Annotated in this window: 219 protein-coding genes, 4 tRNA genes and 5 pseudogenes (1 of these 228 cut by a window edge); 81 read left to right on the top strand and 147 right to left on the bottom strand. The window is 42.3% G+C overall.

Going from position 1 to position 230686, the window contains the following annotated elements; all coding sequences use genetic code 11:
- The first annotated feature begins 121 nt into the window (after window positions 1-121).
- A complete protein-coding gene (locus PSU78_RS00915; RefSeq protein WP_300382882.1) occupies window positions 122-838 on the top strand; it encodes a methyl-accepting chemotaxis protein in 717 nt (238 codons plus the stop codon).
- Between the two features lie 234 nt (window positions 839-1072).
- On the opposite strand, the gene PSU78_RS00920 is transcribed toward PSU78_RS00915, so the two are convergent.
- The 9 genes from PSU78_RS00920 to recA form a co-directional block, all read right to left on the bottom strand.
- A complete protein-coding gene (locus PSU78_RS00920; protein WP_300382885.1) occupies window positions 1073-2629 on the bottom strand; it encodes an HDOD domain-containing protein in 1557 nt (518 codons plus the stop codon).
- A gap of 551 nt (window positions 2630-3180) precedes the next feature.
- A complete protein-coding gene (locus tag PSU78_RS00925) occupies window positions 3181-4422 on the bottom strand; it encodes a type II toxin-antitoxin system HipA family toxin (RefSeq protein ID WP_300382888.1) in 1242 nt (413 codons plus the stop codon).
- Complete coding sequence (locus PSU78_RS00930) at window positions 4412-4756, bottom strand: helix-turn-helix transcriptional regulator (protein WP_300382891.1); 345 nt, start codon at window positions 4754-4756, stop codon at window positions 4412-4414. Before PSU78_RS00930 ends, PSU78_RS00925 begins: the two co-directional genes overlap by 11 nt.
- A 362-nt stretch (window positions 4757-5118) precedes the next feature.
- Window positions 5119-5195: transfer RNA gene (locus PSU78_RS00935), tRNA-Arg, on the bottom strand.
- Between the two features lie 71 nt (window positions 5196-5266).
- Window positions 5267-5360, bottom strand: a tRNA-Ser gene (locus PSU78_RS00940).
- A gap of 102 nt (window positions 5361-5462) precedes the next feature.
- Window positions 5463-6689, bottom strand: a complete 1227-nt coding sequence (locus tag PSU78_RS00945) for an aspartate kinase (protein ID WP_300382894.1) — start codon at window positions 6687-6689, stop codon at window positions 5463-5465.
- Window positions 6690-6742: 53 nt separating this feature from the next.
- Entirely contained in the window at window positions 6743-9388 is a 2646-nt protein-coding gene (alaS, locus tag PSU78_RS00950; protein ID WP_300382897.1) for an alanine--tRNA ligase, read from the bottom strand.
- A gap of 93 nt (window positions 9389-9481) precedes the next feature.
- Window positions 9482-9949, bottom strand: a complete 468-nt coding sequence (recX, locus tag PSU78_RS00955) for a recombination regulator RecX (protein ID WP_300383837.1) — start codon at window positions 9947-9949, stop codon at window positions 9482-9484.
- A 31-nt stretch (window positions 9950-9980) separates the two neighbouring features.
- Window positions 9981-11009, bottom strand: coding sequence for a recombinase RecA (gene recA, locus PSU78_RS00960; protein ID WP_300382899.1), 1029 nt, complete (start codon window positions 11007-11009; stop codon window positions 9981-9983).
- 287 nt (window positions 11010-11296) lie between these two features.
- On the opposite strand from recA, the gene PSU78_RS00965 reads away from it, so the two are divergent.
- The 6 genes from PSU78_RS00965 to PSU78_RS00990 all read left to right on the top strand — a co-directional run bounded on the left by PSU78_RS00965 (window position 11297) and on the right by PSU78_RS00990 (window position 17281).
- Window positions 11297-11908 carry a CDP-alcohol phosphatidyltransferase family protein gene (locus PSU78_RS00965; RefSeq protein ID WP_300382902.1) on the top strand — a complete coding sequence of 204 codons (612 nt, stop codon included), beginning with the start codon at window positions 11297-11299 and terminating at the stop codon, window positions 11906-11908.
- A 1-nt stretch (window position 11909) separates the two neighbouring features.
- On the top strand, window positions 11910-12836 hold the full coding sequence (locus tag PSU78_RS00970) for a phosphatidate cytidylyltransferase (protein ID WP_300382905.1): 927 nt from the start codon (window positions 11910-11912) through the stop codon (window positions 12834-12836).
- A gap of 48 nt (window positions 12837-12884) precedes the next feature.
- The gene (locus tag PSU78_RS00975; protein WP_300382908.1) at window positions 12885-13490 is read left to right on the top strand and encodes a DUF4440 domain-containing protein; all 606 of its coding nucleotides are present in this window, start codon (window positions 12885-12887) and stop codon (window positions 13488-13490) included.
- A 208-nt stretch (window positions 13491-13698) separates the two neighbouring features.
- Window positions 13699-15474: a bifunctional alpha/beta hydrolase/class I SAM-dependent methyltransferase gene (locus tag PSU78_RS00980; protein WP_300382911.1), complete on the top strand. Its 1776-nt coding sequence runs from the start codon at window positions 13699-13701 to the stop codon at window positions 15472-15474.
- 5 nt (window positions 15475-15479) lie between these two features.
- A complete protein-coding gene (locus tag PSU78_RS00985) occupies window positions 15480-16847 on the top strand; it encodes a phosphatase PAP2/dual specificity phosphatase family protein (protein ID WP_300382914.1) in 1368 nt (455 codons plus the stop codon).
- Complete coding sequence (locus tag PSU78_RS00990) at window positions 16847-17281, top strand: hypothetical protein (protein ID WP_300382917.1); 435 nt, start codon at window positions 16847-16849, stop codon at window positions 17279-17281. Before PSU78_RS00985 ends, PSU78_RS00990 begins: the two co-directional genes overlap by 1 nt.
- A gap of 8 nt (window positions 17282-17289) precedes the next feature.
- On the opposite strand, the gene PSU78_RS00995 is transcribed toward PSU78_RS00990, so the two are convergent.
- Together PSU78_RS00995 and PSU78_RS01000 are read right to left on the bottom strand one after the other, a co-directional pair.
- Window positions 17290-17592: a hypothetical protein gene (locus tag PSU78_RS00995; RefSeq protein WP_300382920.1), complete on the bottom strand. Its 303-nt coding sequence runs from the start codon at window positions 17590-17592 to the stop codon at window positions 17290-17292.
- A 21-nt stretch (window positions 17593-17613) separates the two neighbouring features.
- The gene (locus tag PSU78_RS01000) at window positions 17614-18210 is read right to left on the bottom strand and encodes a hypothetical protein (RefSeq protein ID WP_300382923.1); all 597 of its coding nucleotides are present in this window, start codon (window positions 18208-18210) and stop codon (window positions 17614-17616) included.
- Window positions 18211-18375: 165 nt separating this feature from the next.
- Between PSU78_RS01000 and PSU78_RS01005 the strand changes: the two genes are divergently transcribed.
- Complete coding sequence (locus PSU78_RS01005; protein WP_300382926.1) at window positions 18376-18741, top strand: hypothetical protein; 366 nt, start codon at window positions 18376-18378, stop codon at window positions 18739-18741.
- 11 nt (window positions 18742-18752) lie between these two features.
- On the opposite strand, the gene PSU78_RS01010 is transcribed toward PSU78_RS01005, so the two are convergent.
- The 6 genes from PSU78_RS01010 to mog form a co-directional block, all read right to left on the bottom strand.
- Complete coding sequence (locus tag PSU78_RS01010) at window positions 18753-19247, bottom strand: CinA family protein (protein WP_300382929.1); 495 nt, start codon at window positions 19245-19247, stop codon at window positions 18753-18755.
- A complete protein-coding gene (locus tag PSU78_RS01015; RefSeq protein WP_300382931.1) occupies window positions 19240-19725 on the bottom strand; it encodes a phosphatidylglycerophosphatase A in 486 nt (161 codons plus the stop codon). The genes PSU78_RS01010 and PSU78_RS01015 overlap by 8 nt, the downstream gene beginning before the upstream one ends.
- Window positions 19726-19813: 88 nt before the next feature.
- Window positions 19814-20347, bottom strand: coding sequence for a hypothetical protein (locus tag PSU78_RS01020; RefSeq protein WP_300382934.1), 534 nt, complete (start codon window positions 20345-20347; stop codon window positions 19814-19816).
- A 133-nt stretch (window positions 20348-20480) separates the two neighbouring features.
- Window positions 20481-21449, bottom strand: a complete 969-nt coding sequence (gene thiL, locus PSU78_RS01025; RefSeq protein ID WP_300382937.1) for a thiamine-phosphate kinase — start codon at window positions 21447-21449, stop codon at window positions 20481-20483.
- A 21-nt stretch (window positions 21450-21470) separates the two neighbouring features.
- Window positions 21471-22370, bottom strand: a complete 900-nt coding sequence (locus PSU78_RS01030; protein WP_300382940.1) for an SPFH domain-containing protein — start codon at window positions 22368-22370, stop codon at window positions 21471-21473.
- Window positions 22371-22456: 86 nt separating this feature from the next.
- A complete protein-coding gene (gene mog, locus PSU78_RS01035; RefSeq protein ID WP_300382943.1) occupies window positions 22457-23038 on the bottom strand; it encodes a molybdopterin adenylyltransferase in 582 nt (193 codons plus the stop codon).
- 62 nt (window positions 23039-23100) lie between these two features.
- Between mog and PSU78_RS01040 the strand changes: the two genes are divergently transcribed.
- The gene (locus PSU78_RS01040; protein WP_300382946.1) at window positions 23101-23928 is read left to right on the top strand and encodes a PDZ domain-containing protein; all 828 of its coding nucleotides are present in this window, start codon (window positions 23101-23103) and stop codon (window positions 23926-23928) included.
- Window positions 23929-23979: 51 nt separating this feature from the next.
- Here PSU78_RS01040 and nhaD read toward each other — a convergent pair whose 3' ends face one another.
- Window positions 23980-25260, bottom strand: coding sequence for a sodium:proton antiporter NhaD (gene nhaD / locus PSU78_RS01045; RefSeq protein WP_300382949.1), 1281 nt, complete (start codon window positions 25258-25260; stop codon window positions 23980-23982).
- Window positions 25261-25303: 43 nt separating this feature from the next.
- Window positions 25304-25933 (bottom strand): ribosome biogenesis factor YjgA, encoded by a 630-nt coding sequence (gene yjgA / locus PSU78_RS01050; RefSeq protein WP_300382952.1) that lies wholly within the window; start codon window positions 25931-25933, stop codon window positions 25304-25306.
- 76 nt (window positions 25934-26009) lie between these two features.
- Between yjgA and pmbA the strand changes: the two genes are divergently transcribed.
- Window positions 26010-27350: a metalloprotease PmbA gene (pmbA, locus tag PSU78_RS01055; protein WP_300382955.1), complete on the top strand. Its 1341-nt coding sequence runs from the start codon at window positions 26010-26012 to the stop codon at window positions 27348-27350.
- A 71-nt stretch (window positions 27351-27421) separates the two neighbouring features.
- Here the strand turns inward: pmbA and PSU78_RS01060 are convergent.
- Window positions 27422-28647, bottom strand: a pseudogene (locus PSU78_RS01060) (IS256 family transposase).
- 96 nt (window positions 28648-28743) lie between these two features.
- Window positions 28744-29538 carry a VacJ family lipoprotein gene (locus tag PSU78_RS01065; RefSeq protein ID WP_300382957.1) on the bottom strand — a complete coding sequence of 265 codons (795 nt, stop codon included), beginning with the start codon at window positions 29536-29538 and terminating at the stop codon, window positions 28744-28746.
- Window positions 29539-29896: 358 nt separating this feature from the next.
- Between PSU78_RS01065 and PSU78_RS01070 the strand changes: the two genes are divergently transcribed.
- Window positions 29897-30889: a class 1 fructose-bisphosphatase gene (locus PSU78_RS01070; RefSeq protein WP_300383840.1), complete on the top strand. Its 993-nt coding sequence runs from the start codon at window positions 29897-29899 to the stop codon at window positions 30887-30889.
- 31 nt (window positions 30890-30920) lie between these two features.
- On the opposite strand, the gene tpiA is transcribed toward PSU78_RS01070, so the two are convergent.
- The 6 genes from tpiA to panD all read right to left on the bottom strand — a co-directional run bounded on the left by tpiA (window position 30921) and on the right by panD (window position 35627).
- A complete protein-coding gene (gene tpiA / locus PSU78_RS01075) occupies window positions 30921-31688 on the bottom strand; it encodes a triose-phosphate isomerase (RefSeq protein WP_300382960.1) in 768 nt (255 codons plus the stop codon).
- A gap of 58 nt (window positions 31689-31746) precedes the next feature.
- Entirely contained in the window at window positions 31747-32817 is a 1071-nt protein-coding gene (gene fba / locus PSU78_RS01080) for a class II fructose-bisphosphate aldolase (protein ID WP_300382963.1), read from the bottom strand.
- A gap of 113 nt (window positions 32818-32930) precedes the next feature.
- Window positions 32931-34370 (bottom strand): deoxyribodipyrimidine photo-lyase, encoded by a 1440-nt coding sequence (locus tag PSU78_RS01085; protein ID WP_300382965.1) that lies wholly within the window; start codon window positions 34368-34370, stop codon window positions 32931-32933.
- Between the two features lie 2 nt (window positions 34371-34372).
- Window positions 34373-34840, bottom strand: coding sequence for a 23S rRNA (pseudouridine(1915)-N(3))-methyltransferase RlmH (gene rlmH / locus PSU78_RS01090; RefSeq protein WP_300382967.1), 468 nt, complete (start codon window positions 34838-34840; stop codon window positions 34373-34375).
- 28 nt (window positions 34841-34868) lie between these two features.
- Complete coding sequence (rsfS, locus tag PSU78_RS01095; RefSeq protein ID WP_300382970.1) at window positions 34869-35246, bottom strand: ribosome silencing factor; 378 nt, start codon at window positions 35244-35246, stop codon at window positions 34869-34871.
- Window positions 35247-35627, bottom strand: coding sequence for an aspartate 1-decarboxylase (gene panD, locus PSU78_RS01100; protein WP_300382973.1), 381 nt, complete (start codon window positions 35625-35627; stop codon window positions 35247-35249).
- 100 nt (window positions 35628-35727) lie between these two features.
- On the opposite strand from panD, the gene PSU78_RS01105 reads away from it, so the two are divergent.
- Window positions 35728-37494: a DUF4153 domain-containing protein gene (locus PSU78_RS01105; protein WP_300382976.1), complete on the top strand. Its 1767-nt coding sequence runs from the start codon at window positions 35728-35730 to the stop codon at window positions 37492-37494.
- Here PSU78_RS01105 and panC read toward each other — a convergent pair.
- Genes panC through PSU78_RS01135 form a run of 6 tightly spaced genes read right to left on the bottom strand, consistent with a single transcriptional unit; the run spans window position 37491 to window position 42420 of the window.
- Complete coding sequence (gene panC / locus PSU78_RS01110) at window positions 37491-38339, bottom strand: pantoate--beta-alanine ligase (RefSeq protein WP_300382979.1); 849 nt, start codon at window positions 38337-38339, stop codon at window positions 37491-37493. The genes PSU78_RS01105 and panC overlap by 4 nt on opposite strands.
- 24 nt (window positions 38340-38363) lie before the next feature.
- The gene (panB, locus tag PSU78_RS01115) at window positions 38364-39176 is read right to left on the bottom strand and encodes a 3-methyl-2-oxobutanoate hydroxymethyltransferase (RefSeq protein WP_300382982.1); all 813 of its coding nucleotides are present in this window, start codon (window positions 39174-39176) and stop codon (window positions 38364-38366) included.
- 18 nt (window positions 39177-39194) lie between these two features.
- Window positions 39195-39842, bottom strand: coding sequence for a deoxynucleoside kinase (locus PSU78_RS01120; protein WP_300382985.1), 648 nt, complete (start codon window positions 39840-39842; stop codon window positions 39195-39197).
- A gap of 14 nt (window positions 39843-39856) precedes the next feature.
- A complete protein-coding gene (gene folK, locus PSU78_RS01125; RefSeq protein ID WP_300382988.1) occupies window positions 39857-40348 on the bottom strand; it encodes a 2-amino-4-hydroxy-6-hydroxymethyldihydropteridine diphosphokinase in 492 nt (163 codons plus the stop codon).
- Between the two features lie 12 nt (window positions 40349-40360).
- Window positions 40361-41824: a polynucleotide adenylyltransferase PcnB gene (pcnB, locus tag PSU78_RS01130; RefSeq protein ID WP_300382991.1), complete on the bottom strand. Its 1464-nt coding sequence runs from the start codon at window positions 41822-41824 to the stop codon at window positions 40361-40363.
- A gap of 47 nt (window positions 41825-41871) precedes the next feature.
- Entirely contained in the window at window positions 41872-42420 is a 549-nt protein-coding gene (locus PSU78_RS01135; RefSeq protein WP_300382993.1) for a cob(I)yrinic acid a,c-diamide adenosyltransferase, read from the bottom strand.
- 47 nt (window positions 42421-42467) lie between these two features.
- Here PSU78_RS01135 and murI point away from each other — a divergent pair, with 47 nt between their 5' ends.
- The gene (gene murI, locus PSU78_RS01140) at window positions 42468-43298 is read left to right on the top strand and encodes a glutamate racemase (RefSeq protein ID WP_300382996.1); all 831 of its coding nucleotides are present in this window, start codon (window positions 42468-42470) and stop codon (window positions 43296-43298) included.
- Window positions 43299-43542: 244 nt separating this feature from the next.
- Here murI and PSU78_RS01145 read toward each other — a convergent pair whose 3' ends face one another.
- From PSU78_RS01145 to PSU78_RS01165, 5 genes are all read right to left on the bottom strand, one after another.
- The gene (locus PSU78_RS01145) at window positions 43543-43758 is read right to left on the bottom strand and encodes a hypothetical protein (protein WP_300383000.1); all 216 of its coding nucleotides are present in this window, start codon (window positions 43756-43758) and stop codon (window positions 43543-43545) included.
- 84 nt (window positions 43759-43842) lie between these two features.
- Window positions 43843-44031 carry a zinc-finger domain-containing protein gene (locus PSU78_RS01150; RefSeq protein WP_300383003.1) on the bottom strand — a complete coding sequence of 63 codons (189 nt, stop codon included), beginning with the start codon at window positions 44029-44031 and terminating at the stop codon, window positions 43843-43845.
- Window positions 44032-44048: 17 nt separating this feature from the next.
- Window positions 44049-44309 (bottom strand): DUF2442 domain-containing protein, encoded by a 261-nt coding sequence (locus PSU78_RS01155; RefSeq protein ID WP_300383006.1) that lies wholly within the window; start codon window positions 44307-44309, stop codon window positions 44049-44051.
- Entirely contained in the window at window positions 44281-44520 is a 240-nt protein-coding gene (locus tag PSU78_RS01160) for a DUF4160 domain-containing protein (RefSeq protein WP_300383009.1), read from the bottom strand. Before PSU78_RS01160 ends, PSU78_RS01155 begins: the two co-directional genes overlap by 29 nt.
- A 2-nt stretch (window positions 44521-44522) precedes the next feature.
- The gene (locus PSU78_RS01165; protein ID WP_300383843.1) at window positions 44523-45437 is read right to left on the bottom strand and encodes a branched-chain amino acid transaminase; all 915 of its coding nucleotides are present in this window, start codon (window positions 45435-45437) and stop codon (window positions 44523-44525) included.
- An 85-nt stretch (window positions 45438-45522) separates the two neighbouring features.
- Between PSU78_RS01165 and PSU78_RS01170 the strand changes: the two genes are divergently transcribed.
- Window positions 45523-46158 (top strand): SCO family protein, encoded by a 636-nt coding sequence (locus tag PSU78_RS01170; protein WP_300383012.1) that lies wholly within the window; start codon window positions 45523-45525, stop codon window positions 46156-46158.
- Between the two features lie 59 nt (window positions 46159-46217).
- On the opposite strand, the gene PSU78_RS01175 is transcribed toward PSU78_RS01170, so the two are convergent.
- The 7 genes from PSU78_RS01175 to lnt all read right to left on the bottom strand — a co-directional run bounded on the left by PSU78_RS01175 (window position 46218) and on the right by lnt (window position 53357).
- Window positions 46218-46553 (bottom strand): DUF805 domain-containing protein, encoded by a 336-nt coding sequence (locus PSU78_RS01175; RefSeq protein ID WP_300383015.1) that lies wholly within the window; start codon window positions 46551-46553, stop codon window positions 46218-46220.
- 104 nt (window positions 46554-46657) lie between these two features.
- Window positions 46658-47362: a M48 family metallopeptidase gene (locus PSU78_RS01180; RefSeq protein ID WP_300383017.1), complete on the bottom strand. Its 705-nt coding sequence runs from the start codon at window positions 47360-47362 to the stop codon at window positions 46658-46660.
- On the bottom strand, window positions 47362-48066 hold the full coding sequence (locus tag PSU78_RS01185; RefSeq protein WP_300383019.1) for a 1-acyl-sn-glycerol-3-phosphate acyltransferase: 705 nt from the start codon (window positions 48064-48066) through the stop codon (window positions 47362-47364). Before PSU78_RS01185 ends, PSU78_RS01180 begins: the two co-directional genes overlap by 1 nt.
- Window positions 48067-48120: 54 nt before the next feature.
- Window positions 48121-48687, bottom strand: a complete 567-nt coding sequence (gmhB, locus tag PSU78_RS01190; protein ID WP_300383021.1) for a D-glycero-beta-D-manno-heptose 1,7-bisphosphate 7-phosphatase — start codon at window positions 48685-48687, stop codon at window positions 48121-48123.
- 19 nt (window positions 48688-48706) lie between these two features.
- On the bottom strand, window positions 48707-50827 hold the full coding sequence (gene glyS, locus PSU78_RS01195) for a glycine--tRNA ligase subunit beta (RefSeq protein ID WP_300383023.1): 2121 nt from the start codon (window positions 50825-50827) through the stop codon (window positions 48707-48709).
- Complete coding sequence (gene glyQ / locus PSU78_RS01200) at window positions 50824-51747, bottom strand: glycine--tRNA ligase subunit alpha (RefSeq protein ID WP_300383025.1); 924 nt, start codon at window positions 51745-51747, stop codon at window positions 50824-50826. Before glyQ ends, glyS begins: the two co-directional genes overlap by 4 nt.
- A gap of 86 nt (window positions 51748-51833) precedes the next feature.
- On the bottom strand, window positions 51834-53357 hold the full coding sequence (gene lnt / locus PSU78_RS01205) for an apolipoprotein N-acyltransferase (RefSeq protein WP_300383028.1): 1524 nt from the start codon (window positions 53355-53357) through the stop codon (window positions 51834-51836).
- 160 nt (window positions 53358-53517) lie between these two features.
- Here lnt and mscL point away from each other — a divergent pair, with 160 nt between their 5' ends.
- Window positions 53518-53931, top strand: a complete 414-nt coding sequence (mscL, locus tag PSU78_RS01210; RefSeq protein WP_300383031.1) for a large conductance mechanosensitive channel protein MscL — start codon at window positions 53518-53520, stop codon at window positions 53929-53931.
- A gap of 97 nt (window positions 53932-54028) precedes the next feature.
- On the opposite strand, the gene PSU78_RS01215 is transcribed toward mscL, so the two are convergent.
- The 5 genes from PSU78_RS01215 to miaB are packed head-to-tail and all read right to left on the bottom strand — an operon-like array spanning window position 54029 to window position 58213.
- Complete coding sequence (locus tag PSU78_RS01215; protein ID WP_300383034.1) at window positions 54029-54880, bottom strand: HlyC/CorC family transporter; 852 nt, start codon at window positions 54878-54880, stop codon at window positions 54029-54031.
- Window positions 54881-54890: 10 nt separating this feature from the next.
- Entirely contained in the window at window positions 54891-55328 is a 438-nt protein-coding gene (gene ybeY / locus PSU78_RS01220) for an rRNA maturation RNase YbeY (RefSeq protein ID WP_300383037.1), read from the bottom strand.
- 30 nt (window positions 55329-55358) lie between these two features.
- Window positions 55359-55778 carry a phosphate-starvation-inducible PsiE family protein gene (locus PSU78_RS01225; RefSeq protein WP_300383040.1) on the bottom strand — a complete coding sequence of 140 codons (420 nt, stop codon included), beginning with the start codon at window positions 55776-55778 and terminating at the stop codon, window positions 55359-55361.
- A gap of 56 nt (window positions 55779-55834) precedes the next feature.
- Window positions 55835-56782 (bottom strand): PhoH family protein, encoded by a 948-nt coding sequence (locus tag PSU78_RS01230; RefSeq protein WP_300383042.1) that lies wholly within the window; start codon window positions 56780-56782, stop codon window positions 55835-55837.
- A gap of 60 nt (window positions 56783-56842) precedes the next feature.
- Window positions 56843-58213, bottom strand: a complete 1371-nt coding sequence (gene miaB / locus PSU78_RS01235) for a tRNA (N6-isopentenyl adenosine(37)-C2)-methylthiotransferase MiaB (protein ID WP_300383045.1) — start codon at window positions 58211-58213, stop codon at window positions 56843-56845.
- 191 nt (window positions 58214-58404) lie between these two features.
- Here miaB and PSU78_RS01240 point away from each other — a divergent pair, with 191 nt between their 5' ends.
- Window positions 58405-58992, top strand: coding sequence for a phospholipid scramblase-related protein (locus tag PSU78_RS01240; protein ID WP_300383048.1), 588 nt, complete (start codon window positions 58405-58407; stop codon window positions 58990-58992).
- A 74-nt stretch (window positions 58993-59066) separates the two neighbouring features.
- On the top strand, window positions 59067-60458 hold the full coding sequence (cysG, locus tag PSU78_RS01245; protein ID WP_300383051.1) for a siroheme synthase CysG: 1392 nt from the start codon (window positions 59067-59069) through the stop codon (window positions 60456-60458).
- A 92-nt stretch (window positions 60459-60550) separates the two neighbouring features.
- Here the strand turns inward: cysG and PSU78_RS01250 are convergent, their stop codons facing one another.
- Together PSU78_RS01250 and ompR are read right to left on the bottom strand one after the other, a co-directional pair.
- A complete protein-coding gene (locus PSU78_RS01250; protein ID WP_300383845.1) occupies window positions 60551-61822 on the bottom strand; it encodes an ATP-binding protein in 1272 nt (423 codons plus the stop codon).
- A gap of 143 nt (window positions 61823-61965) precedes the next feature.
- Window positions 61966-62688 (bottom strand): two-component system response regulator OmpR, encoded by a 723-nt coding sequence (gene ompR / locus PSU78_RS01255; protein ID WP_300383054.1) that lies wholly within the window; start codon window positions 62686-62688, stop codon window positions 61966-61968.
- A gap of 333 nt (window positions 62689-63021) precedes the next feature.
- Between ompR and PSU78_RS01260 the strand changes: the two genes are divergently transcribed.
- Window positions 63022-63615, top strand: coding sequence for an EF-hand domain-containing protein (locus PSU78_RS01260; protein WP_300383056.1), 594 nt, complete (start codon window positions 63022-63024; stop codon window positions 63613-63615).
- An 80-nt stretch (window positions 63616-63695) separates the two neighbouring features.
- On the top strand, window positions 63696-64820 hold the full coding sequence (locus PSU78_RS01265) for a GNAT family N-acetyltransferase (protein ID WP_300383059.1): 1125 nt from the start codon (window positions 63696-63698) through the stop codon (window positions 64818-64820).
- Between the two features lie 47 nt (window positions 64821-64867).
- Here PSU78_RS01265 and PSU78_RS01270 read toward each other — a convergent pair whose 3' ends face one another.
- Window positions 64868-65557, bottom strand: coding sequence for an SDR family oxidoreductase (locus PSU78_RS01270; protein WP_300383061.1), 690 nt, complete (start codon window positions 65555-65557; stop codon window positions 64868-64870).
- Window positions 65558-65849: 292 nt separating this feature from the next.
- On the opposite strand from PSU78_RS01270, the gene PSU78_RS01275 reads away from it, so the two are divergent.
- The 4 genes from PSU78_RS01275 (at window position 65850) to pqqA (ending at window position 68182) form a co-directional block, all read left to right on the top strand.
- Entirely contained in the window at window positions 65850-66257 is a 408-nt protein-coding gene (locus tag PSU78_RS01275; protein ID WP_300383064.1) for a toxin-antitoxin system YwqK family antitoxin, read from the top strand.
- A 90-nt stretch (window positions 66258-66347) separates the two neighbouring features.
- A complete protein-coding gene (locus PSU78_RS01280; protein ID WP_300383848.1) occupies window positions 66348-66437 on the top strand; it encodes a DUF2256 domain-containing protein in 90 nt (29 codons plus the stop codon).
- A complete protein-coding gene (locus PSU78_RS01285; protein WP_367186310.1) occupies window positions 66407-67993 on the top strand; it encodes a cryptochrome/photolyase family protein in 1587 nt (528 codons plus the stop codon). Before PSU78_RS01280 ends, PSU78_RS01285 begins: the two co-directional genes overlap by 31 nt.
- 117 nt (window positions 67994-68110) lie before the next feature.
- The gene (gene pqqA, locus PSU78_RS01290; protein WP_012777389.1) at window positions 68111-68182 is read left to right on the top strand and encodes a pyrroloquinoline quinone precursor peptide PqqA; all 72 of its coding nucleotides are present in this window, start codon (window positions 68111-68113) and stop codon (window positions 68180-68182) included.
- Between the two features lie 80 nt (window positions 68183-68262).
- Here pqqA and PSU78_RS01295 read toward each other — a convergent pair.
- The 14 genes and pseudogenes from PSU78_RS01295 to PSU78_RS01360 all read right to left on the bottom strand — a co-directional run.
- A pseudogene (locus PSU78_RS01295) lies at window positions 68263-68376 on the bottom strand (dodecin domain-containing protein); the annotation flags it as partial.
- A 77-nt stretch (window positions 68377-68453) separates the two neighbouring features.
- Window positions 68454-70019 carry an O-antigen ligase gene (locus tag PSU78_RS01300; RefSeq protein WP_300383067.1) on the bottom strand — a complete coding sequence of 522 codons (1566 nt, stop codon included), beginning with the start codon at window positions 70017-70019 and terminating at the stop codon, window positions 68454-68456.
- A 29-nt stretch (window positions 70020-70048) separates the two neighbouring features.
- Window positions 70049-72019, bottom strand: coding sequence for a polysaccharide biosynthesis tyrosine autokinase (locus PSU78_RS01305; RefSeq protein WP_300383071.1), 1971 nt, complete (start codon window positions 72017-72019; stop codon window positions 70049-70051).
- A 23-nt stretch (window positions 72020-72042) separates the two neighbouring features.
- On the bottom strand, window positions 72043-73728 hold the full coding sequence (locus PSU78_RS01310) for a hypothetical protein (RefSeq protein ID WP_300383074.1): 1686 nt from the start codon (window positions 73726-73728) through the stop codon (window positions 72043-72045).
- Between the two features lie 59 nt (window positions 73729-73787).
- Complete coding sequence (locus PSU78_RS01315; RefSeq protein WP_300383077.1) at window positions 73788-75077, bottom strand: polysaccharide biosynthesis/export family protein; 1290 nt, start codon at window positions 75075-75077, stop codon at window positions 73788-73790.
- A 26-nt stretch (window positions 75078-75103) separates the two neighbouring features.
- A complete protein-coding gene (locus tag PSU78_RS01320) occupies window positions 75104-76264 on the bottom strand; it encodes a glycosyltransferase (RefSeq protein ID WP_300383080.1) in 1161 nt (386 codons plus the stop codon).
- Window positions 76261-77379 (bottom strand): glycosyltransferase family 4 protein, encoded by a 1119-nt coding sequence (locus tag PSU78_RS01325; protein ID WP_300383083.1) that lies wholly within the window; start codon window positions 77377-77379, stop codon window positions 76261-76263. The genes PSU78_RS01320 and PSU78_RS01325 overlap by 4 nt, the downstream gene beginning before the upstream one ends.
- Window positions 77376-78476 carry a glycosyltransferase family 1 protein gene (locus tag PSU78_RS01330; protein ID WP_300383086.1) on the bottom strand — a complete coding sequence of 367 codons (1101 nt, stop codon included), beginning with the start codon at window positions 78474-78476 and terminating at the stop codon, window positions 77376-77378. The genes PSU78_RS01325 and PSU78_RS01330 overlap by 4 nt, the downstream gene beginning before the upstream one ends.
- On the bottom strand, window positions 78476-79423 hold the full coding sequence (locus PSU78_RS01335) for a glycosyltransferase family 2 protein (RefSeq protein ID WP_300383089.1): 948 nt from the start codon (window positions 79421-79423) through the stop codon (window positions 78476-78478). The genes PSU78_RS01330 and PSU78_RS01335 overlap by 1 nt, the downstream gene beginning before the upstream one ends.
- 5 nt (window positions 79424-79428) lie before the next feature.
- On the bottom strand, window positions 79429-80037 hold the full coding sequence (locus PSU78_RS01340; RefSeq protein ID WP_300383092.1) for a hypothetical protein: 609 nt from the start codon (window positions 80035-80037) through the stop codon (window positions 79429-79431).
- The gene (locus tag PSU78_RS01345; protein WP_300383094.1) at window positions 80037-80645 is read right to left on the bottom strand and encodes a hypothetical protein; all 609 of its coding nucleotides are present in this window, start codon (window positions 80643-80645) and stop codon (window positions 80037-80039) included. Before PSU78_RS01345 ends, PSU78_RS01340 begins: the two co-directional genes overlap by 1 nt.
- A 13-nt stretch (window positions 80646-80658) precedes the next feature.
- Window positions 80659-82116, bottom strand: coding sequence for an oligosaccharide flippase family protein (locus PSU78_RS01350; RefSeq protein WP_300383097.1), 1458 nt, complete (start codon window positions 82114-82116; stop codon window positions 80659-80661).
- Between the two features lie 81 nt (window positions 82117-82197).
- Window positions 82198-82764 (bottom strand): hypothetical protein, encoded by a 567-nt coding sequence (locus PSU78_RS01355; RefSeq protein WP_300383100.1) that lies wholly within the window; start codon window positions 82762-82764, stop codon window positions 82198-82200.
- Window positions 82764-83387: a hypothetical protein gene (locus tag PSU78_RS01360; RefSeq protein ID WP_300383103.1), complete on the bottom strand. Its 624-nt coding sequence runs from the start codon at window positions 83385-83387 to the stop codon at window positions 82764-82766. The genes PSU78_RS01355 and PSU78_RS01360 overlap by 1 nt, the downstream gene beginning before the upstream one ends.
- A 291-nt stretch (window positions 83388-83678) precedes the next feature.
- Here PSU78_RS01360 and PSU78_RS01365 point away from each other — a divergent pair, with 291 nt between their 5' ends.
- From PSU78_RS01365 to PSU78_RS01395, 7 genes are all read left to right on the top strand, one after another.
- Window positions 83679-83939 carry an acyl carrier protein gene (locus PSU78_RS01365; protein ID WP_300383106.1) on the top strand — a complete coding sequence of 87 codons (261 nt, stop codon included), beginning with the start codon at window positions 83679-83681 and terminating at the stop codon, window positions 83937-83939.
- 42 nt (window positions 83940-83981) lie between these two features.
- A complete protein-coding gene (locus PSU78_RS01370) occupies window positions 83982-85148 on the top strand; it encodes an acyl-CoA dehydrogenase family protein (RefSeq protein WP_300383109.1) in 1167 nt (388 codons plus the stop codon).
- Between the two features lie 4 nt (window positions 85149-85152).
- Window positions 85153-86067 (top strand): amino acid--[acyl-carrier-protein] ligase, encoded by a 915-nt coding sequence (locus tag PSU78_RS01375; protein ID WP_300383112.1) that lies wholly within the window; start codon window positions 85153-85155, stop codon window positions 86065-86067.
- The gene (locus tag PSU78_RS01380) at window positions 86064-87053 is read left to right on the top strand and encodes a DUF1839 family protein (RefSeq protein WP_300383115.1); all 990 of its coding nucleotides are present in this window, start codon (window positions 86064-86066) and stop codon (window positions 87051-87053) included. The genes PSU78_RS01375 and PSU78_RS01380 overlap by 4 nt, the downstream gene beginning before the upstream one ends.
- A 31-nt stretch (window positions 87054-87084) precedes the next feature.
- Window positions 87085-89619 carry a glycoside hydrolase family 2 protein gene (locus tag PSU78_RS01385; protein ID WP_300383118.1) on the top strand — a complete coding sequence of 845 codons (2535 nt, stop codon included), beginning with the start codon at window positions 87085-87087 and terminating at the stop codon, window positions 89617-89619.
- 318 nt (window positions 89620-89937) lie between these two features.
- The gene (locus PSU78_RS01390) at window positions 89938-91008 is read left to right on the top strand and encodes a type IV toxin-antitoxin system AbiEi family antitoxin (RefSeq protein WP_300383121.1); all 1071 of its coding nucleotides are present in this window, start codon (window positions 89938-89940) and stop codon (window positions 91006-91008) included.
- On the top strand, window positions 90995-91849 hold the full coding sequence (locus tag PSU78_RS01395; protein ID WP_300383124.1) for a nucleotidyl transferase AbiEii/AbiGii toxin family protein: 855 nt from the start codon (window positions 90995-90997) through the stop codon (window positions 91847-91849). Before PSU78_RS01390 ends, PSU78_RS01395 begins: the two co-directional genes overlap by 14 nt.
- Here PSU78_RS01395 and PSU78_RS01400 read toward each other — a convergent pair.
- The 15 genes from PSU78_RS01400 to PSU78_RS01470 form a co-directional block, all read right to left on the bottom strand.
- Window positions 91846-91977 carry a hypothetical protein gene (locus PSU78_RS01400; RefSeq protein WP_300383126.1) on the bottom strand — a complete coding sequence of 44 codons (132 nt, stop codon included), beginning with the start codon at window positions 91975-91977 and terminating at the stop codon, window positions 91846-91848. The two genes, PSU78_RS01395 and PSU78_RS01400, sit on opposite strands and share 4 nt — an antisense overlap.
- A gap of 41 nt (window positions 91978-92018) precedes the next feature.
- On the bottom strand, window positions 92019-94352 hold the full coding sequence (hsdR, locus tag PSU78_RS01405) for an EcoAI/FtnUII family type I restriction enzme subunit R (RefSeq protein WP_300383129.1): 2334 nt from the start codon (window positions 94350-94352) through the stop codon (window positions 92019-92021).
- Between the two features lie 218 nt (window positions 94353-94570).
- Window positions 94571-95989, bottom strand: a complete 1419-nt coding sequence (locus PSU78_RS01410; protein WP_300383132.1) for an ATP-binding protein — start codon at window positions 95987-95989, stop codon at window positions 94571-94573.
- 14 nt (window positions 95990-96003) lie between these two features.
- Window positions 96004-97227: a restriction endonuclease subunit S gene (locus PSU78_RS01415; RefSeq protein ID WP_300383135.1), complete on the bottom strand. Its 1224-nt coding sequence runs from the start codon at window positions 97225-97227 to the stop codon at window positions 96004-96006.
- A complete protein-coding gene (locus PSU78_RS01420) occupies window positions 97224-98696 on the bottom strand; it encodes an N-6 DNA methylase (RefSeq protein WP_300383138.1) in 1473 nt (490 codons plus the stop codon). The genes PSU78_RS01415 and PSU78_RS01420 overlap by 4 nt, the downstream gene beginning before the upstream one ends.
- Window positions 98697-98799: 103 nt before the next feature.
- A tRNA-Met gene (locus PSU78_RS01425) sits at window positions 98800-98876 on the bottom strand.
- Window positions 98877-99033: 157 nt separating this feature from the next.
- Entirely contained in the window at window positions 99034-100119 is a 1086-nt protein-coding gene (ychF, locus tag PSU78_RS01430) for a redox-regulated ATPase YchF (RefSeq protein ID WP_300383141.1), read from the bottom strand.
- Window positions 100120-100238: 119 nt separating this feature from the next.
- The gene (gene pth / locus PSU78_RS01435) at window positions 100239-100814 is read right to left on the bottom strand and encodes an aminoacyl-tRNA hydrolase (RefSeq protein WP_300383856.1); all 576 of its coding nucleotides are present in this window, start codon (window positions 100812-100814) and stop codon (window positions 100239-100241) included.
- A 68-nt stretch (window positions 100815-100882) separates the two neighbouring features.
- On the bottom strand, window positions 100883-101491 hold the full coding sequence (locus PSU78_RS01440) for a 50S ribosomal protein L25/general stress protein Ctc (protein WP_300383144.1): 609 nt from the start codon (window positions 101489-101491) through the stop codon (window positions 100883-100885).
- A gap of 116 nt (window positions 101492-101607) precedes the next feature.
- On the bottom strand, window positions 101608-102558 hold the full coding sequence (locus tag PSU78_RS01445) for a ribose-phosphate pyrophosphokinase (protein ID WP_300383147.1): 951 nt from the start codon (window positions 102556-102558) through the stop codon (window positions 101608-101610).
- Window positions 102559-102730: 172 nt separating this feature from the next.
- Window positions 102731-102807, bottom strand: a tRNA-Gln gene (locus tag PSU78_RS01450).
- Between the two features lie 18 nt (window positions 102808-102825).
- On the bottom strand, window positions 102826-103698 hold the full coding sequence (gene ispE / locus PSU78_RS01455) for a 4-(cytidine 5'-diphospho)-2-C-methyl-D-erythritol kinase (protein WP_300383150.1): 873 nt from the start codon (window positions 103696-103698) through the stop codon (window positions 102826-102828).
- Between the two features lie 95 nt (window positions 103699-103793).
- Window positions 103794-105035, bottom strand: a complete 1242-nt coding sequence (locus PSU78_RS01460; protein ID WP_300383153.1) for a carbonic anhydrase — start codon at window positions 105033-105035, stop codon at window positions 103794-103796.
- 135 nt (window positions 105036-105170) lie between these two features.
- On the bottom strand, window positions 105171-105800 hold the full coding sequence (gene lolB, locus PSU78_RS01465) for a lipoprotein insertase outer membrane protein LolB (RefSeq protein WP_300383156.1): 630 nt from the start codon (window positions 105798-105800) through the stop codon (window positions 105171-105173).
- A 38-nt stretch (window positions 105801-105838) separates the two neighbouring features.
- Complete coding sequence (locus PSU78_RS01470) at window positions 105839-107578, bottom strand: tetratricopeptide repeat protein (protein ID WP_300383159.1); 1740 nt, start codon at window positions 107576-107578, stop codon at window positions 105839-105841.
- 342 nt (window positions 107579-107920) lie between these two features.
- Between PSU78_RS01470 and PSU78_RS01475 the strand changes: the two genes are divergently transcribed.
- The 5 genes from PSU78_RS01475 (at window position 107921) to mutM (ending at window position 112971) form a co-directional block, all read left to right on the top strand.
- Window positions 107921-108871: an ABC transporter ATP-binding protein gene (locus PSU78_RS01475; protein WP_300383162.1), complete on the top strand. Its 951-nt coding sequence runs from the start codon at window positions 107921-107923 to the stop codon at window positions 108869-108871.
- A 15-nt stretch (window positions 108872-108886) separates the two neighbouring features.
- Window positions 108887-109633, top strand: a complete 747-nt coding sequence (locus PSU78_RS01480) for an ABC transporter permease subunit (RefSeq protein WP_300383165.1) — start codon at window positions 108887-108889, stop codon at window positions 109631-109633.
- A gap of 161 nt (window positions 109634-109794) precedes the next feature.
- A complete protein-coding gene (locus PSU78_RS01485; protein ID WP_300383168.1) occupies window positions 109795-111180 on the top strand; it encodes a GldG family protein in 1386 nt (461 codons plus the stop codon).
- Window positions 111181-111238: 58 nt separating this feature from the next.
- Window positions 111239-112150: a DUF4340 domain-containing protein gene (locus tag PSU78_RS01490; RefSeq protein WP_300383171.1), complete on the top strand. Its 912-nt coding sequence runs from the start codon at window positions 111239-111241 to the stop codon at window positions 112148-112150.
- A gap of 5 nt (window positions 112151-112155) precedes the next feature.
- Complete coding sequence (gene mutM, locus PSU78_RS01495; protein ID WP_300383174.1) at window positions 112156-112971, top strand: bifunctional DNA-formamidopyrimidine glycosylase/DNA-(apurinic or apyrimidinic site) lyase; 816 nt, start codon at window positions 112156-112158, stop codon at window positions 112969-112971.
- Window positions 112972-113006: 35 nt separating this feature from the next.
- Here mutM and ubiB read toward each other — a convergent pair whose 3' ends face one another.
- From ubiB to PSU78_RS01515, 4 genes are read right to left on the bottom strand one after another with little or no spacing between them, the layout of a single operon-like run.
- A complete protein-coding gene (ubiB, locus tag PSU78_RS01500; RefSeq protein ID WP_300383176.1) occupies window positions 113007-114551 on the bottom strand; it encodes a ubiquinone biosynthesis regulatory protein kinase UbiB in 1545 nt (514 codons plus the stop codon).
- Window positions 114552-114610: 59 nt separating this feature from the next.
- On the bottom strand, window positions 114611-115210 hold the full coding sequence (locus PSU78_RS01505; RefSeq protein WP_300383179.1) for an SCP2 sterol-binding domain-containing protein: 600 nt from the start codon (window positions 115208-115210) through the stop codon (window positions 114611-114613).
- Window position 115211: 1 nt separating this feature from the next.
- Window positions 115212-115976, bottom strand: coding sequence for a bifunctional demethylmenaquinone methyltransferase/2-methoxy-6-polyprenyl-1,4-benzoquinol methylase UbiE (gene ubiE, locus PSU78_RS01510; protein ID WP_300383182.1), 765 nt, complete (start codon window positions 115974-115976; stop codon window positions 115212-115214).
- Window positions 115977-115991: 15 nt separating this feature from the next.
- A complete protein-coding gene (locus tag PSU78_RS01515) occupies window positions 115992-116369 on the bottom strand; it encodes a DUF971 domain-containing protein (protein ID WP_300383861.1) in 378 nt (125 codons plus the stop codon).
- A gap of 196 nt (window positions 116370-116565) precedes the next feature.
- On the opposite strand from PSU78_RS01515, the gene PSU78_RS01520 reads away from it, so the two are divergent.
- Entirely contained in the window at window positions 116566-118536 is a 1971-nt protein-coding gene (locus PSU78_RS01520; protein WP_300383185.1) for a dynamin family protein, read from the top strand.
- 77 nt (window positions 118537-118613) lie between these two features.
- Here the strand turns inward: PSU78_RS01520 and rpoH are convergent, their stop codons facing one another.
- The 10 genes and pseudogenes from rpoH to PSU78_RS01570 form a co-directional block, all read right to left on the bottom strand.
- Window positions 118614-119471 (bottom strand): RNA polymerase sigma factor RpoH, encoded by an 858-nt coding sequence (gene rpoH / locus PSU78_RS01525; RefSeq protein WP_300383188.1) that lies wholly within the window; start codon window positions 119469-119471, stop codon window positions 118614-118616.
- A 218-nt stretch (window positions 119472-119689) separates the two neighbouring features.
- A complete protein-coding gene (locus PSU78_RS01530) occupies window positions 119690-119839 on the bottom strand; it encodes a hypothetical protein (protein WP_300383191.1) in 150 nt (49 codons plus the stop codon).
- Window positions 119840-119904: 65 nt separating this feature from the next.
- Window positions 119905-120525 (bottom strand): DUF6088 family protein, encoded by a 621-nt coding sequence (locus tag PSU78_RS01535; protein WP_300383194.1) that lies wholly within the window; start codon window positions 120523-120525, stop codon window positions 119905-119907.
- Window positions 120526-120581: 56 nt separating this feature from the next.
- Window positions 120582-121604 carry a virulence RhuM family protein gene (locus tag PSU78_RS01540; protein WP_300383197.1) on the bottom strand — a complete coding sequence of 341 codons (1023 nt, stop codon included), beginning with the start codon at window positions 121602-121604 and terminating at the stop codon, window positions 120582-120584.
- Window positions 121605-121612: 8 nt separating this feature from the next.
- Complete coding sequence (locus tag PSU78_RS01545; protein ID WP_300383199.1) at window positions 121613-121816, bottom strand: hypothetical protein; 204 nt, start codon at window positions 121814-121816, stop codon at window positions 121613-121615.
- A 44-nt stretch (window positions 121817-121860) separates the two neighbouring features.
- A pseudogene (locus tag PSU78_RS01550) lies at window positions 121861-121986 on the bottom strand (IS3 family transposase); the annotation flags it as partial.
- A gap of 265 nt (window positions 121987-122251) precedes the next feature.
- The gene (locus PSU78_RS01555) at window positions 122252-122866 is read right to left on the bottom strand and encodes an LON peptidase substrate-binding domain-containing protein (protein WP_300383202.1); all 615 of its coding nucleotides are present in this window, start codon (window positions 122864-122866) and stop codon (window positions 122252-122254) included.
- 5 nt (window positions 122867-122871) lie between these two features.
- A complete protein-coding gene (locus PSU78_RS01560) occupies window positions 122872-124287 on the bottom strand; it encodes an exonuclease domain-containing protein (RefSeq protein ID WP_300383205.1) in 1416 nt (471 codons plus the stop codon).
- A 59-nt stretch (window positions 124288-124346) separates the two neighbouring features.
- Window positions 124347-125002, bottom strand: a pseudogene (locus PSU78_RS01565) (IS1595 family transposase).
- 318 nt (window positions 125003-125320) lie between these two features.
- Entirely contained in the window at window positions 125321-125989 is a 669-nt protein-coding gene (locus tag PSU78_RS01570; protein WP_300383208.1) for a heme-binding protein, read from the bottom strand.
- A gap of 251 nt (window positions 125990-126240) precedes the next feature.
- Here PSU78_RS01570 and PSU78_RS01575 point away from each other — a divergent pair, with 251 nt between their 5' ends.
- The 3 genes from PSU78_RS01575 to PSU78_RS01585 all read left to right on the top strand — a co-directional run bounded on the left by PSU78_RS01575 (window position 126241) and on the right by PSU78_RS01585 (window position 131415).
- Window positions 126241-128055: an ABC transporter ATP-binding protein/permease gene (locus PSU78_RS01575; protein ID WP_300383211.1), complete on the top strand. Its 1815-nt coding sequence runs from the start codon at window positions 126241-126243 to the stop codon at window positions 128053-128055.
- Window positions 128056-128515: 460 nt separating this feature from the next.
- Complete coding sequence (locus tag PSU78_RS01580) at window positions 128516-130333, top strand: ABC transporter ATP-binding protein/permease (RefSeq protein ID WP_300383214.1); 1818 nt, start codon at window positions 128516-128518, stop codon at window positions 130331-130333.
- A 203-nt stretch (window positions 130334-130536) separates the two neighbouring features.
- Complete coding sequence (locus tag PSU78_RS01585) at window positions 130537-131415, top strand: cyclopropane-fatty-acyl-phospholipid synthase family protein (protein WP_300383217.1); 879 nt, start codon at window positions 130537-130539, stop codon at window positions 131413-131415.
- A gap of 144 nt (window positions 131416-131559) precedes the next feature.
- Here PSU78_RS01585 and PSU78_RS01590 read toward each other — a convergent pair whose 3' ends face one another.
- The 6 genes from PSU78_RS01590 to ftsY form a co-directional block, all read right to left on the bottom strand.
- Complete coding sequence (locus PSU78_RS01590; protein ID WP_300383219.1) at window positions 131560-132006, bottom strand: hypothetical protein; 447 nt, start codon at window positions 132004-132006, stop codon at window positions 131560-131562.
- 177 nt (window positions 132007-132183) lie between these two features.
- Window positions 132184-132429 (bottom strand): hypothetical protein, encoded by a 246-nt coding sequence (locus PSU78_RS01595; protein ID WP_300383222.1) that lies wholly within the window; start codon window positions 132427-132429, stop codon window positions 132184-132186.
- Window positions 132430-132740: 311 nt separating this feature from the next.
- Window positions 132741-133937, bottom strand: coding sequence for a DUF2252 family protein (locus tag PSU78_RS01600; RefSeq protein WP_300383225.1), 1197 nt, complete (start codon window positions 133935-133937; stop codon window positions 132741-132743).
- 846 nt (window positions 133938-134783) lie between these two features.
- Window positions 134784-135704, bottom strand: a complete 921-nt coding sequence (gene ftsX / locus PSU78_RS01605; protein ID WP_300383227.1) for a permease-like cell division protein FtsX — start codon at window positions 135702-135704, stop codon at window positions 134784-134786.
- A complete protein-coding gene (gene ftsE, locus PSU78_RS01610; RefSeq protein ID WP_300383230.1) occupies window positions 135697-136383 on the bottom strand; it encodes a cell division ATP-binding protein FtsE in 687 nt (228 codons plus the stop codon). The genes ftsX and ftsE overlap by 8 nt, the downstream gene beginning before the upstream one ends.
- A 36-nt stretch (window positions 136384-136419) precedes the next feature.
- Window positions 136420-137436, bottom strand: a complete 1017-nt coding sequence (ftsY, locus tag PSU78_RS01615) for a signal recognition particle-docking protein FtsY (protein WP_300383233.1) — start codon at window positions 137434-137436, stop codon at window positions 136420-136422.
- A 266-nt stretch (window positions 137437-137702) separates the two neighbouring features.
- Between ftsY and PSU78_RS01620 the strand changes: the two genes are divergently transcribed.
- From PSU78_RS01620 to PSU78_RS01655, 8 genes are all read left to right on the top strand, one after another.
- Window positions 137703-139028 (top strand): pitrilysin family protein, encoded by a 1326-nt coding sequence (locus PSU78_RS01620; protein ID WP_300383864.1) that lies wholly within the window; start codon window positions 137703-137705, stop codon window positions 139026-139028.
- A gap of 166 nt (window positions 139029-139194) precedes the next feature.
- Entirely contained in the window at window positions 139195-140505 is a 1311-nt protein-coding gene (locus tag PSU78_RS01625; RefSeq protein ID WP_300383236.1) for a pitrilysin family protein, read from the top strand.
- 93 nt (window positions 140506-140598) lie between these two features.
- Window positions 140599-141171: a 16S rRNA (guanine(966)-N(2))-methyltransferase RsmD gene (gene rsmD / locus PSU78_RS01630; protein WP_300383239.1), complete on the top strand. Its 573-nt coding sequence runs from the start codon at window positions 140599-140601 to the stop codon at window positions 141169-141171.
- Between the two features lie 22 nt (window positions 141172-141193).
- Window positions 141194-141685: a pantetheine-phosphate adenylyltransferase gene (gene coaD, locus PSU78_RS01635; protein WP_300383242.1), complete on the top strand. Its 492-nt coding sequence runs from the start codon at window positions 141194-141196 to the stop codon at window positions 141683-141685.
- Window positions 141685-141936 carry a YfhL family 4Fe-4S dicluster ferredoxin gene (locus PSU78_RS01640; RefSeq protein WP_300383244.1) on the top strand — a complete coding sequence of 84 codons (252 nt, stop codon included), beginning with the start codon at window positions 141685-141687 and terminating at the stop codon, window positions 141934-141936. Before coaD ends, PSU78_RS01640 begins: the two co-directional genes overlap by 1 nt.
- 18 nt (window positions 141937-141954) lie before the next feature.
- Window positions 141955-142344 carry a lactoylglutathione lyase gene (gene gloA, locus PSU78_RS01645; RefSeq protein WP_300383247.1) on the top strand — a complete coding sequence of 130 codons (390 nt, stop codon included), beginning with the start codon at window positions 141955-141957 and terminating at the stop codon, window positions 142342-142344.
- 16 nt (window positions 142345-142360) lie between these two features.
- Entirely contained in the window at window positions 142361-142627 is a 267-nt protein-coding gene (locus tag PSU78_RS01650; protein ID WP_300383249.1) for a GIY-YIG nuclease family protein, read from the top strand.
- On the top strand, window positions 142602-142856 hold the full coding sequence (locus tag PSU78_RS01655; protein ID WP_300383252.1) for a hypothetical protein: 255 nt from the start codon (window positions 142602-142604) through the stop codon (window positions 142854-142856). Before PSU78_RS01650 ends, PSU78_RS01655 begins: the two co-directional genes overlap by 26 nt.
- Before the next feature lie 639 nt (window positions 142857-143495).
- On the opposite strand, the gene creD is transcribed toward PSU78_RS01655, so the two are convergent.
- From creD to PSU78_RS01690, 7 genes are all read right to left on the bottom strand, one after another.
- The gene (gene creD, locus PSU78_RS01660; protein WP_300383255.1) at window positions 143496-144920 is read right to left on the bottom strand and encodes a cell envelope integrity protein CreD; all 1425 of its coding nucleotides are present in this window, start codon (window positions 144918-144920) and stop codon (window positions 143496-143498) included.
- A 98-nt stretch (window positions 144921-145018) separates the two neighbouring features.
- Window positions 145019-145381, bottom strand: coding sequence for a diacylglycerol kinase family protein (locus PSU78_RS01665; RefSeq protein WP_300383257.1), 363 nt, complete (start codon window positions 145379-145381; stop codon window positions 145019-145021).
- A gap of 138 nt (window positions 145382-145519) precedes the next feature.
- The gene (locus tag PSU78_RS01670; protein ID WP_300383260.1) at window positions 145520-147442 is read right to left on the bottom strand and encodes a hypothetical protein; all 1923 of its coding nucleotides are present in this window, start codon (window positions 147440-147442) and stop codon (window positions 145520-145522) included.
- Complete coding sequence (bchE, locus tag PSU78_RS01675) at window positions 147439-148977, bottom strand: magnesium-protoporphyrin IX monomethyl ester anaerobic oxidative cyclase (protein ID WP_300383262.1); 1539 nt, start codon at window positions 148975-148977, stop codon at window positions 147439-147441. Before bchE ends, PSU78_RS01670 begins: the two co-directional genes overlap by 4 nt.
- A gap of 151 nt (window positions 148978-149128) precedes the next feature.
- Window positions 149129-150568: a two-component system sensor histidine kinase CreC gene (creC, locus tag PSU78_RS01680; RefSeq protein WP_300383265.1), complete on the bottom strand. Its 1440-nt coding sequence runs from the start codon at window positions 150566-150568 to the stop codon at window positions 149129-149131.
- Window positions 150569-150706: 138 nt separating this feature from the next.
- A complete protein-coding gene (gene creB, locus PSU78_RS01685) occupies window positions 150707-151381 on the bottom strand; it encodes a two-component system response regulator CreB (protein WP_300383268.1) in 675 nt (224 codons plus the stop codon).
- Between the two features lie 26 nt (window positions 151382-151407).
- Entirely contained in the window at window positions 151408-151713 is a 306-nt protein-coding gene (locus PSU78_RS01690) for a thioredoxin family protein (RefSeq protein ID WP_300383271.1), read from the bottom strand.
- A 308-nt stretch (window positions 151714-152021) separates the two neighbouring features.
- Here PSU78_RS01690 and PSU78_RS01695 point away from each other — a divergent pair, with 308 nt between their 5' ends.
- Window positions 152022-154007, top strand: a complete 1986-nt coding sequence (locus tag PSU78_RS01695) for a DNA topoisomerase IV subunit B (protein WP_300383274.1) — start codon at window positions 152022-152024, stop codon at window positions 154005-154007.
- Window positions 154007-156292, top strand: coding sequence for a DNA topoisomerase IV subunit A (gene parC / locus PSU78_RS01700; RefSeq protein ID WP_300383276.1), 2286 nt, complete (start codon window positions 154007-154009; stop codon window positions 156290-156292). Before PSU78_RS01695 ends, parC begins: the two co-directional genes overlap by 1 nt.
- Before the next feature lie 112 nt (window positions 156293-156404).
- Here the strand turns inward: parC and dnaJ are convergent, their stop codons facing one another.
- From dnaJ to PSU78_RS01720, 4 genes are all read right to left on the bottom strand, one after another.
- Window positions 156405-157526 (bottom strand): molecular chaperone DnaJ, encoded by a 1122-nt coding sequence (gene dnaJ / locus PSU78_RS01705; RefSeq protein WP_300383278.1) that lies wholly within the window; start codon window positions 157524-157526, stop codon window positions 156405-156407.
- 106 nt (window positions 157527-157632) lie between these two features.
- Window positions 157633-159558, bottom strand: a complete 1926-nt coding sequence (dnaK, locus tag PSU78_RS01710; protein ID WP_300383281.1) for a molecular chaperone DnaK — start codon at window positions 159556-159558, stop codon at window positions 157633-157635.
- A gap of 177 nt (window positions 159559-159735) precedes the next feature.
- The gene (gene grpE / locus PSU78_RS01715) at window positions 159736-160251 is read right to left on the bottom strand and encodes a nucleotide exchange factor GrpE (RefSeq protein ID WP_300383284.1); all 516 of its coding nucleotides are present in this window, start codon (window positions 160249-160251) and stop codon (window positions 159736-159738) included.
- 137 nt (window positions 160252-160388) lie between these two features.
- Window positions 160389-161282, bottom strand: coding sequence for a lysophospholipid acyltransferase family protein (locus tag PSU78_RS01720; RefSeq protein ID WP_300383287.1), 894 nt, complete (start codon window positions 161280-161282; stop codon window positions 160389-160391).
- Between the two features lie 184 nt (window positions 161283-161466).
- Here PSU78_RS01720 and PSU78_RS01725 point away from each other — a divergent pair, with 184 nt between their 5' ends.
- From PSU78_RS01725 to waaC, 3 genes and pseudogenes are all read left to right on the top strand, one after another.
- Window positions 161467-162051 (top strand): Kdo hydroxylase family protein, encoded by a 585-nt coding sequence (locus PSU78_RS01725; RefSeq protein WP_300383290.1) that lies wholly within the window; start codon window positions 161467-161469, stop codon window positions 162049-162051.
- Window positions 161973-162362, top strand: a pseudogene (locus tag PSU78_RS01730) (Kdo hydroxylase family protein). The gene PSU78_RS01725 and the pseudogene PSU78_RS01730 overlap by 79 nt, the downstream one beginning before the upstream one ends.
- A 9-nt stretch (window positions 162363-162371) precedes the next feature.
- Window positions 162372-163400 carry a lipopolysaccharide heptosyltransferase I gene (gene waaC / locus PSU78_RS01735; RefSeq protein WP_300383293.1) on the top strand — a complete coding sequence of 343 codons (1029 nt, stop codon included), beginning with the start codon at window positions 162372-162374 and terminating at the stop codon, window positions 163398-163400.
- Here the strand turns inward: waaC and PSU78_RS01740 are convergent.
- From PSU78_RS01740 to PSU78_RS01765, 6 genes are read right to left on the bottom strand one after another with little or no spacing between them, the layout of a single operon-like run.
- The gene (locus PSU78_RS01740) at window positions 163366-164508 is read right to left on the bottom strand and encodes a glycosyltransferase family 9 protein (protein ID WP_300383296.1); all 1143 of its coding nucleotides are present in this window, start codon (window positions 164506-164508) and stop codon (window positions 163366-163368) included. The genes waaC and PSU78_RS01740 overlap by 35 nt on opposite strands.
- Before the next feature lie 3 nt (window positions 164509-164511).
- Complete coding sequence (locus tag PSU78_RS01745) at window positions 164512-165426, bottom strand: glycosyltransferase (protein ID WP_300383300.1); 915 nt, start codon at window positions 165424-165426, stop codon at window positions 164512-164514.
- Window positions 165426-166190 (bottom strand): glycosyltransferase family 2 protein, encoded by a 765-nt coding sequence (locus PSU78_RS01750; protein WP_300383303.1) that lies wholly within the window; start codon window positions 166188-166190, stop codon window positions 165426-165428. The genes PSU78_RS01745 and PSU78_RS01750 overlap by 1 nt, the downstream gene beginning before the upstream one ends.
- 2 nt (window positions 166191-166192) lie before the next feature.
- Window positions 166193-167047 (bottom strand): glycosyltransferase, encoded by an 855-nt coding sequence (locus PSU78_RS01755; protein ID WP_300383306.1) that lies wholly within the window; start codon window positions 167045-167047, stop codon window positions 166193-166195.
- A complete protein-coding gene (locus PSU78_RS01760; protein ID WP_300383309.1) occupies window positions 167044-168351 on the bottom strand; it encodes an O-antigen ligase in 1308 nt (435 codons plus the stop codon). Before PSU78_RS01760 ends, PSU78_RS01755 begins: the two co-directional genes overlap by 4 nt.
- A 7-nt stretch (window positions 168352-168358) precedes the next feature.
- Entirely contained in the window at window positions 168359-168607 is a 249-nt protein-coding gene (locus PSU78_RS01765) for a hypothetical protein (RefSeq protein WP_300383312.1), read from the bottom strand.
- Window positions 168608-168783: 176 nt separating this feature from the next.
- On the opposite strand from PSU78_RS01765, the gene edd reads away from it, so the two are divergent.
- From edd to lpxO, 4 genes are all read left to right on the top strand, one after another.
- Window positions 168784-170598 carry a phosphogluconate dehydratase gene (gene edd / locus PSU78_RS01770; RefSeq protein WP_300383315.1) on the top strand — a complete coding sequence of 605 codons (1815 nt, stop codon included), beginning with the start codon at window positions 168784-168786 and terminating at the stop codon, window positions 170596-170598.
- Between the two features lie 237 nt (window positions 170599-170835).
- Window positions 170836-171462: a bifunctional 4-hydroxy-2-oxoglutarate aldolase/2-dehydro-3-deoxy-phosphogluconate aldolase gene (gene eda / locus PSU78_RS01775; protein WP_300383318.1), complete on the top strand. Its 627-nt coding sequence runs from the start codon at window positions 170836-170838 to the stop codon at window positions 171460-171462.
- An 87-nt stretch (window positions 171463-171549) separates the two neighbouring features.
- A complete protein-coding gene (locus tag PSU78_RS01780) occupies window positions 171550-172230 on the top strand; it encodes an HAD family hydrolase (RefSeq protein WP_300383321.1) in 681 nt (226 codons plus the stop codon).
- 104 nt (window positions 172231-172334) lie between these two features.
- The gene (lpxO, locus tag PSU78_RS01785; RefSeq protein ID WP_300383324.1) at window positions 172335-173234 is read left to right on the top strand and encodes a lipid A hydroxylase LpxO; all 900 of its coding nucleotides are present in this window, start codon (window positions 172335-172337) and stop codon (window positions 173232-173234) included.
- Here lpxO and waaF read toward each other — a convergent pair.
- The 8 genes from waaF to hrcA form a co-directional block, all read right to left on the bottom strand.
- A complete protein-coding gene (gene waaF, locus PSU78_RS01790) occupies window positions 173217-174239 on the bottom strand; it encodes a lipopolysaccharide heptosyltransferase II (RefSeq protein ID WP_300383327.1) in 1023 nt (340 codons plus the stop codon). The two genes, lpxO and waaF, sit on opposite strands and share 18 nt — an antisense overlap.
- Before the next feature lie 26 nt (window positions 174240-174265).
- The gene (gene hldE / locus PSU78_RS01795; protein WP_300383330.1) at window positions 174266-175729 is read right to left on the bottom strand and encodes a bifunctional D-glycero-beta-D-manno-heptose-7-phosphate kinase/D-glycero-beta-D-manno-heptose 1-phosphate adenylyltransferase HldE; all 1464 of its coding nucleotides are present in this window, start codon (window positions 175727-175729) and stop codon (window positions 174266-174268) included.
- 19 nt (window positions 175730-175748) lie between these two features.
- Window positions 175749-176738, bottom strand: a complete 990-nt coding sequence (gene rfaD / locus PSU78_RS01800) for an ADP-glyceromanno-heptose 6-epimerase (RefSeq protein ID WP_300383333.1) — start codon at window positions 176736-176738, stop codon at window positions 175749-175751.
- A 274-nt stretch (window positions 176739-177012) separates the two neighbouring features.
- Window positions 177013-180108: an efflux RND transporter permease subunit gene (locus PSU78_RS01805; protein WP_300383336.1), complete on the bottom strand. Its 3096-nt coding sequence runs from the start codon at window positions 180106-180108 to the stop codon at window positions 177013-177015.
- Window positions 180105-181250 carry an efflux RND transporter periplasmic adaptor subunit gene (locus tag PSU78_RS01810; RefSeq protein WP_300383339.1) on the bottom strand — a complete coding sequence of 382 codons (1146 nt, stop codon included), beginning with the start codon at window positions 181248-181250 and terminating at the stop codon, window positions 180105-180107. Before PSU78_RS01810 ends, PSU78_RS01805 begins: the two co-directional genes overlap by 4 nt.
- Complete coding sequence (locus PSU78_RS01815; protein WP_300383342.1) at window positions 181247-182767, bottom strand: efflux transporter outer membrane subunit; 1521 nt, start codon at window positions 182765-182767, stop codon at window positions 181247-181249. The genes PSU78_RS01810 and PSU78_RS01815 overlap by 4 nt, the downstream gene beginning before the upstream one ends.
- A 47-nt stretch (window positions 182768-182814) precedes the next feature.
- Complete coding sequence (hemH, locus tag PSU78_RS01820; RefSeq protein WP_300383345.1) at window positions 182815-183927, bottom strand: ferrochelatase; 1113 nt, start codon at window positions 183925-183927, stop codon at window positions 182815-182817.
- Window positions 183928-183972: 45 nt separating this feature from the next.
- Window positions 183973-184989 carry a heat-inducible transcriptional repressor HrcA gene (hrcA, locus tag PSU78_RS01825; RefSeq protein ID WP_300383348.1) on the bottom strand — a complete coding sequence of 339 codons (1017 nt, stop codon included), beginning with the start codon at window positions 184987-184989 and terminating at the stop codon, window positions 183973-183975.
- A gap of 129 nt (window positions 184990-185118) precedes the next feature.
- On the opposite strand from hrcA, the gene PSU78_RS01830 reads away from it, so the two are divergent.
- Both PSU78_RS01830 and recN read left to right on the top strand, forming a co-directional pair.
- Complete coding sequence (locus PSU78_RS01830; protein WP_300383351.1) at window positions 185119-185988, top strand: NAD(+) kinase; 870 nt, start codon at window positions 185119-185121, stop codon at window positions 185986-185988.
- Between the two features lie 7 nt (window positions 185989-185995).
- Entirely contained in the window at window positions 185996-187672 is a 1677-nt protein-coding gene (recN, locus tag PSU78_RS01835; protein WP_300383354.1) for a DNA repair protein RecN, read from the top strand.
- 3 nt (window positions 187673-187675) lie between these two features.
- Here the strand turns inward: recN and fur are convergent, their stop codons facing one another.
- A complete protein-coding gene (gene fur, locus PSU78_RS01840; protein WP_300383357.1) occupies window positions 187676-188095 on the bottom strand; it encodes a ferric iron uptake transcriptional regulator in 420 nt (139 codons plus the stop codon).
- Between the two features lie 87 nt (window positions 188096-188182).
- Here fur and bamE point away from each other — a divergent pair, with 87 nt between their 5' ends.
- The 3 genes from bamE to PSU78_RS01855 all read left to right on the top strand — a co-directional run bounded on the left by bamE (window position 188183) and on the right by PSU78_RS01855 (window position 191521).
- The gene (bamE, locus tag PSU78_RS01845) at window positions 188183-189250 is read left to right on the top strand and encodes an outer membrane protein assembly factor BamE (protein ID WP_300383360.1); all 1068 of its coding nucleotides are present in this window, start codon (window positions 188183-188185) and stop codon (window positions 189248-189250) included.
- Window positions 189251-189345: 95 nt separating this feature from the next.
- Window positions 189346-190155, top strand: coding sequence for a 4-hydroxy-tetrahydrodipicolinate reductase (dapB, locus tag PSU78_RS01850; RefSeq protein ID WP_300383363.1), 810 nt, complete (start codon window positions 189346-189348; stop codon window positions 190153-190155).
- 124 nt (window positions 190156-190279) lie between these two features.
- A complete protein-coding gene (locus tag PSU78_RS01855; RefSeq protein WP_300383366.1) occupies window positions 190280-191521 on the top strand; it encodes a GGDEF domain-containing protein in 1242 nt (413 codons plus the stop codon).
- 106 nt (window positions 191522-191627) lie between these two features.
- Here PSU78_RS01855 and PSU78_RS01860 read toward each other — a convergent pair whose 3' ends face one another.
- Window positions 191628-192962 carry a glutamine synthetase family protein gene (locus PSU78_RS01860; protein ID WP_300383369.1) on the bottom strand — a complete coding sequence of 445 codons (1335 nt, stop codon included), beginning with the start codon at window positions 192960-192962 and terminating at the stop codon, window positions 191628-191630.
- Between the two features lie 234 nt (window positions 192963-193196).
- On the opposite strand from PSU78_RS01860, the gene carA reads away from it, so the two are divergent.
- From carA to PSU78_RS01885, 5 genes are all read left to right on the top strand, one after another.
- Window positions 193197-194354 (top strand): glutamine-hydrolyzing carbamoyl-phosphate synthase small subunit, encoded by a 1158-nt coding sequence (carA, locus tag PSU78_RS01865; RefSeq protein ID WP_300383372.1) that lies wholly within the window; start codon window positions 193197-193199, stop codon window positions 194352-194354.
- 9 nt (window positions 194355-194363) lie between these two features.
- Window positions 194364-194828, top strand: coding sequence for a hypothetical protein (locus PSU78_RS01870; RefSeq protein ID WP_300383375.1), 465 nt, complete (start codon window positions 194364-194366; stop codon window positions 194826-194828).
- A gap of 39 nt (window positions 194829-194867) precedes the next feature.
- Window positions 194868-198074: a carbamoyl-phosphate synthase large subunit gene (gene carB / locus PSU78_RS01875; RefSeq protein ID WP_300383378.1), complete on the top strand. Its 3207-nt coding sequence runs from the start codon at window positions 194868-194870 to the stop codon at window positions 198072-198074.
- 137 nt (window positions 198075-198211) lie between these two features.
- Window positions 198212-198694 (top strand): transcription elongation factor GreA, encoded by a 483-nt coding sequence (gene greA, locus PSU78_RS01880; RefSeq protein ID WP_300383381.1) that lies wholly within the window; start codon window positions 198212-198214, stop codon window positions 198692-198694.
- Entirely contained in the window at window positions 198694-199140 is a 447-nt protein-coding gene (locus tag PSU78_RS01885; RefSeq protein ID WP_300383384.1) for a DUF4149 domain-containing protein, read from the top strand. The genes greA and PSU78_RS01885 overlap by 1 nt, the downstream gene beginning before the upstream one ends.
- Before the next feature lie 59 nt (window positions 199141-199199).
- Here the strand turns inward: PSU78_RS01885 and PSU78_RS01890 are convergent, their stop codons facing one another.
- Window positions 199200-199493, bottom strand: a complete 294-nt coding sequence (locus tag PSU78_RS01890) for a YhbY family RNA-binding protein (RefSeq protein ID WP_300383386.1) — start codon at window positions 199491-199493, stop codon at window positions 199200-199202.
- 56 nt (window positions 199494-199549) lie between these two features.
- On the opposite strand from PSU78_RS01890, the gene rlmE reads away from it, so the two are divergent.
- The 4 genes from rlmE (at window position 199550) to glmM (ending at window position 204565) form a co-directional block, all read left to right on the top strand.
- Entirely contained in the window at window positions 199550-200170 is a 621-nt protein-coding gene (rlmE, locus tag PSU78_RS01895; RefSeq protein WP_300383387.1) for a 23S rRNA (uridine(2552)-2'-O)-methyltransferase RlmE, read from the top strand.
- A gap of 162 nt (window positions 200171-200332) precedes the next feature.
- Window positions 200333-202228 (top strand): ATP-dependent zinc metalloprotease FtsH, encoded by a 1896-nt coding sequence (ftsH, locus tag PSU78_RS01900; protein ID WP_300383390.1) that lies wholly within the window; start codon window positions 200333-200335, stop codon window positions 202226-202228.
- Between the two features lie 69 nt (window positions 202229-202297).
- A complete protein-coding gene (gene folP, locus PSU78_RS01905) occupies window positions 202298-203155 on the top strand; it encodes a dihydropteroate synthase (protein ID WP_300383393.1) in 858 nt (285 codons plus the stop codon).
- 54 nt (window positions 203156-203209) lie between these two features.
- The gene (gene glmM / locus PSU78_RS01910) at window positions 203210-204565 is read left to right on the top strand and encodes a phosphoglucosamine mutase (RefSeq protein ID WP_300383396.1); all 1356 of its coding nucleotides are present in this window, start codon (window positions 203210-203212) and stop codon (window positions 204563-204565) included.
- Window positions 204566-204653: 88 nt separating this feature from the next.
- On the opposite strand, the gene phoU is transcribed toward glmM, so the two are convergent.
- From phoU to PSU78_RS01945, 7 genes are all read right to left on the bottom strand, one after another.
- A complete protein-coding gene (gene phoU / locus PSU78_RS01915; protein ID WP_300383399.1) occupies window positions 204654-205358 on the bottom strand; it encodes a phosphate signaling complex protein PhoU in 705 nt (234 codons plus the stop codon).
- Between the two features lie 72 nt (window positions 205359-205430).
- Window positions 205431-206201, bottom strand: coding sequence for a phosphate ABC transporter ATP-binding protein PstB (pstB, locus tag PSU78_RS01920; RefSeq protein ID WP_300383401.1), 771 nt, complete (start codon window positions 206199-206201; stop codon window positions 205431-205433).
- Between the two features lie 17 nt (window positions 206202-206218).
- Window positions 206219-207076, bottom strand: a complete 858-nt coding sequence (gene pstA / locus PSU78_RS01925; protein ID WP_300383867.1) for a phosphate ABC transporter permease PstA — start codon at window positions 207074-207076, stop codon at window positions 206219-206221.
- A gap of 14 nt (window positions 207077-207090) precedes the next feature.
- A complete protein-coding gene (gene pstC / locus PSU78_RS01930) occupies window positions 207091-208110 on the bottom strand; it encodes a phosphate ABC transporter permease subunit PstC (RefSeq protein WP_300383404.1) in 1020 nt (339 codons plus the stop codon).
- Window positions 208111-208225: 115 nt separating this feature from the next.
- The gene (pstS, locus tag PSU78_RS01935) at window positions 208226-209275 is read right to left on the bottom strand and encodes a phosphate ABC transporter substrate-binding protein PstS (protein ID WP_300383406.1); all 1050 of its coding nucleotides are present in this window, start codon (window positions 209273-209275) and stop codon (window positions 208226-208228) included.
- Between the two features lie 151 nt (window positions 209276-209426).
- Entirely contained in the window at window positions 209427-210428 is a 1002-nt protein-coding gene (locus PSU78_RS01940) for an inorganic phosphate transporter (protein ID WP_300383409.1), read from the bottom strand.
- Window positions 210429-210438: 10 nt separating this feature from the next.
- A complete protein-coding gene (locus PSU78_RS01945) occupies window positions 210439-211095 on the bottom strand; it encodes a DUF47 domain-containing protein (RefSeq protein ID WP_300383411.1) in 657 nt (218 codons plus the stop codon).
- Window positions 211096-211279: 184 nt separating this feature from the next.
- On the opposite strand from PSU78_RS01945, the gene PSU78_RS01950 reads away from it, so the two are divergent.
- The 9 genes from PSU78_RS01950 to PSU78_RS01990 all read left to right on the top strand — a co-directional run bounded on the left by PSU78_RS01950 (window position 211280) and on the right by PSU78_RS01990 (window position 219491).
- On the top strand, window positions 211280-211918 hold the full coding sequence (locus tag PSU78_RS01950; RefSeq protein WP_300383413.1) for an MIP/aquaporin family protein: 639 nt from the start codon (window positions 211280-211282) through the stop codon (window positions 211916-211918).
- A complete protein-coding gene (gene arsC, locus PSU78_RS01955) occupies window positions 211915-212331 on the top strand; it encodes an arsenate reductase (glutaredoxin) (RefSeq protein ID WP_300383416.1) in 417 nt (138 codons plus the stop codon). The genes PSU78_RS01950 and arsC overlap by 4 nt, the downstream gene beginning before the upstream one ends.
- Window positions 212325-213401, top strand: coding sequence for a hypothetical protein (locus tag PSU78_RS01960; protein WP_300383418.1), 1077 nt, complete (start codon window positions 212325-212327; stop codon window positions 213399-213401). Before arsC ends, PSU78_RS01960 begins: the two co-directional genes overlap by 7 nt.
- Before the next feature lie 67 nt (window positions 213402-213468).
- A protein-coding gene (gene prfB / locus PSU78_RS01965) for a peptide chain release factor 2 (RefSeq protein WP_300383421.1) occupies window positions 213469-214573 on the top strand; the annotation gives its coding sequence in 2 pieces (ribosomal slippage) (window positions 213469-213549 and window positions 213551-214573; 1104 coding nt in all).
- Between the two features lie 83 nt (window positions 214574-214656).
- The gene (vapB, locus tag PSU78_RS01970) at window positions 214657-214893 is read left to right on the top strand and encodes a type II toxin-antitoxin system VapB family antitoxin (protein ID WP_300383424.1); all 237 of its coding nucleotides are present in this window, start codon (window positions 214657-214659) and stop codon (window positions 214891-214893) included.
- Window positions 214890-215294 carry a type II toxin-antitoxin system VapC family toxin gene (locus tag PSU78_RS01975; RefSeq protein ID WP_300383426.1) on the top strand — a complete coding sequence of 135 codons (405 nt, stop codon included), beginning with the start codon at window positions 214890-214892 and terminating at the stop codon, window positions 215292-215294. Before vapB ends, PSU78_RS01975 begins: the two co-directional genes overlap by 4 nt.
- Window positions 215295-215426: 132 nt before the next feature.
- Window positions 215427-216962: a lysine--tRNA ligase gene (gene lysS, locus PSU78_RS01980; protein ID WP_300383429.1), complete on the top strand. Its 1536-nt coding sequence runs from the start codon at window positions 215427-215429 to the stop codon at window positions 216960-216962.
- Window positions 216963-217241: 279 nt separating this feature from the next.
- Window positions 217242-218714: a putative porin gene (locus PSU78_RS01985; RefSeq protein WP_300383432.1), complete on the top strand. Its 1473-nt coding sequence runs from the start codon at window positions 217242-217244 to the stop codon at window positions 218712-218714.
- 138 nt (window positions 218715-218852) lie between these two features.
- The gene (locus PSU78_RS01990) at window positions 218853-219491 is read left to right on the top strand and encodes a carbonic anhydrase (protein WP_300383435.1); all 639 of its coding nucleotides are present in this window, start codon (window positions 218853-218855) and stop codon (window positions 219489-219491) included.
- 169 nt (window positions 219492-219660) lie between these two features.
- Here the strand turns inward: PSU78_RS01990 and fdx are convergent, their stop codons facing one another.
- The 10 genes from fdx to PSU78_RS02040 all read right to left on the bottom strand — a co-directional run bounded on the left by fdx (window position 219661) and on the right by PSU78_RS02040 (window position 228352).
- On the bottom strand, window positions 219661-220002 hold the full coding sequence (gene fdx, locus PSU78_RS01995; RefSeq protein WP_300383437.1) for an ISC system 2Fe-2S type ferredoxin: 342 nt from the start codon (window positions 220000-220002) through the stop codon (window positions 219661-219663).
- Window positions 220003-220091: 89 nt separating this feature from the next.
- Complete coding sequence (hscA, locus tag PSU78_RS02000) at window positions 220092-221981, bottom strand: Fe-S protein assembly chaperone HscA (protein ID WP_300383440.1); 1890 nt, start codon at window positions 221979-221981, stop codon at window positions 220092-220094.
- Between the two features lie 29 nt (window positions 221982-222010).
- Window positions 222011-222532: a Fe-S protein assembly co-chaperone HscB gene (gene hscB, locus PSU78_RS02005; RefSeq protein ID WP_300383442.1), complete on the bottom strand. Its 522-nt coding sequence runs from the start codon at window positions 222530-222532 to the stop codon at window positions 222011-222013.
- Window positions 222529-222852, bottom strand: a complete 324-nt coding sequence (gene iscA, locus PSU78_RS02010) for an iron-sulfur cluster assembly protein IscA (protein WP_300383445.1) — start codon at window positions 222850-222852, stop codon at window positions 222529-222531. The genes hscB and iscA overlap by 4 nt, the downstream gene beginning before the upstream one ends.
- A 103-nt stretch (window positions 222853-222955) precedes the next feature.
- Window positions 222956-223351, bottom strand: a complete 396-nt coding sequence (gene iscU, locus PSU78_RS02015) for a Fe-S cluster assembly scaffold IscU (protein WP_300383448.1) — start codon at window positions 223349-223351, stop codon at window positions 222956-222958.
- Between the two features lie 143 nt (window positions 223352-223494).
- Window positions 223495-224748, bottom strand: coding sequence for an IscS subfamily cysteine desulfurase (locus tag PSU78_RS02020; protein WP_300383451.1), 1254 nt, complete (start codon window positions 224746-224748; stop codon window positions 223495-223497).
- A gap of 78 nt (window positions 224749-224826) precedes the next feature.
- The gene (locus PSU78_RS02025; protein ID WP_300383454.1) at window positions 224827-225981 is read right to left on the bottom strand and encodes a cysteine desulfurase family protein; all 1155 of its coding nucleotides are present in this window, start codon (window positions 225979-225981) and stop codon (window positions 224827-224829) included.
- A gap of 19 nt (window positions 225982-226000) precedes the next feature.
- Window positions 226001-226531 (bottom strand): Rrf2 family transcriptional regulator, encoded by a 531-nt coding sequence (locus PSU78_RS02030; RefSeq protein WP_300383457.1) that lies wholly within the window; start codon window positions 226529-226531, stop codon window positions 226001-226003.
- A gap of 162 nt (window positions 226532-226693) precedes the next feature.
- Entirely contained in the window at window positions 226694-227479 is a 786-nt protein-coding gene (gene cysE, locus PSU78_RS02035; RefSeq protein ID WP_300383460.1) for a serine O-acetyltransferase, read from the bottom strand.
- Window positions 227480-227578: 99 nt separating this feature from the next.
- Window positions 227579-228352: an RNA methyltransferase gene (locus PSU78_RS02040; protein ID WP_300383463.1), complete on the bottom strand. Its 774-nt coding sequence runs from the start codon at window positions 228350-228352 to the stop codon at window positions 227579-227581.
- 230 nt (window positions 228353-228582) lie between these two features.
- Between PSU78_RS02040 and PSU78_RS02045 the strand changes: the two genes are divergently transcribed.
- Window positions 228583-229632, top strand: coding sequence for a TIGR03790 family protein (locus PSU78_RS02045; protein ID WP_300383466.1), 1050 nt, complete (start codon window positions 228583-228585; stop codon window positions 229630-229632).
- Between the two features lie 53 nt (window positions 229633-229685).
- Window positions 229686-230686, top strand: the 5' portion of a protein-coding gene (locus PSU78_RS02050; protein ID WP_300383469.1) for a rhomboid family intramembrane serine protease. 40 nt of this gene lie beyond the right edge of the window; only the first 1001 of its 1041 coding nucleotides appear in the window; the start codon lies at window positions 229686-229688; the stop codon falls past the right edge of the window.

The raw sequence follows: 230686 nt of genomic DNA on the forward strand, positions 1-230686 counted from the left end.
AAACAGGAAGAGCTTGTCTGAAGTGGTAGTGTCCACTTTATTCAACAGGGGTCAGTAGTATAAGTGTTGCAAGCATTATGTAGGACAATCTCTACTACACTTTAAAGATTGCGAGCATGGAATGTTACAAAAAGAGATGAGTGGCAGTGACGCAAAGCAAGACAAACTATATGCTGAATTAACTTCTGTTAAGAAAAGCCTTGAGGATTTAGAGCTTGCAGGCCAAGCGATTACAGAAGGCATTTGGGTGTTGCATATGGTGAATGGTGACCCTGACCATAAAGACAGCAAAATTGAATGGTCTAAGCAATTTAGAGTGCTGTTAGGGCATGAACGAGTCGATGATTTTCCTAATGGCTGGGATAGTTGGCTGAATGCGATTCATGATGAAGATAAGCAACGTGCATTAGATGCTTTTAGCGCTCATTTGAGTGATGCGAGTGGAAATACTCCTTATAACGTTGAGTACCGATTGAAGACCGCAAGTCGTGGTTATGTTTGGTTTCGTGAACGTGCTATCACCGCTCGTAATCCATCAGGTGTGGCGTTGCGTTCTGCAGGTGCAATTAGAGATATTAGCGATGAGAGAACCGCTAAAGAGCTCCATCAGCTGAATGTTGTTCGCAATGAAGAGAACATGCGAAAAATATTAAGTGTGGCTGATACGATTAATCAAATCGCTATGCAAATTAATATTCTAGCCATTAATGCTGCGATTGAAGCCGCTCGCGCAGGGGAGGCGGGCAGAGGTTTTGCCGTGGTAGCCACTGAAGTGCGTAAGCTCTCAGAACGAACGACTCAGGCGATGAACGAAATACGTTCTATGGCAAATAAATAAGCTAACTATTTCGCAAGCTGACATTCAAACGCTACCAGCGTTAGTTGCAGCAAGACCGCTGGTCTAGTGTTTCAATCAAGCGGCAATGTTCTGCCGTGTTGCTCTGGCAAGCGACTAGGTGTATTTGGCACAGGTGCCGCTTGGCCAGATTTGTTAGTGGCAATCATCATGGCGAGTCTTGCATTACACTCAGCATGGAGTGTCATTACTCGTATTGAGTTGTCTGACTAATAATCAGGCTTGGTTTTGTTTGATGGCTAATACTGCTTGGTTACGCAAAGTGCGCAACAGGCCTAGGTTCTTGGATGTTTCGTCAAAGGCATTGGCGGTTTGCATATCGGCATAAAAACAACCAACAGCTTTTTTGTTAACCATCACAGGTAATAGTAAAAAGCTTTTTGCTGAAGAAATCTTTTTGTACCATTGAGGTATTTTAGAGGCGATTGCATCTGCATCTGTATCTTCAATCACGATGTCAGCACCAGAGTCAACGGCTAGATGAAAAACATCGGGGGTGAAGTGTAGCGGGAATTTAAAGTCTAGTAATAAAGTGTCAGCATCTTGACCATAACCAGATCGGGCTTGCATTACGTTGGTTTTAACATCGCGCACTAGCATTAACACCCGATTACAACCCATGCCTCGATACATGGTTTCTAATATCATTTGTAATACATCATTCAGTTTATAGTCACTTACTAGTGTATTAATGACATCTTGTATGCCCGCCTGCAGAATTGATTCGGAGTCTAATTTCTCACTTGATTCTGATAAATCCACAGAATCTAAAACGCTAGTCTCCTTAGATAATTCAACGTCATTCTGTAATGTTTGGTTTTGCTCTTTCTGTGCATTATTTGTATATTCAGATACGCGTTTTAGGAGTGGACTTTGTTTGGTCGCTATATTGAGTATCCTAGCTCGAATAGACATTTCCTGTAAGCTTTGCTCCAGCGTTTCTTGCAGTAGTTTTTCATCTACACGCATGGCATTTTTATATTTTTTTACAAGTTGCTGAATCGCTTTATTTTTATCTTCGGCGCCAATGCTAGAGACAATTGCAGTGAGCTCACTTGCTAAATTGACGGTAATATTAAGTTGATCCAGCTCATTGGATGCACTGCCGACTTTATCATGCGGTAGCCCTTGCATGCCATGTAGTAAACGCGTTGGAAAGTTCCAGCTTTTAGCTACGCCACTGCCTAACTCATCATAGCTAATACCCAGCACCGTGAATGATGCGTGTTTGGGGGGTATGCCCTCAGAAATCAGTTGATTGATTTTTTGACTTTCATCAAAAAAATAAAAAGTAGTGAGCAGTTGGCCTAAGTGCTGAAAAATGCCGCAAATCATCGCCTCTTCATGATTGCGCATATTCAAGTTAAGTGTGAGTTGTCTGGCAGTAAGCCCAGCAAAAAATGACGAAATTACTTGGTCTGTAAGCTGCGTCGCTTGTGATTTATTTTGTAGAAAATCTATTAAAATTAATGTGGTAGCAATGTCTCTTACGACATCAAACCCAAGAATAACTACCGCTTTAGAAATGGTACTAATTTTCCCACCAAACTGACCATAAGAAACTGTATTAACAATCTTAAGCAGCTTATTAGTGAGTGAGAAGTCTTGCAGAATGATTTTAGTGAGGCTTTGCGTGGACGAGTGATCCGAGCTAACTGCATTGTTGATTTCGCTGATGGTGGTGGAAAGTGCAGGAAAATCCTCATTGCTACGCATGCGACGTAGCAGTGATTCAAGTGCGACAGTGTTTGTTGCGTTCGTTTGAGCCATCATTGAGATAGTAGCAAGCAATTAAAAGTTATAAATGGCTTTGCGTTAAGTATGAGTAAGTAGTTAATTAAAGATTATATGCTAAAAGGCTACTTACATTTTTATGTATGGGAAATGATTTAGCTGTGTAGTTTTTGTTGTAACTGTCGGCTGGATGAATAATATTTAGAGACCATTATGACTCTATTCATAGTGGTTAGATGCCCTCGAGATTGTCGATGATAAGCAAAAACTTAGGCACTAGGATTAACAAAAGATGGGCATCCTCGACATCCTTTATATGTCTCGTATGAGACGGCATTGCAAAAATTTATGACCCAAATGCAAATCTATGACCCAAAGAAAAAGGCTCACATCGCTGTGAGCCTTGCTATATGGTGCGCCCGAAGAGGTTCCAACTCCTTACCCCTTGGTTCGTAGGACGACTCTCTAAATAATTAATATTTAAAATCAGTTACTTATGGTGCCTGCAAATTTCATTTTAACTATGTTTAGCCACAATATCAGTCAGTTAGCCTGTATTTTGTGACGATTTCCCTACAGTCCATAAATTTTTATTGATTGTTAATTAGTTCACGTTGTCGATTTAAGCAACGTTTTATACGCTCTTTTAATGGTGTACTTGCGCCAAAATGTTCAGCAATTGCTATTAATTCTCTAAGTGCTATTTCCTGTATAGAGTGAATAATATTTTCTGCATCTTCTTTTTTAAATCCAAAGTAGGGCGCTGCCTCGGTGGCTAAGCGAAGGCTCGATACATTATTGCCTGCAAAGATGGCTAATTCTTGGTAACCAAGGTTTTGAAGTTGCATCACAATGTCAAAGGCGGGGGCTAGTCGATATTGACCATCACCGACGTGCAGCATGCCATGATTCTTAACGTGGTCATCAGTATTATCCACGATTAGATTAAATACTAACCTTCTATATAGTTGATCTAAATCGTGTGTTGGATTACTTGAAATTTTTCGAATTACTTGCGCAAACTCGACATAACTACCACCATTGCTTTCATAAGACACGTTAAGCAAAGCAGATGCAGAAAGATAATGAATACGACGCTCATTATCTATATTCCCTACCCGATCAAAACGGGAAACTAAAATCACGTGGCCGCTTTGAATACTTTCAAGTCGAGAAGGTGAAACTTCAATACCACAAAGCGCTGCAAGTTTTAATAAACATATCTCAAGTAGTTCAACATCATGGTCGTCAGCAAGAGCAGGAAACTTGGCAATCCATCTTCTATTTTCATGAATAAAAGTCGCCTTTGGTCTTGCGCCTCCCAGTGTGCCGCCGCGTTGAAGTAATCGACGCATTTCTGGGGGTATATCCATTGCCAGCTCTAGCATTTTTATGGCATCGGACATTTCTTCAAGTTCAAGCAGGTTGGTCTCAGCTTGATCTACCTCGATTGGAAGCGATTCGCTAAATACCATTGCCCCAACACGGTCAGCATTAGTCATTAATAGCGCATCAATGTCATCCAGTGTGCGGCCATATTGAGCTTCAAGCACTCTTCGTCCCCAACTGTCGGGTAGCGCATCACGAAAAGTCAGTGGCAATGCGCCACCATCACGCAAGCGGCGTTCAGGTAGCGCCATAGCTGAGTTGCTTAATGGCATGTGTTCATTGTTAAGCGGAATTGCAGCAGGTGAAGCCAAGTATTGCTTGCCATAGGCATACTCACCAGATTCAACCACACCTCTGCGTACAAGTTTAAGCAGACAGACGGGAGTAACGACTTGGTGAGGCTCTGTGGCTAAGCCAACATATACTTTACGATCAGAAGTCACGCTCATCCTCACCTATGGTGCCTGCTATAGATTTATTTTTAGATTTTCTAACACGAGCAGTCGCATTTGTTTGTAAAGGAACAGGTGCAACAGAATCTAGTGAGTCAATCTGCCCAAATAACCATAAGGCGTTTGCAATAATGCCGATACTTGCGCTTGGTTTACCAGCCTCAATCGCTCGGTAAGTATTTTGAGAACAGAAAAGACGCTCAGCCATCTCTTTGACAGTCCAACTCTGCGCAATGCGATTTGCACGTATTCTTTGACCGAGTTTTTCTAGGGACTTAAGGGTCTCAGGGGGTGTGCTTACAATTGAACCTGAATGCTTTGACATCAATATAATGAACCTTAAGTAAATTAAGATTCATTATATTGAGTTTTTATGAAAATTCAAGTATTTTTATATTGTATTATTCTAAGTCAAAAAGATAAATTAGATTGTCACATTACATCAATTCAACCCCCCCCCTCTTTTATTTAGTTACTAACTGGCATTATTTTTTGTTATTAGTAGCTAATCTAATTGTTACTAACTGAGCTTGTACAGTTTCAGTGTTTCTGAAATGAAATAATTCAGTGGGTCAAAATCAGACTTCAATATTTCGACAGCAAGTTAATTGTATAACCCTTTTCTTGCATCTGTAGAAGTAAACAAAAAAGGCCTACAGCAATTAAACTGTAAGCCTTTGATTTGATTGGTGCGCCCGAAGAGATTCGAACTCCTGACCCCTTGGTTCGTAGCCAAGTACTCTATCCAGCTGAGCTACGGGCGCATGCGCGGCATTATACTTTATGCTGCGTGTTTCTAAAAGAACTATATGATAATTTTAATAGAAATATAACTTGGCGGAGAGCTAGGGATTCGAACCCTAGATACAGGGTTAAGCCCGTATGCTTCCTTAGCAGGGAAGTGCCTTCGACCACTCGGCCAGCTCTCCGTTTTCTTACGCTTTTCAATTAAACTTTCTTAATTGAGGCGCGATAATACTTGATTCACGCCTAAAAATCAATGATAAATCGGTGACTAAATTTACTATTTTTTAAGCTGCCTCTAATTCAAAAGCTTTATGTAATACGCGTACAGCTAGCTCTAGGTATTTTTCATCAACAACGACTGCAATTTTAATTTCTGAAGTCGAAATCATTTGTATGTTGATGCCTTCTTCTGCCAATGTGCGGAACATTTGGCTAGCGATGCCCACGTGTGAGCGCATGCCAACGCCAACGACTGAAACTTTGGCGATTTTGTCATCGCCGCTGATTTCACGTGCGCCGATATGGCCTTGTACTTTATCACGTAAAATATTTAATGCTTTGTTCATCTCGTTTTTATGCACAGTGAATGTGAAGTCAGTTGTGCCATCAGCGCCAGTATTTTGAATAATCATATCGACATCAATATTTGCATCAGCGATTGGGCCTAAGATTTGGTAAGCGATGCCTGGTTTGTCTGGCACGCCTAGTACCGTGATTTTGGCTTCGTCACGATTGAACGCAATGCCTGAAATGATGGGTTGTTCCATGTTTTCTTCTTCCTCAAATGTAATCAGTGTGCCGTCGCCTTCTTCTTCAAAACTGGAGAGCACACGTAGCTTAACTTTGTATTTTCCTGCGAATTCAACAGAGCGAATTTGCAGTACTTTTGAACCTTGGCTTGCTAATTCAAGCATTTCTTCAAAAGTGATTGATTTTAAACGGCGTGCTTCAGGCACCACTCGCGGGTCGGTGGTATAAACGCCGTCAACATCGGTGTAGATTTGGCATTCATCCGCGCCCAATGCCGCTGCTAACGCTACGCCAGTAGTGTCAGAACCGCCACGGCCTAGTGTGGTGATGTTGCCATTAGCATCTTCGCCTTGAAAACCGGCTACAACACACACATAGCCTGCATCTAAATCTGCTTTTAGCTTATCTTTGTCAATGTTGAGGATGCGTGCTTTCGTAAACGCATCATCCGTAAGAATTTTAACTTGGGCGCCTGTGTAGCTTTTTGCTTTTATGCCCAACTCTATTAGCGCCAGCGCTGTTAAGCCTATTGTGACTTGTTCGCCAGTGGAGATAATCATGTCCAATTCGCGTGGATCAGGCTCGGCCATCAGTTCTTTAGCTAAGCCAATCAGTTTATTGGTTTCACCAGACATCGCTGAAACCACCACTACAACTTGATGCCCCATTGCTTTATAACGCGCTACGCGTCGGGCAACATTGCGTATCCTCTCAGGATTCGCTACAGAAGTTCCACCGTATTTTTGTACAATTAATGCCATTTTTAGCTCTATATGTTAATTAATCAAAGGCTACTTGATTAAAGTTAGTTGAATTATAGTTTACTACTTACCCAGTCATTTACGCTGGCGAGTGCTTTAGGTAATTGACTAGCATCAGTACCGCCCGCCATTGCCATGTCTGGCTTACCGCCGCCTTTACCACCTACTTGTTGCGCTACAAAGTTAACGAGTTCGCCCGCTTTAATCTTAGCGATTAAATCAGGCGTAACACCTGCTGCCAAGCTTACTTTGCCATCGCTAACACTGGCTAAGACTATGGCTGCAGATTTTAGTTTATCTTTTAGTTTATCCATCGTTTCACGTAAGGTATTTGCATCGGCGCCTTCCAGCGTGACCGCTAATACTTTTACCCCTGAAATTTCAGTGGCTTGCGTAGCTAAGTCATCGCCTTGTGAAGAGGCTAATTTAGATTTCAAGCGCGCTAATTCTTTTTCCAATGATTTTGCATGGTCGCTTAATTGCACAACTTTGGTAGCAAGTTCGCTTGTTGGTGCTTTCAGGTCAGCTGAAAGTTGAGAAATCAGTGCTTGTTGAGCATTAATTAACTTTAGCGCACCATTGCCTGTTGCCGCCTCTAAGCGACGAACACCAGCGGCTACGCCACTTTCAGCATAAATTTTGAATAGCCCAATATCACCAGTGCGGCTCACATGCGTACCACCACATAACTCGGTGGTGCTACCAATATCTAATACGCGCACAATATCACCGTATTTCTCACCAAACAGCATCATTGCACCTGTTTTTTGTGCGGATTCAATATCCATTTCACGGGCTTGAGTTGCAGCGTTAGCTAGAATCTCAGCATTCACAATCGCCTCAACTTTGGCAATTTCATTATCGGTCATTGGTGCATTATGCAAGAAGTCAAAACGCGTTTTATCCGCATCAACCAACGAACCTTTTTGTTGTACATGCGTGCCTAATACTTCGCGGAGCGCTTTGTGCATCAAGTGGGTTGCTGAGTGATTGCGCATAATATTGGCGCGTGCAGCCAAGTCCACACTCGCTTTTAGGCTTTCACCTACACTTATTTTTCCAGTTTTTAAAATGCCATGATGACCAAAAACAGCTGCTTGGATTTTTTGCGTGTCTTCCACAGCAAAAATGCCATTTTCAGCTTTAAGTACACCGTTATCACCTACTTGACCACCAGATTCGGCATAGAAAGGCGTGTTATCTAATACCACAACGCCTTGCTCGCCTTCTGATAGCTGATTCACGGCTACACCATCTTTGTATAATGCCAAAATCATAGCGCTAGCTTCTAACGTTTGATAACCTTTAAAGTCGGTATTCGCACCACTGTATTCAAGATTGGTCGCCATTTTGAATTTACCAGCGGCACGCGCTTGTTCTTTTTGGCGTGTCATAGCAGCGTCGAAAGCGGCGCCATCTACATTTACGTCACGCTCACGACAAATATCAGCTGTTAAATCAAGCGGGAAACCGAAAGTGTCATGCAGTTTAAAAGCTAGGTCACCATTGAAAAGGCGATTGTTCGCTTTAGACATGGTTGCAAGCTCAGTTTCTAAAATCTCCATACCGTTTTCAATGGTTTCAAAGAAGCGGTCTTCTTCCAACTTCAACATATCCATAATGCGCGATTGATTCGCGACAAGCTCTGGGTATGCTTCACCCATTTGTTTAACCAAATCAGGCACAAGTTTGTAGAAGAATGCTGCGCGAGCACCTAATTTATAGCCATGGCGGATAGCACGGCGAATAATGCGGCGTAGCACATAGCCACGGCCTTCATTGCCTGGAATCACGCCATCTGCGATTAAGAAGCTACAAGCGCGGATATGGTCAGCGAGTACTTTAAGTGACGGAATGCTTAAATCTGTAGTATTGGTTTCACGCGCGGCGGCGCCGATTAAGCCTTGGAAAATATCGATTTCGTAGTTAGCATGCACATGCTGCAATACGGCTGAAATACGCTCCAACCCCATGCCTGTATCCACAGATGGTTTTGGTAGCGGGTGCATTACCCCCGCTTCATCGCGGTTGAACTGCATGAATACGTTGTTCCAGATTTCGATGAATCGGTCGCCGTCTTCATCAGGGCTGCCTGGAGGGCCGCCAAAATGGTGGTCGCCGTGGTCGTAGAAAATTTCGGTACACGGGCCGCATGGGCCAGTGTCACCCATCATCCAGAAGTTGTCTGATGCATAACGTGCGCCTTTGTTGTCACCAATACGAATAATACGCTCGGCGGGTACGCCGATTGTGTCATGCCAAATGTTGTAGGCTTCATCATCATCTGCATAAACGGTGACGGTGAGTTTTTCTTTTGGTAGTTTGAAGACTTCTGTTAATAGCTCCCAAGCGTAAGCAATAGCGTCATCTTTAAAGTAATCGCCAAAGCTAAAGTTACCTAACATTTCAAAAAATGTGTGGTGGCGCGCGGTGTAGCCTACATTTTCAAGGTCATTATGTTTGCCGCCAGCACGTACGCATTTTTGGCTACTGGTTGCGCGAGTGTATTGGCGTTTGTCAAAACCTAAAAACACGTCTTTAAATTGGTTCATCCCCGCGTTGGTGAATAGCAAGGTAGGGTCGCCATGAGGAACTAGCGAGCTAGATACGACGATTTGATGGCCTTTAGAGGCGAAAAAATCGAGAAACGCTTTGCGAATTTCGTTACTGCTTGGATTGTTACTTAGTTTAATTGTCATATTTTCAATAATTATTTTTTGTAGGAGGCACGCCCTCGTGCCGATATTGCTTTACGCATTGGTTGGTCGCGACGAGGGCGTCGCTCCTACACATCAGTCTCTTAAAGTTACATTCAACACTTTTTTAATCACATCAAAGCTAAAGCCACGGCTCTGTAAAAATCTAGCTTGTTTTGCCCAATCTTCGCGGCTGCTTGGCGTGGCCTTAAACTTTTTGCGACAAATTTCACGCGCAAAATCTAGCTCATTTATCTTTACTTCTTCAACTGCGCTAGCGATTAAATCATCCGCTACGCCTTTTTCTCGCAACTCATTAGCGATACGTGCGCTGCCAAATTTACTTTGTCTTGCATGCACCAGCTGTTCTGTGAATCTTGCATCTGAAAGCCAACCACGCTTTTTAAAGTCATCCAGAATGGCCGAAATCTGCTCAGATGCTGGGCTTTCATCAGACTCTTCAGCAAAGGGTTTTAATTTCTGGGTGAGCTCAAAGTATGAATACTCACGCTTACCCAGATAATCAAGCGCCCGTTGCCGTAAGCTTTTTGGTTTGAATTCGATTGCGTAGCCTCGTTACAAATTCAATGAATGCTTAATCTTCTTCAGAACGTACCGCAGGCATTGCATCGCTTAATGATTTCATATTGGCGCGGATTTTTGCATCAATTTCATTGGCAATGGCTGGGTTCGACCTGAGGTATTCGCGCGCATTGTCTTTACCTTGACCGATTTTTTCGCCGTTGTAGCTATACCAAGAGCCTGCTTTTTCAACCATTTTCAAGTTTGCGCCAAGCTCAATAATTTCGCCTTCACGTGAGATGCCTTCGCCATACAGAATATCGAATTCAGCTTGTTTGAACGGCGGCGCGACTTTGTTTTTAATTACTTTTACGCGTGTTTCAGAACCAATGACTTCATCACCTTTTTTAATCGCACCAGTACGACGAATATCTAAACGTACAGACGCGTAGAATTTAAGCGCATTACCACCAGTAGTGGTTTCTGGGTTACCGAACATCACGCCGATTTTCATACGGATTTGGTTGATGAAAATCACCATGGTATTCGTACGTTTGATGTTACCTGTGAGTTTACGCAAAGCTTGGCTCATCAAACGCGCTTGCAAGCCCATGTGTGAATCACCCATTTCGCCTTCAATTTCGGCACGTGGCGTTAAAGCTGCAACAGAGTCGATCACCACAATATCTACTGAGCCTGAACGCACCAACATATCTACGATTTCAAGTGCTTGCTCGCCAGTGTCTGGTTGAGAGATTAATAAATCAGGCACGTTTACGCCTAATTTTGCAGCATATTGTGGATCAAGTGCATGTTCCGCATCAATAAACGCTGCTACGCCGCCAGTTTTTTGCATTTGCGCAATCACTGAAAGCGTTAATGTCGTTTTACCTGATGATTCTGGACCGTAAATTTCAATCACTCGACCGCGTGGTAAACCGCCGATACCTAAGGCAATATCAAGGCCTAATGAACCCGTTGAAACTGCTTGAATATCATCACCAATGTCGCTATCACCCATGCGCATAATGGAGCCCTTACCAAATTGCTTTTCAATTTGTGCGAGTGCCGCGCTCAGTGCTTTGCTTTTATTATCGTCCATGTATCGCCTTTGAATTTTGTTGCTAAGTTAATCGCATGATTATTCCATAAATTTGCCCCTAAAGTAAGGCTCTAGTGGCTTTAGATTACGATTAAATATGAATTAAGTATTTGTAAATTATTGTTTTACTGATCAAGACCATGTATTAATTCTTGCAAATACATGAAACGCTTTAGCACAGCCAATTGTGCTTTGTGCGCTATGCAATGGCATAATGCTGCCTAGGGCGATTAACTAGAATTATCAAACTGAATAATTAAACTCTAAAAATAAATAAGGAAATTATTTTGCCTTCAATCTACGATTTAAAGCCACGATTCCAAGCTTTATTAAGACCTATCGTTAATGCCCTTGCTGGTGCTGGCGTCACTGCGAATCAAGTGACTATTTCGGCAGTAATTTTATCTTTTATTGGCGGGGCTTTAATTGCATGGCAGCCGCATGGTACTTGGCCTTTGCTGGTTTTGCCTTTGATATTGTTTTTGCGCATGGGTTTAAATGCGATAGATGGCATGTTGGCGCGCGAGCATGCGCAACAATCAAAATTAGGTGCGATTTTGAATGAATTGGGCGATGTGATTGCTGATGCTGCACTTTATTTGCCTTTAGCTTTGCTCCCGCACATCTGCGCAAGCTTGGCGGTGTTGCTAGTATTACTGGCAACTATTAGCGAGATGATGGGAGTGGTTGCCGTGCAGATAGGCGCTACACGTCAATATCAAGGACCTATGGGTAAAAGTGACCGTGCGTTTTGGCTCGGCGCAATCGCTCTTGTCCTGGGTGTTGGTTTTCCAGTGGGCGCGTGGGTAAATTGGCTATTGATTGTGATGCTGTTGTTGTTAGTTGTCACGATTATGAATCGCGCTAAAGGCGCATTGAAAGAAACAGCTAAAGCGTAACATGCCGATTAATTTGCAGATTGCCTTGTGGGGAGTGGTTGCTGTGCTCATCATAGGCACGCTGATTATTTGGCTTAAACGCATCTTTCGCCCAAGTGTGGCTGACCATGAACTTGGCTTGCGCATGCGCTCTTGGTGGGTGATGGCAGGGCTGTTTGTTTTAGCGATGGCCTTAAACCGCACCCTTGGCGTCTTGTTTTTCGGGCTGGTGAGCTTTCTAGCACTCAAAGAATATTTCATTATTATTCCTAGCAGAAGCGCCGATAAACGCACGTTGTTATGGGCGTACCTCGCTATTCCGCTTCAGTATTTGTGGGTTTGGCTGGGTTGGTATGGCATGTTTATCATTTTCATTCCCGTTTATATGTTTTTACTATTGCCGCTTCGCATGCTGATAGAAGGCGAAACACAAGGCTTTCTAAGAGCGTCGAGCACGCTTCATTGGGGCTTGATGACAACGGTGTTTTCACTTTCACATGCGGCGTATTTACTTGCGTTGCCTGATCAAGTGAATCCCGCAGCAAATAGCGCTAGCATGCTCTTATTTTTGGTATTTCTCACGCAATTCAACGACATCATGCAGTATGTATGGGGTAAGTTAGTGGGTGGCATCAAAGTGATTCCCAAAGTTAGTCCGAATAAAACCTTAGGTGGTTTACTCGGAGGCGTCGCAACAACGACCTTGCTGTCATGGTTGTTAGCGCCATATTTAACGCCACTTGTTGGCTGGGAGCCGCTTGTCTCAGGCCTGTTGATTGGATTGACTGGTTTTATTGGCGATGTGAGTATTTCTGCGGTTAAACGCGATTTAGGCATCAAAGATACAGGCAGTCTGATTCCAGGTCACGGTGGTATTCTCGACCGTGTAGACAGTCTGACCTATACCGCGCCATTGTTTTTTCATTTTGTGTATTATCTGCACTACTGAGAAAGGCAAATTTCTAAATTTGCCTATTATAAAAAGGGAGTTAATCGTATGTTGAAGAAACTACTAGTCACCGCATGCTTGTTAATCAGTAGCACTAGCTTTGCTGCAACTGAAGAGCCTAACCATGCAATACATGAAGAGCTACGCAGCTTATTGCAAGGCGTAGAAACGGCGATTAATGCCGAGAAATATGGGGATTTAAAACAGTATTTTGATGAAAAATTAAAAATAACGACCATCAATCAAAATGTGATTTCTACGCCAGAGGGCATAGATGCTTACTTTAAAGACTGGTTTGGTAAAGGTGGCTATTTAAAGAAATTAGACATTAAGTTAATGCCAGATGCTTTAACGGAACTGTATGGTGATGCAGCAAACCCAAGCTGGGGCTTGGTTTATGGTAGTGGTGCAGAAAACTATCAACTAGTTGATGGCCGCAGTTTAGCTATGAAAACGCGTTGGACTGCCACGGTTGTAAAAGAGGCGGATGGAAAATGGCGTATTTTGGCATTGCATATAGGTACAAACTTTTATGACAATCCGATTTTTGCGGCAGTTAAAGATTCAACTAAATATTATGCGGCAGGTGGCTTAGTGCTAGGTTTGCTGTTGGGCGCACTTGGCATGGTGTTTTTTCGACCCAAAAAATCTTAATTTACTGTCATTCCCCCTATGCGGGAATGACGGATTTTTATAGTTTTACTCAAAACAACTTATCAAATTGATTTGTGTAACTTTCTAATTTTTAACTCAGTTTTATAAAGTGCTTGACACATAAAACTAAATAACTAATTATATAGTTATGTTGTGGTGTGTTTTAGTTTAAACCTCCTAAGTTAAATCCTAATAAATGGAACTCCTTATGATTAGAGCAGCAGAAGAGCATACTTTTACCGCGGTGGATGGTGCTGAGATTTTTTATCGTTATTGGCCGAGCCAGCAGCAGGGCGCTAATAAACGCGCAATCATTTTGTTCCATCGTGGGCATGAACACTCTGGTCGTCAGCAAGATGTGGTAGATGGTTTAAATATGCCGGAGTACGATTGTTTTGCTTGGGATGCACGTGGGTTAGGAAAGTCGCCTGGCGTACGTGGGTATGCCGATAATTTTGGCGTATTGGTAAAAGATGCCGATGTTTTTGCGCGACATATTTGCAGCACCTATGGCTTTAAAATAGAAGAAATTTCTGTGATCGCACAAAGTGTGGGAGGGGTGATTGCCGCTGCTTGGGTACATGATTACGCGCCAAATATCCGTAGTTTGGTATTGGCTTCACCAGCACTTAAGGTCAAGTTATACGTACCATTTGCGCGAGCTTCTCTAGCGTTAATCCAAGCTTTAGGGATTACAAAACTAGTGCCTGCAATCGCTTTTGTGAATTCTTATGTAAAAGCAAAGTGGTTAACGCACGATGAAAAGCGCATTGAATCGTATGAAAATGACCCGCTAATCACTCGCCCGATTGCCGTGAATATATTGCTGGAGCTTTACAGTACTGCTGAGCGTTTGGTCAAAGACGCTGCAGCCATTACCACGCCAACGCAGTTTTTAGTGTCGGGTAGTGATTGGGTGGTGCATCAACACCCAGTAAAAGATTTATATGAAAAACTAGGTGCTAGCACTAAGGAGTATCACGAATTTGAAGGCTTCTTTCACGATACATTAGGTGAAAAAGATCGCCATTTGCCATTAACAAAGGCGCGTGAATTTATAGAGAAGCAATATTTAACGCCAGTTGTACAGCCAGATTTAATTAAAGCGGATATTACAGGTTACACGTTTGATGAAGCCGAGCAACTTAAAAAACCTTTAGCCATTTTCAGTCTAAAAAATCTGTATTTTGCAGTCACTCGAGCAAACATTCGATTTGGCAGCAATATGTCTCATGGCCTAAAACTAGGCGTGGATACTGGCTTTGATTCAGGTAGTACGCTGGATTATGTTTACGAAAATAAAGCCCGAAGCAGAACTTTTGTTGGCGGTGCCTTAGGTGAAATTATCGATCGTACTTATCTGAATGCCATTGGTTGGCGAGGTATTAGAGTCCGCAAAGTGCATAACGAAGCTATGTTGGCTAAAGCCGCAACGATGTTGCGAGCAGCACAGAAGCCAGTGCGCATGATGGACATTGCCGCTGGGCATGGCCGTTATGTCTTAGATGCAGCGCTTGCCGTAAAAGCTGACCATGTATTAATGCGCGATTATAGCGAACTGAATGTGACCGCTGGTCGAGCAATGATTAAGCAACATGGTTTAGAGAGTATTGCTCAGTTTGAATTGGCTGATGCGTTTGATGCGGCTTCTATTGCCGCGGTTACACCTAAGCCAACTTTGGCGATTGTGTCTGGCTTATATGAATTATTTCCTGAAAACGCCTTAATACAAACCTCATTAAAGGGTATTCATGCAGCTTTAGAGGCGGATGGATATTTGGTGTATACCAACCAGCCATGGCATCCACAGCTAGAGCTAATTGCTCGCACGCTGACTAGCCACCGTCAAAACAAAGCGTGGGTGATGCGCCGCCGCACGCAATGTGAAATGGATCAGTTGGTTGCTGCTGCCGGATTTGAAAAGATTGACCAATGGTCAGACACTTGGGGAATATTTAGTGTCTCTCTAGCAAAACGTTGCTAAAGTTTATGCAAGTAAATAAACCCGCAATCTTAAAACCGCCTATCTTGTGGAAGCGCGGCGCCATTTGGCTCGCGCTTCTCGGGCCATTTTTCTTTTTAAGTTATGGTTGGCTGAATTACTACACAAGTGGTCGCACAGATGTTGGCATCATGGTGGAGGCATGGGAGCATCAACTACCTTTTGTGCCTTGGTTAATGCTGCCATATATGTCGATTGATGCGTTTTATGCAGCCTCGCTATTTTTATTTCGTAAACGTAGTGCGCTAGATAGGCATGCACTCAGGCTTTTGCTAGCTACGATAATTTCTCTGATTGGTTTTCTGTTGTATCCTTTGCAATTCTCGTTTGAAGTACCTAAAGTCGATGGTTTTAATGGCATGCTACAAGGGATGTTGCTAGGTTTCGATAAACCTTACAATCAAGCACCCTCTCTACATATTAGCTTGCTAATTGTGCTGTGGCAGCTTTATGCAAAGCGACTGCAAGGTTTGATGAAAGCTGTCTTGAATGTTTGGTTTTTTGCTATAGCAACTTCTGTTCTGCTGGTTTATCAGCACCATTTTATTGATGTTTGGACAGGCGCGTTGGTGGGGGTGATTTGTATTTATCTGATTCCAGATAAACCTTTCTCATGGCGGTGGAATAAACCTACTGCACAAATGAAGAAAATTGCTTTTAGATACGGAGTTTCTGCAACAGGCATGGCCTTAGCTGCTTTTCTTGCAAGTGAGGCATCCACTTTACTTACCGTAATTTTTATTTGGACTGCGGTTTCATTATCATTGGTGACAATAGCTTATTTGGGATTTGAACAGCAGGTGTTTCAGAGAAATGTATTCACTCAAAGGCGTGGTTGCCTGCGCTGGCCAGCACAGCTATTGCTCGCGCCCTATTTGTTTCTAAGCTGGTGTAGTTATCGTATGTATACCAAACGTCGCTTTTTACCCAATAAAATTCACGGCAATGTCTGGCTTGGCGCCTTTCCACGTGTTGCTGTGGCAAAGTTAGGCATTGATTGGGTTGGCGTGTTGGATTTAACCAACGAGTTTTCAGCGCCCACGCTTAAAGCGCCAAAGCAAAAATATCTACCAGTATTAGATTTAACAGCGCCTAAGCCAAAAACATTAGTCCGTGCAGTGCGATGGTTAGATAATACGCAACAGCAAGGGGATGTATTAGTGCATTGTGCATTGGGGTTGTCACGCAGTAGCAGCGTAGTGGTTTGCTGGCTAGTTTGGCGCGGACATGCATCGGATATTAAAAACGCTATTAAAATAGTAGATGCAGCAAGGGCTGGAATAGTTTTAAGTGAAGAGTATGAGGGTAATATTGCTAAGGCCTTGATACAGTTGAATTTGAAGGCGAATTTGTAATGACTGATTTGGATAACGCCGAGCTCGCTACTCAACCAAAATCATACACAAAAATTGTGACCATACTTGCATTGCTAAAGTCGTTTAAGCTTATTGAGTTATTGGCAATAGTGAACAACTTGGTAGCAATAGTCTTTGCTACATTAGCATATTCATGGCAGCAAAAACTACTCGAGGTGTTGGTGTTAGGTGTCGGTCTGTTGGTCATGTATTTCACTATTAGAATTCGTATTGATGTTAATTTGTTTAATCATTGGAGCAAGCTAGATATAGCCGAATTGGATGAGATTCTTACTATGTTAAATCCAGCTCATCAATCAGGAAGAACACTCACCATGCGAGTAATGGGAAGTTATAGCCTGTTTAAGCGGGGCGCAATACTGTGGGCAGGGCAAAGTATTCTAATAATACTTTTGGTGTATTTGGCTACTTGAGATTATCGCTATTGCACCATTAAAAATGCAATCAAAACTGCGATTAAATATAAGCCATGCACCGCGAGCCAGCTAAGCCAAACTTTTGATTCATGACGACTAAGCGCCTTGAAGGCTGCAAACACTCCAAATAAACATATGCCAGCAGCTACTAAAATGCCATGTACAAAACAATCTAATCCCCAAGTGCCGCAGCCTGATTGTCCCAAACCATGATTAGTAAGCAAAGCCCCAATGCAGGCTAAGGCTAATAGGCTGATGCTAATTTTGTTCCAAAAAGCAGGCGCTTGTGTTTTATTTAGTACTTGCATGGTGTAATTCGCGGCGTTTTGTTAATGAGGTTGATAGGCTTCAAATGTCACTACTTTTTTAGGATTAGCTTTAGTGATGTGCAATTTATTTTCCGCAAACTCATCATTACTATTCGTTAGATCTGCAAAGTTAAATGATTGAAAGGTGTGCTTATGGAAAATCCAGTCTTTTAATTTTACGTCGTATTTGAATGTGACAAAATCATTCCAGTGCTCACCGCAAGCTACGCTATTTTGTACGGTAAAGAACTTATTTTTAATGACTAAACCATCCATGCCATCTTCAAACGGGTCACATTGACCACCTTGGTCTATAGCAAATACCACATCATCATTCTTTTTTGCTATTGAAAATGTTTTGTTCTGATTTTGAATGAAAATATATAGTGGCCGTGGTGAGCTTACTCCTGTTTTCTTAAATATAGCCTCTTCATTTTTTATATGAGTAACAACCAAATAGTCAGTGAGATTGTCATCGTTGAGTTCCCCACCTAAAGACGACATGACTTCATAACTCTTAGGTAGTTGCGTTAAGATGTCTTTGGGTAGCGCTTGGGCATAAGCAACCGAAGTGGTCAATAGCAGAGAGAAGATAAAAAGGGTTTGTAAGTGTTTCATAAAGAAAAGTTACCAATTTAAGCAAGTATTAGTTTACTACTTATTATGCTGTAAATAATACCTGAGCCTACTTGAGGCCACGGTTATGCAAGCACAATGTCAACCATCCGTAAGTTAATACGTTTCTTAAGGTACACAACAACTGCTTTGTGACTGGAGAAGAAAATGAAATTATTACGTACAGCTGTCATTGCTTTAACCATTGGAGTGGCTTCTATATCCACTGCATCTGCGCGAGATTCTTTTAGTTTAGGTGTCAATATCGGCGGGTATGGGTATGCACCACCCGTAGCTTATTATCCTGCGCCGCCTGTGGTCTATTACAGTCAGCCTACTTATTACCGCTCAGCGCCACCCGTTTATTATCAGCCTGTAGTGTCATATCGATATTACAATGATGGACGTCGCGATTATGATGGAGGTTGGGGTCGCGAAGGCCGTGAACATCACGGTTGGGGTCGTGGCGATGGCGATAGAGGTAACTGGGGTCACGGAGGTCACGACGACGGACATCATGGCGGTCACCGCTAGATTTTAAGGTGCTAATCGATACCGTTTAATCTGTTAACAAGTCCGACCATTAACTCGATGGCGGCTTGTTGACGAACTTCTTGACGGTTGCCCGTAAAGTATTTGGTGGTCATGGAGCTTGCTTTGTTTATTTCAGCCCAAGCAAAGCAAACAGTGCCAACTGGCTTTTCAGACGTGCCACCATCGGGGCCCGCAATGCCCGTAATGCTACCAGTGATTTGTGCATGGCTGTTCTTTAACGCACCGACAGCCATCTCAATAGCAGTTTGCTCGCTCACTGCGCCAAATTTTTCTAAAGTATGGCTAGAGACTCCTAACATCTCAACTTTTGCTTGGTTGCTGTAAGTCACAAAACCACGGTCAAACCAAGCTGAACTTCCAGCGATACTCGTAATAGCTTGAGCCACCATCCCACCTGTGCAAGATTCCGCTAAAGCAAGCGTATAGCCTCGTGCCTTAAGTGCTGCACCAAGTTCGGCGGCTAAGTTTGATAAAGCATCATCCATGCGCAACTGCCCATAGCAAGCCCTGCAATGCAATAATGGCGTAGATTGCAGCGAGTAAATCATCAAACATTACACCAAAACCATTTTTGAGTTTGGCATCAAATTGCCTGATTGGAAATGGCTTCCAAATGTCAAATAATCTAAACAGTATAAAAGCCACAAGCCACCACTGCCATTGGTTTGGCGTGAAAGCAAGCACTAACATCATCGCCACAATTTCATCCCAAACAATACCACCATGATCTGATACGCCAAGCGCTTTGCCCGTGACATCGCAAAAGTAAATACCGATTAAAAATAAAGCAGAGATGATGCTTAATTTCAGTGCCAAACTAAATGGTGCGATAAGAAAATACAAAGGCAAGCCGACAACTGTGCCAAATGTCCCCGGCGCTTTTTTAGCCAAGCCGCTGCCAAATCCCAGCGCAAAGAAGTGCGCGGGGTGTTGAAGTAGAAATTTAAGGCTGGGTGTCGTCATAATTGAATATTTAAAATATGTAAGTTGGGTGTAGGTTGTTGCTGGGTAAAGCGAAGCACAATCTATGCGTGCTTGGCTAAAGTTTCATTTATTCCGCCGCACGTTTATTGGAGCTTGCTGGATCAACATTAATCGACTTGGTGTTGCGTAATCTTGATGCCTCAGTCTCGAGCCTAGCTGCTAACGAGTCAAGTGATTTTTGTTGCATACAATCTTGTTCAATAACATTTTTAACTTCTAATGACGATCCGCGGTGGCGATACACCTCTTTAATTAAATTTGGCGCATATTTATTTTTTTCCAACTGTGCATCCATTGTCACCCCAACTTCTCTATCCCCGCTGATATATTTAGAAGCTTCACCGCGTGCTTTGCAATCGCTATCAACTTTTAAAGGTATTTGATTATCCGTATTTTGGCTAACAGTAGTATCGTCTTTCTTTTTGGTTTTGATTAACGGTTTGTTCGTTGAAGCACCGCTAGCCGCAGCGCCTTGGCAAGGTACGTCTTGATACGCGCTACCACAACGGTATAGATTGCCAGCGTCTGCCAACTGAATATTCGCCATTAATAAGCTAAATAAAGTTAGTAAACTAATTAAATTTCTTATTGTTGTTTTCATTGCTAATACCTTATAGATAATAATTATTTTTTGATGTAGCACCAGTAGGTAGTGTGGGCAGATTTCTGCCCACGCGGATGTTGTACTCTATAAAGTTGTAACGCGTGGGCAACGAGTTGCCCACCCTACAAACCTACGCAAAATGGTCATAACCCGTTTTCCCGATTGAAATTGGTTTGTTTTCGTTGTCAAGTACAATTAAGCAAGCACCCTCATGAATACTGCCTATTAGGCTGATTGGCAAATTTAAATCGCTAGCAATTTTTTCGATTGCGTTTCTGCTACCTTGCGGCGCAGTAAAGCATAGCTCGTAGTCGTCACCGCCCGCTAGCAAATATTGCTGTATTTGTTTTTCATGTTGATGTTGCTTGGTAAATATTGAGCAGGGCAGTTTGTTTAAATAAATAGCTCCACCAAGGTTGTGGGCTTTTAGAATATGTCCTAAATCTGACAAAAGTCCGTCAGAAATATCAATTGCGCTGTGCGCAATTTCAAGCAGGTTTAAGCCTAAGGCAAGGCGCGGCTGGGGTTGGTGCAGCGCATTTAAACAATACTCAAGGTAGTGATCAGCCAAGGTAAAGTGCGGTTGTAGTTTGTTTTGTAAATGCGCTAGGCCGATGGCTGCATCACCAAGAGAGCCTGTTACCCATATATCATCGCCCACCTTCGCGCCGTCGCGGCGTAAGGCTTTGCCAATCGGAACTTCACCCATGATTTGCACGCTGATGGTGAGTGAGCCGCGCGTAGTGTCACCGCCGATTAAGTCAACGTTAAAGCTGTCGGCACAGGCAAAAAAGCCGCGCGAGAATTCGGCTAACCATGATTCATTAATATCAGGCAGCGCAATCGCCAAGGTCGCCCATTTAGCATTCGCTCCCATTGCAGCCATGTCTGAAATATTCACCGCGAGTGATTTCCAGCCTAGCTGATAAGCGTCACAATCTGCAAAAAAGTGAGTGCCCGCTACCAGCATGTCGGCTGAAATGGCAAGCTCCATTCCAGCTGACAGGCTAATCAATGCTGCATCGTCACCCACGCCGAGTTTGGTATTACGCGTTGGGCGGGTAAAGTATTGTTTGATTAAATTAAACTCAGGAGTCATTAAATTTAAATTCTAATGTGACTACTTTGAACTACTTGAAGGCGCATTAAAGAAAGGAATTGGCGCGCTGGCATACACAGCAGACGGTAACTGACCATCCCATTTTGCAGCTTTGGTTTGCTCCACTTCAATGCGACGCAGTTCCAGTACATCTTTATTTTGAGCTAAAGCAGCATTTTGTACTTTCAAAGCATCGGCCTGTGCGGTGGCTAATTTCAATATCTGATACGCTTCACCATCTGCTTGTGCCTTTAACGCACTGGCTTCAGCCTCGGCAATGGCAACCTTTTGCTTTTGCTCAGACTCAACCGTTTTAAGTTTATTTTCTGCACCAAGGCGTAATTGTTCCTGTGTTACTTTAGCGCTAATCGCCGCCATGTAGTCTTGTGAGAACGAGAAGTTGCGCATATCAACGTTAATCACTTGTGCGCCATATACTTCTAATTTTTTACGCAGCGCATCTAAAATATCACTAGAAACTAAAGAGCGTTTACCGATTAAATCTGGCGCGGTGTATCTGGCCGTCACCGCTTTAAATACTTCTTGCGTTGCAGTTTGCACGTAAGACTGCAAATTACCATCGTGGCTATACTTCTCAAACACTTCCGCGACTTTATCGGGTTTGATGCTATATCGCACCGTTAGGCTTACGCGCACGGGTTGTGTGTCACTGGTGCTGCCATCTGCATTTTCAACTGCAGCTTCTTCAGCACGTATATTGAAAATGCTTAAAGTCTGCCAAGGTGCAACCAGCATGAAGCCTTCGCTTTCAATACCTTTGATTGCGCCACCTACAGTAACAACGCCGCGGCTACCCGTAGGCACGCTGCGGAGCGGCCATAACCAAGTGAGTAAAACCACCACAATGACACCTATGACGATATATTTAATCGACGACTGTACTGAAGGATTATTTTCCATGTGGTTCTCTTTTATTTTTTGTAAAAAATGATTGATTGGTGTTTTAGGATTCATGTTGTATCAATGAGGTGAGTTTTTTAACGCAGCTATTTGATTGCAGATTTTGGTCGAAATGCTTTTACTAGAGACTCGTTAGTTTCAATGTAAGGCGCGCCAATCAAATCTAAGCAGTAAGGCACTGCGGCAAATATGCCGTGTACTTTAGTGTTGCCATCTTCATCTTTTAGGCCTTCTAGCGTCTGTGCGATGGCTTTGGGCTGACCCGGTAAGTTGATGATTAAGCATTGTTTGCGAATTACGGCAACTTGACGTGACAATATCGCGGTAGGCACAAAATTTAAACTGATTTGACGCATTTGCTCACCAAAACCAGGCATTTCTTTATCAGCAACAGCTAATGTTGCCTCTGGTGTAACATCACGTAAGGCCGGACCTGTGCCGCCTGTGGTTAAAATTAAGCTACAACCTTCACTATCAACCAAGTCTATGAGGGTAGATTCAATTTCATCTTGCTCATCAGCAATCAATCGTGCAATCATTTGGTAAGGCTTTGCTAATGCGCTATCAAGCCAGTTTTTGAGTGTTGGTAGGCCTAAGTCTTCATACACGCCGCTGCTTGCGCGGTCACTGATGGAAACTAAACCAATTTTAATGAATTCTTTTGTCATTAACGTGTCGTAAGTAATATGTGAAAATCTAATCATAACATTAACTTCGTAAAGGACATTTTATGCCGTCAAATATCCAGTCATTCAATCAAAAAAATCAAACACGTACGCAAGTATTACAAAAAAAAATAGCTGGCAGCTTCATGTTATTGGCCTTGCTGGGCTTAGGCGCTGTTGTATTAGCACCAAAAGCGCATGCCTATGATGTTATTAATGCAAATTCAAATTTATTTGAAGACAAGTATCAAGAACAAAATGATCGTCAGCTTAAATCTCTAAAAGCTTCACCTGATACCACTTTAGAGATAGGTCAGAATCAAGAAGCCGATACCACGCGTATGCTGGAAAATGGTTACGATATGATGGGCACGTCAGAGTTTGTTTCGGCAAAAATTCCAGCAGAGTTAGCTAAAGCTTTTGGTAAGAAAATTAAAGCTGATAGTGTTTTAGTTTTTGATAAGCCAGTGGCACTGACGACCAATATGGTGAATATGGATGGCACTGAAGATGGCAATAAAATGATGCAAGAAGCCAATGATGAGAATGCTAAAAATGAGAAAAACATTCATTACGCTAGTTATTGGGCAAAAGTGCCAATGCCTTTGCTTGGCGTACATGTCATTAAATTGGTAAAAGCTTCGACTAATCCAGCAGAGGAAGGTACTGCGCTGCCAGGGCTGAAAATTATTGCCGTGATTAAAGAGTCGCCAGCAGCTAAAGCCAATATTGCCACAGGTGATACTTTGCTTAAAATAGGAGATGTTGCACTTGAAAAAGCTGATGATTTATTTGCAGCAGTGAAGCGCTATCAAGGACAAGCAGTCGATGTTGTATTCCGCCATGGAGATGAGGATGTTAAAACTACCGTGGCTTTGAATTCACGGAAATAATACTAAACTAAATACTGCTGGGTTTAAAGGTTCTAATAAACCTAGCAATATTTAGTGCGTGAGATTGTATTGCAGAATATAAGTGAGGTTCCCTGCAAAATAGCCAATCAAAGCTAGCCAGCTTATTTTTTTAAGATACCAAGCAAATTGTATTTTTTCTAAGCCCATAGCCGCAACTCCAGCGGCTGAACCTATAATTAAAATTGAACCGCCAGTGCCAGCACAGTAGGCAATAAATTCCCACAAGAAACTGTCTGGCGGATACATGGCTAGGTCATACATTCCAATCGACGCGGCTACTAGGGGTACGTTATCCACAATGGCGCTAAGTAAGCCCATGATGGTCACTATCATATCCTGACGACCAATGGTTTGATCTAGCCATGTTGCGAGAGAGTTCAGAATTTGACTGTGTTCTAGCGTTGCAACGGCAAGTAATATGCCGATAAAGAAAACGATGGAGCTCATATCTATGCGCATGAGCGCATGGACTAGAGACAAATGTTGCTTGTCTTGATCGTCTTTATTTCTATGTAATAGGTCACCTACAAGCCAAAGCAAGCCTAGGCCAAAGAGTATGCCCATAAACGGAGGTAGATGCGTGAGCGTTTTAAATGCGGGTACTAAAACTAATACGCCCAAACCCATAAAGAATACTACGTTGCGCTCGAATTCGTTGGATTGTAAAGCGCTAGTGTTTTCCAGCTTCGCAGGGGATATGACCATTTTCCCTCTTAGTGAGTAGCTCACTATAAATAGCGGCACAATCAGGTTGACTAAAGAGGCTAATAAAAGGCTTTTTACGATAGAAGCGGCGGTGATTTGTCCACCTATCCAGAGCATGGTTGTTGTGACGTCGCCGATAGGAGACCAGGCACCCCCAGCATTGGCGGCTATAACCACCATAGAGGCAAAAAGAAGACGATCCTCCTGTTTATCTAGGAGTTTTTTCATGAGTGAAATCATGACGATGGTTGTAGTCAAATTGTCTAATATTGCGCTTAAAAAGAATGTCACAAAACCAACAAGCCACATTAAACTCGATAACTTAGTGGTCTTAATGCGAGATGTAATTACTTCAAATCCATTGTGAGCGTCTATGACTTCAACAATTGTCATAGCGCCAATCAGGAAGAACACAATCTGAGCGGTAGTCGCTACTGATTCGCTAAGCTGATGATTAACTTGTACCTCGTTGTTGAATATCGCATAAACAGTCCACAGCAAACCCGCGCCTAGCAAGGCTGAAGCTGATTTATTTATTTTAATCGGATGTTCAAGTGCTATGGCCGCATAGGTCACGATAAAAATAATGATGAGGGCACTTAGCATTTTGACTTTTTCTAGCTATTTCAGAGGCTTTAAATATTGTATTTTAATTATCGTTGTCTAATTCATCTGTTGGCGTGTAGCCCGCTTCAGCATCGCTATTATCTTGAGATTCTTGCGTGATTTCACGCAGGAGTTTGAAAATCTCACGGCTACTCTTTGGCGGCTTATTGGCTTCTAGTTCTTTTTGCGCATTACGAATTAAGGTGCGCAGTTGTTGGCTATCTGTTTTTGGGTGTAATGCCATAAACTCAGAAAGCACATTACTGTCAGCAATCATGCGATCACGCCAACGCTCTAAGCCGTGAAAGTAAGCATTCTCGGCAGTATGTTTACCATCCCAACGCGCGAGTTGCTCAAGAATTGGCGCATTATCAATTTCGCGCATCAATCTACCTAAATATTGGCGATGGCGTCTAATCGCGCCATTGGCGGTAATTTTTTTAGTATCGAGCACAGCGGTTGTGACTGCATCAGGTAAATCTAGCTTAAGTAGCTTATCTTTAGGCAATTCAGACAATCTAACGCCAAGCGCTTGTTGCGCGTCAGCTTCAGCTTTGAGTTTGGTTTTGCTTATAGGCTCGTCAACATCTGATTCAACTTGCTTGTTGAGTTCATTGTCTAATTCGCGGTCTTTCGCGGTCTTTTTAGGTTTTGCTGATATTTGAGGTTTCATAGTGCTGTATTATAACAGCCTAGATGTTGATAGACATTCCTTTAGTATTTTTGTGTATTTTTATAGTAGAAGAGTTATGGCAGATTCTGGATTTAGTTATTCTTTAGATGAAATTAAGCAAATGTCGAGAGACGTGCTTAAAGTGGCAAAAGATTTAGGCGCAAGCTCGGCGGAAGCTGAGCTGAGTTTGAGTATAGGTCAAAATGTTTCAGTGCGCTTGAACGAGGTTGAAAACATTGAATACAACCGAGATAAAGGCATGTCGGTGACGGTCTATTTTGGTCAGCAAAAAGGCCATGCCAGCACTTCTGATTTAAGTCCGATAGCGATTAAAGATACGGTAGCCGCGGCTTGCAATATTGCTAAATACACTGCAAAAGATGAGTTTTGTGGTTTGGCTGATGCTAACTTAATGGCGAAAGAAGTGCTTGATTTAGATTTGCACCACCCTTGGAATATCTCAGTAGATGAAGCCATCGTTATTGCAAAAGAGTGTGAAGCTGCTGCGCTAGGCGTTGATGCGCGCATCACTAATTCAGAAGGTGCTAGCGTTTCCACTAGTTCAGGCTACTTTGCTTATAGTAATAGTCATGGCTTCACAGGGGGTTATCCAAGCACACGCCACGGTGTGAGCTGCTCTGTGATTGCAGAATCTGACGATAGTATGCAGCGTGACTACTGGTATAGCACAGCCCGTTCAGCAGCGGACTTAGAGTCAGCCGCTGCTATAGGCAGGAAGGCTGGTGAGCGCACGATTAGGCGTTTGAACTCCAAAAAGATTAAAACTTGCCTAGTGCCTGTGATGTTTGAAGCGCCATTGGCGAGTGGTCTAATTTCTAGTCTGATTAGTGCAATTTCAGGTGGTAACTTATACCGTAAATCTTCATTTTTATTAGATAGTTTAGGTAAGCAAGTGGCCTCACCATTGCTTAATATCTATGAAGAGCCTCATCTGAAAAAAGGTTTAGCAAGCAGTCAGTTCGATAGTGAAGGCGTGGCAACGCATTCGCGGCAATTGGTTAAAGATGGTGTATTACAAGGTTACGTTATGGGTAGTTATTCTGCACGTAAGTTAGGTATGCAAACGACAGGTAACGCAGGAGGTAACCATAATTTAATCGTGCAATCTGGCGCGCAAGACTTCTCTGGTTTGCTCAAACTAATGGGAACTGGCTTGCTAGTGACTGAATTGCTAGGTAGTGGTATGAATATGGTCACTGGCGACTATTCACGAGGTGCTGCTGGCTTTTGGGTGGAGAATGGTGTGATTGTTCACGCTGTTGAGGAAATTACCATCGCCAGCAATATGGCGGAAATGCTAAAAATGATTGTTGCGATTGGTAATGATGTTTGCATACAAGGCTCAAAACAAGTCGGTTCTATTTTAATTGAGCGTATGACAGTGGCCAGCGAGTAAGTGATTAACGTTTCTAATAAAAAAGCCCCAGTAATGGAGGGTGTCCTGAATTTTGTGTAAACGTCGGTTAATTACTGCTGAGGCATCCTCTCCTCAAATTGAATAGTAAACCTATTGAGTGCAGGTTTCCAATCACGCAGTGGCATTGTCCATTTCTTGCTGATGTTTTGCAGCGCCAAATAGAACAATTTCATCACAGACTCATCGTTTGGAAATGAGCCACGGCTCTTCGTTACCTTACGCAAACTCATATTCACTGATTCAATCGCATTGGTGGTGTAGATGATTTTGCGTATTTCTTGCGGGTAGTCAAAGAACGGCGTAATACGTGCCCAGTTATTGCGCCAGGATTGGGCAATCGGTGGGTAGGCATCATTCCAATTGTGTTCAAACTCAAGCAAGTAGAGCTCTGCCTCAGACTCAGTGGCAGCACTGTAAACTCGCTTCAAATCAGCCGCCACCTGCTCACGCTTGTTCCACCCCACGTAATTCAAGCTGTTGCGCACCATATGCACAATACAAAGTTGCACAGCGGCTTTAGGGTAAACGGCCTCAATGGCTTCAGGGAAACCCTTCAAGCCATCCACACAGGCAATGAAGATGTCTTGAACACCACGGTTCTTCAGTTCTGTTACCACAGAGAGCCAGAACTTAGCACCTTCGGTCTGCGCAATCTATAAGCCCAGCACTTCTTTATCACCCTGCATATTGATGCCAATCGCAAGGTAAACGGCTTTAGCGCGGACAGCACCAGCATCACGCACTTTGACATGGATGCAGTCCAGATACACCACAGGATAAACAGCATCCAGTGGGCGTGATTGCCATTGCTTCACATCTTCAACAACAGCATCGGTGACGGTCGAAATGAGTGTGGGTGATATTTCAGTGCCGTACATCTCGGTGAGATGCGCTTGGATTTCACGCACGGTCATGCCACGTGAGTACAGCGAGATGATCTTGTCATCAAAGCCAGTCCAGCGGGTTTGATGTTTGGGGATGAGTTGCGGCTCAAAACTGCCTTCACGGTCACGGGGGATTTCTATGGGCAGTTCGCCGAACTCACCTTCAAAGTTTTACGGCTTTTACCGTTACGGGCATTGCCAGTGCTATTGGTGACAGTCTCGTGCTTATCATGGCCTAGGTGCTCAGCCATTTCGGCTTGCAGTGCGCGTTCAACTAGTGCTTTAGTGAGTTGTTTGAGAAGACCGTTCTCACCGATCAGGTCTTCAGGCTTTTTATAATTGGCTAGTAATCCGTCAATTAAATCGTTGGGTAAGACTTTTGGTAATGTCATTTTTTATCCATTTCTGAAAATAGCAGTTTCCTGCAAAATGACGTTTACACAAAATTATTTACACTCCCAGTAATGGGGCTTTTTTCTTTCTACGACTTATTTAGCTGGAGTATCAGTTTTTACAGGGTCTATCGCTGTTTCTGCATCAACATCTTCATAGTCATCTTTGATTAGTTCTTCAGGGACTAAGCCATCTTGAACTAAGCTTGCCCGTTTTTGCAAATAAGCATCACGTGTAAACGCGTATGGGTCTAATGATGCTTCATCAACTAAATCAGATGCTGTTAGTAATTCAGTACGTTTGTCCAAGAATTGTGCAGCACGTAGTTGGTTGCTTAATCTAATTTGATCAATGTTACGAGTGTAGGTAATGGGGTCACTTGTGTAAGTATCGAACACTAAACCAGTAGTATCACGCAAACTTGATGGGCCAAGTAATGGTAAAACCAAGTATGCACCGTTACCCACGCCCCAATAGCCAAGGGTTTGACCAAAATCCTCTTTATGATTTCGTATGTTATCCATGCCTGCTACATCAATAAATCCAGCAATACCAAATGTACTGTTGATGACAAATCGACCTGCATCCGTAAAGGCATTAGCAAGTTTAAACTGCAATATATCGTTTAAAACGGTAGTGAGTGAACCTAAATTCGTAAAGAAGTTGTTAACCCCTGTGCGAATTGGTGAGGGCGTAATGGTTTTATAAGCAGTAGCTACAGGTTTGATGATTGCTTTGTCAGCGACATCGTTAAATTTGTAAACACCGCGATTTAGACCTTCAAGGGGATCTTTATTGCTTTGTGTGGCGCAACCAGACAGCATGGCTAGTGTGAGCACACAAGTAGCAAGGATAATAGTTTTATAATTATTGATTGTTTTAATACGCATTCAAGACCCCAAATTGTAGTTTTTCTCTGATGTCATCATAAAGCACTGTTTAGGTGTTTTATAACCGCTAATATAACTATATGAGCAGGTAAAGAAAAACTTATTTTAACTTTAACTTAGCGGCTGGTCATTGTCCAGCATTTGCTCATGTAAGCCCTAATTTTAATGGATTGTCGGTTTGTTCGAATCGATGATGTGATTGGTTTTACGCTATGCTTTTCATGATTTACTCGCGATATATCCGTTTAAGTGGCACAATTATCTGTATTGATTAACTTATTTAGAGTTAACTTAGTTAAATTCACCAGTCGTTATTCATCTGACGTCTAAATTATAGGAAAGCCGTGTGACTAAACATATCAAGATCTCAGAATTTTTAAAGCAGGATTTGCAGGGTGAGCACAACGTAGCACTTAGTGCGATATTACGTGATGTGGTAGATGCCTGTAAGAAAATTGCTGTGGCCATAGATAAGGGCGCTGTGGCTGGCAATATGGGTAGTTTAGGTTCTGAAAATGTACAAGGCGAAGTGCAAAAAGCCTTGGACGTGATTACTAATGACATCTTTATTGAAGCTTGTCAGCAGAGTGGTTACATTGCGGGTATGGCTTCTGAAGAGCTTGTCGATGTGATTGAGGTTGAAGATAAGCACAAGAAAAATGGAAATTATCTGTTGATGTTTGATCCACTAGATGGCTCGTCAAACGTGAATGTAAATATATCGGTAGGCACTATTTTTTCTATTCTGAAAAGCCCGAATAATAAGCCTGAATTAGCTGATTATTTGCAGTTAGGCACAGCTCAAATATGCGCGGGCTATGCACTTTATGGCACGTCTACTATGTTGGTGCTCACTACTGGTCATGGTGTGAATGGTTTCACACTAGATGCAGATTCGAATGAATTTCTGCTAACACATCCCAATATGCAAATTGCTAAGGAGACGCAGGAGTTCGCAATCAATATGTCGAATTATCGTTTTTGGCGAGAGCCTGTGCAGCGCTATATTGATGAGTGCTTACAAGGCGAAGAGGGTGACCGTAAAAAAGACTTTAATATGCGCTGGGTCGCTTCAATGGTGGCGGAAGTGCATCGTATTTTAGTGCGTGGAGGCGTATTTATGTACCCAACTGACACTAAATCAAGGTCTGGAAAACTGCGTTTAATGTATGAGGCTAACCCGATGAGCTTTATTGTTGAGCAAGCAGGTGGGGCTTCAACAACTGGTTCACAACGTATACTAGAGGTGCAGCCTAGTGGCATACATCAGCGCGTACCAGTGATTATGGGCTGTAAAAGTGAAGTGGATAGGATTGCGGCTTACCATCAGGTGACTTCTAAGAGAAAGTAAGCCTTACTTTTGTAGCTGGAAAATAAAGCGGCTAATTAGCCGCTTTGCATATTGCGATAAATTCCTCTGCATTTAACGATGCGCCGCCTACCAAGCCGCCATCCACATCTGGCATGCTGAATAACTTAGCGGCGTTTTGCGCTTTTACACTGCCGCCGTAAATAATACGGACTTTGGAAGCCGCTTCAGCGTTACGCCTTGCAATGCGCTGGCGAATGAATTGATGCACTATTTGCGCCTGTTCTGGAGTGGCGGTTTTGCCAGTGCCAACAGCCCATACTGGCTCGTAGGCAAATACCATGTTCAGTTCCATTGCCTTGGCAAAATTTTCATCGTTTAGAGTTGCCATTACGGCATCCATTTGGCTTGCCACAATGACTTCCGTGAGTCCTGCATCATGTTCTGCTAGTGTTTCACCTACACATAAAATTGGCGTTAGATTGGCTTTAATGGAGGCATCAAATCTGGCAGCGGCGGATAGATTGGTTTCATGAAACAACACTCGTCTTTCCGAGTGCCCAAGCAGCACATAGGTGCAGCCAAGGTCTGTGAGCATGTGTGGAGAAACGGCGCCAGTAAAAGCGCCTTCTTCGAACTGGTTCACGTTTTGTCCGCCCCAAGCAATGCCAGTATTTTCTAATAATGACCTTGTTTGGTGTAAGTAAGGGTTCGGTACGCAAACGACATAATCTGCATTTTTGTAATCACTTAGCCCGCTAATCAGTGTGTTGAGTAGGGTTTCGTTGCTATGAATATTGCCATGCATCTTCCAATTGCCAACTACTAGGTTACGCCGCATTTCTCTATCCCTTATTTCTAAACTTCTAATTTGCTAAACTCTAATTCAATAAACCAGATTATTTTGATTTAACAATCGCGTCTAATTCGCCCGCTTTATAACGTACCGCCATTTGGTCACATGAAATAGGCTTGATTAGCGCAGCTTGCCCTGCTGAACCAAAAGCTTCATAGCGCTCTTTGCAAATGGCACGCATGGCGACAGTGGAGGCGCTGAGGAATTTTCTTGGGTCAAACTCTTTTCTTTTTTCAGTGAAAAACTTACGAATTGAGCCTGTGTAGGCCATGCGCAGGTCTGTGTCGATGTTGATTTTGCGTACGCCATGTTTGATGCCTTCGACAATTTCCTCTACTGGTACACCGTATGTTTCGCCCATGTCTCCACCAAATTCATTGATGATCTGTAGCCATTCTTGAGGTACGGAAGATGAGCCATGCATGACCAAGTGTGTGTTGGGTATACGGGCATGTATTTCTTTAATGCGACTAATTGCAAGGGTTTTACCAGTGGGTGGTTTGCTAAATTTATAAGCACCGTGTGAGGTGCCGATTGCGATGGCTAGTGCATCCACCCCAGTGTTGCGTACAAAGTCAGCGGCCTCTTCTGGGTCTGTGAGCATTTGGTCGTGACTTAATACGCCAGTTGCGCCAGAGCCATCTTCTTCGCCTGCAAGGCCTGTTTCTAACGACCCTAGCACGCCGAGTTCACCTTCAACAGACACGCCGATCGCATGCGCAATCTCTACAATTTTTCTAGTGACTTCGACGTTGTATTGGTATGTGGATGGAGTTTTTGCATCCTCCATTAGTGAGCCATCCATCATTACGCTTGAAAAACCTGAGCGTATCGCTTGAATGCACACTGCGGGCGATTGACCGTGATCTTGATGCATGACAACTGGTATATGTGGGTAGGTTTCTATGGCGGCTAATACTAAATGCCTTAAAAAAGCTTCGCCAGCATATTTGCGCGCGCCTGCAGAACCTTGCAGAATCACCGGGCTATTCACTTCGTCCGCCGCCTGCATAATGGCGTGAACTTGCTCCATGTTATTAACATTAAAGGCTGCCAAGCCGTAATCGTGTTCAGCAGCGTGATCTAGCAATTGACGTAATGAAACGAGTGCCATGGTGATCTTTCAAATAATTAAAACATGTCTATGAGTATACTTAAGTTCTGTCTTTGCGTGGGCTTTGTGAGTCTATGTAAATTATATAACACTTATGTCTTATATAAAACATATTATATGTTTTTGTAGAGTGCTAAGGCTTGCAATCGTTGTGTTGCATGGTCGACCACGGGAGCTGCATAGTCTGGACCTATGTGTAAATTGAGCTCTTGAAGACGTAGTGGCGGAATCAGCCAAGGCGCATGAATTTCTTTATCGCTGCATTTTGCTAATTCTGGTACATATTTACGAATGAATTTCCCTTGAGCATCAAAGCGTTCACTTTGTGTAGTCGGATTAAAGATACGAAACCAAGGTTGTGCATCGCAGCCCGTGCTGGCGGCCCATTGCCAGCCGCCATTATTGGCGCTTAGGTCAAAATCGATTAATTTCTCAGCAAAATAACGCTCACCCCAGCGCCAATCTATCAGTAAATCTTTTACTAGAAAGCTCGCAGCTACCATCCGTAGGCGGTTATGCATAAAGCCTGTAGTATTAAGTTGCCGCATGGCGGCATCTACAAGTGGATAGCCCGTTTTACCATCACACCAGGCTTGAAAAAGTACAGGCTCATTTGGGAACTTTAAAGCCTCAAACTCAGTTTTATAGGCGCTACCCGCGGCAACGCTTGGGTTGTGATGCAATATTTGCACATAAAAATCACGCCAGATGAGTTCGCTTAGCCAAGTCTGAGCGCCAGTATTGGCCGCCTGTAGTGCTTCGCGGGCTAGATGACGTATAGATATAGTGCCAAAACGTAGATGTACAGATAAATACGAAACACCTTTTATGGCAGGGAAATCTCTGGCATCTTTATAACGACTCATACGTTCTTTAAAGTCATTAAAAAGTGCTAAGCCACCTTGCATGCCTGTTGGTAAGCGCATGCTGCTTAAGTTGGTACGCTTAAAGCCTATTTCTTCTAAAGTTATTAACGGACTTACATCAAGTTTAGCTAAGTTGTTTAAATAAGCGTCTACTGGGTAAGCTCTGACAAAGAAATCATTCACAGTTTTTAGCCACATGTTTTTATATGGCGTAAATACACCATAAGGCTTACCAGAGAGATTTAACACTTCATCTTTCTCAAAAATCACATGATCTTTGTAATGATGAAATTCAATATGACTTATATTCAGTTGCTCAGCCACGTGTGCGTCGCGAGCAATGGCGCTAGGTTCGTAATCATGATTAGTGAATACAGCATTCACTAAAAGTGAGTTGGCTAATTTTGGAATTTCATCGCTAGCGTAGCCATGCAATACAATTAAATCACTACCGTATTTTTGAAGCGAGGTTTTTAATTCACGTACGCTTTCCCAAATAAACTCTACGCGGCGGTCTGCCTTATCCGTTAATTGGTCAAGAATTGCAGTATCAAATACAAATACGCAATATACATTTTTAGAGGACTTTAGCGCGTGATATAGCGCTGCATGGTCGTAATCTCGTAAGTCACGTCTAAACCAAACTAAAGATTTTTCATAGGTTGATTTCTGCTGTGCTTGAGACATATTTACTCGCGATGGTAGGGATGATTGGTAATGACCGAGTGCGCTCGATAAAGTTGCTCTGCCAGCAACACTCTAACCATAGCGTGTGGCAATGTAAGCTTTGAAAGCCCCCATAGCCAATCAGCTTTTTGTTTTACAGAAGTATGCAATCCGTCAGTGCCGCCAATTATGAGCGACACATCACGGCTTGACGCTTGCCAATCTTTGAATTTATCTGCGAGTTGCAGTGTGGTCACTTCTTGCCCACGTTCATCTAAGGCTATGCAAAAGTCTTTACCGACAGCCTCTAGAATACGTTTGGCTTCAATGAGCTGAATATTCTCAGTACTATTGCCTGCTGCACGCTTTTCAGGCTTGATGTCGATAATTTCAACAGTGGCTTCGCGCGGCATGCGCTTGGTATATTCTGTGCAAGCGGTTTCAACCCAGCTTGGCATTTTGTGGCCGACAGAGATAATACGCAGTTTCATGCACTAACTCTGCTGGCAGATGAGCTAATTACTCAGCTTTGATATGGCCACGGCGGCTTTCAGCCTCGCCCCATAATTGCTCTAGATTGTAGTAGGCACGTGTGGTTGGCACCATAATGTGTACGACGATGTCGTCTAAATCGACCAGTACCCATTCACCTTCTTTTTCGCCTTCTGTACCGCGAATGTGATAGCCTTTTTCTTTCAGTTTCTCACGTACATTATCCGCAATCGCTTTGGCTTGGCGGCTTGATGTAGCAGAAGCCACAATCATATAACTAGTCATGCTTGTGAGCTTGCGAACATCCATAGGGGTGATGTCGAAGCCTTTAATATCTTCAATGGCATCAATCACTGCCTGTTTCATTGTTTCTAAATAGTTTGCTGCGTTTACATCAATTGTCATTTAAGCGGCCTGTGCTGGAATTGCATTGCGTTGAGATTGTATGCGGTTGTTATCGTCCACATACACAAGTTGGGGTGAGAACTTTTGTAGTTCTAATTCATTATAATTCGCGTAACTGGCAATAATCATAATATTGCCAGGCGCTGCTTTGTGTGCAGCTGCTCCATTTACAGAGATAATACCTGAACCACGTTCAGCTAAGATGGCGTACGTACTAAAGCGCTCGCCATTGGTCACATTGTACAAATGAATTTGCTCGTATTCGCTAATGTTAGCGGCTTCAAGCAAGTTTTCATCAATAGCACAGCTGCCTTCGTAATGAAGTTCACTATGCGTTACATGTACGCGGTGTAGTTTAGATTTAAGCATTGTTCTTCGCATAATGCTGAAAACTCTTAGATAGAAAAAACAGTATTATAGTGTATTCAACGGTTTATAGTAACTTAACATCTATTCACCTAATAATAAAGGGAGGTGTAAATTGGAAGTCAAACAACAAAAGCAAGAGAAGAAATTCATTTTGGTTGTGGCATTAGCACAAGGTTTGATGCTGTTATTGATGCACAATTGGGTCAAAAGCCTCGTTGAGTTAGGTGCAAGTTATCAACTGATTTTACCACTATATGCTTTGATTGTTACGCTGCCACTGAGTTTGATGATGTTGGCAAATCAGCCGCGCCAATTGCTTATTAGGTTGGCGTTAAGCTTTAGTTTGGTCGCGACATTCTGTGCAGCTTATATAGGGCATGTAAGCTATGCAAAAGGCATGTCGGATTATGCATTTTCTGGAATTTATTGGATTTTAGGTATCTGTATATTTGTAGCATGGTTTATTGCTTTGGCGTTTTTTGAGCATTTTTGCCAGTATAAGCAATGGTTTAACCGTTACGAGGCTTTGTTTAACTTTTCATGGCGTAATGCCGTCAAAGTGATTGTAGCGAGCATTTTCGTTAGCCTTTTTTGGGGTGCGCTAGAGCTATTTGTCGCTTTATTCAAAATACTCGGTATACCATTTTTTGACGAAATATTTAATACACGCTATTTTATTTATCCAGCCACAACTGTAGCGTTTGGCTTGGGTTTGTCACTTTACGCAGCGAGAGAAGAGGCACTTTCAGAATTCAAACGAGCCATTTTGCAAGTGTTGGGCTGGTTATTGCCGCTGGTAAGTCTTATTTTATTGACATTCATTATCACACTACCATTTAAAGGCTTAGGTACCTTATGGGGTACGGGTTATGCCGCAGGCTTGATGTTAGGACTGCTTGGCTTGACAGTATTTTTGCTCAATACCGCGTTTCAAGATGGTCGTCAAATATCTTATCCAGCATGGCTGTTAAAGCTGACCAATATCGGCTTGCTGACTATGCCAGTGTATGCACTGCTGTGCATTTATGCCGTTTATTTACGTGTACATCAGTATGGCTGGACTTCTGACCGTGTGTGGGCGGCTAGTTTAGTAGCGATTATGGCGATATACAGTTTTGGTTATGCGTTTGCCGCTATCAAGTCTTTTAATGTACAACAAAGCTGGATGCAGCTGACTAAAACAATTAATGTTTATGCCGCATTAGCTGTAGTTGCGGTATTAATTTTGATTAACTCACCAGTGTTGAATCCAACACGAATTGGCGTGCATAGCCAGGTGGCAAGGTTATTAGAAGGTAAAGTTAAAGCGGATAATTTTGACTTTCAATATTTGCGTTTCAAAGGTGGCCAATATGGCAATGACGCACTTCATGACATGGTAGCTAATCAGCAGCATCCTGAGCTAAAGGTAGAAGCGCAGGCCGCACTTGATGCAAGTGATCAAAGTTATTATTCCAAGCCAGAAAAGAGAGTAGGTAACATTGCTGTATTGAAATCAAAGATCAATGTTTATCCGAAAGGCACGGTGCTTGAAGAAGGTTTTTATGAAGCCTTATTAGCGGATAAAAATGCGGGGACACTTTATTGGGAATGCCTGTCTAGTATGTCTCAATTAGAGGATGTATGTCGCGTACTTGCTGTAGATTTAAATGACGATTATATGTCTGAAGTGATATTGCTGAATCCGTATGGCAATCGCGTTTATTCAAAAGAGGCCACTGGCTGGAAGTATATAGGCGATACTAGAGTGACTGACTATGCTCAAGGTAGCAAGAAAAGCGACTTGGCACTATTGGAGTCAGGTGATTATAAAGTACTCAAACCAGAATGGCATTTATTGAGATTTGGTAATGAAACCTTGTCTATTGAAAAGCGTTAAATATTGAACGTAAGGTTGTCGATTAGACGGGTGTTACCTAACTTTGCTGAGCCTAAAACGACTAAGTCAGTGTCTGCGTTGCTGGCGGTTAATAGTGTTAAGCTCGAACGTATCGATATATAATCAGACGTCCAGCCTTGGCTATTGAGTGTGGATTTAGCTTGTTGTTCTAGTTGGGAATAATCTCGATTACCATTTTTGACTGATTGAACAATGCCCTGTAAAGCTCTATTTAATTGGCTAGCTGTTGCGCGCTGCGCATTCGTTAAGTAGCCATTGCGTGAACTCATTGCTAAACCGCCAGGCTCACGTACTGTGTCCACGCCAATGATGTTAACTGGCAAGTTAAATTGTTTCACCATTTGTTTGATGATAAATAGTTGCTGGAAATCTTTTTGGCCAAATACGGCAACACTCGGTTGTACCATATTAAAAAGCTTCATTACCACGGTGGCAACGCCAGCAAAGTGACCTGGTCGCGCAGCGCCGCAAAGTTCGTTGGCGATTGGCGGAGGTATAATCGTCATGGTTTGATTGAGGTTTTTACCGTCAAAGTCGGCATACATTTCTTCAACAGTGGGCGTAAAAACAATGCTTGTGTCAGCAGCTTTTAGCTTTTTACGATCGGCTTCTAAAGTGCGTGGATAGCTCGCTAAGTCTTCAGTTGGCCCAAACTGAAGCGGGTTAACAAAGATACTCACTACAACACAGCTTGCATGCTGTTTAGCCACTTCAACCAGCTGAATATGCCCCGCATGCAAGTTACCCATTGTCGGCACAAAAGCGATGTTTTCTTGATTTTTTAAGGCGCTTCTTAAGTCGGCTATGGTGTTAATAATTTGCATTAAATTAAGACTTTGAGAATGGACTTAATAACTATGCTCAAGCGCAGGAAAGCTTTTATCTTTCACTGCTTTAACATAGGCTGAAACCGCCGCTTGTATGCTATTCGTGTCTTTTAGAAAATTACGCACGAAACGTGGAGATTTAAATTCGCTAGTTTTTTTGTGCGCAGAGCCTGTGTATATGCCAAGCAAATCTTGAAGGACTAACACCTGACCACTGCAATCAACGCCAGCGCCTATGCCTATGGTGGGTGTATTAATGGCTTCGGTAATTTTTTTAGCTAAGGCGGCAGGTACCATTTCTAGCACGATGAAACCTACACCAGCTTCACTCATGGCAATGGCATCTTGCATGATTTGAGTGGCACTTTCGTCGGTTTTGCCTTGGATTTTATAACCACCGAGTTGATTGACTGATTGCGGCGTAAAACCTAAGTGAGCGCAAACAGGAATGCCGCGTTCAACCAAGTAACGCGCTGTTTTCACCTTATTGCCGCCACCCTCAAACTTCACCATGTGCGCGCCAGACCTAATCAGCCATTCAGCATTTTTGTAAGCTGCTTCATTGTCGTGCTCATAACTACCGAGTGACATATCAGCGACGATGTAGGTGTTTAAAGCGCCAGCGGAAACGCTTTTGGTGTGATAAGTCATGTGGTGCATGCTTACATTGAGCGTATTTTCAGCACCTTGCAGTACCATGCCTAACGAATCGCCGACCAAAATAATATCAACACCAGCTTCCTCAGAAAGCTTGGCAAAAGTGGAGTCATAGCTGGTGAGCATGACGAGTTTTTCGCCAGCCGCAGCCTTTTCATGTAATTGGGATAAGTTCATTAGTTTATTGACAGCTAACTAATCAAAGTTCGGATTAAAGAATTCGCGCTGACCTTTAATCTGCATAATGCGGTTAAGTAGTAAATCTAGTGCATCTTCATTTTTGAGTACATTCAGCTTTTCATTATTCACAATTAATACTGGTGATGCATTGTAATTGTGAAAAAACTCGCTATATGCGTTGGCTAAACGCTCTATATATTCACGTGGAATGTCTTGTTCGTAAGTGACGCTACGCTCTTCAATGCGCTCCATTAGCGCGTCAATAGGCGTTTGTAGGTAAATCACCAAATCTGGTTTGGGTGCTTTTAATTGCAAGTGTGTATAAATGTTGTGATACAGCGCGTACTCTTCATCATCTAAATTTAGCCGTGCAAATATTGGATCTTTTTCTAAGAAAAAGTCAGCAACAATAGGCTTAGCAAACATGTCGCGTTGGCTTAAATCTGTCATCTGATTGGCACGCTGAAACAAAAAGAAAAGCTGTGTTGGTAGAGCATAACGTTGCGCATCTTGATAAAAACGAGGCAAAAATGGATTTGCTTCGGCTTTCTCAGATAAATAATCGACAGGAAACTTATCGGCTAACATTTTAGCTAACGTAGTTTTTCCGCAGCCAATTGGGCCTTCAACAACGATATAAGGGTATTTGTTAAAAATGCTCATGCTTAGTGTGTTGCCTATAGTTTTGTAATGCCAGTAAATTGCTGTTCGTGAATCAATGCCGCTATTTTGCCATGATTCGGGATGGATAATTGCGATGCAATTTCAAATAATGGTAATAAAACGAAACCGCGTTGATGCATTCTTGGGTGCGGCAATGTCAGCTTGGTGGACTCCATACTGACATTTTCATATAGCAATAAATCACAATCCAATACTCGCGGAGCATTGGGGAATGGACGTTCGCGCCCAGCCTCATTTTCAATTGCCAATAACGCATCGAGTAACTCAAGCGGAGTTAAATCTGTTTCAAGCTCGGCTACTGCATTAATAAAGTCTGGAATCTGGTTTAATTGCTCCGCTTCGTAACCTATTGGCGCCGTTTTGTATAAAGATGATTTCTTTAATACATGCGTGTTTGGTAGCTTCTCAAGAGCAGTAAATGCAGATTCTACTTGTGAAATTGGGTTTGCTAAATTACTGCCTAGCGCAACAAAAGCTTGTTTCATCAATGTGGAGATTTATTCAGTTGCGCCAGTGGCAGCAGTGCTTGCACCAGCAGGTTTTTTGCGACTTCTTTTTTTACGCTTTTTAGGCGCGGTGTCCGCTTGCAGCATAGCAGTACGGCCTTCACCATCAGCATCGGCGAATGCAGTCCACCACTCGCCTAATTCCATTGGTAACTCACCAGATTCGCAACGTAAAAGTAAAAAGTCATAGCCAGCGCGGTAGCGTGGGTGCGTAAGTAAGCCGAAAGGTCGCTTTCCTGCGCGTTGTTCAAAACGTGGTTGCATGCCCCATATTTCTTTCATGGTCGCAGTGTAGCGGTTATGAATCGCCATTTTCTCAGCTTGTATGGCAATCACTTCAGTCATGGCCATATGTAACGCAGGAATCGCGTGCTGACCTTCTGCTTTGTAGCTTTCCCAAGCGGCTAACATTTCATGCCAAAGTAAAGTAGCAAATAAGAAGCTCGGATTAGCTGATTTACCAGAAAGGATGCGGTCGTCGGTGTTTTTGAGAGCCAGCATGACAAAACGCTCACCCATAGGCTGTTCTAGTACTACATCTAACATCGGTAATAAGCCATGGTGCAGGTGTTGCTCGCGTAAAGCACTGACGCTTTCCATTGCATGACCAGATAGGAATAACTTGAGCATTTCATCAAACAAGCGGCTCGGTGGCACGTCTTGCAGTAAATCTGCCATTTTTGCGATAGGCGCTTGTGTGGCTTGGTCAATCTTTAAACCTAATTTGGCAGACAATCGTACAGCACGCAACATACGCACAGGGTCTTCAGCATAGCGCGTTTCTGGCTTGCCTATCATGCGCAAAATGCCCGCTTTTATGTCGGCATAACCATGGTGAAAGTCCAATACCTCTTGGCTTGCTGGGTTGTAATACAGCGCATTTGCCGTAAAGTCGCGGCGTACGGCATCGTCTACAATTGAACCAAATACATTGTCGCGGATAATGCGGCCAGAATCCGTGGTTTTAGAGTCACCTTTTGGATTGCCCTCAGTTTCTAAATGGCTACCACGGAAGGTTGAAACTTCAATGGTTTCGTCGCCAAAGAGTACGTGTACCAATCTGAATCTTTTGCCGATAAGGCGCGAGCGTCTAAATATACGATTCACTTCTTCTGGCGTGGCGTCCGTCGCTACATCAAAGTCTTTTGGCGTGCGGTTAAGCAGTAAGTCGCGCACTGCGCCACCCACAATATAAGCCTCGAAACCTGCTTTGTGTAAGCCTTCAGTTGTTTTTAGCGCAGCGTTACTTAACAAATCCCGGTCTATTTTATGGGTTTTATACGCAATCACCGTTGCGCCATGGTTAATGCTGTCGACATTTTTATACGCTGGCTTTTTCGTTCTAAGTGTTGGGCGGTGAGTCGGCGCTGGCTGCGTTTTAACAGCCGCGACTTTAGCTTGCTCAGGTTTGGCACTGTTGGGCTTAAAAATTCTATCTAGCAGTTTTTTAATCATGGTCGAATTATAACTTATGAACAGGGCTTCTAAAACCAAGCTAAAAATTAAGCCTGCTCGTTTTTCCAAAGAACATCACTCACGCCAGCTTTTTTGTTAATTACGCGGCACATTACAAACAACAAATCTGACAAACGGTTCAAATATTGAAGAGAAATATCCGTGACTTTTTCATTACGATGCAGTTCAACTAGCTTGCGCTCAGCACGTCGACACACCGTACGGGCAAGGTGGCAGTAAGCTGCTGCTTTGGTACCACCTGGCAAAATAAATTCTTTAAGTGGCGATAATTGGCTATTGAGTTCGTCAATCACGCTTTCTAAATCGCTGATGCGCGATTGCTGCAATATGACATAGCCTGGAATGCAAATTTCACCACCCACGTTGAATAAGTCATGCTGAATCTGCGTAAGAGGCTCAACCAGCTTGCTGGGCAATGTTTCGGTCATCATCACGCCAATGACTGAATTTAACTCATCCACATCGCCCATCGCCTCAACACGCAAGCTGTCTTTATTGATGCGGCTGCCATCACCCAAGCCTGTTGTGCCGCTATCACCCGTGCGGGTATAAATTTTACTGAGTCTGTTTCCCATAATATTTCCTCTATAATACGTGCATTGTAACTGATGACGACCTTGTAATGAGCGCTCAAACCATTAAGTCGAATGAAACTCCTGTTGATAAGTATGCGAAAAGACCTATTGCCGTATTCGATTCTGGCGTCGGCGGAATTTCTGTTTTAAAGCATATTCATGCCTTATTGCCAAATGAACAATTGCTCTACGTGGCAGATAGCAAATATGCACCCTATGGCAACAAAACAGCGGCAGAAATTCAAGCGCGTTGTTTTGAGGTTGCCGAATTTTTAATCGCTAAAAATGCTAAAGCGCTCGTGGTGGCATGTAACACTGCCACAGCTGCGGCAATTGATGCACTGCGCGCAAAATATACCTTACCGATTATCGGCATGGAGCCAGCCGTAAAACCCGCAGCTGAAGCCTCAAGAAACGGCATCATAGGCGTGCTGGCAACTACTGGCACACTTAAAAGTGCACAGTTTGCGGCGTTGTTAGAAAGTTACGGCCGCAATGTCAAAGTAGTCACGCAAGCCTGTGTAGGCTTGGTGGAGTGTATCGAGCGCGGCGAGCTAGATACGTACAATACCAAAGCACTATTGCAACAATACTGCGCGCCATTGCTGGCAGAGGGTGCAGATACCATTGTGCTAGGTTGCACGCATTATCCCTTTATCAAACCGTTAATCGAGCAAACCGTAGGTAACAACGTTGCCATTATTGATACTGGCGCCGCTGTGGCAAAGTATTTACATAAAAAACTAGCAGAGCAAGATTTGTTAGCAACAGCTAATGCAGAAGCGAATGTAGCTTTTTGGACGAATAGCCAAGCGGATAATGCTGTGGAAGTGATTGAGGCTTTGTGGGGTGCGAAGGCTGAAGTTCAGGCTTTATAACGGTTATTTAGTCGAGTCTTGATGGCTTGTCGCTTTCGCGCGACTGGCGAGCTTCTTTCTTTTGCTTAGCCAAAAGAAAGAAACCAAAGAAAAGGCTACCCCCTACCGCTTATTTCCTAAGTTTTAGCTTGTTTTGGGATGGCAATCGGAAACTCGCATTCGCTCAAACAGCCGCTTGCCAAAAAACTTCCCAAAATAAACTAAAACTCAGGCGCGGCAGCATGGGATTTTATGGTTGATAAGTTTAGAAAGGTACTGGTTCATTTATATCTGTAGGTTTTAAAGTGGCAGTAGCAGAAAAAGTAACTGTTTGACCTCCAACTAAGGACTGTAATGTATTAACTTCAAACTTCATGTTTGATATGAATACGTTACATTCATTTTCAGTTAGCTCTGAAAGAACTTTTGAGATTGCTTCTTCGACTTTTAGGACCGAAACCGTTTTTAATGATGAACTCATAAAGTAACCTTAGAAATAAATAGGTGGTTTTGTACCATGAAAGAAACGGTGGCTAACTAGCCCTAACGTAATATCGGCATGAAATCAATGATGCCCAACCACTTCACCCGCTTTGAGCTTATATTTGGTGCCGCAGTATGGGCATGCCACATGGCCTGTTTTGGCTACATCTAAAAACACGCGTGGGTGTAATGACCACAGCGCAACTTCAGCTGTTGGGCAATGTAGTGGTAGGTCTTTAGCGGTGACTTCAATTTCATTTACGGTTGACATGTTTTTACTCAATCAAATCAATGGTTGTTCGGTGTGGAAATTAAGGGAAATGCACTAGGTTGCCGAACGGACTCTAGCGATAAATCAATATCCAAGCTTGGCCAATAAAGATGATTAGCCGTAGGGCGCTCTACTTGCGTGATTTGCGCGATAGTGGCTTGTTTAAACCATGGAAAATCTGCATAGGCTAAGAATAGCTCTTCATCATCCGCAAGTAACCAAAAACCTTGATTAGAAACTAGAGATACTTCAACTGCCGAAATGACGTTGCCAAGCATTCAGAATCTCCTTCTCGTGTGATTTTACCAATGTTAATGCCTCATTGATTTGTTTGCTATTTAAACCCTCGTTCATCGCTAACTCTACGGCTGGCTTTAGCCAAAACTTTGCTTCTCCGTCCGTATGCGTAACGTGAATGTGAATCCGCGACTCTTCCCTTGAGAAGAAAAAGAAGCGAAAAGCACCTTCACGAAATACGGTTGGCGCCATTGTTAAACCAATGTTAACCAATCAGCATGTTTTTCTGATCTGCCGTGTACTACATCAAAATACATTTTTTGTAGTTGTTTAGTGATAGGGCCTGCTGTGCCAGCGCCAATTGCGCGGCGATCTAATTCGCGAATTGGTGTTACTTCAGCGGCTGTGCCTGTAAAGAAGGCTTCATCTGCGCCATACACTTCATCACGAGTAATGCGTTTTTCAATGACGGTTAAGCCAATTTCAGCTGCAAGTTGCACAATCGTGTCGCGCGTGATGCCTTCTAATGCGCTAGTTAAATCTGGCGTGTATAGTTTCCCGTTACGTACAATAAATATGTTCTCGCCTGAACCTTCAGCCACAAAACCATCTACATCTAATAACAACGCTTCTTCGTAGCCATCTTGAGCAGCTTCTTGATGCGCAAGAATAGAGTTCATATAGTTACCGTTAGCTTTGGCTTTACACATGGTGATGTTCACGTGGTGACGTGAAAATGATGATGTTTTAACGCGGATACCGTTATCTAGCGCTTCTTGGCCCATGTATGCGCCCCATTTCCAAGCGGCAACAATCACGTGGGTTGACAATGTTTTAGCAGAAATACCCATCGCTTCAGCACCATAAAACGCCATTGGGCGCATATAAGCTGATTCTAGGTTATTTTCGCGCACGGCTGCTTTTTGCGCTTCCATCATCTCTTCTTTGGTAAATGGCATTTTCATTTGCAAAATATGTGCAGAGCGAAACAATCTGTCTGTATGTTCTTTCAAACGGAAAATAGCAGTGCCTTTGTCAGTTTTGTAAGCACGTACGCCTTCAAACACACCCATACCATAGTGCAAAGTATGTGTTAAAACGTGAGTTGTGGCATCGCGCCAGTTAACCATTTTGCCGTCATACCAAATTACGCCGTCACGGTCTGCCATTGAGGTTGGAATTGCCATTATTGCTGCCTTATAAACGAATTTTGTAAAACCATTATTGTAAACTAAAGCGCGGAATTGTTAGCGCATGTTAAAATCAAAAGCGTATAAATTTAAAACTTATTTGGAGTTTTTTGTGCAACATTTACTAAAAGTAATAGGCCTTGTGGTTTTATTAAGCTTTTTATCGTCTTGTAAGCCAGCTGGCGAAGCGAGTACTCTAGTTGCCACCGATATTACAGGCGCCGATTTTGGTCAATCATTCAGCCTGACTGATCACACTGGTAAACCTAGTACTTTAGCTGACTTTAAAGGCAAAGCTGTGGCATTGTTTTTTGGCTATACGCACTGCCCAGACGTTTGCCCGACAACCATGTTAGATTTAAAACAAACGATGAAGTTGCTTGGGCCACGTGCAGATGAAGTGCAAGTGTTATTTGTTACGCTAGACCCTGCTAGAGATAGCCAAGAGGTTTTGGCCCAATTTGTACCATCATTTGATAAACGATTTATTGGTCTTAGAGGCGATGAAGCAACTATTGCTGCGACTGCCGCTACTTTTAAAATCTATGCAAAGAAAGTAGAAGCGCAAGGTAAAGGTGGTTATACGCTAGACCATAGTGCTGGCATGTATGTGTTTGATAAATTAGGGAAAATTAGGCTATATGTAGATTACGGAGAAAAGCCTGCCGATATTGCCAATGATATTAAGCAGATACTTTGATATAAAATTTTAAAAGGGGCGTTAAGCCCCTTTTCATTGCTGATTAAGCTAATCTTAAATTAGTTGTTTGGCACTTCACCGTATTGATTATTCGCGGCGTCACTTGGTTGAACCAGCAAGTAGATCATTGCAATCCAACCTAGGATTGGAATAATCCAAATCAGCTGCAGCCAGCCACTTTTGTTTGTATCGTGCAACCGACGTGCACCTACCGCCAATGAAGGTAAAACTGTTGCAAGTGAAAAAGCCCACGAAACGTAGCTGCCTACAAATTCTAAAACCAAAGCCACTGCAAAACAGAACAAAAAGAACCACCAAAACTCGGGTAGTTTTGCGCGACCGCTAAAATCTACATATTTTTGAAAGCATGTTTTTACTGCATCTTGAAAGTTCATTTTGCTCCTCCAGTTATTTTAGTAAGTTGTTGTAGCGCTTAAAATATTAGCATGTAAGCTGTATGAATAATATTAAATATGGCTGACGTAAAAAATGATTAGTTTTAAAACCTATGTAATTGGGGTGATAAGGCTTTTAATTCTTTTTCAGCGGATTTGTAATCAGGGAAAATGCTGGCAACTGTCGCCCAAAACTTAGCTGAATGATTCATTTCTTTGATGTGCGCAAGCTCGTGGCAAACCACGTAGTTGATGATATGCGGTGGTGCTTGTAGCAAGCGCCAGTTTAACCGAATTTCTTTTTTTGAATTGCAGCTTCCCCAGCGTGAGGCTGCATTGGATAAAGTAAGTGAGGTGAATTGAACGCCTAATTTGCTTGAAAAGATTTCTAAGCGCCTTGTAAAGTCCGTGATTGCTTGCTTTTTATACCACTGCACTACTTTGCGCGCGATTAACATTTCATCTTGATTAGGCATTGCCAATTGCAAAACACCTGGCTCATATTCCACGGCTTTTGAACGCGCGTTATGCTCAATGGTTAGTGTGATTGCGTTACCCAAGAGCAGCAGTTGCTCGCCATGTTGCCATTGTATTTCTGGAATTTTATTCGCGGTAACTGAGGCGAGTTTTCTAAGCACCCAGTCAGATTTTTGTAGAATGATGTCCTCAAGTTGTGACTGTGTAATGCGTTTTGGTGCATGTATCACCAAGCCAGTTTGGGTGATTTTTAAGCCTACGGTACGGCGTTGGCGACGCTCTAATTGGTAATGTAATTGGTCGCCAGAGGGTAATGTGAGAGAGTGACTCATTAATTTAATGTGAGCATCTCAGCTTCAATCCAGCTTTCTACTTGGTGATTTAATGCATCTGCTTTTAAGCCAGCGGTTTGAATCGCTTGGCCGATATGCATTTTGATGACGCCAGGTTTTTTAATGAACGTGTTTTTAGCCCAATATTCACCCGCATTATGCGCAACTGGCAGCACTTGAGTTTTTGTATGCGTGGCTAACCATGCGCCACCAATGTGATATTTACTGCGTTCACCTGGTGTTATACGCGTGCCTTCAGGAAATATCACTACCCAAAGTCCACTTTTTAATCTCGCTTGACCGTTCGCCACTAATTTTTTAAGCGCTTCACGACCAGAACTGCGGTCAATAGCGATAGGTGATGACATGGCTAAGCCCCAGCCGAAAATTGGAATCCATAATAATTCACGTTTTAGCACATAAACTTGCGTTGGGAATATGGCTTGAAAAGCCAGTGTTTCCCAAGCGGATTGGTGTTTAGATAAAACGATTGTGGGTGAATTTGTAATGTTTTCTAAGCCAGTAACTTCATGGCGAATGTTGCAAGTGACTTTTAGCCACCACAACATACTGCGCGCCCAGCCTGAGATTAAGTCGTTACGTAATATGGGGTTAAGCGGCGTGGCGAGTAGGGCAACCAGCGTGAAGATTGGCGCGGTAATGACTTGGCCTATAAAAAACAACAAAGAACGCAAAAATAGCATACTGACTTTCGAGAGTGTTTAGCTCAATGATTGGCTAAGTGGTTAACCAAGTGTTTAGGTTTTGTCTAGCTCGGTGATAATGCGCTGCACCGCTTCTGCTAAATCTGCACAAACCCAAGTGTTCGGAGGTAAAGCTTTTTCTGGGCTTTGCTCTGATGCAGCTAGAGTCGCTTCGCCTTTGCCTGTTAACACTAAAATAGGTTGGCAACCAGCATTGGCAAACGCTTGTAGGTCACGTAGCGCATCACCCACGGCGGGCACGCCATCCAACTCCATGGAAAAGCGTAGACCAATTTCTTCTATCATGCCAGTATCAGGCTTACGGCAATGACAATGCTCATCTGCCGCATGAGGGCAGTAAAATATCGCATCGATTCGCCCACCTACAACGGCTAATTCTCTATGCATTTTGTCATGAATGTTATTCAGCGTGGTCATGTCAAACAAACCACGACTAATACCAGACTGATTGGTCGCCACCGCCACCCTAAAGCCAGATTGATTTAGTAAAGCAATCGCTTCTAGGCTACCTGAAATCGAAATCCACTCATTGGGGCTTTTGATGAAATTTGCAGAATCTTGATTGATTACACCATCTCTATCTAAAATCACTAATTTCATGGGCGGCTCGCTTTGTTGGTTAACTAGCTAGTTTAGATAAATCCGCAACGCGGTTCATGGTTTGGTGCAAAGTCGCCAATAAACCTAGTCTGTTGGTTTTTAACGCTGCGTCGTCAGCATTCACCATCACGTTATCAAAGAACGCATCCACAGGCGCTTTTAAAGCCGCCAGTGATTTAAGTGATGTAGTGTAGTCACCACTTTCAAATAACCTATCGGCTTCTGGTTTTACTTTGCTTAACGCTTCATTGAGTGCTATTTCAGCAGGTTCTTGTAGTAAGTTAGCGTTTACTTCCGCTTTAACTTCACCCTCTACTTTTTTCAGAATGTTGCCAACACGTTTGTTCGCTGCAGCTAACGCTGGCGCTTCTTCTAATGAAGAGAATGTACGAACGGCTGATAGTCGTTGTGGAATTTCACTTAATAACTGAGGGTTAAGTGCTAGCACCGCATCTACCTCTTGCGGGCTGGCGCCTTGCTCTTTTAGATTAACGGCTAATCTATCTAAGCTGAACTCTTGTACCGCTAGTGCAGCATTGCTATCGCCATTAAATTGAGATAGCACCATTTGAATGAGCGTATTAAACTGAATTGGCAACTGAGCATCTATCAACATCCGAATGACGCCAAGCGCCTGACGACGCAATCCAAATGGATCCTTGTCACCAGTTGGTTTTTCACCGATGCTGAATAAACCAACTAGTGTTTCTAATTTATCTGCTAACGCTACACAAATACCCACTTGGTTACGTGGGAGTTCGTCGCCTGCAAAGCGAGGCTTGTAATGATCTTCAATCGCATAGGCAACATCATCATCTAAGCCCTCATGTTGTGCATAGTAGCGCCCCATAACTCCTTGTAATTCTGGAAATTCGCCTACCATATCAGTAACTAAGTCTGTTTTAGATAAGCGTGCGGCTTTTTCAACATTTGAGACAAAATTAGCTTCACCTAGTTGCTTGGCAATTTCTGCGGCAATTTTCACTACACGTAAATTACGCTCACCTTGAGAGCCAAGTTTATTGTGGTAAACCACCTTATTTAAACCCTCTAGGCGGCTTTCAAGCGTTTTCTTACGATCTTGGTCAAAGAAAAACTTAGCATCAGCTAGGCGAGGGCGCACAACGCGTTCGTTGCCACCAATCACTGCGCTGGCGTCATCTGGACTGATGTTAGAGACAATTAAAAATTTATTGGTGAGCTTATTGTTGGCATCAAGCAATGGGAAGTATTTTTGATTTGCCTTCATGGTCAAAATCAAACACTCTTGTGGTACTTCTAGATAAATATCTTCAAACTGGCCTAGCAACACATTCGGGCGCTCAACTAATGCTGTTACTTCATCTAGCAAAGCCTCATCTTCAATCGGCTTTAGGTTTTGTTTCGTTGCCGCAGCATTGAGTTGGCGTAAGATTTCTGCACGGCGCTCAGCAAAGCTGGCAATCACTGCACCTTCAGTTTTTAATTGCTCTGCGTAACTATCAGCACTTTTTAAAACCACTGGTGAGACTGCTGCCTCAAATCTGTGACCTTGAGTCGCGTTACCAGCAGTTAAGCCAAGAGCGCTAACGGCAACCACTTCATTGCCATGCAGGGCGACTAAACTATGCGCAGGGCGCACAAAGTTCACACTCGTCCAGCCATCAGCTAATTGGTAAGTCATCACTTTTGGAATTGGCAGTTTTGAGATTGCTTCATTCAATGCACTTTGCAAACCATCTTTAAGCGAAACGCCTTTTTGCAACACATCTAAAAACAAAGCTTCATTTTTGCCATCGGCTTGCTTGGTCAAATTTGCCACGGCACTTTCATCCAAGCCCATGCCATTTAAACGCTTAACTAACGCTGGTGTGGCGTTACCACTTGCATCTAAACCTACGCTGACAGGCATGAGTTTTTGTGTTGAAGTTTTATCTGGCGCGACAGCTTGTATATTGGTTGCATGCACAGCAAGGCGGCGAGGCGATGCAAACGCAGTAACAATAGAGCCGTCTGCAACTAATCCTTGTGATTTGAGTGTTTCAAACAATACGCTTGAAAATGCTTCGCCTAGTTTATTCAGGGCTTTCGGCGGTAGTTCTTCTACAAATAGTTCTACTAGTAGATTATTTTGGCTGTCGCGTAAATTTTGCGTACTCATGCTGCGGCTTTCTTAGCTAATTCTGTTAATACTTCATCTGCCCAATCTTTTGGTGCCATTGGGAAGCCAAGTCTGGCGCGGCTTTCCAAGTAGCCTGCGGCGACTGAACGGGCTAAGTTACGGATGCGGCCTATGTAGCCAGCACGTTCTGTCACCGAAATTGCGCCGCGTGCATCTAACAAGTTAAATGTATGTGCCGCTTTTAGCACTTGCTCGTAAGCAGGTAGTGATAGCTTTTCTTCGATGAGATGCAAGGCTTGTTTTTCATGCGCAGTAAATGCGGTAAACAAGAAGTCAGCATCTGAGTGTTCAAAGTTGTAGGTTGATTGCTCTTTTTCATTTTGCAGATAGACGTCGCCGTAGCTTAGGCCATCTGTCCAAGTTAAATCGTAAACGTTGTCTACGCCTTGTAGATACATGGCTAAGCGTTCTAAACCGTAGGTAATTTCACCAGTAATTGGCTTGCAGTTAATGCCGCCAACTTGCTGGAAGTAGGTGAATTGTGTGACTTCCATACCATTCAACCAAACTTCCCAGCCCAAGCCCCATGCACCTAGCGTTGGGTTTTCCCAGTCATCTTCAACAAAACGAATATCATTCTTTTTTAAATCAAAACCAAGTGCTTCAAGTGAGCCTAAATATAACTCAAGAATGTCTGCTGGCGCTGGCTTTAACACCACCTGAAACTGGTAGTAATGTTGCAAACGGTTTGGGTTTTCACCATAACGTCCATCTTTTGGGCGACGGCTTGGCTGCACGTAAGCCGCTTTCCATGGCTCTGGGCCTAATGAGCGTAAGAAAGTAGCTGTGTGTGATGTACCTGCGCCAACTTCCATGTCGTAAGATTGCAATAATGCACAACCTTTATCGCTCCAGTAGTTTTGCAGGGTGAGAATGATTTGTTGAAAAGTAAGCGCCATGATTTGATTCTAAGGTTCGATTCTAAATGGTTCTATGTAGATTAAGTTGTACAGCTTTCAGCCATACAATTTGTAAAGGTGTGATTTTACTTTGTTTTACGCTTACTTGCCAAAAAATTGGGCAAACAGATGGTGCTAAGACCAATCAAGCTAATAATCAGGAATAACCAGTTGCCCCAACGTACATAAGGCGTACTGCCGCTATAACCCTGTGCCGTGCCATTGAGCGTGGTTTGGGTAAAATGTGGTGCATGGGCTAATACATTGCCATGCGGGTCAATAATGGCGGTAGCGCCAGTGTTGGTTGCGCGTAAAACAGTGCGGCCAGTTTCTAAGGCACGCGCTTGTGAGAACTGCATGTGTTGATATGCAGCGTTGGATTGTCCATACCAAGCGTCATTACTTGCATTGACTAATAGCGTGGCGTCGGGCAGTTGACGGATGATTTCTTCGCCAAATACGTCTTCGTAACAAATATTGATGGCGACTTTTTCACCTGCGATATTCATTGGTCGTTGATGAATACTGCCTCGTGTTAAATCACTGAGCGGCATATTGAGTAAATCGCGATAAATCCAACCGAAAGCTACTTTTAATGGGATGAACTCACCAAAAGGTACAAGGTGCGACTTGCGATAAACCTCGGTTTTGTTGCCATCTATACTTAGCATGCTGTTGAAATATTCGTCACCTTCATGCTCTACAGCGCCGACTAAAATTGTGCCTTGATTCTGCACCGCATGCGTTTGTAAACGTGTGAACAGTTCTTGCGGAATTTCGCTGGAAAGCACTGGCATGGCGGTTTCTGGCATGATAATAAGTTTCGCCTTACTTGCCTCTGCCATGTGCAAATATAAGCTTAAGGTCTTTTCAGCAACCTCAGGAGACCACTTAATGTCTTGCGAGATATTACCTTGAAGTAGCGCCACGGATATTGGTTCGGATGTTGGTGTGGTCCATTCAACCAGCTTTAATACGCTACCTGTTACCCAAATCAATAGCAGTAACACAATGGTGTTGCGCCTCCACAGTTCAGAGATAGGCTTTTTAGCAAGCCAAAAGCCAATCAAGCTCGCAATCAATACCGTGATCATCGATACACCATACACGCCGATAATCGGCATATAGCCTGCCAGTGGACTATGCGGCACTTGGCTATAGCCCATGGTGAGCCATGGGAAGCCAGTAAATATCCAGCTACGGGTCCAATCGGCTAATGCCCAGAATATAGGAATGCTGATGAGTAATTGAGGGGATTGAGGTTTAGAAATTTTGACACTAAATGCGCCGACCAAGGCCGTGAATAAAGCCATAAATGCACATAACAAAAATGTAGCTAGAGCTGCTATCACGCTAGGCATATTGCCAAAGTCGTGCAGGCTGATATAAATCCAATATATACCAGTGCTAAATAACCCTAGACCATAGATAAAGCCTGATATGGCGGCTTGTTTTGGTGTGTAATCCTGATGCCAAAAATAAAATAAACCAATCAGCGATAAAATGCTGGCTGGGTAAAAATAGAAGGGCGCGAAACCAAGTACACACAAAGCACCAAGTAGAAATACTGTCAGTGACCGAATGAATTTATTTTGGATGATTATTTGCATGGGCTGAATTGTAGCTTGATAGCGCCAGATAACAAAAATTTACAATGTAAACGCTGTGAAAAGGTTGTGTCGATTGACATGAAATGTATTTAGAACCTATATTACGCCCTGTAGCAATCATTAATTCAATTGATTATCTTTAATTTTATGGGAGAAAAGTATGAGCATGGCATCTGAGTTTAAAGAATTTGCCTTAAAAGGCAACGTAATGGATTTAGCTGTTGGTGTGATTATCGGCGGTGCTTTTGGTAAGATTATTGATTCAATGGTCGGTGATATTATTATGCCAATAATCGGAAAAATCATTGGTAATGTAGATTTTTCAAACATGTATGTCGCATTAAGTGGTCAGGCAGCTGGTTTATCTTTGGCTGACGCTAAAAAGGCAGGCTCTGTGCTTGCTTATGGTAACTTTTTGACGATTTCGATTAACTTTTTGATTTTAGCTTTCGTTATTTTTCAAATGGTTAAAATGATGAACAAAATGAAAAAAGCGGAGCCGCCAGCACCAGCAGCACCAACGCCAGAAGATGTAGTATTGTTGCGTGAAATTCGTGATGCATTGAAAAAATAATTAATTACAAAAAATATCAGTATGTTTAATTAAAAAAGGGCTTTGAAGCCCTTTTTTAGTTTTTAAATAGCCAATCTTTTAAACGGCAAATCTAAAATTAATCAGATTCAGCTTCTTTAGAGACCACTTCCACCATTATGGTATGTAAACGGCGACTATCAGCCTTAAGTACTCTAAATCGCAAACCGCCTAACATAATTTCGTCATCACGTTTTGGTAGGCGGCCGAATTGATGCACCACCAGACCACCAATGGTCGAAAACTCTTCATCGCTTAAATTTGTGCCAATGACTTCGTTAAAATCTGCAATCTCTGTCAGTGCTTTAACACGATATTGCCCATCAGCATTTTGAATGATGTTGTCTTCATCTTCGTCATAATCATATTCATCTTCAATATCGCCGACAATCTGCTCAAGCACATCTTCAATCGTTACCATCCCCGCTACGCCGCCGTACTCATCGACAACAATAGCAATATGATTACGATTGCTACGAAACTCTTTAAGCAGAATATTCAATCGCTTAGATTCAGGGATAAACACAGCGGGGCGCAACATATCGCGCACTTCAAAGTCTTCACCTGCGTAATAGCGTAACAAATCTTTGGCTAGCAAAATGCCAATGACATCGTTTTTATCATCTTCAATCACAGGAAAGCGCGAGTGAGCGGTTTCAATGACGTGCGGAATGAATGTTTCAGGAGGATCTGTGATGTCGATGACATCCATTTGGGAGCGTGGAATCATGATGTCACGCACTTGCATTTCACTGACTTGTAGTACGCCTTCTATCATGGCGAGTGAGTCTGCATCCATCAAGCTGTTTTCGTAAGCGCCGTGCAGCAGCGTTACAAGTTGTTCACGATCTTCTGGTTCACGTAATAAAAAGTGACTGAGACGTTCTAATAAAGAGGGTTTGTTGCTAGGTTTTTCCGACTCGGCAGCCATTAGTGGCGTCCTATGTAATGAGATAGGGATTAGGATACCCTAATTTTGTGATAATTGCAGTCTCTAAACTTTCCATCAGTTCCGCTTGTGCTTCAATTTCATGGTCATAGCCATGCAAATGTAAAATGCCATGCACCGTTAAATGTGCGTAATGTGCTGCTAACGGTTTGTTTTGCGCTAGTGCTTCAGCGGCAACCACCGGCGCACAAATGATAATATCACCCATCAGATGCGGTTCTTCAGTCAGCGGAAATGTGAGTACATTCGTCGCATAATCTTTGCCGCGATACGTTTTATTCAACTCACGACCTTCAGCCTCATCAACGACTCTTATCGTTGCTTCGGTATCAACTCGAATCGCGGCTTTAGCCCATTGACGAAACTTTGTTCTGCTGGGCAAATCAGCTAAGGTTGATGCATATTGAACTGCCAAGTTAAGGGTAGGCATAGGTTTAAATTGGTCGTGGATAATCGTTAATTAATTGTTATTAGATTGCTGGGTCGGGCAATCAACATACGGATAGCGCACATGACCGAAACGAATGATAAGAATCGCAATCGCAATTAAGAAAATTGAGCCTGATAGCGCAAACATGCGCCAAGCGTCAATCTCTGCAACTTCTAATACCAAGTATCGCGCCAGCGCTATAATGCCGATGTATAGAGGATAACGCACTGGTAAGTTACCCGAGCCAAGATAGTGGTTCAGCATAGACATGACTTCTAGGTATAAAAACAGCAATAGCAAATCACCTACTGTAATTGCACCAGCCAGCCAGATATGCGTAATCGCCTGAAATACGGCAAAAATAGTGGCAAATGCAATAGTAATTAACACGGTTTGTTCAACATAACCAAGACTGCGCTGCATTAACTTGCTAAATTTATTTGGCGTCATTTTTAAACCTGAGTGTTCAAATAGAAAAGCAATTATACCTTACTAGCTATAAGGTTTTATTTCTCATTATTTTTCTCGTACTCTTCATACGCATTGACGATTTTTTGCACCAATGGGTGGCGCACTACATCGGCAGATAAAAAGTGTGTCATGGCGATGCCTTTGATGTCTTTTAACACTTTTTGAGCTTCAACTAAACCACTTTTTTGATGACGTTGTAAGTCTATTTGCGTCACGTCACCCGTAATCACGGCTTTGGTGCCAAAGCCAATGCGTGTAAGAAACATTTTCATCTGTTCAGGCGTGGTGTTTTGCGCTTCATCCAAAATAATAAAGCTTTGGTTGAGCGTTCGGCCTCTCATATAAGCTAAGGGTGCGACTTCAATCGCACCACGTTCAAACATTTTATTTACGGTATCGTAGCCTGCTAAGTCATATAGCGCATCGTATAAAGGGCGTAAATAGGGGTCAACTTTTTGGTTTAAATCGCCGGGTAGAAATCCTAATTTTTCGCCGGCTTCTACCGCTGGACGGACTAACACAATGCGCTTAACGCGGTCACGGCTCATGGCATCTACTGCGCTGGCAACGGCTAAGTAGGTTTTACCTGTACCAGCAGGGCCAATGCCAAAGGTGATGTCGTGGTCTTGAATCTGCTGTAAATAGGCGATTTGCCTTGGTGTACGACCATGTAGTTCCGTACGGCGTGTCATCAATATTGGTGCGTTTGATGTGGCAACATCTTCAGGTTTTAGTTTGTTGATTTCAACTAAACCGAGCTGAATTTCATCTAAGCCGATTGGATTTTTGGCGCGAATATAAAAGCTCTCAATCAATTGCACCGCTAAGCGCATATTGTGTACATCGCCAGTAAAGCGCATATGTGAGCCACGTCTGGTAATTTGTACTTCGAGCGCGTCTTCAATTTGCTTGATATTTTCATCAAGCACACCGCATAGATTAGCTAAACGTGTATTGTCTTCAGGGGTTAGATTGATTTCCATTTGTATGATTATATTTCCAATTAGTCATTTCCGCCTATGCGGGAATGACTGTAGGTATTTTTAAATAATTTCGCCACGTAAGCGTTTTGGGTTGCTGACATCGGTAATGCGTACGTTAACAAAAGTTTGAATTAAGTTTTCGCTGCCTACCAAGTCAACAATACGATTATTGTCGGTTTTGCCTGCCAGTTCATTGGCGTTTTTCCATGAGGTACTTTCAATCAACACGCGCTGCACCGTGCCTAGCATTTGCGAGCTGATGTTCTTACCCAGTTCTTCGTTGATAGCCTGCAATTTTGTTAATCGCGCTAATTTAACTTCTTGCGACGTTTCGTCGGAGAGGTAAGACGCTGGCGTGCCAGGTCTAGGGCTGTATAAAAAGCTGAAGCTATAATCAAAACCTACGTCTTGCATGAGCTTTGCCGTGGCTTCAAACTCAGCTTCTGACTCACCTGGAAAGCCTACAATAAAGTCAGACGTGAATGTCAGGTTAGGGTTTGCAACACGTAGTTTGCGTATAGTGGATTTGAACTGTAGCGCAGTATAGTTGCGCTTCATCGCCATCAAGACGCGGTCACTGCCAGCTTGAACAGGCAAATGTAATTGCACGGCTAATTTAGGAATATTAGCGAAACAATCGATTAAGCGCTGATTCATTTCATTTGGGTGGCTAGTGGTAAAGCGTATGCGTTCGATTTGCGGGATTTCGGCGATGTACTCAATTAACATGGCTAAATCAGCTTCTAAATCATTGTATTGAGCGCGATAGGCATTTACGTTTTGTCCGAGTAGGGTGATTTCTTTTACGCCTTGCTCAGCCAGTTGTGCTGCTTCCGTCAGGATGGCTTCAAACGGGCGCGAGACTTCTTCCCCGCGTGTGTAAGGCACTACACAAAAGCTGCAATATTTACTGCAACCTTCCATAATGCTTAAAAATGCACTGGCACCTTCTATGCGCGGTGGCGGTAAATGGTCAAACTTCTCAATTTCAGGAAAGCTGATATCTACCTGAGAAACACCGCTAGATTGGCTGTTTTTAATCATGTCAGGCAAGCGATGCAATGTTTGTGGACCAAATACCACATCAACATAAGGCGCACGTTTGATGATGTTATCGCCTTCTTGGCTTGCTACACAGCCACCTACGCCAATCACCAAGTTTGGGTTCGCTTTTTTAAGAGGAATAAAACGTCCAAGATGGCTAAATACTTTGTCTTCAGCTTTTTCACGTACCGAGCATGTGTTGAGTAATATCACATCAGCATCTTCAGGTGTGAGCGTTTCCACCATGCCGTCAGTCGCATTGAGCATATCTGCCATGCGCGATGAGTCGTACTCGTTCATTTGGCAGCCAAAAGTTTTAATGAATACTTTTTTTGGCGAGTTGCTAATGGATGTGAGCGAATCTAATTTATTTTCAGTGGTTTTCAAGGCAGGTTTTCAAGGCTGTTTTTCGATAGCCGGGCGTGTCTGTAAAGCATAATTTTAACGCATTTTACTTGGCTGAGTGCTAATTACCTGAGCTTATCAATCTATGTCTATTAATCCGCTGTTCAAGATTTAAGTATGCGCTTACTTCTTAATCTATTAAAATTACTTTTTAGCTAATTCTAGGGTCATATATGCACGCGGTGCTTCGTAATAATCTATTTTTTGTTAAAGAACAAGTTGGACTGTTTAAAGCTGCGAACAATTACGATATTTATGACCCGAGCACCAATCAAAAAGTCATAGAGTGCCGCGAGCCTAACCTTGGTATTTTCACCAAGATATTTCGTTTTACCGATTACAAACGTATGACGCCTTTTAATGTAGAGGTGCGCACGCCAGATGGCCAGAATATTTTAAGCGTGAAGCGTGGCTTTTCTATATTTGATTCAAGAGTAGAAGTGTTTGATGACTTAGGTAAATTAGCGGGAACATTCAGCCGTAAATTTTTTTCGATTGGCGGCAAGTTTGATGTGTTGGATGCGCAAGGTACGGTGATTTGTACGTTACAAGGCAAATGGACTAGTTGGGATTTCAGGTTTATGAAAGGCGAAAAAGAGCTCGCGAATGTGTCGAAAAAATGGGCTGGTTTGGGTAAGGAGCTGTTTACCAGCGCAGATAACTATATGCTGACCATTGATGATAGCGTTGCGGCTAACGATGCCGCACGCGTGCTGATTATGGCGGCAGTCTTATGTATCGATATGGTGTTAAAAGAGTAAGTAACTCATTTTATTCATTAAGTTCATATTCATTCAGTAGCGTATTCAGTTAATCAAAGCAATAAAGGCTAGGCATGCAAGCACTTCCAATTTTTATTAATATTACTCACCGTCGCTGTGTTGTCATTGGCGGTGGTGATGTGGCTGCGCGTAAAGTCACCATGCTGCTTAAAGCGAACGCGGCTGTGGTGCTTTATTCGCCTGAGCTATGCCATGAGCTAAGTGATTTGGTTAACGCAGAGAAAATTACTCATATTAGTGCGAATTTCGAGCCAAGCCAGCTTGAGGGCGCCTGCTTAGTGATTGCAGCCACCGATGATGAAGCTGTTAATACGGCTGTATCTGTTGCTGCGAAGGCACTCAATATTCCAGTGAACGTAGTGGACTCTCCCGCTTTGTGTACTTTTACGATGGCCTCCATCGTGGAGCGGTCGCCTATTGTTATTGCTATTTCAAGTGAAGGCAATGCGCCAGTTTTAGCGCGCTATATACGAACAAAGATTGAAACTATGTTGCCTGCAGGTTATGGGCGTATCGCCGAAATTGCAGGTGAGTTTAGAGATAAAGTCAAAGCTAAGTTTGCCACTACGCAGCAACGCCGTATTTTTTGGGAAGGTGTATTGCAAGGGCCGATTGTAGAGCGTATTTTGTCTGGGCAAGATGAAGCGGCAAGAAGGGCGCTAGATAATCTGTTGTCTGATAAAGCTGACCCTAAGCATCACGGCGAGGTCTATTTGGTTGGTGGTGGTCCTGGTGACCCAGATTTACTCACATTTAGAGCTTTGCGCCTTATGCAGCAATGTGACGTTTGTGTGTACGATAAGTTAGTTAGCCCCGAGGTCATGGAGTTAGTACGTCGCGACGCAGAGCTGATTTATGTAGGTAAGTCGCGCGACCAACATACGCTTCCACAAGAAGAGATTAATGAATTGTTGGCAAGGTTGGCGTTAGAAGGTAAACGCGTACTGCGTTTAAAAGGTGGCGACCCGTTTATTTTTGGGCGCGGGGGTGAGGAAATTGAAACCTTGATGCAGCGCGGCGTGCCTTTTCAAGTGGTACCAGGTATTACTGCGGCCAATGGCGTTTCTAGCTATGCCGGCATTCCGCTTACACATCGAGATTATGCGCAAGCTTGCTTGTTTATCACCGGGCATTTAAAAGAAGGCGTTGTAGATTTGGATTGGGTAGCCATGTCGCGCCCACGCCAAACTGTAGTGATTTACATGGGCTTGGTTGGAATGGAAAAAATCTGCGAGCAACTCATTGCTCATGGTGTATCGCCAGATATGCCTGCCGCAGTGGTTCAACAAGGCACCACACAGAAGCAACGCGTGGTTGTGGCAACACTTAAAGATTTAGCTGGAAAAGTGAAAGAGGCGAAAATCAAAGCGCCTTGTTTGACGATTATCGGTGAAGTCGTACAGTTACGAGAGCATTTGAATTGGTTTGAGCCGGGTGATAATTAATTAGGCGCCAACTAAAAATGTAAATCGAAAGTTTGAGGGGTTTATTCCTCTGACTGTTAGCATTCAAATAGTTGTTAGTTTTTAAATAGCGCTTAGTTTTTAATTGGAATGCTCAGTCTTGCTTCTAAGCCGCCTTCAGGTCGATTGATCAATTCTAGTTTGCCATGATGTAGTTTGGCAATGCGTTCAGCAATTGCTAAACCTAAGCCGCTACCACCTGCATTGCTGCGTGCGGTATCTAGCCTTTCAAATGGACGCAATAATTTTTGTAAGTGGCTTTCAGGAATCCCGGGACCATTATCAAACACACTTATTACAATGTGTTCAGCCGTCACTTTGCCTGCGATACGTGCTTGCCCTTTACCATAGGCATAAGCATTTCCCACTAAGTTGTCCAGTAAACGTTGCATGGCTAATGGCTTAATGGGGATGAAGTAAGTGGGTGCTAACTGCACTACCAAGTCACGTCCCGCGCGGAGTTGTCTATCATGCACTGCTTGCAATAAGGTGTTGATGTCAATCATTTGTGTAGGTTCGCCCTCGACACCTTTCACAAAATCTAAAAACTGATGAATGATATTATCCATGTCGGCAATATCTTGTATCATGCCGTCCTTCAGGCTACCGCAACCCTCGTCAGGTAGCATTTCTACTGATAAACGTAATCTTGCTAGTGGCGTACGAATATCGTGCGAAACGCCAGCAAGAATCAAGGTTCTTTCTGCATCAAGTTCAGCCAAAGAGTCGGCCATTTTATTAAAGGTTTCATTTACCTCACGTAACTCAGCAAAGCTGCCTTCAGGCAACTTTTCAGGCTGCTCACCCTTACGTAACCTATTAGCAGCATTCATCAATAAGTGCATGGGTCGATTAATCCGCAAAGCAATAAAGTAACCACCTGCTAGTGAGAGTAAAAGTATTAGCGCCCCCCAACCTAACCATTGCCATGGAAAGCGACGTTCAACATGTAATTTAGGAATTACTACCCAAAAATCATCTTGCCCGATATTGAAGCTGACCCAAAGTCCCTGAACACCATAGTGATTAACGGTAATAATAGTTTCTACGCCAAGTCGCTCTTTAATTTTTTCAGCCACCATATTGATAAATGGGTCAGGTGGTAGAGGTTCAATATCTTCCATAAAGTCGGCGTAATAAACGCGCACACCTTCTTTACCTGTGAGTTCAGAAAGCAAAGCTAGGCGTAGATTATCTTGTGATGCGATGAGCGATGCGCGGGTGTAATTCACCACCGTAACCGCTTGCAGAGCTGTGGCTTCTGCCCGAGGTTCGCGTTCAAAATACTCAAAGATTTGCAATGAAGCAACTTGCCCAATGACTAGTAAAAAAGCAATGAGCAACATGCCTCTTGCCAGCAATGTTTTAGGAAGTAAGATGAATTTCAAACTGAGCGTTCTATATTTGTATTAGTCATGATTTACATGGACAAATGTACTCTCGAATGATTCATAGAGAGTGCTTCATGCAAGATTAATCTTTTGGCTATTTAATCAACTTCGCCATCCGGAATAAACACATAACCAAAGCCCCACATGGTTTGTAAGTAACGTGGATGCGCGGCATCAGGTTCGATTAGTTTGCGCAAACGTGACACTTGCACATCAATGCTACGGTCAAATACGTCTAGTTCACGTCCACGTGCAAGTTGCATTAGTCTATCGCGAGATAATGGCTGACGTGGATGATCCACAAATACTTTCAGCAAGGCAAACTCGCCGCTGGTAATTGTGACAGAGGCACCATCTTTGCTTAGTGAGCGTGTAGAGGCATTAAATACAAATTCACCAATCGTCACGCTATCTGTATTCACGGCAGGCGCGCTTGGTTGCAAGCGCTCGTGCCTACGCAACACTGCGTTGATTCTAGCGAGTAATTCGCGCGGATTAAATGGTTTTGGCAGGTAATCATCCGCGCCCATTTCTAAGCCGATAATTCTATCGACTTCATCGCCACGGGCTGTCAACATTACAATTGGTAACAAAGTGCCAGAGCCTCTTACTCTACGGCAAATGGACAGCCCATCTTCTCCTGGCAGCATTAAATCTAGCACCAAGAGGTCAATAGGTTCTGCCGCTAAAACCACATCCATCTCTTTAGCATCAGAAGCCACTTTCACTGTAAAGCCTTGCTCCGTCAAGTAGCGCTGCAATAACTCACGTAAGCGCACATCGTCATCAACCACTAATATTTTTTTATTTTGATCAACCATAGTTATTTAGCCCGCGTCTTATTATTCAGTTAATTGAAATTGACTTTTAATGCAAATGTGATGAAACTAAGTTTAATATTTCTTTGTCAAAAACCAGAATACTAAACCATTACAAAGTGTAAGCTATATTGAGTTAATTTAAAATAATGCCTTAAATTAAATGAGGCGAACTCAACTTAAGTTTTAGGGGTATTAAATGACCGTTTTTATAACGTTACAATTAATTACAATTTCAATGTTCAATGAAACAATCAGTTAACAATCGTACTTCATTATGATGCGGTTAAGTTAAGGTAAATTGTTTTTAAACTTATTTATTATAAAGTTAGCGCATTGATTAAACTCACTTCAAAACGTATTTTAACAGTTAAACACACATGCATCGCAGTGTGTGTTGGCTTTGGAGTGTCTTTTAATGTGAATTCTGCGGGGAAAACCAATTTCATTGCAGCCGGTAGTGTTGAAAAACCAGTCGCTGGTGAAGAGGCTGCCGGTGATGGCATGCGGCAAACACTTAATCTTAATTTTAGCCCAGAAAATCGCGAAAAAATTCGTAAGGCATTAGATGATTATGCTAAATCGGTAGACCAAGATCATAACCGAATTGAAGAGCGCCGGAGAGCCATGCAGGAGAGCTTGAAAGAACGCTTTTTAGACGCTGACAATGATAATGATGGCACCATAGATAGGCAAGAAGCGACAGAAAAGTTACCGCAAATTGCAAGGCTTTTTAGTCAAGTGGATACTAATCAAGACGGTGTTATTTCATTAGAAGAACTTCAAGATGCCCAATCTCGCGCAGCTGAACGTAGAAACGCTGCGGAAGCTGCTATAGAAGCACAAAAATCACAAGCAGCAGATGCTGCTTTGGAAGCAAAGTCTAAAAATAAGCAAGCTTCAAATAATTCCAAAAAGCGCACTTATTAGCTATCTAGTTATCAGTACGTTGTTCTCAACGTTATCTCTTCAAGCCAGCGTTACCATTTTTTTAGCGCTATATTAATTTAATGAGTTTGATTCTCGAAATTACCGACAGCATTCAGCAGGTTGATGCTCAAAGTTGGGATGCCTTAGTGGGCGATATGCCATTACTCAGCCATGCGTTTTTAAGCGCACTGGAAATTTCAGGCTCAGTTGGTAAGGGCACTGGCTGGCAGCCTTACCCAATGCTAGTGCATGATGATGGCAAATTAGTTGGCGCAATGCCGCTGTATATAAAAAGCCACTCTTATGGTGAATACGTATTTGACTGGGCATGGGCAGAAGCTTATGACCGCAATGGCTTAAGTTATTATCCTAAATTAGTTTCAGCGATTCCGTTTACGCCCATTACTAGCCAGAGGTTGATTGCAAACGACGACCAAACACAAGCGTTAATGGTAGAAGCGCTGACTGAAACTATGCACAAACATCAGTTATCGTCAGCACATGTACTTTTTCCTGATGATTTTTCTGCTGCCGAGTTAAAACGGGCAGGGTGGTTACAGCGTAACGGTGTGCAATTTAGATGGCAAAACGACAGCTTTACGGATTTTGAAGATTTCTTACGCACGCTCAGCCACGATAAACGTAAAAAGATTCACCAAGAGCGTAAAAAAATCGTCGCTTCTGGGGTGGTTTGTAAACGCATCAAAGGTGCCGACATTACCCCAGAGCAATGGCAATTTTTCTACGAATGTTATGAAAACACCTACCTTGAGCATCGTTCAACGCCTTATTTAACCCCCACATTTTTTCAGAAAATTGGTGGTAATATGCCGCAGAATATTTTGTTGATATTGGCGTATTTAGAGGGTGAACCAATTGCCGCCGCACTGAATATTTATCATCAAACAACCCTTTACGGTCGCTATTGGGGTGGTTTGAGATATGTGCCTAATTTGCATTTTGAGCTATGTTATTACCAAGCTCAAGAATTTTGTATTGAAGAAAAAATTCAATATTTTGAAGGCGGTGCGCAAGGCGAACATAAGCTGGCACGGGGGTTTAAGCCACGATCCACTTGCTCGTTTCACAAAATTGCGCATCCTGAGTTTGCGCATGCGATTCAAGCGTTTGTCACGCAAGAGTCGCAAGGCATTGCCGCTTATACCAACGAGCTAGAAGAACGCGCGCCGTTTAAGGCGCAGTAAAACTCCTAAACACCGTCATTCTGAGCGCGGCTAAGAATGACTAGGCGCTACCAAGCAATCTCTTTGCCATCATAAGCAATAAATTTCCCAGTATTATTTAAGTTCAAATTCTCAATCACCTGACGCAAACCTACCACACTTGTTTTGGTATCTATCAATGCATTGCTGCCACCCATGTCTGTGAGTACCCAGCCTGGGTGCAAAGTCACCACCGCAATACCAGCAGGTTTTACGTCTATCGAAAGACTTTTCATGACCATATTCACAGCCGTTTTTGTACTACGATAAATGTAACTACCGCCGCCAGCGTTGTCGCTCATGCTACCCATTTTGCTGGAAAGTGTGGCTATTTTTTTAAGCTTGCTATTGGCAATGTGCGCGGTAAAAGCTGTTGCCATTTTTAATGGTGCAATACTGTTGATTTTAAACGCATCTAGCCAATTTTCCGTATTTGCATCACCCAAACTACTTTCAGGATAAACGCCTGCATTATTGATTAACACATCAATTTTTTCGTCTTTTAGTTGCAAAGCTAACGCATCAATTTGGGCAAAATCTGCCACATCTAAATGCAATATACGAATGTTGGCATGTGCTTTTGCCAAAGTTTGCAAAGCGCTAGCATGTTGAGGATCGCGGCAGCAAGCTAATACGCTATAACCATCTTCTGCATATTGTTGGGTAAATTCCAAGCCAATACCACGATTGGCGCCAGTAACTAATACTTGGTAAGTCATTGCTATATCCTCAAATAAATAATTGGTAAATTATCCGCCTAAAAATACAAAAGCCACAATCAATGTTGTGGATTCTATCAATCAACTTAATCTGCATATCAAACTCGTTCTAAATGCTGACGTTGATTACCCAAGTAATTAACTGGGTTTAAAGTTCACAAATGGCTAAATTCAACTCAGCGGGAACATTTCAATCTCATACGTATCATATGGAGTCAATTCACTAAAATATAACGTTATGTACAAATTAAGTGCTAATTTACTTGTAGTTATTTTGCTTGCAATAAGCACTATGGCTAATGCAGAAACATTTTTTGATAAAAACTTTACGGGAAAGCATGTCGAGAAATTTGCCGATGGCAAACCAAAATACGAAGTTACTATTAAAAAAGGTAAAAAAGAGGGTCTTGAGATTTTTTATTACCCAAATGGTAGCAAGCAGATTCAAACGAACTATGTGGACGATAAAGAAGATGGCGTTTGGAACCAATGGTACGAAAATGGCCGGCTTAAGCTTGATGCGCATTATCAAGCGGGGCAAGAACATGGCATGTTTACGCAGTGGTATGAAAATGGGCAAAAAAGGTTAGAGGCAAATTTTATACATGGTAAAAAAGAAGGCGTTGAATACGCTTGGGCTAAAGATGGCAGTATAAAATCTACAACCCGTTACAAAGACGGCCAAGTGGTTGCTGAATAAATTAGCAAATACTAATTGAAATTTAAAAGTACATTTAAGGGCAATAAAATTAACTTGCCCAGCAAAATTTGCGCGCACTGTGGCCTAAGCATGGTGTGGCGAAAGTCGTGGGCTAAAAACTGGGCTGACATCAAATATTGCTCTGACAAATGTCGAACATTATCGAGAACCAAGGCATGACAAGAAACCTTATTCTAATTTTGGGCGACCAATTAAATTTTGATAACCCTGCGCTAGAGGATTTTGATCCGACACAAGATGCGATTCTTATGGCGGAAGTGAGCCATGAAGCCACACAGGTTTGGAGCCATAAAGCGCGAATTGTGTTGTTTATATCTGCTATGCGTCACTTCTACAAGGCGTTCACAGATCAATATCCCAATTGTTTGCAGGCCAGCTATTTAAAGCTTGGCGAACATGATTTTACAACGCTAAAAGCTGCTTGGGCGCAGCAAATCTACATCTTAAAGCCGCAGCAAGTGATTGTTTGCGAGCCTGGTGAATATAGGTTAGAGCAAGATTTAGTCACGCTGTGCAAAGAAATGAATACGCACTTAGCGGTGCGTGATGACACGCATTTTATGTGTTCCAAAGCAGATTTTAGCCATTGGGCAAAAGCTAATAAGCAATTACGCATGGAGTTTTTCTACCGCAAAATGCGCCAAAAGTATGACGTGTTAATGCAGGGTGATGAGCCAGTAGGTGGCGCGTGGAATTATGATGCTGAAAATCGTAAAACCTTTGGCAAAACAGGCCCACAAAATATACCTGCAGCACCACAAATAAATATTGATGCCATTACTCAAGAAGTCATAGAAGCTATAGAAAAGCATTTTCCTAATCACCCAGGGTCATTAAAAAACTTTATTTGGCCAGTTACCCGTGCTGCTGCTCTTGAGTTCCTAGGTGGTTTTCTTAAAAACAAGCTGATAGGGTTTGGCGATCATCAAGATGCGATGTGGCAATCAACTAATGGCAGCCAAAGCCTATATTTATGGCATTCTCTGCTTTCTACTTCGCTTAATTTAAAACTGCTAAACCCGCGAGAAGTGATTGCTGCTGCGGTTACTGCTTATCATCAACATCAACTACCACTTGCCAGCGTAGAAGGCTTTATTAGGCAAATTCTAGGCTGGCGCGAATTTATACGTGGCGTATATTGGCTAGATATGCCAAAAATGAGCGAGGCCAATCACTACAACCATACACGCCCATTGCCCAGCTGGTATTGGAATGGCAATACACACATGAACTGCATGAAGCAAAGTATTAGCGACACCATGCAGCATGGCTATGCACACCATATTCAACGCTTAATGGTGACGGGTATGTTTGGCATTTTGGCAGAATTAAACCCACGTGAAGTCGAAGCTTGGTATTTAGCAGTTTATGTAGATGCCGTAGAGTGGGTGGAGCTTCCTAATGTTGCTGGCATGGCCTTGTACGCCAATGGTGGGCGCTTCACTAGCAAGCCATACGTCGCCAGCGGCGCCTATATTAAACGCATGAGTAATTATTGTAGCAATTGCAAATACAAACCAGAGCTGAAAACGGGCGAAGCCGCTTGCCCTACCACTACGCTTTATTGGAATTTTCTAATTAAGCATTACGACACCTTTAGCCGCAACCCACGTACTGCTTTAATGACTAAAAATGTGGATCGATTCAGTGCTGCAGAAGTGGATGCAGTGCATGCACATGCCCAATATTTACTAAATCATATCAATAACGTTTAAGTAAAATCACTAGGCAAAATTACGCTAAGTGCATAGGGTTGGTTTTGAGAAAGCGCTCATAATGCAATACATGGAGCGAATCATTGTGAATCGCCAAACTAAAAAGGATACCGAATCATGTGGACAACACCAGCAGCTACAGAAATGCGTTTTGGCTTTGAAGTAACAATGTACGTAATGAACAAATAATCAACTAGTTGATTTGTAAATATAATGCCCAGTGAGAAATCGCTGGGTTTTTTTATTGGCGTTAAAATAAGTCACCAAGCTTAACCTTGTATTCTAAAGCCCACCTTGATTTTGACTTGAAAGTGAGCAACTTTTCCTTTTTCAATATGCCCACGCGTTTCAACTATTTCTCACTGTTCCTAAAGCTTAATAGTGAGAAATGCATTGTGAGTCACATTTTTAACTGCTTCGTCATTCCAATGGATGAGTACCAAGCAACTCATCCTATTACTTAATAATCTCTAGCTTGCTTAATCGCAACCCTATTAGCAGCAGTGATGACTAAAAGTGGAAATAGCAATATCTGCAAAGTTTTATCGTCGGCAAATAAGTCTAGGTTCATATATACCACTGCCACCAAGACAATTCCTAAGCCAGCAATACCTATAAATCGTAGTAGTGGATCTTTTGATTTTGAGCAGCTTTTAGCGTCTCTGTAAAACTCATAAAATATCATCAGCCATAACAGTAGTCCAACTACTCCTAACTCTGACAAGATAAGCATATATTTATTGTGCACGGGTAAGGGGATGATAAGAGTAGGGTATCCAGGCACGTCAATGCGTGCCAGCTCAATTCTGCCAAGTGGAGGCACAATTGCTTTGTCACCTAATGGTGTCCATTCATTAGTTTTATAACCTGGTGGATATAATTTAAGTCCCGCCTCTACATATTCTGAGGGGCCAACGCCAATGATTGGGTATTGTAAAAACAAATCTTTTGCTAAGGTGATCATTCTGATGCGTGAGTCTGTTGCGCCGTCATCCCCCTTTGTTAGCCTGTCGATGATAGGTTGCGCTACGGCGGCTAAAGCTGCAGAAAATAAAAGCATAATCAGTCCGCCAACTAACCAAGATCTGGGGGTAATCTCTCGCCTCTTAAAAAAGACACAAAAAATAAGCACAGTAGCTAAGCCCATGGTTAACCATGAGCCACGAGAAAATGTGAAGATTACTGCGATAAAACTCCCCACGATTACCGATAGAGCAGCATATCTAAAAAAAGGTTTTTTAACGGCAAAAAAACCAATCAACAAAAAGGTAAACATTGCATGAAATAAACCTTGTTGGTTTGCTACACCCAATGTACCGACGGCGCGTGTAATGGTATTGGTACCACCAGAGTATGTTTGTGAAAACGAGGGACCACCTAGTAGACTCCCAAAGTTATATACTTTAGTCGTCACAAAAGATAAACATACTAGGAATGATTGTAAGACTAAGATTAATAGCACTGCGATTAAAACCCAAATCAAGTCGGATCGCGTTTTAATGGCAGAGGTGATGATGATGACAAATAGTAAGACTCTAACTAAATGTAATATGCCAAGCTGAGATGTATTAATAAACTCACTTTGATAAAATAAAAGGTGTATTAAATAGGAAACAATAGCCCAAAGCACCATGGCTAAGAATAGAGAAGATTTTTTATCCCACACCCAGATGGCTCGCCGAGATTTAGTCCCTTCGAAAATAACAATGCCAGCTAATAATATTAAAATTAAATCACCTGCGTTCATGATGACTTCTAGGCCGCGAAAGTTATCCCATAGACCAGGTGCGGTATAGAGAATTTTCTCAATGCTTAGCGGTTGTATTAATACCCATAAAAATAAACAAAAAGATCTTTTATGCGGCACAAAGGCAATCACCAAAAAACCAAACATGCCAATACCTAAGGCCACTTGAAATTTAGGCGCGAGTGCTCCAAGAAAGCCAACGCCTATTCCAAATGCTAAGGTGACAGCAATGACAATTAATGTCTCGTAAAAACTTCTATTTTTAAAATAATTAAGCAAGGCAAGTGAATGTTAAGTAGTGGTCATCATTAGAGCATGTTGTAAATAAAGGCTGGCAACACTTCTTTACTTTGATTAAAAATAATCCCTGTGACTTTTGCGCTGTTCGACTCTAGTTTTTCAACCGCAGTTCTAAGCATACTCTTGCGTGTAACACCACTTGCCGCGACCATCAAAGACTCGTCAGCTAAAGCAGAAAATACAAGTGCCTCGTTGCTTTTAAGTGCTGAGCCTGCGTCAATGATAATGTAATCAAAATTTGATTTAATCTCACTAATGACTTCTGCAGCAGCGGTTGCGTAATACCCAAGCTCGGTCTTGCTGGCAAGTTTTCCTGCCCCCACCACAAATAAGCCTGCATCCTCAATATGATGTTGAATGTTTGCATTTCCTCCTAACAGCGCTTCAATTAAACCGTAACTCTCATTTAATTTGAATAGCTGACTTAATTTTCCATCTACAAAATTGGCATCGATTAAGCATATTTTATTTTTCTTATTCTTAGCTAGATTCATTGCTAATGCAGTGGCAATAAAGGTGACCCCTTCACCAAAACTAGCGCTTGAAATAGTGATTACTTTAGCTTGCTTATGTTCTAACTTTTCGCCAATGCGCGTAATTAACTGCCAAATTCCTTGATGTATTATTTCGTTGTTTTTCAGTGCATGGTAATCATGCATGTTAAATTGCTTAATCATCGGCATATAACTGACGATCGGATTTGGTAACAATTTCTCAACGTCACCTCTAAAGTGAAGACGTGGGTCAAGCACATTGAGAACAACCATTGAGCTAATGGCTAAGATGCAACCCAATGTAATACCAATGATGCCGCTAATCATCAATTTTAATAGCTTCCTTCCGCCAGCCTTTGCAGGTTCATCTGCATACTCAGCAATACTAATGGGTACGAGTTTGTTTTTATAAACATTTTCGGTATTAAGTGCTTGATAGCGCTTTGTCTTTAGCTGTTCAAGTAGTTGCTTGCTAATTTCAATTCGTTCTTGTTTTTTGAGCATGAATTTTAAATTTTCGACTTGTGAGCTCAATCTTGTTACTTGTGGAGAGGAAGCTGCGTAAATTTGTCGAGCTTTAGTTAAATCTGCTTCAACCTCCATTAATTGGGTAGCCATGTTTGCAAGCAATGGCACATCTTTTGAAATAAGTTCTCTACCACTACTATTCGCTTGGGCAATACCTGAATGAAAGTCTGCAGGTGTTGTTTTTTCAATACGTGCAAGCTCCTGCAGCTCTTTTGCGACTAAGGTATCTAAATAGGCTGTCTGTTTTTTAGCTTCTTGTGCGTAAATGCTGTAATACTCGTCAATAAAAGCGGCTGCTAAGCCATTGGCCATGTTATCCACTTTTTCACGGTTAAATGATTTAACTTGTAGCGTAATCAGCTCATCTAATTTCATTGACTCTGGAACTTGGGAAGTTTTTTCTAAAATCTCAATGGCTTGTCCGCCGCCAGATTTTTTTGATGAGCTCTCTAAAGAGGCCTTGAATGTATTAATCAGTCCTGTTTCATTGATGCTAGCTTGTTTAGCATCAATAACGCCATTATCTTTTTTAGAAAAAATAGATCCTAGTGAGCCGATAGCCCCAAACACTTTATTACTAATGACTTGCGTTGAGCTTTGATAAAGGTCTCCGTTGGTAATACCGACAGTTTTAATTGCCTTTTCTAGTACTGGTTTACTTTTAATTAGTTCGGCACTAGTTGCGCCAGAGATGCCTAAGCCGCCTTCAGAGACTAAATTTTTTAATAGACCTGTGTCCGTTGCACTGTAGCGAATTAGAATCTTGGTTGAGGCTGTCCAGTCTAATGGCACTAAAGATGTCATTAACACAGCAATGATAGGTGGTGTTAATAATGCAAATAAAAATAACCTTGGCCTTAAAAATATCCTTGAAATAACTTCTCTAAAAGAAAACATATCAGTTTGGCTATCTACCAATTTTTCTGCCAAGCTTATCTGGTTTATATTCTGATTCATTGTCGGCCCTTAATTTGCCAATTTTAGTTTGTTTTTGGTATATCAATGACTACTGTCACTACAGAGAATGGCGCAAGCATGATATTTGAGTGGGTAGGCCAAGACGACTCTTGAATACCAATGCTGTCTGGAGCTGCTGTAGAGTAAGGTTCGCTCGCTTTACCATAAGGCCATTCTGGAGGGATGTCTTTGCCATTATGTGCAGTCATTTCATGTGCTTCAATTTTGAGCAGCTTTGCTTTTGCGGGCAGGCTCAGTTGACCAAAATCTAGTTGGATCGGATAGCCTGTGGTCATACTACGATTAAGCAGATTTACGTATAACTTACCTTTTGCCGCATCCTTACTTGCTACAACAGTGACTTCTGATACCTGCTTTTCTGCCATGATCGTGCCAATGGCTGCACTGTCATAATGCGGACTCTGTAAGGTAGTTGCTACTTGCTGATTGCCAGTATAGTTGGCATACAGCGCAAATATCCAGAATGGCACTTTGGGTTTGCCTTCGTAGTTAATCCAACCCATAAAGCTTCTGTCTGTGAGTTTAAAATAGTTTGCTAGCTCTACGCTAGGGTGTGACATTATCACCTGCAACATACGTGCTATGTAAACACCACTCCCCATGGTTTTTACGTGATCCAACCAATAGTTATCAACATCTGGTAAAGAAAACAAAGCGCCCCATTCGGTGATAGCGATACCAATTTTTTTATTCTTTTTATATTGATTAATGAGCTGTTCTAATTGGGTAAGACTTCTATCTACCGCCTCTGGTGCCGCCCATAATGCTGGGTACACATCGTTTACATGAGGTTGACGCTCTGCTATTAATAATGGGAAATAGGCATTATGTACCGCAATCATATCAATGTCATTGGCGGCGTTCTCTAGTAATATTTTAGTCCAATCTGGATATTGTGTAGAAGGGCCTACATGCGCCTTAGCTACACCAATAGCAATGGTGGTTACGGTTGGATCTACTGCTTTAATCGCACGTGAAAATTCCACGTAGCGCTTCGCATACACTTCAGGAGTCACGGTAATTTTTTGCTCACCAGGGTTACCCGGCAGGTAAAGTTCATTACCAATTTCCCACAGTTTAATATTCATAGGCTCGACTATGCCGTCTTCTAAGCGCAGCGGATTCTTTGGTTGATTGGCGTATGCTACCCAATCGGCTGCTTCTTGTGCAGAAGCTGTACCTGCATTGACGGTAATTAATCCCTCACTATGCGTTTCTTTTAAAAATTTAAAATACTCTGTTGTACCAAAACTATTTTCAGAGGTGCCTGGATCGGTAGGGTGCTTAGTTTGATGACGACGTTCAATAGGACCGATGCCATCTTGCCAATGATAGAAGTCTGCTAGAGTACCTCCTGGGTATCGCATCACTGTTGTTTTCTGTTCTTTCACTAGCGTTACAATCTGCTCTTTCAATTGAGCATCTTTACCTGCAAGTCCACCAGCATCATTAAACCATTCTAGATTTGTACCGAAAATATGTGGATTAATGCTACCTAAATTAACATTCAAATTAATATGGCACTTAAGCGCTTGTTTGGCCCATGTTACGGGGTAGGGTGCCGGCTGATTTACAGCAGACCCCACGTTTCGATAGTGTGTTTTAGCCACTTCCGATTGCTGACCGCAAGCCGTAAAAGTCAATAGCAACAATATTGCTAACCATATAGCCTTTTTGTGCTGCATCATACCCAAAAAAATAAGGTATACATGGCTTATGCCTCTAGGGAATCCAGTTTAAGCGTCATTTATCTTGTGCTAGGGCTACTGTTGATGTTGTAAGAGACGTTAGTACCAAATGGCAAGATACCGCGCACATATTGCGCGATGTAACGGTTTGCCTTAGCAATACCAGTTGGTGGCAAAATGATTAAGTCTTGAGGATTAATCTTAAGGTCTTGCGCGCCAGAAGCTTGGCCTTCAATAATCTCATCAAGGTTGGTTTGATAAATGATGTATTCGTTATCTTTACCAGGCCTTAATAAAAGCACATTAGCTAAATCTGCATTTTCATTACCCCAGCCAGCCTGAGCAATCAGTTTAAGCATACTTAATTTTTTAGAAAATGGATAACGGCCTGGATAACGCACCTCACCACCAATATACACGTTGTATTCTGCATACTCTTGCACTGCAACATTGACTACGATTGGATTTTGATAGTTTGGTTGTAGTCTTTGCGTGATTTCAGCTTTAAGCTCGGCGACCGTTTTCCCTTCGGCTGGTACATCTCCGTAGTTGGCAATATACACTGAGCCATCTTCTGCCACACGGGTTGGTAAGTTGCTCAAGTTTGTGTTTATTAACAAGCCGCTAGGGGTTAGGCGGGTATCTACTTGTTCGCGCGTATTTACTTTTGCCGCTGACACACTGGCTACAATTTCATTGTTAAACTTTTTGCTTACGGCAGTGGTAAGCGTATGTTCAACCTCCTGAACACTTTTTCCTAGTACATCAAAACTTCCAAGGCCGGGTAGCATAACGTCGCCTTCCGAGCCTACTGAATAGTCACCTGTCATGCGTATAAGTTGCTCACCGAAAGAGTGTGTAAGCGCCCAAGAAACCTTAGGTGTTACATATAAGTCTTTATAGCTACTTTGTGATTTTTTGTTAAGTTCAGTCAGCGTCATACCTGAGGCAGCTATACTTTTTCCAACTCTAGGCAAGGTGATTCGTCCATCAGGGTTAACCATCACTTGGTAAACGCCTTCTGCCTCATCTGGAAGCTCTAAGGTTAACTCATCGCCAGGTGCCAACTTATAACTAGAATCGCTATTCTGCGCAAAGCCTATATGTAATTGATTTCCTTTCTCCAATTTACGCGCTGAGCTTCCAAACTCTAAGGGCTCTATCTGCACTAATATGACGTCTTTAGGCGATAAATGATAGAGATCAGTTGCGCTATTAATGGTTTTAGGGTCAATTTTCTGCATAGCTTTGCCAGGCACGATCAAATGTGAGCCTGGTAACGTATGTGCACATCCGCCTAGCAAACCACTTAATGCTAAAGATAAACAAAATAATTTAAAAATTTTCATGTTGCTCGCTCTATTGTTTGGTGTTTTTAATCACGTGCTTTTGCGTTAGCTAAATGCTTAATTGCCTGATCTACTTTGCTGACAAATGTTTGCCAGGTAAATTGTTTAACATGTTGATGTGCTTGCTGTCCCATTGTTTTGCATAGCGTGGGATTTAACGCTAATGCTCGCATTGAATTTGCCCAACTATCAATATCTTCGGGTGCATGCAAAAACCCAGTTTGACCATGAACAACACTTTCTAAAGGGCCACCACTCGCATTTGCAATCACGGGCTTAGCAAAGCCCATAGATTCTAACGGAACAATACCCCAATCTTCGTTTAATGGTGTAAATAAACAAAATGAAGCCGTGCTGTATAAAGAGTTTAACTGTTGGCTGCTAGGGGAGATCACAAACTCCACCTCTACACCCTCAGGTACTAGATCACGCATATCTTGTAAATAACTGTGGCTTTTCGCATCCAAAAATCCAGCCACGACGAGCTTCCAAGGGCTAGGTAGCCCAGCCTTAACAAAGGCTTTTATGCCTTGCTGAATGTTTTTTGTCCACATAATACGACCAGGCAGTAGGATGAATGGCTGATATGTAACGTTTGAAACATCCTCTTTCCATTCAATACCAGGGTATGCCATAGTCATAGCAGCTTCGTCTGTACACAAGTTGCCTTTAATAATGCGATTTTTCACTTCGGAGCTAGTGGTAATCACGCCATCGTAATATGACCAAGCCAATCTATCGACCGCTGTAAACAAGTATTTGAATGTTTTGTAAGCTACTTTATATAAAATCCCTCTGCCTTTGAGTGCTAATTGCTCATACACAGGATCAAATGCAGCACGCAAGGGAGTGCTGCATATATTTAGCAATGGTAACTTATGATTACGGAATGTAATTAAATCACCGATGCCATCACACCATACTGCAACAATATCGATGTTTTCAGTCGGGATTTTTTGCTTTGATACTTGAAATGCACTTTTCAAAGTACCACCAATGGTACGTTTAACAGTTGTCTGGTTGAGCACACGTACATCAACATTGGCAAACTCTTTAAATGTGTTTTCTGGGTCATAATAACCAGTATAGACAATCCATTCATGCTCAGAGCGCGTAACCAGCTCCAGTAAGCTTTTCTCAAGGCCGCCATGAAGGTAAATCCATGGTTGGTATAGTGCAATTTTCATTTCTGACTCATTCTTAGTATATTAAAATAAATTTGTTCTTGAGCTTCTGCAAGTCGATCCCAAAGGTAGCTTTTAGCTTCCTGATATGCGCACAAGCCTTTTCTCAAGCACTCACTTTCATCTTTCCAGTAGTTGGCTATATGTTCAGCAAAACCACTGATATCCCCTGTGCTGGCGAGAGATGACCAGTCTGGCTTTAATAGTTCATTTAAGTGGTCAATATCGTAAGCAATCACGGGCTTGCTGCTTGCCATTGCTTCTAGCGCCGTCAAGCCAAAGGTTTCCTGTCTGGAAGGCATCACTAAAAAACGACAGTTGCGTAAAACTTCATTTTTTTGTGTGCCTTCTAAACGACCCTTAAACAGGACAACATCGCTTAAACCAAGTGTTTTAACACTTTGCTTTAAAGCGGATTCGTCTTGCCCTGCCCCCACTATCCATAATGGGATATTCAAGTTCTTTTCTTTTAGCATTTTCCATGCCAATAGTAGGTCATCTAAACCTTTATGTTGAATATCCAGTCTGCCTAAGAATAGGGCGTAGTCACCAAGCATTCCTGGTTGTTGTAATGCACTAGCATTAATGCCGCATGGAATTTTATAAATATCTGCATGTGGTAATAGGGCCTTAAAGTATTCGCCCATTTTGTGTGTTTGTACGATGATATGGCGGTGTGGAAAATGTAAGGCACGCTTGCGCATGATGGCTTCAAATGGCAGTTTGTAGCGCTTTTCCCAGTCTTTGAAAAAATGCCATTGCACGATAGAAATGACTGGCTGTTGCGTAGATTTTTGCAAATTACAAAAGCCAAATGGCGGCGTAAATTCCTCTACAATCAGGTCATGAGGTATACGCTTTATTGCTGCAGGTAGTCGACTCAAATAACTTAAATGTGAAGATAATCCCCAACCAGGAATAGTAATGCCTAAGCGCTGGTAATGAATATTGCTTCTAACAATGCCTTGTTCGCTGCCTTTATAGCTTGCTGTTAGCACCGTGATTTGATGATTTTTCGACAGTCTTGAGTTAATTTCATAAGTGCGCACTGGCTGCCCACCTCGTAAAGGGTTATCAAGATCATCGGTATCTGTATGAATAATCCGCATATCGATCATTCAATTAAACTTAATGCGCCAGCCACGTTTTTTGCAGTGCGTTGCCAGCTGAACTCAGCAATTTTCTTATGCCCTTGCGTAGCGAGGTGTTGACTTGTATGTGTGTTATCTAAGATGCTCTTTATTTTGTCAGTGAGATCATCTGCGGAGTTTGGGTTAAAAAACACCGCAGCATTACTAAATAACTCCAAGTGCACAGCAATGTTTGAGCAAACTACGGGCACACCGCAAGCCATGGCCTCTAAAGGCGGTATATTAAAGCCCTCGTCTCTGGAAGCTGTGATAAATAATGCAGCATTTTGATAGAGATTAATAAGTGCAGATTCGCTCATAAAACCCATATAGTGAACGCGCTTAGTTAACCCTAATGCTTTTAACTGCACTTGCAGTTCGTTAAAGTAGCCTTTATCCCTGATTGCACCAACGATAGCCAATTCAAGCTTTGGATAGTCATTTAGCTGCGATAGCATTTCAAAAATAGTTTCGATATTTTTGCGTTTTTCTATGGCGCCCACTGTGAGTAAATAAGGTTTTTCAATAGGCAATTGCGTTACTAAATGATCTTGATTAAAAACGCTAACATCAACGCCATTGTAAAAGGCAACTATTGGGGCTTTTACGTTTGTGCAGTAGGCTTCCACTTCAGCTTTAATCGCGAGTGTGGGCGTCAATATTAAACTTGCACGTTTAATTGTGTTTTTTGTGAGTGCGCGTACCAAGTTGTTCGATAGCCCTTTGTAGGCTTGTGCAAACTTGATTGGGGTTAAATCATGAATAGTCGCAATCAGTTTACAGCGCCCGCAAAACCATGGTGCTAACCTTTGAATAAGCAAAGCATCTAAATGATAGCGATATACCAGCCATGGTAATAGAATCAAGCGCTCGAACAAAGGGTTAGCAAAAGCCAGTGGCACATATTGAACGCCTTTAATGTGATTGGGCGTTACTTGCAATGTAGCAAATTCAGTTTTGGTCACAAATACAATATATTCATGCTCAGGCGCTTCTGTAGGTAGTTGCTGAACGAGCTCGCGAACAAAGCGTTCTACGCCACCGATGTTTTTACCAAGCACATGTCCATCAATGCCGATACGCATTATTGAGTCACTTTCTTCATGTTGGTAACCTTTAATATATCAATTAGTCTTGCCCACGCACATTGCAGTGCTTCGTTATTCACTACACCTAATTTGGGAATTTTGAATAATGCAACTGAGAGGCGGATTAACGTACCTAAAAAAATAGCTAAACGCGCTGAGCGGGCCTGCGAACTGCCATAATAGTCCTGCACAATCATCATTAAGTGGCGTTGTTGCCAAAGGCTGTTTCTTACCTTTGCCGCGATATTTTTTGAGCTTGCGCCACCGTAATGCATAATGTCTGCGGCATCATAAAGAATAACTTTTCCATGTTTAGCCAGTTTTAAGCAAAGCTCTATATCTTCGCAATACATAAAAAACCTTGCATCAAATCCACCTACACTTAAGTAATCTTTGGTACGCATGACCATGCACACGCCTGATACCCAGTCGACATTCATCTCTTTTGCCCAGCGGTAATCTCCATCTGTGCCCCGAAACCATCTGGCTTTAGGAAATACTCTATTTAAGCCAAAACTCTGCATCCATACGCGCATGGCGGTAGGTGCGAAGCCAAAGGTTTTTGGTTGGATTTCACCAGTATTTGGTAAAATCACTCTTGGGCAAATACAACTGACTTCCTGATGTTTCTCAAGATAGTCCACGAGTATCTGTGGAGTGTTTGTGGTTAAAATGGCATCGCTATTCAGTAGCATGACATATGCCCCCTTAGCCTGTTGAACACCTAAATTGTTTGCCAAACCAAAGCCTAAGTTGCTTTTAGATTCAATCAGAACAACCTCTGGGAAGTTTTGTTTTACCATTTCGCAACTGCCATCGATTGACGCGTTATCGACAACAATCACCTCTAGTTGATTTGGTGCGTAGGTATAAACCGAGCTTAAGCACTCATTAAGATAGGCTAAGGTGTTGTAACTGACAATAATAATGCTGAGATTAGTCAAGGCTTTTACTTCTGATCAGATTGCTTAGCGACATTTCTTGCTGGCACGCCTAGTAACACGGCATGGTCGGGAAAGCTTTTATCGACAGCACTATTCATTGAAACTTTAACGTGGGTGCCTAAAGTAATGTTTCCAAAAATCACGGAGCCACCACCCATCATTAAGTGATCCCCAATGATGGGCGCTTTGTTTGCATTGATGTCCTCTAGGAGATAGGTTTTGACATCATCAGCCTCTAAATTTTCTTCACAGTAAAAAGGAGAGGCGCATATTGTATTTTGATGACCTAGAATGCAGTTTTTACCAATGATAACGTTGGCACCTATGGTGATAAAGTTAGCATGTAGCATCACAAACCCTGGCCCAATCTTGGCAGATGAATCTATTTTTACAGCGAAAAAAATGATGTTGATGAAACTCAATAATGAGGCTAACGGCTTTAAGTAATGGTAGAAAAAAAATACTTGCAGCCTATAAATAATGCTGCTCAAAGTAGCATGGAGAAAACAAAACCTTAATGCGCGTAGCCAAGTTAATTTTTTATTTTCATAATCACAACGCATTTTCATGTCTAGTCTAAGTAGCGCTATCGTTTGTCTCGTAGATTGACTCATCACTTGACCTCAGCAATAGGAATACCTAATAGCGGGTTCCATTGTGTGATTTTTTCAATCGAATCAATACGTCTACGGCGCGCTGGAATGCCGAACAGACTGCATCCTTGTTTTGTTTCCGTCAGCATGACCACCGAGTTTGGCTTGATTTGGATGCCATCAGCAATGTTAATGGGGCGCATTACTCTAGCTCCGCTACCTAACACACAATAATTGCCGATTGTAATAGCGTCTTTATTTAAATCCACGCCCTCTATCATGCCTAAGCTGAGAGTGTTCCTTCCTAGGAAAGTGCAGTTTTTGCCAATGATTGCAGAGGAGCATATGCCTATGGCCACACCTTCAAATACTAGGCCTGGGCCTATAATAGCCATTGGAGAAACTTCATTTTTGCAATACAAAAGTTCGATGATTGACAGAAATCGAGTCAAAAATCCAAGGTTGTTGTAAACGCAAAAATGCGAAACTCGATACAAAATAACGCCGACCATGCCCTGTTTGACGCAGATTCTTAGTTTGTTTAGCAGGCTGGGGCGCTTGCCTTCTAAAAGCAGCCTTCTTTGGAAATCTGCTTTGATATTGCTGATTGTTTCTCTAAGTGTAACCATTTTTAATTATTCATTAATGATGAAATAAAAATTGTCTAATACGGGTTCTTTTAGCAAGCGTAATGCCACCCATGACATAAAGTAAAAATACATAGAGTATCAGTGCTATTGGTACACAAAAGATCCATAAATATTTACCATTTGCTAACACTGAAAACATTGATAGTTTGAGGCCCATGTCGAAAAAGATAAAAGTAATGAGTGATGCGAGGCTCGGTCGCCAAGTGCTGAGTAATAAAAGTTTAATTGGAAAAACTGATCTTAATAGCCTAAGCCTTATGATGACCGTCGCTAGCATGGCTAAAACTAAAGCCAGCGCAGCCCCCGTTGCGCCGCTATGCATCACCAGTACAACGGTGAGGGCAGCTGCACTTAGTCCTCCAACCAAGATTGAAATCATATCACTCTTATAGTCTTTACGTGCAGTCATAACTTGCGAGAGCACTTGATCCACCATGACCAGCCCAGATGCAATCATTAATAACATTAAAGCGTGCTTAGCGAGCAAGTAATGATCGCCATATAAAAACATTAAAAAATTCTGTGCAAAGGCCGCGGTAATCGCGATACACGGAAAAAGTGCGAGAGATGTAATCGAAACGAGTTGTGTCGAGACCCTTCTTAGCGCAACGTTTGATTGATTAGCTTTATTAACAAAGACATGGTTTGAGGTCACGGCCAATACAGAGGGGATAAGTAATATCATGTCGAACAATTGATAAGCAACGCCAAAAATGGCATTTTCAGCATCACTTATGAGTGCCGGAATAAGCACAAGGGCAGCATTTCTTAATGTCAAGAATGCAAAAATAATCACCAGAAACTTTGGTGCATCACGTAGCACATAAGCTACATCTTTTTTATTTGGCAACCAATGGTCCGCTTCCAGCATTTGGCTAAGCACGTAAAAGCTATAAAAGGCAATGCCCCAGCGAGTCAACACAAAAACCCATATCACGTCAGTAACAGAGAAGTTTAAATAAATCAGTAAAATTGAAACGGTACATCGAATTAAATATTCGATGCCATTATATTTGCCAACAGCGTAAGTTTTCCCAACACCAATCAGTGCGGATTGTACGCATTGATAAATGCCAGATGGAATTATGCTCAAAGCTGCTAGTTTTAAGCCATGGTCAATGCCTGGGCTATAAACGTCTAGATAAGAGATGGATAAGTAAGTGATTATCAGAAATATTGAAACACCCAGCATCACGGAGTTCGTGGCTAAAAACAGAGCCCAGCGCCCTTTGTTTTCAGAAGCCATTTCTGTGGCTAGCCAACGGTGCATGCCTAGCATGCCAAGAAACTCTGCAATGACAAGGTAGGTCACGACGGTTCTAAAAACACCAGCATCCTGTGGGGAGTGCCTAGCTAAAACTAGAAATAGCAAAAAGGAGAGTACCATCCCTAACATTCGCGCTATAGCAACTGAGCCACCACCTTTGACTACGGAGTCACTCTTACTCATAAAAATCAATCAAAAATAATGAAAGACACTTATTTTGGTAGACACATAAAATATGGCGCATCAATATAAATCCATTTTTCTTTATGAGAGTGATAAGTTTTTGGCAGGAACGCCAATCAGTATGGCATTGCTTGGGAAGCTTTTATCAACGGCAGTGTTGACTGATATTTTGGAGCGACTGCCTATGCTTATGTTGCCAAAAATGGCGCAGCCTACACCGCACAATACATCATCTCCAATGATTGGGCCTTGGTCAGATACGCCTGCTTCGGTTTCGATGACGTAAGCGGGACCAATAGAGTTTTGTTGCGCCAAAATACAACGTTTACCTAACACTACATTTTTACCTATAAAAATATAATTTGGATGAAGCATTAACAATCCCTCACCTATCTGCGTTTTTGAATGAATATTGACAGTAAAAATCAGACTATTGATACCTTTGAAGATAGACGCAAAGATACCTAAGTGGTTAAGGTGAAAAAATATTTGAAATCGATACAGTATTTGACTAATGACAGCATGGTTAGTTAAAAAAGCTAACACACGTAAGGCTGTCAGCTGTTTATGTTCGTAATCACAACGGAACTGCATGTCACTGCGAATAAGGGTAATTGTACTTAGAAGTGATTGAGATTGCTTATCCATTAGTGACTCATTGCTAGGGTTTGAGACAGAATAGGGCTCCAAGACTTGATTAATGTCATAGGCACTATACCAACCGATTTTGCTGGGAACCCAGCAATAATCGTTCCGGATTCTTTGACTGAGGTCATTAATACCGAGTTAGGCTTGATTTGCACGCCATCCGCAATAGTGACGGGGTTAATCACCTTAACGTTGTGACCAATGACACAATAGTCACCAATACGAATGCGGTCGTTCATCAGATCGATACCTTCCATTGCGCCCAGTGTTGGGGTTGCTTTACCCATGAAGGTACAGTTTTTCCCAATAATTACGCTAAAGCCTAAGCTCACTCCCCCCATGTCGCTTAACACCAACCCAGGCGCTATGATGGCTCTTGGGTCAAGCTCATTATGACAATAATGAAATTCAGGGAACTTAAGTAGACGTACTGCACTTTTTAAAATTAAGTTGTTTTTGTAATAGAAGTAACGTTTAAGCCGATATAGCAATACTGAGGTCACGCCTTTACTTGTGATAATGCTCAGAACACTCCAAAAATTGATTGCTTTACCTTCTAAAGTCAGCCTTCTTGCGAGATCTTGTTTGAAATCTTCTAAGGTTTGCTTGAATGTAATGTGCATCGCTAAATTTAGCTCAATCTTTTTAATAGGGTTGTTTTCATCGAAACTGTCAAGTTCACATTACTTTAAAGCTACAAATCAGTGATATGCTATAATTTTTACATGTTGTATTTTACGCAGTGTAGGAATGTTTAATATAGTCCATTCAGGCTAGTAGCCCATCAGATAATGCTTTTAAGGCATGTGTCAATAGCCAATTTTGGCTATTTACGTATAAATTAAAGCCAGTTAGGATGTAGATGGCATAGTTTTTGCCAAGTATTTTTAATAAAAATTTGCAGGGGGTAACACATGGAAGCTGTCAATAATGAAATCATCTCAAGAGTGCAACAAGTCATTGCTAATTATGCAGAGCTTGGCGCAAACGCGGTTGCCTTATCAGCCGATGAAGATTTATTCGCACGAGGCATGAGCTCGCGCGCTTCTGTAGGCGTGATGCTGGGCTTGGAATCTGAGTTTGATATTGAGTTTCCAGATGCAATGTTAAGGCGTGATGTATTTGAAAGTATTAGTTCTATTAGTAACGCAGTGAATAATTTACTCAATAAGTAATGCTTATTAAATATTTAAATCAAAAAATAGCGTCGGGAAAATGTGTGTATTGTCTTTATGAATGAGTTGATTGCAAGTTTAGATAAGGTCGGTCGCGAAATTGCTAAAGTCCATGCCTACGATGTGGATGCAAGCCCTCGCTTTCCAAAAGAGGCCGTAGAAGCCATGCGTGCTATCGGTGCTTTTATTTGGCCTATTCCCAAGGAGTATGGGGGCATGGGGGCAAGCCCGATTGAGTTAGCAAAAGCCTGTAAGGTCATTGGTCAATATTGCTCAGCTTCAGCGGCGGTGCTTTCTATGCATTACACGCAAATTCTATCTGTGGTATGTCACGCAAAAGATGATGATAATCTTAAAGACTACATGCGTCGTGCTGCACGCGAAAATCGCTTAATTGCTTCAGTTACTTCAGAAGTTGGTCCTGGTGGCAATATGCGTAACAGTAGTTGCGCAGTTGAGCTTGAAGGCGATCAATATACATTGTTTAAAGACGCCACTACCGTTTCATATGGTAGCTATGCGGATGATCTGATGATTACGGCTAGAAAAAATGCCAATGCTACGGCTGGCGATCAAGTGTTGGTGATTGCAGAAAAAGGCATGTTTGAACTTAAGGACATTGGAGAGTGGGATACTTTAGGTATGCGTGGCACCTGTAGTCCTCCCGCTAAGGTATACGCAAAAGGTTCTGCCTGGCAAGTGATGGCTGCGCCCTTTGCTGATATAGCGACCTTCACGATGGTACCCACTTCACATATTTTTTGGTCTGCATGGTGGTTAGGTTTAGCTACAGATGCGACCAATAAAGCAAGAGAGCTGTTGCGCGCCAAAGGTCGCTCAAATCCAGGTACTACACCGCTTGGTGCACATCGCGTTGCCGACTTAGATGCGGCGTTGCAAAGCATGGAGTATGAGGTCATGGGTTTAGCCAGAGAGTATAGCGAAGCGCTTGCCGCGAACGATGTACAAAAATTGGGCGGCATGGCGTTTGCCTTGCGGATTAATGCGTTAAAGCTTAATAGCTCTCGTAACGTAGTCGCCATTGTCTCGGAGGCGCTCGCGATTTGTGGTATTCAAGCCTACAAAAATAAAGGCCAGTTTGCGCTAGGACGCCATCTACGTGACGCCTATTCCTCTATCATGATGGTGCATAACGATCGAATTCAGCAAACAAATGCATCCATGCTGCTGATTCATAAGGGGTTTTAAATAAATGAGTGATTTAAATACGCAACACTTAGCGTTTAAACAGCAGCTGTTTGACCATAAATTATTATTTGGTAGCGGTGTGAATGGTATTGTCGGCCGCAGCTCGAAAATAGTAGAGCTTGTTGCGGCTTTGCACGGAATGGTGGATAAAGAGTCTGTTAAAGATGGTGCACAAAAAGTCGCTTTCCCTCCAGTCGTCCCGCGTGAGTTGCTGCGCACTGTGGGTTATATGAATAACTTTCCTCAGCTTTCTGGCTCAATACACTCTTTCTCTGGGGACGATAGACAGCACCTTGCTTTACAAGAGACGGTAAAAAATGGGGAGGATTGGTCGCCGCATCTTTCGCAAACAGATGTCACCTTAACTCCCGCCAGTTGCTATCCACTTTACCCAACGTTGGCGGGCAATCTGCCAGAAGGCGGGGCATTATTTGATTTGAATTGTTATTGCTTTAGGCACGAACCCTCCAATGATCCGGCACGTTTAATGAGTTTTGAAATTCGTGAAAATGTACGCGCAGGTTCGCCAGAAGAAGTGCAAAAATGGCGGCATAGTTGGTTAGATCGTGGGCATAACCTGCTTGAGTCACTCGGTTTGTCAGTGGTATTAGATACTGCAAGTGACCCATTCTTTGGACGTGGCGGTCGCATGATGAAAGCAAGCCAAAAAGAGTTAGAGCTTAAGTTTGAGCTACTGGTGGATATTTGGGGCAAAGATAATCCAACCGCATGTGCTTCATTTAATTATCACCAAGACCATTTTTCACATCTTTTTGGCATTCACCTAGCTGATGGCGCAGATGCACACACCGCCTGTTTGGGTTTTGGCATTGATCGTTTAGTCATTGCTTTGCTTAAAACACACGGCTTTGATATGAACGCTTGGCCAGCCAGCGTGCGTGAAAAACTAGCATTATGAGTCCAGTTGATACCTCACAGATTTTTGCGCGCTTGCCAGAAAATTTTGTGCCGCATGTACTGCATTTGTCTGAGAAAAACTTTCGTGAAACCAATTGCTATTCAGATTTAATGATCGAAATAGTGAACGGCTTAGGGCTTAATCCATTGGCTTGTCTTGGCTACACGCTAGCCGCTGATTTTGAAGGGGATCAATGGACCTTTGGTAAGCCTGCACATCATGATTTAGAGCGTTTGTATGGTATTCGGATTGAGGAACTTTCGCTATATCGGTCATTAACCGCGCAACTTGTGACTCAAGTCTCGCGAGGTGCAATTCCTCTGCTAGAGGCAGATGCATTCCACTTGCCAGATACAGCAGGCATTGATTACCGCAATAACCATGTTAAAACCACCATCGGCATCACACATATTGATGCTGCAAAAAATGTGATGCATTACTTTCATAACGCTACATTTGCTAAGTTAGAAGGCGAAGATTTTAACGGCGTTTTAGCCCCACTCAATTCAAATAACAAAGGTTACTTGCCGCCTTATTGCGAAATTGCGAAGCTTAACCAAGTCTTTAAATTAAGTGAAGATACATTGCGTCTTCGTGCGTACGACATTGCAGCCTCTCATTTGCGTAAGCGACCCACTGAGAACCCAATTAAGGCATATGCTAATGCGATACTGGAGCATCAACAAACCATTGCTGCTGATGGCAATGACGCCTATCACGCTTATACTTTTGTGGCCCCAAGGCAATTGGGCGCATCACATGAACTTGGTGCGCAATTTTTGCGCTGGTTAGATGGTGAAAATCCTCATTTACTTGAAGCGGCTAACGCGTTTGATGGCATTGCGACCCTATCTAAATCTTTAGTGCTCAAACTTGCACGTGTTGCCCACAGCGGTAGACCTGTAGATTTAACCTCTATTTTAGGCGATATGTCGGTACATTGGGAGCATGCGGATCAGCAACTACGCGCATCATTTACGCTATGATATGTCTTAATTAAATAAAGTCAGTCAAGCTATGCTGTTAACTGAGGTATCAGAGCAAGAAATCATTTTACTTCACCAAGGATTTGAATGGGGAGCGTCGTCTGCAAATGCGTATGCAATACCTGACGATATTGATGCAAGTGTCACCTTCAAACCAGCCATCGTACCTTGCACAGTGGCGATGCTTATTGAACATGCGCATGAACTTGTCCATTTAGATGCGCAAGATCATTGGTATCGCACTACGTTTAGTGCGGACCCTAAAGCCTACCAAAAAACGCTGCTGCAATTGGATGGCTTGCTAACGTTTGCTGATGTTTATTTGAACGGCGCGCTGATATTGCAGTCTTTGAATGCTTACCATGTGCATGAGGTGGATGTAACCCTATTGCTGCAAGCTAGCAACCAGTTGGCGATATGCTTTCGTGCTATTAGGCCATTTTATACAGCCAAACATCCGCGTGCAAAATATATCACACGCCTAATCAATGAACGTCATTTACGATTTATTCGCACACCTGTGTTGGGTTATACGCCGGGTTTCTCTGCACCAACTAAACATGTAGGGCCTTATCGACCCATTCGATTGATTCGTCAAAATGCATTCAGCATCACATCTTCTTGGGTGAGTACACAATTACTGGGTGATGACCAAGGTCTGGCAGAAGTGAATGTGATGCTTCAAGCGCTCGAGCAGTTGCCAGATTCGGCCAGCTTAAACTTGTATGACGAGGCAACAAACCAAGTGCTCAAGAGTGAGCTACTCAGCGTAACTCTCGAAAGCAACAATAACATTTCACTCAAGGGTACGTTAAGTTGCAAAGTCTATGCTTATTGGCCGCATACTCATGGCTCACCCAAACGTTACCAGCTTAAGTTGGCATTAAATGCGGGTCAGCAAGTTTTTAATATTACGCTAGGTCATTATGGTTTTAGACGTATTGAGCGCGCAAATCTAGAAACCTTTTCGCTACATTATAACGGCGTGCCGCTTTATTTTAGAGGAGCTTGTTGGACTCCAATGCACCCTACCAGCTTATTGGTCAGCTATGCAGCACTGCTGCAAAGGCTTACTTTATTAAAAAATGCGGGCGTTAATATGCTCCGCATTCCAGGCAATATGCTGTATGAAAGTGATGATTTTTATGCCTTATGTGATGAGCTTGGCATTCTGGTATTTCAAGACTTTGCTTTTACCAATTTTGATTATCCCGAAACAGAAGATTTTATTACCAGTGTAAAAAAAGAAATCACGGATTTTCTAAATAAACATGGCAGCCGCCCTAGCATGACCGTACTATGTGGTGGTAGTGAAGTTGCGCAACAAGCATGCATGATGGGTGTGCCAGTTGACCAAAGCGACCACGTTTTATTTACTGAACTTATCCCTAAGCTCACGCAAGCGCGGGCACCCAATGTGCCTTATACCGTTTCAAGCCCTTATAATAGCCAAGGCCTACCTTTTCATACTGGGGATGGACCATCCACTTACTTTGGCGTAGGTGGATATAGGCGTGATTTTGATGACGCACGCGTTTATAAGGGTCGTTTTATTGCTGAGTGTTTACCGTTCTCACACATACCAGAAGATGAAAGTCTGCGTACTTTTTGGGGTGGTGAAATTCCACCTCCTCATCATCCATTGTGGAAAGAGGGCGTTACCCGCGACCCAGGTTCAGGTTGGGACTTCTCTGACATCACTGATTTCTACATGGAAAAGTTGTTTGAATTGAGTGCAGTGAAGCTCAGGTCCATTGAGCCAGACCGTTATTTAAGATACTGCCGCGCTACTTTAGTCGAAGTCGTTGAAACCACGCTCTCCATTTTTCGCGCAAACTCGGCAGAAGGCCGTGCAGCACTTGTTTGGAATTTACACGATTTAAAACCAGGCGCAGGTTGGGGTTATATTGATGTATTAGGCCGCCCAAAATCTGCTTTTTATGCTTTGTCCAGAACCGCGCAACCTACTACAGTTTTGTTTGTTGATGAAGGGTTAGATGGTTTAGCGGTTTACCTTACGCATGATGGCAACACTGCACTCGATTGTCAGCTTACGATAACACTTGTGACTAGTGAGGGGAAGCTGTTTGAGCAAGGCACATTGCCTATCAACCTTAATCCTCGTGGGCTTGTTCGGTTAAGTGTAGATAGTGTGATTGGCAGATTTGTTGACTCCAGCCATGCTTATCGCTTTGGCCCGCGTGCATTCTCGGCTGTGGTGGCTCAATTGCACCATGCTAATGGAGCATTAATTACGCAAAAAGTATATGCGCCTCCTTGCGAAACACACACCATGATTAACGACGCCGGCCTTACTGCAATCGTTAAGAAGCAATTAAATGGTGATTATTTATTGGATATATCCACGCAACATCCAGCATTCTTTGTCTCGATTGAATTACCGAATTTTACATTAAGCGATAATTACTTTCATATCATCCCTGGTTTTAATAAGCAGGTCTTAATCACAGCGCAGCAGGCTGCACAAACTCCTAATGGTCGACTACGCGCTTTAAATGCTAAAGCTAGTAGCGCCATTATTGACGGTATTTCAGAGGTGTCTTAATAGTGTATGACACTCTATATTGTTGGGAAAGAGTCAACCAAACACGCTCTTGTAAGCCTCTATATATAAGGGTTTAAATATATATTAAAAATATGTTACCCCTAAAGTTACCCCAAACATCTTATACTCTTCATAGCCTTGCTTAATCCTCAGCATTAATTTTACCCTAGTATGTGTTTTAAACATATCGTATAACTTACAGATGTTCATTAATTAAATATGTTCACGTTACGTGAACAATTATAATAAATGAACAAAAGTGTTGACTATGATGTTCAATTTAATGTAATGTTCACGTAACGTGAACAAAATAAATAAATGAACAAAATGGAATTGGCTAATATAAAAGAAAACGAGATGCTTGATCAGGCTATAGATGCCCTGAGGCAAGCTGCTGGTTTAGATATTGAAGTTACAAAGCTCAAGATACATGGCTTTCTAAATAAAGCCGATGCATTTATTCGAGTTACGATAAACCAAAAAATATATGCGTTTGTAGTTGAGGTCAAACATGTTGATCGATTCGCAATGGTTGCTCAAGTTAAGCATCAGTTGGAAGAGTTTGAAGAGAGGCCACTACTTATTGCGCCTAAGCTCACCGATGCTGCCGCAGATAAGTGTAAAGAGCTTGGGCTTAATTTTATTGATTTAGCTGGTAACGCTTACATCAACACGCCAGATTTTTTTATTTTGATAAAAGGTCAAAAATTAGATCAACATCAAAATAACCCGATGAACTACTTCAAAGGCAATAAAGCGCTTACGCCTACCAATTTGCGCATGGTGTTTGCGCTGCTGTGTAACGCTGAAATGCTAAATGCACCTTACCGTGAAATTGCCAAAGTGGCAGGCATTGCATTAGGTGCAGTTGGCTGGGGATTTAATGACTTGGCCGCAAGAGCGCTTACCCTTGGCGATGGTAAAAAGAATGATCGTGTAATCATTCAGCAAGAAAAGCTTATTCAAGAGTGGGTGACAAACTACCCAATTAAATTACGCCCTAAATTAAACCCAAGGCGTTTTAAAGCAAATAATTTGGAATGGTGGAAGAATCTTGATGTTGGGCGATACGAAGTGCAATGGGGTGGTGAAGTAGCTGCCGATAGGCTTACTAACTATCTAAAGCCAAATTTTTTCACGCTGTATTTACATGGCAAAGATTTGAAAAAAAACATGAATAAGCTGATTGTAGAAAATAGACTGGTGCCAGACCCTAAAGGCGATATTGAGTTATTAGAAGCCTTTTGGGATTTTGATGATGCAGACTTCTTGCCAGAGACTGTACCCACTTTGTTAGTCTATGCCGACCTGATTGCAAGCAATGACCCACGCAACTTAGAAACGGCAAAAATGATTTATGAAAAGTTAATTCAACATGCAAACCATTAAACCTATTAAGCCAATTGGCGAACTGACCGTTGAAATTGCGCGTGAAATAAACGAGGTAAGCAAAACACTGGGGTTAGAGTTGCTGTTGGTTGGCGCTCAGGCCAGAATTATTTTGTTAGAAAATATATATGGTTTAAATCCAGGTGGTGCCACACGAGATATTGATTTTGCATTTGCTGTTGAAAGTTGGGATCAGTTTAACCAAATTAAGCAAAGTTTAATTTCAACTGGGCAATTTAGGGAGTTAACTAAAGAAAAGCAAAGACTACTTTATAAATCTGATTTAATTCAACATGAATATATTGTAGATATTATCCCGTTTGGGGCTGTGCAGGATGATAACAACATGATTGCATGGCCGCCAGAGCTAGACGTGGTGATGAGTGTCAGCGGTTATCAAGAGGCGCTTGAATCTGCGTTATTGGTAGCGCTAGATACCGATTTAACTATTAAAGTGGTCTCGCTGGCTGGGCTGGCAATATTAAAAATATTTGCGTGGTCAGAGCGTGGCACAGTAACCGAAAATAAAGATGCGCTTGATTTGCTGACTCTGCTCCGCACTTATCATGAAGCTGGCAATGCAGACAGAATCTATGAAGTGCCAGAACCAGAGATTTTGGAGATTATCAATTACAACCCAGAGCTGATGGGAGCTTGGCTACTTGGTTATGATGCATCGGCCATAGCTGATAAAAGCACAATTGATACAATTGCTGGGCTTATTGAACGCAAAAAAGAAAACCTTATATTGCAGATGGCTAAGTCATTATTAGGTAATGAAAATGCCCTGAATGAAGCTGAAGCCTTGCTATCATGTTTTACTAAAGGCCTGCAAAACTAACCAACCTTCGCCAGCGCATTCTCATTCACCGCGCCCACTAACTTAGTCACCTTTTTAGCGCCAATTTCATCAATCACGCCCAGCAAGCCATCTTGGTGAATATGCGTAAAAGGTGGCTCAAACAGCATGCTTCAAGAGTTTTAGGATTTTTAGCTAATTTTGATAAGGTTTAGTTTGCAGTCGATTGATATAAGTACTTTTGAAACCCAATAAAAATTTTGCGAATATCATTTGGATTTCCAAGTAATTTAGTAGCATCAAGTACTGATTGATATTTAAGCTCTAATAACCCTTTAAGTTTTTCTTGGCTCAGTTCATCAACACCTTGGTTAATATATTGTCCCAATACAAAGTCTATAAATGTGCTTTGTTTATCTTCAAAATGTTCATGCACTGCTCGCTTAGCTTCCGTGGCTCTTAGCGCTCGTGTGATTGGCTGTAAAGCGAATGCGACATTAGCCAATACATCAAATAAATCACTATTTTCCGCATCGATAATGCGTTGCATTTCAGCCAGTACTTCTTTATTAAAACCTTTTTCGCTGAGACCTTCAAGTAGCTTTTTGCGGGTTTCAGGATTGCTCCAAATGGAGCGCAGTGTGTCTTCATCTTTAAAAAACTCTGGCAACACACCAAACAAACTTTCTAAAAACTGCGCGGCAGACATCGGTTTGCCATCCGCCCCCCAAAAGCTGGTTGCCATCATGTGCTGAATTTGGCGCGTTTTACCATCTGAGAGTTTAATTAAAATTTTCTCTGGCTTAGGTTCTTGTGTGTAGGGTGCTTGCGGCTGTTCAACTACATTTGGCTTAGTGACATTTCCGCCAGATTCTGTTGGCTCTATCGGCTCTGGTTCGCCATCCCACTCTGGGTCACTAAAATGGTGATGCGCTTTTACAAAATCATAAATCGTAAAATAATCTTTGCCGTCATAAAGCCGCGTGCCACGGCCTACAATCTGCTTAAATTCAATCATGCTGTTTACTTCACGCATCAACACAATATTACGCACATTGCGTGCATCTACGCCTGTTGAGAGCTTTTGCGAGGTAGTGAGTATGGTGGGGATTGCGTTATCGTTATCTTGAAACGCTTTTAGATATTGGTCGCCTAACGCACCATCGGCGGCCGTAACGCGTACACAGTATTCGGGGTCTTTACTGGTTTTAATCTGGTTAATATAATCGCGCACCTCTAAGGCATGCTCTTGCGAGGCGCAAAATACCAGCGTCTTTTCGCGTTGATTAATTAAATCCATAAACAATTTCACGCGGTATTGCTCACGCGCGGGGATTTTAATAATCCGATTAAAATCACCTTCTTTATACAGTCTGCCAGGTTCAGCCTCGCCTTGCACCACCACGCCATCACCAGGCGTGTAAATATATTCATCCATGGTAGTGGCAATTTGTTTTACTTTAAATGGCGTTAAAAAACCATCGTTAATGCCTTCTTTTAGCGAATACACATACACAGGCTCACCAAAATACGCATAAGTATCTACATTGTCTTTGCGTTTAGGCGTGGCGGTTAAACCAAGTTGAACGGCTGGGCTAAAGTACTCTAAAATGCCGCGCCAATTGCCTTCATCATTCGCGCCACCACGGTGGCATTCATCAATAATAATAAAATCAAAAAAGTCAGGCGGGTATTCACCAAAGTTAGGCGCTGGGTTACCTTCGGCATCTGTGCCACTCATAAACGTTTGAAAAATGGTAAAGAAAATATTGCCATTTTTAGGCACGCGGCCTTTTTTGCTAATGTCAGCAGGGTCAATGCGCACCAACGCATCTTCTGCAAAAGCAGAGAACGCGTTATACGCTTGGTCGGCTAAGCCGTTGCGGTCTGCCAAAAACAAAATGCGTGGCCTGCGTGGCTTATCGCCATTGAGCTCGCGGCTTAAGTTCCAGCGGCTATAAAACAACTTCCAAGCTAACTGAAACGCAATAAACGTTTTGCCTGTGCCTGTGGCTAGCGTAAGTAAAATGCGGTCTTTGTTATTGGCAATGGCTTCAAGCACCGCCTCAACCGCATTATGTTGATAATAACGCGCACCAAAAGTACCGCCTTTATCTTCAAATGGAATTTCCGCAAAGGCATCACGCCAAGCGTTTTGCTCAGCAAAGGTTTGTTGCCATAATTCGTCTGGGCTGGGGTAAGTGGCAACATCTGCTTCTTTACCCGTGTGCATATCAATGCCATAAATACGTTGCCCATTGGTGGCATAAGCAAAGCGGCTTGCCAGTTTTTTGGCATAGGTTTTGGCCTGCGCCACGCCCTCGGTATAAGGCTTATCAAACGCTTTAGCCTCAATCACCGCTAATTTATGATTTTTATAGATCAGCACATAATCGGCAATTTCTTGCTTACCTCGTTTGCCGCCGCCCTGCAAGCGACCGAGTGTAATATGCTCACGCTTTACATAACTGCCATCCACCACGCCCCAGCCAGCGGCTTTAAGGGCTGGGTCGATTAGTTCGGCGCGAGTTTCGGCTTCGTTCATTACCTATAAGTCTTTTCTTTGATTTGCATTAAAACACTTATCCTCATGATTTTAATCATAAATTATCACAATTTTAGCAATACTAAGCTTTGCATTAAAGCATAGATTTAGTCGTTTTTTATACATCTGGGCAGATTTGCATTAAAACACTTAACTTTATGATTAATATCATATAAATTAAGAAAAATAAAAAAGTACGATTTGCGTTAAAGCACTACTCAAGCCCAAAACGGCAAATACCGCGCGTATCTAGTTGATTTTGTTTCCGCTGCGTCATCTTTAATCAACCCAGCCTCTTTTGTTGCCCCTATGATTAAAGAAATAGTGGCCGCTTTACTCTCAACAACACCAAAACGCTCTCTTAGAGATTGGTTAGACATGCGGCTATTACTTACATACTGCAAGCAACAATGCTGATAACAGGCACGAACACGGTCATCTTTACTCATTGAAGAAAAATCCTGATGTGCAAACAAAATGGCAATGGTGCGCATTTCTCCCACCCTAAAAGCTGGGGCGGGCAATTGATATATCTCTGCTGCGCTCACCACCTTATCAACACCGCTCCCTTTTTCTTCACAAATACCCAATCTGCGCATTAGCTCTGCAAGTTTTTCGTTACAAGAGCGATACTCATCAATAAATCGGTCAACGCTAATCGGTGGAATGCCAGGGTTAGAGATTTCAACGCGATCATCAAACATCTCAATCATTACAGATGCGCCCGAAGTGGAAAAATCTTGGTGAATAAGCGCATTAGCAATCAACTCACGTAACGCCTGCTTAGGAAACATTTTCACTTCTTCTCTAACTGCTTGCTCAATAAACTTATTTTGAGGCGCAGCAGAATGCACAAAGTCCACAAGGCTTTCAAAACCTACCGCATAACCACGGTTGCCAGGCTTATCTTCACGCGTTTTAAGTTTATTTTTACCCTCATAAATCACAACACGCGGCGCTTTTCTAGCCAATGTTGCTGAAAAAGCATCTAGCTTTTTAGCCAACAAAATCGCAGCAAGATTCGTAATTTGCCAACCTGCGGACTTAGGCAGAATAAGGCCTTCACCTTTTAGCTTTTCTATAACTGCATCACGGTTAGTTGGGTAAGGCTGCTTCAATAAATCAAAGAAAGTTTGCGTATCAAGTAAAGCAATGACATCTTCTGCGCTTGCATGATCTTTTGCAATTTGCGTAAACCAATCTGACTGACTTTCAGCAAAAATGCGCTTTAACTTATCAGGTGTCATGGGGACTAAATCTTCCCCCGCACGCATTAAATAAGCACCTTCATAATTAACAGGCTGACCTTGTGGCCTAGGTGGAATCTCAAACACCAGCACACGCCCATCTGCATGCACTATTTCAGTCACCTCAACCCTAAAATGCAACTTTTCTACAATATAAGCCTTAATTTTATTAAGTTCTGCCGTGGTGGTAAAAGCCTGTGTGCCAACTACATTTCTTGGCGCTTTATCGGTTACGCCAAGCACTAAATACCCGCCACCTTCGTTAGCCAAAGCAACGCAATACTTCAACAGCTTTGTCGTGTCATATTGATTTTTGGCCTCTTTAAACTCCAGTTGCTCTGTTTCTGCGGGAGTGGTGAGCCAACGTTCAAGTGCTTGTATCGTAATCATAATGAAAGTTTACCTCAAAGCTCGCCTGCAAACGCTTTGTGTAGCAGGGATTTTTTTAGGGCATCCAAGGCCTTAAGTTTGCGTTGGTAGAGGGATTCTAGGCGTTGGGTTTCTTTTGCAAGGGCATCAAGTGTGAATACGATTTCATCTTGCTTAGCTAATGACATTTTGGGTACTTTGATATTTCTTAAAACTTTTAGAGATACTGTTTTTTGTGCTGTACCCGTAGCGCCATCACTTGCTTGTTGAAAAACCAAAGGTGATAAAAGTAAGTAGTAAAGCCATTGGCTGTTAGTATTTTTATTTGGGCGAATCAAGCCAATGTGGCGTTGAAAGCAAAACTCTAGTTCATAATTAACGATAATTGGTATGCCATAAGACCCAGTAACTGTGTATAAAACGTCACCTTTTTGCGGTTTTCTATTAGGTTTTAGCTTGTTGTAATACTCATTAGCTACAGTGAAAGTATCACTAAAGTCAATTTGACGAGTTTGTTTATTCACGTTTGAAATCGTAATAAACGGAATGCCTTTAACTGATTTTGGTGGTGGCATGTGGTCACCATCGGTAATATCGGTAGCTAACTCTGATAAAGCAACAAGCTCACCACGTCCTTCGACAAGCTCAGGACGAACGGTAAAGACGTTTTGCAAATGGCTTTCAAACAAGGCGCGGGCGTTTTGTAGGTTTTTTTCGGTGTTGGCGCGGACAATGGCAATCTGCTCAAACGCATCATCAAGAATCGCAACGATGCGTTGTTGTTCTTGAACTGAAGGAACGGGGATTGGGATTTCACCGAGTTTACTTCTACTTATACGCTTTCTTGTTGTACCTGATGTTTCTGCATCAATATTACTTAAATAATCATTCGACTGAGTGTAGTAAACAAAAAACTCTGGAATAAATTGACTACTATCAAAGCGCACAATAGTACAATCTACGGCTGTAATCATTTGCTCGCCAGTATCTGGCAACAAACAACTGCGACCTACAGGGTCGGGTAATCTAGAAATTAAACAGTCATTTTCAAATATTTCCGTACAGCGTAACCTTGCAAATGTTTCTTTTGAAATGTAGCGCGCTTTTTCACCACGGTCTTTAAAAAAACCTTTGCCTACATTTCCAGTTTGAATTAAACGAACCCCTTTAGCAGATTGATCTTTACTTTCAATCCAGTCTCCATCAGCAAATATTTTGCATATAGCTGCTAATGGTTTTACTTGCCAACCAGCCTTCATAACAACGCCCTAATATTTGCCAACACATCTGCGCTTTCTGCATCCAGCGCGGCAATTTCTTCCATAATGGCTTGTGGAGTTTGGTGTATCACTTCTTCACCACCGTTGGGATTTTTAACCGATAAATCATAAGTGTTGCTATCAATGGTGCTGGCGCTAACTGACCATGATTTGTCGCTATCGGCAAAGGTGCTTTGCAGGTTTACAAACTCAGCCAAATCATCATCATTGAGCGGGTTGGTTTTGCCCATGTTGCGCCCTGGCTCTAGCGCATAGAACCAAGTATTTCGGGTTGGCGCGCCTTTTTCAAAAAACAGCACTACGGTTTTAACACCTGCACCTTGAAAGGTGCCGCCTGGGCAATCAAGCACGGTGTGTAAATTACAGCTCTCTAGCAACAATTTACGCAAACTGACTGAGGCGTTATCGGTGTTGCTTAAAAAGGTGTTTTTAATCACCACAGCGGCGCGGCCGCCTACTTTTAGGCTTTTAATAAAGTGCTGCATAAACAAAAACGCGGTTTCGCCCGTTTTTATGGGGAAGTTTTGCTGCACTTCCTTGCGCTCTTTGCCGCCAAACGGTGGGTTGGCGAGAATAATATCAAAGCGGTCTTTTTCTTGAATGTCGCTAATGTTCTCGGCCAGCGTGTTGGTGTGAATAATATTGGGCGCTTCTATGCCATGCAAAATCATGTTCATAATGGCAATCACATACGCCAAGCTCTTTTTCTCTTTGCCATAAAAAGTGCTGGTTTGCAGGGTGGTTAAATCGCTGGTGCTAAGCTTACTTTCTCCATTTTCTTGGTGTTGATTACGCAAATAATCAAACGCCTCGCACAAAAAGCCTGCGCTGCCCACGGCACCGTCATAAATGGTTTCGCCAATTTTGGGGTTAAGCACTTTAATCATGGCGCGAATGAGCGGGCGCGGGGTGTAATACTCGCCACCGTTGCGGCCTGCGTTGCCCATGTTTTTAATTTTGGCTTCGTACAGGTGTGAGAGCTCGTGCTTTTCAGCTTGGGTGTTAAAGCTGAGTTCATCAATACGCTCTATCACCTCGCGCAGGTTGTAGCCACTTTGTATTTTGTTGTTAATCTCGCCAAAAATCTCACCAATTTTGTATTCAATTGTATTGGGGCCAGTGGCGCGTTGCTTAAAACCTTTTAGGTAGGGGAATAACTTAAGGTTTACAAAGTCTTTGAGGTCATCGCCCGTTAAAGCGTTGTTGTGATCAAACTTGCCATCGGGCGTTTTAGGCGCTGCCCATGTTGGCCAACGGTATGCGGCATCAATAATAAATTGATAGGCTTTGCCTTCAAGCTCGGCTTCCATCGCTTTGGTTTGCTCCAAAGCATCGAGATATTTTAAAAACAAAATCCAAGAAGTTTGCTCGGTGTAATCAAGCTCGCTGGTAGCGCCTGCGTCTTTATGTAGAATATCGTCAATATTTTTAAACGTTTGCTCAAACATAGGCACCTTAAATGGATGGTATTTTAAATACCAGTGTAATCTAGTTAAACTGGTAGCACCGAAAATAAAAAAGGCCACACCCGAAGATGTGGCCTTTTTGTGTTGGTGGTGAAAGAGGGACTTGAACCCTCGACCCCAGGATTATGAATCCTGTGCTCTAACCAGCTGAGCTACATCACCTTTTAAATCGGTTGCCAAAACTTTAGCAAGGGCGCAATTCTAGTGGTTTAGGCGCAAATTGTCAAAGCTAGTTTGCAATTTACGCTTAACTTTTTGCGTTGATGCGTTTGGAGCTAAACTTTAGCCCTCACGCAGCTATACCTTGAATCTTGCTAAGCTAAACATTAAACCTAAAGTGCATCACATCGCCATCTTGAACGATATATTCTTTGCCTTCTAAGCGCATTTTGCCTGCTTCTTTGCTGCCTTGTTCGCCTTTGTTTTTCACGAATTCTTCGTACTGAATCACTTCTGCGCGAATGAAGCCGCGTTCAAAGTCTGTGTGAATCACGCCTGCGGCTTGTGGAGCGGTTGCGCCTTTTTTTACTGTCCAAGCGCGTACTTCTTGCACGCCAGCGGTGAAGTAGGTTTGCAGGCCTAGTAAATCGTAAGCGGCGCGGATGACGCGGTTTAAGCCTGGTTCATCTTGGCCTAATTCTGATAAGAATAATGTTTTATCTTCTTCATCTAATTCAGAAATTTCACCTTCAATTTTCGCGCAAATACATACCACTGGTGCATTTTCAGCTTTGCCTAGCGCCACGACTTTATCTAACAGCGGGTTGTTTTCAAAGCCGGATTCATCTACGTTAGCCAAGTACATGACTGGTTTAACTGTTATTAAGCATAGAGGTTTTAATAGTAGTAGTTCGTCTGCATCTAGGTTTAGTGTGCGAACTGCTTTGGCTTGGTCTAAACACGGCACCACTTTTTCTAGCACTTTTAACAATGCAATAGCGTCTTTATCGCCACTTTTAGCTTTTTTGCTTTCGCGCTGCATGGTTTTTTCTACGGTTTCCATGTCGGCAAGCGCTAGTTCTGTGTTAATCACTTCAATGTCAGAAAGTGGATCAATTTTGTTTGAAACGTGAATGACGTTGGCATCTTCAAAGCAGCGTACCACATGCGCAATAGCATCTGTTTCGCGGATGTTAGCTAAGAACTTATTACCTAAGCCTTCGCCTTTTGATGCGCCGGCTACCAATCCAGCAATGTCTACAAATTCAACAATTGCAGGTTGTACTTTTTGCGGTTTAACAATGTCGATGAGCGCTTTCATACGCGTATCTGGCACTTCTACAATGCCCACGTTTGGCTCAATCGTGCAGAATGGATAGTTTTCTGCCGCAATACCAGCATTGGTAATGGCGTTGAATAGTGTGGATTTGCCCACATTTGGTAGACCAACAATTCCGCATTTCATAATTTAACTCTTTCTTTAATTCGTCATTCCCGCGAAAGCGGGAATCCATTTTTATATCTGTTTCATTCAACATGGATTCCCGCTTTCGCGGAAATGACGTGTGAATGTTATTTAAAACATTATTTTTTAGTATGCAGTTTTAACATTGCGCTTTCAAATTCGCCTGCAAGCAATAAATCTATCAGCTTGGTGCTTTCATAGACTTTTTCGTCTATAGCGGCTTGCTCATCTTTTGTTGGTGCTTTTAGAACAAAATTAACTACTTCATTGCGATCGCCTGGGTGGCCAATGCCTAATCGCAAGCGCCAGAAGTCTTTTGTGCCAAGTGCAGCCTCAATATCTTTTAAGCCATTGTGGCCACCATGGCCGCCACCAACTTTGAGTTTTAAACCGCCTGCTGGTAAATCAAGCTCATCATGAATTACTAATATTTCAGTGGGTGCAATTTTGTAATAGTTTGCTAATGCAGCCACTGATTTACCACTAGCGTTCATAAACGTAGTTGGTTTAAGTAGCCAAGTGTCCGCTTTAGCGTTGAGCTTACCAACTATGCCGAAAAACTTTGCATCTAAAGCTAATTTACTATTGGTTTGTGCAGCGACTTCATCTATCCACCAAAACCCCGCATTGTGTCTGGTTGCGGTGTATTTTTCACCAGGATTTCCCAAACCAACGAATAATTTTATGCCATTCATCATGCAATAGTACCAATAAAAAACGCGCACTTCATAGTAAAGTGCGCGTTAGTTAGCATGCTTATAAATTAAGCTGCTGGTGTTGCTTCAGCGGCATCTGCTGCGCCGCCACGTGTTTTAGCAATCGCTGCAACGGCTGCATCGTTACCGTGAGCTAGTTGTACAAATTCAACGCCTTTTGGCAATTTAATTTGTGATAAGTGAACTGAGCTACCCATTTCTAGACCAGCTAAGTCAATTTCAAGGAACTCAGGCAAATCTTTAGCCAAGCAACTTACGTCAGCTTCAGTCAAAATGTGTGCAACAATACCGCCGCCTGTTTTAACGCCTGGAGCGATTTCAGCATTGATAAAGTGGAATGGCACTTTAACGTGGATTTTTTCAGTAGCACTTACACGTTGAAAATCAATGTGTTGAATAGTGTTGCGAACTGGGTGCATTTGGAAATCACGTAACAATACGCTTTCTTTTTTGCCTTCTACGTTCAACGTTAATACTGAAGCATGGAATGCCTCATGACGGAACTCTAAGAATAATTCTTTAGCGTTAATTTCAAGTGTTACAGCCTCTTTACCAGCGCCATAAACAACACCTGGAACGGTGCCTGCGCGACGAAGACGGCGGCTCGCACCCGTACCTTTTACATCACGCTTTACTGCATTAATTTCGATAGACATTTTACTACTCCTAATTTGATACTACTTTTACTGCTAGGCTTTTGATAGCCTTACTACACAAAAACTGCATACCGCGACCAGTCTGCAGGGTTAAAAACTTTTAATCTATAAACCTTTTAGTCCATGAAAAGTGAGCTAACAGAATCTTCACTGCTAATTCTGCGAATAGTTTCAGCTAATAATTCTGCTGTGCTTAATTGGCGAATTTTTTTGCAGTTGGCTGATTCAGTACCAAGCGCAATAGTATTGGTCACTACTAATTCATCAAGCTCAGAGCTCATAATGCGATCTGCTGCGCCGCCAGATAATACTGGGTGAGTGGCGTATGCGATTACTTTTTTAGCGCCAAACTTCTTAAGTGCGGCTGCCGCTTCGCAAAGTGTATTTGCGGTATCCACCATGTCATCCATAATCACGCAGGTGCGGCCAGTCACATCACCAATAATGTTCATCACTTTAGCAACATTTGGTTTTGGACGACGTTTATCAATAATTGCTAAATCTGAATTTAACTGTTTAGCTGCTGCACGCGCACGCACAACACCGCCTACATCAGGTGAAACCACCATTAAATTCTCATGATTTTGTTTCAACAAGTCAGCTAACAAAATCGGTGTGGCGTAAATATTATCGACTGGAATATCAAAGAAACCTTGAATTTGATCTGAGTGCAAATCCATAGTTAACAAACGATTAACGCCAACACCTGTCAGCATATTCGCAACCACTTTAGCCGTAATTGCTACACGTGCTGAACGCGGACGGCGATCTTGACGTGAGTAACCAAAGTAGGGGATTGCAGCAGTAATACGACCAGCAGAAGAGCGACGAAGCGCATCAACCATAACCATGACTTCCATTAGGCTGTCATTGGTTGGGTGGCTGGTAGATTGCAACACGAATACATCTTTACCACGTACGTTTTCAAGCAGTTCAACCGTGGTTTCACCATCGCTAAATGTACCAACGTGCGCTTGACCAAGCTCAATGCCTAAGTGCTTAGCTACTTCTTGCGCTAGCACTGGGTTAGCCGTGCCAGTAAAGACCATTAAGTTGCCGTTAGACATCTGTTGATTTCCTATTAAACCGTGCTTGTAAACACTGTGCTTAAAGCCTCAGCATCAAACTATCAATAAAAACTTTATTAGCAAAAACTTACAAAAAATAAAAGCGCGTAAATCAAAAATCTACACGCTTTGTATTCTAAGAAAAAGCAGTTTTAATTCTGCTTTCTAAATTTGGCTGAGGAGGAAGGACTCGAACCTTCGGATGCTGGGATCAAAACCCAGTGCCTTAACCAACTTGGCGACTCCCCAATATTTTAATCAGTCTATCTAATCAACCATAAGGTTCATTAGCGGGTGCTGATTCAACCCTTTTGCAACAAAGCCCTGAACATCTTTAGGTTTTTGATTGCATATATCACCTGCAGTTTTTTCATCTACTACTTCTAAAAAGACCGAAGCACCAGAACCACTCATTCTTGAGTCGCCAAATTGACTGAGCCAATTTAAGCAATCTAAAACAGCGGGGTATTCACTGCAGACTATTTTTTCTAGGTCATTTATAAAATCAGCACTTAAGTTACATGCTGTTAATTTAGCCGTCCCAGAAAAGTCCGACATTGTCATAGGATTCGTGCTTTTTGTCAATTGCTTATTGGCAAATATTTGTGCTGTTGATACATGTATTTTTGGATTCAGCACAACGTAGTAGGAATCGCGCAGATTAATCTCGGTTAATTGTTCGCCTATGCCTTCTGCCCAAGCGTTTTTGCCAAAAATAAAGAAAGGTATATCGGCGCCTAATTTCAGGCCTAGCGACATGAGTTCTTTGCGGCTTAAGTTAAGCTGCCACAAACTATTTAAAGCTAACAGCACCGTCGCCGCGTCTGAACTGCCGCCGCCTAAGCCGCCGCCCATAGGAATGTGCTTTTCTACTAAAATCTCTACGCCGAACGGGCATTGTGTATGTTGCTGCAATAGATTTGCTGCGCGAACACATAAATCTTGTTCTGCAGGCACACCAGCGACATCGTTGACGCGCTTTATAATTCCGTCTTTAGTTGGCTTTAGTTTGATGGTGTCGTATAAATCAAGTAGGCGGAAAACGGTTTGTAGCAAATGGTAACCATCTGCCCGCTGACCTGTAATGTGCAGAAATAAGTTGATTTTTGCAGGTGCTAAAAATGATTGAAAATCTTGCATAAGCCAATATTTTAACGCATCTAGCCTAAGGTTAGATTGACGAAGCTAATTTTAATTAGCTGTTCTAATGATTGTGCAGGATTGTTGCGTAAGTGCTACTCAATAATCACCCGACCATTCAAAGCCTGCACAGGGCGATTATTACTGTGATGAACAGCTTTCTTAAAGGCATCGATTTGTTCTTTAGAGGCTGTGATAGGATTTTTCATTAACAGCCAGCGTACGCCCTCACTGCAGGGTGGCGTGGTCAGAGAGCCGCTAAAGCGATAGTAGCTTTTATTGTCAGGCATAAACTCACTAGGCATGACGCGATTTTTTAGTACAACTGGTTCTCCTTCTGCTTCAGGTAGCTGCTCCCAAAGTTTGGCAAGCGCTGGATTGGCTTTGCCTTCGGTAAACATCACGCCAATCACGGCTAAATTACCTTTAGAGTCAGCATGTACAAAGTGCGCTTCTAGCGGAAAGGACTTGCCATGTATGGTGTTTTCACTAGGGGCATGGAAATGTACTTGCTTCATTTGGAAGGCGCTGTTATCAAGTGCCAGCATATTGCCTTCTTTAAAGTTAATTTGTACGGTATGACCATTGTTGAAAATATCTTTTGCAGGAAATTTCTGTATCGCTTTTAAAGCTTTAATAGCAGCATGAATGCTATCTTCAATATTGATTGGCGACTGATTGCGACCCACATCGCAAGTTGCAAATTCAGGGCTAAGTTTTGCCCAATTCTCTGGACCTTCTTTGCCTTCGTACGTCCAGTGTGTTTTGCTGTCGTTTTTTTTGTTGCCCACAGGTTTAATCACTGCCGCTTTGGCTGTGACGGCGACAGCTTTAGTATCAGCTGGTTTTTCTGTTTCAGGTTTTGCTGGTACGGGTTTTTGCGTTTCAGCCTTAGTTAAAGCTGTGGTAGGTTTTTGCTCTATGGGAGCAACTTTAGGCTTTTCTGCTTGGCACACATAGCGCATGGCAATATCCATGTCAGTTTCTGGCACGGGTTCAATAAATTCAGCACTTTTGGAATCAATACCTGCTGAGTAAACTAGCTCGCTATTAAAATATTGAAAAACTTGAGAAGTGGCAGATTTTTGTGCGGAACAATCAAAAAACCAGAGTAATTTTGATAAGTTATATTGTTTATCGATAGTTTCTGGATTTTTTTGTGGAGTTTTGTATTCAACTTTCACCCACGCTCTTTTGTATTTATCTTGTTGCAAGATAGATTGCTTATCCAACATTATTTTTTCAATATTGTTGTCGCTGAGCTTGACCCATTGCGCCGCTTGGCTATTGCTGCATATAGCAAAACAGAATATGAATAGTGCGATTAATCTTTTCATTGCATCTCAGCCCTCAACAAATTTATTTCAGCCTAAATTATGCTGAGATAGTCAGAGATTTTAATGATGAAGTACTGCTGGATTTAGACCTTAATTCCTAGATTTGGACTAGTTTTGGAATAATTTTGCTTGAAATTAGTTGGTAATGCTGGAGTTTGTAATATGAGACCAACTTTCAATCAATAGCTTTAAATAGACTTTTTCGTTTCTAAGTAGGATTTTGCTTGGTAAAAAATGACCATTCTGATCGGCATAGTTCTCGTATTGAATATCCCAACCATCTTGCTTTAAAGTACTCAAACGACCTTGTTCATCCCATGTGCTGGCTTGAATGGCGCTGTTGCTTGGACGTCCTAGCGACCAATCCGCAAGACCTGCTAGTGGCAATTGCCATCCTAACGTGTTTTGAGTGAGCGTTTCAGCATCTGCGGCAGTAACGCGATTGCCTTTAGCGTCCTCTAAAGTCACGTTTTCAGCAGTTTTCTTAATGCTAGCTAATTGCCCGCCAAGCGGCGAGTATAGGGCGATGTCATCGTTTATTTTGTTATGTTGCCAAGAGAGGCTGCCAGAGAAGCCTTTGCCATCCGCTTGGACGCCGATGCGACCTTTAATGCTAAATTGGTCTATACCTGCAATATCTTGCAAATGCGCTTGCTGGCGTGCTAGTGAGGCGGCGTTGTGGTTGGTTTCAGGCTTAGGTAGCGAGCTGCAACTCGCCACCATAGCAACAAGGCTACAAGTGAAAAGTAAACGAGCTAACTTCATCTGTAAATCTTAATTCCTAAATCTTTAAGCAAAAAAACTTATGATTTGAATTTATTGGCAGTTGTCATCAGTACTTCATTATCTGGATTTTTGCTCAGTGCGTCAGTCCAAATCTTTTTAGCTTCATCATGCTTACCTTTTTGCCATAAAACCTCACCTAAATGTGCAGCTATTTCAGGGTCTTGATTTACTTGGTAAGCTTGTTCCAAGTATGTAATTGCTTTGTCCAGCTTGCCTTTTCTGTAGTATGCCCAGCCAAGGCTATCCAGCATGTAGTGGTCATTTGGGCTGATGGTTAAAGCTTTTTCTATCAGTGTGACTGCTTCATCTAGCTTGATGTTACGGTCAGCAAATGAGTAACCCAGTGCATTGTATGCTGCTGCAAAATCAGGCTTAGCCGCGATAGTTTTGCGTAACTCGCTTTCCATGATGTCTAGTTTGTGAACTCGCTCAGCGGCTAGCGCGTAGTCGTAAACTAACTCTGGAGTATTTGGTAGATTTTTAACAGCTTTATCCAGTAAATCAAAAGCATCATTGTCGCGCTTAGCCTTTGCTAGCAATGAAGCCTGCGTTTGAATGACAATGATTTGCTGCTCAGTTGTTAAGTCTTCTACAGCATCTAGTTTTTCAATGGCTTTATCTACCGACTGGGTACGTGCAATTAAGTTTGCCGCACTAATTTGAGCTTCTAAGAAGCGTGGACCAGGTTGCACTTTGCTGTACCAAGTCATTGCGTCAGCATCACGGTTTTGTTTTTCAGTGACTTGCGCTAAGTAAATGTATAGTTGGTCGGTATCTTTAAAGTCTTGTGTTAAGGCTTGCTTAAAATAAGCCTCAGCTCCCGCAAAGTCACCAGCTTGGAATGAAAGTAATCCAACAACGGCAGTCACTTCTGGGCTATTTTTACCGTATTGCAATATGATTGGATATTGATTTTTCGCCGCGTCATATTGCTTTTGGTTCACCATGATTTTCGCCATGTTGACGCGAACTTCATTTGAATCAGGATATTGATCTAAAAATGATTGATAAAAATCTATACCAGATTGCGGTGCTTGATTGAATAAGATTTGCCCTTTTAGCAATGCTGCGACGTTCCAGCCTGGTTTAAGTGTTTCGGCTTTATCTAGTGCTTGCAATGCTACGTTATTTTGGTTTGCTGCATAGGCGGACTGCGCAATTGCGAACTGCGCTTCAGCTAGGTCTGGATAAGGTGCTGCAAGCGACTGAACCAAACTCAATACCCCAACTTTGTCTTTGCTGCGGCTAAGTAGGTTATTTAGATATAAAAAGCCACCAGCACGGGTTTCTTCTTTATCAAAAAGTTTCTTCAAATAAGGTTTTGCCGCATCTAATTGGTCTGTCGCAATGAGTATTTCTGTCATTGCTTGTTGCGCTTCGGTGGAAGTTGGGTCGAGTTCAGACCACAGCCTTATGCTAGGAACGGTCATGCCCGGCACATTGCCATAAGCTGCAACTTTGGCAGCACGCTCTGCTAGGCTGGCATCTTGCGAAGTTTTCGCCAACTCATAAAAAACCTTGCTTGACGTTGCTAGATCGCCGCGCTGCCCAGCAACTTCAGCCACTAAATATTTAAAAACAAAGTCTGCTTCAGCGTTGAATGGATTGGCTTGAGCTGCTTGGTTGGCTGGCCCATTCGCGACGGTTGCGCAACCGCTCATGCATAAGGCGCCAGCAATCAGGCTTGTACCGATGATATGTTTAGCCTTAAACAAATTTTTGTTTAAGTGGCGTTTAGTTTGAGATAGACGAGTCATTGGGCGCATAAGTTATTTTGTAATTATTGAGAATGAGTGAAAATAAGCTTTAAAAATAAGGTTTAATAGTCGCGACAAATTAATATGTAAGATAATAAGCCATTACTACGGTATTGTACTGTTCTATTTCTTAGTCCGTGACAGGTGCTGCAAGTTCCTCCATAATTATGGATTGACTGCGATGAATGTCAATAGAACTTTACTGTGTTGCGGTTCTCAATAGATTGTAGCTCTCAAAAACATAAGTAATTTTTAGCGCTGACAGGCTCGTGATTTTTAAAGATAACTGATTGATTTTTAGTCACAATAACCTGTATTTTTGTAATAACAAATAGAGTAACTATGAATAATTTTACAGTAGAGGCAAACGAGCTCACACGGCTATACGGTGGCAGAGAAGCTGTCAGCAATGTGAGTTTTACTTTAAGTAAAGGTCAAGTGTTGGGCTTTTTAGGTCCAAACGGTGCGGGTAAATCGACCACAATGAAAATGCTGACTGGTAATCTTGCGCCAAGTAATGGCTCAGTCAAGATTTGCGGTATTGATATGATGGAAAGCCCAAAAGAAGCCAAAGCGCTTATTGGGTACTTGCCTGAAATGCGCCCTCTGTATAAAGAGTTAACTGTAGATGAGTATTTAACCATTGCGGCCAGGTTGCACAGAGTGAGTGCTGGCAGTATCAAAAAAGCAGTGGAAGTGGCAAAAGAGCGTTGTGGTTTGGGTCATATGAGCAAGCGTTTAATTGAAAACTTATCAAACGGTTATCAACAGCGCGTAGGTATTGCACAAGCCATTATTCATAACCCGATGGTTGTCATTTTGGATGAGCCAACGGTTGGTTTAGATCCAATTCAAATTCGTGACATTCGTGCCTTGATTCGTGAAGTAGGCGCAGAACGTAGCGTGATTATCTCTACTCATATTTTGCCTGAAGTTGAAATGGTGTGTGACCATGTGCAAATTATCGATAAGGGTAAGTTGGTCTTTAATGGCGCGATTGATGTGCTTAAAAAGCACCGTATCGGTAATAAGCTATTAGTTGGTATGCACAATTCACCATCTACAGATGAAATGTTAAAAATTGATGGTGTTACTGAAGCTGAAAACGTTTCAGCCGGTTTAATGCGAGTGCGTTTTGCTGAAGATGCCGCGCCAGCTGAGTCTATTGTGCAAGCAGCAGTTAAAAATGGTTGGGGCTTGTATCAAATTGCACCTGATCAAACCAGCTTGGAAGATGTATTCGTGCAACTTACCTATCAAGAACAGCCTGTTGCAGAACATACTGCCGCGTAAACTTAAGGTCTCATCATGATTATCAATGTAGCAAGAAAAGAACTTAAAAGTATGTTTGCCTCGCCTATGGGTTGGGTAATTTTATCTCTACTGATGTTTTCATTCGGTACATACTACTTAAACGGCGTGAATGATTATTTTGCCGTCATGTCAGGCGCAATGCGCCCTGCAGAACGAACTGGCGTCACGCAGTTCGTCGGGCAAATGGTGTATGGCTTTGCGTCATTTATGGTGCTGTTTGCCGTGCCATTATTATCTATGCGATTGATTTCTGAAGAGCGTCGTAGCCAAACTTTACCATTTTTATTTAGTGCGCCAATTTCACTTACGGAAATCGTAATGGGTAAGTTTCTGGGCTTAGTAGCATTTTTAAGTATCTTGGTTGTGTTTATCGGACTGATGTTATCTACACTTAATATCTGGGCAGACATCGATTTTGGCTTCATCATTGCCAATTCAATCGGCTTGTTGTTGATGATTGCTAGCTTCTCTGCGCTCGGTTTGTATTTCTCAAGTATGACCCAGCAACCAGTGATTGCCGCAATTTTAACGTTTATCGCTTTATTCGCTTTGATGTTCTTAGATCGCTTTTTTGCGGGCGACCCAAGCAATATGTTAGCGAGCTTGTCGCTTACACGTCACTTTCAATCATTCTCAGGTGGTTTAATTGATACAGGTGATATTGCTTATTTCTTGTTATTTATCATCACATTTTTAACTTTAACTGTGCGTCGTTTAGATGCCGACCGCTTGCGCGGCTAACTAATCATTGAATTTTCGTCGCTATGCTGCGTTCCCCAGAAAAAACTACTCCTCGCATATTGAACATATGCGGCGTGATAATTTTTTGTCCGCACCTTGCCTAGCTTAGAAACTTAAATGATTAAAAACCTTTAAATATTTGAAATATTAGGTCTTGTAAAATGAATATCAATCGTAAATTACGTTTTCAACTGTTAGTGCAAAATGGTTTTTTTGTTGTACTGTTTTTATTGTTGGTGATATTGCTTGGCTATTTAGCGAGCCAGTATCGGATTGCAAAAGACATTACACAAGCGAACCGTAACATTCTCACGCAAGGCAGTGTTAACGTGCTTAAGCAAATGAGTGCACCTGTCAATATTACGGTATTTGCGACTAAAGATGACGCATCGGGCGGCGACAATTTCCGAAAAGGCATGATTGACTTTGTAGCGCGCTATCAACGTGAAAAGAAGAACGTTAATCTGACTTTTGTAAACCCTTCAATTGAGCCAAAACTAGCGCAGGATGCTGGTGTTAAAGAAGATGGTGAAGTGATTGTGGAATACAACAAGCGTATTGAACACATCATTCCACCTATTGCTGAACAAGAAATGACCAACTTATTGGTACGCTTGTCTCGCACGAATCAACAAGCAGTCATGTATTTAGACGGTCACGGTGAGCGCAATTTACTAGGTGTAAAGAACTTTGACTTGGGTGAGTTTGGTAAACAATTAGAGAAAAAAGGCTTTAAATTTGCCAACCCAGATTTAACCATCGCGCAAAACGTACCTAGTAATGGTGCGATGCTGGTGATTGCTAGTCCACAAGTTGATGTGAGTGAAGTAGAAGCGAAGAAAATCAAAGCTTATCTTGAAGCGGGGGGTAACTTATTTTGGTTGCTTGATGACGATAATTATCGTGGCATGAAAGAAGTTGCAGATTACTTAGGTTTGCACGTTTCGCCTGGTATCGCCTTAGATATGGCTTCAGCGCAATATGGTGCGGATGCTCGTGTTGCATTCGCGAGTTTGTATGGTGAACATGCAATTACTACCAATTTTATGCTGCGTACTTTATTCCCAGAAGCGCATGAAGTGACGGCTAAAGGTACAGATGAAAATGGCTGGAAAGTTAGTAATCTAATTGAAGTAGCACCAAATGGTTGGTTAGCCTCAGAAAAGTTAGCTAAAGATGCTAAACCTACTTTCAATGAGAAAAAAGACAAACGTGGCCCAATCAATATTGGTGTGGCTTTAGAGCGTACCTACGGCAAAAAAGGTCAGCGCGTAGTGGTGATGGGTAATGGTAACTTCTTGTCTAATACCTTTATTACCAATGGTGGAAACCTAGATTTGGGCGTGAATATGGTGAACTGGCTTGCAGGTGACGATAAGCTTATCACGATACAACCTATGCCACTTAAAGATATTAACGTGAATATTCCAGATACAGAGTCAGGCCGCATAGTTGCTTGGACCGTGTTTCATGGCTTTCAATACTTCATCCCGTTTGGCATGATGATTGCGGGTTTTTACTTCTGGTGGAAACGTAGAAAAGCTTAACTTGTGAGTATTTGAATCCGTAAGTTTTAAGTTTAAATTGTGAGAGATTAAGGCATACATGAAAAAACGCTGGTTAGTTAATTTGGTGATGTTGTGCATAGTGGCAAGTTTGGTTGCATTTTTATATTTGCGCCCTAAACAAACTACAGAACAAGAAGCTAACTATGATATTTCTGCATACAAGCTTGCTGAATTTAATGCAATTAGTGTGGAGTTTCCAGCTAAAGCTGCCGTTAAACTGGATAAAGTGAATGGTTTCTGGCGTTTAAGTGCGCCTGTTAACATGCGAGCGGACCAAGCATCTGTGCAACGTATTTTGTCTATTATTGCGGCAAGATCAAAAGATAAAATTACTAATCCTGATTTAGAGAAGTTCGGTCTAAACAATCCTGAGCTTAAGCTCAAACTCGTTAGAGATAAAAACAGCCAAGATAAAAACAATGTAGAAGAGTTCACCTTTGGTACACACAATCCTGTGACGGATGAGCAGTATGTCGCTCATCGAGATGCAGTTTATTTGGTGTCAAATAATTATGCTGAAGCGGCTTCAACACAGGTTATTGAGTTAATTGATAAATCCCCATTAAAACCAACTGAAAAAATAGCTGGTTTTGACTTTAGTCATCTAGAGCAGTGGTCAGATATAAGATTGAATGTCGATTTGGCTGACGGCAAATGGAATGCTTCAATCGCGTCAGCTAAGCCACAACAGAATGAGATGAACGAATGGTTAGATTTTTCATGGGTGCATAATCCAGCAAAATCTGTCGAAATGTATACACCAGATCGTAAAGTTACTTACCCATATGTGGTGATTAAGTTAGCTGATGGCAGCAAAGTACATTTTGATAAAATTCAAGAGTCGCCTGATTTGTTGCTAGCACGTCCAGACGAAGGTTTGATTTACAATTTCCCTGCGGATGCTGGATTCACTATGCTTAATCCGCCCATTAATATTCCAAGCAAGTAAAAACTATGCCAGAATTACCAGAGGTAGAAACCACAAGGCGTGGGCTTTTGCCTCTTGTTGGCAAAGTAGTTAAATCTGTCTCTATTCGCCATCCTACGCTACGTTGGCCAATTCCTCAGTCTCTGCTTCAAATACTACCTAATCAAACGCTGCGAGGCCTTACACGCCGTGCGAAGTACATTTTGTGTGAGTATGATACGGGTACTTTGCTATTGCACCTTGGCATGTCTGGCCGTATTCAATTACTTGATACCCCTTACCCGCCGGAAAAGCATGACCATTTCGATATTGAGTTTGCTGATGGTCACGTGTTGCGGTTGCGTGACCCGCGTCGTTTTGGCGCAGTATTATGGATAGATAACAAAGACAATAATCATGTGTTGCTAAATAGTCTGGGCCCCGAGCCGCTAGTGGTGGACTTTAACGCAAAGTATCTACACACAGCATTAAGCAATAAAACACTCGCCATTAAAAACGCGATTATGGATGGTCATGTCGTGGTGGGTGTAGGCAATATTTATGCATCAGAGTCTTTATTTCGAGCACGCATACATCCGGAAACGGCTGCTAATAAACTCACTTTGAAACAGTGTGAAAGATTGGTAGCGGAGATTAAAAGCACCTTGAATGATGCTTTGTCTGCGGGCGGCAGTAGTTTGCGAGATTTCTTTGGTGTGGATGGCAATATCGGCTATTTTCAGCAAGAGTACTTTGTTTACGGCCGCACGAACGAGCCATGTAAGGTCTGTGCAAAACTGATTAAATGTATACGTTTAGGCCAGCGCTCTACGTTTTATTGTGATAAATGCCAGAAACGATAATTAGACTATGTTTAAATTAAATAGTTAATTTTTATCTATAAGTAACGGTACATCAACAACCCTGCCACTTGCAATACCACCAGTAGCCCAATGGCTAACGTTAATCGTTTTTGCCAGCGCGCCTGATTTTCTTGAGTTTTGATTAGTGCGTCAATGGCTAGTCTGATAGGCGCGTCTTGTTCGGCGCGGGTTTGTTGTGTCAAAAATTGATGCACCAAGCGCGGCATTTGTGGCAGGTTCTTTGCAATATAAGGCAGCTCTTTTTTCATGACTTTAACAATGCTGCGCCAACCAACTTGCTCGCTCATCCAGCGTTTTAAGAATGGTTTAGCCGTTTGCCATAAGTCGATATCAGGATCTAAATCGCGACCTAGCCCTTCAATATTCAGTAAAGTTTTTTGCAGCATGACTAGCTGTGGTTGAATAATTACACCGAATTTACGTGACATTTGAAATAGGCTTAACAGTGTGCGGCCAAATGAAATATCTTTAAGTGGCTTGTCGAATATAGGCTCACATATTGCACGTACAGCAGTTTCTAGCGCTTCTACGTTAGTGTCTTTGGGTACCCAACCAGACTCGATATGCGCCACAGCGACATCGCGATAATCACCATTGAAGAAAGCCAGAAAATTACGTGCAAGATAATATTTATCGTTGTCTGTCAGCGTGCCCATAATGCCGAAATCAAGCGCGATATAACGACCGTCATCCGCCACTTGAATATTGCCAGGGTGCATGTCAGCATGAAAGAAACCATCCCGAAATACTTGCGTGAAGAATATTTCTACGCCATCGTGTGCAAGTTTCGGAATGTCTATACCCTTAGCGCGCAGCACATCGACTTTACTAATCGGTGTACCCACCATGCGTTCCATCACCATGACTTGCTGACGGCACCAGTCCCAATAGACATGCGGAACTAACAAACGTTTATCTGGAAAGTTACTGGAAAGTCGCGTGCAGTTGGCGGCTTCTAGGGTTAAATCTAATTCACTATGCGTATGCTCTGCAAACTCTCCGACAACTTCGCGCGGTTTTAAGCGCTTAATTTCTGAGGATATGCCTTGTAATAACAATGCGGCAGTATCTAAAAGCTCTAAATCATGATTGATGACTTTTGCAATGTCTGGACGTAATACTTTTACGGCTACAGGTGTGCCGTCGAGTAAGTGAGCAAAATGCACTTGTGCGACGGATGCACTGGCAATGGCGGTTTCTTCAAAACTTGAAAACACTTGATTGAGCGGTAAGTTAAACGCTTCATGTATGACTGCTTCAATTTGCGCAAATGCAACAGGGGGCACTTGGTCTTGTAGTTTGGCAAGTTCGTCCGCAATATCCAGCGGAATTAAGTCGCGTCGAGTGGATAGCATTTGTCCAAACTTAACAAAAAGCGGCCCTAGTGCTTCAAGCGCTAATCTTAGTCGTTCGCCACGCGGTTTGCTTTTGTCACGCCAAAACAGCAAAGCATTGATGATGCTCCCTAGCGGCTTCAGTTTTGTGTGGCTTAAGATGAACTCATCTAGGCCAAACCGTAGTGCGATATAAATAATATAAAAAAGCCGGAAAATACGCATATATTTAGTCGTTGTTATCTACAGCATTGCTGTTTTTGTTTAATTTTCTGAGGCCATGGTTATAGACTGTTATCTAAGTCTGCTTTGATGCTCTTAGTAAGCTTAGCTAACTTCTTTTCAAAGCGTGCTACGTCCGAACCTAGCGTATCAACTTCTGCATTGAACTGCTCTACGTGACGCTTTTTAGCAATGAGCGGCATTTCTTCTTGCCAATATTCGCTCAACATTTCGGCTAAATTAATGCCAGTTTCTTTCACTGAATTTGCCGTATCGCGTGCAAAGGTACCTATTTTATTAGCAGGAATATCGCCAATCAGATTGCTTATATCATCCTCGTAATCCCAACGCATATTCGAAAGTACTTTAGCCAACTCTGCGGCTAGGTGCGTGTCACCCTCAATGTTAATTTGTCTGTTTGCGGCTTCATCTTTAGCGAGTAATCTTAAAAGCAGGCTCGGTGGAATTGTCACTGTAGCATCGGAGATGTTAGTTTCGCCCGCAATGGCTAAATTGCCGTTCTCTAAAATCACTAAGCTAGTCGAAACAAAGCTCACATTAATTTGTATTGATTTCCCTGCAAATGGCTTTAACAGGTTACTCGCCCAACTGTTTTGAGAAATTAGATGCTGCAATAAACGCGTTGAAAGTGCTTTAAGCATATTAAGTTTTATACCCTTTATGCAAAGCTACTACACCTGCGGCAAGGTTGTAGTAGTCCACCTTGCTTAAGCCTGCCTCTACCATCATCTGTTTCAGTGTTTCTTGGTCTGGGTGCATGCGTATAGATTCAGCCAAGTATTGATAACTCTCCGCATCTTTAGCGAGAATTTTCCCCATGAATGGCAATAGTTTGAATGAATAGACATCGTATATTTTTGAAAGCGGCTGCCACACTTTTGAAAATTCCAGCACCAACAATCTACCACCCACTTTAAGCACTCGCTGCATTTCTGCTAATGCTTTATCTTTGTGCGTCATATTGCGCAAACCAAATGCCACAATCACGCAATCAAAGTGATTGTCAGGGAAGGGTAGCTTTTCAGCATCACATTGAAGCGCAGGTACACTCAAACCTGCATCCAGCATGCGGTCGCGTCCAACAGCCAGCATTGAAGCGTTAATGTCGGTCAGAATTACTTGGCCATCAGCGCCCACTTTTTTTGCGAATAACTTAGATAAATCACCACTGCCACCCGCAATATCTAACACCTTATCACCTGCTTTTACACCACTTATTTCTATGGCAAAGCGCTTCCAGCCTCTGTGTAAACCTGCTGACATGACATCGTTCATTAGGTCATATTTACTTGCTACAGAATGAAAAACTTCACCTACTTTTTTGGCTTTCTCATTTTCAGCAACAGTTTTAAACCCAAAGTGCGTATTTTGATTGCTGTCTTGGTTTGTGTTGTGTTCAGTCGTCATTAAACGTTATCCGTATTAGCTTTCTTTGCGTTGAATGCCAGCAGCACTTAATCGGCCTAAGTATTCTAGCCAAAGTGCCTCATAGTCTCTACCAAGGTCATATAAGTAGTCCCATGAATATAAACCTGTGTTGTGACCGTCAGAGAATGTAAGCTTGACCGCATAATTTCCAACTGGTTCGATAGCGGTGATATTGACATCCTCTTTACCCACTTGTAATACCTCTTGCCCAGGACCATGTCCTTTTACTTCCGCTGAAGGTGAGTAAACGCGCAAAAATTCGCAAGATAACTGGCATTCCATATTGTTATCAAACTTAATCTCTAATAGACGCGAAGCCTGATGCAATCGAATGTCAATTGGACGGGGAGTGTTGTTAGTTAAGCCGCTCATGATGACTCTTTTAGATAAAATAAGATGATAACAGAATGGCATGGCTTGATGATGATGCATCAGTGCACCGTTCGTCATCAAATTTAGCCCGCCTATCTAAATTTTATTTTAAATGTAAATAATAGTTAATTGATTTGGTTGATTAATATAAAAATAATGATAGAGTTCCATTAAGTAAAAATAGGTAAGGATTGACATGGCTCAAGAAAAATCTAACAGCAAACTAGCAAATCAATTTGCAGCATATACCGAATGGCGCAAAGCCTTAGTCGATACCATCTCTGATTATCGGAGTTGGTTGAATGAGCAAGAGCTCAATGACGGTCAAGTTGATCAACGTATACAGCATCTGTTAGACAGACTTCGTGAAGATAAATTGAACGTTGCATTCGTAGCGGAATTTTCACGCGGTAAATCCGAACTTATTAATGCAATCTTCTTTGCTGGCTACGGCACAAGGTTATTACCTTCAAGCGCAGGTCGTACAACCATGTGTCCGACAGAGTTGCTCTACGATAAAAGCAAACCAAGTTCAATTATGTTGTTGCCAATTGAAACGCGCTTATCTGATGCCACTACTACAGAATACAAGCGTTATCCAGAAGAATGGAAAACCGTTACCTTTGACATCGATTCAAACGAAAGTATGGTGACTGCCTTTAAAGAGGTGAGTAGCACTAAAGCGGTATCAGTATTAGAAGCAGAGAAATATGGTTTGTTTGACCCTAATAGTGCGGATGACGCGCTAAGCCTCAACAAAGATGGCACGATTGACGTGCCAAGTTGGCGCTATGCGATGATTAACTTCCCGCATCCGTTACTAGAGCAAGGTTTGGTTATTTTAGATACGCCAGGTTTGAATGCGATTGGTACCGAGCCTGAGTTAACCTTGAACATGCTGCCGAATGCCCACGCGGTATTGTTTATATTAGCTGCAGATACTGGCGTGACTAAATCGGAAATAGACGTTTGGCGCCAGTATATTAGTGGTACACGCTGGAAACAAAAAGGCCGTTTAGCCGTACTCAATAAAATTGATGGTCTTTGGGACGAGCTTAAAGACGAAGAGGAAATTCAAAAGGAACTTACCAAGCAAATCCAATCTAGTGCAGATTTGTTGGGCTTAGAGACTAATCAGATATTCCCTATTTCCGCCCAAAAGGGTCTGTTGGCCAAGGTTAATAATGATCCAGAGTTGCTTGATAAGAGCCGTATTTTAGAGCTGGAACGTGCTTTATCTGATGAGTTGATTCCATCTAAAAAAGAAATTGTTCGCGATAACACACAAAACGAAATTGAAGATTTGATCGCCAACTCTCATTTAATTTTAGATGCGCGTATCTCTGGAATCAATGATCAGCTGCTTGAGTTGCGTGGTTTACGTGGCAAGAATGAAGACGTTGTTGAGCACATGATGAACAAGGTTAAGGTTGATAAGGAGAATTTCGAGAAAGGTTTACAACGATTTCAAGCATTGCGCAGTATTTTCTCTCAACATACCAATAGACTGTTCACACTTTTAGGCATGGAGGCGCTTAAAACGCATGTACACTCTACTCGTGAGACCATGCAGGGTGCGAGTTTTACTAAAACTATTCGCGATGCGATGGATAACTTCTTCAAGGAGTTGAAAACGCGTTTAGTTTCGTCTGACTCTCAAATAGATGAAATTAAGAAAATGATGGATGTGATGTATGAGAAATTTTCCAAAGAGCATGGTTTGCGTAAGTCTGACCCACCTGCTTTCTCTACATTACGTTATCAAAAAGAGTTAGCTAAGTTAGAGCGAGCATACAAAGAGCAATTTAACACGGCATTTAATATGATTGCTAATGAGAAAATGACGCTCACCACCAAGTTCTTTGAAACGCTTGCTAGCCGGGTGATTCATGTATATGAAGTGGCGAACCGTGATATTGAAAACTGGCTAAAAGCAGTGATTTCACCAATGGAATCTCAAGTGCGTGAGCACCAGTTGCAATTGCGTCGTCGCTTAGAAAGTATTAAACGTATTTATAAAGCGACCGATACTTTGGAAGACCGCATTCTAGAGCTGGAAGCGATTGAGAAGAGCATACAAGCGCAGTTAGATGATCTGAAAGTATTGCGCATGCACATGAAGAACGCACTGGCATTTGAGCCAGTTGAGAGTGAAATGGCTGCGTAATTTGATAGGATTTAGTTCATGGAAATAAAAAAGGCTGCATTGCAGCCTTTTTTATTTAATTCTCACGGTAATCTAAATTACCGACCAGCTAACATCAAGCTTTTCATCTTCTGCATCGCTTTTTGTTCGATTTGGCGAATACGTTCAGCTGAAACACCAAACTCATCAGCTAGCTCATGTAATGTTTTGCCGCCTTCATCTTGCAACCAGCGCGCTTCAACTACACGACGGCTTCTGTCATCTAAGTTTTGAAGTGCATTTGCTAAGCCTGTTGTTTCGGCTACTTCAGTCTGCTTAGACTGCAAAGCTTCTAGAGGTTCTAAACCTTCATCTGGTAGATAGGCGATAGGGCTGTATTGCTCATCGCTGTCATCATCAATATTTGCCTCAAGTGAAATCTCGTGACCATTTAAGCGCGCTTCCATTTCCAGCACTTCTTCTGGTTTAACATTCAACTCTTTAGCAATATGCGCTACTTCAGCAGGTTGCAAGCTATTTAAGCCAGTTTTCATGCTACGTAAATTGAAGAACAGTTTACGTTGTGCTTTAGTCGTCGCAATTTTAACCATACGCCAATTGCGCACAATATACTCGTGCATTTCAGCTTTAATCCAGTGCATCGCAAAAGATACCAAGCGCACACCACGCTCTGGATCAAAGCGTTTTACCGCCTTCATCAAGCCGATGTTGCCTTCTTGAATTAAATCTGACTGTGGCAGGCCGTAACCATTGTAGCCACGCGCAATGCTTGCGACTAAGCGCAAATGCGAGACAATTAACTGACGGGCAGCTTCCAAATCATTGTCTGCTCTAAATTTTACGGCAAGCGAATATTCCTCTTCCGCGGACAGGACAGGATACGCCTTAATCACCCTAGAGTAATGCTCTAGGCTGTCAGATGCGGTTAATACTGGTAATGTTAATGCGTTACTCATTGAACTTATTTCCTCCAATAGATGTTATATTAGCACTCTTGCTATTAGAGTGCTAGTGGCTAAATGGTTCAATTAATAGTGATTTTTGTTCATGGATATTAAAGTCGTTAACAAGACATTAAAGTCGTTTACAAATCGATTTTACTTATCCTAATTACATTTTTGACATCAAAATCTACAAAGTCACCAAAAAGTTTAATTAAACCAGCTAGTTTTTTCTATTTCCAGAGTTCACATTTGATTACAGCTAAATTTGCTAAACCGCCTTTAAACTTTAAAATACGCGCTAGTTCAGCATTGGCAAATACCCGATTCAACACCCACACCACCCAAAAGTCTTTTTCTGCAATGGCAGGGGTTTTACGCATCGCTATTGCTGTTTCGGCAAATAAATCGCTACGATCTTTGGCAGATAAACGGGCGACTTATCCATTTAGCTATTAGCCGTTTCTATGGGGTTGCAAATAGCCTTAACCGCCTCGTAAATCCAGCCAGTGCTGCCCTGCGTATCACGTAAAATTTTGCTATAGTTTTTAGCGTCAACCTGTTCACGGATTTTTGCAAATAACTCAGCGCTTAAATGCTCTTTACCCAATGCTTTAAGTGCTTGCACAATCAGCGTGCTTTCGCGGTGTTTAAAACCAATATCTTTTAAGGTGGCTTTTTTAAAGCTCAGTTGTACACCCATCACATCATAGCTTTTGCTGGGCCCATCACTCAGGTAAACATATTGCGAGGGTATTTGGGTAGAAAGCCCTAATAGGTTGAGGGCAGAATCACCAGAAACCTCAATGCGCCAATTAAACTTACGAGCGTAGGCATAGGCTACTTGGTCAATATCGGGCGATAAGGTCTTTTGCAATAAATCGCTAAAGCGAGGGTAATCGTACAAGCCACGTGCTACGCGACGGATTTTACCAGCCTCAGCTAGATCAGAAAGTGCATTATCAATCTGTTGGCGTGCAAAACGCCCAGCCAAATCACTGGATGAGAATGCCCACGCCCTTCCGTGACCAGCTATAAAGTAAAGTATTGATTCAGATATGTTTTTCACATTGTTAATGTAATTAAATTTCTAGAAAAAGTATATATTTTTTCTAGAAAAATACGCTACTTTTTATCATTTAACTTAATCACATCAATTAACTGGCTTAAATAATCCTTTTCAGCCGCAGTCTCTTTTAAAGCACGCCTTGTTTCGTCAAATTGCTCATATTCCAAACTGGCTTTAGCCTCCGCCTGTTTTTTACTCACACTCCCTGCATTGTTTAATACCGCTCTATCGTTAAAGCGCAAAAAATCATCCAGCTTATCTGCCCAGTCTTGCATAAACACCTGCTTGCGCCTTCTGGCTTGGTCTTCAGCAAAATCTAGCCACATCGTTACAATGCGGTTAAGCTCGGTCACTTCTTTTTCGGCTAGATAGTTTTTAGCAATCATCACATCGGTTTTACGTACCTCATCTTTTAGCCAAGTATTTAACCCCATATTAGGCTTAGCATGGTCTACGCGGCTGGAAATTAACTCTGCCGCTGTCATGCCTGTGGCAGCAAAATGCAGTTTATTTTGAATCACACTAAAAAACTTCGTCGTTTCGGCCAGCGTTGGCGCATAGTCCGCCGCCAGTGCAAAAATCTCACGCACACGCAGATACATACGTCGCTCACTGGCGCGTATGTCACGTACACGGGCAAGCATTTCAGCAAAGTAATCAGGGATTGCAGAACCAGCGACAGGTGGATTCTTTAAGCGCACATCATCCATCACAAAGCCTTTGATGATGAATTCTTTTAACTGCTGCGTTGCCCAGATTCTAAAGCGGGTCGCAATCACACTTTTAACGCGATAACCTACGCTGATAATCGCATCTAAATTATAGTGTTTGATGTTACGTGAAACTTGCCGCTCACCTTCCAAACGAACTACCGAGAATTCCTCGGAAGTTGCGGCTTCAATCAGCTCATTTTCTTCAAAGATATTTTTAAGGTGCAATGAGACATTGTCGGCTGAACAACCAAATAACTCTGCAATTTGGCTTTGCGTCATCCACAGCGTTTCGTTTTGCAGGCGAGTTTCTAGGCGTATGCGACCATCGTCGTTTTGGTAAATAATCATTTCAGATTTATTAGACATAACTTTTTCTATACTCCGAAATCATTTTTAATAAAACTAACTTTACTTTCTTTCATCTTTTTCCAGTATTTAGTTAGTTTATCTTTTGCTAGTACCTCATAAATAAACAACCAATGTTCATCAAACTCACCAACTTTTAAATTTTCAGCTAAATCTTTATAAGGCTTTAAAGCTGGTCTTTTAAGATTTTTTTTATCATGTAAATATGCCAATAGTAAAAGAACGCAATCTGGACTTCACCCGCTTTAGTAGACGTTTATTGACTTCCACTTTGTAACTTTTCAAACGCTAGCGGACTCATCTGATCAAGATGACTGTGCCGACGTTTTCTATTGTAAAACACTTCGATGTATTCAAATATCTCTGATTTAGCTTCCTCTCTTGCTAAACGCTGTGCCATTTTAATGGTCGCCGCATCAAAATGATCGATTGGCGTGTCTGCATTTGAAATCTGCTTATACTTTGCGTAAGCATCTTCAAAAGAGGAGTTTTGAATATAAGCGATTAGTTGTGTGTACCTATCTCGTTGTTGAGTATCTTTGCTTGATGTTCTTTCACAATAAATATTCTCAAGATGCATCGCCATCGACGCAACAAATTCGAGTTGCATACTATTCTCAATATTAACGACACTCATAGATTCGAATCTATCTTAATTGATTTGCATATAAAATATCGTTAATCAACTCTAGTCTTAGTATTGGGCTATCCATTTGCATTAGTCTGTGTTTATTCAATAGTGGTAAATCCAACAACTCTACCCATCGATTTGAAACCCATGTGGCATTATCAAAGTCATACGGTTCAGCTATTGGCAAATTCTTCAAATCAGAATCTTGATCAGTTAATGTGCTTAATAGTTGCTTCAATACTTGTTGCGTGGGCATTAAATCTTCTGGAATGGGCATCGATAAATCATTTGGTATATCCTGCACTTGACCAATTACTAAGCCATCAGCTTGTTGTGCAAACGATTCAATTTTGATTCGCTGTTGGCCGATACAAGTGATCATCATTAAACCCACAGTAGTGACATCGGCTTCAGCAATTTTTACAACGGTTCCAACATTAGCAAATGGAAAGCTGCCTTCTGGATCCGTGTCACCCTCTGGCAATATGGTAACGATAGCAAATGAAGAATTATTCCTCATGCAATTACGCACCATATCAAGGTAGCGAGCCTCAAATATTCTAAGCGGCAATCGCCCTCCAGGGCATACTACCAATTCTAGTGGGAAGAGTGGTATTGGGTAAATTTCCATGATGCTTAAATAAACGCTAAATCGGATTTATCAAACTCAACTACATTACGCGTATTGCTCAAAGCTTTACCAATTAACCTATAAATATCTAAATCAAATTTCAAACTGTATTTAGTGTTCACAGTTTCAGTTAAATCCACGTCGGAATCAACTGTGTCTAAGTAACACCAATTTTCAAATAAATGCATTTCAGTTTTGTTGGTATCTGGGTTTAGTTCTTTAATTCCCACTTTACCTGCATATGGCCATGCTTTAAGTTTATATGAAGCAAGCGACATTTTGAGTCTTAAGTGATGTAACTCGTGCTTTTCTTGACCTACGCAGACGCCACTACATTTACCTACTTGATGGGCGAAGCATTTACCAATCCCTTTTTCAATGCCTAAAAGTTTTAAACATATTTTGTATTCGTCCGCTAATTTATGAATTAAATCTTTTGCACCTTTCTTAGTTTTGAATATGCCATACATGTAATCTAAACTTTCTGGATCAAGATCTTCGATATTCACAATACGCAACCACGGCAAGTCATTCATTTGATTGGATAGACGTAGGGCATATAACTTGGTCACATTACGTAAAAGACGGTTATAGCTAGGTTGCATCTGTTTAACTAACTTTGCCTCTAATAACAAAGCACCTAGTTCACCGGCAGTTTCTCTGTACTCAATACGCCGAACCTTTTGCGATATCTCCATTTCAGCAACAGTTTTATAGTCTGATGCGAAATGATTTAACACTCTGGTTTTTAGCTTAATGCTTTTACCAATATATAGCGGTAAATCGCCGTCATCGTAAAAGATATAAACTCCGGGTACATCTTGGATTTTTTGTATGATTGTGTGATCCAGCCAGGAGGGTAATGTTGGGCCTTTTAGTAGATAGTTGATGGCATCCAAAACCTTTACGGAACCTAAATCCTTTTTTGCGGCTTCCAAAAAATCCAGCATCAGTTGAGTATCACCCATACCACGGTGACGGTCATTTGCATGAAGATTGAACCGACGCATAATTGCATCTAAAGAATGGCCTGTCACATGGGGATATAAGCGTCTGGACAGCTTAACTGTGCATAGCGTTTGTAGCCTTAAAGTACCGCCCAAACGTTTAAATTCAGCTTTTAAAAAGCCATAATCAAATCGACAGTTATGTGCGGTAAGTACCATACCCTCAAGATGGCTAAATAAATCACCCGCAATTTCTTTAAAGGTTGGTGCGTGCTGCACCATGTCATTAGTGATACCAGTTAATCCCGTAATTTGACGTGGAATGGGTGTCTCTGGGTTGATTAAAGACTCCCAGACTACCGTTTTCTCACCACCCTCAATTTTAATCAAAGCAACTTCAGTAATGCGGTCAAACAGAGGTGTACCCCCTGTAGTTTCAATATCTAAAAAAACTAAGTCTGGTAGCCAATACATTTGGTTTAATGCGTCCTAAAGCTTGAGATTAATTATCTTCTAGGGGCTGTCCTAGATAACTAGCCCATATGTTGTTTAACCCATTGTTTTATTTGTAATAGCTGCACTTGTGGTGTTGGGTTATTAAAACGCCACTCGCACTCCTTTAAAAACAGCACGAAATTAGCCTTTGGCACACCGTTAAATTTACGCATCTGACGCTTCGCTTGATTCCAAAAATTCTCTATACCATTGATGTGATTTTGTTTGTCAGCAAACAGTTTCGAGTGGTTAATTCGATAGTGCTTGAAATCAGAAACATCCAACACATTATAGCCACGCCAACTATCAGAATACACGATACTGTCTGGTATCACTTTGTTGGCAATAATGGGCATCAATTTTTGACTACTAGCATCAGTAATAATCTTGGTATAGACCTTGCCACCGCGCTTTAGCAGGCCAAACACGGGACTTTACCTGCTGACCCTCGACCGCGTTTTCCTTTGCGTGTACCACCAAAATAACTTTCATCTACTTCTATTTCACCCGTAAAAACTTCGTGTGATTCCTGCTCTAATTCATACGCAATAATCTCACGTAGCCTTTGAAAATAGTAGGCCGCCGTATTGCGATTAACACCTATCAAATCAGCAGCACATCTAGCCGTTGTTCCAGCAACAAAATGCTCTATTAGTTTGCTTTGTTTAGCTGAACTTAATCTGCTCTTTCTCATGCCGTCCTTATAACATTTTATGTGTTATCTAGGACAGCCCCATCTTCTATTAAAAAGGGTTAATTCGGTCTAATGACTTCAAATTTTGGATGATGTGGAATCAAAATATATTGACTCTTTTCTTTACCAAGCTCTTTGATAGTCACTTCATTTGAGCCCTCCAAACTGCAATGATTATATTGCCGACGCGTGCATCGGTTATCTTCTCATACACCGTACAATCACCATTTAAGATGCCTCTATCCACCATTGAGTTCCATATGACTTGTCACATTCTGGCGATTGATGGCTTTAAATGACTGCTTTCGATTAAAAGCGCTAGTCAACTTCTACCATTAACTCATTGCGCCTTAAGAAGGGAAGAGTCCAAGGTGGATTGTACCTAGCGAGTTCTGGATTACTCAGTGCATTAAAGTTTTTGTGTGTGATCCATCGATTTAGCTCTGCTTGTTTTACAGTCATTTTTTCTTGACCAACTAACCCAGTAAACCTAATTACAGCAAATTTTTGTCCTGGTATTCCTCTGATGATTACTAGTGGATTATTAGGTTTGGGCAACGTTTGTAACGTATATTGGCTAGGCATTACAAAATAAACTCTCCAGCCACTATTAGATTGTTGCAACCCCACAGGGGCGGTCATAGAAATTTTCTCAGCCGATGCTTTAACAGCGACTGGCGCAGTCATATTGATTTTTTCACTTTTACCAGATTGTGCTCTATTGTTTCCAAAGATATAGTCAGCAATCAGCTTAAATCCTTTACTAGATGCATCATTCATGTCGCCATCTACAAAGACCTCAGCAATTATCTTAGGCTCATAAGCTCTAAGTTCAAAAGCCTCTTCTTTTTCTAAGAGTGTGAATTTTGGTTCTTCAATAGCCATAGCAGTATTTGAGAACATAAATAAAATGGAAATCCATAGTATCATTTTTGCATAACATAACTGTTGAAGTCGATTTAAGATTTGCTGAGATATTGCCATCATGCTATTTACTCTAGTTTCCTTTTATATAAAGCGTTAGAAGAGTTGATTTGATAAATAATCAAAAATATTCATCGGTTAAAAATTTTTTGACATCAGGAAAAAAGAAATTTTAAAGGATAAAAAATATAAAGGTCTATTAAAGCGGGTGAAGTGCAATGCGAATAAATATGAGCAATACTCAAGCTAATGACATGCTAGCGTTCGTCAATTTAAAAAACGCTCCTTAAACTAATACTTTTATTAAAAATCTTATGCCGCGCTTGAAATCAGAATTCATCTCAATAAATAATAAGCGCCAACTTAAAGATTGGCAAATTATTAAAAATTTATTGCCTTATTTAATAGCTTATAAGGCGCGCATCATTTTTACTTTGTTGTGCTTGTTGGTGGCTAAGGCAGCCAACTTGAGTATCCCCATTATGCTTAAAAAGATTGTAGATGCGATGAGTATCAACACTACTGCTCAAGCATTGCTAGTGGTGCCGGTAAGTCTGATTGTGGCTTATGGATTATTACGGCTATCAGCCTCACTGTTTGGAGAATTGCGTGAGTTAATTTTTTCTAAAGTGACTGAGAATGCAGTCAGGCAAGTGGGTTTGCAAGTGTTTAATCACCTGCATGCTTTATCACTTCGCTTTCATCTTACGCGCCAAACAGGCGGCTTAACACGTGACATTGAGCGAGGTACACGTGGCATTCAATCGCTGATTTCATTTTCTCTTTATAGCATTATTCCAACGCTAATTGAGCTAGCTATGGTGCTGGGCTACTTCTTTTACGCCTATGATATTTGGTTTGTGATGGTGACTTTTACTGCCATTTTTTGTTATGTGATGTTTACGGTAGTAGTAACTGAATGGCGAACCCATTTCAGACTTGAAATGAATAATCTTGACTCTAAGGCAAACCAAAGCGCGGTTGATTCATTGATTAATTTTGAAACAGTTAAGTATTTTGGCAATGAACAGTATGAGTCTGCTCGCTATGATGTCAATTTAAAAAAATATGCACAAGCTGCTATTAAATCACAAAAGTCACTAGCATTTTTAAATTTTGGCCAGCAAACTATCATCGTTATTGGCTTGGTTTTTATCTTAAGTTTGGCTAGTCAAGGCGTTGCAAGCGGAAAAATGACGATTGGCGATTTGGTATTGGTCAATGTGCTGATGATTCAATTGTATATTCCACTCAATTTTCTAGGCGTGCTTTATCGCGGGATGAAGCAATCTTTAATAGATATCGACAAGATGTTTAATTTGCTAGAAACAGATCAAGAAATTGCAGATGTTCCAAATGCCAAAGACTTGGTAATTCGTTCACCTGAATTAGGACCAGAGGTTTGTTTTAAAGACGTTTGTTTTTATTATGAACAAAACCGTGGCATATTAAATAAAGTGTCTTTTGAAATATTGCCAGGCCAAACGACAGCAGTTGTGGGGCATAGTGGTGCGGGTAAAAGTACCTTATCTCGATTGTTGTTTCGTTTTTACGATGTGCAATCAGGTGCAATTTATTTAGACGGTCAAGATATTAAAGCAGTTAAACAATCAAGCCTAAGAAATGCCGTTGGCATTGTCCCGCAAGATACTGTGCTGTTTAACGATACTATTGGATTTAACATTGCCTACGGTAAACCTGAAGCCAGCCAATCCGAAATTGAATTAGCGGCTAAGTCGGCGCAAATACACGATTTTATAATGAGTCTACCAAGCGGTTATAACACGGATGTTGGAGAACGAGGTCTTAAACTATCAGGTGGCGAAAAACAACGAGTAGCGATTGCAAGAACGCTACTAAAAACTCCTGCATTGCTAGTTTTTGATGAAGCCACTTCTGCGCTTGATTCCGAAACTGAACGCTGCATTCAAAAAGAATTAAATGAGCTTGCCAAAAACCATACTACTTTAATCATTGCTCACCGTCTCTCTACTATCACGCATGCCCATCAAATTTTGGTCATGTCAGGAGGCGAAATTGTTGAACGGGGTACGCATGAGTCGTTATTAATGCTTGGTCAACGCTATGCTGAAATGTGGCGTGCACAGCAATCTCATGGCCAATCATAAGAAGTTTGCATTTTTGACATCAAAATCTACAAAGTCACCAAAAAATGTAATTAAACCAGATTGTTTTCTATTTCCAGAATTCACATATGATTACTACTAAATTTGCTAAACAATTAAAACCGTGAAATCTAACTCGGCACTTTAGCGATCAATTTGGAATAACTGATCAGATATTTAGAATAACGCAATTGGAGAGTAGTTGTCTGTTTGTTTGCGCACATATTAAGCTTTACAAAATTATGTGGAAGTTCTGTCTTTATACTATTCGTTAGCCATAAATCGCACTTTTGAGGACGATATGAAGGTTGCTTATTTCTAATTAAAGCGTCTACTTGATAGTCGTCAAATTCAACTCTAGTATTATTGAAGACGGTAAAAAATAAATTACGTAAACTAGACAATCATTATTAGACTTGTCATTAATACCTATAGCGCCTCGAGATTTTAAAAAGGGAAATTCATGAATTGGAATGTTGAGCTACTCGCAAGTGTGATATGGCTTGCTGAAGCATTTGTGATTAGCACAATTGGCTTGATTGCAATTGCATTTGCGCTGACGCACTGGACTAGCTGGGGCCGGCAATTTAAGCGGATAGCGTGGCCATATTTAAGTCCAAGTAGAAGCTTGTTTCCCTTAGGTTTATTGATACTCATCATATTTTTCACCTTACTTTCAGTTCGACTAAACGTGCTATTTTCATTTTGGTATAACGGTTTCTATACCGCCATGCAAAAGTTGGATGCCAAGTCATTTTGGTTTATGTTATTAATATTCGCTGTATTGGCTACTATCCATGTCGGGCGTAGTTTACTTAACTATTATCTACGTAAAACCTTTGTAATAAGTTGGCGCATCTGGTTGACCAACTCATTAGTAAACGGTTGGCTAGCACATCAAACCTACCATCGCAGTCAATACCTACTGACTAATGCCGACAACCCTGATCAACGCATACAGCAAGATGTCGATAGTTTTGTGACCAGTTCGCTGACACTTTCTATGGGCTTATTAGACGCAGTAGTCTCTCTGTTTTCATTCACCCTTATTCTGTGGAGCTTATCTGGCGTACTTTCAGTGTTTGCTATAGAGATTCCACGTGCGATGGTGTTTCTGGTTTACATATACGTAATTATTGCGACAGTATTTGCCGTTTGGCTAGGCAAGCCGCTAGTAATGCTAAATTTTAATAATGAAAAATTTAATGCTAATTTTCGCTATGCGCTGATTCGTGTACGTGAGTATAGTGAAAGTATTGCTTTTTTTGGTGGTGAAAATGTCGAGCGCATTAATTTGCTCGCTAGATTTAAGTATGTGATTAGCAATATGTGGGCTATTGTATTTCGGTCGCTAAAATTTGATGGATTCAACTTAAGCATTAGTCAGGCCGCCGTAGTGTTCCCATTTATTGTGCAAGCGCCACGTTTATTTATTAAGCAAATTACGCTCGGCGACATGATGCAAACTGCTCAAGCCTTTGGCCAAGTGCAAGATGCGCTGTCATTTTTCCGTAGCTCTTACGATACCTTTGCAAGCTATAAAGCCGTATTAAATCGTTTAATAGGCTTTTTAGATGTGATGGAGTCTGTAGAAAAGTTACCATTGGCACAAATTCAAAATAGTGAAAAGCTTAGCCTTAGAATTGAAGGTCTTACAGTGCATACACCTGCAAATAAATTATTGATAAGCAACTTAAACCTTGTATTAGGGGCTGGTGCATCGCTTATTATTCGCGGAGCTTCAGGCGCGGGAAAAACCACTTTATTACGCGCTGTTGCAGGTTTATGGCCGTTTGTGGAAGGCAAAGTGACCAAGCCTTCAGTCGAGCGTTGTTTATTCTTGCCACAAAAACCGTATCTTCCATTAGGTACATTAAGAACAGCACTTTACTATCCTTTAGTTTACCCATCTGGTCTATCGAGTTTTACGGAATCAAACACTTCAAATGAGGCCGTTGACATATTGCAGAAGTGCCAGCTTGGACATTTAGTGCCAAAGCTAGATGAAGATAGTGATTGGAGTAATCAACTTTCTTTAGGCGAACAGCAAAGGTTGGCGATTGGCCGCGCATTATTAAGCCAAGCACAGCTTATATTTTTAGATGAAGCCAGCTCTGCAATGGACGAAGGACTTGAGTATGCAATGTATCAATTGCTGCGAACATCTAAGCCAGAAGCTATTTTAGTGAGCGTTGGACACCGCAGTAGTTTGTTAACGTTTCATGCACAGTCGCTTGATTTAGTGGGAGAGGGGGGATGGATTTTGACTGAGTTAAACTGAGGAAGAAGTTGCTCTGTATTATATTTATAGGTTATAACTGGCCACTATCTCATATTTATTGAAGACAAGCTATCATGAGCATTATTGGCTAATGTAAATAAGTAGTTCTCAACATAAAACCGTCATTGATTAATAGCTAGAATGTTTATTCTAAGTAAGAACTAAGCGCCCTAAAGGGTTTGTAAGATATTTGAGGGGAATAAATGGCTACTCAAGAAGATATACAGTCTCATTATGATTTAGATAATGATTTTTTTGCACTCTTTCTAGATAACGATTATCGTGTTTATAGTTGTGGCGTTTGGAAGTCTGCATTAAATTTAGAAGATGCGCAGAAGCATAAGCTGGAAAGGTTAAGTAAATTTGCGCATCTCGCAGACGGACAAACAGTATTGGATGTAGGTTGCGGCTGGGGAGGACTAATGCAGTATGTGACTAGCCAATATCCCAACTCTAAAACTCACGGTTTAACATTAAGCACAAAACAATTTGAATACATTCAGTCTGTCCCTAAAGCGGGAGTTACAGCATATCTATGTGCATGGCAAAAATTTGCATCACCACAGAAAAAGTTCGACGCAATCATTTCAATAGGCGCATTTGAGCATTTTGCTTCTGTTGAAGATCATTCGGCATCACTACACCGCAAGGTTTATCGTGATTTCTTTAATTGGTGTAAATCGGTTTCCACAGACGATGCGTACATTGGCTTGCAAACTATTGTTATCAATAGAGCGCCAAATTCAATTGGGGAACTAAGAGATTCTAGATACTTACTTGAGAAAGTATTTCCTGGATCAGCATTACCCTCAATCAGTGATATTCAGGCAGCCATTGTCGATCAATATGAAATATCTGAAATTCGATTAATCGGTCAAGATTACGCACGTACTTTAGCTGAGTGGGATAAAAGACTAATAGTAAATAGAAATAAAATTATTGATCGTTACAGTGAATCTGTATTTGATCACTATCGAACTTATTTTGATGCGGCTAAGCGTTGCTTTCAGACAGGATATGTAGACCTATTGCAAGTTTCCTTACGTAAAGCTAAGGCTATTAAGATTTTATCACCCAAGTAAAATGATATATTAGTTACCATATAATTTGATACTCAACATAGTGCAAATCACCCCGGCGCCATTTATAGTATAAGCGCTTGCAAGCATCGAAAGTGCTAATCATGATGGATTAATGATCAACACTTTCGTGATACCTAAGTTATGCTAGTTACAAGCTTTACCACCCACTGCATGGTCACCCGCGGCTTTAGCCGCAGCTTCAGTCATGTAAGATCCTTCTTTTGTTTTGCCATAGTGCTCAGTACCGAAGCAGTGGTAAGTCTTAGATTTTGGATTTACCCATACTTTGCCAGCGCCACCTCCTGCAGCTGCCACTGTTGGCATCTCTGACTTAGTCGGCTTCTCTGTTGAAACTGTTGCAGGTTTTGCTGCAGGAGTCGCTGCAACTGGTGCTGAGGGCGAGCTGGCATTCCAGGCTTTTACGCCTTTATGACCTGAGCATGCGCCTTGCTTAGTTGTTCCTGTAAAGGATGTGCCATCATTACATAATGCTGAAACGCTTGTAGCCGTTGCTGCAGGCGTTTCAGCATGGGCTGCGGATAAGCCAATTAAAGACAACATGCTAACTAATACAAATGAACTGATTTTCATGATATTCCTCTTTGATATGTAATAATGACGTTAAATGGATGATATTTATTTAAGTCTTAGCCGTAATAATTTCAACACGGAATCTATTTATCAGGTTGAGATTAAATGCTAAGGGCAGGTAGGTTTGCCTGATCTTAGTTAAGCTCTATTACAGGTAAGTATTGTTGATAGTTTCTCTTATTTGCCAATTAATGCATTAGCAGCGGCAGGTGCTGCAATCTTTGCTGTTTTTTTAGTGTGTTTATGGTGGTGTTTTTTGGCGGCTTTTGAAGGTGTAGCTTTAGCAGCATCAACGGCTGGTTCAGGAGACGCTGCTTCGGTTTTTGCTGGCTCTAGAGGTTTAGCTGTATCTGCAGCAAAAGCAGATGTACCTATTGTGAATGCAAATGCGCCAGCGATAAGTGATGCTAAAAGTTTGTTCATTTCGTCCTCCAAAATATAAAGTTAAGTATTACAAGATGAGAGAGCTAAAAGTATATATAACTCACCATGAAGACTATCTTAAAGTGCAAAGCTGTCGGCTAGTTGACGTGGTAAAGTTGTATTCAAATTTTTCCCTTCAAGGGAATCACTCTAATTTTCATTAGTGAGAAGACAAATCAAAGTCTTTTAAGGTGGGTCATTCGAGGATGTTATTCAACAGCAAGTTAAGTGCATATGCGCATTGGGTGTTTATGGTAGCTATTCATTGTAGGCATCATTCGACTGGTTTAACCCAACACGGTCTCACTGTATTAACAAAAAACCTTGTTGTCGTAAGCTTTGCAATATGTTTCCCAGTCGTTTTGAACCTGCTGGGACATCTGATGTGAAAGCGCTAGTATTTTGCTACGCCACTTTTTACCCCGAGCAAAGTCAATGAGTGCATCAGTATTAGCTGAACCTTGTCTGCCACTACTCCGAAGTTGTGCCCATGCGACACACTGCGCCATTACACCTATTGCCACATCTAGGCTTTCAATATCATCGTGATAATTGATCAATGGAACTCTGTTTTCTTCTGGCTGTAATGCTTTCAATACATAAGATTGTTTTTCAAAAGATACAGCATGTAAAAAGGCCATTAAAACAGCTTGCATACGAAATTGGAGATTGACTACACGGTCAGCATGGCTAATCCATTCTGGTTGGATTGAAGGCAAATGACTGGCGATGGATGAGGGGGATGCTTTTTTTAAATCTAATAAGTAATTTTGATCAGGTGAGCTTTTACCTTCTACAAGGATCGTGTAACGATCAATCCCAAGGCTACCTGTACCTGCTACTCTTTTCGCCACATCAAGAACTGTAAAAAATGCTGGATGGGGTTGCGTTTTTGCAAAACCATCCATAAATTTTATAACATTTATACGCTGCTCTTCAGAAACGGAAAGCGCTTTTTGACCATCAATCTTAATTTTACGTAGTTTGCCTTTCTTTAATGTTCTCGCGTTTAGAAATTCAATACGATTACGTCGTTGCAGGCTATTCAATAAGTCTTTAACGATTCCTGTTGCAGTTTCACTTTCCACCCATCGAGCTTTCCCATGAAGAATTTCTGAAATATAACCATCAATAAACCTAGTAAGTAGTGATTCGGCATGCTGACTCGAAATATCATAGCATTTTGCTCCAATCAGTATGCTTGTCATAATGCGACTGAGCTCCCAAGTACATGGAGCCAACGCAGCTTCATCAAAATCATTAATATCAAAATAAACGAGTCTATTGTCACCTTTATAGCTACCAAAGTTTTCTAAATGTAAATCACCACAGCACCAAGCTCTAGGGGCAGATTTGGAAATTCCATCTTTAGGTAGTCGATCGTAGAATAGATGGCAGGTACCCCTTAGGAATATAAATGAATTTGATCTCATTGCATCATATTTCATTTTTAAACGCTCAGGATCGCGACCTTGATTAGCAACTAATATGCGTTTTATGATATTCATCTTTCAGCCTTTTTTGTAATCAATATCAAAGCCTCAACTTGATATTGATTTAAATTAGTAAAGTATCGAGTTTAAATATTTATCTACCAAATTTAATACTTTATGAGTGTCTTTTATGGGCTCGAAGTGTGTCCCACTCAGTATCAAACGTTCAAGCTAGAAAGTTTGCTTACAGAGTCAGGCAGGAGCTTTTCAGAATAAGGAAGTGCAAGTGTGTGAAAAATTCACCATATTTGATTAGTTTAATCCACACAGTTACTTAGTTAAATTGCCCATTCCATGTTAACAATCTTATCCTCAAAAAATGTGGGCTTAACCAAGTAAGTCGTCTCCAAAGCAGATTTTCAAGTAGGCGAAAAAATATTTAGAAGTTTATAAAGTTTTTTGTATTGGCTAAATTATCATTTAATCCATCCAACAAGTTTTAGCACTGTTATCTAACTAAAAACATTTGAGTTGTTCTTTTTTTCGCATTAAATTTATGTTTAAAGTGTGCGCTCCTAATTATGATATAGAGCAGTACCAATTAGATTGTCTTTTTTTAAATGTTGGACTTCACCCGTATACAGGTATCATTTTTTTAAATTTTAATTTGGACAAACATTGATACCGCGTTATTTTTAATCAAGTTCGAGGCATACACATTGCGGCATGGGGTGTGGTAATGCTATTAGTAGTTGCACAAACTGCAGGTATGTCGCTGATAGCATTGCTCCTAAAGTCCAGCAACCTGAGAACTGAATGCCAGCAATGGCTTACCCGTAGTAAATATCCAAACAATTAGTGCAACAGGGGATAAAATAGCTTTATGTAAACGACTTTAATATCCATGCATATGAATTTAGCTTAATTAATTTTAATCGAGGCGATTGAGCGAGAAACCGCGAGATATGAACCCAGCCAGCCAATGAATATGGCGAAACCGATGATGCCGATAAAAAGCTGACCATTGAATAAAGGTAAGCTAAAGTCGCTGCTGTAAAGGCTGGATAGTGTTTGTACCGATAGATTGAACACCTTAACGGCTAACACCAGCATGATGATTGCCAGTAGCCCGCCAAATAAGCCGTACAGAATGCCAGCATATAAAAATGGAATGCGAATAAAGCTATTGGTTGCACCTATCAATTTGCTTACGATTACTTCATCTTTTTGTGTGAGTATTTGCATGCGTATGGTGTTGCCGATAATGACTAGTAAAGCGATAGCAAGCAGGACGGTTACAAAGAATATAATCTTTTTGCCTAGTACAAGTACTGCAGATAGACGCTTTGCCCAATCCGTGTTCAGCAATACATGTTCAACGCCAGGAATACTTTGCAGCGCTTGCTTTAGTGCTTCTAGCGCCTCTGGCTCAGTTGATTTAGCTTGAATAAAGAAGGCATCTGGAAGTGGATTTTTTTCTAAATCGGCGATTTTACTGTCTGATTCATTATTTGCTTCAGCTTTATTTTTAAGTGCCTGCCAAGCATTTTCTTTGGTGATTAAATGAAAGTTTTTAATGGAGTCATTCTTTGATAAAACCTCACCGATTTCAGCCACGGCATCTTTATCTGCATCAAGCTTTAGAAAAAGACTAATCTCTGTTTCATCTTGCATGTGATTAGTAAATTTTGATAAATGGTCTACGCCTAAATAAAATAGCCCTGGAACACATAACGCTACGGCAATCACTAGACTAATCATCAATGTCGACAATGCATTATTTTGCATACGACCAAGCACCAAGTTAATGGTTTGTATGTGCTGGTTGATCCAGTTATTCATGATGAACTCCATCAAGCCCAGATTGAGTATGTGTTAGTTGGCCTTGATTAAGATGCAGCACACGATTCTGAACGGCGCTCATGCCTAACGCATCATGCGTGGCTACAATGACCGTGACGCCAACTTGATGAAATGCGTGAAAGATCGCCATAATATCTGCTGCATAACTCGCATCTAAGTTGCCCGTTGGTTCATCGGCTATCAATATAGATGGGCGACTTACCACAGCCCGTGCAATGGCTAAACGTTGTTGTTCACCACCTGATAGCGTAATTGGCATGGCTTTTTCTTTTTGCAATAAACCAACTTTGTCTAAAGCTGCACGCACTCTCTTTGCAGCTTCATTACCTGTGATGCCATTGATATGTAAAGGTAGAATCACATTGTCGAAGCAGTTACGGTCATATAGTAATTTATGGTCTTGAAAAATTAAGCCAAATTTGCGACGCATAAATGGGATTGCGGATGGTTTAAGTTTGCTGATATTTTGGTTGGCAATCAGTACCGTGCCGCTAGTGGGTTTTTCAGTCGCGGCAATCAGCTTTAGTAAGGTGCTTTTACCTGCACCAGAATGCCCAGTCACAAATACCAACTCACCAGCTTCAATTGTAAAGCTGGCATTTTTTAAGGCTTCATTGCTACCAGGGTAGCGCTTGGTGACTTGGTCAAATTTAATCATTGAATAGATTATATCGCTAAATAGTGAGTGAAATTATTAATCAATCATTGCATCAATAAAATCAGCAGCAATAAATGGTCGTAGATCATCTATACCTTCGCCAATACCAATATAGCGAATGGGAATAGGGCGTGCTTCGGCAATCGCAGCAATGACACCACCTTTGGCGGTACCATCTAGTTTGCTAAGTACCAAGCCCGTGACACCAAGTGCGTCGTCGAAGGTTTTAACTTGCGTAACGGCATTTTGACCAGTATTAGCATCTAGCACTAGTAGCACTTCGTGTGGCGCACCAGGCAGGGCTTTATCCATCACGCGTTTTACTTTAGCAATTTCGTCCATTAAGTGCATTTGTGTGGGCAAGCGGCCTGCAGTGTCAGCCAGTACGATGTCGATATTTTTAGCTTTTGCGGAATTGATGGCATCAAACATCACGGCAGCGGCATCACCGCTGGTTTGCGAAACGACGTGTACGTTATTACGCTCCCCCCAAATTTGTAACTGCTCGCGTGCGGCAGCTCTAAATGTATCGCCCGCGGCAATGAGCACAGATTTACCTTCTGCTTGAAAGGCATGCGCAAGCTTACCAATGGACGTTGTTTTACCTGCGCCATTCACCCCAGCAAGCATAATTACAAATGGCTTGTGGCTGCTGGTATCAAGCGGTTTTTGTAGTGGCGTGAGTAGGTCTGACATGGCTTCTTTCAGCGCTGCTTTTAGCTGAACTGTATCATCCAAACTTTGCACTTTTACGCGGTTTTTGATGTCGGCAAGCAGATTTTTAGTGGCATTCACACCTACATCTGAAGTAATTAAAATGGTTTCTAGCTCTTCATAAACTTCGACGTCAATTTTACCGCCACCAAACAAGCTAGCAAGTTGGTTGCCTAGCTGTTTACGTGTTTTGCTGAGGCTTTGTTTTAAGCGTTCGCTCCAGCTTTGTACGGCTACAGGTGCTTCTGTAGCTTTTGTTTCAATAACTTGCGTATCTACTTGTTCGGGTGCTGCTTCATCTGTAGGTTGAGTTGGTTTTTTCTTGAAAAAATCGAACATAGTGACTCAATATTTTTTGACTGATTTAATAAAAGCTATTTTATCTTAATTTTTTGGCTAAGCCGATATTGTTTAATGTGATGACGTGAACTAGGTAGGAACTAACATCTAAACGCTTATGTCACATAGCTGTTTTAGAATGATAAAGACTCAAAATGCTTAGCCAAGCTATAATCAGGCAAGGTATATTTAGTAATGTAGCTATAACTATGAATTTGGAGAAGTACAAGGTGCGTATCAAAAGCTTATTGGTTTTAATATTAGCAATGCCTGTCACAGTGTTTGCAGAAAGTGCGATACAGGAGTTTAAACTTGATAATGGTTTAAAACTTGTGGTGCAAGAAGACCATCGCTCGCCAGTGGTGGTTTCGCAGGTATGGTATCGCGCGGGTAGCATGGATGAAGTGAATGGTAAAACAGGCGTGGCGCATGTGCTTGAACATATGATGTTTAAAGGCACTAAGAAAGTTAAGGCGGGACAATTTTCACGCTTAATCGCAGCGGCAGGTGGAAAGGAAAATGCCTTTACCAGTGCAGATTACACTTGTTATTTTCAGCAGCTTGAAAAGTCAAACTTACCACTTTCTTTTGAGTTAGAAGCTGATCGCATGGCTAATTTACAACTCACTAAAGAAGAGTTTGATAAAGAAATTAAAGTGGTAATGGAAGAGCGTCGTTGGCGCACGGATGATAAACCTCAAGCCATGGTCAATGAGGCTTTTCAAGGCGCAGTTTATCGCGCGCATCCATACGCACGGCCTGTAGTGGGCTTTATGAATGATCTTGAAAACATGACTTATGAAGATGCCCGTGAGTGGTATAACAATTGGTATGCACCAAACAATGCCACGCTAGTGGTGGTGGGTGATGTGAAAGCGACTGATGTTTATAAGCTTGCTCAACAATATTTTGGCAAATTAAAGCCAAAAGTATTACCAGCACGCAAACCTCAAGTAGAGCCGCCACAAATTGGCGAGCGTCGCATTATCGTCAAAGCACCCGCTAAACAGTCTTATATTCTCATGGGTTACCACGTACCTGCGCTTAATGACCCAGACAAAGACTGGGAACCGTATGCGCTAGAGGTATTAGCGGGTGTGTTAAGTGGCAATCCTGCTGCGCGACTAAATCAGAGCTTAGTGCGAGATACACAGTTGGCTGTTGATGTGAGCGCGGGGTATGACCTTTTGGAACGCGGACGTTTGAGTTTGTTTGAGTTAGAAGGTACGCCCAGCGAAGGTAAAACCGTGAATGAAGTTGAAGCGGCTTTGTTGCAACAAATAGATAAAATCAAATCATCAGGTGTGACCACCGAAGAGCTTGATCGGGTTAAAGCTGGCGTGATTGCTTCAGATGTTTATCAACGTGATTCTATGTTCTACCAAGCCATGCAGATTGGTACAGTTGAGACTATTGGCTTCTCTTGGAAGATTTTAGACGCTTACCAAGCAAAATTACGCGCAGTGACATCAGAACAAGTGCAAGCAGTCGCTAAGAAATATCTGATTAAGGATAATTTAACTATTGCGACTTTAGACCCGCAGCCGGTGGATCCGAATGCCAAGCCGCAAGGCAAACCCCATGTACATTAAGGGTCAACTGAAAATAGCGTTGCAATACGTTGTTGCACAATACCTCGTGTATAAAACATACACGTCGGCATTGCGCGCCAGTCTTGCTTAGCCATTTTAAGTTGACTGAGTTGGTTATTAAAATTCGACATCTCCGTTTAAGCGGGAATCCAGTTAAGGTAATAAAATGAAATTAATTAAAATTTTAACAATTGTAGTAGGTAGTTTAGTCGCATGTAACAGTTACGCTGCGGTCAAAATCCAGCAATGGCAAACTAGCACAGGTTCTGAGGTTTATTTTGTAGAAAATCATGATTTGCCGATTGTCGATTTAAGTGTCAATTTTGCGGCAGGTAGCGCGCATGATACGGCTGAGAAATCAGGCGTGGCGGGCATTACCAAATACATGATGACATTGGGCGCAGATGGTATGACTGATGAAGTTATCGCTAATAAGATGGCGGATATTGGCGCTATTTTGAGTGGAGATTTTGATGCAGATCGCGCTGGGTTTAAGTTACGTACGTTAAGTAGCACACGTGAACAGACACTCGCCTTAGATGTATTTACAAAAGTGCTACAAAAACCAGACTTTCCAGAGACAGTGTTAGCACGTGAAAAAGCACGGATTATTTCTGGTTTGCAAGAAGCTGAAACACAGCCAGAAAGTATTTCAAGCAAAGCTTTTATGAAAGCCATGTATGGCTCACATCCATATAGCTTGGATGAAAGTGGCGAGGTAGATACCGTAGCTAAAATTAAACGTGAAGATTTGCAAAACTTTTACAGCCAATATTACGGTGCTAAGGGCGCCGTGATTGCCATGATTGGTGATTTAACGCGTGAGCAGGCAAATAAAATTGCTGAAAATATCTCTAGTGGGCTACCAAAATCTGTTGCAATCGCGCCGATTCCACCAGTGCCTTATCCAACTAAAGCGATAGAGCAACGCATTGTGCACCCTGCATCACAATCTCATATTTTATTAGGCTACCCTGGCATTAAACGTGGCGACCCAGATTTATTTCCTTTGTATGTAGGTAACTACATTTTAGGTGGCGGCGGTTTTGTGTCACGCTTAACTGAAGAAGTGCGTGAAAAACGTGGCTTGGTGTATAGCGTGTATAGCTACTTTATGCCGATGGCGGAGTTAGGCCCATTCCAAATTGGCTTACAAACCAAAAAAGACCAAGCTGATGATGCACTCAAATTAGTGCGCGAAACATTAAATAAATTTCTTAAAGACGGCGTTACAGAATCTGAGTTAAACGCAGCCAAAGCCAATATCATCGGCGGCTTTCCTATGCGCATTGACAGCAATGGCAAGATTTTGGACTATTTAACTGTGATTGGTTTTTACAAATTGCCGCTTAACTATTTAGATGAATATAACGCAAAAGTTGCCAGTGTCACTGCAGCGCAAATTAAAGAGACGTTTAATCGCAGACTTAAAGCGGACAATTTTGTAACTATTATTGTGGGTGATGCGGTTAAGTAATGTTTTGAATGGACGACTAAAGGTTTGCAAAGGTCTTTAGAAAAACCGCTTTAGTAGTAAAATGCTGTTTTAGAGATAAAACAGCATATTCAAATGGCATCAGCAAAATTAAACACAGTACGCATCAATGCTGGCGAGTGGCGAAGCCGCTTAATCAAGTTTCCAGATGCCACTGGTTTGCGGCCAACTCCAGAACGTGTGCGCCAAACGGTTTTTAATTGGCTTGGGCAAGAGCTAACGGGTCAAACGTGCTTAGATTTATTCGCAGGCACTGGTGTGATGGGTTTTGAAGCGCTTTCACGCGGCGCAACCTCAGTCACCTTGGTTGAAAAATCCACGCCTGCTTACAAAGCATTACTTGATAATAAGCAGCTTTTGAAAGCCGAAAACGCACAAATTGTGCATCAAGATGCGATGCTGTTTCTAAATGCCAATCAACAAAAATTTGACCTTATCTTTTTAGACCCACCTTACAATCAACAATGGCTACCTAAAGTATTGCCTTTGTTACTGCCGCATTTAAAGCCAGATGGCTTTGTGTATGCAGAAGCAGAGTTTGCTCTAGATGAAAGTGCCGAGTTTGCGGTAGGCTGGCAAGTGGTGAAACAAAGCAAAGCGGGTAATGTGTTTTATCATCTGCTAAAATCCAGTAACAATAACGACTAAATGTTAATTCAATAGGCTCAATATGAGTAAAAACCGTATCGCAGTTTACCCAGGTACTTTCGACCCAATTACCTTGGGACATGAGGATATTGTGCGCCGCGCGGCTGATTTGTTTGATGAGGTGATTGTTGCTGTAGCAGGTAGCACTAATAAAAAAACGCTATTTAGTTTAGATGAGCGCGTGGCTTTGGCTAAAAGTGTATTTAAAGATGCTGAAAATATAAGAGTCGTTGGCTTTAGCGGCTTGCTCATGCAGTTTGTGCAAGACCAAGGCGCAAAGATGGTGATTCGCGGCTTACGTGCTGCCTCCGATTTTGAATACGAGTTTCAACTAGCTGGGATGAACCGTAAACTTTATCCACAATTTGAAACATTATTCTTAACGCCATCAGAACAGTTTATGTTCATTTCTTCAAGTCTAGTGCGCGAAGTGGCCGTGCTCGGTGGCAATGTGCATGCCTTCGTATCGCCTACGGTGGACGATGCGATTATTGCAAAACTAGGCAGCAAATAATGGCTTTAATGATTACCGATGAATGCATTAACTGTGATGTCTGCGAGCCAGAATGTCCGAATGGTGCTATTTATCAGGGTGAAGAGAGTTATGAAATCGACCCCAATAAATGTACCGAGTGCGTAGGGCATTACGATAAACCGCAATGCCAAATTGTATGTCCAATTGATTGCATACCATTTAACCCGAACGTGGTTGAATCTAAGGATCAATTAATGCAAAAATACTATCAATTAACTGCTGTTAAGTAGGTAAAAAAAGGAAAAAATATGCGCATGCTACATACCATGCTCCGTGTTGGTAATTTGGAGCGTTCAATCAAGTTTTATACTGAAGTTTTAGGCATGAAAGTATTACGCCAGAACGATTTCCCCGATGGTAAGTTTACTTTGGCCTTTGTTGGCTATGGCGCAGAAAGCGACCATACAGTGTTAGAACTCACTTATAACTATGGCGTAGAAAGTTACGACATGGGCAAAGCCTATGGGCATATCGCTTTAGAGGTGGATGATGCTTATAAAGCTTGCGATGCCGTGCGAAATGCAGGCGGAAAAGTGGTGCGTGAAGCAGGGCCTATGATGCACGGCACAACGGTCATCGCCTTTGTGGAAGATCCTGATGGCTACAAAGTTGAGTTTATACAAGCAGGAACTTATTAATTTAGCTCTTTAATCCATGACTACCTCTTGGTTCTTATACCTGCTGGAATGCAATAACGGCGCTTATTACGCGGGTATTACCAATGATGTAGAAGCGCGTTTTGCCACCCATGTGAGTGGTAAAGGCGCGCGTTACACCCGCGCAAATCCGCCAGTTAAAATCTTAGCAACAAAGTCTTATGCTGATCGTTCAGCCGCAAGTGTTGCGGAGGCGCAATTGAAAAGTTTGCCAAGAAATAAAAAGCTAGAATACTTTAATGAGTCACAAGTTGAATGTAGCTGAATTAAAAGTTGCTGTGCAAGCCGCACTGGATGGTGATTGGGATACGTCACACAATATTGCTCAAAACTACAATGACTCCACCGCCAATTGGATTCACGCAGTACTTCACAAAATTGAAGGTGACGAGTGGAATAGCAAATATTGGTATGCCAAAACTACGGGTAAAAATTTTGAAGATTTTAATGATACCCATGAAGAGCTAAAAGCAATTCAATTCAGCTTAAGTTGAATTGCTTCAGATATAAATTTTAGCCATCAGAAGAAAAAACTACTAGTTTTAATGAAGGTACAACAACAAGCTCCCCTTCTTGTTTTTTTGTATAATATGCCCCTGATTTTTTGCTAGCATCGACTATATTGTTGAGTAATTGTTGACTCGCTAGATTCGAGCAAATAAACCAACTTCCTTCGCTAGTCCAAGTTGGCGGTATTGGTGTTTCGCGCCATGCTTCATATGTATAGAAGTAGTCATTGCGTGCTCCAGCATTATGTCCCCTAGCTTGTAATGCATTGTTAAAGTAATCTAATCCTTTAGACTCAATGCCTTGTAGAGTTGAATCTGAAAGTCTGAAAGTCTGAAAATGGCAATGCTACAACCCTCTCTAAAAACTCCTTCTTCAGCAATTGAAACTGGATAACTGACTTCAATTTCACTAGGTAAAACCGCTTTGTAATGATAGTAAAGTAAAGCCTTATAGGCTAAGTAAGGGCTAAGAATAATTATGAGTAACGAGAGGTATTTTTTATTTTTATACAGTGCATAAAGCGCCCAAATAACAAGGATAAAAATTATAATAACAGTAATAAAACCACAGTGGTCATCAAGTTGTTTCCTTTTCTTATCCCGCGCGGTAGCGCAGGCATAGTTTTAAATGATTGAACTTACTTCTTTACTACTAATTTGATACCAGTCCACCTTACGTGTAATCACCATGGTTACAGCAAGTAAGCCAAATACGAGCAATGAACCCATAAGCAAGGCATTATCTTCTGAAGCCAATATGCCATACAGCGCGCTATACAAAGCGGTGAGTAAACCTGCAAATATAAAACCATGACCTTTGCTTTTTAGTACGTAAGTGAGGTAATAACCTAACAAACTGACGCATGATAAGCTGGCAATTAAGTAAGACATGGCAAAGCTAATGTGTTCTGAAAGTGAAATGAGCAATAAGTAAAACAAAGCCATTGCTAAGCCCACTAATGTGTATTGCGCAGGGTGAATGCGTAGGCGTTTGATAATTTCAAAGATAAAGAAACCAGCAAACGTTAGGCCGATAAACAGTAAACCATATTTAGTGGCGCGGTCTGATTGGCTATATACGTTGATAGGTTCTACAAAACCGATTGAGAGTGACTCAAGTGACTGGATTGAATTAGCCGCTTGTGCTGCTGGGTATGATGCTCTTGCTGAATCAGATGCAGAAGTCGCAGTTGATTTATCACTCCAACCTTGGTTAAGCATGTTCAGTAAAATGGTTTGATTGCTGCTAGAGAGTGAAGAAACTTCCCACTGTGCTTGGAAACCAGCAGGGGTGATTTTTTGCGTAGCGGCATCTGGTAAAAAGCTACCGTTAAAATGTGGGTGTTGCCAGCTTGATTGCAAGGCAATTTTGTTGCTGTCGGCAATAGGTGTGAAATTAAAATTCTCCATACCGCGTAAGTTCAGTTTAAATTCAAAAGTTACATTTTTTGCAGCAATCACATCAAGCTTTCCTAGCTCCGCATGAATGCCGTTGCCAAGTGTGGCAAGATTAGTGCCTTGTTCAAATTGATAAGTTTCGCCATTAAGCGTCAGTTCTGGTTTGCCGTTAATACCACGCGTATCGCTAATGCCCATAGTAATATAAGCTGGTGAAAAGGTAATTTTTCCGCCCTCATGTTGCGGTTTAATGACATAGTCAGCAGGGTACTTAAATGAACCTTTAATATTGCCGCCAAGTTGATACATTAGGGCTTTATAAATGCCTAATTTTTTATATTCATTGCTAAAGCCGCCCGTTAGCTCCAAATCATCTGGCAGCATGTATGACACATACTCATCTTTACGCTTTTCATTTTTTTCGACTTTATTTTCTGTGACTTTTACGTAATATTCTTCCGTATACGGCACGGCTAAAATAGGCCCCATAATGGTTTGCGCGCCAGCTGAGCTAGCTGCTATTTGCTGTTTCACGCCCTCTTGCAGATTTTGCCGTTCAGAAATAAGTGAGTTGATGTACATCACCGCCCACGACATGACCATAGTGAGAAGAAAAATACCGATGACTTTAAAAATAAATGCCCGATTCATGATGAACTCCGAATTAGTAATGTGGAGCTAGCAGAATAGTAGGCGTGGGTGAAGTGTTGATGCGCTTGTGTGAAGTGAACGTGAAGTTTTGCTTTTTACTAATAAAAATAGGGCAAAAAAATCAATATACCCAAAATCGCAGCGCCGATTGCGCAAATTAATACTGCGCCTGCGGCGATATCTTTGGCTTTTTTTACTGAGTGATGCAGATCAGGAGAAACCACATCGCATAAAAATTCAAATGCGGTATTGATCGTTTCTGCAAACCAAACCAGCGCAATGGCGACGACTAGCCATCGCCAATCGTTGGTGTTAATATTTTTGATTAGACCAAGCGAGGTAGTCAACATTGTAATTGCTAGATGTATCCAAGCATTATGCTGAGTTTTTAGCATAAATTGTATGCCATCTAGTGCGTAGCTAAAGCTTTTAAGACGTTTTTTGATTGAAAATGAGGGCATGTTTTAGCCTTTGTTTTGCTTAGGATGAAGCCGCCATTGCGTTGCTTGGCTTTGATATTGGAGTTTGTTCTTAAAAAGGCGCGCTTTAATTGATAACGTTACCCCAACGATACTGGCTAAAAATACGCAGCACACCATTTATTGAGTCACTTTCTGCTTGAGTAAGATTTCTGTTCTACCGTTAATCAAAAGCCTGAAAGTAGCGTTGCCTAGCGCGTTGGCAATGATAGTTTGCTCGGTTGAGCCAGTGATTAGATAGGCTCTATGTGGTAGTAAATTAGCTAAATGGATGACAAACTTTTCCGCATCGGTGCCATTGTAAAACACGGCTCTGAGACTATTTCGCTGATATGACGCGTGTGCCACCAACACATCGGGATAGGGCACGTGGCTGATGATAGGGTGCTTGTTTTTCTTTGGCGTTCCTATCAGTTGTTGAAAGCTATTTTTTGAGCAACTTTTAGCCAAAAATTCCACGCAATGCGCCCATACTGACGCATTCTCGCGATGCTTCACTCCAGCAATTTCTTGGCTTGGGTTTTCTAACGCTAACTGCTCAAAACACAGTTTAGCCACCTCATTATCGCCCAACTCTTTTGCCGCAAGCGCTAGGCCAGCGTAAGCGGCTGCGCGTGAAAAACCATAATTACCAGTGTCTATTGGCCAAAAAGCAGCTCGGTTTAGCTGGTTATTTTTTAATAATGTTGGGCGCAATAACAGCCATTGACGCAGTGCGATTGTTGGCAAAGTGGCATTTAAGAAGAAGCAAGGCAAGGCTTGCGGTAATGCACCGCCAAATACAGGCAAAGCCAGCCCCGTGTAGCTTGAGCGGCACGGAATAAAACGCCCCGCTAAATCAATGAATTCATGCTCTAAATGGTGTGTAAAGTCAGTTGCATGTTGCTGCCAAAGCGTCGGGTTATGGTGCTTAATCGCTGCCGAGCCAATGCTGTTGCATAGAGGATAAATCCAATTTGGCTCGCAAGCCATTAAGTAAAAATCTGATTTTTTAAACCCGCTATGCAGTTTATCAATAAGCAAGGATTGGTTGTAAGCAAAGCATTCACCTACGGGGTGATTGAACGAAAAGCTATTTGGTTGGCAAAAATCTTCACGTCCTGAAGCTGCGTGAAATAGCGCAATTTGCGTGGCACAAAAACCTGTGAACATAATATTATCGCGTGCTATTGGATCAGCACTGTTTTGCAAATTTCCCCAGCAGTTTTCAAGTTGCCAATATTGCCAAATGCGATAATCTGTTTGTTTTAGTATTAAATTATGCTGTGCCTCACTCAAATAGCCACTGAATGCGCTTAGATGCGTGGCTTGCGCCATTGAAAGTGCATAGCCTAAAAAATTGAGTTGATAACGCACCGCAGAGGTTTGAAATTGATCTATCCACTCCAAACCGTCAAAGTTTTCAAGTGGTTGCAAAGCGCGATCTAACAAAAATCGCATTTGTTTGAGATCATTAAGTGTAAATTCAATACTTTCATCTTGAGAGTGAAATTGGCTCGCTAAGTTTGCACCAGCCGAACTTAAGTATTCATTGGCTTGTAATCGTAATTTAGCGCCATGCTTTTGCTTAAGTAAAGCCAATAATAGTGTGCATAGCAATACTAAAGCCACAGAGCTAGGCAGCAGCCAAGTGGCATTAACGTTAAATCTGCCACAGATCAACGGGTTAATAATGGTGCTGTGTGGCATGATTGTTGCTGCCACTGCAGATAGAAACCAGCTAAGCACTGGAGCAAGTGCGTTACCCGTTGCAAACCACAACACCAATGCGCCAATGAACAAGCCAAATGCAAATATGCCGAGTGTAATGTGTATTAGGCCTTGCCAATTAGCAAAGCTAGCGTGCGCTAAAAAACCTCCGCCTGGTAAGATGATGCCCATGGCAAATGCGTGCCATTGAGAAGAGCTGCAAAGTGCAAGTATGAAGCATGCTAATAAAAAAAAGATGCCATAATATAAGCCTAGGCGACCTAGTTTTTGCTGAGTCACCTTTCCTGCAAAAAGCGTTCTATCAGGTAGTAAATCGAAATTTATCGGCTTCATTTGCTTGCCGAACGTACACTTATCGGAATAAATTTCTTTTTAATTGATGTATGTGCATTTTCAAATTGGTGCAATGATGCACCCCAGAACTCGGCCACGGTTTGACCGTTCTTGGCTAACTTGGTGGCTAAAAAATCGTAAACTTCATGAAAAAACACGCGGCGGCCGATTTTGTAATACCAGCGCATGCCGTGTAAAAATGCGGCGTCTTTATTTTTTATAGTTCTTGAAATGGCTTTTGGACGCAATTGCATGCACATTTCTATGCCTTTTACCCAACAAAAAACGCGCCAAGGCGGCACCTTTTGGGTGGCTAGTACTTGGTGTTTGTAATCCCATTTTCTGGAATCAGTTTGAATGACTTGCCGATTTGCAACGGTCGGAAAATACGGCGTCCAGCGATGTGGAGTGACATACAGCATTTGAATTTGGTCAGGGTCGTAATTGAGTAAATGTTTGAGTGAGCGCCAGTAGTCTGCATCAGTTTCTTCTTCAAAACCAACTACATAAGTGGCGAGGGAGATAATGCCGTGTTGGCGCAACAGCTCAATAGCCAGTTTGTCAGTTCTAGTCGTTGTGCCTTTTTTAATGTTAGCAAGCGTTGATTCGTCATAGCTTTCAATTCCTAATAAAAAGCGAATCACCCCTGCTTTTTTGTACAAATGCAGAATGTCAGCATCACGTACAACATCACCCGCACGGGTTGAGCCGACTAGCGTGAGGTTTACATTTTCGGCAATGAGTGCTTCTAAAAATACTTTCCATGCTTTTCTTGAACCCGTAGGCAATTCGTCGGCAAAGTTAATTAGCACCACGCCTTGTTCACGGTTTAATCTAGCTAACTCTTTTGCAAATAATACGGGGTCGCGATTTCGCCATTTAGTCCAAAAGCCACGTTGTCCGCAATAGTTACACAAATAGGGGCAGCCTCGCGAAAATTGCACAACTACAGCGCGCATATTGCCCCAATATGAATAGCGGCTATGGTCTATCAGCTCCCAACCAACGCGGTAATCATCCAAGTTTTCTATCATATCTGCTGCTGGCGTAGAAAAAGGCTTGTTGTTGACGCGGTAAGCAATGCCTTTTACTTTTTGTAGATCATGCTTATTGAATAAGGTTGTGACCAGATGTGGCGTAGTGTACTCACCTTCACCTCGTACTATGTAGTCAATTTCTGGCGTTTCGTCTAAAACATCTTGCCAGTGATAAGTAGGGAAAACTCCGCCGTAAATAATGGTTATGTTAGGCGCTTGGTTTTTAATGCGCTGTGCAATGGTTTTAATCGTGACGTGTGCTGAGGTTGAGCCAGAGTGCCCCATTAGAACAAAATTTGGCGCATGCGCAATGGCTATCTTTACAATATTCACGATAGAAATCGGACCAAATTCGGCATCCAATAACACAACGTCAAACCCTGAGTCTACGAGTGGGCCGCCAATACTAAGTAAGCCCAGTGGTGGCAAATGTTCTTTAGGCATACGGCTGCCAATTGCAGTATGTGGTGGGTTAATCAACAATATCTTATTAGTCATTTTTCTATCCCATGATGATCAATGAGGTAGTAGATTAATGACTTAGTTTGAAGTGTTGATGCGGCTGTATGAAGTGAGTGTGAAGTTTTGTAGAATTTTGTAGGAGCTGTCTGAGGCCGCGGACAGTCACATTAGCGGTCTCAGACCACTTTTATATAGGGATAATGATACTTGCGACCGCGCCGCCATTTGAATTATTTTGTAGAGTAACGCTACCGCCATGCAGTTTTACGACTTCCTGAACAAAGTTTAGCCCTAGCCCTGTGCTTTTTTGCCCGGCATTGATTGAAAAGTTAGGGCGAGGTAATGAGTAGAATTTATCAAATACTTTATCCAAAGCATAGTCTGGAATGCCGCTTCCTATATCACATACAGTGAGTTTTATTTGGGTTTGACTGCTTTCAGTAGCTACGATAACTTCACCATTGGCGGGGCTAAAATCGAGCGCGTTTTCCAGTAAGTTGTAGATCGCTTGACCGAGTAAAAATGTATCTGCCTGAATCTCAATAGCGTTAAGTGGTGAAAATTTAAATTGAATATTATTTAGCGCTGCTTTGTTTGCTAAATGTGATATTTGCGTTTGTATTAGGTCGTTCAAATTGACCATGGTTAAGTGCTGTAGTTGCTGTTGATGTTCCAACGTTGCTAAGCCCAACATATTCTGAATAATGGTTTGCACGCGGTTTGATTGCGTTTTAATTTGCGCTAAAAAGTGTGCTTGGTCTTCTGGCGGCATACTGGGTGAAATTAACTCCAAAGCCGCTTGTATCGCCGTAATCGGGCTTTTTAACTCATGTGTTAAGTGCTGCACTGAGTCTTGAATATATTGTTTGCCATCTAACTCGCTGCGCATAGTTTGCATGGACTTGGCGAGTTCGGTGAGTTCGTCATTGCTTGAGATTGGAGGCGCAGCTTTTTCACCTTTCGTGACTTTTTCTGCGTAATCGCGCAATGCGTTAATTTTTCGGGTAAATCGCCATGTGAATAGCACACCGATAATCAGTGAAAGCCCAAATAATAAAGCGCCCCAGCGGATAATTTTGTTTTGCGCACGCTCAATAAATGGCAATAAAGTGCGGTTGGCTTTAGCAACAGTGAGCGAGCCGATAATATTGCTGCCATCTTTAATTGGCGCAGCGATGTACATAATCGTGTCGCTCTCTTCATCGCCAAGAACAGCAGGGCTAGAGCGTACGCCGTACTTACCTTTTAGCGTGAGGTAAACATCATTCCATTTTGAATAATCTTGACCAAGCGCGATATTAGCCGAATCAAAAGTGACAATGCCATTGGTGTCGGTAATATAGACACGGTAATCTGCAGACTGTTTTTTGATGCCCCAAATATTCGCTTTGGTGGCATGTGACTGATATTTAATAAGGCTTTGTGCGAAGTTGCCAGTCTGAATCGTATCGGTTTTTACATCGTTTGCGGCAAGCTCAGCTAATACGTTGGCGGTATCTACCAGCGTGTCTTCCATGGCTTGGCGCACGCCAGGTTTAACTTCATCTACAAACACATACAGCACAAACCAAGCGGCAAGGCCGACTAATAAGAAGTAACCTAAGAAAATTTTAAGGCTAATTTTCATTTTTCAACTTAATCTACTACTTTGTCATACCGACGAAAGTCGGTATCTAGTGTCTTTAAGTCACTGGATTCCGTGTCATGCACGGAATGAGGAAATGAATAGTTTGAAATATTGAGAACTAATATCATGGTCTTATTTTTAAGCCATAAGGCTGTAACCCATCCCGCGATGCGTAATAATTGCTTCAGTTTGTGTGTCAATAGCACGCAACTTTGCACGCAAAGTTTTAATATGCGCATCCACAGTGCGCTCCAAAGTGTTCTCGGCATTTACCCAGACAATATCCATCAATTGATTACGAGAGAACACGCGTTGCGGCTGTTGAATTAAGGTTTTAAGCAGCAGGAATTCATAACGCGTTAAATCTAAGTGTTGTCCGCGATATTGAATTCGATTCGCTAGTTCATCCACTAAAAATTGTACGTTTTGCTGATTGGCGTTTGTCTTTAGTTCTGTGCGGCGCAATATCGCTTTCACTCTTGCGACGACCTCACGAGGACTAAATGGCTTGATAACATAATCGTCAGCACCAATTTCTAAACCCACAATACGGTCAATTTCATGATTACGTGCGGTTAAAAATAAAATGGGAATATTAGATTCAGCACGTATGAGTTTGCAAACGCCAAAGCCTGTCATATCTGGTAAGCCCACATCCAAAATCACAAAATCAAAGGCCTGTTGCTTAATTTGTGGAATCGCATCGCCACCTAAAAGTCTGTGAGTGGTGGCAATCCCTGCTTCTTTAAAAGCATAAATCAGGGTTTCTGCAATGGCAGGCTCGTCTTCAATAATCAGTACATGGATTGGCATGGCAGTATTTTAGATGAGAAAGGTCTTCAATGTGGTGTTTCATTATTCATCTGATTTAAGGCATCGCTAATGACCTGCTCATCAGTCGGGCGCACTAAGCGACTGATTTCAACACCATCTTTTATAAAAACTAATGTAGGCCACAGTTTAACTGCATATTGGCGACCTAATCTTTGCCCTTTGCCATCTTCAATCTTGAAGTGTTTTACATTGGGATAGTGAAGCAAGGCTTTACTAATGATTGCCTGCGCAGCTTTACAATAACCGCACCAGCTTGCACCAAACTCAATCACGGTAAGGCCTTGTAACTGCTCGATTTCTTCTTTAGTCATAGGCGTATTTTGGGTTGAGGTTGTTTAAGTTAATTAATAAGCATGCTTAAAATTGATTCTATTTGAGGATTCCTAGTCATAGCAGGGACTTAACGTGCATATCCCCATGCACCTCACAATGTTATCCACAGAAATTGTGGAGACTGTTAATTAGCCAAATCCCTGCCGTAGTTATATCGCAAATCTCTGTTAAAGTGAATTTTTAATCGTAACTCGCTCAAAAAGACAATTAGTTAATTAAAATAGCGTTAAGTCAATTAAACTTAATATAAAAATTAGGTCGCACATCAATTTAAAAGGTTAGCTGAATGGCAGAAAAAGAATACGATGCAGACTCGGTAAAGGTGTTAAGGGGTTTAGAGCCTGTACGCGCAAGACCAGGAATGTATACCCGCACGGATTCCCCAACGCATATTGTGCAAGAAGTCATCGATAACGCGGCAGATGAAGCATTGGGCGGTCACGCGACCACAATTCAAGTCACAATATTTAAAGATGGCGCGGTTGAGGTGTCTGATAACGGTCGTGGTATACCTGTAGAAATCCCAAAAGGTGAAACACAGCCAGCGGTAGAGCTTGTATTCGTGCAATTGCATGCTGGCGGTAAGTTTGATAAAGAAGATGAAAACAGTTCGTATCGGTTTTCTGGCGGTTTACATGGGGTTGGTGTTTCTGTCACTAATGCTTTATCTACGAGACTTGATGTCAAAGTGAGGCGCGATGGTAAAGTGCATAGTCTTTCTTTTGAAAATGGTAATTGCGTTACGCCATTAACTGAAACTGGCAAGTGTCTTAAAAAAGATACTGGCACCACAGTAAAGTGCTGGCCTGACCCTAAATACTTTGATTCGCCTAAGGTTTCACTTCAGCAGTTAGAGCATCTAATTAAATCAAAAGCGGTATTGTTACGCGGTGTGAGCGTGACGCTTTCTATTGAAGGTGCTGAAGGCTTTGAAGAGCGCTCTTGGACTTATGTTGACGGCCTGCCGCAATACTTGGATGAATTAATTGGAGAGCGCGAGTACGACGAAGACGAAACGCCCATTCCAATCATTTCGGGCGAGTTTTACCATCATGAAAATACTGATGGTATTTCTAAAGGAGAAGGTGCAATTTGGGCGTTGTCGTTTGGTTCAGGCGGTGGACGTGGTGAATCTTACGTCAACCTGATTCCTACGCTCTCTGGCGGCACGCACGAGGCTGGCATGCGTAATGGGGTATTTGAGGCGGTTAAGTCGTTTATGGAGCATCACAGCATGATGCAACGCGGCGTTAAAGTCTCTTCAGAAGATGTTTGGAATAACGTTTGCTATGTATTAGCCGCAAAAGTATTAGATCCACAATTTCAAGGTCAAACTAAAGAAAAGCTGACTAACCGCGATGCCATGAAAATGGTCGCGTCTGCCGTGAAACCCTATATGGAAACATGGTTGAGCCAAAACGTAGACCATGCAAAGCGCATCTCTGACTTGGTGAATCGCTCTGCGGCGGCACGCAATAAATCTACACAAAAAATTGAAAAGCGCAAATCTAGCGGTATTAATCTCATGCCAGCCAAACTTACTGACTGTGAAGCAGCTGGCACGATGGAAGCTGAGTTGTTCTTGGTGGAGGGTGATTCTGCTGGCGGTAGCGCAAAAATGGGGCGCAACAATGAGTTTCAGTCTTTACTGCCTTTGCGGGGTAAGGTGCTCAATACTTGGGAAGTCGACGCAGGCCGCATATTCGGTAACTCTGAAGTACATGACATTTTTGTTGCTTTAGGTATTGAGCCGCACACGCTTAAAGATAATCCTGATTTTTCAGGTTTGCGTTATGGTAAGTTGTGCATATTGTCTGATGCGGACGTTGATGGGTCGCATATTCAAGTGTTGTTACTCACTATGTTGTTAAAACATGCGCCTAAGCTAATCGAACGTGGCCACGTATACATCTCACAACCTCCGTTGTACCGTATTGATGTGCCAGCGCAGGGCAAAAGCAAGCCATTACGTAAAATTTATGTGTCTGATGATGCTGAGAAAATGTCCACCATAGAAAAACTCAAACGCGAAGGTATTGCTGAAGAAAAGTTAGGGATACAGCGTTTCAAAGGTCTAGGTGAAATGAATCCAGAACAACTATGGGAAACAACATTATGTCCTGATACGCGCCGCTTGATTCAAGTGCGATTGCCTGATGGTGAAGTTGCAGGTGCGCTCAAAATGTTTGATATGTTGATGGCAAAGAATGAGTCTGCCGCCAGAAAAGAATGGATAGAACGTCGCGGTAATGATGTGGAGGCGGATGTTTAATGGATATCAGTATGTTAGAAAGTAGCAATGATGAAAATGCAGTGCCGATTGGCGCATATGCAGAGGAAGCCTATTTAGCTTATGCCGTTTCTGTCGTAAAAGGGCGTGCGCTGCCATCTGTGGAGGATGGTCAGAAACCAGTACAACGCCGTATTTTATTTGCCATGAAAGAAATGGGCTTGGTAGCTGGCGTTAAGCCAGTCAAATCAGCGCGTGTAGTGGGTAACGTGCTAGGTATGTACCATCCGCATGGCGATAGTTCTGCATATGAGGCTGCCGTTCGGTTGGCGCAAGACTTCACGCTACGGTACCCATTGATTGATGGGCAAGGTAACTTCGGCTCACGTGATGGCGATGGCGCAGCCGCAATGCGATACACCGAGATGCGTTTGTCACCTATTGCTGATTTACTGCTATCCGAGATTGACCGAGGTACAGTTAATTTCCAAAGCAATTACGATGGTGCTTTTCAAGAGCCAGTGCTGCTACCAGCTCGTTTGCCAATGATGTTATTGAATGGCGCTTCTGGCATTGCCGTGGGCATGGCGACTGAGATGATTCCGCACAATATGCGAGAAATCGCCAATGCGGTACTGCATGTGATGGATAACCCAGACTGCACAACAGCTGAGTTTATGCAGCATGTACCTGGCCCTGACTTTCCAGGTGGAGGTCAGCTCATTACACAAACCGCAGACATCCTTTCTACTTACGAAACAGGTCGTGGTTCATTAAGACTGCGTGCGAGATGGATAGTCGAGCCGATGGCGCGCGGACAATGGCGTATCATCATTCATGAATTGCCGCATGGGGTTTCTGTAGAAACGATACAAGATGAAATTCTTGCCATTTCTAATCCTAAGCCGAAAAAAGACAAAAAAACTATAGACCAAGATCAATTGCTAGTGAAGCAATCGGCTTTGAGCATGATAGATACGGTGAAAAGCGAAGGCAAAAAAGATGTCCGCCTGATTATCGAGCCAAAAACGAGCAAGGTTTCTAGCGATGAGTTAATGGCGTTCTTGCTGCTACATACCAGCATGGAAGTCTCATGTCCCGTGAATATGGTGATGATAGGCACAGACGGTCGCCCTGCGCAAAAAGGCATGGTGGCGATTCTTAAAGAGTGGATAGCTTTCCGCCTGAATGTTGTACGCAGACGCTGCCAGTTTGATTTAGATAAAATCAATAAACGCATTCATATTTTAGAAGGTCGTATGATTGCCTTCTTGCATATTGATGAAGTGATACGAGTGATTCGTAATTCAGATGAACCGAAAACCGATTTGATCGCAGCGTTTCAATTAAGTGAAATACAAGCCGAAGATATTCTAGAAATCAGATTACGTCAGCTCGCTAGGCTTGAAGGCTTTAAGATTGAAAAAGAGCTAAAAGACTTACGTGAAGAAGCCGATGGTTTGCAAAACATATTAGGCAGCGACAATAAATTACGCAAACTCACTGCAAAAGAAATCAAGCAAGATGCGGAAAAATACGGCGATGATCGCCGTACCCTGATTGAGCCTGTGGAGCGTGCGCAGGGTGGTCAAAAAGCTTTTGTGGTGGATGAACCGGTAACTATTCTGCTTTCTAAAAATGGTTGGATTAGAGCTAGACAAGGGCACGGTGTTGAACGTGACTCAATCGTGTGGAAGTCTGGCGATGGTGAGTTTGCGGTCATTGAAACGCGCACAGTGCTGCCGATTGTCCTGTTAGACACCAATGGCCGTTGTTACGCCTTTGATGCCTCTACAGTGCCAGGCGGTAAGGGTGATGGCATTCCGCTCAGCTCAATCATTGAAGTGCAAAATGGCGCTAAATTGGCCCATGCGCTTTCAGGTAAAGATGACGACCGATACTTATTTGCCACATCAAATAGCTACGGGTTTGTTGCACCACTTAAAGGCTTAGTGGCAAGACCTAAAGCGGGTAAGGCTTTTATGAAGCCAGAAGACGGCGCGCTGATATTGCCACCCATTAAATTAGATGAACGCACGCACCTTGCGGTGACTTCATCTGAAAGTAAATTATTGGTATTCCCAATCAGTGAGGTGAATGAGTATCCAAATGGCGGCAAAGGCGTACGTATGATGGATATTCCAGATAAGGCTTCATTGTCACGAATCGAACTAAGTGATGGGCTAACTGCTAATATCGCTATTAGAGGTAAAGTTAAAGTGCTCGAAGGGGAGAGTTTAAGTAAATTCCTGCTCAAACGCGCCAGAAAAGGCCATGATATGAAAGAGACTAAAGCGCCAGTAAAGCGTCAAGTTTCACTTTTTTAATTCTCGGTATAGTTAAGTCGAGAGCTAAATGGGTTCTATAAAACCAAAAGGCCGCATTAATGCGGCCTTTTGGTTTTTAGTAACTAAGTAGTTCGTTTAATTTAATGGTAAATTAACCAAAGAAATCTTTTGCTTTATCTACCCAACTTTTATTTTTTGGGCTATGTTTGCCAGAATCCGCTTGGGTGCTAGTTTCAAATTCACGTAGCAAGTCTTTTTGTTTTTCAGTTAATTTCACTGGCGTTTCAACAATGACATGTACCATTAAATCGCCACTTTCAGATTGGCGTAGCGGTTTAATGCCTTTGCCTCGTAACCTGAATACACCACCTGTTTGCGTTTCTGCTGGAATTTTCATTTTGGCAGAGCCGCCTAAAGTTGGCACTTCAATCTCGCCACCTAATGCCGCAGTGCTAAAGCTAATTGGCATTTCGCAATGTAAGTTTCCGCCTTCGCGTTGGAAAATATTGTGCTCTTTTAGATGAATTACAACATATAGATCACCTGTTGGGCCGCCATTTACGCCTCCCTCACCTTCGCCGCTTAGACGAATTCTATCGCCTTCGTCCACGCCAGCTGGAATTTTCACAGAAAGTGTTTTGTTTTGTTTGGTTCTACCTGCGCCGCTACAGGTTGGGCAAGGCTCTTTGACCATTTTGCCGTTACCGTGACATTTTGGACAGGTTTGCTGTACCGAGAAAAAGCCTTGTTGCATACGCACTTGACCGTGGCCAGCACAGGTTGTACAAGTCACAGGCTGCGTGCCAGGGCGTGCACCTGAACCTTTACAGGTTTCACAAGTAGATTGCACTGGAATACGAATTTTAGACTCGGTTCCTTTTGCGGCATCTTCAAGTGAGATTTCCATGTTGTAGCGTAAGTCCGCACCGCGATAAACGTTATTGCGTTGTCCGCCAGCACGACCGCCACCGAAAATGTCGCCAAAAATATCACCAAAGGCATCACCGAAACCTGCGCCACCAAATCCACCTGCACCGCCACCTTGCTCTACGCCCGCATGACCATACTGGTCGTAAGCTGCACGCTTTTGGTCATCAGAAAGCATCTCATAAGCTTCTTTAGCTTCTTTAAAGTGCTCTTCTGCATTTGGGTTGTCAGGATTACGATCTGGGTGGTGCTTCATCGCAAGTTTACGATAAGACTTTTTAATCTCTTCTTCTGAAGCGTCTTTATTAACGCCCAATATTTCGTAATAATCTCTTTTAGTAGCCATAATTCAGTCAGTATTCAGTTGTTGTTAGCGGGGTGTTGATAGCGAAAAGTCGTTAGCATCATTTTGTGATGCTAACGACTATAAGCTAAAGACTAAAAATTGTGAATTAGTCTTTTTTCACTTCTTCAAACTCTGCATCTACCACGTCACCATCCACTGTTTTTTCAGTTTCTTGGCTCGGTTGAGCGCTTTGTGTGTTGGCTTCCGCTTGTTCAGCAGCGTAGACTTTTTCACCTAGTTTTTGTGATGCTTCAGTCAAGACTGCTGTTTTAGCTTCAATCGCGTCTTTATCATCTGATTGCAGCACTTCTTCAACACCTTTAATAGCTGCTTCAATGGCTTCTTTTTCAGCAGCATCCAATTTATCGCCATGCTCAGACAATGATTTTTTCACACTATGTACCATGCCATCAGCTGCATTGCGGGCATCAACTAACTCACGATATTTCTTATCTTCATCTGCATATTTAATCGCATCTTCTTCCATTTGCTGAATTTCAGCTTCAGACAAACCAGAGTTCGCTTTAATGGTAATTTTATTTTCTTTACCAGTCGCTTTATCTTTAGCAGATACATGCAAAATACCGTTGGCATCAATATCAAATGTCACTTCAATTTGTGGCATACCACGTGGTGCTGGAGGAATGTCACTTAAGTTGAATTGACCAAGCGATTTATTGGCAGCCGCTTTTTCACGTTCACCTTGCAACACTTGAATCGTCACTGCATTTTGATTGTCATCCGCAGTAGAGAACGTTTGTGATGCTTTGGTTGGAATGGTCGTGTTTTTCTTAATCACTTTAGTCATCACGCCACCAAGTGTTTCAATACCTAGTGATAATGGTGTTACATCAAGCAACAACACATCTTTAACATCACCTTTTAACACGCCACCTTGAATTGCTGCACCAACAGCTACCGCTTCATCAGGGTTAACGTCTTTACGTGGCTCTTTACCAAAAATCTCTTTCACTTTCTCTTGCACTTTTGGCATGCGGCTTTGACCACCAACCAAAATCACGTCGGTAATATCGTCAATTGAAACGCCTGCATCTTTAATGGCCATGCGGCATGGTGCCATTGTGCGTTCAATCAAATCTTCAACTAAGCTTTCTAATTTTGCACGCGTAATTTTTACTACTAAGTGTTTAGGACCAGTTGCATCTGCTGTAATGTATGGCAAGTTCACTTCAGTTTGTGTAGCGCCAGAAAGCTCGATTTTTGCTTTCTCAGCCGCCTCTTTCAAACGTTGTTTTGCCAATAAATCATTACGTAGGTCTAAACCACCGTTTTCTTTTTTGAACTCATCTGCCAAAAAGTCGATTAAACGGTTATCAAAGTCTTCACCACCTAAGAATGTGTCACCGTTGGTTGAAAGTACTTCAAATTGATGTTCGCCATCAATGCTTGAAATCTCAATGATAGACACGTCAAATGTACCGCCGCCCAAGTCATACACGGCAATTTTACGATCACCTTCTTGTTTATCTAAACCAAAGGCTAATGCAGCAGCAGTTGGCTCATTGATAATACGTTTAACATCTAAACCTGCGATACGACCTGCATCTTTAGTCGCTTGACGTTGGCTATCGTTAAAGTAAGCAGGCACCGTAATAACCGCTTCTGTCACTTCTTCACCTAAGTAGTCTTCAGCAGTTTTCTTCATTTTGCGTAAAACTTCAGCAGAAATTTGCGGTGGCGCCATTTTCACGCCACGAATTTCCACCCATGCATCGCCGTTATCCGCTTTTGCGATGGTGTACGGCATTAAACCGATGTCTTTTTGTACTTCTTTTTCGTCAAAACGACGACCAATCAAACGTTTAACTGCGTATAGCGTATTTTTAGGGTTAGTCACCGCTTGGCGTTTTGCTGGCGCGCCAGCCAAAATCTCACCATCTTCTTGATATGCAATAATTGAAGGTGTAGTGCGTGTACCTTCAGCATTTTCAATCACGCGAGGTTTGCCACCTTCCATCACAGCTACGCAAGAGTTCGTTGTACCTAAGTCAATACCAATAATTTTTCCCATAATTCCTATTCCTTTTTCTACTCATTAATTTGCTGCATTACTTTGTGTAATCAGCGGTGTTAAATTTTTACCTTGAAGCTATTGTGGTGATTGTTTTTGTTATTTCAAGTGTCTGAGATTGCTAGATTTAATTAAGATTTTGATTTAATTAAAAATATAGCTTAATTTTTTAATCAATTACTTAGCTACCATTACCAAAGCAGGGCGCAATACGCGGTCATTCAGCGTATAACCTTTTTGCAATACTGTTGTCACGGTATTAGGCTCGCCACTATTTTCTAACATGCTAATGGCTTGATGTTTGTTAGGGTCAAATTTCTCGCCTAATGGATTAATTTCAGTAATATTGAATTTATCAAACACAGAAGCTAACTGATTGGTCGTGATTTGCACACCATCCTTATAGCTTTGCACGTCAGCAGCTTCAATAAGCAAGGCTGCATCTAAGCTATCTTTCACTGCAAGTAACTCATTTGAGAATTTTTCTAAAGCAAACTTGCGTGCCTTTTCAATATCATCCATCGCGCGGCGGCGAATATTTTCACCATCAGCTTTAACGTATAAAACCGCGGCTTGAGCTTCTTTAAGCTGAGCTTCTAGTTCACCAATACGATCATCTAATGAGCCAGCAGCGCCACTTTGTTGTAAATCTTCTTCAGCTAGCATATTGTCTTCTTGTGTGTTTTCAGTCATGAATTATTCCTAATTATTTATCAGTAATTATTAAAACAATATTCATATAATGGAGATGCTTTATCAAATCTCAAGCATTTGACTGAAATTTTCTTGAATTTAAAAAGGCTGGGGTGTTCATCGCCTCACTAGATCTTTTATAAAACTGGCGGAGGGGCTTGGTTACGGACCTTGTAACGATCGTACATCCATAAGTACTGCTCAGGACATTGTTTAATCGTATGTTCAATTTCCGTATTCAATAAAGCTGGCGTAGCAATAGCGCCAGCTTCTAATGCACGAATATGGATGTTGTAGCCGCGACCAAAACTTAAGCGCTCACCAAAAGCCATAAAAACCTGCGCGCCAGTTTTTTGGGCTAATTTTGAGGCAAGTGTCATTGTGTAGGCGGCACGACCAAAAAATGGAACCCATTCTCCTTCGCCTTCATAAGGGGCTTGGTCCGGTAGAATTCCAACGGCTTCACCACGTTTAAGTGCTTGCAATAGATGTTTAACGCCTTGGGCATTAGCTGGAGCTAAATGAATTAGCCCACGCTCACGGCCGTTGGTTATGAGCGGTAATAACCATTTTTGGCGTGGTGGGCGATAAAGTACCGCCATAGGATGTTGTGAGCCATAGTAAAGGGATGTGATTTCAAAGCAACCTAAATGCGGCGTGAGAAATATAATACCTTTGCCTGCTTTAAGTGCTTGCTCAACCGCAACCCAACCAAACACCGCCTTTACCCAATTGGTAACTTTGTTTTGAGGTTTAAACCAAATGGCGAAAGTTTCAAGGGCACCTTTACTGTTTTCAAGTGTGCTTTTAAACAATAGTTTATTTAAATCATTATCGCCGGAAGTTAATCCACATTGCTTAAGGTTACGTATCGCATGATCACGATGATCTTTATTAAATATATAGCTCATTAAACCAAGTATCACACCAAGCCCATGAATGATTGGCAGTGGCAAAAATCTCAATAGTTTTAGGCTGCTTATAGCCAATAATATGAAATTACTTTTAAGTGTTGATTTTAATGAATTCATTCGAAATCGCATTTAATGCGTTAAGTTGTATGGTAGCTGTGAGTTACAATAACACAAGTTTTCAGCACGACATTATCTCGTGTATATTATGTTGTAAAAGCGGTAGTGTGTTATTAGGTACTTATTGAAAAGTATACTGCTACATTTAGGATTTGAGTATAGGCTAAGAATGCGAGAGTTGAAGATGATGAATGCAATCAAAACTTTTGACTTGAGTCATTGGAGTGGCCCAGTTGATTCCTCAATTAGCGATCAAGCTATTGAAGCTTTAGAGCATGGAAGTGTTATTGCGTTACCAATGCTTGCTTTTACTTTTTTACCTGAAGAGCAGCGATTTCTTTCTACAGACTGGTCTGATAAACAGTCTAAAAATATTGCATTAAGAGCTAGTGGAGAATTGAAAGGTGCTGTTGGAAGTGTGGCCGACATGGCGGCTCTGAAAGCGGTGGTCCAGCGTTATGCTAAACAGTCTCATGAACTTGTCGCCATGCTATTTCCTAGTTATGTTCCAAATTTAACAGTGGCTAATACTAGTTTTAGACCATTTGAAGTAGAAACACGTACGAGCTCATATCGTAAAGACGATACACGCCTGCATGCTGATGCTTTTCCCTCGAATGCTACGCAAGCACTTGATTACTCAGAGTATTTGATAATGTTAATCCCTATGGTAAACCGCGTGTTTGGGGAGTGGGGGAGCCTTTTGAAAAAATGGCAGACTCGTTTCTGCCTAAAACAAGCTCGCTACTACCTATGCAAGGTTGGTTAATGAAGCAATTGCACATTACTAAAAAAATGCGCACCGAATATGATCGTCGTATGTTGCAATTACACGATTTAGTCAAAGCCGACATCCATTATCAGCAACACTCACCACAGCAAAGTGTGAATTTTATGCCAGGAGCGACATGTATTGTTTACTCTGATTAAGCGCTACACGCTGCAATGGCAGGTCAATTTATGATTGAACAAACTTTCTCTTTTCCTGTTTGCGCGCTAAAGTGGCCAGAAAAAGCACCTCTGAAAGTGTTAGAGAGAATGCTGAATAAACCATTGTCAAACTTCCCTCTGATAAATTAAGGCTCATTCTTGAATATTCTCATCGTAAAACTCTCATCTTTAGGGGATGTGTTGCATAATTTACCGATTGTTTGGGATTTGCGCAGACAATATCCTGATGCCAATATTGATTGGGTGGTAGAAGAGGGTTACGTAAGTCTAATTGAGCCTTTGCGGACTGGGACAGAATTTAAAGGCATTGATCGTATTATTCCGTTAGGGTTTCGACGCTGGAAGAAAAGTCTATTTAACAAAAAAACACGCTCGGAAATTAGCGCATTTCGTCGAGAGCTTCGGTTAGTGAGCTATGACTTAGTCATTGAAACACAAGGGTTAATAAAGTCCGCAGTGGTCAGTCGATTGGCAAGGCGTAATTTAGGTGGGTCAATTACCGGGCTTGGTAATGCGACAGAAGGCTCTGGTTATGAGCCGATGGCGCGATGGTTTTATACGCGTTGTGTGCAAGTTCCCAAGCAATGTCATGCTGTAGAGCGCTCGCGTTTAGTAGCCGCAGAAGCGATAAACTCTTCCACTACATTGGGGATACCTCAATTCTACCCACAGGTATTTGTGGATACTCTTGCTAAAAAAAATCAAGAAATCAGTGCTGACTTTAATGGGCCATACATTTTGTTTTTTCATGCAACTGCACGTACAGCTAAAACGTGGAATGAAGACAATTGGATTAAAACTGGTCAACACCTAGCTAGAATAGGCTGCCGAGTCATTTTACCTTGGGGCAATTTAGCAGAAAAAACGGTAAGTGAGAGATTATGTCAGCAAATTCCAAATGCTGTCGTACCAAAGGCTTTCAATTTAACGCAGGCTTTCTCTATTGTGGCTGGTGCAGAGATGGTCATTGGGGTTGATACAGGACTTACCCATCTTTCAGCAATAATGTGTAAGCCTACCATTGAGCTTTATTGCGATTCTCCACGTTGGAAGACCGAGGGTTTTTGGAGTGAAAAAATTAAAAATCTAGGTGATATTGCTCAGCCACCAAGTGTGCAGCAAGTGTTGACTGCTATTCAACAGATACTACCTCAATATCAATCTTAATTAGTCGCCTAAATGCCTGAATCACGCGTTTAGTATCTAGTGTATCTAAGCATTGGCTATGACTATTGTTGTGGTCATTGCAGCCAGCTTTATGGCAGGGTACGCACTCGCCACGGCCTTGAAGTAGCATCACATTACTCACAATTTGATATTCTGAAAAGTATCGTTGCCAAGGACTTTTGTTTTCATGATAGCCAAGTGGCCACGGCGCCCATTTTACTGGGTTGGTGGGCCCGAAAATAGCTAACGTAGGGGTGCCGCAAGCAGCAGCGAGGTGGGTCGTGGCGGTATCTGGACCGACATATGCAGCAGCATGATTTAAAAGTGAACTCATTTCTGCAAAACTAGTTTTTCCAGCTAAGCTCGTTACAAAACCAGTGGCACTCTCTACAAAATGTTCAGTAAGTTGCTGAGCATAATTTTGCTCAGCAATTGCCGGGCCGCCAGTAATAATGACGCGCTGACCTAAATTTAATAGTTGTTGTATTAAGGCAATCCATCCACTGTCTGTCCAGCGCTTATACTGCCACATTGGTAACGGGTGGATGATGGTATAAGTTGTTTCAGTTAAATTAAAGTTTAATAATTGATTCAGACGCGTAATCGAATCAGTTGAGCCAAGTTTGGGAGGTGTTAACGCATATTGTCTTTCAATGCCCATCAGGTCGGCTAGCAATAAGTTTTGAGCTACGGTATGCGTGTTGTTTTCGTCCAGTAAACTCCAGCGCATACAAGATAACTTCTTCCACCAATGTTTCTTTTTCAGGTTTGGAATTAGGCCAACACGTTTTTTCCCTGCTAAAAAAGCATATTGATGTGCTCTATCATTGCCTTGCGTAGTGACTGCGAGGTCATATTTTCTAAATATTCTTTTCAATAATTTAAGATAAGCGCTAAAGGTGGGGTGGTTGTCGCTTTCTATTACATTGTTGCAGTCAGAGTTACCCATTAATATGCCGCTGGTATTGCGATAGACCAAAACGTCAATAACGGCATCAGGCCAAGCCATTCGCATGGATTTAAGTAAAGGTGTAGCTAACAACACGTCACCAATTTGCTGAGTGGCGATGAGTAATATTTTTTTTGGAGGAGTTTTATCGTTAAACATGCTTTAAATGAATTTTTGTTTCATTTTACTTAGCCATAATTTAAATTTAAATTTAAACGTATCTCTTGGAATGACGAGAGGACCATTCCAGACTTCACCTCTGCGCAAATAATGCTTGGTGAAAACATTAGAACTGATGCCCCATTTGCGCAAAAACAAATGACTGCCATTTTTTTTAAAAGTAAGCTTTCCAGTAGATTTAGACATGAAATGGTAAACACGACTTTTGCCTACGCCCTTAAAGTCTCGCACACCAAACTCCCAAAGTTTCATTGAAAAATCAGGGTCAGAATACATCCCTGGAGAAAAATCCGTGCTGTAGCCGCCTACCAAATCCCATAGCATGGTTGGAAGTACGCTAGGTGGCCATGTGGCGCCATTCCAGTCTGCCTTTGTAGGAGAGGCGAAGTTTTCGAGCAGCGCATTTTCGTTAAAATTCTCAGGGTTGCTGCCAAAATCAAACGGCGCAATTGCACATTTATTACCTGATGCTCGAGGTTCTATCATTGTGCAAGATAAGAAATAGTAAGGTGAAGTCTGTTTTTTTACCTCTTCATACAGCCAAAAATCCCAATCTGGGCAAGCGTACATATCGTCATTAAAATAAACCAGTAAATCGCTTGTGGCTAAGGTGCGTGCTAAATTCATGGCATAACAAATACCAATATTTTCTACTGAGTAAGTGAAGTCCAACCCTTGTTCTTTCACCCAAGATAACGAACCATCTGCACCCTCATTTAGATGCACAATAATCTGATGTGAGTAACGTGAGTTTTTTCTAAGACTATCAATACATGTTTTTAAAAATGCTAAATTATTCCAGCTAGGAATAATGATTGAGAACACTGCATCAGTATCATTAATAGTGACTCGATGCTTGCTAACAGTGGGCGCTTTAGATAGAAAGGTTGATTGCATTAACTTTTTTTAATTAAAAAATAGAGTTGTAAATATTTATAGTAGGTTGTTTCTGCATTATTAACAGCCAGCATAAAACCTTGAGCGCCATCTAAAAACCCTAAACGAATAATATAAGTTCGAATGAATGCCCAAGCGCCATGGCCAATAGCGCCTAATAAGCTGGCACGTTTGTTTCTAGCGTGAAGCTCTTTCGCACCTAGCATCGCGTAACGTTGCATTTTATCAAGCACTTCATCTAAATTTTGATAACTAAGATGAAGTATGGATTGCTTTAAATACCCAGTTGGTGCTGTAAAAGCTAAACTTTCATGCACTAAGTGATTGCTGAACGATGCACTACCGCGCTTAAAGAGTCGCGCTACATAATCTGGCCGCCAACCAGAGTGATGAATGAACCGACCACAAAAGCTGGATAATCTAGGTATAAAATATACGTCAAATTCTGAAGACTTTAACACTTGTTGAATTTCCTTCAGCAATGCAGCGTCCGCGCGTTCATCAGCATCTAAAGATAGCACCCAGTCTTTTGTTGCGTATGCTAAGGCGCGGTTTTTTTGAATGCCAAAGCCTTGCCAGTCTGACGAAGTGTAAACGTTAGGAGTAAATTCGCGAGCAATATTAAGTGTTTCGTCAGTACTGCCTGAGTCTAATATAATAATTTCATCTGCCCAAGCTACAGAGGTTAAGCAATCACGAATATCATGCGCTTCATTCTTGGTGATAATGATGACTGAAAGGCTAGGGCTTTTAACGGTGCTCATCATTATTGCCAAGCAAAATCACCCTTTACGCGGGTGCCATGCATTGTCATTGCATACTCTTTTAGCTCATTTTCTAACCATTGTTTTTTCTGGCGAGTTTTCTTAATTTTATTTAGTTTGCGTGTGAGCCAGCTTTGTTTAAGTAAGCGATAGTTGTAGCGGTAGCCTAAACCATCTTTTTCAGATAAACCGCGCTCTTGCTTCATCGCACTCTGGGTAATTGAGCCAAAATGATGCAACCAAGCTGCCCCAGTCATGGCGCCAGCAATATTAGCTTTGGCCAGCTCGTTAAAAAAAATTGTGTCTTCAAACCCTAATAATTTCGGGATGGGCTGAAAATAGCCAACCTCTAACCAAACAGATTCATGAACGGCCAAACAAACCGCATGATGTCCGCCGACTCGCAAAGCATCATGCATTTTTACATGTGATTGCTGAGAAAATTCGTCAAGATCATAATCAAGAGGGTTATCCGCACTTGAGTTATTGTTAATAGGTCCTTCAATCAATGAGGGTGAAATTATCTTTAGATTATTTTTTTCAGCCGTCTCAATTAAATTTTCAATCCAATTTTCAGTCACAATAACATCATTGTTCATAATAACCGTCCACTCAGCTTGCAAAGCAAGTGCACCTTGATTCCACGCCGTACCGCAACCAAGATTAGATTTATTGAATATATGTCCACCTAACGGTAACGATTCAAGGTAAGTGCGTGTGCTGTCGGTAGATGCATTGTCTACAACAACTAATCGACTTAGATCTAGTCCGTGTTTAATCATACTTTCAACACACATTTTCGTGTATTCAACTTGGTTGTAACAAGCAAAGGTGATTGCGTATTTTCGAGGGTTCATATTATTTGGCTATTTAAGAGCATAGCGTCTTGTGATTTATAAAATAGAATTTGACCGCAAAATATGGCAAGCATTAAGCCGTAAAATGAAGCTGAGTAGCGTAAATTGAGTATTTCCATACTTAAGCTACTAACAAACTGACAGCTTAAAAAAGCTAGTGCAAGAAAGGCGGTATCTCGTAATTTCTTATTTTCACTTCGAAGAATACGCATAAAAAATATCGCAGGTACAAAAAATAACGCCAACGTAGATATTAACCCCCAAACACCTGATCGGACCATATTTGCAGTGATGTCGTTGTGAAATCCTGCTGTTAGTGCGGTCATTTTAGTTGGTAACACAGCAAAATCTAAGGCGGGGTCGTTAATGACACTTTCAAAGCCACCATCACCCCAGCCACTCATTGGCTTTTTCTCGAGTAAGAAAACTGCAATGCGGGCGAAAGATATTCTAGCACCAACTGAAGTGTCAGCATTTTGGTCATTCCAGTGGTAGTTTAGAATTTCCTTAGAAGCAATTTCCGCTCGCTGATGCACTGTATCTGACAAAAGGTAACTTGAAATGATGACTGTGATTATTCCGATTCCAGCCATTAATTTTTTTAAATGAGAAAATTTTGCCTGATCAAAATATAACCAGAGTAAACCGATAATTGGTACAGCTAGCCAGCCAGTTCTACTACCAGATGCAATAGATAAATAAACGCCAGTACAAAATCCAATCAATTTATACGTAGTAAGTAGTTTAGAGTTGTTAGAATGCAATTTTATTGAGATTAAGCTCATCAACCCAAATGTGAGGCTTAAACTACCAAACTCTAGTGGGTCTATAGCTTGAGTAGATAAGCGATTGGCTCCCCAAAATAAATTCGGATGTATGAGTATGTTGGTTAGTGCAAGTAAAGTTACTATTGGAAATGCGTAACTCATTAACTCAACCACGCGAGGGCTGTTTTTTAACATCGCCCACAATATAAAAATGCAAATCATAATGTGCAGTGGGCTATCGTAATATGCCCAAGAAAACTGCCCTCTAAAAACTTGGCCTAGCAAGATTGCAATAAATGGTAAAGCAAAGGTAATTGATAGCAACTTAATATCGAATGCATTTTTATATGCATATGCTGACTGGCGAATGCTGTTTAAATTTTTTAAAAAAACATAAATTGCTAATAATGCACATACGGCCACAATTCGTGTCATCCAACCAGAAACCGTAAGCAAAAATATTGGTGAAATCGTTAGGCTGAGGATAAAGAGCTGCTCAGAATATGGTTTCTTTATTAAGGTGAGTGAGTTAAACATAAGAGGGTTAATTTGTTTCTTTGCGCGTATTTGAATATACAATGCTGGCGATAGAGCAATATGCCCCAATCTTTAGTGTGCTACCTTCATCGTTATCATGAACAATTGGCATGCCGTAGCTTGCGGTGCCAATTATATAATGAGGATAGCGCTTTTTAAATTTTTCTTGTTGCCGCACAAAGCTTTGCAACTGACTTTTTCCAGTTTTAGGGCCAGTTAAGTAGGCCCAAAGTTTTTTTAAATTATTTTTAAACATTATCGCCGTATTCTATGCTCTTGGTTCTTAATTTTAATTTAGCTTTGATTTAATGATTATGCCTTAATTTTAATTATTTGTTCAGTTATCCGCTATTAGATGCCACCATTCGTTTGACGATAAGCCCTGCATTGAGGATAATTGAGGCAGTTCATTAATTTCTGGTCTTATATAAAATGAAGCAATCCCATATAGAAGTTGCCGAGCGTATTATTGAGGTTAGTCGCCCTACGCGTTCTGCATATTTAAATCGTTTAGATGAAATTGCTAATCGTCAGCGTGGTGCAGATCGCTTAGGTTGCGCCAATGTGGCGCATGCCTTTGCGGCGATGCCTGCGAATGATAAATTGCGTGTGGTGGTAGAAAAAGCACCTAACATCGGCATTGTCACTGCTTACAATGAAATGCTTTCTGCGCATCAGCCTTATGTCAATTACCCTAATATTATTCGTGATGAAGCTCATAAACTCGGAGCTACAGTGCAGGTTGCGGGTGGTGTGCCTGCCATGTGCGATGGTATTACGCAGGGTGAGCCAGGTATGGAGATGTCATTATTCAGCCGTGATGTGATTGCGATGAGTACTGCAATTGCGCTTTCACATGATGTATTTGATGCCGCAATGTTGCTAGGCGTGTGCGATAAAATCGTACCAGGTTTGCTAATCGGTGCCCTGAAATTTGGGCATTTGCCTTGTATATTTGTGCCTGCAGGACCGATGAGTACAGGTTTAGATAACACGGCTAAATCAAAAGTGCGTGAAAAGTATGCACAAGGTTTGGTCGGGCGTGATGAGTTATTAGCTTCAGAGTCTGCTGCCTATCATGGCGCAGGTACTTGCACATTCTATGGCACAGCAAATAGTAATCAAATGTTGCTAGAAGCTATGGGCTTGCATGTGCCTGGTGCGGCATTCATTCACCCAGCAGATGGTATGCGTGAAGATTTAACGCGTGAAGCTGTTAAATTGGTATTAGATAAGACGAAACCACAAAACTTTACTCCAATTGGTCGTCTAGTTGATGAACATGTGATTGTGAATGCGATGGTGGCTTTATTGGCTACTGGTGGTTCAACCAACCATCTTATTCACTGGGTAGCTGTTGCACGCGCAGCAGGTATTATTATTGACTGGACAGACTTTTACCATTTAGCTAAAACAACACCGTTATTGGCAAGTGTTTACCCAAATGGCAAAGCCGATGTTAATCAGTTCCAAGAGGCTGGCGGCCCAGGTTTCGTGATACGAGAGTTGATTGAGGGAGGCTATATGTTCCCTGACGTATTTACCGTAACTAAAGGTGGCTTACATGACTTTGGCAAAAAGCCAGTAAAAGAAGATGGTAAACTCGTGTGGAAGTCATATCCTGAAGAAAGTGGTGATGAAACTATTGTACGTACTGTTGAACATCCATTTAGCGAAACGGGTGGTTTACGCTTACTTAAAGGTAATTTAGGCCGTAGTGTCATTAAAATCTCAGCTGTGCCTGCCGACCGCCATATTATCGAGGCGCCAGCGATTGTATTTGATGCTCAAGAAGAATTGTTAGAAGCGTTTGACCGTGGTGAACTAGAAAAAGACTTTATTGCAGTAGTGCGTTTCCAAGGCCCTAAGGCGAATGGTATGCCAGAGTTACATAAACTCACCCCTCCGCTAGCCGTTTTGCAAAACAAAGGCTTTATGGTAGCAATTGTGACGGATGGTCGTATGAGTGGTGCATCAGGCAAAATTCCAGCGGCTATTCATTTAACACCAGAGGCATCAGCAGGTGGCCCTTTAGCTAAGGTGCGTACTGGCGATATTATTCGTTTAAATGCAACGGTTGGCATGGTAAACGTGCTGGTAGATGAAGATGAATGGGCCGAGCGTGAAGTAGAAGAGCTTTCTGATACTAAGCGACATAGCAATGCACATGGTTTTGGCCGTGAATTGTTTGGTGGAATGCGTAGAAATGTGCTTTCAGCTGAAGAAGGCGCCGTTACTTGGCTATAAAATTTGCAAATCAACTGATTACGTAGTTCTATTTCGCTTGCCGTACTATTTATACTGTCTGAGCTCCAGCGCCTAGTTATCAGTTGATTATCAAATTTTAATTAACGCCTTTAGATTTTTGATGTCGTTTTCCCCGATTTTTTTGTAAATAATGAAACGTGTGGGAATCCATGTTGGATTTAATTTGAAGTTAAATTCAAAGAACAAATTATTTTTAATTAACTAGGTAAAAGAAACATGAATACATTAGATTTAGCCAAACAAGGCCCAGTTATTCCAGTGATTGTCATTAACAACGTTGAAGACGCTGTGCCTATGGCTGAAGCATTGCTTGAAGGTGGTATTCGCGTATTGGAAGTGACTTTGCGTTCTTCTTGCGCTTTGCAAGCCATGGAGCAAATTGCTAAACACGTACCAGATGCGATTATGGGTTCTGGTACAGTGCGTAATTTAAAGGATGCGCAAGCTTCGCTTGATGTAGGTTGTAAATTTGCTGTAAGCCCAGGCTACACAAGTGAACTAGGTCAATTTGCGCGTAAAATTGGTTTGTCATTATTGCCTGGCGTTTCTACAGGTTCTGAAATTATGATGGCAAATGCTGATGATTACTACTTTCTGAAATTGTTCCCAGCAGTAGCTGTGGGTGGTATTAACTTGCTCAAAGGTTTTTCTGGTCCATTTGGTGACGTTAAATTCTGTCCTACAGGTGGGGTCACAGTTGAATCTGCACCACAGTTTTTAGCATTACCAAACGTAGTGGTGTGCGGTGGTACATGGTTAACACCAGCAGATGCCGTAGCACGTAAAGATTGGGCGCATATTACAAAGCTAGCTAAAGAAGCCAGTGCCATTAAAGCCGCATAAGTTATTTTAGATATATAAAAAGGGCTGGGCAATCGCCTAGCCCTTTTTTATTTAATAGATTAGATGGGCTAATTTTAGGAATATTTTTTGAAAATTGATATTACAAAATATAAAACTATCGTATTTGATTGTGATGGTGTAGTACTTGATTCTAATGTGCTCAAGACGGAGGCTTATTTTCGTACCGCAAAGAAACTGGGTGCAACAGATGCTCAAGCTCAAGCACTAGTAGACTACCACGTGAGTCTTGGTGGTATTTCGCGCTACCATAAGTTTGATTATTACATACGTGAAATTCTGTTACAGCCTGTTACTGAAACAGCCATTCAAGCTTTATTAGATGATTTTAGCAAAGAGTTAGAAACTGGCTTAATGCAGTGTGACTTGGCAAAGGGCATATTTGACTTACGCGCAGCTACCCCCAATGCTAATTGGTTGATACTTTCAGGTGGAGATCAACAAGAAATCCGCACCCTGTTCGCGAAAAGAAAGTTAGATCACATGTTTGATGGCGGTTTGTTTGGTAGTCCAGATAATAAAGATGAAGTGCTAGCGCGCGAGATTGCAAATGCTAATATTCAACTACCCGCCTTGTTTTTAGGGGATAGCAAATACGACTTTGAATCTGCAAATCGTGCGGGCTTAGATTTTATTTTCTTAAGTGATTGGACAGAAGTGCCTGATTGGCAGGAGTTTTGTGCAACTCATCAATTAACTATACTGAGAAATATTGCACAATTAGTCAGTTTCGGTGGCAATGCTAAATAACTTCAAGTCGTTTTAGTTAATTTGTCTGTCACATTAGACGATAGTCGTATAATAATCCTAAGTTCTATTATTGCAGTTCAATCATAAGGTTAAGTATATTTAGTATGAAATACTTTATAGTCGTGGTGTACTTGTTGGGTGTTGGCTTTATTCATTTTCGTGGGAAAGTTCGCCACCCAATTCTTAAACAATTATTTGATCATTCGGCTTTTGTCGCGCCATTTAATATGTTTATGTACATGTTTTCAAAAGTGCCGACTACACCTTATCTACCAACAAGTACTTTTCCTGAAATGCAGGCCGTCACAGACTCATGGCAGATTATTCTCGAAGAAGCGATCAATATGCGTGAGCAGGAACGTATTGCAGCTTCAAAAAACAATAATGATGCAGGCTTTAACTCATTCTTTAAAACAGGCTGGAAGCGATTTTATCTAAAGTGGTATGGCGCTCAGCATCCATCTGCCGCACTCTATTGTCCGAAAACGGTAGAAATATTAAATAAAATTCCAACTATCAAAGCTGCAATGTTTGCAGAGTTGCCGCCAGGCGCAAAACTAAATCCACATCGCGACCCTTATGGTGGCTCATTACGCTATCACTTAGGTTTAACTACGCCAAATAATGATGAATGTTTTATTAACGTTGATGGCGTGCCTTATAGCTGGCGAGATGGCGAAGCAGTGATGTTTGATGAAACCTACATTCACGAAGCTTATAACCGCACAGATCAAGACAGAATTATTTTATTTTGCGATGTTGAACGACCAATGCGCTATCGATGGGCACAAGCGGTTAATCGTTGGTTAGCTAAAACCATCGTGACCGCTGCAAGTTCGCCTAATGATGATGGTGACCAAACAGGATTTATCAACAAAATTTTTTATATTGCTTGGGTGGTAGGACAGTATCGCCGCCGTTTTAAAAATTGGAATAAAACCGTTTACAAGCTTACTAAGTTTTCTTTAATAATTTTGGTGGCTTATTTAATTTGGAAGATTTAAGTGACTGATGATTTGTTGAGGCTTTATATTCTTTAAGCAATTTAAGTGCCCAAGTGGGCATTCACGTTTAAAGCATGGGCTGCATTCTAGCGCTAGGTATTCTACTGCGGCTTTATTACTCATTGGCGGAGTATGGTGTGGATTAGATGAGCCATATATCGCGACTAATTTTTTATCTAATGCAGCAGCAACATGCATGAGCCCAGAGTCGTTACTAATGACGTTATCGCAAAGTGACATTAAATCTATTGCTTCACTTAAATTGGTCTTGCCACCTAAATCTAAGCATTGGTTTTCAGTGAGTTGGTTAATGGCGTTTGTCACTGGAATATCTTTTTCAGAGCCAAATAGCCAAACCTGCCAGCCTTTGCTTAATGCTTCTCGTGCAACTTCAGCATAATATTCTGCGGGCCAGCGTTTAGCCTCTCCATATTCCGCGCCTGGGCACAGCCCTAGTATTGGATTACTTGGCGATGATATGCCTAGTTTTTGTAAAGTAGCTAGTGCATGGTCTTTGTTGGCTATTAGCGATGGATTGGGTATGTTGTCAGGTAATGGGGCATTCTTCTTCAAACCTAATGTGACAAATCTATCCACGGTGCGCGGTAGCTTGATTTTATCCAGTTTACGAACATCATTTACCAAGCCATAACGCATCTCACCCAAGAAACTGGTGCGTTGTGGAATATTTGCGGCAAAAGGCAAGATGGCGGATTTAAGGGAGTTGGTCAGAATGATCGCTTGGGTATAGGCTTCAGTGCGTAGACTTTTACCAAATTTAATCCGCTCAAACAATGCAAATTGACCGTGTTTGAAGGGCAGGGCGATACCTTTATTCACTTCTGGCATGAGTTCGATGAGTGGTAATGTCCATGCAGGCGCAGCAACGTCAATAATGCAGTCGGGGTCATTTAACTTAAGCGTTTTGAACAGGCTTTGTGCAAGTACCATATCACCTACCCAAGACGGGCCGAGCACCAATATTTTGGAGTGCTTAGATGGCATATTTGTTACGGTGTCCCTAGCTACCACTACGAACCTAGTTTTTTGATGATGTTGCTAGTACTACGGCCTTGTACCAATGGAATCAATTTCACACTGCCGCCCCATGATTTAACCTCTGTACCACCGACTACTTGGTCTTCTGTGTAGTCGTCACCTTTTACAATGACATCTGGGCGTATAGCATCGATTAGTTGTAAAGGTGTGTCTTCATCAAATAAAATCACCGCGTCTACTGAGGCTAATGCAGCCAGTACGCGTGCTCTATCGCCTTCATGTACCACGGGGCGTGTTGGGCCTTTTAGGGCACTCACCGAGCGGTCCGTGTTTAATCCTAGGACCAGTTTGTCACCAGTTTTTTTGGCAGCTTCTAAATAGGTCACATGTCCTGCGTGCAGTAAATCAAAGCAGCCATTGGTAAAGACTATTTTTTGTTGATTGGCTTTCCAGCGGCTCACAAGTTCAGCCAGTTGAGCGCCATCACAAATTTTATCAGCCTGCGATTGACCGTCTTCGCTCACTAATGCTTTGAGTAATTCGGTTTGTGAAACAGGTACCGTGCCGACTTTGCCGACGACAATACCTGCGGCAATATTGGCTAGCTGTAAAGCGTCATGCGGGTTTAAGCCATGGGCTAAACCTGCTGCCAGTGTTGCAATTACCGTGTCACCTGCACCTGAAACATCGAACACTTTTTTTGCGGTTGCTGGGATATGCTGTATTTGTTTATCGTCAATGAGTGAAATGCCTTCTTCACCACGAGTAACGGCAAGAAAGTCTAAATTCAACTGATTTTTCAGTTGTTCAGCGGCATGTAGTAAAGCTTCTGTATCATTGATGTCGACGCCACAGGCCTCAGCGGTTTCTTTTTTGTTTGGGGTGAGCGTGCTGGCGCCCTTATATTTGCTGTAATCACGGCCTTTGGGATCGGCAATGACGGGTATATTCAGCTTTTTACAGTGCTCGATGATGGCTTTGCATGTGCTGTCACTTAATACGCCTTTAGCATAATCAGACAAAATGACCATAGCAGGTTGATTGCTCAGGGCTTTAGTCACATTACCAAGTAATTGTGCATTTTCTTCAGCACTAAAAGCTGCTGCGCTTTCATCGTCAATCCGGACAATTTGTTGATTGCCACTCATCACTCGAGTTTTTGAGACGGTTGGGCGTAATGTAGAAGTCATGATATTCGCGACCACGATGCCAGCGTTAGCAATCATTTGCTTTAGAGCTTTGCCTGCCGTATCGTCACCAATGCATCCGATGATTTCGGTATGTAGACCTAAGCCAGATAAGTTTGCCGCTACGTTGGCTGCACCGCCAGCTCTATCTTCGGATTGCTTAAGTAGCACGACAGGAACTGGCGCTTCAGGTGAAATGCGATTTACATTGCCCATTAAGTAACGGTCTAGCATCACGTCGCCAATGACTAATATTGATTTTTTGCTACTGGTGAATTGACGTACCGTGTCGATTAATTGCGAATTCATATGGGTAATTTACTTTAACTTAGCAATAAGCATCATCATGCATTAAATAATTCTGTACGTAATCTTGCACGCCTTCTTCTAAACTACAGAACGGTTGTGTGTAACCTGCGGCGCGTAGTTTAGCTGAGGTAGCTTCGGTAAAGTATTGATATTTACCTTGAAGATCTTCAGGCATATCAATGTAGGTGATGTTGGGCGATTTATTCATGCTCGTCATCACGTTAGTCGCTAAATCTTTAAAGGCACGGGCTTTGCCAGTGCCAATGTTATAGATGCCATTGGGGCACGCTTTAGCACTTAAAGCTGCTGTTAAGAAGTGAACAACGGCTGCTGCTGCATCTTTTACATAGACAAAATCGCGTAACTGCATGCCATCTGAATAGCCCTCTTTGTGACTTTTAAAAAGCTTAACGGTGCCAGTTTCTTTGAATTGGTTGAAACTATGAAAAGCTACGCTGGCCATGCGTTCTTTATGGTATTCGTTTGGGCCGTACACGTTAAAGAATTTGAAGCCAGCCCATGCGGATGGTGTTGCCAAATCTTTGTTTACTTGTTGTAAAGCCCATTGATCGAAGAAGTGTTTTGAGTAACCATAGCCATTCAGCGGGCGAAGATTTTCAATAGAAGCATCATCATAGCCATGCTCACCATCACCATAAGTCGCCGCTGAGCTTGCGTAGAAGAAAGCTGCATTATTGTTAGCGCACCATGTCCATAGATTCTGTGAGTAGTGGATATTGGCTTCAACGAGTTTATTAAAGTCACGCTCGGTTGTTGCGCTGATAGCTCCCATGTGAATAATGGCCTCAATATCAGTTCTACCATCTAGCCATGCCAGTAGTTGGTCTTTGTCAAAATATTGCACATATTGGCGTTTAACTAAATTCTGCCATTGATTTTCATGCGTAATGCGGTCAACAATCACCAAATCATCACGTTGAAGTTTTGTATTGAGATGCCAAGCGATGATAGAGCCTATCATCCCAGCGCCGCCAGTAATTACGATCATAAATGTGTTTTAAGCAGGTAAAACAGAAGTATAACGCTTATGGGCACTTCTATAAATTCAATTTTCGTTGCTACACGGCGTTGCTCACAAAAAATTACTTCTTACATATCAGCTATATGCGGCGGCGCAATTTTTTGCTCGCGCCTTGTTTAGCTTATCGCACGACTGTTATGGCTTTAGCCAGACTACAGTCGTGGTGATGCCCTTTACGGATAGAAACTTAAATTGATAGAAGCACCCTTCTTTAAGCTATCCACAGCGAACTTAACATTAGCTACATTTTATCTTGTAACAATTTAATCTCGCCATGTTTAGCTCTGGGTATCAATTTAGCAAAAAATTGTTGTACATCGTCAATGAGGGTAAACGCAACAGGAATCACCAACAGACTGAGCAGGGTTGAAGTCAGCAAGCCACCAATGACGGATACTGCCATTGGGCTCCGGAAGGAGCCATCACCTGCACCGAGCGACATTGCCACTGGCAGCATGCCTGCGGTCATGGCAATGGTGGTCATAATAATTGGGCGTGCACGCTTGTGGCAAGCATCTAGAATAGCCTCAAGCCTTGACATATGATGGTCGCGCCTTGCAACGATGGCGTACTCTACAAGCAGGATTGAGTTCTTAGTCGCGATACCCATCAGCATCACCAAGCCTATCATAGATGGCATAGAAAGCGCTTTACCAGCAACTAGTAAACCTAAGAAGGCGCCGCCTAATGATAATGGCAGCGCAACTAAAATCGTAATGGGCTGTAAAAAATCTTTAAATAACAGCACTAATACAAAGTAAATACAAATCACCCCTGTCAGCATGGCAATGCCAAAGCTAGAGAATAGTTCGCCCATCATTTCAGCGTCGCCTAGCTCGGCTTGCATCACACCTGCAGGTAAGTGTTGAATGCTAGGCAGATTCTTTACGGCAGTGACAGCATCGCCGATAGGTAAACCAGAAAGCTCAATATTGAATTGCACATTGCGCGCACGGTCGTAGCGCGAAATAACTGCTGGTCCGCTAGACATTTCCAAGTTAGCCACTTGCTCTAAGGGCACGCTGCCGCCGTGCGTGCTTGGTACGGCAAGCTTACCTAAAGTGCTAAGGTCTTGCCTGGCAGCATTGTTAATTTTGACGACAATCGCCACTTGGCGTTGATCTAAATTGAGCTTAGGCAATAGTTGCTCGTAATCGCCCACCGTTGCAATACGTAAGGTCTCGCCAATGGCATTACTGGTGACGCCTAAATCAGCCGCCGCGGCAAAGTCTGGTTTTACAATCACTTCTGGTCTGACTAATGCCGCGCTTGAGGCGATATTGCCTAAGCCTTTTATTGTACGTAAGTCTTTCTCTACGGCACTAGCGGCAGATGCTAACGCACTGGAGTCTTCACTGGTGAGCGCAACGATGTATTTTTCACCAGAGCCTTCAAGACCTACCCCCAAACGTACGCCAGGCAAGGCTTGTAATTTTTCGCGCATCTCAGTTTCAATGACTTGCTTCTTCGGTCGACTACCGCGCGGATCTAGCTGTATTGTGAGCGTTGATTTACGTGCTTCTGTACTACCGCCGCCAGCAAACGGATCGCTACCTGCTGCGCCGCCGCCTACAGTTGTGTAAATGCTGTTGACGTGTTTGATGTCTTTTAGAATTAGACGCGCTTGTTCGCTGATAGCAATGGTTTGCGCCAATGTGGCACCCGGTGCTAATTCAATGCGTACCTGTGTTTGAGAGTTGTCATCGGCGGGTACAAAGCCTTTTGGCAGAAATTGAATGAGCCAAATTGAGCCTATAAAGAATGCAATAGCAGCTAACGAGGTCAAAAGACGATGCCCTACGCACCAGCGTGCAAGCCGCATGTAGAAGCGCATGACAACACCGTCCTCTGATGTTTCATGCTGACTTGGCCGCATAATATAAGCGGCCATCATTGGTGTGAGTAACCGAGCTACCAATAGGGAGGCGAAAATGGCAATGGCGGCAGTCCAGCCAAATTGTTTGAAAAACTTACCTGGGATGCCATCCATAAAGGCGGTAGGCAAAAACACTGCGATTAAAGTAAACGTTGTCGCGACCACGGCTAAGCCAATTTCCTCGGTCGCTTCTAATGCGGCTTCAAAAGGTGATTTCCCCATGCGCGAATGGCGCACGATGTTTTCCACCTCTACAATGGCATCATCGACAAGCACCCCAACCACCAGTGAAAGTGCCAGTAGGGTGACGATATTGATAGAAAAACCTAAGTAATTCATACCGATGAATGTCGGAATAATCGATAAAGGTAATGCCACGGCAGAAACGAATGTAGCTCTAAAGTCGCGTAAAAATAGCCAAACTACCAATACTGCTAAAAGTGCGCCTTCATATAACATGGCCATAGAAGCATCAAATTCTTCTTGCACGGGTTTAACAAAGTTAAAGGCTTCAGTGACTTCAATATCTGGGTGCGCCAGCTTAATCGCGTCTAAAACTTTATAAACGCCAGCACCAACTTCAAGCTCACTGGCGCCTTTGCTACGACTTACTTCAAAACCGATGACACTAGTGCCATCTAAAAATGCGGCAGACTTAGGCTCTGCAATGGTATCGATCACATTCGCTACCTGATTCAAGCGAACTTTTCTGCCATCACTAAGCGCGATCTCTAAGTTGGCTAGCTCATCGGCAGATTTCACATTCGCCAAGGTGCGTATAGGCTGTTCGCTACCACTAAGCTTAGTTACGCCGCCTGCGACCTCTAGTTGAATTAAGCTCAGTTGGCGTGAAATATCTGCAGCGGTAGCGTTGAGTGATTGTAATTTTTCAGCATCTAGTTCTACCCAAATCTGGCGATTAACACCACCGACACGTGCAACACCGCCTACGCCCTTAACACCTAGTAATTGCTTGGTTAGTGCGTCATCTACAAACCATGACAGCGCTTCAGCGTCCATACGTTTAGAATGCAAAGTGAAGGCTAAGATAGGCGAGCCAGCCACGTTAAGTTTGCTGACTATCGGTTCACGCAAATCAGTAGGCAGGTCAGCACGTACCTCAGAGATTGCTGAACGGGTATCATCGACGGCCTCTTGCACAGGTTTTTCTAGACGGAACTCCGCGGTAATACTGACATTGCCATCTTGAATAGTCGTGTGAATGTGGCGCAGACCTTGCAGCTTGGCAATCGAGTTTTCTAGCTTGCGTGCGACTTGGTTTTCTAACTGTGCGGGTGATGCACCAGGTAAGGATGCGTTAACATTAACCGTGGGTAAATCCAAATCTGGGAAGTTTTGAATTTTCATCGCACTGAAGCTCATACTGCCCGCGAGTGTGAGTAGTATGAACAATATCAGCGCTGGAACTGGGTTCTTAATGGACCAGCTAGAAATGTTCATTCTGCGGCTTTCTGCACTGCTTTTTGTACCACCTTCACGCTGTCACCATCGGCCAAAAATGCACCACCACTTTCAACAATATCTGCCTCTGGCGCATCAAAATTGAGCAGCTCAACACGGTCCCCTGTGCGCTGACCAAGTTGAACTTTTGTTTGTTTAATTTGATTACCTTCTACTTGCATCACGTAAGCAAAGCCATCTCGCATCACAATAGCATCGTTAGGTAATGTAAGGCTTTGCGTTTCACCGAGAATAAAGTTACCACGGGCGAACATCCCCGTTTTTGCACTACCCGCTGGAATGTCAACAAATACAACGGCATTACGTGTTTTAGTGTCTACCACTGGCGATGCTGAACGCACTGACCCTTGTGTGATACTGCTATCTGGCAATGTGATTTGTACTTTCATGCCAGTTTTAATCTGTGAAATGTCTGCAGAAGTTAAATCAGCACGCCATTCGATTCTAGCTTTGCGAATCAGGCGAAATAGCTCCTGTCCAGGCGTATACACCGTGCCTACGGTGGCGGGTGCTAGTGAAATAAGGCCATCATCAGGCGCGATAACAGTTGTTTGTTTCAACTTAATATTTTGCACATGCATCGTCGCTTGTGATGCGCTAAGGCGCGCCTTAGCACTGGCTTCTGCCGTGAAATATTGCTCAATTTGCTGTTTGCTTAGCACCCCCGAGTCTTGAATGCTACGTGCGCGGTTGGCGTTACTTTCAGCTTCCAACAATGTGGCATTGGCTTCCGCAACATTTGCTTGCATTTGTGCAAGGTCTGCGTCTATGGTTGATGCCGCAAACTTTGCCAGTACTTGCCCACGTTTTACATGATCTCCCAAGTTCACTAATACCTCACTTAAAAGCAAACCGTTGACTTCACTACTGACGCTTGATTCTTGCCAAGCGGCAATATTGCCGTTCGCACTTAGTAGTCTGTTTAACGTTGTCTGTTGAGGTTTTACGGTCGTGACTGTTAAGCTAGCTTTTGGAGAGTTACCTGCACTACTGGAAACTGCTGAGACTTTGTCTGTCGTATTATCTTTATGGATAACTTTGTAATAGACTAATCCAGTGACTAATAAAAGACCGATGATGATTAAACTGATTTTTCTAAATTTTTGTTTTTGAGTGTTCATTTTTCACTTGTGCTTTCAATTCCAGTCGGAGGTACTTCTTTATGCTGCCAACCGCCGCCTGCTGCACGATATAGACTAATCCAAGCTTGCGTACGTTGTTTAAGATTATTAAGCGCAGTTGTTTCAGTGGATAATACGGTTCTACGTTGCTCTTCCAGCTCGATTAAGTTAGCGAAACCAGCTTTCACTTTGGTTTCCATCGCAACAAATGAAGCGCGATAACCACTTGCGGCTTCGGCAATATCGGCTTGACGTATATTGGCACTGTGCAAATTGACCAGTGCTTCTTCGACTTCTTTTACTGCATAACGCACTTTGCTGCGGTAATTGGCTGCTTTGTCCTCATAGTTAGCTTCAACGCTTGTCATCTCAGTTTCTTGAACGTCACCATGATAAATAGGAAATGTGACTGAAATTGGCCCTAAAGACCAGGTTTTACCATTAGTGCTAAACCCCGTACCTGAAAGCCACATCCAACCAATTGAGCCGTTAAGTGAAACCTTTGGCAAACCTTCAGCATAGGTGCTTTTCACATTCGCTGCGGCAGTGATTAAATCAGCCTCAGCAGTATAAATATCGGGGCGTTGTGCAAGAATCTGCGCAGGAATTTCATTGAGTTTAAATAGCCCATCTACGGCGTTAATATCGGCTTTAAATGGTTGATTGGCGAGCTTTTCACGTAGCACCGTTTCGTCTAAGTCAGCCAGGGCGACTAAAGCTTTAACTTCTAAGTCACATTGCGCTTGCTGGGCTCTAAGTTGTTGTATTGCGTCAGCCAAACTTGCTTTGGCAAGGTGGCCGTTGGCTGGTGCAGAAAATCCAGCATTAACTGCAATCTCTGTTAGCCTGACAGACTGAGCGCGAGACATTGCATCTGCCTGCAAAACACCCACTTGTAGCTCACAAAAACGCTGGTTAAAGTAAGTATTGGCGAGTTCTGCTGCTACTGATACACGCGCTTCGTGCCAACCTGCTTTTGCTGCACTCTCCTGAACTTTGCTGGATTCTAATACGGCGTGATTGGCGCCAAAAATATCCAGCTCCCAACTGGCTTGCGCGGCTATCTGTGCGCTGTTAAATGCACCGCTGCCACTATTACTTCCACCTTGAGCACCACTGCCCTGAATGGTTGTAGAAGGTTGTTGCACACTGCGTGAAGCTGATGCGCTGCCATCAACAGCAGGTGCTAATGCAGCGTTGGCTTGTGCCAGTTTAGAGCGTGCTTGTGCAATACGAGCTCTAGCACTAGCCAGCGTAGCAGACTCTTTTTCTGCGGCTTCAATGAGCGATAATAAAAGAGGATCTTGAAATTGTTGCCAAAACTGCGTTAAATTCGATTCTGAGCCGTTATGTGGAAGTGTCGCCTGCCATTTTGGGGCTATTTTAGTTGTTTTAACTATGTGTTGCGGGTTCAGCTTTTTGTTCAGTGATGTTAAATGCTCACATCCACTCAATATAAAACAAACTGATATTAAGTAACATGAAATGCAGCCATTAAAGCAAATTTTTTTAAACATTTTTTTAACATGCTTTTTTAGCATTTTAGCTTTCAAAGGAAGATGATCTATTTTGCGCCATCAGCACTTATCGCTAGCGCTCGTAATTTAGTCATTTCATTGTCTTTTCTTGCTTTACCTGCATCCCAATCAGTTGAAACCCAGCCTTGTAGATTTTCTAACGCAATTGCAGTCATCGCGTGTATCCAAGCTTCATTTTCATTGAGCGCAGGAATATAGTGGTACTCGCCACCACCATTGCTTTGAAATATGTGTTTACCCTCCATAGCTATTTCCTCCAATGTTTCGAGGCAATCGCTACTAAATCCTGGACAGATAACATCGATACGTTTGGTTTTAGCTTTACCTAAATCTTCCAGAGCGCCAGCAAGATAAGGTTTTAACCACTCTTGTTTGCCAAAGCGAGATTGAAACGCGATTAGATATTCATCTTTGCTTAACTCTAAAGCCTCCGCCAGCAAGCGGCCAGTTTTGTGGCATTGGCAGTGATAGGGGTCGCCACTGGTCAGGTGCACTTTTGGTACGCCGTGAAAACTCATCACTAACTTACTTGGCTTACCATTGACTCTCCAATGCTCGCGGACACTAGAGGCTAATGCAGTAATGTAAGCGGGATGGTCGTTGTAATTACGTATACTGCGAATCGCTGGCTGGTTACGTGTTTTGAGTAATACACGAAACACGGCATCCATGGCGGATGCTGTGCTGCTAGCCGCATATTGTGGATATAGTGGAAATACTAAAATGCGGTCGCAATGTTGCGCTTTTAATTTATCAATGGCTGATTGCATGCTCGGGTTGCCATAGCTCATGCCAAGCTCAACAGCAAAAGGTGAATTGATTTTTTGACCTAAAAATCCCCGTAATAAGGTAGTTTGTTTTTGCGCATGAACTAATAGAGGAGAGGCTTCTTTTAGCCACACTTGCGCGTATTTTTCTGCCGATTTTTTTGGTCGAATGACTAAAATAATACAGTTTAAAATAAACCACCAAATGGCACGTGGAATTTCTACCACGCGCGTGTCACTTAAAAATTGACGTAAATAGGGACGTAAAGCTTGTGCAGTTGGCGCATCTGGTGTTCCTAGGTTAGCCAATAAAATACCAACTTTAAGTTGGTCGCCGTGTTCGTATTTTGGTTCTGCGTTGTAGTAGGCCATGTAGGGTTTCTTCGTGTATTTTTCTGTTTTAATGATTAGGTTATTTTAATTGTTGGACAGTGCATTTGATAAAAGTTTAGCTGTGACATCCACAATAGGTATCACCCGCTCATAAGCCATGCGCGTTGGACCAATCACGCCTAGCGTGCCGACTACTTGGCCATCAGCTTCATACGGTGCGGTAATCATGCTGCACTCATCTAAAGGTAAGTAGCCACTTTCGCCACCGATGAAGATCTGTATACCTTCTGCACGTTGACTATTATCAAGCAATTGCATTAATGAAGTGCGGCGCTCAAATATTTCAAACAATTTGCGCAGGCTACTTACATTGGTAGACAGCTCGTCTACTTGAAGTAAATTGCGCTCACCTGCAATCACAACGCCTTCTTTGTTGTTATCTACCGCTTTGCTGCTAGCCTCTAGCGCGGCTGCCATAAGGCGATTCATGTCCGATTGCATTTGTTGAAGTTCAATATGCAGTTTTTGTTGCACCTCTTCAAAGGTTTGACCTGAGAAATTGGCATTAAAGTAGTTACTGGCTTGTGTTAGCTCACTTTGCGAGTATTTTTTTTCTGCCATTAGGATGCGATTTTGCACATTGCCATCGCTGGTAACGATGATGACTAATATCCGAGTTTCAGATAGAGGTAAGAACTCTAAATGTTTAAAAGCCACGCGCTTGCGTTTAGGAATCATCACCAAACCCGCGAATTGAGTCAGCTGCGAGAGCATGTCTGCTGCACTGGAAATGAGTTCGGTAGGGTTGGGCGAAGATAATCCACTTTTGAGTTGCTGCAATGCTAGCGTTTCTAAAGGTTGCACTGTCAGTAGTGAGTCTACAAACATGCGGTATCCCTTTTGTGTGGGAATGCGGCCTGCCGAAGTGTGCGGGCTGGCGATAAAGCCCATTTGCTCCAAGTCACTCATCACATTGCGTATGGTGGCAGCGCTCACATCTAAACCAGAATGCTGCAACAGGGTGCGCGAGCCAATAGGCTGACCATCACTAATGTAATGTTCAACCAAAGTTTTTAATAGTATTTGCGCGCGTTTATCCATGACTATACTATTTTGCCCGATTTATGGCATTAGTCATACTGATAACTACCAAATTTCCCCATACGACACGCTTTCACTATATTTAAGCTTTCACTTGGCGCAAAAAGGCATCTGTGATTTAATTTCGCCATGAATCAAACATTTAAGTCAATTGCTATTATCGGTAAGTATATGAACCAATCAGCTCTGCAATTAATGCAGAGTGATTTGACAGAGTTGGCACATCATTTGGCAGTAAGAAATCTCGAAGTATGGATAGAGGAAAACACAGCTCAATATGTTGATCTAGTCGGTTTTAAAGCGTCATCGTTAGAAAAGATAGGTAGCAAAGTTGACTTGGTGATAGTCATGGGTGGCGATGGCACGATGCTGAGCGTGGCGCGTAGCCTGATTGATAATAATGTACCGCTAGTTGGAATTAACCGCGGACGATTTGGGTTTTTAACCGATTTACGTGCCGAAGATATGCTGGAGCAGTTGGATAAAATCCTATCGGGTGAGTTTACTGAAGAGCCACGTGTGATGCTGACCGCAAAAGTAGTGCGAGATGGGCAATTATTACATGCTAATTTCGCATTGAATGATGTGGTGATTAAGAGCGCTTTGCGGCTAATTGAGTTAGAAGTCACTATCGACCACAAGTTTGTGCATAAACAACGTGCAGATGGCTTGATTATTAGCACGCCAACAGGCACGACAGCTTACGCACTCTCAGCAGGCGGCCAAATTTTACATCCTAATTTACAAGCGATTTCATTAGTGCCAATTTGCCCGCATACCCTCAGCAATCGACCAATTGCCGTGCATAGTGACAGCTTAATTGAAATTACCTTAGTGCAGTTCGATGAAGCGCATCTAAGCTTTGATGGGCAGTTCCAGTTGGCATTGGAAGTAGGGGATAAGATTATTGTCAATCGTGCAGAACAGACGGTTTCATTGTTGCATCCAAGCGACTATTGTTATTTTGATATGCTGCGCAACAAGCTGAACTGGGGCTAATTTAGATATGCTACAAAGCCTCTCTATCCGTGATTTTGTCATCGTCAGTCAACTCGATTTAGAGTTTGAAACTGGTTTTACCGTGCTCACTGGTGAAACTGGTGCTGGTAAATCTATTTTAATTGATGCCTTATCGTTAGCTTTAGGCGCACGTGCAGAAGGTGGCGTCACGCGCGCGGGATGTGATAAAGCTGAAATTAGCGCCATTTTTGCCATAGTGAATAACCTTGAAGCTCAACAATGGTTGCTTGAGGCGGAAATGGAAAATGAAGCAAACGAGCTGATTTTACGCCGAGTGATGTACGCGGATGGCCGTTCGCGTGCTTTTATTAATGGCACAACAGTGACGGTTGCTCAGCTCAAAGAGCTTGGCGAGCTATTAGTGGATATTTACAGCCAGAATGCGCATCACTCTTTGTTAAAGCTTGCCACGCAACGCAATGTGCTTGATAACTTTGGCGGTTTGTCTGGCTTAACATTGCAAGTTGCCGCGCAATATAAAATTTGGCATGTACTTAACCTGCAACGCTTAGAAGTTGAAAAAAACGCTAGTGCGTATGCCGATGAACTGGCGGATTTACGCGATAACACGCGTGAGTTAGCGCAAATTTCATTAAGTCCTGCCGAATGGGAGGAGTTGCAGCAAGAGCATTTACGCTTATCTAATGGTGCTGGTTTGATTACAGGTGCAGAAGAGTGCCGTGAACTATTGAGCGAGGGCGAATTATCTGCCACGCATTTGCTAACTCAGGTGCAGCATAAATTGCAAAGCTTGTGTGAATATGACACTTCAATGGCTGAAGCCACAGAAACTCTTGACTCAGCCGTTATTCAGCTTGAGGAAACCTCACGCTTTTTAAATCGTTATCTTCTACGTGCAGAACTAGACCCTGCTGGGCTTGCGAAGCTGGACTCCAGAATTCAGAACATACATAACACGGCTCGCAAAAATCGCGTTAAGCCAGAAGAGTTAGCAGATTTGTTGCTTAAATCACAAGCACGTATGGCGGAATTAGAGTTATTTGCAAATGACGGTGAGCTGGCTAAACAAGAGGTGCAAGCGTTAGCCGCTTACATGCAATTGGCGACACAGCTAAGCGATGGTCGTCAATCTGCGGCAGCTAAATTGGGCAGTCAAATCAGCACGGAAATGCAGCGATTGTCTTTAAGTGGCGGTAAGTTTGAAGTGGCACTGACTGAGCAAGCACCTACAGTCAATGGGCTTGAGCAGGTCGAGTTTTTGGTCGCAGGTCACGCAGGTGTAGCTGCTAGGCCACTTGCTAAAGTGGCTTCTGGTGGTGAGCTCTCGCGTATTAGCTTGGCGATTCGCGTTGTCACGGCGCAAAAAGAGAGTATTCCGACCATGATATTCGACGAGGTGGACGTCGGTATTGGCGGCGGCGTGGCTGAGGTCGTTGGCCAGCTTTTGAAACAACTAGGTGAGCAGCAAGGCGATAAAAACTCAACTAAACGCCAAGTGCTAGTGATTACCCACTTGCCACAGGTGGCGGCATTAGGCACGCATCATCTACGCGTGAGCAAATCGCTAGTGAATGCACAAACGCTTAGTACCATTGCTGTTTTAGATGACGAAGCGCGCATAGAAGAAATTGCGCGAATGTTAGGTGGTATTGAGATTACTGAAACCACACGCCAGCATGCTAAAGAGATGCTGGCGCGCTAAATTTTACTTATCGCAAGGCTGTTTTTCGCAGATCCCATAAATAGTGAGTGAGTGATCTTGCATTTTAAAGCCAAATTTCGCGGCAGCTGCTTCTTGACGTTTTTCGATTTCCGCATCATAAAACTCTTCAACTCGGCCGCATTTTACGCAAACGATGTGGTCGTGATGACCACCTTCACTCAACTCAAAAACAGCTTTGCCGCTTTCGAAATGATGGCGCACTAACAAGCCTGCCTGCTCAAACTGTGTTAGCACTCGATAAACTGTCGCTAAACCAACATCCTCACCAGAATTAAGCATTACTTTATAAATATCCTCGGCCGACAAATGCCGTTCTTTACTATTTTCAAACAGGCTCAATACTTTGAGTCTAGGTAATGTAGCCTTCAGGCCAGCATTTTTTAAGTCTTTTTGATCTTGCATCGTTGTTTACCCACATTTAATAATGACAGTGTTTTTGGTTCGCTATCTACGTGTTATATTAACGCTAATTCAAACTAAAGTCATAATATGCGTATTTTTTCTACTCTGCGGTACACAGTTATTTTATTAGCAGTCCTCTGCGCGTCTTGCGGCACAGCGCTGCCAACGATAAAACCTTATAAACTGGATGTACAACAAGGTAATGTGGTTACTTCTAAAATGTTGTTGCAATTGCGACCTGGTATGACCAAGTCGCAAGTTCGTTTCATTATGGGTACACCATTAATCCAAGATAGTTTTCACGGTAATCGCTGGGATTACGTCTATCAAATGCGTGAAAAAGGCAAAATTATCGAGCAGCGTCGCGTGATTTTAGATTTTGACGGCGAGTCTTTAAAAACAGTGCGTGGTGATGTAATTCCAAAAGGTAGCGAAACTAAAACCGATGAAGGGTCTACAAACAGTGGTACGCGTGTCATTAACCCAACTGAAAAGCCTGAAGAAAAAGGCGTACTCAATAAGTTAAAGTTTTGGCAAAAAGATGAAGCAACGTTAGCTAAAGAAGCTGAGGCCGCTAAAGCAAAGGCGGACGCTGAAGAAACTGCGAAAAACTCTTCAGACCAAGCTGCAGAACAAGCTAAAGATGAGTTAGCTAGGAAATCAGCAACACCCATAGAAGAGCCTAAATCAGATGAGCCGCAATCAATGATGGCTGTGCCGCTAGAGGCATTGCCAATGACGGCTGATGTGCCTGCGGCAGCTATTGCAGTTGAAGCACCAGCTGTTGTTGAAGCGCCACCAGTAGTGGCGCCGGAAAAAGAACTTGTACCTTTAGTTGAGCCTAGCCCGGTTGCAGAGAAGCAAGCTGTAGTCGAAAAAAAAATAGCGCAACCTGTAGTTGATACGCCAGCCAACATTGAACCAGTTAAAGTTGAATCTATAAAATCGGTTACTGAGCCATTGACGCCATACGAATCAACTTCTGGTATGAAGTTTGATAGAAATCTAAAATTGACTGAAGCGGCTGAAGTTGAAGCCGCGTCAGTGCCTGTGGCACCAAGAGCTGGTAATAAGTCTGTGCCTAAGCCAAAAGACTTACCCACAGAAGGTACGCCAAGTTTTTTTGACAGAATGCTAGAGAAAATTGGTTTTTAATTTTCAATCGCATACCTAACTACAAAGTGTGGTTAGGTAGTCACTAGAACATTGTTTTTTCAAAAATAGTATAGATTTATTAGGTAGTTAGAATTATGTCAAATCCTCTAAAAGTGGTCATTGCCGGCTGTTCTGGTCGCATGGGTCACGCACTTCTCGAATGTGTATTTGCTGATGCAGACTTAGTGTTGCATGGCGCGCTTGATCGTTCAGGTAACTCTCAGCTTGGCCGTGATGCAGGTGAGCAGCAAGGCAAGATTTCAGGGGTTATGGTCACAGATAATATAGACGAAGCTTTGAAAGGTGCGGATATTCTGGTCGATTTTACCCGTCCAGAAGCTAGTTTGATGTATTTAGAGGCCTGCCAAAAACACCATGTAAAAATGATTATTGGCACTACTGGTTTTTCTGCGGAGCAAAAGTTACTGATAGAAGCTGCGTCTAAAAATATAGCGATTGTTTTTGCGCCCAATACCAGTGTTGGCGTGTCTTTATTGATAAACCTAGTACAGGCTGCTGCAAAAGTGTTGAATGAAGGTTTTGATATCGAAATTATTGAAGCACATCATCGCTTTAAAGTGGATGCTCCATCTGGTACCGCTTTGCGTTTGGGTGAAGCTGCAGCAAGTGCGCTGGGTCGCAATTTAGAAGATTGTGCCGTTTATGGACGTGAAGGCGTGACAGGTGAGCGTGACCCTAGCACTATTGGTTTTGCTACGGTGCGTGGCGGAGACGTGGTGGGAGATCATACGGTGCTATTTGCGGGCTTAGGTGAGCGTGTAGAGTTAACGCACAAAGCCAGCAGCCGCGCTACATTTGCATCAGGCGCTTTACGCGCCGCAAAATTTTTAATAGGTAAACAAGCTGGACTCTTTGATATGCAAGATGTTTTAGGCTTGAGATAATCACGTTTAGCTAACCTTAGGTACTCAAAAAAGCGCAATTTGCAGTATTTTTAGTCACATATCTTGATTTTAAATCAAGATTCTATTCAGAATTCAGAATTCAGAATTCAGAAACGAAATTTTCATGATTAAGTTTGGCGGATTAAAATCTTTCTTATCTAGCGCTAGATTCTTTTACATCTTTTTATTTACGATTACCTCGGCTGCGGGTGTGTTGTTTGTGATACATACTAAGCAAGCGCAAGACGAGGAAATGCGAAATAATTTAATCACTTACGCCAGAACCATTGAGAAGTCTATCGACTGGCAACCCTTTGCCAAGACGTTAAATACCGATCCAGAACTCATTAAGGTTGAAGATTTGGTCGAGCTTAACGCTAAATTGAATAGCGCATGTAGAGTGAATGCAGATTGCCATTTTATCTACCTATTGTATTTAGATAAAACTCAAAGTAAAAAACAGGTTCGATTTTTACTTGATGCAAGCCCTCAACCGCCCTCAGAAATATCCAAGCTTGCTGAAATATTTACAGAAGCGAGTGACGAGCTCAAACGCGTAATGAAAATAAGAGCGCCTATTGTTGAGGGCCCTGTTACCGATCATTGGGGTTCTTGGATAAGTGCGCGCGTGCCTGTGACTGTTACGGTTAAAACACCAAATTTTGTCATGCTGAATGTAGATGTGGCGGCAAAAGGCTGGAATAAGCGCTTGCTAAGTAAAACTTTGCTCCCCGCATTGCTAACGTTATTCTTTTTGTTGATATTGACGGGTTTGATTCTTAGAAATGAATATGTAGAAAACTTGCTTAAGCAATTATTTGACTCAACTACTGTGCTTTCAGAGTTGGCCTACTACGATGCGCTGACAGGCTTGCCAAATCGCAGGCTTTTAGATGATAGAGCAGCGCAAGCATTTAAAGCAGCAAAGCGTTCTAAGCAAATGGTCGCGATTATGTTCTTAGATTTAGATTATTTCAAAGCGGTCAATGATGATTATGGGCACGAGGTAGGTGACCGATTGTTGGTAGGCGTGGCAGGGCGTTTAAAAGAATTACTTCGCACAGATGATACCGTTGCCAGAATAGGTGGTGATGAGTTTGTAATTCTGTTGCCAAAAGTGGAAGACGAACAGCAAGCGACAGTAGCCGCAGAGAAAATCATTAAAGAGTTGACTAAACCTTTTGAGATTGACGGTAAAGTGTTGGAAATTGGCGGTAGCTTGGGGGTAGCGATTTATTCTAAGTCAGGTGTTACACCCGCTAATTTGTTAAAATGTGCTGATGAGGCAATGTATTCAGCTAAACGGCTGGGTCGCAATATGTTTGTTGTCTATGCAGATGATATTTTAGCTTCAAACGAAGAGTAATTGTGCCAGTAGTAGACAGTCCAAATTTATCGTTTTTGGACTATCTTTACTTTGAATTCACCATGTTTTAGTCAAAGCAATTTTGCGTATCATAACGCAATAAAACTTATACCAATAATAGTAAATGTTCCCGCTCCCAAGAGCTAATCACACGGTTATAGGTACCATATTCCAGCTCTTTTACCGCGCAAAAAGCATCAACAAATTTTGTGCCAAAAAGCTCATGCATGGGTTCGCAATTGCGCAACAGTTCAATTGCATCTTCTAGGTGATGTGGTAAATCGTGCGCCATATTCCACGCGCTAGTTGTTAGTGCTTCAGTAGGTTGCTGTGCTTCTACTATTCCTTGATAACCACAAGCCAGCGTGGCGGCAATCGCTAAGTAGGGGTTTACGTCCACGCCGGGGACGCGGTTTTCAACACGCCTTGAATTGGCGTGAGAGTTTGGTACGCGTATGCCACAAGTGCGATTGTCATAACCCCATCGTACATTAGTCGGAGCCGACATAAATGGCGCTAATCTGCGATACGAGTTTACATACGGCGCAAACATTGGCATCACTTGCGGAACGTATTTTTGTAAGCCTGCGATGTAGTGAAAGAATTCTGGGCTAGCGCTGCCATCAGCTTTGCTAAATATATTGTTACCGTCAGCATCAATAATGCTTTGGTGGATATGCATGGCGCTGCCAGGTTCAGCCTCCATCGGTTTTGCCATGAATGTGGCAAATATGCCGTGACGCAAAGCCGTTTCGCGCACAGTGCGTTTGAATAAAAATACGCGGTCTGCTAATTCCAATGGGTCGCCGTGTGTGAAGTTGATTTCCATCTGGCCTGCGCCAGCTTCGTGAATCAACGTCTCAACGCCCAATCTATGTACGTCGCAGAATTTAGAAAGCTCCATGAAGAATGGGTCAAAATCATTTACAGCATCAATTGAATAACTTTGCCTGCCTGCTTCAGGTTTACCTGTACGCCCAATAGGTGGTTGCAGAGGTTCATGTGGGTTTTGTTGGCGTGCAACTAAGTAAAACTCCATTTCAGGTGCCACTACAGGGCGCCATCCACGTTGCGTGTAAAGGTCAATCACACGACGCAACACAGCACGAGGTGAAAGTGCCACTGGCGTGCCATCCCACTCCAAGCAATCGTGAATAACAACTGCGACAGGCTCAGCAGCCCAAGGCACGACTCTAAAGGTCGAAATGTCTGGTTTGCAGACCATGTCGGGGTCGGTATCGCCCACATATGGTCCATTATCAGGTTGCTGACCGTTTACCGTATTCAGCAACACACTTTTAGGTAAGCGCATTTCACCAGCACTTAAAAACAAATCTTTAGGTAAGATTTTACCGCGTGCGATACCTGTCATATCGGGGATGACACACTCAATTTCGTGAATGTGGTTTTCAGTAATAAGTTGAGAAATCGATTTGTTCATAGCTAACCTTTAGTGTGTTTTATTAACTTCTACTTTAGAACTCTACGCGGCATTTTACAATCAAGTTACAATCAAAAGTTGAAAAGCATGCCGCTTGTCGGTATAATTCGTTAATTCTGAAACGGGAAGAGTATAAAGCTCCTCCCGTTTTGCGTATCTGCCATTTGTTCATGATTAATACTATGATGAACTTAGCACTAAAAATTAATTAATGTTTTAATCCAAGGAGTTACCGTGTCACAAAACCTGCCCGCCATACTAGTACTTGCAGATGGAACTGTGTTTCGTGGAACATCAATCGGTGCTTCAGGCCAAACAGTGGGTGAGGTTGTATTCAATACCTCAATGACTGGCTACCAAGAGATTCTTACAGATCCATCTTACACCAAACAAATCGTCACACTAACTTATCCACACATTGGTAACTATGGCGTGAACCTTGAAGACGTAGAGTCAGGCAAAGTATACGCAAGTGGTTTGATTATTCGTGACTTGCCGCTGACGCACAGTAACTTTAGAAACACTCAATCTTTATCTGACTATTTAAGCGATAACAATGTTGTGGCGATTGCTGATATTGATACGCGTAAGTTAACCAGAATATTGCGTGAAAAAGGTGCGCAAACTGGTGCGGTAATAGCAGGCGAGGCTGATGAGGTTATAGCGATTGCATTGGCACAAGCTGCGATTGCAGGTTTCCCAGGTTTATCTGGCATGGATTTAGCAAAAGTGGTGAGCTGTGATAAGCCGTATGAGTTTACCGAGGGTGAGTGGGCGCTAGGCAAAGGCTTTGCTTACGCAGCCACGCCAAAATTTCACGTAGTGGCTTACGACTACGGTGTTAAACGCAATATTTTACGTATGCTAGTTTCTCGCGGCTGTAAAGTTACCGTGCTACCGGCGCAAACTTCTGCGGCTGATGCGCTGGCATATAAGCCAGATGGCGTGTTTCTTTCTAATGGCCCTGGTGACCCAGCGCCTTGCGACTATGCAATTTCAGCCATCAAAACTATCGTCGAAACTGGCGTTCCAACCTTTGGTATTTGTTTGGGTCATCAATTGTTGGTCTTAGCGAGTAACGCTAAAACGCACAAAATGAAATTTGGCCACCATGGTGCAAACCATCCAGTGCAAGATGTTGAATCTAAACGTGTGTACATCACCAGTCAAAACCATGGTTTTGCGGTAGATGCTGCAAATTTACCAGCTAATATCAAAACCACGCATGTTTCATTGTTTGATGGTAGTTTGCAAGGTATCGCACGTACAGACAAACCTGCATTCAGCTTTCAAGGTCATCCAGAAGCAAGTCCTGGCCCAACTGAGATGAGCTATTTGTTTGATAAGTTTGTACAATCGATGACTGCGCAAAAGCAGGGTGCAAGAAAGTAAAAGTTTTAAATGGAGTTTATTGAGCTAAGCAAGTGGTTAAATGTTTGGTTTGGTAAACTGCCGAAAGATTGGCAACTTTGGTTAGCGCATAACTATTGGTGGATTGTTGGGTCACTTTTAATGATTGTTATCTATAAAGTTGCGCGACAAGAATCGATAGCGCAAAGCGGCAAAGTTGAGGTGGAGTGGTACAGCCCGATGCAGTGGGTGGCGCGCTTCCAGCAGATTAAAGAGGAAAATAGGCGGAAACTGCCTGAAAGTACGCGATCATTCTTAGATAAGATATATCGCGTGATTGAGTTGGGTCACACAGTTGCTGACTATATATACGGATTGATTGCGTGTTTTTTAGGGCTTCTAGGTATTGTTGTTTCAATCATACTGAACCCCTTTGTAGCATGGTGGATGTTTTTACCATCAGCATTTTTGTTCTATATTGGTTATAAAATGTTGCGCGCTGGCCGCGTTAAATAGTGGTTTTAAAAAAATTAAATATTTATAAAGTTAAATTGAATGGCAAAACGTACAGACATTAAATCTATTCTAATCATCGGCGCAGGTCCAATTGTGATTGGGCAAGCTTGCGAGTTTGACTATTCTGGCGCGCAGGCATGTAAAGCGCTTCGCGAAGAAGGCTACCGTGTGATTCTGGTGAACTCAAACCCAGCAACCATCATGACCGATCCAGAAATGGCCGATGCGACCTATATCGAGCCTGTGACTTGGCAAGTGGTTGAGAAAATCATTGCTAAAGAGCGCCCAGATGCTTTATTACCAACAATGGGCGGCCAAACTGCGCTAAATTGCGCATTAGATTTAGATAAACATGGCGTATTGGCAAAATATAAAGTTGAGCTAATCGGCGCCTCAAAAGAGGCGATTGATAAAGCTGAAGATCGTCAAAAATTTAAAGAAGCTATGACTAAAATTGGCTTGGGTTCAGCACGTTCTGCTGTCGCTCATAGCATGGAAGAAGCTTTGCAAGTGCAAGCGAGCATTGGTTATCCTACGATTATTCGCCCATCATTTACCATGGGCGGTAGCGGTGGTGGTATTGCTTACAACCGTGAAGAGTTTGTAGAAATTTGCGAGCGTGGTCTTGATGCTTCACCAACTAATGAGTTGCTGATTGAAGAATCGCTATTAGGCTGGAAAGAGTATGAGATGGAAGTCGTTCGCGACTCAGCGGATAACTGCATCATTATTTGTTCAATTGAGAACCTAGACCCAATGGGTGTGCATACGGGTGACTCGATTACCGTTGCACCCGCACAAACGCTTAGCGATAAAGAATATCAAATAATGCGTAATGCCTCACTGGCAGTGTTGCGTGAAATTGGTGTGGATACTGGTGGTTCAAACGTACAATTTGCCATTAATCCTGATGATGGTCGTATGATTGTGATTGAGATGAACCCACGTGTTTCACGTTCATCGGCGCTGGCTTCAAAAGCCACAGGTTTCCCTATTGCGAAAGTGGCGGCTAAGTTGGCGGTCGGTTTCACATTAGATGAATTGCGCAATGAAATTACCGGCGGGGCTACGCCAGCATCATTCGAGCCATCGATTGATTACGTGGTCACAAAAATTCCTCGTTTTGCTTTTGAAAAATTCCCGCAGGCAGATTCACGCTTAACTACGCAAATGAAGTCGGTGGGCGAAGTAATGGCCATCGGCCGTACTTTCCAAGAGTCATTCCAAAAAGCTTTGCGTGGTCTTGAAGTTGGTGTTGATGGCTTGGATGAAAAAACCACAGATTTAGACACCATTACCAAAGAAATGGGCGTACCAGGTCCTGAGCGTATTTGGTATGTCGGCGATGCTTTTAGAATGGGCATGAGTGTTGAACAAGTATTCGACATTTCAAAAATTGACCATTGGTTCCTAGTTCAAATTAAAGATTTAATTGATCGTGAACAAGCACTGAAAGGCAAACAGATTGCTGATTTAGATAAGCAATCCATGCTTAAATTAAAACGCAGCGGTTTTTCTGATAGACGCTTAGCAACTCTACTTAATACCGACCAACACGCTGTACGTGCTTACAGACAAGCTTTGCAGGTTCGCCCTGTATACAAGCGTGTAGATACTTGTGCAGCAGAGTTTTCGACTAACACTGCTTACATGTATTCAACATACGAAGAAGAGTGTGAAGCTGCACCAACCAATAAAAAGAAAATTATGATTTTGGGCGGTGGTCCTAATCGTATTGGTCAAGGTATTGAGTTCGACTACTGTTGTGTACATGCTGCATTTGCAATGCGTGAAGATGGTTACGAAACCATTATGGTGAACTGTAACCCTGAAACGGTTTCGACCGATTACGATACGTCAGACCGCTTGTATTTTGAGCCAGTAACACTAGAAGACGTACTAGAAATCGTTGCACTGGAAAAACCAGTAGGCGTGATTGTGCAATACGGTGGACAAACGCCACTTAAACTAGCACGTGATTTAGAAAAAGCAGGTGTGCCTATCATTGGTACCACGCCAGACGCGATTGATATGGCAGAGGATCGCGAACGTTTCCAAAAAATGTTGCAAACACTGGGTTTAAAACAACCGCCAAACCGCACTGCGAGAACGCCAGATGAGGCTATACGTTTAGCCTTAGAAATCGGTTACCCGCTCGTTGTTCGTCCTTCTTATGTGCTGGGTGGTCGCGCAATGGAGATTGTGCAAGAGCAATCTCAGCTTGAACGTTATATGCGTGAAGCGGTAAAAGTATCGAATGAATCGCCTGTATTGTTAGACAGGTTCCTAAATGACGCGCTAGAAGTTGATGTCGATGCACTTTGTGATAACACGGGTGATGTGATTATTGGCGGCATTATGGAGCACGTTGAACAAGCTGGAGTGCATTCTGGCGACTCAGCCTGCTCATTACCGCCGTTTAGCTTATCTGCAAAATTACAAGATGAGTTGCGTGACCAAACTAAACAAATGGCTCGTGCTCTGGGTGTAGTTGGTCTAATGAATGTACAGTTTGCCATTCAAGGAAAAACAGTATTTGTGTTGGAAGTAAATCCACGTGCATCACGCACAGTGCCATTTGTTTCTAAAGCCTGTGGTTTACAGTTGGCTAAAGTAGCGGCACGCTGCATGATAGGTACTTCACTGAAAGCACAGGGTGTAACGCGTGAGATTGTGCCACCGTTCTATTCAGTGAAAGAAGCGGTATTCCCGTTCATTAAATTTCCAGGCGTAGATACTATCTTAGGCCCAGAAATGAAATCTACAGGCGAAGTGATGGGTGTTGGTGCAACTTTTGCTGAGGCTTTCCTTAAATCGCAGTTAGGCGCTTCTACTAAGCTGCCTGAAGGCGGCAGAGCGTTTATTAGCGTACGTAAAGAAGATTACAATAAAGTCGTTGAAATCGCTCATGCTTTGCACGATTTAGGTTTTGAATTGGTGGCGACTAAAGGCACTGCGACTGCATTAACGGCAAATGGCTTAAAAGTGGCTTCAGTGAATAAAGTTGCAGAAGGTCGTCCGCATATTGTGGATATGATTAAAAATGGCGACATTAGCTTTATTGTGAATGTGACTGAAGACAAGCGTGCTGTGGTTGACTCTTACGAAATTCGTCGTAGTGCATTGCAAAATAAAGTGACTTACTACACAACGTTAGCTGGTGCTAAGGCAGCGTGTGTAGGTATGGCACATATGCAAGAATTAACGGTTGAGTCACTTCAAGACTTGCATAAAAAGCTTTCTTAAAATACACTAGTTTTTTAATTCACAACCATACCAAAATTTAACTACACATAAATTTTGGTATGTGTTTTAAAAGCCACACTCTATATGAGTGTGGTTTATTTTTTTAGCTTAATAGATTTTAGATAAGGTTTAGCAATATGGCAGTTACCCAAATACCCGTTACCGTTAAAGGTGCAGAGCAACTTAAAGAAGAGCTTTTACGCTTACGCAGCGTAGACCGCCCATGGGTCATTCAGGCCATTGCTGAAGCACGTGCGCAGGGTGACTTGTCTGAAAATGCTGAATATGAAGCAGCTAAAGAGCGCCAAAGCTTTATTGAAGGCCGTATTGCTGAAGTTGAAGCTAAGCTTTCAAATGCTATGATTATTGACCCATCGACGCTACACGCCGATGGTCGCTGTGTCTTTGGTTCAACAGTTAGAATCGAGGATTTAGATAGCGGTAATATCATTACCTACCAAATTGTGGGTGACGACGAAGCGGATATTAAAAACGGTAAAATTTCAGTGAGCTCACCAATTTCACGCGGTCTAATTGGCAAGTCTGAAGGAGATGTTGCTGAGGTTATGGCGCCAGGCGGCGTTAAAGAATATGAAATTTTAGAAGTGCAATATATCTAATGACAAATCATTGGCTAGATAAATTTAGTTTAATACTGATCACTTTCTGGGTTGGTGCTTTGTGGACAACGGGCGCCGTTGCTTATTCACTATTTCATACTCTGCAAGATAATCAATTGGCAGGCCAACTAGCAGGACAATTTTTCACCTACGTGTCTTACTTAGGTTTGTTCTCAGCGTTTTATCTGCTGATTCATCGCTTACTTGGCCATGGTACGCAAGCACTTAAGCAGTCTTATTTTTGGGCATTGCTCGTTATGTTGCTGTTGGTGCTGGCTGGACACTTCGGCATTCAGCCGATATTGGTACAATTAAAAGCTGATGCTTTTCCTGCGGATGTGATGCAAAGTGTGTTTGCTAATCGATTTAAGGCTTGGCACGGCGTAGCAAGTATTGCGTATGTAGTGGAATGCTTGTTAGGCTTTGTGGTGGTTGTTAAAAAATAATTGGCTTTTAAATAAGTGCTTAGTAGAAGCAGTTCGGAAATCGCTTCTACATCGAGCAATTACTTTGTTGGAACAACGATTTTTGGCTTAGTCGCTGATTTTCTATAAACGACTAGTTGTTTACCAATATGGTGTACTGCTACTGCGTCGGTTTGTGTGCAAATATCTACCAACAGTTGAGCACGCAATTCTCTATCATCACCCGTAACTTTGATTTTAATCAGCTCATGCGCATCTAAGTTCAGGTTAATTTCTTTTAATACAGCCTCTGATAAGCCTTTATTACTTATCATAACCACTGGATTTAAATTGTGTGCAAGGCCACGTAAGTAGCTAATTTGTTTTGAGTTCACGGCGGTATGTCTTCTTGAGTTATCTTATTGATTTATATAGGCGAGCAGTTTAACAGATGAAACTAAAACCTTCCAGCAAAGCTTGGATCCACGAACATATCAATGATGAATTTGTGAAGCGTGCACAAAAAGAGGGCTATAGAGCGCGCGCGGCTTATAAGCTTACGGAAATTGACGATAAAGATAAACTGATTAAGCCTGGCATGACTGTTGTAGACTTAGGCTCGACACCAGGCAGCTGGTCGCAAGTGACCGTACAGCGATTAAAAGGTCAAGGGCGCATTATTGCTTTGGATTTGCTCGAAATGGAGCCAATTAAAGGCGTAGAGTTTATTCAAGGCGACTTTCGTGAAGAGGCCATCCTTAAAATATTAGAAAAAAGTTTAAATGGCAAGCAAGTAGACCTTGTAATTGCCGATATGGCACCCAATATGTCAGGTATTACTATCGTTGACCAAGCGGGCGCAGCTTATTTAACTGAGTTGGCCTTGGAGTTTAGTAAAGAGTGGCTGAAACCAAGCGGTAATTTTTTGGTCAAAGTATTCATAGGTGAAGGCTTTGATGACATTGTAAAAAATATGCGGACTATGTTTGATAAAGTAGTGACGCGTAAGCCTAAGGCATCACGCGGCAGAAGTAGTGAAGTTTATTTGTTGGGATTGGGTCGTAAACCCTAATCAAGAGTGTTATTTTATGGTTAATCCTAAAGACAATTTTTGTAAAAAGCGTAGTATGGTAATTAGCAAGTTGCGAGTTAAGTAATAGTTAGTTAAACAAGTAGTCATAAAGCAGTGAATTAGCTACATAGATAATTCCCTTTCAAAAAAAGGAACGATATTTTGAACAATATATTTAAGAATATTGCCATTTGGTTGGCGATTGCCATGGTCTTATTGGCAATTTTCAATGTGTCTGGCGTTAAAAATGGCGCAGACAGCCAAGTAGTGTACTCACAATTTATTCAGCAAGTCAAAAACGGTCAAATTGCTAAAGTGCAAATTGATGGACGTGTATTGCACGGCACAACGCACGATGGTAAAAAATTCAACACCTTTGCACCTTCTGACCCTTGGTTGGTTTCTGATTTGTTGAAAAATAACGTCACCGTTGAAGCCAAGCCAGATGAAGAGCAATCATTATTGATGAGCATATTTGTTTCATGGTTCCCAATGATATTGTTAATAGGCGTTTGGATTTTCTTTATGCGCCAAATGCAAGGCGGCGGCAAAGGCGGTGGTCCATTTTCTTTCGGTAAAAGCAAAGCACGTCAATTAGATGAAACTAATAACACCACAACATTTGCTGATGTAGCTGGTTGTGATGAAGCCAAAGAAGAGGTCACGGAAATTGTAGAGTTTTTACGTGACCCAACTAAATTCCAAAAGCTCGGTGGTCGTATTCCGCGCGGGGTTTTGATGGTTGGTCCTCCAGGAACTGGTAAAACTTTGCTTGCTCGCGCGATTGCGGGTGAGGCAAAAGTACCGTTCTTCACTATTTCAGGTTCTGATTTTGTGGAGATGTTTGTGGGTGTGGGTGCATCACGTGTCCGTGATATGTTTGAGAATGCAAAGAAAAATTCACCATGCATTATCTTTATTGATGAGATTGATGCGGTAGGACGTAGCCGTGGATCTGGCACAGGTGGTGGTAATGATGAGCGCGAACAAACATTAAACCAGTTATTGGTTGAGATGGATGGTTTTGAAGGTAACTCTGGCGTGATTGTGATTGCTGCGACTAACCGTGCAGATGTGCTAGATAAAGCCTTGTTACGTCCGGGTCGTTTCGACCGTCAAGTGATGGTGTCATTACCTGACATTAAAGGACGTGAGCAAATCTTGATGGTACATATGCGTAAAGTGCCAATTGATGTTGATGTTAAAGCCGATATTTTGGCGCGTGGTACACCTGGTTTTTCAGGTGCAGATTTAGCTAACTTAGTGAATGAGGCCGCTTTATTTGCTGCCCGCCGCAACAAACGTACTGTGGATATGCAAGATTTTGAAGACGCAAAAGACAAAATCTACATGGGCCCAGAACGTAAATCTATGGTGATGCGTGAGGAAGAACGTCGCAATACTGCTTATCATGAGTCTGGTCATGCGGTAGTGGCTAAATTGTTGCCGAAAGCCGACCCTGTGCATAAAGTAACGATTATGCCGCGTGGTTGGGCATTAGGTTTAACATGGCAATTGCCAGAGTTTGACCGTATTAGTAACTATAAAGATAAGATGTTGGAAGAAATCTCCATTTTATTTGGTGGTCGTATTGCTGAAGAAATCTTCATGCATCAAATGTCTACTGGCGCATCAAACGACTTTGAACGTGCGACCAAATTAGCGCGCTCTATGGTGACAAAGTACGGTATGAGTGATGCACTTGGTATTATGGTGTATGCAGGGGATGAGCAAGACTCTTTCTTTGGTAGCATGAGCTCAAAAACGGTTTCTGAGGCAACCCAGCAAAAAGTAGATACAGAAATTCGCCGTATTTTAGATGAGCAATATGGTATTGCGCGTAAGTTACTAGAAGATAATCGCGATAAAGTCGAAGCAATGACAGCTGCTTTAATGGAGTACGAAACGATTGATTCTGATCAAATCAATGACATTATGGCAGGCATTACAGTGCGCCCACCAAAGCCAACGCAAAGTAAAGCTAATCCGCCACGAGATTCAGGCTCAGCGGGGTTAGGTGCGAAACCTACACCGCAACCTACGGCTAAAAATGAGTAATAGGTAAAATTAAAAAGGGCTAGATTTCTAGCCCTTTTTTTATGTTGTGAAATTTAAGTATAATGCGATATGAAATCTGACTCTCAACCAAGCTCTCTTCTCCAGCAAGAGTTCTCATGCGGCAAGTATCAACTAACACTCAATCGACCACATGTCATGGGTATTGTAAATGTTACGCCAGACTCTTTTTCTGACGGCGGAAAATTCTCATCTACTGATTTAGCTGTCGAGCATGCTTTAAAGCTTATAGCTGAAGGCGCTGATATTTTAGATATAGGCGGTGAATCTTCCCGTCCTGGTGCTGCTATTGTTAGTTTGGACGATGAGCTTAAGCGAGTTATTCCTGTGATTGAAGCTTTAAGTAAGACTTGCAATGTACCTATTTCAATTGATACTTATAAACCTGAAGTGATGCGTCAAGCAATCGCAGCAGGGGCAGATATTGTGAATGATGTTCGTGCTTTGCAAGAACCTAATGCGTTAGAGATTGTTGCACATAGTAAGGTGGGTGTTTGTTTGATGCACATGCAAGGCACACCTCAAACCATGCAGCTAGATCCGCATTATGCTGATGTAGTCAGTGAAGTTAAGCAGTTTCTTGTAGATAGGGTGAATGCAGCACTGGCACATGGCATTGAAAAAAATCGTATTTTGTTAGATCCCGGTTTTGGTTTTGGTAAAACACGCGCGCATAATATTGCCCTCATTCAGCATTTGGATGAATTGAGTGTAATCGATCTGCCTTTGTTAGTTGGATTATCACGCAAATCTGTACTTGGTTCTATTACAGGTGCAGATGAAGGGCAACGCCTATATGCCAGTATTGCAGCCTCAGTCATTTCCGCTATGAAAGGCGCTAAAATAATACGTGTGCACGATGTGAAAGCAACCGTAGATGCGCTTAAAGTTGTGACAGCGATTCAATAAAAGAAGATCTATTATACAGATGCTCTATAAAACTATAATAAAGTAGGATAAATAATGAGTAAAAAATATTTTGGTACTGATGGCATTCGCGGCAAGGTAGGCGAACATCCCATTACGCCAGACTTTTTGATGCGCCTTGGTTATGCCGCAGGGAAGGTGCTGACTTCTGTCAATAGCAGCCTTGCAAAAGATGCGCATCCTGCGGTGTTAATTGGTAAAGATACGCGCATCTCTGGCTATATGTTAGAAGCTGCATTGGAAGCAGGTTTGTCTGCTGCAGGCGTGGATGTATTGCTAACAGGCCCAATGCCAACACCAGCCGTCGCTTACCTCACACGCGCCTTGCGTGCTCAAGCGGGTATCGTTATTTCAGCCTCGCATAATCCTTATTATGATAACGGTATAAAGTTTTTCTCAAGTGAAGGCGCAAAACTGCCTGATGATATTGAGCATGCCATTGAAGCTGAGTTGGAAAAACCAATGCAGGTGATGGAATCAGCAAAGCTTGGTAAAGCACGCCGTATAGACGATGCAGCAGGGCGTTATATTGAGTTTTGCAAAAGTACTTTTCCTAACAATTTAGACCTGCGTGGTTTAAAAATCGTACTGGATTGCGCGCACGGTGCTACTTATCATGTGGCCCCCAATGTTTTTCATGAGCTGGGGGCGGAAATTGTATGTATCGGCAATAAGCCTGATGGCCTCAATATTAACGAGCAGGTCGGTTCCACGCACCCGCAAGCCTTGCAGAAAGCCGTGCTTGAACATCAAGCAGATTTAGGCATAGCGTTTGATGGTGATGGTGACCGCGTCATGATGGTTGATGCACAAGGTAGTCTATTAGATGGCGATCAGTTGCTTTACATTATTGCCATGGGCTTGCATGCAAAAGGCGAGCTAAAAGGCGGAATTGCTGGTACGCTGATGACTAACCTTGCGTTAGAGCATGCTTTGCAAAAAAATAAAATTCCATTCGCTCGCGCTAAAGTGGGTGATAGATATGTGCTGGAATTATTGAATGAACATAACTGGAAGTTGGGTGGTGAGAATTCAGGTCATATCCTCACTTTAGATAAACATACCAGTGGTGATGCGATTATCGCTGCACTGCAAGTGCTAGATGCCTTAAAACAAAGTGGTAAAACACTCACCCAAATGAATGCGGAGTTGGTGCTTTATCCGCAAGTGCTCATCAATGTCACTACAAAAACTAAGCTGAATTTAGATATTCCACCAATTCAACATGCAGTTAAAAAAGCTGAAGAAGATTTAAATGGTGCAGGTCGCGTGCTACTGAGGGCCTCAGGTACAGAACCTAAAATTCGCGTGATGGTGGAAGGCCAAGATAGGGTTTTAGTGCAGAAATTGGCTGAAGAAATTGCTGAAGTAGTCAGGGGCGCAGCGAGCTAAAAAATTTAATGCAACTCGGAGTTTGGTTAATCCTATTAACCAAACTCCGCTAAATGAAATTAGTTAGCGTGGAGTAAACGTCTAAATGTTAAGACTTAGCGTCTTCTTCCATTTGTTCTATCGTGGTGTGGCGTACATCTTTACCTTTTACCATGTATACAACGTATTCAGAGATGTTTTTTGCATGGTCGCCGATACGTTCAATCGCTTTCGATACAAACAATACTTCTAGTGACATTGAGATGGTGCGTGGGTCTTCCAGCATAAATGTAATTAGCTGACGAATGGTCATTTGATATTGGCCATCCACTTGCTCGTCCATTTGCGCAATCGGTAAAACCTTTGTGGCATCTGAGCGGGCAAAGGCATCAAGTGACATGTGTAACATTTCACGTGTTAAGTTGGCCATTGTTTTGATTTCAGCAAAACGCGGCGTCCACATACGATCAGTTTCACTTGATTTTAATGCTAAGCGTGCCACTTTTGCAGCTTCATCACCAATACGCTCTAAGTCTGTAATGGTTTTAATCATCATTAGCACCATGCGTAAATCTCCAGCAGCTGGCTGGCGCAAGGCAATAATATGGCTACAATCTTCATCAATTTGTACTTCAAGCGCATTTACTTGATGGTCATTATTGATGACACGTTTTGCTAGTTTGGCATTTGATGTAGTGAGTGCATCTAAAGCATCCACAATCTGCTGGTCAACGAGTGAACCCATTTCAAGTACTTTAGCGCGTACGGCCTCTAATTCGGAGTCGTACTGTTTGTATATATGTTCAGATCCCATCACTTATTCCTTTTAAAAGCTTATTCAGTAGAACAAAAAAATTAATTGCTTGGCTAGTTTTAGCTAAATTAATTAGCCGAATTTACCTGTGATGTAATCTTCTGTTTCTTTACGGCTAGGGCGCGTAAAAATCGTATTGGTTTGATCAAATTCCATCAGTTCACCTAAGTACATATAAGCGGTGTAATCTGATACACGTGCCGCTTGTTGCATGTTATGCGTCACGATAACGATGGTGTACTCTTTTTTCAGCTCATGTATCAAGTCTTCAATACGCGCTGTAGAGATTGGGTCTAGCGCAGAACATGGTTCATCAAGTAACAATACATTTGGTTTCACAGCCACACCACGCGCAATGCACAAGCGTTGTTGTTGACCGCCTGAAAGACCAGAACCACTTTGATGAAGTTTATCTTTTACTTCATTCCAAATGGCAGCTTTTTGCAAAGCCCATTCAACGCGGTCATTCATCTCTGATTTAGATAAGTTCTCGTAAAGCTTTACGCCAAATGCAACATTGTCGTAAATAGACATTGGAAATGGTGTTGGTTTTTGGAAAACCATACCCACTTTAGCGCGCAGCAAATTTAAATCTTGTTCGGCTGAGTGAATATCTTTGCCATCAAGCAAGATTTTTCCTTCAACACGTTGCTTAGGATAGAGCTGATACATACGGTTAAACGTACGTAGCAGGGTAGATTTTCCGCAGCCAGATGGGCCAATGAAAGCGGTGACTTGGCTTGCTGGAATATCAATATTGATATCTTTAAGCGCATGAAATTTACCGTAGTAGAAATTCATGTTTTTGGCTGAGATCTTCGCTTGAAGAGTTTGCGTGGACATATTTAAGTAATCCTAAACTAACTGTGAGATTGATTTTGACGGAACACCGTGCGAGCCAATATATTGAGGCCAAGCACGAAGAGGGTAATGAGTAATGCGCCAGCCCATGCTAGGTGCTGCCAGTCTTCATATGGACTCATTGCGAATTGGAAAATCACAACCGCTAAACTTGAAATAGGTTGGTTCATATCGGTGCTCCAGAACTGATTATTCAACGCAGTGAATAATAGTGGTGCGGTTTCGCCGCTGATACGAGCAACGGCAAGTAATAGCCCTGTCAAAATACCAGTCCTTGCAGACTTGTAAACGACATTCACAATGACTTTCCAGTAAGGGGCACCGAGTGCGGCTGCGGCCTCACGCAATGTACTAGGCACTAATGACATCATATTTTCTGTGGTACGTACTACTACAGGTATTACCAATAGTGACAGAGCAAATGAACCAGCCCAGCCAGAAAAGTGGTTAACACTATGTACGGCTACTTCATAAACAAATAGGCCGATGACAATAGATGGTGCTGATAGCAGGATGTCGTTAATGAATCTAGTTGTTGGTGCTAACCAGCCTGATTTTCCGTATTCTGAAAGATAGGTTCCCGCCAATATACCTACTGGTGTGCCGATGACTGTCGCGAAAAACACCATGTATAAACTACCTACAATGGCATTTAACAAGCCGCCTGAGCTGCCAGGAGGAGGTGTCATTTTAGTAAATACATCTAATGTTAAATGGCTAAGACCTTGGCTGAACAATGTCCATAAAATCCATACTAAGAATGTGAGTGCAAATATAACTGTACCAACAGATAAGCTTAGTGTCAGTCCGTTCACAAATTTACGACGCATGTAGCGCTTGTTATCAAGGCCTTTCATGACTGTTTCGCTTTTCAAGATTGTTTCCCTTCACGCAGTGATAAGCGTATCAATAACAATTTAGCCAGTGACAGCACAATAAATGTGATCACAAATAATGTTAAACCTAGTGTGATGAGTGATGAGGTGTAAACATCACCGACCGCTTCAGTAAATTCGTTAGCTAAGGCGGACGAAATCGTATTACCTGGCATCATAAGCGAGGCAGATAACTCATGCGCATTACCAATCACAAATGTCACTGCCATGGTTTCGCCAAGGGCTCTGCCTAAACCTAGCATAATGCCGCCAACTACACCTGTTTTCGTATATGGAAGTACAACGTTCCAAATGACTTCCCAAGTGGTTGAGCCTAGTCCGTAGGCAGACTCTTTAAGCATACTAGGAACAATCTCAAACACATCTCTCATGACTGATGCTGTGTATGGAATCACCATAATGGCGAGAATAAAACCTGCGGTAAACATGCCAATACCCATAGGTGGGCCTTGAAACAAAGTGCCGATTAAAGGCAATGCACCAAGATTATCATTCATCCAAGGTTGCACGTGGTCAGCAAACAATGGTGCGAATACAAATAAGCCCCACATGCCGTAAATAATACTTGGGATACCTGCAAGTAGCTCAATCGCTACGCCAATTGGACGTTTAAGCCAATTGGGAGAGAGTTCTGTAATAAAGATAGCAATACCAAAGCTCACAGGGATGCCGATGAGCATGGCAATTAATGCGGTGATAAACGTACCGTAAATTGGCACTACACCGCCGAAATCAATCGTAACTGGGTTCCATGCCGTACTTGTGAAAAAAGATGCGCCGAACATTTTTAACGCGGGCAAGCTACCCACTAACAAGGTAATAATTATGCCAAACAGTAGGATGAAAACTAGGAAAGCAAAAAACATGGTGGTATAGCGAAACAGCTTATCTAGCGTCGCTCCAATGTTTTTATTTTGTGGACTATTCGGCATTGAAATTGATTCTCGAATGATGTGTTGTTCATTTAAAACTGCTGAGGGGGTATACATATCCATTGTTACATTTCCTTTAGCAGTGTTTAAGTTGATTAAAGTTAACAGGCGCAATCTAATTGCGCCTGTTAACTTTAGTGACTACTTTTACTTCTTATTTTACTTTACTAATTTGAAATTATTTAGTCCAAACAGCAGCGCCATCTTTGCTTTTTATGTTTGTTTTCCAGCTAGTTTCAATCAACTTTACGACGTTGTCAGGCATTGGTACGTAGTCCAAAGCCTTTGCCATTAAAGCGCCATTGCTGTAGCTCCAATCAAAGAATTTAAGCACTTCAGCACCGTTGGCTGGTTTATCTTGTAGTTTGTGCATCAAGATAAAGCTAGCGCCAGTGATAGGCCATGTTGCTTTGCCTGGCTCGTTAGTCAAAATTTCGTAAAAACCAGGTGCTTTTTCCCATTCAGCGTATTTAGCAGCAGATTGGAAGCTTTCGATACTTGGTTTAGCAAACTCACCATCGCGGTTTTGCAAGCTTACAGTAGGTAAATTGTTTTGTTTAGCGAATGCATATTCAACATAACCAATAGAACCTTTAATACGTTGTGCGTATGAAGCTACGCCTTCATTACCTTTGCCGCCTAAACCAGTTGGCCAAGCAACAGAAGTATCAGCACCTACTTTGTCACTCCACTCTTTGCTTACTTTGCTTAAGTAGTTGGTGAATACAAAAGAGGTACCAGAACCATCAGAACGGTGAACTACAGTAATTGCTGTATCTGGCAATGCTAAGCTTGGATTAAGCGCTTTAATTGCTGGGTCATTCCATTTAACGATTTTTTTCAAATAAATGTTAGCTAGCACTTCACCGTTTAGGCGCATTTCACCATCGGTAACACCAGGCACGTTCACTACAGGAACCACGCCACCAACTACCGCTGGGAATTGAATTAAACCAGCTTTTTCTAGTTCTTCTGGTTTTAATGGTTTGTCAGAAGCACCGAAGTCTACTGTTTTATTAGTGATTTGTTTAATACCACCACCAGAACCGATAGACTGGTAATTTAACTTAACACCAGTTTTAACATTGTATGATTCAGCCCATTTTGCATAGATTGGGTACGGGAAAGTCGCGCCAGCACCAGTAATGTCAGTTGCGAATGCGCTAGGGGCGAGGATAAGACCTGCTGTTAAAAGTGCTGCCTTAAGATTAAAGTTGCTTACTTGCATTAATTTCTCCTGTTTGTTTCATGAGTAGGTTTAACTTGATGACTATTCTAAAAATCAAATATGACAATTTAATGACAAATTGAAGAAACGCTAAAAATAAAAAAAGGGAATGCTAAGAGTCCCTTGTTAATTTAATAAGCTAAAGTTTTAGCTACTTTAAGAATGTGCTACCAAAATGATAGCTAATCGCTGCGATTAAACCCGCACAAGGAATGGTAAGCACCCATGCCCAAACGATGCGAGATGCCAAGCCCCAGCGTACTGCAGATACGCGCCTTGACAGCCCAACGCCAACAATTGCGCCAGTAATCGTGTGCGTAGTTGAGACTGGAATACCGAGTGAAGTCGCAATAAATAAGGCGATAGCGCCGGATGTTTGTGCGCAGAAGCCACCAGAAGGGCGAATGCGCGTAATACCCATTCCCATAGTCCGGACTATGCGCCAACCACCAAATAGTGTGCCGCATGCCATCGCAATTTGACAAGAAATGACTACCCAAAACGGCACATGGAAATCACCTTGAATATAACCATTGGCATAGAGTAAAACGGCAATAATACCCATGGTTTTTTGTGCATCGTTACCACCATGGCCTAAGCTGTAAAGCGATGAAGATACAAATTGAAGTTTATTAAACATGCGTTCTGTAGGGTAAGGCGATGATTTTTCGTAAATCCACAACACCAGCACCATGAGGATGAGCGCGAGTAACATGCCGAATAAAGGAGACAGAATAATAGCAACAGATGTTTTAATTAGACCCTCTGCGACAATAGCGCCAGTACCTGCTTTAGCAACCCCAGCGCCTACCAAACCACCAACTAATGCATGAGATGAAGATGATGGAATACCAAACCACCAAGTAATTAAGTTCCACGAGATTGCGCCGCTGAGCGCACCAAATATCACGGCGTTATCAATAATCTCTTTAGAAATAATACCTTTGCCGACAACATTGGCAACATGTAGCCCAAAAAACAAAAAGGCGATTAAGTTGAAAAATGCCGCCCAAACTACTGCAGCTTGAGGTGTAAGTAAGCGTGTGGAAACCATAAGTGCAATGGAGTTTGCTGCATCGTGAAAGCCGTTCATGAAGTCAAACATGAGAGCAACCACCACGAGCAATGCCATGATGAGGATTGCGTGATCCATATCGTGCTCCTTAAATACGCTCTAGCACGACACCGTGGATTACATCGGCTACATCTTCACAGCTATCAACCGCCATTTCAAATAAATCATAAAGCTCTTTAGATCTAATAAGTTTTCGTGCATCAGACTCTTCATCGAACAAGCGGCGCATTCCAGCTCGCATGACATGGTCCGCTTCACCTTCGATTGCACTAATTTCTTCACAAGTGCGTAAAATACGTTCAGCGTTTTTCATGTCAGAAAGCATATTCACGGCATCACGGACTTTTTCAGATGCGCGCAATAAAATTTGACCTAACGCTACCATTTCAGGTGTGAAATCGCTATGGCCGTAGATTTTAGAGCTTTGTGGAATATCTTCCATGTAATCGATAATGTCATCAAGCGCCATGGCTAGTTCGCGAATTTCGCGGCGGTCGAATGGGGTAATGTAAGTTTTGTGGAGTGAGAGAAGAATTTCTTTGGTGTATTCATCAGCTTGGGATTCGATGGCTCTGATTTCGGCAAAATGCTCTTCGAATTTGGCTGGGTCGTTCACTGCCGACATCATGGCAAGTACTTTGGAGCCTTTAACTGCGCTATCTGCCAAGTTGTTAAACAACACAAAGTAATTGTCATTACGTGGTGATATTGCAGCCATTAATCTACCGAAAACAGCATTTGCCATACTTCATTCTCCCAATATTTTTATTACAAATTTATTGCAATTTTATTTCAAATTTATTATTTCGCTATTTTAACCGCCCAAGATTAAATCCGCGAGCGCTAATGTCATAAATAACTAAATTTCTTACGATATAATCCATTCAAATTTTTACATTAGTTACTATAAAGAAATTATGAATCAAAAAGTGCTATTTTTAACAGAGTTTCTCGGTACGGCACTGCTTTTGGCGATAGTCACTGGCTCGGGCATTATGGGCGACACACTTTCCTCAGGTAATGCTGCTGTAGCCTTGCTCGGCAACAGCATTGCTACGGGCTGTGGGTTATATGTATTGATTACATTATTAGCGCCGATTTCAGGTGCGCATTTTAATCCAGTGGTTAGCATTATGTTTTGGCGTGAGGGGAAATTAAGTCTTTCGACACTCTTTAACTATGTTGTTGCCCAATTTATCGGGGCAATCAGCGGTGTTTGGCTTGTGCATATGATGTTTACCTTACCGCTCATTCAAATCTCCACAAAGCCACGTATTGGTTTTGGTCTCTGGCTAAGTGAGTTAACTGCTACACTGATATTGCTTACAGTGATTCGTTTGGGTATCAAGTACGCCAGCGACAAAGTTGCGTTGTTGGTAGCTTTAACTGTGACTGCTGGGTACTGGTTTACCTCCTCTACTTTTTTCTCAAACCCAGCGGTGACCGTAGCCAGAAGTCTCACCAATACTTTTGTCGGCATTCAGCCTGCGGATGTTTTGGTCTTTATTTCCGCGCAAATTGCGGCGGTACTGTTAATGCTTATTCTCATGAAAGTTGACTTTAAATGAGCGTCACTATTTACCATAATCCATCCTGTGGAACTTCTAGAAACACCTTGGCCATGATACGTGCTAGTGGGGTAGAGCCTGAAGTGATTGAATATGTTAAGAATCCACCAAGTAGAGAGCGTTTAGTTGAACTTATGAATGCCATGGGTGGCAGTGTGCGTGCGATTATCCGCGAAAAAGGTACGCCTTACGCTGAGTTAGGTTTAGATAATACAAGCCTATCGGATGACGCTTTGATAGACGCCATGATGCAACATCCGATTCTTATCAATCGTCCAATTGTCGTGACTAGCAAAGGCGTAAAATTATGTCGCCCATCAGAATTGGTATTAGATATTTTAGAAAATCCAAATATTGGTATTTTTACTAAAGAAGATGGTGAAGTGGTTAATGGGGCAACTAAAGTTTGTTAGCCAATGAACACGATATAACGCAGGCTTTGATTAGTGGTATTGATAATGCTAGCGCAGCGGAAAAAAATATAAGTGAACTATTGACGCATATATTCAAACACGCTGCGCCACATAAGGCTGTGGTGGTGTTTGATACGCGTTGTGAGTTAGCGAGCGCTTTGACGCAAGCCTATAGACATTGCCTGCCAGATGCACATTTTGTGGATTTTGATAAACACACGCCAGATGCTGTATTAGCGGTATTGGCTGGTTTAGAAGCGTCAGACTTGGTGGTGCTCATTCAATCGACTAATTTCAGGCTGGAGGCTTTTCGTATTCGCGTTGAGCTTTTTAAACGCGGGCTCAAAGTCATTGAGCATCCGCATTTGAGTCGTATGGTGGGGGTCGAGGTTGGCTACTATATTGATGCATTAGCATATGACCCCGTATATTTTCGTGGAGTGGGTGAGCGCCTTAAAGCTATCATCAATCAAGCGCAGTCTGGATGTATAGATAGCGGTGGTAATGAGTTTCCAGAGGCTCGTTTGATGATTGGTTCAGCTTTTGAGTCGGCCAAACTCAATGTGGGCGATTACAGCGAGATGCAAAATATAGGCGGGCAATTTCCCATCGGCGAGGTATTCACCGAAGCTCGTGATTTGGAGGCCGTGAATGGACGTGTGCGCATCTTTGCCTTTGGCGACACGCAATACAGAGTCAACCGCCCAGATAACCCCATCACTTTGATTGTTGAACGCGGACAAGTGGTCGCCACTGAAGATAGTACGCCGCAGTTCGATGCTGTGTTGGCTAATATTCGCGCTGATGAGCAAGTAGTTTGGTTGCGCGAAATCGGCTTTGGCCTTAATCGCGCTTTCAGCAGAGATCGAGCTGTGAGTGACATCGGCAGTTATGAGCGTATGTGTGGTGTTCATTTATCGTTAGGTGCTAAACACGGTGTTTACGGTAAGCCCAACTTTAAGCGCGGTGACGGCAAGTATCATATAGATGTATTTGCCGTGACTGAACGAGTCACTTTAGACGAGCAAGTGGTTTATCTTGATGGTGCTTGGTGTGTTGGACTGGAGTAATAAAGGGGTATCTTTTGCTGTATAATATCGGCTTTCAATAGCATCACAAATCAATGTAGAAACCATTATGGAAGCCGAGCAACTCAATATCATCGCGAATCGATTAGTCGATTTAGTCGAGCGCAACAACTCCCTTAGGGGGTATCTTTGACTTTGAGACTAAGTCTCAAAGGTTAGAGGAAGTAAATGGTCTCCTAGAAGACCCAAAAGTCTGGGACGACAACAAAAAAAGCCAAGAGTTAGGCAAAGAAAAACGTGCCTTAGAACTAGTCGTCAATAGTTTACTTTCTGTTGAAACTAGCTTAAGTGACAGCCGCGAGCTATTTGAAATGGCACGTGAAGAAAACGATGACGACACTTTACTCAGTGTGGATGCTGACTCGCAAGCAGTAGAAAAACAAGTGGCAGAAATGGAGTTCCGCCGCATGTTTTCTGGCGAGCTAGATATGAATAACTGTTTTATCGAGTTTCAGTCTGGTAGCGGCGGTACAGAGGCGCAAGATTGGGCAGCCATGCTGCTTCGTATGTATCTAAGATATTGCGAACGCAAAGGCTTTAAAGTGGAAGTGCTAGAAGAGTCTGATGGCGATGTGGCTGGCATCAAAGGTGCTTCAATCAAGGTCACTGGCGACTATGCATACGGCACATTAAGAACTGAAAATGGCGTACATCGCTTGGTGCGTAAATCACCGTTTGACAGTAACGCCAAACGCCATACCTCATTTGCCAGCGTACAGATTTTCCCTGAAGTAGATGACTCGATTCAAATTGATATTAACCCAGCCGATTTGCGTATTGACACTTATCGCGCCAGTGGTGCGGGTGGTCAGCATATTAATAAAACCGATTCTGCTGTGCGTATTACCCATCTTCCTACCAATACCGTGGTGCAATGTCAAAATGACCGCTCACAACATCGTAACCGTGATGAAGCGATGAATATGCTTAAAGGTGCGTTGTATAACCTAGAGCTAAACAAGCGTAATGCAGATAAGCAAGCGCTTGAAGATGCTAAAACCGATATTGGTTGGGGGCATCAAATCAGGTCTTACGTGCTAGACCAAGGCCGCATTAAAGATTTACGTACCAATGTGGAAATTGGTAATACGCAAGGCGTGCTAGATGGCGACCTTGACCCATTTATACAAGTCAGTTTGAAGCAGGGCGTTTAGCCTATAGTTGCAATCAAAAAAATCGTGCTATATACTTGTGCAATATACGCTTTAAATTTGTTGTATATTAAGGAGCAAACATCATGAGTATAAGCACCGTATTTATTAATAATCGTACACAAGCAGTGCGCTTGCCAGCCGATGTACGCCTGCCTGAAGATGTAAAACAAGTCACGGTGCGTGCTATTGGCAAAGAGCGTGTAATCGCACCGCTGCAATCAAGTTGGGATAGCTTTTTTACAAACTCAGCTCAAGCCACCGATGACTTTATGCAAAACCGCGCCACGCAGGCGCAAGCTAAGCGCGAGGCGCTAGAGTGATTCAATTTTTACTTGACACCAATATTGTCATCTACGTCATTAAGCGGCGACCTATTGAAGTGTTAAATGTCTTCAATGAAAATGCTAGCCGCATGGCAATTTCTAGCATTACTTTGGCAGAGTTGATTCATGGCGCAGAAAAAAGTAGCAAGCCTGCCTACAATCATGCCGTGGTTGAAGACTTTTGCAGCCGGCTAGATGTATTGCCTTATACCGCAAAAGCGGCTTTTCACTACGGCAGCATACGTGCCGCATTAGAAAAATCAGGGCAAACCATAGGTGTAAATGATTTACACATCGCCGCCCATGCGCGTAGCGAAGGCTTGGTGTTAGTAACAAATAATTTACGAGAGTTTGAAAGAGTGCCAGCCTTGCAGCTACAAAATTGGGTAGAAACTTAATAATTACCAAACGCACTCAGCCTATAGCCAGCGGTGATGCACAAGTATTTGTAAGTATCTAAAAACACGATAAGTGATATTGAGTTGAAAACTGTTAAAATCGCTTATTCGATAAAGTAATGAGAAATATAAATGACTGAACAAAACGAAGTGCCAAGTGTAGACGAAAACCACGTAATCGCGGAGCGTCGTGAAAAGCTAAAATCTATTCGTGAAGCCGCTAAAGAAGGTAACGGCGTAGCGTTTCCTAATGATTTTAAGCCGCAACATAAAGCAGCTGATTTAATTGCAGCCTATGCTAATCAAGAAAATGAAGCGTTTGAAGCGACACCGGTCAACGTTGTAGTGGCTGGTCGTATGATGTTGAAGCGCGTGATGGGTAAAGCCAGCTTTGCGACTATTCAAGACGGTAGTGGCGCAAATGCTGGTAGCCGTATTCAGCTTTATGTTGCCAAAGACATGATTAGCGAAGAAGTCTACGAGCAATTCAAACATTGGGATTTGGGCGATTTTTTAGGTGCGACTGGCCATTTGTTTAAAACTAAAACAGGCGAGCTTTCAATTAAAGTCACTGAAATCCGTTTGCTGACAAAATCTTTGCGCCCATTACCAGAAAAATTCCACGGTTTGCAAGATCAAGAAGTGAAGTATCGTCAACGTTACGTTGATTTAATTACCTCAGAAGAAACACGTGCAACTTTTGTGGCGCGCAGCAAAGTGGTTTCTGCCATTCGTAACTTTATGATTCAAAATGAATTCTTAGAAGTTGAAACGCCAATGTTGCACCCAATTCCAGGGGGAGCTTCAGCTAAGCCATTCATTACGCATCACAATGCTTTGGATATGCAAATGTATATGCGTATCGCCCCAGAGCTGTATTTAAAACGCCTAGTTGTGGGCGGTTTTGAACGTGTGTTTGAAGTAAACCGTAACTTCCGTAACGAAGGCTTAAGCGTCCGTCATAATCCAGAATTTACGATGATGGAGTTTTATGCGGCTTATACCGACTACCAATGGTTGATGGACTTTACTGAAAACTGTATTCGTACCGCAGCTATCGCAGCACGTGGCACCGCGGTGTTGGAATATCAAGGTCGCGAGCTAGATTTAAGCAAACCATTTCAACGCTTAACTATTGTGGGCGCAATTCAAAAATACGCACCGCAGTACACGCTTGAGCAGTTAAATGATGCAACGTTCTTGCGTGCAGAAATACTCAAACATGGTACAAAACCTTTTGACCATGCAGGTTTAGGCGCATTGCAATTAGCTTTATTTGAAGAAACTGCTGAAAGCCAATTGTGGGAGCCAACTTATATTATTGATTATCCAGTTGAAGTTTCACCATTGGCGCGTGCATCTGACAAGAACCCAGAAATCACGGAGCGTTTTGAGCTATTTGTAACTGGTCGCGAAATTGCCAATGGTTTCAGTGAGTTGAATGACGCTGAAGACCAAGCGGCACGTTTTCATGCGCAAATGAAAGCTAAAGAAGCAGGCGACCATGAAGCCATGTTCTATGATGCAGACTTTATTCGCGCTTTAGAATACGGCATGCCACCAGCAGGCGGTTGCGGTATTGGTATTGATCGTTTAGTGATGATGATTACCGACAGCGCAAGTATCCGTGATGTGATTTTGTTCCCACACATGCGCGCTGAAAGTTAGCATTATGTAGGAGCGGCTTGTAGCCGCGAACAACCCAAGCAACAAATTTCAGTGGGCAGGATGTCTCTGCATTCGGGGCTGTAAGCCCCTCCTACCAAAACATAAAAAACGCCTATTAGTGAAATCTAATAGGCGTTTTTTATTGTTGTAAAAGCGCAACGCTTCTGTTGTTAGTAGACTACTTATTAGTTCTTTGTCATCAAATTGTCATAAAAAAATAACAAACTGCTCGTGTTGAAAAAATACATTGATGCAGTTAATTTTATGAAGGAGTTTTTGATGAATTTTAAATTACGTAACATAGTAGCAGCAACGCTAGCTGGCTCAGCTCTAATGAGCTTTGGTACAAGCGCAATGGCTGACTCTACATTTGACCTTGTACAGGCATTGGTTTCAAAAGGCGTGCTCACTGAAGAGGAAGCGTTGCCTTTGTTAAAAGGTCGTGAAAACGACATTCAATTAGCTGATAAAAAAGTTAAAAAAGCTGCAAAACTTGGTATGTCAGATGCTATTGATAATGCTACTGTTTATGGTGATATTCGCGTACGTTATGAAGATCGTAGTGGTACAGGTGCTACTACAGGGGCGGATGTTGATGAAACTAGAGAAAGAGCTCGTTATAAATTAACGCTAGGTGTTAAAACTGAATCGGGTGACTGGTATACAGACTTAGCGTTAGCGATGGGCGCAAATGGCCGTTCAGATAATGCTACATTTGGTAAATCAGCTACAACAAATATTAATGATAAAGAAACAGTGTTTGTTAAACGTGCTATGGTTGGTTACAAAGCTACTGATTGGTTAGCGATTGAAGCAGGTCGTATGAATAACCCGCTTTATACAACACCTATGGTGTGGGATGCAGATTTAAACTTTGAAGGCTTAGCTGAAAAAGTTAATTACAAAATGAATTTTGCAGACTTATTCTTCACTGCAGCTCAAGCACAATACCAAGGTGATAGAAAAGATTTTAGTACTACAGGCGATACAATAACTACTGAATTATTTGCATTCCAAGGTGGTGGTAGATACCTTTTTAATGACACAACTTCAGCAAAAGCAGCTTTAACTTATACAACATACAGCCACAACACTAGCAATTCAACTTTTAAACCAGGCATTGGTACTGACGGCGCTGGTGCTGCTACTGTTCCAGGCGCTGTTAATGCTGCTGGTACAGCGTTTGTTCCTGCCGTTGCCGCAAAGCCAGGTTATGCAATTGCTGCTTCTGGTGTAAATGATTTAGATACAATCGAAATTCCAGCTGAAGTTAACTTCATGGCAAATAGTAGTATTGGTGTTCGTTTATTTGGTGATTATGTTTACAACACCAACGCGGATGACCGTGCAAAGCATTCTGGGTTAGCTGCAGCGGCTAACGGTTCAGAAGGTAGTGATGATTCCGCTTGGATGTTGGGCGTTATGGTTGGTTCTGCAAATGATTTTAAATCCTTTGAAGCTAACAAAATGGTTAAAGGTGATTGGTCTGCGCGTATTTGGTACCAAGATGTTGGTGTTTGGTCAGTTGACCCTAATGCAGTTGACTCAGACTTCATGGATTCACGAGTGAATATGAAAGGTACAACCTTTAAAGCACAATACAACTTCACTGATAATGTTTTCGCAAACTTTGCTTACGGACATGCAACACGTAAAAATAACACTTTCGGTGCCGCTGGTGCTGCTAGTGACTTAGCATTAAACTTAAAGGACTTTGATTTAGTTCAGTTGGATTTAACATACAAATTCTAATTAGTAGTTTTAGTTAGTTAAGTATATAAGAGCCCGCTCAATCAGCGGGCTTTTTTCATTCCAATCAATACCCTAAGGCATCTCTCAAAAAGCACAATCAGGTATAATTCGCGTACTTAGTTTTGAAAGGTAAACCGCATGTACCAACACCCATTACTTAATCGCGATAAAATGTCTCCACAAGAGGCGTTGGATATTCTGATTGAAGGTAATCATCGCTTTACTCACAACCAAACTTCAAAAAAAGACTATCAGTCTTTAATTGAAATTACGAAAGATAAGCAACATCCATTTACTTCATTTTTAAGTTGCAGTGATTCTCGCGCACCTGTTGAGCTGTTGTTTGATCAAGCTTTGGGTGATGTGTTTAGTGTGCGTTTAGCGGGAAATATAGCCTCAGATAAAGGCATTGGCAGCTTAGAGTTCGCCAGTAAATACTTAGGCTCTAAACTCATTGTTGTGCTTGGACATACCAGTTGTGGTGCGATAAAAGCCGCTTGTGATAATTTTAGAGAAGGTCATATTGGCGAAATTATTAATCACATTCGTCCAGCCGTGCGCCAAGAGAAAACGGTGCTGGAATCGCGTGATTCAAGTAATGAGGATTTTTTGGCTAAAGTATGCGAGCAGAATGTTAGAGTGCAAATTAATCAAATTTTGCACAGCAGCGACATTATTGAAGATATGCTCAACGAGAAGAAAATAGGCCTGATTGGCGGCGTTTACGATATATCTACAGGCCACGTAAACTTTCTAGAAGATACCTTAAAACTCTAAAATATTTTGCATGAACAAAAATTTATTAGAATATAAAATGAGTCATCAAAATACGTCATTCTCGTTGTCACGGGAATGACGGGAGTTTGGTAGTTTTACTCAAAACAGCGCATTGAATGGACTAGTGGAAAGTGCACCTTAAATTTTTAAGGTGCTAAACGGAGGTAGCCTAGCGATGGCCTTCTTTCGCCATATTGATTGAGTACTTCGGTATTTCAACCACTAAGTCCTCTGTACCGACAAGCGCTTGGCAAGATAAGCGCGAGTTAGGTTCTAAGCCCCAGGCTTTATCCAGTAAGTCATCTTCTTGATCATCCGATGGATTGAGCGATTTAAAGCCTTCGCGCACAATCACATGGCAAGTAGTACAGGCACAGGCTTGGTCGCAGGCATGGTCTATATCAATATGATTGTTTAGCAGTACATCACATATCGACTCACCTGTTTTAGCTTCAATGGCTGCACCATCTGGGCAGAGCTCAACATGAGGCAGTATGATTATTTGTGGCATTTACAATTCCTTTTTTTGTAGGAGGCACGTCCTCGTGCCGATTACGTGTTCAAGTGTTTCACTGCTATTTCGCGACGAGGACGTCGCTCCTAGAGGTTAATTGAGTCTAAATTTTTACCCGCCAGTGCATGGCTCACGCTGGCATTCATGCGTGCTGCGGCAAATGCTTCGGTTGCATGGTTTAAAGCATCTACGGCTTTGTTAATGGCGTCAGCATCTACGGCTTGGCTTACCGTTTGCAGATTCTGTATTTCAGTTTCTATTGTTTGCTTTTCCTGATCACTAATTAGATGGCTATCGGCAGCTAATGCAAGTGTGACTGAGTTAATAATGGCACCTGCTGACACACGCGCTTCAGCTAACATGCGCGCTGTTTTGTCAGCTTCTGCACTGCCAAATGATGATTTGAGCATATGCGTGATTTCATCCTCGCTCAATCCATAAGAAGGTTTGACTACTACGTGCGCTTCAACACCATTGGTTTGTTCGTGAGCGCTGACTGAAAGTAAGCCATCAGCATCTACCTGAAAAGTCACGCGTATGCGAGCAGCGCCAGCAGCCATGGGTGGAATGCCGCGTAGCTCAAAACGCGCTAACGAACGACAATCTGCGACCAGTTCACGCTCGCCTTGCACTACCTGTATGCTCATGGCGGTTTGACCATCTTTGTAGGTGGTGAAGTCTTGTGCGCGTGCCACTGGCAATGTGCTATTACGAGGGATAATTCGTTCTACCAAACCGCCCATGGTTTCTAAGCCTAGGGAAAGTGGCGTCACATCTAACAGCAGTAAATCATCTTCACTGCGATTGCCTACTAATGCATTGGCTTGAATCGCGGCACCAAGTGCAACTACTTTGTCTGGGTCTAAATTAGTCAGCGGCGTTTGTTTAAAGTACTCTTCAACTGCTTGTCTTACTTGTGGCATACGTGTGGCACCGCCCACTAGCACCACGCCTTTAATATCTTCTAGTATTAGGTTGGCATCACGCATGGCTTTGCGAGTAGGTGCAAGCGTTTTAATCACTAGTTGCTGCGTGAACTCTACAAATTGAGTTGCGCTGAGCGTGACATCAACTAAGACACCATTACTTAAACGGCAGACAATTTGTGCTTCATGGTTATCTGTTAACCATTCTTTTGCTTGACGCGCTTTGGTCAGTAGCAAGCGTGTGTCATTTTCACTTAGCGGATTAAAGTTACTGGTACTTTCTCTAATTCTATCTAGTACCCAGCAATAAATGCGGTGGTCAAAATCATCGCCACCAAGTGCAGAATCACCATTGGTCGCAAGCACCTCAAACACACCTTTAGTGAGCTTGAGTATTGAAACATCAAACGTACCGCCACCTAAATCATAAATGACAAAAGTGCCTTCTGCCGAATTGTCCAAGCCATAAGCTACCGCAGCAGCAGTAGGTTCATTGAGTAGTCGTAGTACATTGAGTCCAGCCAAGCGTGCTGCGTCTTTTGTGGCTTGGCGCTGTGCGTCGTCAAAGTAGGCTGGCACGGTAATCACTACGCCCATTAAGTCGCCGCCCAGCGACTTTTCAGCACGAGCTTTAAGCGTCTTTAGGATTTCAGCAGAGATTTCTACTGGTGTTTTTAAACCAGCGCGGGTTTGAATTTGTAATAGTTTGGTGGAGTTAGCGCTATCTACAAAGTTGTATGGAATGTGCGCTCTATCTGCAATATCTTTTAGACTGCGCCCCATAAAACGTTTGGCTGAGGCAATAGTATTGACTGGATCGGCACTTTGTTGAGCTTGTGCATCATGTCCAACGACTACTTCACCTTCTGGCATATAACGTACCACAGAAGGAAGCAGCGCGTGGCCATGCTCATCTTGCAATACGGTAGCCATGCCACTTTTAACAGTAGCTACTAGAGAGTTTGTAGTGCCTAAGTCTATGCCCACTGCCAACTTGTGTTGATGTGGAGCGGCACTCATGCCAGGTTCGGATATTTGCAGTAATGCCATTAGGTAAGTGCCGTCTATTTATTACTATTTTAAATGTCTATTTGTTCAATTGCGCGATTAATGTCTTCAGACACTTTGTCGATAAAAATCAGTTTGCGAGTAGCGTCAGTGGCAGTAATGTAATCTTTTTGCGCATCTAGCAAACTGACTAAACTCTCTTGCAAGCTTTTTGCTTCTAATCGAATTTCAGCAAGTAAATTATCTAAAGCGCCTATATCTTTAGCCGATACTGCATCTTCCGTTGCTTCTCGCCATTCCATCTGCTGCATTAAAAAGTCCATCGGCATGGCGGTATTAGTTTCACTAATCGCAGTGATGCCTTGCAATTCTAATAGGTATTTAGCGCGATTAGCTGGACTTTTAAGGCATAGATAAGCTTCATTTGCCAGCGTTGCTTGTTGCATAGCCGTTAGCTTTTCTGTCGCTGATGCCGTGACAAATCTGTCTGGATGAGACTCAGATTGTATCTTGCGGAAATTGCTTTCTAGTGTGGCTAATTCAATGTTGAAAATTGGTTCAAGTCCAAATAACTCAAAGTAATTCAGACTCACACTGTAAAGCTTTCACCGCAACCACACTCGTCTTTTACGTTGGGATTGTTAAACTTAAAGCCTTCATTTAAGCCTTCTTTGGTAAAGTCTAATTCTGTACCATCGATGTAAACAAGGCTCTTAGGGTCAACAATCACTTTAACGCCGTTACTTTCAAACGCGGTGTCTTCTGGATGCATCTCATCGACAAACTCCAGTGTATACGCCATGCCTGAACAGCCTGTGGTTTTAACACCCAAACGTAAACCAATGCCTTTGCCACGATTGGCAAGGAATTTTTCTACGCGGTTAGCCGCGGTTTCTGTCAGTGATATTGCCATATTTAAAACTCCTGTTTTGGTAGGAGGCACGCCCTCGTGCCGATTGTAACCGCCCCTACAGTGACGCATTTATCGCGACGGGGCGTCGCTCCTACAGTGAAAATCAAGCAGTCTCTTTCGCAGCTTGTTTTGCTTTAATATCGGCTACAGCCGCTTTAATTGCGTCTTCAGCCAATACAGAACAGTGAATTTTTACAGGCGGCAAGGCTAATTCTTCAGCGATTTCTGAATTCTTAATCGCATAAGCTTCATCAATGGTACGGCCTTTAAGCCACTCTGTTACCAAAGAGCTTGAGGCAATTGCTGAACCACAACCGTAAGTTTTGAATTTAGCATCTTCAATTATGCCGCTATCATTTACTTTAATCATTAACTTCATTACATCGCCACACGCTGGCGCACCGACCATGCCAGTACCTACATTGGGATCGTTTTTATCTAACGTACCAACATTACGTGGGTTTTCATAATGATCTAAAACTTTATCTGAATATGCCATTTTACTTCTCCTATGCGCTTAAAATAATTCGCAAACTCATCGTTGACTGCACCTTGTCGTACTATTCGTACTGTCTTCGGTTTGTCGCCTTGATTTTGCTTCTTATTTTAACCGTTGTTATGTCTCAAATTGTCGCAAAAAATCTAATGAGCAGCCCACTGCACTTTACTTAGATCAATTCCATCTTTAAACATTTCCCAAAGTGGGGATAATTCTCTTAATTTATCAATTTTACTTTTCATTAATTCAATCGTGTAATCAACATCGTCTTCAGTCGTGAAGCGACCAATGGAGAAGCGAATTGAACTGTGTGCTAACTCATCTGATCGGCCTAAAGCACGTAATACGTAGCTTGGCTCTAAGCTGGCAGAGGTACATGCAGAACCGCTTGAAACAGCAATGCCTTTTACAGCCATAATTAGAGATTCACCTTCCACATAATTGAAACTGATATTCAAGTTATGAGGGACGCGGTGTTCTAAATCACCATTCACGTAAACTTCTTCCATGGTTTCTAGGCCATGTAACAATTTATCGCTTAAGCGGCGAATGCGTGCATTTTCTAAATCCATTTCTTCGCGAGCAATTCTAAATGCTTCGCCCATACCAACGATTTGGTGAGTAGCTAATGTACCTGAACGCATACCACGCTCGTGTCCACCACCATGCATTTGCGCCTCAATACGAATGCGCGGTTTGCGACGAACATACAAAGCGCCAATTCCTTTTGGGCCGTAAGTTTTATGCGCACAAAAGCTCATTAAATCGACAGGTAGTTTATCTAAATCAATGTGCACTTTGCCTGTTGCTTGGGCAGCATCTACATGAAAAATCACGCCATTTTCACGGCATATATTGCCGATTGCAGTAATGTCTTGAATCACACCGATTTCATTGTTGACTAACATTACAGAAGCTAACACTGTGTCTGGACGAATCGCTGCTTTAAATTTTTCTAAATCTACTAGGCCGTTTGGTTCTGGCTCTAAGAATGTAGCTTCAAAACCTTGGCGCTCAAGTTCACGTACTGGGTCAATCACCGCTTTGTGTTCTGTTGCTACGGTAATGATATGTTTACCTTTACCGCTGTAAAAATTAGCAGCACCTTTAATCGCAAGGTTGTTAGATTCAGTCGCACCGGATGTCCACACAATTTCGCGCGGATCTGCACCCACTAATTTGGCGACTTCTTCACGTGCGTTTTCAACCGCTTTTTCAGCAGTCCAACCGTAGGGATGGCTACGTGAAGCTGGGTTACCGAAATCTTCCGTGAGGTATGGAATCATTTTTGCGGCAACGCGCGGATCAACAGGTGTAGTAGCTGAATAATCCAAATAAATTGGATGCATGCTGTCTTCTGCGTGTTTTGAAACTGGCATTTCTAGTGAAGCTGACATTCTTTCATTTATCCTTACATTTTATTAAATCGGTTTGGGTGTTATCAGCCAGATAAAACCTGACCAATAAATCCTTAATTAAGCGGCTATCGCCGTCAATTGTTTTAATCTCAATATTTCATTATTCAATGTGGCTAAAAAGCTCGCCACTTGTGCTGCGGTATTATGTGCACCAAAACTAACTCTTACTGCGCCACGCGCTACATCTGCAGGTACGCCCATTGCCAAAAGTACATGACTAGGCTCAGTGCTGTCGCTAGAGCAAGCCGAGCCGCTGGCAACTGCATAGCCTTTACGATCTAAGGCCATGACCAGCGTTTCCCCTTCAATGTTGTCAATCGCAAAAAAACTGGTATTCGGTATGCGTGCTACTTGCTTGCCAAAGATGCTGACGTTTAACTCTTGTAAGCCTTGCTCAAGCTGACTGCGTAAGGCGGTAGTGTGAGCCGCAAAATTCGCACGATTGCTGATGGCTAACTCACAGGCTGCGCCAAAACCGACAATTGCCGCAACGTTTTCTGTGCCGCTGCGTAAACCTTTTTCTTGCCCACCACCATGCAATAGTGGCTGTATATCCAATTTTTTATCTACTACTAGCGCAGCTGCACCTTGCGGACCATGAATTTTATGGCTGGAAATCGTCATAGCATTTACATTCAAATCTGCAAAATTCAGATCAATTTTCCCAAGTGCTTGTACCGCATCTGTATGCATGAATGCGCCTGCGCTTCGAGCCGCTTCAGCAATAGCGCTTAGCTCTTGTATAACACCTGTTTCATTGTTTGCTAACATGACTGAAACCAAGCCAGTTGGCGTGTTTAACTGTAATTTAAATTTATCTAAATCTACTTTCCCGTTTGCATCGACCATAATTTTTTGGCTGACATAACCATGTTGTTGCATCGCTATTGCTGGTCGAGTCACACATGGATGCTCAATTGCGCTTGTTAAAATTTGTCGTGCAATTGCCGCTGTTTTAATTGCGCCAATACCTTTTACAGCAAAATTATTAGCTTCTGTGCCGCATGAAGTAAATACTACTTGCGAGGTATAAGCACCACAGGCTTCAGCGACTTGAGCTCTTGCATGTTCTACGGCATCACGAGCTGAGCGACCAAAAACATGGCGGCTAGTTGGATTGCCTGCTTGGTTTGTCATCCAAGGTAACATGGCTTCCAATACGCTATTATCAAGCGCAGTAGTCGCATTATGATCAAAATAGATGTTGGCCATGACTAAAGTATCGCGAGTGCTAAACGACCGCAGACTCGATAACTGAACCTTTTTGGCTACAAGCACCGTTAGTGCGCGGCATAATGGTGACTTTTTTATCTGAAGTCTGTGACGCAACCATGTCGGCCAAGCTCACGCCAGCAAGGTAATCTAAAATCTTGGTGTTTAACGTAGACCACAAGTCGTGCGTCATGCAGCGACCTTCATCCTTGCAGTTTTCCTGACCACCGCAGTGCGTTGCATCAATTTGCTCATCTACGGCATTAATAATTTCAGCTACTGAAATATCCGCGTAATTTTTTGCAAGCTTGTATCCGCCACCAGGTCCGCGAACACTGTTCACCAAGCCTTGACGACGTAAGCGGCTGAACAACTGCTCTAAGTATGAAAGTGAAATGCTTTGACGTTCACTTATGCCAGCAAGCGTAACGGGCTTAATTTCGTTCGGTTGGCTACCAGCAAGCTTCTGCTCGCTATTGGCTAGCGCCTCATGCAAGGCTAAATCTAGCATTGCAGTCACAGCAAAACGACCTTTTGTTGTCAGTTTCATTAGTTAATGGCACCTATATAATTACAGGCAATTTTATAATACCTGATAACTTTAGTCAACTATTAGGCCATTTAAGTTCACTCGTTTTCACAACTCATATTTAAGTAGCTTAACAATCCAAATGTTAAGCTACTTTCATTTAGGCCTAGCTGCTTTTCTAGCTTAATCCTTTAGATTATTTTGCTTGGAGGCTTTGCTTTTTACTGGTTGATTGACATCAAATGCCGTAGCGACCTTGGTATCGCTAGTTTCATCATTGCTGAGCGCTTGTAGCTGCAATGTTAATTCAGCTAATTTGGCATCTTGCGCAACGTTATGTTCTAAAAGAATCTGCAGCGCTTTACACATCGCTTCATGATTAAACTTATCATTATCGTCAATCACTGCATAAGCCGTGAAGCTGGCGTTTTTGTTAGCTTCTTCTTTATTGGCTTTTTCTTCTTCTAAAATCCGTGCTGGTATACCAACGGCTGTGGCATTAGCAGGCACATTTTTTACTACAACTGCATTTGAGCCGATTTTCGCGCCAGCACCTACTGTAATCGGGCCGAGTACTTTTGCACCAGCGCCAATCACAACGCCATTTTCAAGCGTCGGGTGACGTTTGCCTTTGTTCCAAGAAGTGCCGCCAAGTGTTACGCCGTGGTAAAGCGTACAGTCATCACCAATTACCGCTGTTTCACCAACGACTACGCCCATGCCATGATCGATAAATACACGGCGGCCGATAGTGGCGCCAGGATGAATCTCAATGCCAGTGAGCCAACGAGCTAGGTGCGAATTGAAGCGCGCAAGCCAATATAAGCGTTGCTTCCATAGCCAATGCGATAAGCGGTGCATGAGCAACGCATGTACGCCAGGGTAGGTGGTGAGTATTTCCCAATGAGTGCGCGCCGCAGGGTCGCGCTCGAACACGATGGAGATGTCTTCTTTTAGGTGATTAAACATGGCGATATTATGCCATAACTTGCAATGTCGATTGCTTTAAAAGGGATGAGCATGCAGGTTTGATTAATTTTTGATGAATCATATCTAGCTAAGGTTAGATTAATACTTGGTATGTTTTTTGGGTTCTATCGTCAACGTTAGAATGCCTCTAAGCAAGTTCACTTCTTCTTTTTCAAGCTTGGCGCGGGCGTAAATGCGACGAATACGTTCGCTAAGTTTTTTTGGTGCGTTGGGGTTGAGGTAACCAATTTTAATGAGTGTATCTTCTAAGTGTGCATACAAACCTTCTAATGCTTCATTGGTGGCATATTCGGTAGGTGTGCTTTCATCAAGCTTGCCTTCAAGCACCGCCATGCGCATTTCGTAACACATCACTTGTACCGCGGCGGCCAGATTGAGTGAGGAATATTCAGGATTAGCTGGAATCATGGCAAGTAATTGGCAGCAATCTAGCTCTGCGTTCGACAGACCACTCATCTCTGTGCCAAATACCAAAGCAATAGGCTGCGAAGCGGCTATTTTACTGCCTCGCAGAGCAGCTTCGCGCACATTCACAAGCTCGTGTGAAATTTGACGTTTGCGTGCACTCATGCCAATGGCTAGCACGCAACCTTGCAGAGCTTCGCTTAAAGTTTCAGTCACGATTGCATTTTCGAGTAAGTCTGCAGCGCCAGTTGAAAGAGCTGTGGCATGAGCGTCTGGAAACTTATCTGGTTTTACTAAATATAAATGCTTTAACCCCATGGTTTTCATCGCGCGTGCGGCGGAGCCAATATTCCCTGGATGACTTGTTTGGCATAGCACAACGCGGACGTTGTGTAAGGGTTCAGATTTTGCTGAGTCTGATTTTATTATGTCTAATTTTGCTGTCATGAAATATCACCATTAAAGTGTCATTTTATCATTCTAAACTCTGCGCTATATGGATTTTGAACATTTAAATCTTCCGCATGGTCATGATTAATAATTGATGGTTAAATCTTAACTAATTAGAACTTAACTGGTTAGAACCTAATTACAGCAAAAGCATTGTAAAAATTAAATTGTTTAAATGTTAAAGGTATACTGAGACATGGTTCATGCAAATAGTTAGTCATAAAACGATGAAGAAACATATTATTTTATTAAGCCTTGCGATGCTAATGCTCTCAAGTACCTTGTTTATTAATCAGGTATTTGCAGCTGACTCTCTGATTAGAGCAAGCAATGTGGCGGTGGTCGTCAATACGGCTAATGCGAATAGTTTAGCTGTCGGTCAGTATTATCTAAAAGCGCGTGGCATTCCGCCGAGTAATCTTATTCAAGTCAATATTCCTGGAAATCCTAAAAAACTCACGCTTGAGCAGTTTAATCAGCTTAAGCACTCTATTGATGAAAAGCTAAAACCAGAGATGCAGGTTATCTTGTTGGTTTGGACAGCGCCCTATGCGGTGGAGTGCAACGCAATTACCTCTGCACTGACTTTAGGTTTTGATGTGCAGCAGTGCAAAAAAACTTGCGACCCTGGGAAAATGAGCCCTTATTTTGATAGCGCCACGACTCAGCCTGCTGATGCGGGTTTAAGGCTGTCGATGTTAATGCCAACTGAGTCGGTAGATGAGGCAAAAGCATTGATTGATCGCGGTGTATTAAGTGGCTTTATGATGAATGAAGCGAGCGCTTATTATTTAAATACCTCAGATAAGCTGCGCAGCTCTAGAGCTGAGTTTTTCCCAAAATCCATGCAGATTCCAGAAAGAAAGTTGCGGATACAAACCTTACAATTAAACGCCATTGAAAATATGAAAGACATCATGGTGTATGAAACGGGTCTCGCGCAGGTGCCAAAGCTGGAAACGCTAGGTTTTATGCCTGGCGCACTTGCTGACCATTTAACTTCGTTTGGTGGTGACTTGCTTGGAGGCGGTCAAATGAGTAGTTTGAAGTGGCTGCAAGCGGGTGCTACTGCTAGCTATGGCACAGTGTCAGAGCCTTGTAATTACTGGCAAAAATTCCCTAATCCAACCGTGCTGCTTGCGCATTATCTTTCAGGTGAAAGCGCCGTGGAGGCTTATTGGAAAAGCGTTGCATGGCCTGCGCAAGGTTTATTTATTGGCGAGCCGTTAGCTAATCCGTACTGCACCACTTGCAGAATGCTGCAGAATATTCAGTAAGGTTTTTGAGTTATTTGGATTAGACACATAGGATTCCTTTGCAACGACTTAATATGCAACCACTTCATTTAGTACTCAAATCGCGTGTGCCCCAAGTCACGATAACCAAGCTGATTATTGCGGCAAACATTTTGGTTTTTGTGGCGATGCTGACAAAAGGCGCAGGTTTTTGGCATTCACCCAATGCCATTCAGCTCGCTTGGGGGGCTAATTTCGGCCCTGCGACGCAAGACGGTGAATGGTGGCGTTTGGGCACGGCGATGTTTTTGCATTTTGGCGTCATTCATCTAATAGTGAATGTTTGGTCATTGTGGGATGCAGGGCAGTTGGTTGAGCGCATGTATGGTCATCTTCGATTTGCTGGCATCTATGTGCTGAGTGGATTGACTGGCAACTTGGTATCACTGGTTATTCAAGGTAACTCAGCAGTGTCTGGCGGTGCGTCGGGCGCTATTTTTGGCGTTTACGGTGCGCTACTGACATTTCTTTGGCGTGAGCGACAGTCGCTGGCGCGGCATGAGTTTCGTTGGCTGTTTTGGGGCGCATCGGTGTTTTCAGTGGCGACCATCGTATTTGGTTTTATTGTGCCAGGTATTGATAACTCTGCCCACATAGGCGGCTTTTTGACAGGTGTTGTCAGCAGTATCTTGCTTTCGCAATCCATCGAAGTTAAACCCGTGTCGCGCAATGCTAGGCTATTAGCTGGCAGCGCCATTGTGTTCGCTTGTGTGATTCTGGTGATAAATATTCCAGCGCCTAAATATCGTTGGAGCGATGAGTTGCTATTGCGTAAGAAGGTGGATGAGTTTTTATTAAAAGATCAGGCTATTAATCGTTCCTGGCTGCAAATTATGCACGAAGGTAGCAAAGGTGAAGCCACATTTGACTCTTTAGCCGAGCATATAGACGAGGCGATTAGCGAGCCTTATGAACAAAGTTTTGAGCAATTGTCACAATTGCCTAATGACCCTGCATTGCCTTCAGCCGCAAAACTGCAAAACATATTGCAATATGTTGAAAAAAGAAAGTCTGAGTCACAAGTGTTGGCAGATAA

Origin of the sequence: Methylotenera sp., assembly GCF_029945705.1 — a bacterium.
Lineage (GTDB): Bacteria > Pseudomonadota > Gammaproteobacteria > Burkholderiales > Methylophilaceae > Methylotenera.

Bases quoted from the DNA above. Each gene is read 5' to 3' on its own strand.
- PSU78_RS01490 (WP_300383171.1), top strand. From the start codon at position 111,239: ATGAAAAAACGCTGGTTAGTTAATTTGGTGATGTTGTGCATAGTGGCA.
- gmhB (WP_300383021.1), bottom strand. From the start codon at position 48,687: ATGAAATTAGTGATTTTAGATAGAGATGGTGTAATCAATCAAGATTCT.
- PSU78_RS01020 (WP_300382934.1), bottom strand. From the start codon at position 20,347: ATGAAAACAACAATAAGAAATTTAATTAGTTTACTAACTTTATTTAGC.
- PSU78_RS01690 (WP_300383271.1), bottom strand. From the start codon at position 151,713: ATGACTAAAGAAGAAATCGAGCAGTTACAAGGCCTTACCGTGATTGAG.
- carB (WP_300383378.1), top strand. From the start codon at position 194,868: ATGGCAAAACGTACAGACATTAAATCTATTCTAATCATCGGCGCAGGT.
- panD (WP_300382973.1), bottom strand. From the start codon at position 35,627: ATGCGAAGAACAATGCTTAAATCTAAACTACACCGCGTACATGTAACG.
- PSU78_RS01595 (WP_300383222.1), bottom strand. From the start codon at position 132,429: ATGAACAAACTTTTAGCATCACTTATCGCTGGCGCATTTGCATTCACA.
- PSU78_RS00970 (WP_300382905.1), top strand. From the start codon at position 11,910: ATGCCGATTAATTTGCAGATTGCCTTGTGGGGAGTGGTTGCTGTGCTC.
- PSU78_RS01240 (WP_300383048.1), top strand. From the start codon at position 58,405: ATGCACGCGGTGCTTCGTAATAATCTATTTTTTGTTAAAGAACAAGTT.
- PSU78_RS01940 (WP_300383409.1), bottom strand. From the start codon at position 210,428: ATGGATCACGCAATCCTCATCATGGCATTGCTCGTGGTGGTTGCTCTC.
- PSU78_RS01755 (WP_300383306.1), bottom strand. From the start codon at position 167,047: ATGAACCCTCGAAAATACGCAATCACCTTTGCTTGTTACAACCAAGTT.
- creB (WP_300383268.1), bottom strand. From the start codon at position 151,381: ATGCCAATCCATGTACTGATTATTGAAGACGAGCCTGCCATTGCAGAA.
- PSU78_RS01385 (WP_300383118.1), top strand. From the start codon at position 87,085: ATGCTGTTAACTGAGGTATCAGAGCAAGAAATCATTTTACTTCACCAA.
- mog (WP_300382943.1), bottom strand. From the start codon at position 23,038: ATGACAAAAGAATTCATTAAAATTGGTTTAGTTTCCATCAGTGACCGC.
- hrcA (WP_300383348.1), bottom strand. From the start codon at position 184,989: ATGGATAAACGCGCGCAAATACTATTAAAAACTTTGGTTGAACATTAC.
- hscA (WP_300383440.1), bottom strand. From the start codon at position 221,981: ATGGCATTACTGCAAATATCCGAACCTGGCATGAGTGCCGCTCCACAT.
- PSU78_RS01640 (WP_300383244.1), top strand. From the start codon at position 141,685: ATGGCTTTAATGATTACCGATGAATGCATTAACTGTGATGTCTGCGAG.
- PSU78_RS01575 (WP_300383211.1), top strand. From the start codon at position 126,241: ATGCCGCGCTTGAAATCAGAATTCATCTCAATAAATAATAAGCGCCAA.
- thiL (WP_300382937.1), bottom strand. From the start codon at position 21,449: ATGACTCCTGAGTTTAATTTAATCAAACAATACTTTACCCGCCCAACG.
- PSU78_RS01830 (WP_300383351.1), top strand. From the start codon at position 185,119: ATGAATCAAACATTTAAGTCAATTGCTATTATCGGTAAGTATATGAAC.
- PSU78_RS01570 (WP_300383208.1), bottom strand. From the start codon at position 125,989: ATGATGGCAATATCTCAGCAAATCTTAAATCGACTTCAACAGTTATGT.
- rpoH (WP_300383188.1), bottom strand. From the start codon at position 119,471: ATGAGTAACGCATTAACATTACCAGTATTAACCGCATCTGACAGCCTA.
- dapB (WP_300383363.1), top strand. From the start codon at position 189,346: ATGTCAAATCCTCTAAAAGTGGTCATTGCCGGCTGTTCTGGTCGCATG.
- hldE (WP_300383330.1), bottom strand. From the start codon at position 175,729: ATGAATTCGCAATTAATCGACACGGTACGTCAATTCACCAGTAGCAAA.
- PSU78_RS01155 (WP_300383006.1), bottom strand. From the start codon at position 44,309: ATGCTTGGCAACGTCATTTCGGCAGTTGAAGTATCTCTAGTTTCTAAT.
- phoU (WP_300383399.1), bottom strand. From the start codon at position 205,358: ATGGGATCTGAACATATATACAAACAGTACGACTCCGAATTAGAGGCC.
- PSU78_RS01670 (WP_300383260.1), bottom strand. From the start codon at position 147,442: ATGAAGCCGATAAATTTCGATTTACTACCTGATAGAACGCTTTTTGCA.
- PSU78_RS01285 (WP_367186310.1), top strand. From the start codon at position 66,407: ATGTCGAACATTATCGAGAACCAAGGCATGACAAGAAACCTTATTCTA.
- pstA (WP_300383867.1), bottom strand. From the start codon at position 207,076: ATGAAAGGCCTTGATAACAAGCGCTACATGCGTCGTAAATTTGTGAAC.
- rlmE (WP_300383387.1), top strand. From the start codon at position 199,550: ATGAAACTAAAACCTTCCAGCAAAGCTTGGATCCACGAACATATCAAT.
- PSU78_RS01805 (WP_300383336.1), bottom strand. From the start codon at position 180,108: ATGAACATTTCTAGCTGGTCCATTAAGAACCCAGTTCCAGCGCTGATA.
- PSU78_RS01740 (WP_300383296.1), bottom strand. From the start codon at position 164,508: ATGTTTAACGATAAAACTCCTCCAAAAAAAATATTACTCATCGCCACT.
- PSU78_RS01855 (WP_300383366.1), top strand. From the start codon at position 190,280: ATGATTAAGTTTGGCGGATTAAAATCTTTCTTATCTAGCGCTAGATTC.
- PSU78_RS01310 (WP_300383074.1), bottom strand. From the start codon at position 73,728: ATGATGCAGCACAAAAAGGCTATATGGTTAGCAATATTGTTGCTATTG.
- greA (WP_300383381.1), top strand. From the start codon at position 198,212: ATGGCAGTTACCCAAATACCCGTTACCGTTAAAGGTGCAGAGCAACTT.
- ftsX (WP_300383227.1), bottom strand. From the start codon at position 135,704: ATGAATAACTGGATCAACCAGCACATACAAACCATTAACTTGGTGCTT.
- PSU78_RS00920 (WP_300382885.1), bottom strand. From the start codon at position 2,629: ATGATGGCTCAAACGAACGCAACAAACACTGTCGCACTTGAATCACTG.
- rfaD (WP_300383333.1), bottom strand. From the start codon at position 176,738: ATGATCGTAATTACTGGCGGCGCTGGGATGATAGGCTCTATCATCGCT.
- yjgA (WP_300382952.1), bottom strand. From the start codon at position 25,933: ATGAAACCTCAAATATCAGCAAAACCTAAAAAGACCGCGAAAGACCGC.
- PSU78_RS01445 (WP_300383147.1), bottom strand. From the start codon at position 102,558: ATGTCTAACGGCAACTTAATGGTCTTTACTGGCACGGCTAACCCAGTG.
- PSU78_RS01440 (WP_300383144.1), bottom strand. From the start codon at position 101,491: ATGTCTATCGAAATTAATGCAGTAAAGCGTGATGTAAAAGGTACGGGT.
- PSU78_RS01365 (WP_300383106.1), top strand. From the start codon at position 83,679: ATGGAAGCTGTCAATAATGAAATCATCTCAAGAGTGCAACAAGTCATT.
- PSU78_RS01810 (WP_300383339.1), bottom strand. From the start codon at position 181,250: ATGAACACTCAAAAACAAAAATTTAGAAAAATCAGTTTAATCATCATC.
- PSU78_RS01580 (WP_300383214.1), top strand. From the start codon at position 128,516: ATGAATTGGAATGTTGAGCTACTCGCAAGTGTGATATGGCTTGCTGAA.
- creD (WP_300383255.1), bottom strand. From the start codon at position 144,920: ATGAATCGGGCATTTATTTTTAAAGTCATCGGTATTTTTCTTCTCACT.
- PSU78_RS01360 (WP_300383103.1), bottom strand. From the start codon at position 83,387: ATGCACATTACATTCAAGCAAACCTTAGAAGATTTCAAACAAGATCTC.
- PSU78_RS01380 (WP_300383115.1), top strand. From the start codon at position 86,064: ATGAGTCCAGTTGATACCTCACAGATTTTTGCGCGCTTGCCAGAAAAT.
- folP (WP_300383393.1), top strand. From the start codon at position 202,298: ATGAAATCTGACTCTCAACCAAGCTCTCTTCTCCAGCAAGAGTTCTCA.
- lysS (WP_300383429.1), top strand. From the start codon at position 215,427: ATGACTGAACAAAACGAAGTGCCAAGTGTAGACGAAAACCACGTAATC.
- PSU78_RS01315 (WP_300383077.1), bottom strand. From the start codon at position 75,077: ATGAAAATTTTTAAATTATTTTGTTTATCTTTAGCATTAAGTGGTTTG.
- murI (WP_300382996.1), top strand. From the start codon at position 42,468: ATGAGCGCTCAAACCATTAAGTCGAATGAAACTCCTGTTGATAAGTAT.
- PSU78_RS01695 (WP_300383274.1), top strand. From the start codon at position 152,022: ATGGCAGAAAAAGAATACGATGCAGACTCGGTAAAGGTGTTAAGGGGT.
- PSU78_RS01555 (WP_300383202.1), bottom strand. From the start codon at position 122,866: ATGGAAATTTACCCAATACCACTCTTCCCACTAGAATTGGTAGTATGC.
- recN (WP_300383354.1), top strand. From the start codon at position 185,996: ATGCTACAAAGCCTCTCTATCCGTGATTTTGTCATCGTCAGTCAACTC.
- PSU78_RS01990 (WP_300383435.1), top strand. From the start codon at position 218,853: ATGTACCAACACCCATTACTTAATCGCGATAAAATGTCTCCACAAGAG.
- grpE (WP_300383284.1), bottom strand. From the start codon at position 160,251: ATGACTGAAAACACACAAGAAGACAATATGCTAGCTGAAGAAGATTTA.
- ubiB (WP_300383176.1), bottom strand. From the start codon at position 114,551: ATGCGTATTTTCCGGCTTTTTTATATTATTTATATCGCACTACGGTTT.
- PSU78_RS01520 (WP_300383185.1), top strand. From the start codon at position 116,566: ATGGCTCAAGAAAAATCTAACAGCAAACTAGCAAATCAATTTGCAGCA.
- PSU78_RS01590 (WP_300383219.1), bottom strand. From the start codon at position 132,006: ATGAAAATCAGTTCATTTGTATTAGTTAGCATGTTGTCTTTAATTGGC.
- PSU78_RS00945 (WP_300382894.1), bottom strand. From the start codon at position 6,689: ATGGCATTAATTGTACAAAAATACGGTGGAACTTCTGTAGCGAATCCT.
- PSU78_RS01765 (WP_300383312.1), bottom strand. From the start codon at position 168,607: ATGTTTAAAAATAATTTAAAAAAACTTTGGGCCTACTTAACTGGCCCT.
- PSU78_RS01165 (WP_300383843.1), bottom strand. From the start codon at position 45,437: ATGGCAGACCGTGACGGCGTAATTTGGTATGACGGCAAAATGGTTAAC.
- PSU78_RS02025 (WP_300383454.1), bottom strand. From the start codon at position 225,981: ATGGCCAACATCTATTTTGATCATAATGCGACTACTGCGCTTGATAAT.
- lpxO (WP_300383324.1), top strand. From the start codon at position 172,335: ATGAAATACTTTATAGTCGTGGTGTACTTGTTGGGTGTTGGCTTTATT.
- PSU78_RS01280 (WP_300383848.1), top strand. From the start codon at position 66,348: ATGGTGTGGCGAAAGTCGTGGGCTAAAAACTGGGCTGACATCAAATAT.
- PSU78_RS01860 (WP_300383369.1), bottom strand. From the start codon at position 192,962: ATGAACAAATCGATTTCTCAACTTATTACTGAAAACCACATTCACGAA.
- cysG (WP_300383051.1), top strand. From the start codon at position 59,067: ATGCAAGCACTTCCAATTTTTATTAATATTACTCACCGTCGCTGTGTT.
- mutM (WP_300383174.1), top strand. From the start codon at position 112,156: ATGCCAGAATTACCAGAGGTAGAAACCACAAGGCGTGGGCTTTTGCCT.
- parC (WP_300383276.1), top strand. From the start codon at position 154,007: ATGGATATCAGTATGTTAGAAAGTAGCAATGATGAAAATGCAGTGCCG.
- PSU78_RS01320 (WP_300383080.1), bottom strand. From the start codon at position 76,264: ATGAAAATTGCACTATACCAACCATGGATTTACCTTCATGGCGGCCTT.
- panC (WP_300382979.1), bottom strand. From the start codon at position 38,339: ATGCAAATTATTAACACCATAGCCGACTTAAGAAGCGCCTTAAAAAAT.
- glyQ (WP_300383025.1), bottom strand. From the start codon at position 51,747: ATGGCGCTTACTTTTCAACAAATCATTCTCACCCTGCAAAACTACTGG.
- PSU78_RS01475 (WP_300383162.1), top strand. From the start codon at position 107,921: ATGAATAATTTTACAGTAGAGGCAAACGAGCTCACACGGCTATACGGT.
- PSU78_RS00985 (WP_300382914.1), top strand. From the start codon at position 15,480: ATGCAAGTAAATAAACCCGCAATCTTAAAACCGCCTATCTTGTGGAAG.
- ispE (WP_300383150.1), bottom strand. From the start codon at position 103,698: ATGCAAGATTTTCAATCATTTTTAGCACCTGCAAAAATCAACTTATTT.
- PSU78_RS01745 (WP_300383300.1), bottom strand. From the start codon at position 165,426: ATGCAATCAACCTTTCTATCTAAAGCGCCCACTGTTAGCAAGCATCGA.
- PSU78_RS01005 (WP_300382926.1), top strand. From the start codon at position 18,376: ATGAAATTATTACGTACAGCTGTCATTGCTTTAACCATTGGAGTGGCT.
- PSU78_RS01560 (WP_300383205.1), bottom strand. From the start codon at position 124,287: ATGTATTGGCTACCAGACTTAGTTTTTTTAGATATTGAAACTACAGGG.
- PSU78_RS01870 (WP_300383375.1), top strand. From the start codon at position 194,364: ATGGAGTTTATTGAGCTAAGCAAGTGGTTAAATGTTTGGTTTGGTAAA.
- PSU78_RS01985 (WP_300383432.1), top strand. From the start codon at position 217,242: ATGAATTTTAAATTACGTAACATAGTAGCAGCAACGCTAGCTGGCTCA.
- arsC (WP_300383416.1), top strand. From the start codon at position 211,915: ATGAGCGTCACTATTTACCATAATCCATCCTGTGGAACTTCTAGAAAC.
- PSU78_RS01120 (WP_300382985.1), bottom strand. From the start codon at position 39,842: ATGAGCATTTTTAACAAATACCCTTATATCGTTGTTGAAGGCCCAATT.
- PSU78_RS01480 (WP_300383165.1), top strand. From the start codon at position 108,887: ATGATTATCAATGTAGCAAGAAAAGAACTTAAAAGTATGTTTGCCTCG.
- recA (WP_300382899.1), bottom strand. From the start codon at position 11,009: ATGGACGATAATAAAAGCAAAGCACTGAGCGCGGCACTCGCACAAATT.
- folK (WP_300382988.1), bottom strand. From the start codon at position 40,348: ATGAAACAAGCTTTTGTTGCGCTAGGCAGTAATTTAGCAAACCCAATT.
- PSU78_RS01485 (WP_300383168.1), top strand. From the start codon at position 109,795: ATGAATATCAATCGTAAATTACGTTTTCAACTGTTAGTGCAAAATGGT.
- PSU78_RS01150 (WP_300383003.1), bottom strand. From the start codon at position 44,031: ATGTCAACCGTAAATGAAATTGAAGTCACCGCTAAAGACCTACCACTA.
- PSU78_RS01390 (WP_300383121.1), top strand. From the start codon at position 89,938: ATGAACAAAATGGAATTGGCTAATATAAAAGAAAACGAGATGCTTGAT.
- PSU78_RS02045 (WP_300383466.1), top strand. From the start codon at position 228,583: ATGAAGAAACATATTATTTTATTAAGCCTTGCGATGCTAATGCTCTCA.
- pstC (WP_300383404.1), bottom strand. From the start codon at position 208,110: ATGGATATGTATACCCCCTCAGCAGTTTTAAATGAACAACACATCATT.
- PSU78_RS01270 (WP_300383061.1), bottom strand. From the start codon at position 65,557: ATGACTTACCAAGTATTAGTTACTGGCGCCAATCGTGGTATTGGCTTG.
- dnaJ (WP_300383278.1), bottom strand. From the start codon at position 157,526: ATGGCTACTAAAAGAGATTATTACGAAATATTGGGCGTTAATAAAGAC.
- PSU78_RS01030 (WP_300382940.1), bottom strand. From the start codon at position 22,370: ATGGAAAATAATCCTTCAGTACAGTCGTCGATTAAATATATCGTCATA.
- PSU78_RS01720 (WP_300383287.1), bottom strand. From the start codon at position 161,282: ATGAATTCATTAAAATCAACACTTAAAAGTAATTTCATATTATTGGCT.
- vapB (WP_300383424.1), top strand. From the start codon at position 214,657: ATGAGTATAAGCACCGTATTTATTAATAATCGTACACAAGCAGTGCGC.
- ubiE (WP_300383182.1), bottom strand. From the start codon at position 115,976: ATGACGACTGAACACAACACAAACCAAGACAGCAATCAAAATACGCAC.
- PSU78_RS01355 (WP_300383100.1), bottom strand. From the start codon at position 82,764: ATGGATAAGCAATCTCAATCACTTCTAAGTACAATTACCCTTATTCGC.
- PSU78_RS02040 (WP_300383463.1), bottom strand. From the start codon at position 228,352: ATGACAGCAAAATTAGACATAATAAAATCAGACTCAGCAAAATCTGAA.
- PSU78_RS02020 (WP_300383451.1), bottom strand. From the start codon at position 224,748: ATGTCAGCTTCACTAGAAATGCCAGTTTCAAAACACGCAGAAGACAGC.
- PSU78_RS01305 (WP_300383071.1), bottom strand. From the start codon at position 72,019: ATGAATCAGAATATAAACCAGATAAGCTTGGCAGAAAAATTGGTAGAT.
- PSU78_RS01250 (WP_300383845.1), bottom strand. From the start codon at position 61,822: ATGTTGCTCATTGCTTTTTTACTAGTCATTGGGCAAGTTGCTTCATTG.
- tpiA (WP_300382960.1), bottom strand. From the start codon at position 31,688: ATGCGGCGTAACCTAGTAGTTGGCAATTGGAAGATGCATGGCAATATT.
- PSU78_RS01180 (WP_300383017.1), bottom strand. From the start codon at position 47,362: ATGAGTCACTCTCTCACATTACCCTCTGGCGACCAATTACATTACCAA.
- PSU78_RS01750 (WP_300383303.1), bottom strand. From the start codon at position 166,190: ATGAGCACCGTTAAAAGCCCTAGCCTTTCAGTCATCATTATCACCAAG.
- PSU78_RS02030 (WP_300383457.1), bottom strand. From the start codon at position 226,531: ATGAAACTGACAACAAAAGGTCGTTTTGCTGTGACTGCAATGCTAGAT.
- PSU78_RS01420 (WP_300383138.1), bottom strand. From the start codon at position 98,696: ATGTTTGAGCAAACGTTTAAAAATATTGACGATATTCTACATAAAGAC.
- PSU78_RS01945 (WP_300383411.1), bottom strand. From the start codon at position 211,095: ATGGCAAATGCTGTTTTCGGTAGATTAATGGCTGCAATATCACCACGT.
- hemH (WP_300383345.1), bottom strand. From the start codon at position 183,927: ATGGCCTACTACAACGCAGAACCAAAATACGAACACGGCGACCAACTT.
- ompR (WP_300383054.1), bottom strand. From the start codon at position 62,688: ATGGTTGATCAAAATAAAAAAATATTAGTGGTTGATGACGATGTGCGC.
- PSU78_RS00930 (WP_300382891.1), bottom strand. From the start codon at position 4,756: ATGTCAAAGCATTCAGGTTCAATTGTAAGCACACCCCCTGAGACCCTT.
- PSU78_RS01225 (WP_300383040.1), bottom strand. From the start codon at position 55,778: ATGACGCCAAATAAATTTAGCAAGTTAATGCAGCGCAGTCTTGGTTAT.
- dnaK (WP_300383281.1), bottom strand. From the start codon at position 159,558: ATGGGAAAAATTATTGGTATTGACTTAGGTACAACGAACTCTTGCGTA.
- pmbA (WP_300382955.1), top strand. From the start codon at position 26,010: ATGGCAGATTCTGGATTTAGTTATTCTTTAGATGAAATTAAGCAAATG.
- PSU78_RS01065 (WP_300382957.1), bottom strand. From the start codon at position 29,538: ATGCGTATTAAAACAATCAATAATTATAAAACTATTATCCTTGCTACT.
- PSU78_RS01215 (WP_300383034.1), bottom strand. From the start codon at position 54,880: ATGGCTGCCGAGTCGGAAAAACCTAGCAACAAACCCTCTTTATTAGAA.
- pstB (WP_300383401.1), bottom strand. From the start codon at position 206,201: ATGTCCACGCAAACTCTTCAAGCGAAGATCTCAGCCAAAAACATGAAT.
- rsmD (WP_300383239.1), top strand. From the start codon at position 140,599: ATGGCATCAGCAAAATTAAACACAGTACGCATCAATGCTGGCGAGTGG.
- PSU78_RS01170 (WP_300383012.1), top strand. From the start codon at position 45,523: ATGTTAAAATCAAAAGCGTATAAATTTAAAACTTATTTGGAGTTTTTT.
- ychF (WP_300383141.1), bottom strand. From the start codon at position 100,119: ATGAAATGCGGAATTGTTGGTCTACCAAATGTGGGCAAATCCACACTA.
- PSU78_RS01515 (WP_300383861.1), bottom strand. From the start codon at position 116,369: ATGAGCGGCTTAACTAACAACACTCCCCGTCCAATTGACATTCGATTG.
- PSU78_RS01135 (WP_300382993.1), bottom strand. From the start codon at position 42,420: ATGGGAAACAGACTCAGTAAAATTTATACCCGCACGGGTGATAGCGGC.
- fur (WP_300383357.1), bottom strand. From the start codon at position 188,095: ATGCAAGATCAAAAAGACTTAAAAAATGCTGGCCTGAAGGCTACATTA.
- pstS (WP_300383406.1), bottom strand. From the start codon at position 209,275: ATGCAAGTAAGCAACTTTAATCTTAAGGCAGCACTTTTAACAGCAGGT.
- creC (WP_300383265.1), bottom strand. From the start codon at position 150,568: ATGAAAATTAGCCTTAAAATTTTCTTAGGTTACTTCTTATTAGTCGGC.
- PSU78_RS00980 (WP_300382911.1), top strand. From the start codon at position 13,699: ATGATTAGAGCAGCAGAAGAGCATACTTTTACCGCGGTGGATGGTGCT.
- lnt (WP_300383028.1), bottom strand. From the start codon at position 53,357: ATGCAAATAATCATCCAAAATAAATTCATTCGGTCACTGACAGTATTT.
- PSU78_RS01620 (WP_300383864.1), top strand. From the start codon at position 137,703: ATGCCTGTCACAGTGTTTGCAGAAAGTGCGATACAGGAGTTTAAACTT.
- PSU78_RS01410 (WP_300383132.1), bottom strand. From the start codon at position 95,989: ATGATTACGATACAAGCACTTGAACGTTGGCTCACCACTCCCGCAGAA.
- fba (WP_300382963.1), bottom strand. From the start codon at position 32,817: ATGGCACTCGTTTCATTACGTCAATTGCTAGATCACGCTGCTGAACAC.
- PSU78_RS01325 (WP_300383083.1), bottom strand. From the start codon at position 77,379: ATGATCGATATGCGGATTATTCATACAGATACCGATGATCTTGATAAC.
- PSU78_RS01395 (WP_300383124.1), top strand. From the start codon at position 90,995: ATGCAAACCATTAAACCTATTAAGCCAATTGGCGAACTGACCGTTGAA.
- pcnB (WP_300382991.1), bottom strand. From the start codon at position 41,824: ATGATTAAAAAACTGCTAGATAGAATTTTTAAGCCCAACAGTGCCAAA.
- PSU78_RS01655 (WP_300383252.1), top strand. From the start codon at position 142,602: ATGAGTCACAAGTTGAATGTAGCTGAATTAAAAGTTGCTGTGCAAGCC.
- PSU78_RS01185 (WP_300383019.1), bottom strand. From the start codon at position 48,066: ATGCTATTTTTGCGTTCTTTGTTGTTTTTTATAGGCCAAGTCATTACC.
- PSU78_RS00975 (WP_300382908.1), top strand. From the start codon at position 12,885: ATGTTGAAGAAACTACTAGTCACCGCATGCTTGTTAATCAGTAGCACT.
- rlmH (WP_300382967.1), bottom strand. From the start codon at position 34,840: ATGAAACTGCGTATTATCTCTGTCGGCCACAAAATGCCAAGCTGGGTT.
- edd (WP_300383315.1), top strand. From the start codon at position 168,784: ATGAAGCAATCCCATATAGAAGTTGCCGAGCGTATTATTGAGGTTAGT.
- fdx (WP_300383437.1), bottom strand. From the start codon at position 220,002: ATGCCACAAATAATCATACTGCCTCATGTTGAGCTCTGCCCAGATGGT.
- lolB (WP_300383156.1), bottom strand. From the start codon at position 105,800: ATGAAGTTAGCTCGTTTACTTTTCACTTGTAGCCTTGTTGCTATGGTG.
- iscU (WP_300383448.1), bottom strand. From the start codon at position 223,351: ATGGCATATTCAGATAAAGTTTTAGATCATTATGAAAACCCACGTAAT.
- PSU78_RS00995 (WP_300382920.1), bottom strand. From the start codon at position 17,592: ATGCAAGTACTAAATAAAACACAAGCGCCTGCTTTTTGGAACAAAATT.
- pth (WP_300383856.1), bottom strand. From the start codon at position 100,814: ATGAATGGCATAAAATTATTCGTTGGTTTGGGAAATCCTGGTGAAAAA.
- PSU78_RS01230 (WP_300383042.1), bottom strand. From the start codon at position 56,782: ATGGAAATCAATCTAACCCCTGAAGACAATACACGTTTAGCTAATCTA.
- PSU78_RS01585 (WP_300383217.1), top strand. From the start codon at position 130,537: ATGGCTACTCAAGAAGATATACAGTCTCATTATGATTTAGATAATGAT.
- PSU78_RS01345 (WP_300383094.1), bottom strand. From the start codon at position 80,645: ATGGTTACACTTAGAGAAACAATCAGCAATATCAAAGCAGATTTCCAA.
- glmM (WP_300383396.1), top strand. From the start codon at position 203,210: ATGAGTAAAAAATATTTTGGTACTGATGGCATTCGCGGCAAGGTAGGC.
- PSU78_RS01350 (WP_300383097.1), bottom strand. From the start codon at position 82,116: ATGAGTAAGAGTGACTCCGTAGTCAAAGGTGGTGGCTCAGTTGCTATA.
- PSU78_RS01145 (WP_300383000.1), bottom strand. From the start codon at position 43,758: ATGAGTTCATCATTAAAAACGGTTTCGGTCCTAAAAGTCGAAGAAGCA.
- PSU78_RS01000 (WP_300382923.1), bottom strand. From the start codon at position 18,210: ATGAAACACTTACAAACCCTTTTTATCTTCTCTCTGCTATTGACCACT.
- PSU78_RS01010 (WP_300382929.1), bottom strand. From the start codon at position 19,247: ATGGATGATGCTTTATCAAACTTAGCCGCCGAACTTGGTGCAGCACTT.
- bamE (WP_300383360.1), top strand. From the start codon at position 188,183: ATGCGTATTTTTTCTACTCTGCGGTACACAGTTATTTTATTAGCAGTC.
- PSU78_RS01530 (WP_300383191.1), bottom strand. From the start codon at position 119,839: ATGCGTAAAACCCCTGCCATTGCAGAAAAAGACTTTTGGGTGGTGTGG.
- PSU78_RS01885 (WP_300383384.1), top strand. From the start codon at position 198,694: ATGACAAATCATTGGCTAGATAAATTTAGTTTAATACTGATCACTTTC.
- eda (WP_300383318.1), top strand. From the start codon at position 170,836: ATGAATACATTAGATTTAGCCAAACAAGGCCCAGTTATTCCAGTGATT.
- PSU78_RS01725 (WP_300383290.1), top strand. From the start codon at position 161,467: ATGATGAATGCAATCAAAACTTTTGACTTGAGTCATTGGAGTGGCCCA.
- ybeY (WP_300383037.1), bottom strand. From the start codon at position 55,328: ATGCCTACCCTTAACTTGGCAGTTCAATATGCATCAACCTTAGCTGAT.
- mscL (WP_300383031.1), top strand. From the start codon at position 53,518: ATGAGCATGGCATCTGAGTTTAAAGAATTTGCCTTAAAAGGCAACGTA.
- PSU78_RS01815 (WP_300383342.1), bottom strand. From the start codon at position 182,767: ATGTTTAAAAAAATTTGCTTTAATGGCTGCATTTCATGTTACTTAATA.
- PSU78_RS01340 (WP_300383092.1), bottom strand. From the start codon at position 80,037: ATGAGTCAATCTACGAGACAAACGATAGCGCTACTTAGACTAGACATG.
- cysE (WP_300383460.1), bottom strand. From the start codon at position 227,479: ATGTTTAATCACCTAAAAGAAGACATCTCCATCGTGTTCGAGCGCGAC.
- PSU78_RS01175 (WP_300383015.1), bottom strand. From the start codon at position 46,553: ATGAACTTTCAAGATGCAGTAAAAACATGCTTTCAAAAATATGTAGAT.
- waaF (WP_300383327.1), bottom strand. From the start codon at position 174,239: ATGCCATCTAAGCACTCCAAAATATTGGTGCTCGGCCCGTCTTGGGTA.
- PSU78_RS01540 (WP_300383197.1), bottom strand. From the start codon at position 121,604: ATGTCTAATAAATCTGAAATGATTATTTACCAAAACGACGATGGTCGC.
- PSU78_RS01650 (WP_300383249.1), top strand. From the start codon at position 142,361: ATGACTACCTCTTGGTTCTTATACCTGCTGGAATGCAATAACGGCGCT.
- PSU78_RS01600 (WP_300383225.1), bottom strand. From the start codon at position 133,937: ATGAATATCATAAAACGCATATTAGTTGCTAATCAAGGTCGCGATCCT.
- ftsE (WP_300383230.1), bottom strand. From the start codon at position 136,383: ATGATTAAATTTGACCAAGTCACCAAGCGCTACCCTGGTAGCAATGAA.
- alaS (WP_300382897.1), bottom strand. From the start codon at position 9,388: ATGACAATTAAACTAAGTAACAATCCAAGCAGTAACGAAATTCGCAAA.
- PSU78_RS01625 (WP_300383236.1), top strand. From the start codon at position 139,195: ATGAAATTAATTAAAATTTTAACAATTGTAGTAGGTAGTTTAGTCGCA.
- PSU78_RS01505 (WP_300383179.1), bottom strand. From the start codon at position 115,210: ATGCTTAAAGCACTTTCAACGCGTTTATTGCAGCATCTAATTTCTCAA.
- PSU78_RS01015 (WP_300382931.1), bottom strand. From the start codon at position 19,725: ATGACGACACCCAGCCTTAAATTTCTACTTCAACACCCCGCGCACTTC.
- PSU78_RS01330 (WP_300383086.1), bottom strand. From the start codon at position 78,476: ATGCGTATCGGCATTGATGGACATGTGCTTGGTAAAAACATCGGTGGC.
- PSU78_RS01470 (WP_300383159.1), bottom strand. From the start codon at position 107,578: ATGACTCGTCTATCTCAAACTAAACGCCACTTAAACAAAAATTTGTTT.
- PSU78_RS01160 (WP_300383009.1), bottom strand. From the start codon at position 44,520: ATGGCGCCAACCGTATTTCGTGAAGGTGCTTTTCGCTTCTTTTTCTTC.
- ftsY (WP_300383233.1), bottom strand. From the start codon at position 137,436: ATGTTCGATTTTTTCAAGAAAAAACCAACTCAACCTACAGATGAAGCA.
- rsfS (WP_300382970.1), bottom strand. From the start codon at position 35,246: ATGACAATTGATGTAAACGCAGCAAACTATTTAGAAACAATGAAACAG.
- bchE (WP_300383262.1), bottom strand. From the start codon at position 148,977: ATGACTAATAAGATATTGTTGATTAACCCACCACATACTGCAATTGGC.
- PSU78_RS01085 (WP_300382965.1), bottom strand. From the start codon at position 34,370: ATGTCTCAAGCACAGCAGAAATCAACCTATGAAAAATCTTTAGTTTGG.
- iscA (WP_300383445.1), bottom strand. From the start codon at position 222,852: ATGGCAATATCACTGACAGAAACCGCGGCTAACCGCGTAGAAAAATTC.
- PSU78_RS01400 (WP_300383126.1), bottom strand. From the start codon at position 91,977: ATGCTGTTTGAGCCACCTTTTACGCATATTCACCAAGATGGCTTGCTG.
- hsdR (WP_300383129.1), bottom strand. From the start codon at position 94,352: ATGAACGAAGCCGAAACTCGCGCCGAACTAATCGACCCAGCCCTTAAA.
- glyS (WP_300383023.1), bottom strand. From the start codon at position 50,827: ATGAGTACGCAAAATTTACGCGACAGCCAAAATAATCTACTAGTAGAA.
- coaD (WP_300383242.1), top strand. From the start codon at position 141,194: ATGAGTAAAAACCGTATCGCAGTTTACCCAGGTACTTTCGACCCAATT.
- PSU78_RS01040 (WP_300382946.1), top strand. From the start codon at position 23,101: ATGCCGTCAAATATCCAGTCATTCAATCAAAAAAATCAAACACGTACG.
- PSU78_RS01375 (WP_300383112.1), top strand. From the start codon at position 85,153: ATGAGTGATTTAAATACGCAACACTTAGCGTTTAAACAGCAGCTGTTT.
- PSU78_RS01760 (WP_300383309.1), bottom strand. From the start codon at position 168,351: ATGTTTAACTCACTCACCTTAATAAAGAAACCATATTCTGAGCAGCTC.
- gloA (WP_300383247.1), top strand. From the start codon at position 141,955: ATGCGCATGCTACATACCATGCTCCGTGTTGGTAATTTGGAGCGTTCA.
- PSU78_RS01265 (WP_300383059.1), top strand. From the start codon at position 63,696: ATGAGTTTGATTCTCGAAATTACCGACAGCATTCAGCAGGTTGATGCT.
- PSU78_RS01665 (WP_300383257.1), bottom strand. From the start codon at position 145,381: ATGCCCTCATTTTCAATCAAAAAACGTCTTAAAAGCTTTAGCTACGCA.
- PSU78_RS00990 (WP_300382917.1), top strand. From the start codon at position 16,847: ATGACTGATTTGGATAACGCCGAGCTCGCTACTCAACCAAAATCATAC.
- nhaD (WP_300382949.1), bottom strand. From the start codon at position 25,260: ATGCTAAGTGCCCTCATCATTATTTTTATCGTGACCTATGCGGCCATA.
- PSU78_RS00915 (WP_300382882.1), top strand. From the start codon at position 122: ATGTTACAAAAAGAGATGAGTGGCAGTGACGCAAAGCAAGACAAACTA.
- PSU78_RS01275 (WP_300383064.1), top strand. From the start codon at position 65,850: ATGGCTAATGCAGAAACATTTTTTGATAAAAACTTTACGGGAAAGCAT.
- PSU78_RS01415 (WP_300383135.1), bottom strand. From the start codon at position 97,227: ATGAAGGCTGGTTGGCAAGTAAAACCATTAGCAGCTATATGCAAAATA.
- PSU78_RS01460 (WP_300383153.1), bottom strand. From the start codon at position 105,035: ATGAAAAGATTAATCGCACTATTCATATTCTGTTTTGCTATATGCAGC.
- panB (WP_300382982.1), bottom strand. From the start codon at position 39,176: ATGAACTTATCCCAATTACATGAAAAGGCTGCGGCTGGCGAAAAACTC.